At 51.3% G+C, this 208689-nt stretch carries 193 protein-coding genes, 4 tRNA genes and 3 pseudogenes (1 of these 200 cut by a window edge); 60 read left to right on the top strand and 140 right to left on the bottom strand.

The genetic code is table 11. From position 1 onward, the window contains the following. Window positions 1-78 precede the first annotated feature (78 nt). Together PSCS_RS16485 and PSCS_RS14000 are read left to right on the top strand one after the other, a co-directional pair. On the top strand, window positions 79-375 hold the full coding sequence (locus tag PSCS_RS16485; protein WP_082866404.1) for an addiction module protein: 297 nt from the start codon (window positions 79-81) through the stop codon (window positions 373-375). Between the two features lie 2 nt (window positions 376-377). Further along, on the top strand, window positions 378-689 hold the full coding sequence (locus PSCS_RS14000) for a type II toxin-antitoxin system RelE/ParE family toxin (RefSeq protein ID WP_082866640.1): 312 nt from the start codon (window positions 378-380) through the stop codon (window positions 687-689). Between the two features lie 442 nt (window positions 690-1131). Here PSCS_RS14000 and PSCS_RS13995 read toward each other — a convergent pair. Next, window positions 1132-1222, bottom strand: a tRNA-Ser gene (locus PSCS_RS13995). A 193-nt stretch (window positions 1223-1415) separates the two neighbouring features. On the opposite strand from PSCS_RS13995, the gene PSCS_RS13990 reads away from it, so the two are divergent. The 7 genes from PSCS_RS13990 to PSCS_RS13960 all read left to right on the top strand — a co-directional run bounded on the left by PSCS_RS13990 (window position 1416) and on the right by PSCS_RS13960 (window position 6189). After that, complete coding sequence (locus PSCS_RS13990) at window positions 1416-2090, top strand: Bax inhibitor-1/YccA family protein (protein WP_068812721.1); 675 nt, start codon at window positions 1416-1418, stop codon at window positions 2088-2090. 106 nt (window positions 2091-2196) lie between these two features. After that, window positions 2197-2595, top strand: coding sequence for a sulfurtransferase complex subunit TusD (gene tusD, locus PSCS_RS13985; RefSeq protein ID WP_068812719.1), 399 nt, complete (start codon window positions 2197-2199; stop codon window positions 2593-2595). Beyond that, a complete protein-coding gene (gene tusC / locus PSCS_RS13980; RefSeq protein WP_068812717.1) occupies window positions 2592-2951 on the top strand; it encodes a sulfurtransferase complex subunit TusC in 360 nt (119 codons plus the stop codon). The genes tusD and tusC overlap by 4 nt, the downstream gene beginning before the upstream one ends. 24 nt (window positions 2952-2975) lie before the next feature. Next, window positions 2976-3281 (top strand): sulfurtransferase complex subunit TusB, encoded by a 306-nt coding sequence (tusB, locus tag PSCS_RS13975; protein WP_068812715.1) that lies wholly within the window; start codon window positions 2976-2978, stop codon window positions 3279-3281. A 5-nt stretch (window positions 3282-3286) separates the two neighbouring features. Further along, window positions 3287-3625, top strand: a complete 339-nt coding sequence (locus PSCS_RS13970; protein WP_068812713.1) for a TusE/DsrC/DsvC family sulfur relay protein — start codon at window positions 3287-3289, stop codon at window positions 3623-3625. Between the two features lie 103 nt (window positions 3626-3728). Continuing rightward, window positions 3729-4835, top strand: coding sequence for a phosphoribosylaminoimidazolesuccinocarboxamide synthase (locus PSCS_RS13965; protein WP_068812711.1), 1107 nt, complete (start codon window positions 3729-3731; stop codon window positions 4833-4835). A gap of 13 nt (window positions 4836-4848) precedes the next feature. Next, window positions 4849-6189 carry an MATE family efflux transporter gene (locus PSCS_RS13960; RefSeq protein WP_068812709.1) on the top strand — a complete coding sequence of 447 codons (1341 nt, stop codon included), beginning with the start codon at window positions 4849-4851 and terminating at the stop codon, window positions 6187-6189. Here PSCS_RS13960 and cysG read toward each other — a convergent pair. The 6 genes from cysG to PSCS_RS13930 all read right to left on the bottom strand — a co-directional run bounded on the left by cysG (window position 6177) and on the right by PSCS_RS13930 (window position 13724). Beyond that, window positions 6177-7586: a siroheme synthase CysG gene (cysG, locus tag PSCS_RS13955; protein WP_068812707.1), complete on the bottom strand. Its 1410-nt coding sequence runs from the start codon at window positions 7584-7586 to the stop codon at window positions 6177-6179. The genes PSCS_RS13960 and cysG overlap by 13 nt on opposite strands. Window position 7587: 1 nt before the next feature. Further along, window positions 7588-8871, bottom strand: a complete 1284-nt coding sequence (gene serS / locus PSCS_RS13950; protein ID WP_068812705.1) for a serine--tRNA ligase — start codon at window positions 8869-8871, stop codon at window positions 7588-7590. A gap of 57 nt (window positions 8872-8928) precedes the next feature. Beyond that, window positions 8929-9312: a fluoride efflux transporter CrcB gene (gene crcB / locus PSCS_RS13945; protein ID WP_068812703.1), complete on the bottom strand. Its 384-nt coding sequence runs from the start codon at window positions 9310-9312 to the stop codon at window positions 8929-8931. Further along, the gene (locus PSCS_RS13940) at window positions 9309-10664 is read right to left on the bottom strand and encodes a replication-associated recombination protein A (RefSeq protein ID WP_068812807.1); all 1356 of its coding nucleotides are present in this window, start codon (window positions 10662-10664) and stop codon (window positions 9309-9311) included. The genes crcB and PSCS_RS13940 overlap by 4 nt, the downstream gene beginning before the upstream one ends. Before the next feature lie 29 nt (window positions 10665-10693). Continuing rightward, complete coding sequence (lolA, locus tag PSCS_RS13935) at window positions 10694-11389, bottom strand: outer membrane lipoprotein chaperone LolA (protein WP_157885730.1); 696 nt, start codon at window positions 11387-11389, stop codon at window positions 10694-10696. A 64-nt stretch (window positions 11390-11453) separates the two neighbouring features. Beyond that, entirely contained in the window at window positions 11454-13724 is a 2271-nt protein-coding gene (locus tag PSCS_RS13930) for a DNA translocase FtsK (RefSeq protein ID WP_229694576.1), read from the bottom strand. A 279-nt stretch (window positions 13725-14003) separates the two neighbouring features. On the opposite strand from PSCS_RS13930, the gene trxB reads away from it, so the two are divergent. The 3 genes from trxB to infA all read left to right on the top strand — a co-directional run bounded on the left by trxB (window position 14004) and on the right by infA (window position 16034). Further along, complete coding sequence (gene trxB / locus PSCS_RS13925) at window positions 14004-14951, top strand: thioredoxin-disulfide reductase (RefSeq protein ID WP_068812697.1); 948 nt, start codon at window positions 14004-14006, stop codon at window positions 14949-14951. 5 nt (window positions 14952-14956) lie between these two features. Beyond that, window positions 14957-15739 carry a leucyl/phenylalanyl-tRNA--protein transferase gene (gene aat / locus PSCS_RS13920; RefSeq protein ID WP_068812695.1) on the top strand — a complete coding sequence of 261 codons (783 nt, stop codon included), beginning with the start codon at window positions 14957-14959 and terminating at the stop codon, window positions 15737-15739. A gap of 76 nt (window positions 15740-15815) precedes the next feature. Continuing rightward, complete coding sequence (gene infA / locus PSCS_RS13915; RefSeq protein WP_058021674.1) at window positions 15816-16034, top strand: translation initiation factor IF-1; 219 nt, start codon at window positions 15816-15818, stop codon at window positions 16032-16034. 54 nt (window positions 16035-16088) lie between these two features. Here the strand turns inward: infA and clpA are convergent, their stop codons facing one another. Further along, window positions 16089-18377, bottom strand: coding sequence for an ATP-dependent Clp protease ATP-binding subunit ClpA (gene clpA, locus PSCS_RS13910; protein ID WP_068812693.1), 2289 nt, complete (start codon window positions 18375-18377; stop codon window positions 16089-16091). A 12-nt stretch (window positions 18378-18389) separates the two neighbouring features. Then, on the bottom strand, window positions 18390-18752 hold the full coding sequence (clpS, locus tag PSCS_RS13905; RefSeq protein ID WP_068812691.1) for an ATP-dependent Clp protease adapter ClpS: 363 nt from the start codon (window positions 18750-18752) through the stop codon (window positions 18390-18392). Window positions 18753-19064: 312 nt separating this feature from the next. Here clpS and cspD point away from each other — a divergent pair, with 312 nt between their 5' ends. Both cspD and PSCS_RS13895 read left to right on the top strand, forming a co-directional pair. Continuing rightward, window positions 19065-19286, top strand: coding sequence for a cold shock domain-containing protein CspD (gene cspD / locus PSCS_RS13900; protein WP_068812689.1), 222 nt, complete (start codon window positions 19065-19067; stop codon window positions 19284-19286). A 157-nt stretch (window positions 19287-19443) separates the two neighbouring features. Next, on the top strand, window positions 19444-20022 hold the full coding sequence (locus tag PSCS_RS13895) for a pseudouridine synthase (RefSeq protein ID WP_068812687.1): 579 nt from the start codon (window positions 19444-19446) through the stop codon (window positions 20020-20022). On the opposite strand, the gene PSCS_RS16295 is transcribed toward PSCS_RS13895, so the two are convergent. The 9 genes from PSCS_RS16295 to moaC form a co-directional block, all read right to left on the bottom strand. Then, entirely contained in the window at window positions 19973-20224 is a 252-nt protein-coding gene (locus tag PSCS_RS16295; RefSeq protein WP_157885729.1) for an EAL domain-containing protein, read from the bottom strand. The genes PSCS_RS13895 and PSCS_RS16295 overlap by 50 nt on opposite strands. Next, window positions 20199-21479, bottom strand: coding sequence for a bifunctional diguanylate cyclase/phosphodiesterase (locus tag PSCS_RS13890; RefSeq protein WP_269801336.1), 1281 nt, complete (start codon window positions 21477-21479; stop codon window positions 20199-20201). The genes PSCS_RS16295 and PSCS_RS13890 overlap by 26 nt, the downstream gene beginning before the upstream one ends. A gap of 165 nt (window positions 21480-21644) precedes the next feature. Then, window positions 21645-22058, bottom strand: a complete 414-nt coding sequence (locus PSCS_RS13885) for a group I truncated hemoglobin (RefSeq protein ID WP_068812805.1) — start codon at window positions 22056-22058, stop codon at window positions 21645-21647. A gap of 7 nt (window positions 22059-22065) precedes the next feature. Then, window positions 22066-22914: a DUF3034 family protein gene (locus PSCS_RS13880; RefSeq protein ID WP_068812683.1), complete on the bottom strand. Its 849-nt coding sequence runs from the start codon at window positions 22912-22914 to the stop codon at window positions 22066-22068. A gap of 4 nt (window positions 22915-22918) precedes the next feature. Further along, window positions 22919-25240, bottom strand: a complete 2322-nt coding sequence (locus PSCS_RS13875; RefSeq protein WP_068812681.1) for a putative bifunctional diguanylate cyclase/phosphodiesterase — start codon at window positions 25238-25240, stop codon at window positions 22919-22921. A 15-nt stretch (window positions 25241-25255) separates the two neighbouring features. Then, entirely contained in the window at window positions 25256-25945 is a 690-nt protein-coding gene (locus PSCS_RS13870) for a methylamine utilization protein (RefSeq protein WP_157885727.1), read from the bottom strand. 34 nt (window positions 25946-25979) lie between these two features. Continuing rightward, window positions 25980-26447 (bottom strand): molybdenum cofactor biosynthesis protein MoaE, encoded by a 468-nt coding sequence (locus tag PSCS_RS13865; RefSeq protein WP_068812803.1) that lies wholly within the window; start codon window positions 26445-26447, stop codon window positions 25980-25982. A 30-nt stretch (window positions 26448-26477) separates the two neighbouring features. Further along, window positions 26478-26732: a molybdopterin converting factor subunit 1 gene (moaD, locus tag PSCS_RS13860; protein ID WP_068812677.1), complete on the bottom strand. Its 255-nt coding sequence runs from the start codon at window positions 26730-26732 to the stop codon at window positions 26478-26480. Window positions 26733-26735: 3 nt separating this feature from the next. Continuing rightward, window positions 26736-27236 carry a cyclic pyranopterin monophosphate synthase MoaC gene (gene moaC / locus PSCS_RS13855; RefSeq protein ID WP_068812675.1) on the bottom strand — a complete coding sequence of 167 codons (501 nt, stop codon included), beginning with the start codon at window positions 27234-27236 and terminating at the stop codon, window positions 26736-26738. Between the two features lie 167 nt (window positions 27237-27403). Here moaC and PSCS_RS13850 point away from each other — a divergent pair, with 167 nt between their 5' ends. The 7 genes from PSCS_RS13850 (at window position 27404) to pabB (ending at window position 34617) form a co-directional block, all read left to right on the top strand. After that, the gene (locus PSCS_RS13850; protein ID WP_068812673.1) at window positions 27404-27928 is read left to right on the top strand and encodes an NUDIX hydrolase; all 525 of its coding nucleotides are present in this window, start codon (window positions 27404-27406) and stop codon (window positions 27926-27928) included. Further along, window positions 27928-29031 carry a tRNA 2-thiouridine(34) synthase MnmA gene (gene mnmA / locus PSCS_RS13845; protein WP_106387124.1) on the top strand — a complete coding sequence of 368 codons (1104 nt, stop codon included), beginning with the start codon at window positions 27928-27930 and terminating at the stop codon, window positions 29029-29031. Before PSCS_RS13850 ends, mnmA begins: the two co-directional genes overlap by 1 nt. Next, entirely contained in the window at window positions 29012-29680 is a 669-nt protein-coding gene (hflD, locus tag PSCS_RS13840) for a high frequency lysogenization protein HflD (protein WP_157885726.1), read from the top strand. The genes mnmA and hflD overlap by 20 nt, the downstream gene beginning before the upstream one ends. 92 nt (window positions 29681-29772) lie before the next feature. Further along, window positions 29773-31140, top strand: coding sequence for an adenylosuccinate lyase (gene purB, locus PSCS_RS13835; protein WP_068812667.1), 1368 nt, complete (start codon window positions 29773-29775; stop codon window positions 31138-31140). A 47-nt stretch (window positions 31141-31187) separates the two neighbouring features. Further along, window positions 31188-32381, top strand: a complete 1194-nt coding sequence (locus tag PSCS_RS13830; protein ID WP_068812665.1) for a JmjC domain-containing protein — start codon at window positions 31188-31190, stop codon at window positions 32379-32381. After that, the gene (locus PSCS_RS13825; protein ID WP_157885725.1) at window positions 32378-33148 is read left to right on the top strand and encodes a hypothetical protein; all 771 of its coding nucleotides are present in this window, start codon (window positions 32378-32380) and stop codon (window positions 33146-33148) included. The genes PSCS_RS13830 and PSCS_RS13825 overlap by 4 nt, the downstream gene beginning before the upstream one ends. Next, the gene (pabB, locus tag PSCS_RS13820; RefSeq protein ID WP_068812660.1) at window positions 33148-34617 is read left to right on the top strand and encodes an aminodeoxychorismate synthase component I; all 1470 of its coding nucleotides are present in this window, start codon (window positions 33148-33150) and stop codon (window positions 34615-34617) included. Before PSCS_RS13825 ends, pabB begins: the two co-directional genes overlap by 1 nt. Window positions 34618-34649: 32 nt before the next feature. Here pabB and thrH read toward each other — a convergent pair whose 3' ends face one another. Then, window positions 34650-35267, bottom strand: coding sequence for a bifunctional phosphoserine phosphatase/homoserine phosphotransferase ThrH (thrH, locus tag PSCS_RS13815; protein WP_068812801.1), 618 nt, complete (start codon window positions 35265-35267; stop codon window positions 34650-34652). A gap of 159 nt (window positions 35268-35426) precedes the next feature. Between thrH and PSCS_RS13810 the strand changes: the two genes are divergently transcribed. Continuing rightward, entirely contained in the window at window positions 35427-36161 is a 735-nt protein-coding gene (locus PSCS_RS13810; RefSeq protein WP_068812659.1) for a phosphoadenylyl-sulfate reductase, read from the top strand. Between the two features lie 7 nt (window positions 36162-36168). On the opposite strand, the gene cysB is transcribed toward PSCS_RS13810, so the two are convergent. Continuing rightward, window positions 36169-37143 carry an HTH-type transcriptional regulator CysB gene (cysB, locus tag PSCS_RS13805; RefSeq protein ID WP_068812658.1) on the bottom strand — a complete coding sequence of 325 codons (975 nt, stop codon included), beginning with the start codon at window positions 37141-37143 and terminating at the stop codon, window positions 36169-36171. Then, window positions 37140-38075, bottom strand: coding sequence for a 5'-nucleotidase (locus tag PSCS_RS13800; protein ID WP_068812657.1), 936 nt, complete (start codon window positions 38073-38075; stop codon window positions 37140-37142). The genes cysB and PSCS_RS13800 overlap by 4 nt, the downstream gene beginning before the upstream one ends. A 65-nt stretch (window positions 38076-38140) precedes the next feature. Between PSCS_RS13800 and PSCS_RS13795 the strand changes: the two genes are divergently transcribed. Together PSCS_RS13795 and PSCS_RS13790 are read left to right on the top strand one after the other, a co-directional pair. Then, a complete protein-coding gene (locus PSCS_RS13795; RefSeq protein ID WP_068812799.1) occupies window positions 38141-39268 on the top strand; it encodes a patatin-like phospholipase family protein in 1128 nt (375 codons plus the stop codon). 86 nt (window positions 39269-39354) lie between these two features. Beyond that, window positions 39355-40722, top strand: coding sequence for a UDP-glucose dehydrogenase family protein (locus PSCS_RS13790; protein WP_068812656.1), 1368 nt, complete (start codon window positions 39355-39357; stop codon window positions 40720-40722). Here the strand turns inward: PSCS_RS13790 and PSCS_RS13785 are convergent. Further along, entirely contained in the window at window positions 40656-41402 is a 747-nt protein-coding gene (locus PSCS_RS13785) for a tellurite resistance TerB family protein (protein WP_068812655.1), read from the bottom strand. The genes PSCS_RS13790 and PSCS_RS13785 overlap by 67 nt on opposite strands. A 72-nt stretch (window positions 41403-41474) precedes the next feature. Here PSCS_RS13785 and map point away from each other — a divergent pair, with 72 nt between their 5' ends. Genes map through dapE form a run of 5 tightly spaced genes read left to right on the top strand, consistent with a single transcriptional unit; the run spans window position 41475 to window position 47600 of the window. Further along, window positions 41475-42251: a type I methionyl aminopeptidase gene (gene map / locus PSCS_RS13780; protein WP_068812654.1), complete on the top strand. Its 777-nt coding sequence runs from the start codon at window positions 41475-41477 to the stop codon at window positions 42249-42251. Between the two features lie 41 nt (window positions 42252-42292). After that, entirely contained in the window at window positions 42293-45001 is a 2709-nt protein-coding gene (locus tag PSCS_RS13775) for a [protein-PII] uridylyltransferase (protein WP_157885724.1), read from the top strand. After that, window positions 44998-45345: a Spx/MgsR family RNA polymerase-binding regulatory protein gene (locus PSCS_RS13770; protein ID WP_068812653.1), complete on the top strand. Its 348-nt coding sequence runs from the start codon at window positions 44998-45000 to the stop codon at window positions 45343-45345. The genes PSCS_RS13775 and PSCS_RS13770 overlap by 4 nt, the downstream gene beginning before the upstream one ends. A 25-nt stretch (window positions 45346-45370) precedes the next feature. Further along, window positions 45371-46402: a 2,3,4,5-tetrahydropyridine-2,6-dicarboxylate N-succinyltransferase gene (gene dapD, locus PSCS_RS13765; protein ID WP_068812652.1), complete on the top strand. Its 1032-nt coding sequence runs from the start codon at window positions 45371-45373 to the stop codon at window positions 46400-46402. 37 nt (window positions 46403-46439) lie between these two features. Next, a complete protein-coding gene (gene dapE, locus PSCS_RS13760; RefSeq protein ID WP_068812795.1) occupies window positions 46440-47600 on the top strand; it encodes a succinyl-diaminopimelate desuccinylase in 1161 nt (386 codons plus the stop codon). An 8-nt stretch (window positions 47601-47608) separates the two neighbouring features. Here dapE and PSCS_RS13755 read toward each other — a convergent pair whose 3' ends face one another. The 17 genes from PSCS_RS13755 to rpoE form a co-directional block, all read right to left on the bottom strand. Beyond that, the gene (locus PSCS_RS13755; RefSeq protein WP_068812651.1) at window positions 47609-48310 is read right to left on the bottom strand and encodes a class I SAM-dependent methyltransferase; all 702 of its coding nucleotides are present in this window, start codon (window positions 48308-48310) and stop codon (window positions 47609-47611) included. Beyond that, window positions 48291-49043, bottom strand: a complete 753-nt coding sequence (gene tsaB, locus PSCS_RS13750) for a tRNA (adenosine(37)-N6)-threonylcarbamoyltransferase complex dimerization subunit type 1 TsaB (protein WP_068812650.1) — start codon at window positions 49041-49043, stop codon at window positions 48291-48293. The genes PSCS_RS13755 and tsaB overlap by 20 nt, the downstream gene beginning before the upstream one ends. 81 nt (window positions 49044-49124) lie before the next feature. Continuing rightward, window positions 49125-50168: a hypothetical protein gene (locus tag PSCS_RS13745; protein ID WP_157885723.1), complete on the bottom strand. Its 1044-nt coding sequence runs from the start codon at window positions 50166-50168 to the stop codon at window positions 49125-49127. A 145-nt stretch (window positions 50169-50313) separates the two neighbouring features. Beyond that, window positions 50314-50967, bottom strand: a complete 654-nt coding sequence (gene adk, locus PSCS_RS13740) for an adenylate kinase (RefSeq protein ID WP_068812649.1) — start codon at window positions 50965-50967, stop codon at window positions 50314-50316. Between the two features lie 64 nt (window positions 50968-51031). Next, on the bottom strand, window positions 51032-51838 hold the full coding sequence (mazG, locus tag PSCS_RS13735) for a nucleoside triphosphate pyrophosphohydrolase (protein ID WP_082866648.1): 807 nt from the start codon (window positions 51836-51838) through the stop codon (window positions 51032-51034). A 24-nt stretch (window positions 51839-51862) separates the two neighbouring features. Continuing rightward, window positions 51863-53902, bottom strand: coding sequence for a RelA/SpoT family protein (locus tag PSCS_RS13730; RefSeq protein ID WP_068812648.1), 2040 nt, complete (start codon window positions 53900-53902; stop codon window positions 51863-51865). Between the two features lie 3 nt (window positions 53903-53905). Next, on the bottom strand, window positions 53906-55300 hold the full coding sequence (rlmD, locus tag PSCS_RS13725; protein WP_068812647.1) for a 23S rRNA (uracil(1939)-C(5))-methyltransferase RlmD: 1395 nt from the start codon (window positions 55298-55300) through the stop codon (window positions 53906-53908). 73 nt (window positions 55301-55373) lie between these two features. Next, complete coding sequence (cysM, locus tag PSCS_RS13720) at window positions 55374-56261, bottom strand: cysteine synthase CysM (RefSeq protein ID WP_068812646.1); 888 nt, start codon at window positions 56259-56261, stop codon at window positions 55374-55376. Between the two features lie 76 nt (window positions 56262-56337). Then, complete coding sequence (gene recO / locus PSCS_RS13715; protein WP_082866634.1) at window positions 56338-57069, bottom strand: DNA repair protein RecO; 732 nt, start codon at window positions 57067-57069, stop codon at window positions 56338-56340. An 18-nt stretch (window positions 57070-57087) separates the two neighbouring features. Next, window positions 57088-57978 carry a GTPase Era gene (gene era / locus PSCS_RS13710; RefSeq protein ID WP_397387505.1) on the bottom strand — a complete coding sequence of 297 codons (891 nt, stop codon included), beginning with the start codon at window positions 57976-57978 and terminating at the stop codon, window positions 57088-57090. 10 nt (window positions 57979-57988) lie between these two features. Further along, window positions 57989-58681, bottom strand: a complete 693-nt coding sequence (gene rnc, locus PSCS_RS13705) for a ribonuclease III (RefSeq protein ID WP_068812644.1) — start codon at window positions 58679-58681, stop codon at window positions 57989-57991. Next, window positions 58681-59058 carry a DUF4845 domain-containing protein gene (locus tag PSCS_RS13700; protein WP_068812643.1) on the bottom strand — a complete coding sequence of 126 codons (378 nt, stop codon included), beginning with the start codon at window positions 59056-59058 and terminating at the stop codon, window positions 58681-58683. The genes rnc and PSCS_RS13700 overlap by 1 nt, the downstream gene beginning before the upstream one ends. Window positions 59059-59083: 25 nt before the next feature. Beyond that, window positions 59084-59857 (bottom strand): signal peptidase I, encoded by a 774-nt coding sequence (gene lepB, locus PSCS_RS13695; protein ID WP_068812642.1) that lies wholly within the window; start codon window positions 59855-59857, stop codon window positions 59084-59086. Further along, window positions 59857-61656, bottom strand: a complete 1800-nt coding sequence (lepA, locus tag PSCS_RS13690) for a translation elongation factor 4 (protein ID WP_068812641.1) — start codon at window positions 61654-61656, stop codon at window positions 59857-59859. Before lepA ends, lepB begins: the two co-directional genes overlap by 1 nt. 93 nt (window positions 61657-61749) lie before the next feature. Then, window positions 61750-63195: a Do family serine endopeptidase gene (locus PSCS_RS13685; protein ID WP_082866633.1), complete on the bottom strand. Its 1446-nt coding sequence runs from the start codon at window positions 63193-63195 to the stop codon at window positions 61750-61752. A 116-nt stretch (window positions 63196-63311) separates the two neighbouring features. Continuing rightward, window positions 63312-64028, bottom strand: a complete 717-nt coding sequence (locus PSCS_RS13680; protein ID WP_068812639.1) for a sigma-E factor negative regulatory protein — start codon at window positions 64026-64028, stop codon at window positions 63312-63314. 212 nt (window positions 64029-64240) lie between these two features. Then, a complete protein-coding gene (rpoE, locus tag PSCS_RS13675) occupies window positions 64241-64822 on the bottom strand; it encodes an RNA polymerase sigma factor RpoE (RefSeq protein ID WP_068812638.1) in 582 nt (193 codons plus the stop codon). Between the two features lie 136 nt (window positions 64823-64958). On the opposite strand from rpoE, the gene nadB reads away from it, so the two are divergent. Further along, complete coding sequence (gene nadB / locus PSCS_RS13670) at window positions 64959-66602, top strand: L-aspartate oxidase (protein WP_068812637.1); 1644 nt, start codon at window positions 64959-64961, stop codon at window positions 66600-66602. Here nadB and PSCS_RS15925 read toward each other — a convergent pair. Continuing rightward, a complete protein-coding gene (locus tag PSCS_RS15925) occupies window positions 66521-67012 on the bottom strand; it encodes a hypothetical protein (RefSeq protein ID WP_157885722.1) in 492 nt (163 codons plus the stop codon). The genes nadB and PSCS_RS15925 overlap by 82 nt on opposite strands. Further along, entirely contained in the window at window positions 66990-67259 is a 270-nt protein-coding gene (locus PSCS_RS13665) for an FAD assembly factor SdhE (protein WP_068812636.1), read from the bottom strand. The genes PSCS_RS15925 and PSCS_RS13665 overlap by 23 nt, the downstream gene beginning before the upstream one ends. 123 nt (window positions 67260-67382) lie before the next feature. Between PSCS_RS13665 and ygfZ the strand changes: the two genes are divergently transcribed. After that, a complete protein-coding gene (ygfZ, locus tag PSCS_RS13660) occupies window positions 67383-68243 on the top strand; it encodes a CAF17-like 4Fe-4S cluster assembly/insertion protein YgfZ (RefSeq protein WP_158662876.1) in 861 nt (286 codons plus the stop codon). Window positions 68244-68261: 18 nt separating this feature from the next. Here ygfZ and PSCS_RS13655 read toward each other — a convergent pair whose 3' ends face one another. From PSCS_RS13655 to PSCS_RS13625, 7 genes are all read right to left on the bottom strand, one after another. Continuing rightward, on the bottom strand, window positions 68262-71417 hold the full coding sequence (locus tag PSCS_RS13655) for an efflux RND transporter permease subunit (RefSeq protein ID WP_068812634.1): 3156 nt from the start codon (window positions 71415-71417) through the stop codon (window positions 68262-68264). Window positions 71418-71437: 20 nt separating this feature from the next. Further along, window positions 71438-72529 carry an efflux RND transporter periplasmic adaptor subunit gene (locus PSCS_RS13650; RefSeq protein WP_082866631.1) on the bottom strand — a complete coding sequence of 364 codons (1092 nt, stop codon included), beginning with the start codon at window positions 72527-72529 and terminating at the stop codon, window positions 71438-71440. 157 nt (window positions 72530-72686) lie between these two features. Next, the gene (locus PSCS_RS13645; RefSeq protein WP_068812633.1) at window positions 72687-74291 is read right to left on the bottom strand and encodes a protein adenylyltransferase SelO; all 1605 of its coding nucleotides are present in this window, start codon (window positions 74289-74291) and stop codon (window positions 72687-72689) included. Then, complete coding sequence (locus PSCS_RS13640; RefSeq protein WP_068812632.1) at window positions 74288-75499, bottom strand: acetyl-CoA C-acyltransferase; 1212 nt, start codon at window positions 75497-75499, stop codon at window positions 74288-74290. Before PSCS_RS13640 ends, PSCS_RS13645 begins: the two co-directional genes overlap by 4 nt. Window positions 75500-75526: 27 nt before the next feature. After that, window positions 75527-76003 (bottom strand): hypothetical protein, encoded by a 477-nt coding sequence (locus PSCS_RS13635; protein ID WP_068812631.1) that lies wholly within the window; start codon window positions 76001-76003, stop codon window positions 75527-75529. Further along, on the bottom strand, window positions 76003-76506 hold the full coding sequence (locus PSCS_RS13630) for a hypothetical protein (RefSeq protein WP_068812630.1): 504 nt from the start codon (window positions 76504-76506) through the stop codon (window positions 76003-76005). Before PSCS_RS13630 ends, PSCS_RS13635 begins: the two co-directional genes overlap by 1 nt. After that, the gene (locus PSCS_RS13625; RefSeq protein WP_068812629.1) at window positions 76507-77760 is read right to left on the bottom strand and encodes an EAL domain-containing protein; all 1254 of its coding nucleotides are present in this window, start codon (window positions 77758-77760) and stop codon (window positions 76507-76509) included. It lies immediately after the preceding gene. A 268-nt stretch (window positions 77761-78028) separates the two neighbouring features. On the opposite strand from PSCS_RS13625, the gene PSCS_RS13620 reads away from it, so the two are divergent. Then, window positions 78029-78105: transfer RNA gene (locus tag PSCS_RS13620), tRNA-Pro, on the top strand. Window positions 78106-78258: 153 nt separating this feature from the next. Here the strand turns inward: PSCS_RS13620 and PSCS_RS13615 are convergent. The 11 genes from PSCS_RS13615 to uvrB all read right to left on the bottom strand — a co-directional run bounded on the left by PSCS_RS13615 (window position 78259) and on the right by uvrB (window position 91196). Continuing rightward, window positions 78259-81168, bottom strand: a complete 2910-nt coding sequence (locus PSCS_RS13615; RefSeq protein WP_068812628.1) for a TonB-dependent receptor domain-containing protein — start codon at window positions 81166-81168, stop codon at window positions 78259-78261. A 366-nt stretch (window positions 81169-81534) separates the two neighbouring features. Beyond that, window positions 81535-81891 (bottom strand): MerR family transcriptional regulator, encoded by a 357-nt coding sequence (locus PSCS_RS13610; protein WP_068812627.1) that lies wholly within the window; start codon window positions 81889-81891, stop codon window positions 81535-81537. After that, window positions 81875-82180 (bottom strand): integration host factor subunit alpha, encoded by a 306-nt coding sequence (gene ihfA / locus PSCS_RS13605; RefSeq protein WP_068812626.1) that lies wholly within the window; start codon window positions 82178-82180, stop codon window positions 81875-81877. Before ihfA ends, PSCS_RS13610 begins: the two co-directional genes overlap by 17 nt. 2 nt (window positions 82181-82182) lie before the next feature. Then, window positions 82183-84579: a phenylalanine--tRNA ligase subunit beta gene (pheT, locus tag PSCS_RS13600; RefSeq protein ID WP_068812625.1), complete on the bottom strand. Its 2397-nt coding sequence runs from the start codon at window positions 84577-84579 to the stop codon at window positions 82183-82185. Window positions 84580-84618: 39 nt separating this feature from the next. Beyond that, window positions 84619-85635: a phenylalanine--tRNA ligase subunit alpha gene (gene pheS / locus PSCS_RS13595; protein ID WP_068812624.1), complete on the bottom strand. Its 1017-nt coding sequence runs from the start codon at window positions 85633-85635 to the stop codon at window positions 84619-84621. Between the two features lie 82 nt (window positions 85636-85717). Then, complete coding sequence (rplT, locus tag PSCS_RS13590) at window positions 85718-86077, bottom strand: 50S ribosomal protein L20 (RefSeq protein WP_068812623.1); 360 nt, start codon at window positions 86075-86077, stop codon at window positions 85718-85720. A gap of 38 nt (window positions 86078-86115) precedes the next feature. Continuing rightward, entirely contained in the window at window positions 86116-86310 is a 195-nt protein-coding gene (gene rpmI / locus PSCS_RS13585) for a 50S ribosomal protein L35 (protein WP_068812622.1), read from the bottom strand. A gap of 71 nt (window positions 86311-86381) precedes the next feature. After that, a complete protein-coding gene (gene infC / locus PSCS_RS13580) occupies window positions 86382-86912 on the bottom strand; it encodes a translation initiation factor IF-3 (protein WP_068812621.1) in 531 nt (176 codons plus the stop codon). A 35-nt stretch (window positions 86913-86947) separates the two neighbouring features. Beyond that, window positions 86948-88879: a threonine--tRNA ligase gene (gene thrS, locus PSCS_RS13575; protein ID WP_068812620.1), complete on the bottom strand. Its 1932-nt coding sequence runs from the start codon at window positions 88877-88879 to the stop codon at window positions 86948-86950. Between the two features lie 75 nt (window positions 88880-88954). After that, a tRNA-Val gene (locus PSCS_RS13570) sits at window positions 88955-89031 on the bottom strand. 149 nt (window positions 89032-89180) lie between these two features. Beyond that, complete coding sequence (gene uvrB / locus PSCS_RS13565) at window positions 89181-91196, bottom strand: excinuclease ABC subunit UvrB (RefSeq protein WP_397387475.1); 2016 nt, start codon at window positions 91194-91196, stop codon at window positions 89181-89183. 191 nt (window positions 91197-91387) lie between these two features. On the opposite strand from uvrB, the gene PSCS_RS13560 reads away from it, so the two are divergent. Together PSCS_RS13560 and PSCS_RS13555 are read left to right on the top strand one after the other, a co-directional pair. Next, a tRNA-Asn gene (locus PSCS_RS13560) sits at window positions 91388-91462 on the top strand. A 202-nt stretch (window positions 91463-91664) separates the two neighbouring features. Further along, window positions 91665-92240: a peptidylprolyl isomerase gene (locus PSCS_RS13555; protein ID WP_068812618.1), complete on the top strand. Its 576-nt coding sequence runs from the start codon at window positions 91665-91667 to the stop codon at window positions 92238-92240. Here the strand turns inward: PSCS_RS13555 and PSCS_RS13550 are convergent. The 11 genes from PSCS_RS13550 to gyrA all read right to left on the bottom strand — a co-directional run bounded on the left by PSCS_RS13550 (window position 92237) and on the right by gyrA (window position 105214). Further along, entirely contained in the window at window positions 92237-94216 is a 1980-nt protein-coding gene (locus PSCS_RS13550) for a polysaccharide biosynthesis protein (RefSeq protein WP_308426170.1), read from the bottom strand. The two genes, PSCS_RS13555 and PSCS_RS13550, sit on opposite strands and share 4 nt — an antisense overlap. Window positions 94217-94230: 14 nt before the next feature. Continuing rightward, window positions 94231-95259, bottom strand: a complete 1029-nt coding sequence (locus PSCS_RS13545) for an MraY family glycosyltransferase (RefSeq protein WP_158662875.1) — start codon at window positions 95257-95259, stop codon at window positions 94231-94233. 104 nt (window positions 95260-95363) lie between these two features. Next, window positions 95364-95750, bottom strand: coding sequence for a ComEA family DNA-binding protein (locus PSCS_RS13540; protein WP_068812616.1), 387 nt, complete (start codon window positions 95748-95750; stop codon window positions 95364-95366). Between the two features lie 107 nt (window positions 95751-95857). Then, on the bottom strand, window positions 95858-96565 hold the full coding sequence (gene pyrF, locus PSCS_RS13535) for an orotidine-5'-phosphate decarboxylase (RefSeq protein ID WP_106387120.1): 708 nt from the start codon (window positions 96563-96565) through the stop codon (window positions 95858-95860). Beyond that, entirely contained in the window at window positions 96562-96918 is a 357-nt protein-coding gene (locus PSCS_RS13530; RefSeq protein ID WP_157885721.1) for a LapA family protein, read from the bottom strand. The genes pyrF and PSCS_RS13530 overlap by 4 nt, the downstream gene beginning before the upstream one ends. 44 nt (window positions 96919-96962) lie before the next feature. Beyond that, window positions 96963-97253 carry an integration host factor subunit beta gene (gene ihfB, locus PSCS_RS13525; protein ID WP_068812614.1) on the bottom strand — a complete coding sequence of 97 codons (291 nt, stop codon included), beginning with the start codon at window positions 97251-97253 and terminating at the stop codon, window positions 96963-96965. Between the two features lie 60 nt (window positions 97254-97313). Then, window positions 97314-98990 carry a 30S ribosomal protein S1 gene (rpsA, locus tag PSCS_RS13520; protein ID WP_068812613.1) on the bottom strand — a complete coding sequence of 559 codons (1677 nt, stop codon included), beginning with the start codon at window positions 98988-98990 and terminating at the stop codon, window positions 97314-97316. Between the two features lie 229 nt (window positions 98991-99219). Beyond that, complete coding sequence (gene cmk, locus PSCS_RS13515; RefSeq protein ID WP_068812612.1) at window positions 99220-99888, bottom strand: (d)CMP kinase; 669 nt, start codon at window positions 99886-99888, stop codon at window positions 99220-99222. Beyond that, complete coding sequence (locus PSCS_RS13510; RefSeq protein WP_068812611.1) at window positions 99888-101798, bottom strand: prephenate dehydrogenase; 1911 nt, start codon at window positions 101796-101798, stop codon at window positions 99888-99890. The genes cmk and PSCS_RS13510 overlap by 1 nt, the downstream gene beginning before the upstream one ends. Continuing rightward, the gene (pheA, locus tag PSCS_RS13505) at window positions 101785-102636 is read right to left on the bottom strand and encodes a prephenate dehydratase (RefSeq protein ID WP_068812610.1); all 852 of its coding nucleotides are present in this window, start codon (window positions 102634-102636) and stop codon (window positions 101785-101787) included. Before pheA ends, PSCS_RS13510 begins: the two co-directional genes overlap by 14 nt. Beyond that, window positions 102629-105214, bottom strand: coding sequence for a DNA gyrase subunit A (gene gyrA / locus PSCS_RS13500; RefSeq protein ID WP_068812609.1), 2586 nt, complete (start codon window positions 105212-105214; stop codon window positions 102629-102631). The genes pheA and gyrA overlap by 8 nt, the downstream gene beginning before the upstream one ends. Window positions 105215-105426: 212 nt before the next feature. On the opposite strand from gyrA, the gene PSCS_RS13495 reads away from it, so the two are divergent. The 6 genes from PSCS_RS13495 to PSCS_RS13470 all read left to right on the top strand — a co-directional run bounded on the left by PSCS_RS13495 (window position 105427) and on the right by PSCS_RS13470 (window position 110477). After that, a complete protein-coding gene (locus PSCS_RS13495) occupies window positions 105427-106776 on the top strand; it encodes a TRZ/ATZ family hydrolase (RefSeq protein WP_229694568.1) in 1350 nt (449 codons plus the stop codon). Continuing rightward, window positions 106773-107522, top strand: coding sequence for a bifunctional 2-polyprenyl-6-hydroxyphenol methylase/3-demethylubiquinol 3-O-methyltransferase UbiG (ubiG, locus tag PSCS_RS13490; RefSeq protein ID WP_068812608.1), 750 nt, complete (start codon window positions 106773-106775; stop codon window positions 107520-107522). The genes PSCS_RS13495 and ubiG overlap by 4 nt, the downstream gene beginning before the upstream one ends. Further along, window positions 107519-108229, top strand: a complete 711-nt coding sequence (locus PSCS_RS13485) for an HAD family hydrolase (RefSeq protein WP_068812607.1) — start codon at window positions 107519-107521, stop codon at window positions 108227-108229. The genes ubiG and PSCS_RS13485 overlap by 4 nt, the downstream gene beginning before the upstream one ends. Before the next feature lie 5 nt (window positions 108230-108234). Continuing rightward, window positions 108235-109020: a YciK family oxidoreductase gene (locus tag PSCS_RS13480; RefSeq protein ID WP_068812606.1), complete on the top strand. Its 786-nt coding sequence runs from the start codon at window positions 108235-108237 to the stop codon at window positions 109018-109020. Window positions 109021-109173: 153 nt separating this feature from the next. Beyond that, complete coding sequence (locus PSCS_RS13475; RefSeq protein WP_068812605.1) at window positions 109174-110115, top strand: GGDEF domain-containing protein; 942 nt, start codon at window positions 109174-109176, stop codon at window positions 110113-110115. A gap of 2 nt (window positions 110116-110117) precedes the next feature. Next, window positions 110118-110477, top strand: coding sequence for a hypothetical protein (locus tag PSCS_RS13470; RefSeq protein WP_068812604.1), 360 nt, complete (start codon window positions 110118-110120; stop codon window positions 110475-110477). A 79-nt stretch (window positions 110478-110556) separates the two neighbouring features. Here PSCS_RS13470 and rluB read toward each other — a convergent pair. The 5 genes and pseudogenes from rluB to PSCS_RS13445 form a co-directional block, all read right to left on the bottom strand. Next, window positions 110557-111315, bottom strand: a pseudogene (gene rluB / locus PSCS_RS13465) (23S rRNA pseudouridine(2605) synthase RluB); the annotation flags it as partial. Further along, the gene (gene scpB, locus PSCS_RS13460) at window positions 111308-112156 is read right to left on the bottom strand and encodes an SMC-Scp complex subunit ScpB (RefSeq protein WP_188619113.1); all 849 of its coding nucleotides are present in this window, start codon (window positions 112154-112156) and stop codon (window positions 111308-111310) included. The gene scpB and the pseudogene rluB, both read right to left, overlap by 8 nt. 14 nt (window positions 112157-112170) lie before the next feature. Further along, window positions 112171-112995, bottom strand: a complete 825-nt coding sequence (locus PSCS_RS13455; RefSeq protein ID WP_068812602.1) for a segregation and condensation protein A — start codon at window positions 112993-112995, stop codon at window positions 112171-112173. Next, window positions 112995-114209 (bottom strand): tryptophan--tRNA ligase, encoded by a 1215-nt coding sequence (locus PSCS_RS13450; RefSeq protein WP_082866625.1) that lies wholly within the window; start codon window positions 114207-114209, stop codon window positions 112995-112997. Before PSCS_RS13450 ends, PSCS_RS13455 begins: the two co-directional genes overlap by 1 nt. Before the next feature lie 146 nt (window positions 114210-114355). Beyond that, the gene (locus PSCS_RS13445) at window positions 114356-114991 is read right to left on the bottom strand and encodes an L-threonylcarbamoyladenylate synthase (RefSeq protein WP_068812601.1); all 636 of its coding nucleotides are present in this window, start codon (window positions 114989-114991) and stop codon (window positions 114356-114358) included. Between the two features lie 135 nt (window positions 114992-115126). On the opposite strand from PSCS_RS13445, the gene PSCS_RS13440 reads away from it, so the two are divergent. Beyond that, the gene (locus PSCS_RS13440) at window positions 115127-115426 is read left to right on the top strand and encodes a YciI family protein (protein ID WP_068812600.1); all 300 of its coding nucleotides are present in this window, start codon (window positions 115127-115129) and stop codon (window positions 115424-115426) included. A 65-nt stretch (window positions 115427-115491) separates the two neighbouring features. Here PSCS_RS13440 and PSCS_RS13435 read toward each other — a convergent pair whose 3' ends face one another. The 46 genes and pseudogenes from PSCS_RS13435 to PSCS_RS13210 all read right to left on the bottom strand — a co-directional run bounded on the left by PSCS_RS13435 (window position 115492) and on the right by PSCS_RS13210 (window position 160585). Continuing rightward, window positions 115492-116094, bottom strand: coding sequence for a peptidylprolyl isomerase (locus tag PSCS_RS13435; protein ID WP_082866624.1), 603 nt, complete (start codon window positions 116092-116094; stop codon window positions 115492-115494). 84 nt (window positions 116095-116178) lie between these two features. Beyond that, a complete protein-coding gene (locus tag PSCS_RS13430) occupies window positions 116179-116985 on the bottom strand; it encodes an exodeoxyribonuclease III (protein ID WP_068812599.1) in 807 nt (268 codons plus the stop codon). 500 nt (window positions 116986-117485) lie between these two features. Further along, window positions 117486-117980 (bottom strand): molybdenum cofactor biosynthesis protein B, encoded by a 495-nt coding sequence (moaB, locus tag PSCS_RS13425; RefSeq protein ID WP_068812598.1) that lies wholly within the window; start codon window positions 117978-117980, stop codon window positions 117486-117488. Between the two features lie 7 nt (window positions 117981-117987). Beyond that, complete coding sequence (moaA, locus tag PSCS_RS13420) at window positions 117988-119064, bottom strand: GTP 3',8-cyclase MoaA (protein ID WP_068812597.1); 1077 nt, start codon at window positions 119062-119064, stop codon at window positions 117988-117990. A 33-nt stretch (window positions 119065-119097) separates the two neighbouring features. After that, window positions 119098-120351, bottom strand: coding sequence for a c-type cytochrome biogenesis protein CcmI (gene ccmI / locus PSCS_RS13415; RefSeq protein WP_229694573.1), 1254 nt, complete (start codon window positions 120349-120351; stop codon window positions 119098-119100). 26 nt (window positions 120352-120377) lie between these two features. Continuing rightward, on the bottom strand, window positions 120378-120944 hold the full coding sequence (locus PSCS_RS13410; protein ID WP_082866622.1) for a cytochrome c-type biogenesis protein: 567 nt from the start codon (window positions 120942-120944) through the stop codon (window positions 120378-120380). After that, window positions 120941-121513 carry a DsbE family thiol:disulfide interchange protein gene (locus PSCS_RS13405; RefSeq protein ID WP_068812595.1) on the bottom strand — a complete coding sequence of 191 codons (573 nt, stop codon included), beginning with the start codon at window positions 121511-121513 and terminating at the stop codon, window positions 120941-120943. The genes PSCS_RS13410 and PSCS_RS13405 overlap by 4 nt, the downstream gene beginning before the upstream one ends. Before the next feature lie 4 nt (window positions 121514-121517). Beyond that, window positions 121518-123518, bottom strand: a complete 2001-nt coding sequence (locus PSCS_RS13400; protein WP_068812594.1) for a heme lyase CcmF/NrfE family subunit — start codon at window positions 123516-123518, stop codon at window positions 121518-121520. Continuing rightward, complete coding sequence (ccmE, locus tag PSCS_RS13395) at window positions 123518-123976, bottom strand: cytochrome c maturation protein CcmE (protein WP_068812773.1); 459 nt, start codon at window positions 123974-123976, stop codon at window positions 123518-123520. Before ccmE ends, PSCS_RS13400 begins: the two co-directional genes overlap by 1 nt. Before the next feature lie 33 nt (window positions 123977-124009). Continuing rightward, window positions 124010-124240 (bottom strand): heme exporter protein CcmD, encoded by a 231-nt coding sequence (ccmD, locus tag PSCS_RS13390; RefSeq protein WP_068812593.1) that lies wholly within the window; start codon window positions 124238-124240, stop codon window positions 124010-124012. Between the two features lie 24 nt (window positions 124241-124264). Further along, window positions 124265-125005, bottom strand: a complete 741-nt coding sequence (gene ccmC / locus PSCS_RS13385) for a heme ABC transporter permease CcmC (protein ID WP_068812592.1) — start codon at window positions 125003-125005, stop codon at window positions 124265-124267. A 156-nt stretch (window positions 125006-125161) separates the two neighbouring features. Then, window positions 125162-125881: a heme exporter protein CcmB gene (ccmB, locus tag PSCS_RS13380; RefSeq protein ID WP_068812591.1), complete on the bottom strand. Its 720-nt coding sequence runs from the start codon at window positions 125879-125881 to the stop codon at window positions 125162-125164. Then, the gene (gene ccmA / locus PSCS_RS13375) at window positions 125878-126537 is read right to left on the bottom strand and encodes a cytochrome c biogenesis heme-transporting ATPase CcmA (RefSeq protein ID WP_068812590.1); all 660 of its coding nucleotides are present in this window, start codon (window positions 126535-126537) and stop codon (window positions 125878-125880) included. Before ccmA ends, ccmB begins: the two co-directional genes overlap by 4 nt. A gap of 101 nt (window positions 126538-126638) precedes the next feature. Further along, window positions 126639-127031 (bottom strand): DUF2802 domain-containing protein, encoded by a 393-nt coding sequence (locus PSCS_RS13370; RefSeq protein WP_068812589.1) that lies wholly within the window; start codon window positions 127029-127031, stop codon window positions 126639-126641. 11 nt (window positions 127032-127042) lie between these two features. After that, window positions 127043-127516: a chemotaxis protein CheW gene (locus PSCS_RS13365; protein ID WP_068812588.1), complete on the bottom strand. Its 474-nt coding sequence runs from the start codon at window positions 127514-127516 to the stop codon at window positions 127043-127045. Window positions 127517-127642: 126 nt separating this feature from the next. Beyond that, window positions 127643-128557: a chemotaxis protein CheW gene (locus PSCS_RS13360; protein ID WP_068812587.1), complete on the bottom strand. Its 915-nt coding sequence runs from the start codon at window positions 128555-128557 to the stop codon at window positions 127643-127645. Then, window positions 128550-129371: a ParA family protein gene (locus tag PSCS_RS13355; protein ID WP_068812586.1), complete on the bottom strand. Its 822-nt coding sequence runs from the start codon at window positions 129369-129371 to the stop codon at window positions 128550-128552. Before PSCS_RS13355 ends, PSCS_RS13360 begins: the two co-directional genes overlap by 8 nt. Then, entirely contained in the window at window positions 129371-130462 is a 1092-nt protein-coding gene (locus PSCS_RS13350) for a protein-glutamate methylesterase/protein-glutamine glutaminase (protein ID WP_068812585.1), read from the bottom strand. Before PSCS_RS13350 ends, PSCS_RS13355 begins: the two co-directional genes overlap by 1 nt. An 18-nt stretch (window positions 130463-130480) precedes the next feature. Next, window positions 130481-132640, bottom strand: a complete 2160-nt coding sequence (locus PSCS_RS13345) for a chemotaxis protein CheA (RefSeq protein ID WP_068812584.1) — start codon at window positions 132638-132640, stop codon at window positions 130481-130483. Window positions 132641-132660: 20 nt separating this feature from the next. Continuing rightward, the gene (locus PSCS_RS13340) at window positions 132661-133347 is read right to left on the bottom strand and encodes a protein phosphatase CheZ (RefSeq protein WP_157885720.1); all 687 of its coding nucleotides are present in this window, start codon (window positions 133345-133347) and stop codon (window positions 132661-132663) included. A 112-nt stretch (window positions 133348-133459) separates the two neighbouring features. Then, window positions 133460-133837: a chemotaxis response regulator CheY gene (gene cheY / locus PSCS_RS13335; protein WP_317621813.1), complete on the bottom strand. Its 378-nt coding sequence runs from the start codon at window positions 133835-133837 to the stop codon at window positions 133460-133462. Between the two features lie 154 nt (window positions 133838-133991). Continuing rightward, window positions 133992-134729, bottom strand: a complete 738-nt coding sequence (locus tag PSCS_RS13330) for an RNA polymerase sigma factor FliA (RefSeq protein WP_068812582.1) — start codon at window positions 134727-134729, stop codon at window positions 133992-133994. 27 nt (window positions 134730-134756) lie between these two features. Beyond that, on the bottom strand, window positions 134757-135569 hold the full coding sequence (locus PSCS_RS13325) for a MinD/ParA family protein (RefSeq protein WP_068812581.1): 813 nt from the start codon (window positions 135567-135569) through the stop codon (window positions 134757-134759). Between the two features lie 37 nt (window positions 135570-135606). After that, the gene (locus tag PSCS_RS13320; RefSeq protein WP_082866620.1) at window positions 135607-136764 is read right to left on the bottom strand and encodes a flagellar biosynthesis protein FlhF; all 1158 of its coding nucleotides are present in this window, start codon (window positions 136762-136764) and stop codon (window positions 135607-135609) included. Window positions 136765-136805: 41 nt separating this feature from the next. After that, a complete protein-coding gene (gene flhA, locus PSCS_RS13315; protein WP_068812579.1) occupies window positions 136806-138944 on the bottom strand; it encodes a flagellar biosynthesis protein FlhA in 2139 nt (712 codons plus the stop codon). A gap of 227 nt (window positions 138945-139171) precedes the next feature. Beyond that, a complete protein-coding gene (gene flhB, locus PSCS_RS13310; protein WP_068812578.1) occupies window positions 139172-140335 on the bottom strand; it encodes a flagellar biosynthesis protein FlhB in 1164 nt (387 codons plus the stop codon). A gap of 9 nt (window positions 140336-140344) precedes the next feature. Continuing rightward, window positions 140345-141115: a flagellar biosynthetic protein FliR gene (gene fliR, locus PSCS_RS13305; RefSeq protein WP_068812577.1), complete on the bottom strand. Its 771-nt coding sequence runs from the start codon at window positions 141113-141115 to the stop codon at window positions 140345-140347. Between the two features lie 2 nt (window positions 141116-141117). Continuing rightward, the gene (fliQ, locus tag PSCS_RS13300; RefSeq protein ID WP_068812576.1) at window positions 141118-141387 is read right to left on the bottom strand and encodes a flagellar biosynthesis protein FliQ; all 270 of its coding nucleotides are present in this window, start codon (window positions 141385-141387) and stop codon (window positions 141118-141120) included. A gap of 3 nt (window positions 141388-141390) precedes the next feature. Next, a pseudogene (fliP, locus tag PSCS_RS13295) lies at window positions 141391-142062 on the bottom strand (flagellar type III secretion system pore protein FliP); the annotation flags it as partial. A gap of 167 nt (window positions 142063-142229) precedes the next feature. Then, complete coding sequence (fliO, locus tag PSCS_RS13290; protein ID WP_068812575.1) at window positions 142230-142655, bottom strand: flagellar biosynthetic protein FliO; 426 nt, start codon at window positions 142653-142655, stop codon at window positions 142230-142232. Window positions 142656-142664: 9 nt separating this feature from the next. Beyond that, window positions 142665-142922 (bottom strand): annotated as a pseudogene (gene fliN / locus PSCS_RS13285) (flagellar motor switch protein FliN); the annotation flags it as partial. Between the two features lie 183 nt (window positions 142923-143105). Then, on the bottom strand, window positions 143106-144071 hold the full coding sequence (gene fliM, locus PSCS_RS13280; protein WP_068812573.1) for a flagellar motor switch protein FliM: 966 nt from the start codon (window positions 144069-144071) through the stop codon (window positions 143106-143108). 18 nt (window positions 144072-144089) lie between these two features. Then, window positions 144090-144557 (bottom strand): flagellar basal body-associated FliL family protein, encoded by a 468-nt coding sequence (locus PSCS_RS13275; protein ID WP_068812572.1) that lies wholly within the window; start codon window positions 144555-144557, stop codon window positions 144090-144092. 234 nt (window positions 144558-144791) lie between these two features. Beyond that, window positions 144792-146888: a flagellar hook-length control protein FliK gene (locus PSCS_RS13270; protein ID WP_068812571.1), complete on the bottom strand. Its 2097-nt coding sequence runs from the start codon at window positions 146886-146888 to the stop codon at window positions 144792-144794. A gap of 119 nt (window positions 146889-147007) precedes the next feature. Further along, window positions 147008-147448 (bottom strand): flagellar export protein FliJ, encoded by a 441-nt coding sequence (gene fliJ / locus PSCS_RS13265; RefSeq protein ID WP_068812570.1) that lies wholly within the window; start codon window positions 147446-147448, stop codon window positions 147008-147010. Next, a complete protein-coding gene (fliI, locus tag PSCS_RS13260; protein ID WP_082866619.1) occupies window positions 147445-148893 on the bottom strand; it encodes a flagellar protein export ATPase FliI in 1449 nt (482 codons plus the stop codon). The genes fliJ and fliI overlap by 4 nt, the downstream gene beginning before the upstream one ends. Then, window positions 148883-149890: a flagellar assembly protein FliH gene (locus PSCS_RS13255; protein WP_068812569.1), complete on the bottom strand. Its 1008-nt coding sequence runs from the start codon at window positions 149888-149890 to the stop codon at window positions 148883-148885. Before PSCS_RS13255 ends, fliI begins: the two co-directional genes overlap by 11 nt. A gap of 43 nt (window positions 149891-149933) precedes the next feature. After that, the gene (gene fliG, locus PSCS_RS13250; RefSeq protein ID WP_068812767.1) at window positions 149934-150941 is read right to left on the bottom strand and encodes a flagellar motor switch protein FliG; all 1008 of its coding nucleotides are present in this window, start codon (window positions 150939-150941) and stop codon (window positions 149934-149936) included. Window positions 150942-150967: 26 nt separating this feature from the next. Next, the gene (gene fliF / locus PSCS_RS13245) at window positions 150968-152656 is read right to left on the bottom strand and encodes a flagellar basal-body MS-ring/collar protein FliF (RefSeq protein ID WP_068812568.1); all 1689 of its coding nucleotides are present in this window, start codon (window positions 152654-152656) and stop codon (window positions 150968-150970) included. A gap of 84 nt (window positions 152657-152740) precedes the next feature. Further along, window positions 152741-153118, bottom strand: coding sequence for a flagellar hook-basal body complex protein FliE (gene fliE, locus PSCS_RS13240; RefSeq protein WP_188619116.1), 378 nt, complete (start codon window positions 153116-153118; stop codon window positions 152741-152743). A 27-nt stretch (window positions 153119-153145) separates the two neighbouring features. After that, window positions 153146-154528, bottom strand: a complete 1383-nt coding sequence (locus tag PSCS_RS13235) for a sigma-54-dependent transcriptional regulator (protein ID WP_068812566.1) — start codon at window positions 154526-154528, stop codon at window positions 153146-153148. Continuing rightward, window positions 154525-155757: a sensor histidine kinase gene (locus PSCS_RS13230; protein WP_068812565.1), complete on the bottom strand. Its 1233-nt coding sequence runs from the start codon at window positions 155755-155757 to the stop codon at window positions 154525-154527. Before PSCS_RS13230 ends, PSCS_RS13235 begins: the two co-directional genes overlap by 4 nt. 252 nt (window positions 155758-156009) lie before the next feature. Then, window positions 156010-156579 carry a dCTP deaminase gene (dcd, locus tag PSCS_RS13225; protein WP_068812564.1) on the bottom strand — a complete coding sequence of 190 codons (570 nt, stop codon included), beginning with the start codon at window positions 156577-156579 and terminating at the stop codon, window positions 156010-156012. Between the two features lie 109 nt (window positions 156580-156688). After that, the gene (locus tag PSCS_RS13220) at window positions 156689-158221 is read right to left on the bottom strand and encodes a S1C family serine protease (RefSeq protein WP_106387119.1); all 1533 of its coding nucleotides are present in this window, start codon (window positions 158219-158221) and stop codon (window positions 156689-156691) included. Between the two features lie 61 nt (window positions 158222-158282). Further along, window positions 158283-160355, bottom strand: coding sequence for a methionine--tRNA ligase (metG, locus tag PSCS_RS13215; RefSeq protein ID WP_397387457.1), 2073 nt, complete (start codon window positions 160353-160355; stop codon window positions 158283-158285). A gap of 62 nt (window positions 160356-160417) precedes the next feature. Next, window positions 160418-160585: a rubredoxin gene (locus PSCS_RS13210; protein ID WP_068812765.1), complete on the bottom strand. Its 168-nt coding sequence runs from the start codon at window positions 160583-160585 to the stop codon at window positions 160418-160420. 187 nt (window positions 160586-160772) lie between these two features. Here PSCS_RS13210 and rsxB point away from each other — a divergent pair, with 187 nt between their 5' ends. From rsxB to PSCS_RS13195, 3 genes are read left to right on the top strand one after another with little or no spacing between them, the layout of a single operon-like run. Beyond that, window positions 160773-161468: an electron transport complex subunit RsxB gene (gene rsxB / locus PSCS_RS13205; protein WP_068812561.1), complete on the top strand. Its 696-nt coding sequence runs from the start codon at window positions 160773-160775 to the stop codon at window positions 161466-161468. Window positions 161469-161482: 14 nt separating this feature from the next. Continuing rightward, entirely contained in the window at window positions 161483-162118 is a 636-nt protein-coding gene (nth, locus tag PSCS_RS13200) for an endonuclease III (protein ID WP_068812560.1), read from the top strand. Further along, the gene (locus PSCS_RS13195) at window positions 162119-162997 is read left to right on the top strand and encodes a glycosyltransferase family 2 protein (protein ID WP_068812559.1); all 879 of its coding nucleotides are present in this window, start codon (window positions 162119-162121) and stop codon (window positions 162995-162997) included. A gap of 439 nt (window positions 162998-163436) precedes the next feature. Here PSCS_RS13195 and PSCS_RS13185 read toward each other — a convergent pair whose 3' ends face one another. Continuing rightward, a complete protein-coding gene (locus PSCS_RS13185; RefSeq protein WP_068812557.1) occupies window positions 163437-164651 on the bottom strand; it encodes an argininosuccinate synthase in 1215 nt (404 codons plus the stop codon). Window positions 164652-164749: 98 nt separating this feature from the next. Beyond that, a complete protein-coding gene (locus PSCS_RS13180; RefSeq protein WP_082866618.1) occupies window positions 164750-165640 on the bottom strand; it encodes a flagellar protein MotY in 891 nt (296 codons plus the stop codon). A gap of 137 nt (window positions 165641-165777) precedes the next feature. On the opposite strand from PSCS_RS13180, the gene pyrC reads away from it, so the two are divergent. Next, the gene (gene pyrC / locus PSCS_RS13175; protein WP_068812556.1) at window positions 165778-166821 is read left to right on the top strand and encodes a dihydroorotase; all 1044 of its coding nucleotides are present in this window, start codon (window positions 165778-165780) and stop codon (window positions 166819-166821) included. Next, a complete protein-coding gene (gene rnt, locus PSCS_RS13170) occupies window positions 166814-167461 on the top strand; it encodes a ribonuclease T (RefSeq protein ID WP_068812555.1) in 648 nt (215 codons plus the stop codon). The genes pyrC and rnt overlap by 8 nt, the downstream gene beginning before the upstream one ends. Before the next feature lie 26 nt (window positions 167462-167487). On the opposite strand, the gene grxD is transcribed toward rnt, so the two are convergent. Next, window positions 167488-167823, bottom strand: a complete 336-nt coding sequence (gene grxD, locus PSCS_RS13165; RefSeq protein WP_068812554.1) for a Grx4 family monothiol glutaredoxin — start codon at window positions 167821-167823, stop codon at window positions 167488-167490. A 181-nt stretch (window positions 167824-168004) separates the two neighbouring features. Here grxD and argF point away from each other — a divergent pair, with 181 nt between their 5' ends. The 7 genes from argF (at window position 168005) to PSCS_RS13130 (ending at window position 177519) form a co-directional block, all read left to right on the top strand. Then, window positions 168005-168904 carry an ornithine carbamoyltransferase gene (gene argF / locus PSCS_RS13160; RefSeq protein WP_068812553.1) on the top strand — a complete coding sequence of 300 codons (900 nt, stop codon included), beginning with the start codon at window positions 168005-168007 and terminating at the stop codon, window positions 168902-168904. 117 nt (window positions 168905-169021) lie between these two features. Continuing rightward, a complete protein-coding gene (locus PSCS_RS13155; protein WP_068812552.1) occupies window positions 169022-170914 on the top strand; it encodes a putative bifunctional diguanylate cyclase/phosphodiesterase in 1893 nt (630 codons plus the stop codon). 292 nt (window positions 170915-171206) lie between these two features. Then, complete coding sequence (locus tag PSCS_RS13150) at window positions 171207-174062, top strand: ribonucleoside-diphosphate reductase subunit alpha (protein ID WP_068812761.1); 2856 nt, start codon at window positions 171207-171209, stop codon at window positions 174060-174062. A gap of 23 nt (window positions 174063-174085) precedes the next feature. Next, window positions 174086-175516 (top strand): ribonucleotide-diphosphate reductase subunit beta, encoded by a 1431-nt coding sequence (locus tag PSCS_RS13145; protein WP_068812551.1) that lies wholly within the window; start codon window positions 174086-174088, stop codon window positions 175514-175516. 81 nt (window positions 175517-175597) lie between these two features. Next, entirely contained in the window at window positions 175598-176269 is a 672-nt protein-coding gene (locus tag PSCS_RS13140) for a nucleotidyltransferase family protein (protein ID WP_082866617.1), read from the top strand. A gap of 93 nt (window positions 176270-176362) precedes the next feature. After that, on the top strand, window positions 176363-177310 hold the full coding sequence (locus PSCS_RS13135; RefSeq protein WP_068812550.1) for a peptidylprolyl isomerase: 948 nt from the start codon (window positions 176363-176365) through the stop codon (window positions 177308-177310). Then, window positions 177307-177519, top strand: a complete 213-nt coding sequence (locus PSCS_RS13130) for a hypothetical protein (protein WP_068812549.1) — start codon at window positions 177307-177309, stop codon at window positions 177517-177519. Before PSCS_RS13135 ends, PSCS_RS13130 begins: the two co-directional genes overlap by 4 nt. 35 nt (window positions 177520-177554) lie before the next feature. Here PSCS_RS13130 and dinG read toward each other — a convergent pair whose 3' ends face one another. Continuing rightward, a complete protein-coding gene (gene dinG / locus PSCS_RS13125) occupies window positions 177555-179741 on the bottom strand; it encodes an ATP-dependent DNA helicase DinG (RefSeq protein WP_068812548.1) in 2187 nt (728 codons plus the stop codon). 80 nt (window positions 179742-179821) lie between these two features. Here dinG and PSCS_RS13120 point away from each other — a divergent pair, with 80 nt between their 5' ends. After that, on the top strand, window positions 179822-181720 hold the full coding sequence (locus PSCS_RS13120; RefSeq protein WP_068812547.1) for a DUF349 domain-containing protein: 1899 nt from the start codon (window positions 179822-179824) through the stop codon (window positions 181718-181720). Between the two features lie 59 nt (window positions 181721-181779). Here PSCS_RS13120 and PSCS_RS13115 read toward each other — a convergent pair whose 3' ends face one another. Beyond that, complete coding sequence (locus PSCS_RS13115) at window positions 181780-182943, bottom strand: 1-acyl-sn-glycerol-3-phosphate acyltransferase (protein ID WP_068812546.1); 1164 nt, start codon at window positions 182941-182943, stop codon at window positions 181780-181782. Window positions 182944-182994: 51 nt separating this feature from the next. Continuing rightward, window positions 182995-184470 (bottom strand): exodeoxyribonuclease I, encoded by a 1476-nt coding sequence (sbcB, locus tag PSCS_RS13110; protein WP_068812545.1) that lies wholly within the window; start codon window positions 184468-184470, stop codon window positions 182995-182997. A gap of 157 nt (window positions 184471-184627) precedes the next feature. Here sbcB and PSCS_RS13105 point away from each other — a divergent pair, with 157 nt between their 5' ends. Then, window positions 184628-185641: an aspartate carbamoyltransferase gene (locus PSCS_RS13105; RefSeq protein ID WP_068812544.1), complete on the top strand. Its 1014-nt coding sequence runs from the start codon at window positions 184628-184630 to the stop codon at window positions 185639-185641. A gap of 219 nt (window positions 185642-185860) precedes the next feature. Further along, window positions 185861-186484 (top strand): inorganic pyrophosphatase, encoded by a 624-nt coding sequence (locus tag PSCS_RS13100; protein ID WP_068812543.1) that lies wholly within the window; start codon window positions 185861-185863, stop codon window positions 186482-186484. 118 nt (window positions 186485-186602) lie between these two features. Here the strand turns inward: PSCS_RS13100 and PSCS_RS13095 are convergent, their stop codons facing one another. Both PSCS_RS13095 and PSCS_RS13090 read right to left on the bottom strand, forming a co-directional pair. Beyond that, complete coding sequence (locus PSCS_RS13095; protein ID WP_068893792.1) at window positions 186603-187580, bottom strand: XdhC family protein; 978 nt, start codon at window positions 187578-187580, stop codon at window positions 186603-186605. 18 nt (window positions 187581-187598) lie between these two features. Then, window positions 187599-188999: an MATE family efflux transporter gene (locus PSCS_RS13090; RefSeq protein ID WP_068812541.1), complete on the bottom strand. Its 1401-nt coding sequence runs from the start codon at window positions 188997-188999 to the stop codon at window positions 187599-187601. Window positions 189000-189364: 365 nt separating this feature from the next. Between PSCS_RS13090 and PSCS_RS13085 the strand changes: the two genes are divergently transcribed. Further along, window positions 189365-190402, top strand: a complete 1038-nt coding sequence (locus tag PSCS_RS13085; RefSeq protein ID WP_068812540.1) for a response regulator — start codon at window positions 189365-189367, stop codon at window positions 190400-190402. Beyond that, entirely contained in the window at window positions 190399-191370 is a 972-nt protein-coding gene (locus tag PSCS_RS13080) for a sensor domain-containing diguanylate cyclase (protein WP_068812539.1), read from the top strand. Before PSCS_RS13085 ends, PSCS_RS13080 begins: the two co-directional genes overlap by 4 nt. 57 nt (window positions 191371-191427) lie before the next feature. Here the strand turns inward: PSCS_RS13080 and PSCS_RS13075 are convergent, their stop codons facing one another. The 3 genes from PSCS_RS13075 to PSCS_RS13065 are packed head-to-tail and all read right to left on the bottom strand — an operon-like array spanning window position 191428 to window position 196039. Continuing rightward, window positions 191428-191934, bottom strand: coding sequence for a methylated-DNA--[protein]-cysteine S-methyltransferase (locus PSCS_RS13075; RefSeq protein ID WP_068812538.1), 507 nt, complete (start codon window positions 191932-191934; stop codon window positions 191428-191430). 13 nt (window positions 191935-191947) lie between these two features. Further along, window positions 191948-194134, bottom strand: a complete 2187-nt coding sequence (locus PSCS_RS13070) for a PQQ-dependent dehydrogenase, methanol/ethanol family (protein ID WP_229694566.1) — start codon at window positions 194132-194134, stop codon at window positions 191948-191950. A 54-nt stretch (window positions 194135-194188) separates the two neighbouring features. Continuing rightward, on the bottom strand, window positions 194189-196039 hold the full coding sequence (locus PSCS_RS13065) for an outer membrane protein assembly factor BamB family protein (protein WP_157885719.1): 1851 nt from the start codon (window positions 196037-196039) through the stop codon (window positions 194189-194191). Between the two features lie 180 nt (window positions 196040-196219). Here PSCS_RS13065 and corA point away from each other — a divergent pair, with 180 nt between their 5' ends. Continuing rightward, on the top strand, window positions 196220-197170 hold the full coding sequence (corA, locus tag PSCS_RS13060; protein ID WP_068812536.1) for a magnesium/cobalt transporter CorA: 951 nt from the start codon (window positions 196220-196222) through the stop codon (window positions 197168-197170). A gap of 24 nt (window positions 197171-197194) precedes the next feature. After that, entirely contained in the window at window positions 197195-198562 is a 1368-nt protein-coding gene (locus PSCS_RS13055) for an NTP/NDP exchange transporter (RefSeq protein WP_068812535.1), read from the top strand. Between the two features lie 27 nt (window positions 198563-198589). On the opposite strand, the gene PSCS_RS13050 is transcribed toward PSCS_RS13055, so the two are convergent. From PSCS_RS13050 to PSCS_RS13015, 8 genes are all read right to left on the bottom strand, one after another. Beyond that, window positions 198590-199138 (bottom strand): hypothetical protein, encoded by a 549-nt coding sequence (locus tag PSCS_RS13050; protein WP_157885718.1) that lies wholly within the window; start codon window positions 199136-199138, stop codon window positions 198590-198592. A 14-nt stretch (window positions 199139-199152) separates the two neighbouring features. Continuing rightward, window positions 199153-199755 carry a hypothetical protein gene (locus tag PSCS_RS13045; RefSeq protein WP_068812533.1) on the bottom strand — a complete coding sequence of 201 codons (603 nt, stop codon included), beginning with the start codon at window positions 199753-199755 and terminating at the stop codon, window positions 199153-199155. A 40-nt stretch (window positions 199756-199795) separates the two neighbouring features. Beyond that, complete coding sequence (locus PSCS_RS13040; protein WP_068812532.1) at window positions 199796-200935, bottom strand: beta-ketoacyl-ACP synthase III; 1140 nt, start codon at window positions 200933-200935, stop codon at window positions 199796-199798. Window positions 200936-200986: 51 nt separating this feature from the next. Then, a complete protein-coding gene (locus PSCS_RS13035; RefSeq protein WP_157885716.1) occupies window positions 200987-202249 on the bottom strand; it encodes a serine hydrolase domain-containing protein in 1263 nt (420 codons plus the stop codon). Window positions 202250-202485: 236 nt separating this feature from the next. Continuing rightward, entirely contained in the window at window positions 202486-204030 is a 1545-nt protein-coding gene (locus PSCS_RS13030) for a TonB-dependent receptor (protein WP_068812531.1), read from the bottom strand. A gap of 27 nt (window positions 204031-204057) precedes the next feature. Continuing rightward, entirely contained in the window at window positions 204058-205347 is a 1290-nt protein-coding gene (locus PSCS_RS13025) for a TonB-dependent receptor (protein WP_082866613.1), read from the bottom strand. Window positions 205348-205718: 371 nt separating this feature from the next. After that, the gene (locus PSCS_RS13020; RefSeq protein ID WP_068812529.1) at window positions 205719-207515 is read right to left on the bottom strand and encodes an acyl-CoA dehydrogenase; all 1797 of its coding nucleotides are present in this window, start codon (window positions 207513-207515) and stop codon (window positions 205719-205721) included. 33 nt (window positions 207516-207548) lie between these two features. After that, window positions 207549-208689 carry the 3' portion of a long-chain fatty acid--CoA ligase gene (locus tag PSCS_RS13015; RefSeq protein ID WP_068812528.1) on the bottom strand. Its footprint extends 500 nt past the window's final position, so only the last 1141 of its 1641 coding nucleotides appear in the window; its start codon lies beyond the right edge, outside the window; it ends in the stop codon at window positions 207549-207551.

Genomic DNA, 208689 nt, shown 5'->3' with positions numbered 1-208689 from the left:
CTAACGCCGCCAACACGCGCAGCTTTGTAGTGGAGGTGAAGCCGCAGCGAAAAAGCTGTCGCTGTGCTTGGCCTTGTTATGGGATGTATTTTGCTGCATCATTTAACCATTACCGCTTTGTTATTTTTGGTAAATACGATGGATACAGCCCAACTTGAAAGTATTACAAACGCCGCTATGACACTGTCTGAGCGAGAGCGAGCCAAACTTGCGCATGATTTGGTAGCAAGTTTGGATGGCCCTGCCGATATTAGCGTCGCAGAGGCCTGGGATTCTGAAATTTGCCGTAGAATCAATGACATTGAATCTGGCAAAACAGAACTCATGGATGCAGATGAAGCCATTGCACGTGCTAGGGCTCGGATAAGGAGCTGATTTTGAAGGTAAAGGTTAGCACGGAAGCTACCGAAGAGTTGATCGAAGCCGTTGCGTGGTACGAATTGGAAGTCCCCGGCCTTGGAGGCCAACTGATCGATACGTTTGAGCAGGCTACAACCAGGCTCAGTAAACCAAACCCTCCGCTTATACCCATGGTTGGTGAAGCTTCCAAGCTGGGAGCTAAAAGACTTATTCTTCAACGATTTCCTTTCTCCCTTGTGACGATAGTCGATAACCAAACGATCACTGTTGTCGCTTTTGCACATCACTCCAGAAAGCCTGGCTACTGGCACGAGCGAATTGCTCCATAACATTATATTAGTGTGCCAGCGCACATTCCCTACCCCGCTGCACACTATTCCCGCACGTTTATTTTTCAAATACTCTCTGTAAGTTGTTGATATCGCAATAGGCCAGATGTCACAACACCAATCCGATAGATATAGCCGTGCGCACGTTTATCTGAATAGTACGGTGTTCACGTTATTCTGGCAGTTAGCTATTGGTAGTAGTGTTTGAGGTGGGAAGTGAATATTAAGAGACATTTTCGAGGTCGGTGGTTCCTGGCAAGCGGTGGGACAGGGATTGACCGCTTTCGCCTTGGGGCGAAATCGTCCCTTCGGGCTTCGCGCTGGCGCGCTCGTCTTAAATTGCTGGCGCAATTTATCGAACTTCGTTCTCATCCCTGCCGGGTTGAGCTTTGGCAAAATTAATTGGTTTGTCAGTAAGTTAGGCGTTGGAGTGCTTTTGAAATGGCGGAGGGGCAGGGATTCGAACCCTGGGTAGGTTATTAGCCTACGCCGGTTTTCAAGACCGGTGCATTCAACCGCTCTGCCACCCCTCCGCAAAGCGAGAAGCGGCATGTTACTATAATTTTTCTTTCAGTCAACAGGGAATTTGTATTTGCCCTGCTCTCTACCCTCTTCTGCTCGGCTTTTTCGACTGGTTTGCTACCGATTTTCGTTGATTTCGCGGGGCCATTCCGTATGATTAGAGGCTGATATTTCATCGTTAATTCGAATTGGAGGCATCCGTTTATGAACCAGTACCCGTTTGAGACTGCACGTACCCAGACAAAAGAGTCGGCAGTTGTAGTCAACAAGGTACTCCGTAACACCTACATGCTGCTTGCCATGACGCTGGGCTTCAGCGCCCTGACCGCAGGGTTCGCCATGGCCAGCAATGCTGCACCGGTTAATATCTGGATGATGTTGATTGGTTTTTACGGTTTGCTGTTTCTGACCCACAAGCTGGCCAATAGTGCCTGGGGCTTGTTGGCAGTATTCGCTTTGACGGGTTTTATGGGTTACACCCTGGGGCCAATTCTGAACATGTACATGGCTACCAGTAATGGCAGTCAGTTGGTGATGACAGCTCTGGGTGGCACCGCTGCCATTTTTGTCGGTCTGTCAGGCTATGCGCTGGTCAGCCGCAAAGACTTCTCGTTTCTGAGTGGCTTCATGGTTGCTGGCTTTATTGTGCTGCTGGTCGCCATGGTGGTGAACATCTTCGTTCAGATGCCTGCCCTGCAACTGGCGCTGTCAGCTGGCTTTATGCTGTTCTCCAGCGCGGCCATCCTGATGCAGACAGGTGCTATCGTGAACGGTGGCGAGAGAAACTACATTCTGGCGACAGTCACGCTGTATGTTTCGCTGTATAACATCTTCATCAGCCTGCTGAACCTGCTGACTGCATTCAGCGGTGATGAATAAGGTCTGAATCTGAACATTTGCCGGCGCCTGTCATTTAATGGGGCCGGCAAATGTTGATCCTTTCGCACTCCGGGCTTGACTGCCCTGCTTCCAGGTTTTATCTGTCATGAAATTCTCCCTAGTCGTGTTTGCAGCACCGGACGGTGATCCCGCCACATTGACTGCGCTGAAATTTGCCCAGGCAGTATTGGACCAGGGGCATGAGATTTATCGCCTGTTTTTCTATCAGCGCGGTGTTTATCATGGTTCGTCCCTGGCGGTTTACCCGCAGGATGAAACCGATATCAACCAGGCCTGGCAGTCTTTTATCGCAGAGCAGCAACTTGACGCTGTCGTCTGTATCGCCTCAGCGGTGAAACGTGGCATTCTCAATGCCGAAGAAGCGAATCGCTATGAGCGCCCTTCCGCCAATCTGGCTGACAACTTTACGCTTTCCGGGCTGGGACAATGGGTTGATGCCTGTGTTCACTCGGACCGTGTGGTCAGCTTCGGAGAGGCTCAGTGACTAAATCCATCCTGATCATTAACCGGGCCGGGCCTTATGCCGATGGCCGGGCCAAAGCGGCACTGGATATGGCGCTGTCAGCCGCTGTTTTCGAGCAGCAAGTGATGTTGCTCTATACCGGAGACGCAGTCTTTCAACTGGTTCAGAACCAGCAGGCCGACCTGATCCACCGCAAGAGCCCCTCGGCTGCATTGTCGGCACTGCCCCTGTATGGCGTGGAAAAAGTCTATGTTGACCAGGCAGCGCTGATATCGCGGGGGCTGGAAGAGCAGGCACTGGCGGTTGAGGCCGAGATTCTGAACAGCAATGAAATGAGCAATTTGTTAGAATCAGCCGATGTTGCTTTTGCTCTCTGACAGCCTGAACGGATAGCGCCTTTAATGACCACCTTACACATGATCGCCAGCTCTGCTCACAGTCGCGACGGTATGGCTGATTGCCTTGCCCTACTATCGCCCGGTGATGGCGTGGTATTGATGGAAGAAGGTGTGCTGGCACTGTCGCGGCCTGGCCTGGAGATCTTGCAGTTGCTGGCTGAAAAGCTCGGCACCTCTGATGCGCTTTATTACATGCAGGATGATTTGCTCGCCCGCGGATTGTCAGCGCCTCCGGACTGGCAAGGCATTGATATGAACCGCCTGGTCGAACTGCATTGCCAGCATGACAAAAGCCTGACCTGGTATTGACGGCCATGCCTGAGCTGACTCTGGATAACGGTGAGTCCATCGCTGTCGACAAGGACGGTTACTTGCGTGAGCTGTCTGACTGGCGCCCGGAGGTGGCTGAGCAGCTGGCCCGAAAACAGTCTGTGGAATTGGATACGGCGCATTGGGAAATTATTGATATCGTGCAATCATTTTACAGGCAAAGCGGCCTGTCGCCTGCGAATCGGGCACTGGTGAAACTGGTGGCACGTGAAGCAGGCGCCGAAAAGGGCCGCAGCGTTTACCTGATGAAGCTCTTTGGTGGTAAACCGGCGCTTACGGTGAGTCTGATAGCAGGCCTGCCGCGTCCGCCAAACTGTTTTTAGCACCCTTAGCGATGAATAGTATTAGCCTGGCTACCTGAACGGGTAGCAACGGAAATGATTTAGATTTAGCCCCTGGCCCCTGGATTTGATGGAATCTCAATTAATGAGCACAGCAGATAGCGTACTTGCGATTAACGATGACCTCCCCATTAAGACTGGCCTTCCCGTTCACAGTGGCAAGGTGCGGTCGGTTTACTGGTTAACGGACCGCGATTCGCGTCGTCTTATCAAAGAAAAGCAGTACCCTGTTGCGGAAGATACGCCACTGGCTATCATGATTATCAGTGATCGCCTGTCAGCCTTTGACTGTATCTGGCATGCAGAAGGTGGCCTGAACGGGGTGCCGGGCAAAGGTGCGGCGCTGAATGCCATTGCCGCGCACTGGTTCGAGCGCTTTCGCGAGTCCGGCCTGGCGCGTAGCCATATTCTTGATATCCCCCACCCTTTTGTCTGGATTGTGCAAAAAGCACGGCCCGTTAAAGTCGAGGCAATAGCCAGGCAGTATATTACCGGCTCCATGTGGCGTGCTTATGCCAAAGGGGAACGGGAATTTTGTGGCATTCGTTTGCCTGATGGCCTGGAACGTGACCAAAAACTCGACGATCTGCTGATCACGCCATCTACCAAGGGTATTCTGACAGGCCTCAAAGGCGTGCCAGAAGCCGATGATGTTAATATCAGCCGGCAGAACATAGAAGATAACCTGGCTGGCTTTGGTTTTAACAGCCCGGCAGATATCGACCACTATGAACGTCTGCTTAAAGAAGGCTTTCAGGTGATCAGTGATGATCTGGCAAAGCAGGATCAGGTGTTTGTCGATACCAAATTTGAGTTTGGCTACGTCACCAATGACAAGGGCCAGCAAGAGCTGATTTACATGGATGAAGTGGGCACCCCTGATTCATCCCGTATCTGGGATGGTCCGGCCTATCGCGATGGCAAGATTGTTGAGCAATCCAAGGAAGCCTTCCGGCAGTTTTTGCTGGGGCATTTTGCGGACCCGGAGGTACTGCTGGATAAAAACCGCATGCCAGAGCGTTCGGCATTGGCACGGGATACGGCATTGCCCGCTTCAGCAATGCTGGATGTCTCAAAAACCTACCTTAATATCGCCGAAAAAATCACCGGCCATCCTATTAGCGTGCCCGATAATCCGCGCGAAGAAATTATTCAGGTGCTGGCAGATAACTACCAGTTAATACGAACCTGATTGGCGGTCTATTTTGTCGGAAACGGTATCAGGACATGAGTTAACCCGGGCAACGATTCTCAACCGCGCCTGGCCGGTGATGCTTGCCAATGCGGCAGTCCCTCTGCTTGGCCTCAGTGATACGGCTGTGATTGGTAATGTGGGCACACCATCGGATTTGGGCGCAATTGCCTTTGGTGCCATCATTTTCAGTTTTGTGTACTGGAGCTTTGGCTTCCTGCGCATGGGCACCACTGGTTTTGTCGCGCAAGCCAAAGGGGCGAAGGATGAGCTTGAAATCAGAAGTGCCGTCTGGCGGGCTGTGTTTACCGGCCTGGCCATTGGCTGCTGCCTGATGTTGCTGAAAGTCCCCATTGCTGATTTCTCGCTTAGCCTGCTAAATGGAAGTGACAGCGTTGAATCAGTGACACGTAGCTATATTGACTGGCGATTGCTAGGTGCTCCAGCGGCTTTGGCTTTATTTGCCTTGATGGGCACCATGATTGGTATGGGCCATACAAAAGCCCTTCTCATCGTGCAAATCTTCATGAATGGCAGCAACATTCTGCTGGATATCTACTTTGCCGGTGTGTTGGAAATGGGAGCTTCGGGTATTGCCCTGGGTACCGCAATTGCTGAGTGGACATCTTTGCTGCTGGCTTTGTTTCTGGTCGTTCGTATTCTCAAACAACGTACGCAGGCTGAGCTGATTCCCTGGCAGCGACTCAAAGATATGGCCTCGCTGCGCAAGACCTTTTCCGTCAACCGGGACATCATGATCCGCACATTTTTACTGGTCAGCAGCTTCGCCTGGTTTGTCCGTGAAAGTGCACAGTTCGGTGATAACCAGCTTGCGGCCAATCACATCCTGCTGCAGTTTATTTCCTTTTCCGCCTTTATCCTGGATGCCTTTGCCTACATAGCTGAAGCGCTGGTCGGAGAAGCCTTGGGCAGCCAGGACATGACAGGGTTTGATCGAGCTGTACGTTTGAGTAGCGAGCTGGCAATTGGCTTTTCACTGGCGCTGGCAGTGGGGTTTTCACTGTTTGGTGAAATGCTGGCAGGATTACTGACTCAGCATGACAGTATCACACTGGTGGTGGGCGATAACCTGACCTGGGCATCGGTGTATATTTTCCTGTCCTTTGCCGCGTTTCAGTTCGATGGCATATTTATTGGCACCACAGAAACCGCCGCGATGGCCAAAGCGGCGGTGATTTCCAGTGGCGGGTATCTACTGTTGAGTGTGGTGTTAACGCGATATTGGGGCAGTGATGGCTTATGGTTGTCTTTCGTTGCTCTGGTGGTGCTCAGAGCGCTGGCGCTGGCCTGGTATTATCCAGCGCTGCGACGCCGAATCGATCAGGCTTCCTGATCACCAAACCAGGCCAGTGTCTTTCTGAGTTTGACCACAGCACCGACAATAATCAGTGCCGGCGCCTTCAATGCTGCCGCACTGACTGCCTTGTCGATATCCTGCAATGTTGCCGTGACCACGCGTTGATTCGCGCGAGTGCCCTGCTCTACCACAGCGACAGGCATATCGGCTCGCATGCCGTGATCAATGAGCTTGCTGCTAATCACTGGCAGCGCCATTAACCCCATGTAAATCACCAGGGTTTGCTGTTCTTTGGCAAGCATGTTCCAGTCCAGATCAGGACGGTCGTCTTTTAAATGACCGGTGACAAAGCGAACGGACTGGGAATAGTCACGGTGTGTCAGCGGGATACCGGCATAGGCAGAACAGCCGGAAGCTGATGTGATACCCGGCACAACCTGAAACGGTATTCCCGCTTCAGCCAGTTCTTCTATTTCCTCGCCACCGCGACCAAAGATGAAGGGATCACCGCCTTTAAGGCGTAATACCTTTAACCCCTGGCGTGCGTAATGCACCAGCTTCTGGTTAATCTGCTCCTGCGGTACGGGATGATGCTTTGCCTCTTTGCCGACAAACACTTTCTCCGCATCAGGACGCACCATTGTCATGATCTCATCGGAAACCAGCCGGTCATACAGCACAATATCCGCCGCATACATCAGCCGCAGGGCTTTCAGCGTTAATAACTCCGGGTCGCCGGGGCCAGCCCCGACCAGCCAGACTTCACCGGTCTTGTCCTGTCTGTGCTTATCAGCCTCATGGCTGACAGCCTGGAGTTGCTCACGAAAGGTTGTCTGTGCCTGTTCGGTTTTACCCTGAAATACCAGGGAAGCAACCTCGCCTTTTATCAGCGATTCCCAGAAGCGGGTTCTTTGCTGATCATCGGCAATGGCTGACTTCACCTCATCACGCCAGCTACCCAGCAAACGGGCAAAATCGCCGTAGCCTCTGGGCACAGCCATCTCGATACGCTCTTTGAGCTCCCGGGTCAAAACGGGTGAGTTGCCGCCGGTCGAAATAGCGATGGTAATTGGCGCACGCTCGACAATCGCCGGCACAATGAACTGGCAAAGAGATGGTTGATCCACCACATTCACAGGCAGTTTACGCGCATCGGCCAACTCAGAAATCCGGGCATTGACGGCACTGTCACTGGTGGCAGCGATAACCAGATACACGTTATCCAGATCGGAGGGCTGAAATTCACGCTGATGGTATTCACCTTCAGTACTGACTGTCAGCGCAATCACATCTTCGCGCGCCTCTGGTGCCACCACCGTGATTCTGGCACCGGCACGATTCAATAACGCCGCTTTACGGGCAGCGACTTCTCCGCCGCCAACCAGCAGGCAGGGTTTGCCCCTGACATCGAAAAATATCGGCAGAAAGTCCATATCAGAGCTCGATCTGCCCGCCCAGATAGGGTCGTAATACCTCAGGCAATACGACTCGACCGTCAGCCTGTTGGCCGTTTTCCAGCAGTGCCACCAGGGTACGACCGATGGCCAGGCCGGAACCGTTCAGGGTATGCAGCAATTCTGGTTTACCGGTTTCCGGGTTGCGCCATCGCGCTTGCATGCGACGTGCCTGGTAGTCTTCAAAATTACTGCAGGAAGAGATTTCCCGGTAGCATTCCTGAGACGGCAGCCAGACCTCAAGGTCAATGGTGCGTGCCGCACTGGCACCCATATCGCCGCCACAAAGCTGCATGACACGGTACGGCAGTTCAAGTTTCTGCAGGATATTCTCAGCATGCTGTGTCAGTGAAACCAGCGCTTCATCGGATTTTTTCGGATGTACAAATTGCACCAGTTCGACTTTTTCAAACTGATGCTGGCGAATCATGCCGCGGGTATCACGGCCATGGCTGCCTGCCTCACTGCGGAAACAGGGCGTATGGCAGGCATACTGAATCGGCAGTTGCTCGGCAGCAACAATCTCGCCGCGCAGCAGATTGGTAACCGGCACCTCTGCCGTGGGGATCAGGTAGTAAGGCTTCTCGCCTTCCAGTTTGAACAGATCCTCAGAAAATTTGGGTAACTGTCCAGTCCCCATCAACGAATCGTCGTTGACCATGTAGGGCACATAAACTTCTTCATAGCCGTGCTGCAGGGTATGTTCGTCCAGCATGAACTGGATCAGGGCACGGTGCAGCCGGGCCATCTGACCACGCATTACCACGAAACGAGACCCGGTCAGCTTGGTGGCCGCTGCAAAATCCATGGCCATACCGTGGCGTGCATCACGTTCACCGAGGGTGACATGGTCTTCCACATCAAAGTCGAATGTCTTTGGTGTGCCCCAGCGACGGATTTCAACATTCTCGGATTCATTCTCGCCTGCAGGCACATCACTTTGGGGAATGTTTGGCAGCCCCAGCCAGGTATCCTGGAAAGCATCCTGGGCTTCAGCAGCAGATGCTTTGGCGGCATCGAGCCGGTCACCCAGATCGGAAACAGCAGCCAGCAACGGTGCTACATCTTCACCAGCGGCTTTCGCCTTGCCGATTTTCTTGGCCTGGGCATTACGCTCGCTCTGGAGACGCTCCATTTCCTGCTGCCAGTGACGACGCTTCTCGTCCAGGGACTGCAGCGATGCCAGATCCAGCGAGATGCCTCGTTTGGCCAGGCCCTGTTGCAGTTGGTCGGGATCAGAACGCAGAAGTCTGGGATCAAGCATCGGTATGTTTTCCTTAAAATTGGCAATTAACTGGCATGGTTCGGTTGCAGGCGGATTTTACGTCACTGCTCGCGTAAGTGCCATGCCCAACCAGGTACCCAGCAGACAGACCAGCACACTGGCCAGCAGATAACTGCCCGCCTGCCACAGCGCATTCTGCTGAATCAGGCTGATCGCATCCATGGAAAATGTCGAGAAGGTGGTGAATGCACCGAGCATACCTATCATGACAAAGGCGCGTTGTGTCTCGGACAATGCGCCGCGCTCAACGGCAAGAACAAACACCACACCCATCAGGCTGGAACCAAGCACGTTCACCACAAAGGTTCCCCAGGGAAATATCAACGACTGGGCAGGCAGAAAACGTGTCACGCCATTAATCATCAGCGCCCGGAGAACGGCACCCATGGCCCCTCCCAAAGCAATGGCCAGATACGTCATGACTGCCCTCCCCGGTAGCGTTGCTGCTGGCTTTTGCTGTCGAGCATTTTCAGGTGTTCCAGTTTGCTCTTAATTTTACTTTCCAGGCCACTATCAACCGGGAAATAGTATTGGCGCTCGGCTAACTCCACAGGAAAGTAGTTTTCGCCAGCAGCATAACGCTCTGGCTCATCATGCGCATAACGATAGCCTGTGCCATGATCCAGTGACTTGGCCAGCTTGGTGGGTGCATTGCGTAAATGCAGCGGCACTTCATGGCTGGGGCTGCTGGACACTTCCTGCATGGCTTGATTATATGCCATGTAGACCGCATTGCTTTTGGGCGCAGCTGCCAGATATATCACCGCCTGGGCCAGGGCCAGTTCACCCTCCGGACTGCCCAGTCTGGTCTGTACATCCCAGGCTGACATGGTCAGTGACAACGCTCGCGGGTCTGCATTGCCGATATCTTCACTGGCCATGCGCACCAGGCGTCTGGCGATATAGATGGGGTCGCATCCCCCATCCAGCATACGTGTCATCCAGTACAACGCTGCATCCGGTGAAGACCCCCGGACCGCTTTATGCATCGCCGAGATCTGGTCGTAAAAATAATCACCACCCGCGTCGAAGCGACGCACGGAATCCTGCATGGCAAATTCAATGGAGGACTCATCAATGCAGCTTTCATCCGGGACCAGGTCAGCCGCAATCTCCAGTACATTCAGCGCCCGACGGGCATCGCCGTCGGCCATGGCTGCCAGCATGTTGAGGCTGTCCTCTGACAATGTCAGTTGTCGCTTCCCCAACCCGCGTTCTTTATCAGACACGGCATCAGTTAACAGCTTACAGATATCGTCTTTTTCGAGAGATTTGAGCACATAGGTACGTGCCCGGGACAGCAATGCGTTATTCAGTGCAAACGAGGGGTTCTCTGTCGTAGCACCAACGAAAACAATGGTGCCGTCCTCGATGTGCGGCAAGAAAGCGTCCTGTTGCGCCTTGTTGAAACGGTGCACTTCGTCAACAAACAGCAACGTGCCAAGCCCGTTGAACTCTTTACGACGTTGCCTGGCACGTTCGACTGCCTGGCGAATATCCTTAACCCCGGCCAGAACCGCTGAGATGGATTCAAATTCACAGCGCGAATGCCTGGCTATGATGCGGGCCAGAGTGGTTTTTCCGGTGCCGGGTGGCCCCCAGAGAATCATGGAATGGGCATTACCGCGTTGCAGTGATTCGAAAAGCGGACGCCCTGGGCTCAATAAATGAGGCTGTCCAGCATACTCATCCAGATCACGGGGCCGCATTCGTGCGGCCAGGGGCTGATTGCTGTTAGCAGAAGAGTCGTCATTATCACTCAATAAAGACATGCTACCCATACCGTTTTCTGCCACTGCTCTTAATTGGCCTGTGTTGCAGATCGTCTGTCCAGTACGTCCAGCATTTCATCATCGGGGACAGAAAACTGAAACTGTGAATCCGCGATGGTCGTATTGAATTCACGATTGCTGAACTCCCAGAAAGTGCGCTGACCATTGGTACTGACCAGGAGCAAGGAAGCCAGGCCCTGCTGATCAAAAAACAGTGTCACTTCCTCGTACAGGCTAGCGGGATCCAGGGGGTCAAGATAATACTCAGTACCGCCTGACTGTATTGCCTGATGAGTGACTTCGTATTCTGCTAATGCCTGCGCACCCTGCCCGCTTAACAATTGCGCGGCCAACTCGGATTGTGAAGCATCCCAGTCATCAATAGTGACCTGAAAAAGGTCCGGCTGAAAGTTCCATAACGTGGTGCCGTCAGTGACGATCAGCTCCGGATACGGAGACAGTGTTTCCCAGTAAAAACCATCGGGACGTTTGAGATAAAAGCGAATCTGGCTTTCCTCAAGCACACTGCCGCTCGAAGCCATGACCAATTGTCTGACATCGGTCGACAGGCTTCCCAATGCCGTCAGTTCTTCCACCAGCAAAGCCCGGCTATCATCACTGTCCGCCAGTGAAGCACAAGGCACAAACAGGGTGCTAAGCACTGCCAGGGCAAAAGCCCGACACAGTGAAACACGTTGAAATAATATCGACCCTATTGAGAACAAAGTGTATCTCCCGTTTTCAGGATTGTTCATCACCACAACAGCCACAACCAATCAGCAGCTGTGGTTACCTCGGTGGCGGCGGTGCCAGCACTTCCCGGCTGCCGTTAGCACCCATCTCAGAAACAACGCCAGCTGTTTCCATGGCTTCGATCATGCGGGCGGCACGGTTATAACCGATTCGCAATTTACGCTGTACTGCGGAAATGGATGCCTTGCGTGATTCCGTCACAAAGGCAACGGCTTCATCATAAAGCGCATCATCTTCCTCACCGCCGCCATCGCTGCCACCACCAGTACTGCCCATATTCAGGTCACGGTCATCGGCACCCTGGGTAATCTCTTCGATGTACTCCGGTTCTCCGCGCTCCTTCCAATCCGCAACAACCCGGTGCACTTCTTCATCGCTGACAAAAGCACCGTGTACACGGCGGGCCAGACCACCACCCGGGGGCAGGAACAACATGTCGCCGTTACCCAGCAACTGCTCAGCACCACCTTCACCAAGAATGGTGCGGGAGTCCACTTTCGACTGCACCATAAAGGAAAGCCGGGTCGGGATATTCGCTTTAATCAAACCGGTCAAGACATCGACCGATGGACGTTGTGTCGCCAGGATCAAGTGGATACCGGCAGCTCGCGCTTTCTGGGCGATACGGGCAATCAGTTCTTCCACTTTTTTGCCGACCACCATCATCATGTCAGCCAATTCGTCGACAATCACGACGATATTGGGCAACGGTTCCAGCGCCGGAGCTTCCTGGTCATCCTGAAGCTGCATCGGGTCGGGTTTCCAGATCGGATCAATAATCGGCTCACCCTGCTTGATCGCATCCTGTACTTTCTTGTTATAGCCTGCCAGGTTTCTGACACCCAGTGCTGACATCAACTTGTAGCGTCTCTCCATCTCGGCGACCGACCAGCGCAGGGCATTTGCCGCGTCTTTCATGTCGGTCACTACCGGTGTCAGCAGGTGCGGAATGCCGTCGTAAACGGATAACTCCAGCATCTTCGGGTCTATCATGATCACTCTGACATGCTCGGGAGAGGACTTGTAAAGCAGGCTGAGAATCATGGCATTGATACCTACCGATTTACCTGAACCGGTGGTGCCGGCAACCAGCAAATGCGGCATTTTCCCCAGATCCACAATCACAGGTTTCCCCACGATATCGTGCCCCAGCGCCATGCTGAGCGCAGATGCGGCCTTATCAAACTCAGGCGAAGCCAGCACCTGACTCAGCAAGATCATTTCACGCTGTTCATTCGGTATTTCAATACCAATAACCGTTTTGCCGGGAATCACCTCGACAACCCGGACACTGACCACCGCCAGCGAGCGAGCCAGATCGCGACCCAGGCTGGTGATGCGGCTGGCTTTGACGCCAGGGGCGGGTTGTACCTCAAAGCGGGTAATGACCGGACCGGGATGGACGGCAGTCACTTCCACCTCGATACCAAAGTCCTGCAGTTTGATTTCCAGCAGCTTCGACATCGCTTCGAGCGATTCCTGGGAATAGCCTTTTTTGCCCAGTTGCTTGTTCTCATCCAGCAAGCCAATGGCAGGTAATTCGCCAGGCTCAGGCTGCTTGAACAATTTCCCCTGACGCTCCTTTTCCACCCGCTGACTGCGGGCCGGCGGTGCGGAGATAACCGGTTCAATTTTAGGCGGTTTGCGGGTTTTTTCCTTTTCTATACGGACATCCAGTGCTTTTTTGCGGCGTTCAACTGCCTGCTTGACCTTGTCCGTTTCCTGCTTCTTTTCCCGCCATTGTGCCCAGCGCGATGAGATTTCACTACCCAGCCAAAGCGTGGCATAACCAATTCGATCAACTACATGCAACCAGGAAATTTCAAAACTGATCGTCAGACCAAACAGGAACACAGCCAGGAAAACCAGTGTGCTGCCCAGCAACGCCAGGACCGGTACGGTGGCATCAGCTATGGCATTACCCAGGTAACCACCGGCTGGCCAGGGGTCCCCGTCAGGAATAGAAAAATGCAACGTCGCCAGGGTACAGGCACCGACTGCCAGCAGCAAAATGCCTATGACCTTGATGGTAGTGAGTGTCCAGGAAATGGGACGATCCGGGTCCTTGCGGCGAAACAGGCGGAACACCTTCAGCCCCAGTGCAAAGGGAAACATGTAGGCAAAATAGCCGAACAGGTGCAGCAATACGTCAGCCAGCCAGGCCCCCATATTGCCGACCGCATTCTCTACCGGTAACCCGGAACCTGTGGTAGTAAAACCGGGGTCCTGGGGAGAATACGTCAGTAGGGCTAGAAACAGGACGATTCCGAGCAGTACTGCTGCAATCAGGCCACCTTCCCTTGCCATGCGCTGGCCAATTCTGGCCAAACGTTCCTCGTTATTTTCCGTACCTGCTTTCGACTTAGCCATATTTTATAAAACTATCAACATGTTGCGAATATTACTTAATCAAATATCAAGATGTATTTGTGCCATCATAAGCTTTTTACATCGCTTGTAAAGCGCAATTGGAGCACATCCCTGACAGCATAGCATAAAGCCTTCCCTTGATATTCTCGCTGACAGCCTCCATTGACGTATAATGCAGCCAATTTATTCACCCCCAAGTTTCAGGGAAGCATTGTTATGAGCGAAGTTAAACATCACCGTCTGATCATCCTGGGCTCAGGCCCTGCTGGCTATACGGCAGCCGTTTATGCCGCACGAGCCAATCTGAACCCCGTCGTTCTGACCGGGATCGTTCAGGGTGGCCAGTTAACCACGACAACTGATGTCGACAACTGGCCTGGTGATGTCGAAGGTCTGCAGGGCCCCGCTTTGATGGAACGTATGCAAAAGCATGCGGAACGTTTTAATACCGAGATTATCTTCGATCACATTAACAAGACGGATCTTTCGCAGCGCCCTTTCCGGCTCGAAGGCGACAGCGCCACCTACACCTGTGATGCCTTGATCATCGCTACCGGCGCATCCGCTCAGTATCTGGGCCTTGAGTCTGAAACTGCCTTTATGGGCAAAGGCGTTTCAGCCTGTGCCACCTGTGATGGTTTTTTCTACCGCAACAAACCGGTCGCAGTGATTGGCGGTGGCAATACGGCGGTTGAAGAGGCGCTGTACCTGTCCAATATCGCCTCTCATGTCACACTGGTTCATCGCCGTGATTCATTGCGTGCGGAGAAAATTCTGCAGGACAAGCTGTTTGAGCGGGAAGCGTCTGGCAAAATCACCATTCTCTGGGACCACACCCTGGAAGAAGTGCTGGGTGACGAAATGGGTGTCACCGGTATGCGCATCGCCAGCACCAAAGATGACAGCAAACAGGAAATCACCGTGGACGGTGTCTTCATCGCCATTGGCCACAAACCGAACTCAGATATCTTTGAGGGGCAGCTGGAAATGCAGGATGGCTATGTAAAAATCCACAGTGGTATCAATGGTAATGCAACCCAGACCAGTGTTGCTGGCGTATTTGCCGCTGGCGATATTGCAGATCACGTGTATCGCCAGGCCGTAACATCGGCCGGTTTTGGCTGCATGGCTGCGCTTGATGCCGAGCGATTTCTGGATCAGTGACCGGTATGGAACTGGTGCAACTGCACCCTGACCATCTTGATTTCCCGCCTGCCGAGCAAGCCCTGGATGACCCGCCAGGGCTTCTCGCGATAGGTGGAGATCTTTCCCCGGCCCGGTTGTTAAAAGCCTATTCACTGGGGATATTTCCCTGGTTTAATGACGACAGCCCTATCCTGTGGTGGTCGCCTGACCCGCGCATGACGCTTACCCCCTGTGACGTTCACGTGTCCAAAAGCATGCGCAAGTTGTTGCGCCAGGGCCACTTTCAAATCAGACTGGATGAACAGTTCGAACAAGTCATTGAGCATTGCGCCATTCGCCCGGTCAAACGCCCTGCTTTCTCCACACCACTTAGCCTGGACGCCAACCCAGTCATCGGCCAGGACGACGAAGCGTTTGAAGGCACCTGGATCACTGAAGAGATGCAGCAGGCCTATACGGAGCTACACCGCCACGGCTATGCCCACAGCGTAGAAGTTTATGACGATGACAATAATCTGGTCGGCGGCCTGTATGGGATAAGCCTGGGACGCATGTTTTTCGGAGAATCCATGTTCAGCCTCGTGCCCAATGCTTCAAAAGTCGCCTTTATCAGTCTGGCGACGCTGCTGGAAAACTGGAGATTTACCTGTATTGACTGCCAGATGCCAACTGATCACCTTGCCAGCCTTGGTGCCAGACCACAGTCGCGCCACCATTTTCTCAAGGCATTAGCGAAAAATGATCAATCCCAAACCATCAAAGGGTCATGGGCAGGGTATCGCGCCCAGTGTGAACGTCAGCGCTAAACAGATTTTTTTGCCATTTGCGCATAAATCAGGCACAATGCGCGCTTATTTTTTACTGAGTGAGACTTTCGATTCAATGGCGAAAGAAGACCAAATTGAGATGGAAGGTGAAGTCGTAGATACTTTGCCAAACACTATGTTCCGCGTAAAACTTGAGAATGGCCACATTGTGACGGCTCACATCTCAGGCAAAATGCGCAAGAACTACATCCGCATCCTGACAGGCGATATGGTTAAAGTCGAACTGACTCCCTACGACCTTACCAAAGGCCGCATTACCTATCGCGCACGTTAATTCAGCGCTGCCCGCCTTATAGCTCTGGCTAGCAGCGCTGTTTCACGCTCGGGCTCAGGTGGTTGACGCAGAAGGTTGTGACTTCTTACCTGATTTCCCTGCCCGGTCCTTAATAGTCAGCTTCACTTCATTATCCTCGATTGAGACACTGACCTGACCACCGTCTTTGAGATTGCCAAACAGGATTTCTTCTGCCAGGGCTTTCTTGAGCTTGTCCTGAATCAAACGTCCCATCGGCCTGGCGCCCATGACCGGATCATAACCATGTTTGGCGAACCAGTCCCTGGCTGAATCATCAACCATGAGGGTTACCTTCTTGTCATCCAGTTGAACCTGCAGCTCCACCAGGAACTTATCAACCACCGTGCGAATGGTTTCTTCATCGAGTGGACCGAACTGCACAATGGCATCCAGGCGGTTGCGGAACTCCGGTGTGAAGTTACGCTTGATCACCTCAAGACCATCAGCACTGTGATCCTGGGTAGTGAAGCCAATGGAACGTCGGGACATTTCCTGTGCACCGGCATTACTGGTCATGATCAGAATCACATTGCGGAAGTCGGCTTTGCGACCGTTGTTATCGGTCAGCGTACCGTGGTCCATTACCTGCAGCAGCAGGTTGAATACATCCGGATGCGCCTTTTCGATTTCATCGAGCAGTAACACACAGTGTGGATGCTTGGTGACCGCTTCGGTCATCAAACCGCCCTGGTCAAAACCGACATAGCCAGGCGGCGCACCGATCAGACGTGAAACCGTATGGCGTTCCATGTACTCAGACATATCAAAACGCAGCAACTCAATACCCAGAATTCTGGCCAGTTGCCGGCTTACCTCTGTTTTACCTACACCGGTGGGACCGGTAAACAGATAGGAACCAATTGGCTTGTCAGGAACACCCAGGCCGGCTCGGGAAAGCTTGATAGCCGTGGACACAGAAGAAATTGCTTCATCCTGGCCAAAAACAACCATCTTCAGGTTGGCATCCAGGTTTCTCAGGGCTTCAACATCTGAGCTGCTGACCTGTTTTGGTGGAATGCGGGCAATGGATGCGACAACTTTCTCCATGTCAGGTGCCTGGATCAGTTTCTTGCGCCGGCTGTCCGGCTGCAGGCGTTGCCAGGCGCCGGCCTCGTCCATGACATCAATTGCCTTGTCAGGCATAAACCGGTCATTGATATACTTGCCAGCCAGCTCAGAGGCCACTTTCAACGCGTTATCGCTGTACCTGAGCTCATGGTGTTCTTCAAAACGGGACTTCAACCCTTTCAGAATACGGTACGTCGTCTCAACATCTGGTTCTTCAACATCAATTTTCTGGAAGCGCCGAGACAATGCGCGATCCTTGTCGAAAATCCCCCGGTATTCCTGATAAGTGGTAGAACCCACACAACGCAGTTCACCAGAAGCCAGTGCCGGTTTCAGCAGGTTGGAAGCATCCATAACGCCACCTGAGGCCGCCCCGGCTCCAATGATGGTATGGATTTCATCGATAAACAGAATGGAATCCGGGTTACTGGACAGCTCTGAGAGCAGTTTTTTCAGACGCTTCTCAAAATCACCACGGTACTTGGTGCCCGCCAGCAATGCCCCCATATCCAGTGAATATATCACCTGGTCTTTAAGGACATCGGGTACTTTATCTTCTACGATCTGCCTGGCCAGCCCTTCCACGACAGCTGTTTTACCGACACCTGATTCGCCAACCAGCAGCGGGTTATTTTTCCGTCGTCGACAAAGGATCTGGATCAGACGCATCACTTCAGTATCACGACCAATCAAAGGGTCTATTCGACCAGCCCGGGCTTTCTCATTCAGATTGCTCGCATAGGCAGACAATGCACTTTGTGGCTCATTGCCTTCCTCATCTTCCATGGAGCCGGTTGGGTCTTCACCCCCCTCCTCGTCATGCGGGCTGATGCCATGGCTGATGAAGTTAACCACATCCAGCCTTTCTATATCCTGGCGAGCCAACAGATAGACAGCCTGGCTTTCCTGTTCACTGAAAATGGCGACAAGCACATTGGCACCACTGACTTCCTGGCGACCGGAAGACTGCACATGGAAAACGGCTCGCTGCAAGACCCGTTGAAAGCCCAGCGTGGGCTGGGTATCACGCGACTCATCCTGCTCGGCCAGTACTGGCGTAGTGGCGTCTATGTACTCCTCAAGCCCACTGCGCAGCGTATCAAGCTCTGCACCACACTGAATGAGCACACTGGCGGCCATCTCGTTATCAAGCAAGGCCAGCAATAAATGCTCGACAGTCATGTATTCATGACGCTTGCTGCGTGCACTGGCAAAAGCATCGTTCAGAGTGACTTCGAGATCACGGCTTAACATTAATACTGCTCCTTACTGATCTACTTCAATGTGGCAAAGCAAAGGTTGCTGATTCTCTCGCGAATAGCTGTTGACCTGATCGGCCTTTGTCTCTGCAATGTCCCGACTATAAACCCCACAAACAGCTTTTCCTTCAGTATGTACCTTCAACATAATCTGGGTGGCTTTTTCGACTGGCATATAGAAGAACTTTACCAGTACATCCACAACAAATTCCATGGGGGTGTAGTCATCATTATTCAATAGCACTTTGTATTTGGGTGGCCTGGCCAGCTTGGGTGGAGCCGTTGCCGTTGCTACACCACGGTCTGAGTCCTGAGAGCCGGAATTTCCGCCTTTATCCTGGCAATAACTATCTGAAAAACTGCCTTGCATAATAAACTGCTTGCCTCTGCTCGCATCATGGGATTTACTAGTCTCGGTAATACGTCGTATGTTATCACTGTATTGCCTCTTGGGTGTGTATCACACCCATTTACCGACACTCGAGAGGCTTTTTCGCCTTATTTCGCCCTAAACCACCTGATTTTGTCACCCTTTCATTGCATCCTGTTGCATTTAGAAAAAAATGATGAATAATAGTCTTTAACACGGATGTGTTGTTTTTGTTATGGACTAACACTCAGGTTTGCTATGCCTGGCGTGTAACACAATTAAAATTAAAATATACGTTAATGGAGTTTTATAATGGCAACGGGGCAAGTCAAATGGTTCAACAATGCAAAAGGGTTTGGATTCATTCTGCCGGATGACGGGGGTGGAGACCTCTTCGCGCACTACTCGGCAATTGGAATGGACGGCTATAAAACCCTGAAAGCCGGCCAGCATGTGACATTCGAAACCCTGGAGGGCCCAAAAGGCCTTCATGCAACCAATATCAAACCGGTTTCAGTGCAATCCCAAGCCTGATACAGGTTACTGCATGACCCAAGGCCGGGCAGTAATCTGACAGCGTCAGTGTTGCTACCCGGCCCTACCCTTCTTTGACCGGCACTATTGTGAACTTTGTCGGCATAAGCCCCCATATGGTTCAAGAAAACTGCCCCGGCACAGGGTATAATAAGCCATGGCTGATATCATTTTGTTCAACAAACCCTTCAATGTGCTTTCGCAATTCACCCACGACGTACCTGAACAAGCATTAGGACACTACATTCGCTTGCCTGGTTACTATGCCGCGGGACGTCTGGATAAAGACTCAGAAGGCCTCTTGCTGCTGACTTCATCAGGTAAATTTCAGCACCAGGTCTCACATCCCAAATTCAAACTGCCAAAAACGTACTGGGCCCAGGTTGAAGGGGATATTTCTGACCAGGCTATTTCGCAGCTCAAAAGTGGTGTGCTGCTGAAAGATGGTAAAACACGACCCGCCTCAGCCAGACGGATTTCTGAACCTGAAATCTGGGAGCGATATCCGCCTATCCGAGAACGCAAGTACATTCCCACGACATGGATTGAACTCACGATCAGTGAAGGCAAAAACAGGCAGGTTCGTCGGATGACTGCAGCTGTCGGGTTCCCGACATTACGTTTGATACGAGCCAGCATTGGTCCCTGGGATCTTGGCGGGTTACAACCAGGTGAATACCGACAGCTTACTGTTCCAGACGATATGGCTGCTGCCATGTCCGGGATTCGTCGCTAACAAACCATTCGATAAAACGCTCTTGTGGTAAAGGCCGGCTTACCAGGTAGCCTTGCGCCCAATGGCACCCCCATTGATGCAACAAAGACAAGGACGCTGGCACCTCCACCCCCTCTGCTACTACGGCCAGCTGAAAGCGTTGTGCCAACGTCAGAATGGCCTGCACAATACTTTGATCATCCGGTTGTGTATCCAGTTGCATTACAAATGCTTTTATCAATTTTAAGCTCATCGACAGGCAAGCGTTTCAGGTATGCCAGTGAGGAATATCCTGTCCCGAAATCATCTATCGCAAGGCGAAAGCCATGTTTTCTAAATTCAGTCAGGTGAATGATGGCCTGATCCGGATTCTCCAGCAACTGACTTTCTGTCAGTTCAAAACTTAGTTGTGAAGCAGGCAAACCATTTACCTGCAGCAAATGCACAGCGTGTTCCAACAAACGGGGATCAGTAATGTCGTCGGCAGATACATTAATTGAAACTGAAATCGGTACATCTCTCTCACGAAAAACAAGCAAATCACGCACCGCCTGACTGACAACCCAGTAGCTGATTTTAGACAGCAAACCTGTCTGTTCAGCAAGTGGAATAAACTCATCGGGAAACACATTACCCAGCACCGGATTATGCCAACGAATGAGTGCTTCTGCGGCCTCAACCTGTCCCGTTGCGAGGTTCATTTTAGGCTGGTAGAACAAGCTGAACTCAGAGTCCCTGCCATTAAACACGGACTCCAACTCGGCAATGATCAATAATCTTCGCAAGTACGTTTTGTCCAGGCTGGCGCAATAGTGATTAAACCGACACCTGGATTGACAGGCTTGCTCGAGAGTTAGCCAGGCCCGCCGAAATAGTGCCTCACAGCCGTCAGCCTGTGCCGGACAATTGACGATACCCAGGACTAAATCTATTGCGATAGTGCTTCCCGCTGACATCACAGGCAAGGATAAGCTGTCGACCAGAGCCTCTGACTCTGAGGCGTTTATCGTAGTCTCTGATAACCATAATAAATCACCGCTATCCATTCTTATGCCACTGCCCGGAATAGCGGCCAGTCTGTTTGCTACTTCCTTAATGCAGTTGTCGCCGTGGTGAAAGCCATAGATATCGTTGATGATGCGCAGGTTATTAATCCTCACAGACACGGCATCAAATGGAGAATGGCGCATGGCCAATTTCTGAGTCACAAAAGACTGCGAACCATTTTGCGTTTTGAATGTGGTGAGAAAGTCCTGTTTTGTCAGTTCCTGTAAGCGCGCCTCGCGGCGCAGCATATTATCCAGAAAACGTAACAGCGGTTTTGACAAGGCGTGGTTCTGCACATTGGCATCAAGCAGCAACGCACGATTGAGGATTTCACCTGAGGCCAGTTGCTCAAGCAATTGGTGTAAACGCGATTCACGTCTCTTGCTGACTGACAGATAGAAAAAAACGAGAAGAGTCAGCCCCATGAGCACTGTCAGCAAGAAAAGCAACAATATCAAGCCCTCGGTTATCGCGATTTTTCATACGTTATAATGGTTCTTTTCGTATCAGGGAATCAGCGTAAACCGAGAAGCTGTCATAGTAATCTTACAGTGTGCGATCGTCAGGAGCGGCATGACGAAGTGCCTGCAACAACATCAGATATAAATAATTGAACCACGCAGTGGCGCCATGGTGGCCAATACGCGATTTTGCAGACGGTGTGGTATGTTGGCCTTGTTCATGGCCGATATCAGCAAGTCGACTGCATGATTAAAGTTCGCTTCTGAAATTTCCATGCCGGTATGGACCTGCTCCATCGTATCCCCTGTGTACTCACAAGGGCCGCCAGTCAACATACAAAAGTGTTCTGTGAACTTTTCCCGAAACCGACCGATATCAGAGTCTTTAAAATAATCATACATCATCGGATCAAATTCAATCTCTGTAATAAAATTCTCGACCACTTCATCGACTTTATCCTCGCCGCCAAGCTCAGCATAAAGGCTTTGTGAGGAAGTGACACAGGCGGTTGTAAGGCCGAAGAGCAGAATAACAATCAGTAATCTCATAAATAGCTCACCACAGTTGTGCATTCAATGACAGATAAAATCCGCTTTGCCCGGGCGCACCGGCAATGGCTCCCAGATTAGCTGTCGCGGCAGTGATACTAACCGACTTACTGGGAATATAGCTGACAAATGCATCCACCCAGTCATCTTCCCCCAAACCCAGATTATCGGGCTTTTGCCGGTATTCAACACCGACTGCCAGGTTACGTGAAAACAGAATGCCTGCTGATGCCTCCAGTTGCAGCTCATAATCGGAGTTCTGAGTACCACCGAAACCTAACAGCCCCATTTCGTTGGCTTTGGTCGCTCTGGCTGTTAAATTCCAGACAGCGTTATAGCCGCCAATGGCTCCCAGGTGAACTTTCGTTGCTGCCAGGTAAATATCTGTGCCCTGATCATCATCGGCACCCAGTGCTTCAGCGACAGCCGTGTCGGACAATTGTTTATGCTGCAAACCAATACTGATTTGCGGCAGCTCTGAGTAAACCACATCTCCGTACAGACGATACTTCATGCCAACAATGTTCTGGCGTATCGTGCCGCCAAGGGATTTAAGATCAAAGCGCTGATGTGACAGGCTGATTTCAGCACGATCATAAAAAGAGGCACTCATACCAAATGCATTCAAACGGTAGTCATCGACATCAACGACCGTCACGGCAGAGCTGGCTGAAATCTGATCCTCAGAATCATATCCTGATAACGTCGCCCAGGGCACCAGACCACCACCGCCAGCGCCCTCTATTTGCGTCAGCCCTGCAGTGCCAATTAATTTGCCATCTGCTGAAAAAACAGGCGCCGATACAAGCACCATTGGCAATAGGCAATAGATTGGCAGACGTTTATATCTTTGCATACTTTCACTCCACCCAATTTGTGTCTTTATGAACTTCATACCACTCTAGCAGAGCAGTGAATGACAAAGGTTTACTGATAAAATACCCCTGCCCCCACTCGCATCCCCAATTATGCAGAAGTGCTAATGATTCAGCGCTCTCTATACCTTCCGCGACAACGTGCAAATCAAAACTTTTTGCCAACTCAAGAATACTGCTGACAATTTGTTGATCTTCCTGTTGTTGATCAAGATTGAGAACAAAACTTTTATCGATTTTCAAAACATTTACTGGCAGGCTTTTTAAATAGGCCAGAGATGAGTAACCTGTACCAAAGTCATCAATGGCAATTTCGAACCCATGTTGCCGGTATTCCATTAAGCACCTGATGGCCTTTTCCGGTTCTTTAAGCAGGTCACTCTCGGTTATTTCTATAGCAAAACTGTGTTCAGCGACCTGCTGCTGATTCAGTTGTTGCTGAATATTCGCCAGCAAATCAGCATTGGTGACGTCCTGCGCTGACAAATTAACGGAAACAGACAGCGGTATGTCTTTGCTTTGCAGCAGCGCCAGGTCACTAATTGCCTGTGTTACTACCCAGTCAGTTATCTGATTAATGAATCCGGCATGTTCGGCGAGAACAATAAATTCATCAGGAGGTATAAATCCTAACTCAGAACTGTGCCAGCGCAACAAGGCTTCCAGCGACTGCACTTTCCCGGTTTGCAAGTTGACTTTGGGTTGATAGTGCAAAGAAAACTCGTACCTTTCCTCCAGCAGCATTCTTTCCAGCTCAGTCACCACCGACAAACGACGCTGATACTTTCTATCCAGTTCTTCATCGTAAGCTAATATTTGTTGCTGTAACTTGGCGGTATCCATCAGAATATTCATTCGACGGAACAGATCCTCTGCCGTATCTGCATGCTGTGGGCATAGCATCACACCAAGAGAAACCTGAATATTAACGACCAGCTCACCAGTGTTAACAGGCTGTTCCAAAGAGTGACGCAGCGCTTCAAGCTCATCGTTACCAAACTCTCTGTCTGGAACCCATAACAACTCCCCGCCTGTTAATCTTGCGCCAAATCCACCCAGATCGGATAAGCGTCTTGAAATTTGATGTAAGCAGACATCACCATTCTGATAGCCAAACACATCATTAATGTTACGAAAACCGAGAATACTCACCCCAATCGCCTGAAAAGAAGCACCGTCTTCCAGTCTCTTCTGCAGTATCCGGTCAGCGCTGTGTCGGTTATATAATTGAGTTACCGCATCGTGGTTTGCCTGGTAAGTTATTCTCTCTTCACGTGCCTTGATGCTTTCCTGCATCTGACGAAAGGCCGTGGCAAGATTGGTAAACTCTCTGGAGTCTGACTCATGCTCAATTTTGTAATCGTAATTACCACTACTGATTCGACCGGCAATAGCGGAAAGACGGGACAGCGGGCGGGTCAGTCGACGGGACAGTAGTGCTGCAAAGATCAATGCAAAAATCACAGACAGGAACGCAATAATCGCTATGTTTGCCTGTAATGTTGAAAATTCATTGAAGAGTCTGTTTATATCTTCTGTCAACAGGATGGAAATCGACAGATCGTGTTCACTGGCAAGTTCCATTTTCCGGCTGACAATCGCATCACTGAAACCAAATGCCACTTCGCGCCAGTTCAGTTGCCTGCTGATAGAGGCTGTGATGTTATCCTGCTCGCTCACTGGTAATGTGCTTAAAAATAAAGGCCTGCTATTGCTGCCACTTGCCTGCAGACTGGTATCCAGCTGTGTCACGTTCTTTAACTGAGACAGCAACTCACCATCCAGGCGAAAGCCGAGCAAAGTAATAGCAATCGGCGACGGGGCATCCACCGTTAGCAGTATGACCTGGTAAAGCTCATTGCCAACCTGCATGTAGGATGAGACTCCGCCGTCGCGTAGTACATTCGTAATCAGAGTTTGGTGAGGGAATGGTTGCCCGACAGGCAGGACTGAGGGGGTACTGGTAATGTTGATACCGTCCAAAGAGGTCAGTGCCATCAAGTCAGCATCAATACGCTCGCCATGATTCTGTAAAACGCTATCGATGGTCGCGCGATCCTCTGTTGCAACCGCTTGCTTGAAACCAAAGTCAGCCGTTAAAACCAGTGAAGAGTTAATCAGTTGCTCTTCACGATTAGCCAGAATTTCTTCCAGCACACTTTCGGCCACATCCAGATCACGATTAAGTTGCTGTTGTGCGTGATTGTTGGTGGATGTCCAGACATTAACAAGGATGACGACTGTCGTAATCAGGACAATCCCAACAACTAACCGGAAAATGTTCTGATTCAGGGATTGCTGTGCCACTGCCGAACCGCCTAGTTAGTCGTTACCGAATTTACGTGACCGGAATGTGCGCTCATCCTCTTCCGCTTGAGCATCAATCACCAGGGTAATACGAACTTGCCTGGGTGATCCGTCAATCAGAGAATCAATGCTCATGGTTCGCTTTTCCGTTTGACTGGCTGAAAGGCGTTCGTGCCAGACATCGAAGTCACTGCCATTTACCTGTACTTCCGCATAACCCCCAGCATCAGTAACACCCGTATTCTCCTGATCAGCCACGTAGATAAAACCACGCATCTCATCATGGATATTACAGCCCAGTACGACGATCCCCTGCTGGTCAAAGAGTTGCGGTTCAGAGTCTGTACCATTAAAAAGACGCATCTCAAATGTTTTGGGATCAGAGAAACTATAGACATGATGGCGAATGTCATCACTGTTGGGGAAGTTCACCCACTGCCCTTTTTGGACCACTAGAACATGGGGGGCAAACTGTTTATCAATCTGATCGATAACAGCATTCAACTCAGGTACCGGGATCGGTCCCTGCGATGGAAAACTGACGACGGCATTGGCAACCGGATTACCATCCTGGTCAATGACCTGTAGTCGTTCACCGTAAGCTGTTGAGATGCCAAAGGCTGAGACAAACGTCGCGATAGTGAGCAGGTAGTGAAAAAGAAAACGAAATGGCATTTGCTCAAGCTCTATGTAGGGGGCACTCACATTATGAATAGTTCTCTCATCATACCCAAATGTACTAGTGTTTGCTATTTTTCCACCGCGACGCTCTCTGGTAGTCACTCGCACGACTAACAACCCATTCTGCCTGATCTCCGGCCTGTTGCTTTTTCCAGAAGGGTGCCTCTGTTTTGAGGTAATCCATAATAAATTCCGCACCGGAAAAAGCCGCATCTCGATGGCTGCTGGCCACAAGAACGGCAACAATTTGCTCACTGGGAACCAGTTTGCCAACGCGATGAATAATCGTACACCCGCTAAGCGGCCAACGGCTGCAGGCTCGATCTGCGATGTCCTGCAGCGCTTTCTCAGTCATACCCGGATAATGCTCCAGCGTCAGGCTCTGCTCCCCTTCGGTTCCTTCCCCGATAAAATCCCGGACCAGGCCAATGAAGCTGACAATAGCTCCCGGGTTATCCGCCTGATGTCGCAACCGGCTATACTCGCTCCCCAGGTCAAAATCATCGGACTGGACCTGTATGTTGATACGACATGTTTTGTCATCGACTGCCACGCTTCAGCCTCCTGTCATCGGCGGAAAGAAAGCAACCTCTTCATCACCATGCAAAGGTTGTGTTCGCTGGCAGATCGACTGATTCACTGCGACCAGAACCTGGCCCGTATCCTGTAATACATCCCAGGGCTCCCCCCGGGCACTTAACAGTCCAACCAGGTCAGAAACGGTCACATTGTCTTTCTGCTCCAGCGTGATGTTCTCTTCCTCACAGCCCAGAGCCTCTCGCAAACTGGCAAAATAGCGAACCGTCAGCATCTGTTACTCCTTATCCCAGTGGAAATCACCAGATTTGCCACCTTCTTTATAGCTAAGGTGAATTTCACCGATAACCATATGTTTATCAACAGCTTTACACATATCATAAATGGTCAGCCCGGCGACAGATACTGCTGTCAGCGCCTCCATTTCAACGCCCGTACGCGCCTCAAGACCACAACTGGCCTCAATCAGAACACGGCTTCTGTCCCAATCCATCACAAAGTTTACTTCCACATGATTGAGCAATAACGGGTGGCACATGGGAATCAGCTCCGGGCATTTCTTGGCAGCCATGATACCAGCCACCCTGGCAACAGCCAGCACATCACCTTTGGCATGATCCCCATCGGCGATCTTCTGCAGTGTCTCAGGCGTCATCAACACCTGGCCTTTTGCTATCGCAATGCGGTTACTGACAGCTTTTTTGCTGACATCCACCATTCTCGCCCGCCCCTGTTCATCCAGGTGAGTCAGGGTATTCTGTGACGTTGTGTCCGTCATGGATAATCCTTGCGTCAAATAAAAACCATTATCGCCTTTTTAGCGGTCTAATTGAACGCCACAACAGGGACAGACAAGCAAATTTTGCCGAATTCAGGTAAACTTTACCTATTAAACTCGCATCATTAGCCGCGAATAGACATCGACAATAGACATAGACGTTATACATGGCCTCCAACCGAACCTGGTTTCCACACAGCACCGTCGCTGTAATCGTGGAACACCCTGAAGATAGTACCCTTCCCGCTGATGACCGCCGCTTTCTCATGGTTGAGGAAATGGAAGGTGATGTCCGTGTTCTGAATCAGCCCGCAGGCCATATGGAAGATGAAGAAACCATTCTTCAGGCAGCGGTTCGGGAAGCTCTGGAAGAAACAGGCTGGGAAGTGGCACCGACCGGGCTTATCGGAATCTATCAACTGGAAATCAGCAAGCAGGCTGATCCTGCCCTGCCAACCGTGGAGCGCAAAACCTATATCCGCTTTGCTTTCGTGGCAAAAGCCGTTGCACATCACCCCGATATGGCGCTGGATGAAGATATTCTGCGGGCCGACTGGTTCACGCTCAAGGAAATCAACTCCGCGCCACACCTTCGCAGTCCAATTGTGAAACAGGCCATACTCGATTACCTTGATGGTGCAGCATACCCTCTTTCACTTCTCCGCACCTGTAAATGGAGTCAGCATTTTTAATGGAAACGCGTCCACAAGACACCAAGGTCATTGTCGGCATGTCCGGCGGCGTCGATTCTTCGGTAGCAGCATTGTTGTTACAGCAACAGGGCTACCAGGTGGAAGGCCTGTTCATGAAAAACTGGGAAGAAGACGATGGCACCGAATACTGCACAGCCAAAGTTGACCTGGCTGATGCTGAAGCGGTCTGTGAACGTCTGGGCATCCATTTACATACCGCAAATTTTGCTGCCGAGTACTGGGACGGCGTATTTGAGCACTTTCTCCATGAGTACCAGGCGGGGCGAACGCCAAACCCGGACATTCTATGTAACCGGGAAATCAAGTTTAAGGCCTTTCTGGAATATGCACTTGAACTGGGTGCTGACTTTATTGCCACCGGGCATTACGCCCGCCGCGGAGAGCGCAACGGTCAGAGCTGTCTGTTAAAAGGATTGGACAATAATAAAGACCAGTCCTATTTCCTGTCAGCCGTGAACCATGAAAGCCTCTCGCGCAGTCTCTTTCCGGTTGGTGAGCTGGATAAAACCGAGGTAAGGCAGATCGCCACAGAAAATAATTTTGTCACCAGTGATAAAAAAGACAGCACCGGCATCTGTTTCATTGGCGAACGAAAGTTTAAAGATTTTTTGCAACAGTACCTGCCGGCTCAACCCGGTGATATTGAAACCACAGACGGTGAGCGAATTGGCCATCATCAAGGTCTGATGTATCACACTTATGGTCAGCGTCAGGGCCTGGGTATCGGCGGCCATCACGCCTACCCTGAAGCACCCTGGTATGTTGTCGGCAAGGACCTCGAGCGGAATGTTCTGCTGGTTGCACAGGGAAATGACCATCCGGCTCTTTTTTCAAGCCAACTGAAGGCCACCCAGGTGCACTGGATTAATGAGGCCGGTATTGAGCTGCCGTTGCGTTGTCATGCCAAGATTCGCTACAGACAGCCTGATCAGGCCTGTCTCGTTGAAGACCTTGACGGCAACGGGACGTTGACTGTGAGCTTTGACTCACCCCAGCGCGCAGTCACACCGGGCCAGACAATCGTTTTTTATGACCAGGATATATGCCTGGGAGGAGCGGTCATTGAGTCATACCAACGCTAGATTCTCCGAATGGGAATACAGAAACATAGCCCTCAGCGTGGTCACTCAATGTGCCATGCTGGTTCGTGACCTTGCAGTTGAGGGCAAAGCTGACCGTCAATTGATGCAACAATGTTTACGTCCTGTTTATCTGTTAGATGCAGACTCTGTCTCCTCTCTCTATCCCGAACCGGGTAACTTTGACGCGGGCATGAAAACATTGCAGGAAAGTTTTGACAGCAGCGGGCTTAAACAACATGCCGATGTTGTCCGCTATCTGCTTGGCATGCTAGTGCTGCAGCAACAGTTGAGAAAAAATAAAGACATGATGAACACAGTGGCCGAGCGAATCAATCACCTTGCTGCCACCGAAAACCAGGATGAAAATCCGGAAGACCTTCCGGAACAAGCCTGGCATGCGGACTGTGCAGCACTGGCCCGACTTTACCAGGACACGATCAGCCGTCTGAACTTCCGTATTCATGTGGCGGGTAACCCGGAACATTTACGCGAGCAACAGGTAGCGGATCAAATACGGGCCTTGCTGTTTGCCGGCATCCGTTCCGCTGTTCTGTGGCATCAACTGGGCGGCAGGCGTTGGCACCTGTTTTTCTATAAGAAGCGAATCCGGCAATGCCTCACCGGAGTACGCCGAAAAATGCTGCACTAATTCAGTACTAACGCAGTACTAACACAGCACTAATGCAGCGCTGATTTTAATGTTTACCTCTTTAATATTGTTAACGCAAGGACAACCAAGGCATGAACCTAAGCACATTAACGGCAATTTCACCCACTGACGGCCGCTATCGAAACAAGACGGAAAGTCTGAGTGAATATTTCAGTGAATATGCACTGATCAAATACCGTGTTCAGGTAGAAATACGCTGGCTGCAGCGACTGGCTGAGCATGAGGACATTATTGAAGCCCCGGCATTGTCGACTGAAGCGAATGCGTTTTTAAATGCCATCGTTGATAATTTCTCGCTGGAAGATGCTGAGCGGGTTAAAAAAATTGAAAGCACTACCAACCACGACGTTAAAGCGGTCGAGTATTTCATTAAAGAAAAATTTGCCGATCAGACCGAACTCAAGCCACATCTGGAGTTCGTTCACTTTGCCTGTACGTCGGAAGACATCAATAATCTGTCGTATGCGCTGATGCTCAAAGAGGGTCGTGACAAGGTCATGGTGCCAGCCATGCAACAACTGGTTGACACATTGCGGCAACTGGCTAAAGACACTGCCACCCAGCCCATGCTGTCCAGAACACACGGACAAACGGCATCCCCCACCACCGTGGGCAAAGAAATCGCCAATGTGGTTTACCGTCTTGAACGACAGCTTAAACAGTTCAGCAACAGCCCTGTGCTGGGAAAAATTAATGGCGCCGTGGGCAACTACAATGCTCACCTTTCGGCATACCCGGAGACAGACTGGCAAGCCAATGCCCAGACGTTCGTTGAGTCGCTGGGGCTGGACTGGAACCCCTATACCACACAAATTGAACCACATGACTACATTGCTGAAGTCTTCGCCGCTTCCTGCCGTTTCAATACCATTCTGATCGATCTGGACAGAGATATCTGGGGTTACATTTCTCTGGGGTACTTTAAGCAAAAGGCGATTGCAGGCGAAATCGGCTCTTCCACCATGCCGCACAAGGTCAACCCCATCGACTTTGAAAACTCGGAAGGCAACCTTGGTATCGCCAACGCCATCATGCAGCATTTAGCCGAGAAGCTGCCCATTTCGCGGTGGCAGCGTGACCTGACCGATTCGACTGTTTTACGCAGTATCGGCACCGGCTTCGCGCATGGTCTCATCGCCTACCAGGCGACATTAAAAGGCTTGAGCAAACTCAGCATGAATCCGTCGGCCCTTGATCAGGACCTGGATCAGAGCTGGGAAGTACTGGCCGAGCCGATTCAGACGGTAATGCGACGCTACGGTGTTGAACAGGCTTATGAAAAACTGAAAGACTTGACTCGCGGACAACAAATTGACGCGCCAAGCATCAGTCAGTTTATCGATACCCTGGACATTCCGGAGTCCGCCAAAACAACATTGAAAGAATTGACGCCAGGCAGTTATACCGGGAACGCAGTTTCCCAAGCCAGCAATATCTAACGGCCGGGTAATAGCGCGCAACATCACAGACAGAGACAGCTAAACAAATGTCACTACTACCTGCCAATTTTGACAGACAGGGGTTTCTCGAGCATTACTGGCAACAGAGACCCTGCCTGATCAGCAACGCAAATACGCACCTCGCTGATTGGCTGAGTGCTGATGAGTTGGCAGGTTTGGCTTGTGAACCTGATATGGAGTCTCGTCTCATTTTGACAGAGACAAACACACAGCCATGGCAGGTGAAGAATGGCCCCTTCTCTGAAACAGACTTTCTGAGCCTGGGGGAGCAACCCTTCAATTTACTGGTCCAGGCAGTTGATCACTGTATACCTACATTGAGGAAAATCTGGGCCGAATTTGATTTTCTACCACACTGGCGTATTGATGATGTCATGGTGAATGCTTCCTCAGATGGAGCCAGTGTTGGAGCCCATTTTGACTATTATGATGTATTTCTCATTCAGGGTAGCGGCCAGAAGCGATGGTTTACCGCTGGACACTGTGACAGCCAGACGGCACTGGACACAGCAAGTGGTTTGAAATTACTGAAGCAGTTTGAAGCCAGGCACGAATGGTTATTGAACCCCGGCGACATACTCTATGTCCCTGCGGGTATTGCTCATCATGGAGTCGCCATTGGCGATAGCATCACTTACTCACTGGGTTTCAGGGCACCCTCCCATGCTGATATGATCATGGGGGCCGCAGAACAGATTGCCGAGCAGTTAAGCGATGAAAAACGTTACCGTGATTTCGCCCCGGCATTACCTGTCCACCCGGCTGAAATTCCCGAGAACGCCATTGCATCACTTCAGACTGTCCTGTCAGCGTTGGCGAATAACCCCCAAGCCATTCGGCAATGGTTTGGTCAGAACATGACAACACCTCGGGACGAAATCCTCGACGAAACAGATGATGACGAGTTAAACCGTATTGAAGCAGAACTTTATGGCACTTCACCTGACGCTCAGTTACTAAAGCTATGGCGCAGACCCGGTGCCAGATTTGCTTATGCCATCGAGGGTGATAGTTTGTTTTTGTTTGCGGATGGAAATACCCTGCAACTGAACAGCGTACACTTGTCCCTGGTACAGTCTTTATGTGACTCTGACTGGACTGAGCCGGTAGCAGATGACTGGATCGAGGCATCCCGTCATGATCTGAAAATTAAGCAAATAACCCGGTCTCTTTGCCAGACCGGAACACTTTATCTGGATGAACCCGAATGCAACCAATGACTGCAAAGCATCTGTTCCCACTGGCTCTGATATTTTCTCTGACCCTTATCGGTAGCAACGTGCAGGGTCAGCAGAATCAATCTGCATCTGATGACAATAACAGTGCTGCAACCAACAGAGCGGCTAACCTCATTGTAACGCTTGAGCATCGCTCACCTGTGACAGCATTGGAGCGACTGAGACCATTGCTGGATCCGCGCGGAGATATCGGCAGGATCGCTGACAAGCTGGTAATCAATACCACGGCTGGCAATTTAGTTGAGCTGGAAAGAGCGCTTGATGCATTCGACGTACCAGCCCGGCGACTTGTACTCAGTATTGACCCCTCTTTTTCCTCCAGTGAGAACATAGATGACCGTCAAAGTATGCAGGCACTGGAATTTGAAATGAATACGTTTGTCCTAGCATTGGCTGGCAACGCTGCACTTCCTGAGGGTACCACTACAGACAATGCCCAAGTCAGCGCCACAACCAATGAGGGAGACCTGGAAACAACAGCACAACCCGCTGCATCGTTGCGTATTGAAGCTGAAATTACCGGCTCAACTGTACATGCTGATATACAGACTTTTGGCATTGAGGCGCTGTTGCCAACATACCGCGTTTCCATGCCCCTGGGGCAGTGGGTGACACTGGACCCAATCAATACCGGCGCAGAAACTACAACTGCCCTGGACAACCAAACGGATCAGGATAATGCGCAGGTACCGACTCAAAGTCTCCAGCAAACAGCTGATTTTGCCGTCAGGGTTGACGTACTTCCTTAATGCACAAGATAACATCCTACAGCCTGCTCTATCACCGGGATAGCGCCTCGTTGATTGCAACGATTGGGCAGCTTTGCGGTGCCACTTGTCTGGACAGCGGGCTGGGCCAACACCCCAATGGCCGATATGACATTCTAAGTGCAATGCCTGAGTGCGAATTACGCGCTATCCGTGACAATAATCAGACCGTTTTTCAGTTTAAATCTTCTGCCAGCCAACCCTGGACAATCGCCACAGAGCAGTCTTTCCCGCTGCTCTGCCAGCAAATACTCAATCGCTACCGTCTCGACACGGATAACCTGGACCCTCACTGCCGCGCAGAACTGCTGGCATTACCCTTCGCTGGCGGCTTTATGGGTGTTATGGGATACCATTTTTTGCAGCATGAAGTATCTGGCTACAAACGAGTATCGCAGCTAACGCCAGCCTTAACGCACCTGCAGGAAGTCCCTGATGCATGGATGGGCTGGTACGCCTGGTTTGTCATTGTTGATCACCAAACAAAGCGTAGCCGTCTGATTGTTCGCCCAGAGTGCAGTACCGCAACCGTTGAAAAATTATTGACGACCCTAGGTCCCTGGTTAGAGAAGTCATCACAATCACGACCACCAGCGACAGCCTCTATTTCAGAGTTTAAGCTCAAAGCTCATTTCAGACCGCTTGTTTCCAAACGCCAGTACGTCATGGCTTTTGACCAATTACAGCACTGGATTCATGCGGGCGACTGCTATCAAACCAACCTCGCCCTGTCTTTTACAGCACCTTATAAAGGTGATCCGTTAGCAGCTTACCTGGCATTGCGTAAATTGAGTCACAGTCCTTTCTCGGCCTATGTCAGCAATTTAGGCGGCGGTGTTTTAAGCCTCTCACCAGAACGGTTTATTCAGGTGAATCAAAACGATGTACTCACTCAGCCTATTAAGGGCACGAGGCCTCGCCACACTGATCCTGAGATTGACAGTGCCGCTGCTCAATCCCTGACACAAAGCGAAAAAGACCGTGCAGAAAACCTGATGATAGTCGATCTGCTCAGAAATGACCTGGGCAGGATCTGTGCAACGGGATCTGTCAAAGTCGATGCTTTGTTCGAGCTACAGAGCTTCAGTCAGGTACACCATCTGGTCAGCACAATACGCGGCAGACTGCCAAAAGGTGTCAGTGCTCTGCAATTGCTGATCAGCGCATTTCCCGGTGGCTCGATAACCGGAGCTCCGAAAATTCGTGCCATGCAAATCATCTCTGAATTGGAAACCGTGCCACGTAGTGCCTATTGCGGCTCAGTATTCTATCTGGACGAATTCAACAGACTGGATAGCAACATCGCAATCAGAACGATGCAGTGCACTGAACAGGATATTTTTTGCTGGGGAGGCAGCGGAGTTGTGGCAGACTCCGATGGAGAGGAAGAGTATCAGGAGTGTCATGACAAGGTCAGCGCCTTACTGAGCGGACTGACCTTGGCTAACTGACCTTGCAATACCAACCTGTACACTAATCTGTATTACAGCGATAGCGCTCGCTGGCTGGCTTTCAGGAATTCTTCTTTCAGCTCAGCATATTCATGGACTGCTGGAAACTGAGGGAATTCAGCGATGACATTATCCGGGGCTTTAAACAAAATACCGGCATCGGCTTCTGACAGCATCGTCGTATCGTTATACGAGTCACCAGCCGCAATCACACGATAATTCAAGCTGTGAAACGCTTTTACTGACTGTCGTTTGGGGTCTTTCTGGCGCAGATGATAATCCGTAATCATGCCATCATCGCCGACTTCCAGTTTGTGACAAAACAGGGTTGGAAAACCCAGTTGCCGCATCAAGGGCTGAGCGAACTCGTAGTACGTGTCGGAGAGAATGATGACCTGGAAGCGCTCACGTAACCAGTCGATAAATTCTCTGGCACCCGGAATCGGTGCCATCTGATCGATAACCGCCTGGATATCCGGCAGACCCAGATTGTTTTCCCGCAAAATACGCAGACGTTGCTGCATCAATTCATCATAATCCGGGATATCACGCGTCGTGGCACGAAGCTCGTCGATTCCCGTTCTTTCAGCAAAGTCGATCCATATCTCTGGTATTAGAACGCCTTCAAGGTCCAGACAAGCTAACTCCACAACCCACCTCTCGTCAGATGCAAAAACGCGCATTTTAGTATGCCCGACATGGAAGTACCAGCCCCGGCGTTGTATGATACGCACCTTTGCTGTGGCGCAGCACAATTGCCAGCGCCCCGCAAGCAGATCAAATAGCGAACAGTACTCTGGATAGCCAATATGACCATCAGCACAGCCAACATCGACGAACTGAATACAACTTTTCAGGATTATGAGCCCAGAGATATTCTGAAGACGGTTCTGACTGATATCGATAATGTCTGTGTTTCGTTCAGTGGAGCGGAAGATGTGGCTTTAGTCATCATGGCCTGGAAGTTGCGCAAGGATATCCCCGTATTCACTCTGGATACCGGTCGCCTGCACCCGGAAACTTATGCGTTTATTGAAAAAGTGCGCAAGGAATACAATCTTAATTTAACCATCCTGTCACCGAACACGGAGTCCATCCAGAAACTGACTCGTGAAAAGGGGTTGTTCAGTTTTTATGAAGATGGCCATGAAGAGTGCTGCGGAATTCGTAAAACCGAGCCGTTACGACGTCAGCTTGGAAGTTACGATGCCTGGATTACCGGTCAGCGTAAAGATCAAAGCCCGACTCGTGCTGATGTCCCGGTGGCACAGCAGGACACAACCTTTGCAGGTCCAGGCAAAACATTATTGAAATTTAATCCGTTTGCTAACTGGAGCTCGGCTGAGGTGTGGAACTACATTCGGATGTTTGAGTTGCCTTACAATCCGCTGCATGATCGTGGTTTTGTCAGCATCGGTTGTGAGCCTTGCACCAAACCCATTGGCCCTAATCAGCACGAACGTGAAGGCCGCTGGTGGTGGGAGGAAGCCACGGCAAAAGAATGCGGCCTGCACAAGGTCAACCTGGTTGGCTTTGACAAATAAAGTCGGGTCAGAGCGTAGGTACCTCGCTGTCCGAGAACAGCGCATCAACCTCTGACTGAGATGAACACTTCAATGCGGCGTGGACTTTAGCCCTGCTCAAATGCGGGGCAAACATCTCAACAAAATCAAACATATAAGCACGAAACATCATCCCCCGCCTGAATCCAATTTTAGTCAGACTGAACTCAAAGAGATGACTGGCATCCAGTGCCACCAGGTCACTGTCTTTGTCAGCATCATAAGCCATGCTGGCCACAATACCGATCCCCATCCCCAGCCGCACATAAGTCTTGATCACATCCGCATCCGCGGCGGTAAAAACAACTTTGGGCTGTAACCCTTTACTCGCAAAAGCATCATCCAGCCGGGAACGACCCGTGAAACCCAACACGTAAGTTACCAATGGAAATTCTGCCAGATCGGCCAATTGCAGTTTCCCCCGCCCGACCAGCGGGTGGCCAGCAGGAACAAGCACCACACGGTTCCATTGATAGCATGGCATCATCATCAGGTCATTGAACTGTTCCATGGCTTCGGTGGCAATGGCAAAATCCGCCACACCTTTAGCGGCCAGTTCGGCTATCTGTAACGGTGTCCCCTGATGCAGCTGCAACGACACATCTGGAAACTTGCGAATAAACGTTGACAACACCGGTGGCAGGACATAACGGCTCTGTGTATGGGTGGTCGCCAGCGACAGGCTGCCAACCAGTTCATTCTTGTACTCCGCCGCCGTCCGCTTGATATTCTCGGCTCGCAGCAACAGCTCCCCCGCCTGCTCTACTATCTCCGTACCACCGGCTGTCATGCCTGCGATATGTTTGCCGTTGCGGATAAATATCTCGACACCCAACTCATCTTCCAGCGCCAGTATCTGTTTGCTGACACCGGACTGCGACGTATGCAAGGCTTCTGCAGCCGCTGAAACATTCATGCCATGGGCTGCGACTTCCCAGATATAGCGAAGCTGCTGAAGTTTCATGATGATGAATCCTTTTTATTATTTTTTGCTGATTTATTCTGTGCTTTCAGCTCATTTGCCACCCCGTGAGGCACATGACCTGTCGCAACATGCTCTCGCGCTGATTCACAATGTCCTTGCTGATCATCAAAGAAGACATCCGCATCAAACGCTTTCAGGAAACTGCCCTTCTCCATGCCACCCAGAAACAGGCTTTCATCAATACGAATATTCCAGGCTCGCAACGTCTTTACGACACGCTCGTGGGCTGGCGCTGAGCGCGCAGTAACCAGACAGGTACGTATGGGAGATTCACCAGCCGGAAATGCCGTTTGCAGTTGCTGGAGCGCTGACAGGAAAGGCTTGAAGGGTCCGCCTGACAGCGGCTGGTCAGCCGAATTCTTCTCGCTGCGGGTAAACGCTTCCAGCCCTTGCGTTTTATAGATACGCTCAGCTTCATCTGAAAAAAGTACCGCATCCCCGTCAAAGGCAAACTTTAAACGACCGGAAGAATTGGTTTGGGGGTTGGACGGTAAAATAGTTGCAGCTGCTACACCTGACTCCAGGGCATGTCTGACATCAGCCCCATCCATGGATAAAAACAGGTGACAATTGAAGGCAGCGATATAGCGATAGGGGCTGTCACCGCCGGAAAAGGCAGCACGTGAAATAGCCAGATCGTAATGTTCAATTGAATTAAAGATTCGCAGGCCGGTATCCGCACTGTTCCTGGAAAGTAAAATCACTTCAACCGCCTGGCGGTCAAGATTTTCATTCAACCGCAACAGTTTTCGAACCAGGCTGAAAGCACCGCCTGGCTGCAAGGGCTCATTTTCATGAGCAATCTGATATTGTTGGTAAGCATCCAGGCCCTGTTCTTCAAATATAGAGTGACTTTCGTTCAGGTCGAACAAGGCACGTGAAGAAATGGCAATAACCAGTCTGTCTGACATTCTCAATCCGTGTTAGCGTTAAGCGCAACATGCATGCGCAATATGATCAGGAATCCAGTGATAATATGCTAAGCCGACAAGACAATAAACCTGTTCCTCAAACTGCATTGGTATTATCGGGTGGCGGAGCAAGAGCTGCTTACCAGGTCGGGGTCATGAGAGGCATTGCCCGCATACTTAATGATGACCGCCCCAACCCTTTCCGTATTATCTCTGGCACCTCGGCCGGAGCGTTAAACGCCACCGGACTGGCGACCCATGCACATAAATTGAAAACTTCCGTGCGAATGCTTGAATATGTCTGGGAAAACATCACCATTGATCGTGTTTATCGCCTTGATTCCTCGGGTTTGCTCAGTAGCGCCTCAAACTGGGTTTTCTCATTTCTAGCCAATCGCGGTCGCAAGATGGCGCCATCTCTACTCGATAACAGGCCTCTGCAGGAGCTGCTATCCAGCGTTCTGAAGCTTGAGCGGGTTGGTGAAAACATGTCCCTGGGGTACCTGGATAGCCTTGTAGTGAATGCTTCCGGGTATAGCAGTGGTGAGTCTGTCTCTTTTTTTCAGTCAACCAAAGAGGTAGACAACTGGAGCCGCCCACACAGAATTGGCATTCGTACAGAGCTTCGCCACCAGCACCTGATGGCCTCAACAGCTATCCCATCGTTATTTCCTGCCATCAAAATCAACCGGGAATACTTTGGTGATGGCGCCATTCGTCAATTGGCACCACTGAGTCCCGCGATTCATTTGGGGGCTGAAAAAATACTGGCGATTGGCGTTAGCGGCAGCCGGCGCAAACACCCCGCGAAAGATGAGGATGTCGCCCAGCCGTCCCTGTCACAAATCCTTGGGCATATCCTCAATAGTGCGTTTGTTGACTCACTGGAGCATGACATTGCGACACTGCAGCGTCATAACGCCCTGTTGGCTCAATGCCGGGGTAAGCCGGCCCACGACATTCGACCTATTGACCTGCTCAGTATTACTCCGTCAGAAGATCCTAACCATATCGCCGATGCGCATTACCATCGCCTGCCGAAGTCGATACGCCTGTTTTTACGCGATACCAACTCAAACTCTCTGGCCAGCCTGCTGATGTTTGATCATCATTATTGCAGTGACCTGATGAAACTGGGTATTGCTGACGCCCAGGCCAAGCGGGAACAGGTATTAAAATTTTTTAACGAATAGCGGCGGGTTATTACCCATATGTGTCATGACAGTGACAAGCAGCTGTACTAAACTTGGTCTTTTACATTTGTCAGGGAAGTTCTTACATGAAGGTAACGATATTTGGAACTGGCTACGTAGGCCTTGTAACGGGTAGCTGCCTGGCCGACTCAGGCCACCAGGTAATGTGCATGGATGTGGATAGTCAGAAGGTCGAAAAATTGCGCAATGGCATTATTCCGATCTATGAACCCGGGTTGGAGAATATCGTCGCTGAAAACAGCAAACTGGACAATTTACACTTCACCGATGATGCCGATGAGGCTGTCGCCTTTGCTGACATTATCTTTATCGCTGTCGGCACACCGCCCGATGAAGACGGCTCAGCAGACCTGAAATATGTACTTGCAGTTGCCAGGGATGTGGGACGACGCATGGAAGTGCGTAAAACAGTCATCACCAAGTCTACCGTTCCTGTTGGCACGTCAGACAAGGTTAAAGCGGCCATTGTCGAAGAACTGACCACCAGAAACAAAGATCTGATTATTGATGTTGCGTCGAACCCCGAATTCCTCAAAGAAGGCGCCGCGGTCAATGACTTCATGAAACCAGACCGGATCGTCGTCGGCACTGATTCGGACCATGTGCGCAAACAAATGACCGAGCTATATGCGCCATTCAACCGCAATTCTGATCGCATGATCTTCATGGATATCAGAGCAGCCGAACTGACTAAATATGCCGCTAACGCCATGTTAGCGACAAAAATCAGTTTCATGAATGAAATCGCCATTCTGGCTGAGGAACTGGGTGCCGACGTGGAACAGGTTCGACACGGTATTGGCTCCGACCCCCGTATCGGTTACCAGTTCATTTACCCGGGCATTGGCTATGGTGGCTCCTGTTTTCCGAAAGATGTCCAGGCCTTACAACGCACCGGCGGCGAACACGGCCTGCCAATGCGCATCCTGGATGCAGTTGAGCAGGTTAATGCCAAGCAAAAGCTGCACCTTGTCAACCGGGTGAACCAGCATTACCAAGGTGACATCAAAGGCAAAACATTTGCCCTCTGGGGACTGTCTTTCAAGCCTAAAACGGATGATATGCGCGAAGCACCCAGCCGCCAGATCATGGAAGCGCTATGGGAGGCCGGTGCCAAAGTTCAGGCTTATGACCCCGAAGCCATGGAAGAAGTGGAAAGAATATACGGACAGCACCCTGGCCTGCTGCTGACAGGGACAAGGGATGCGGCGTTGACGGGTGCTGATGCGCTGATTATTTGCACCGAATGGCAACATTTCCGGGCCGCCAATTTTGACGCGCTGGCCGAAACGCTCAGCGACAAAGTCATTTTTGATGGCAGAAACATGTATGAGCCCAGCAGAGTCGAAGCGGCCGGACTCACCTACTATGCCATCGGCCGTGGCGAGTCGCTCAGGCGATCATTGCTCGATTCCACTTCGACAAAAGGCTGATCCAGGTTTTGGCGCAGGTCTGCAGGAATCTGCAGACGCTGCGCCAAAGCGTCCAGCCAGGCTTTTTCTGCCGGATGATCCAGGTCTATTGCCAGACGTGATACAACATAGATCTGAGACGCCTCTTCCATCGTGCCCACCCCTTCACTTAGCTCAGCCAGAGAGACAGGCTTTGACAAGCAGTCGAAAATACACGCCTTGGCCTCAGCATCCAGCGACATGGATTCAACCTGCTGAAAAATAGCAGTCTGTTCGCTGGCATCAATATGACCATCCGCTTTAGCGGCACCAATCATGGCCTTGATCAGCCGCAAGGACTGGTTTGTGTCTGGCGGAATCTCCTGTGCCGTGGACGTTGCCGGTGATGGCGCCGTTGCAGAATAATTGGCAGATGGTTGTGCGACACCTTGTCGGCCTTGCCAGGCTTTGTAGGCAACCAGTCCTGCTGCAGCTGCACCGCCATAAAGCAGGGCCTTGCCACCCATCTTGCGCATCTTCTTGTTACCCAGCAACAAGCCTAACACGCCTCCTGCCGCTGCCCCTTTACCAAAACTGCCACCCAGCATGTCGGTTAGACCGTTACCGCCTGAACCTTGCTGTGTCGGCTGATTTGTCGGGTGCGAGTTACCAACATTATTTTTACCCAAAAACTGAGAAAGCAACTGATTCGGATCTATCATCTTATCGGGTTCCACTAAATGCTGTAAAAACATACAATAGCAATATTCATTCTAACCGGGAAATATACAGGCATGCCTGTCATTATCAAGACTCAGGACGAAATTGAAAAAATGCGCATTGCTGGCCAGTTGGCCGCAACTGTACTGGAAATGATTGGTGAATACGTCAAACCAGGCGTCAGTACAGGTGAGCTTGACAGAATCTGCCACGATTACATTGTCAATGTTCAGGGTGCTATCCCTGCCCCATTGAATTATAACGGTTTTCCCAAGTCGGTCTGCACTTCAGTCAACCATGTTGTCTGCCATGGCATTCCCAGTGAATCGAAAATCCTGAAGAATGGCGATATTATCAATATCGATGTGACGGTCATTAAAGACGGTTATCATGGTGATACCAGCAAAATGTTCTTCGTGGGTGATGTTGCGCCACATGCGAAACGTCTGTGCCGTATTACCCAGGAGTGCATGTATCGTGGTATTGAAATCGTTAAACCTGGCGTCACGCTGGGGGATATCGGACACGTTATACAGGAGCATGCTGAGCGCAACAACTATTCAGTGGTGCGCGAATATTGTGGTCACGGTATTGGCAAAATTTTTCATGAAGAACCACAAATCCTGCATTACGGCAAACCTGGCCAGGGTCTGGTGATTGAAGAAGGCATGACCTTTACAATTGAACCCATGATTAATCTGGGAACACGTCACACCAAGCTTTCCAAAACTGATGGTTGGACGGTCACGACCAAGGACCGACGGCTTTCCGCACAATGGGAGCACACACTGGCCGTGACAGCGGATGGTTTTGAGATCATGACAATACGATCAGAAGAGTCATTCGGTTAAATTACGACACCCTCCGCCACTGACAAATGAGACTACCTGACATGAGTACTGCTGAAACGGCAACGAGTCGCCCGCCAGTGGCATTAACACGCCTGCTGGAAAAACTGGACCTCTCTCCACTGGATAACCAGGCGCACGCTGACAAGGCCACAGCGGCTTTTCGTGAGCTGCTCAATAATGCGAGAGAGATCTTTGATGACGCATATCGCAATGGCTGGGAGATTCGTGAACTGGTACAGGGTCGTGCCTACGTGATTGATCACATCATACAGGCAGCCTGGGGTGTATTTGACTGGCACGCCAGTGATGAAATCAGCTTGCTGGCTGTCGGTGGATATGGCCGTGGCGAGTTGCACCCCCATTCTGACATCGACTTGCTACTGCTGATGCGCAAAGATGTCACCAAGGAAAACCGGGAAAGTATTGGCCAGTTCTTCACCATGCTCTGGGACATTAACCTTGAGATTGGCCAGAGCGTAAGGACAATCAAGCAATGCAGAAGTGAAGCGCTGAAAGACATTACCGTCGCCACCAGCCTGATGGAGTCCCGGACGTTGGTCGGGCCCGGTTCACTGCGCGACGAAATGATTGCAACAACTCAGGACAACAAGGTATGGCCGGACCCGGAGTTTTTTACCGCAAAACGCGATGAACAGATTGCCCGGCATGATAAGTACTACGATATTGATTATGCCCTGGAGCCTAACGTTAAAACGTCCCCTGGCGGCCTGAGGGACATCCAGACTGTTGCCTGGATAGCCAAACGGCATTTTAATGCTGACAGCCTGGACGAACTGGTTGCGCCCGGGTTTCTCACTGAAAATGAATTCAGTCAGTTACGCGAAGGTGAAAACCTGTTGTGGCGATTACGCTATGGCCTGCATTTGCTGTCAAAGCGAAAAGAAGACCGCCTGCTGTTTGACAAGCAGCGCGACCTGGCTGCCATTTTCGGCCTGGAAGATGACGACAAAAGCCTGGCCATTGAGAAACTCATGCAGCAGTACTATCGCGCTGTGGCGACGCTCCGGGAGCTGAATGATTTGCTGTTGCAGCATTTTGAAGAGGCGATTTTACGAGCAGGTGAAAAAACCGAAATCAGCAAAATCAATAATCGCTTTCAGATTCGCAATAGCTATATCGAGGCGTGTAACGATCAGATTTTTAACCGCTTCCCCTTTGCACTGATCGAAGTCTTTGTACTCATGGCGCAAAACCCTGATATTCAGGGCGTGCGTGCCTCCACTATCCGGCTGATCCGCGAACATCGCGAGCTGATTGATGACGACTTCCGTCACGATATCCGCAACACCACACTGTTTATGGAGCTTTTACGCTCTCCCCATAACCTCACTGCCCAGCTTCGCAGAATGGCACGATATGGGATACTTGGACGCTACCTGCCAGAATTCGGCGCAATCACCGGTAAAATGCAACATGACCTTTTCCACATTTACACAGTGGATGCGCATACCTTGCAGGTGGTTGAAAACATGCGCCGCTTCCGACTGCCAGAGGCTGAAGAAAATTTTCCTATTGCAGCCCATATTGCCAATAAACTGCCAAAAATTGAGCTGTTGTATATTGCCGGCCTTTATCACGATATCGCCAAAGGCCGTGGCGGCGACCACTCGCAACTGGGTATGGATGATGCGGTGAACTTCTGTGAACGTCACCACCTCAGTAGCTGGGACGCCAAACTGGTTTCATGGCTGGTCGGCAAACACCTGTTAATGTCCATGACTGCCCAGCGCAGAGACATCTCAGACCCGGAAGTGATTCACGACTTTGCCCTGCAGGTCGGTGACAAACTACACCTGGATTATCTCTATGCACTGACCGTTGCCGACATTAATGCGACCAACCCTACGCTTTGGAATGCCTGGCGCGCATCCCTCCTGCGCCAACTCTACCTGAGCACCAAGAAAGAATTACGACGCGGTCTGGAAAACCCGATAGACCGTGCCGATCGTATCAAGGACAAACAGGAAAGCGCACTGACCAAACTCAGCGACAAAGGCGTTGACCGTGATGCTGTACTGGCAATCTGGCAAAACACTGACGACGAATATTTTGTCCGCGAATCGGTGGCCAATATTGTCTGGCATACAGAGTCAATTGACGAACACAACCGCAACAACCCTGACCAGGAAACGCTGGTGCTGGTGCAGGACACGACTGACTCGCTTGCTGAAGGGGCGACTCACATCTTCATCTACACCATTAACCGTAGTCATTTGTTTGCCAGCAGTGCCGCTGCAATGGAGCAACTGGGACTGAACATCCATGATGCCCGTATTTTTACTTCCGCCAAGAACTACTGCATGAACACATACTCTGTTCTCAACAGTGATGGTGAAGCATTGGGCGACAATCCCGACCGCATTGCCGAGATAAAATCACTGCTTTGCGAATACCTGGCTGAACCTTCCGCACATTTGCGTGTGCCCCGCAAACGCCAGCCCAGAAAGCTGAAACATTTTGGCCAGCAAATCGAGATTGACCTGATCAACAAAGACGAACAGGATTTTTCTATTCTGGAAGTCAATGGTATCGATCAGCCTGGGTTACTTGCAGCCATTGGTAAAGTATTTGCGGAACAGGATATCCAACTGCTCAATGCTCGAATTGCCACACTGGGAGAACGGGTGGAAGATTTGTTTTACGTGACCGATGAGAATGATCAGGCTATCACTGAACCTGATAAAATAGAGGTCCTGAAAAAAACGTTAATGGAAGAGCTGACTACATGATGACTGTCTACGGCATAAAAAACTGTGACACGATTAAAAAATCATTACGCTGGCTGGATGAGCAGCAGCTGCCAGCGCGGCTACATGACTACCGCAAAGACGGCATTCCGCCATCTCTGATAGATGACATGCTGGCGCACTTTTCGCCGGAGCAACTGGTGAACCGCCGGGGTACAACCTGGCGGCAGCTTGCCGAACAGGAAAAAGAGACAGCATTGACCGTCAGCGGTTTCAAAAAGATTGCAGCGCAACACCCTGCCCTGATCAAACGTCCTCTGGTCCGCGTCAGCGATGATCAGTGGGTGCTGGGTTACGCTGATCTCAGCAATCTTCAATCAATTTAATTATTAGAAACAGGATGTACGAATTATGAGCTCGAATAAACTTCACAGCTTCGCAATTGGTCTGGCAACACTGGATGAAAATGGGGAGATTATCGAAGTTTTCTACCCACAGCCTATGTTATCGCTTGAGAAGGATACGATTTCCAATATCATCAAGGCTTGCGGGTACCAAAGCGGTAATACGTGCATACAACTGAGCCGCGAGGCCATGCAGGATCTGTCTAACGATCCGACCTTCCCGCTTCCCGGTGAGTTACAGGAGTCGGCTCGGGTTAACCGGCAAAGTGTGATAGCGACTTTCATCGAGGAAGATGTTGCCCCGACAACTGTCGCTGAAGTGTATTTGAAACTGCATTTACTGTCTCACCGACTGTGTAAACCACACTCAGTCAACTTGCAGGGCGCGTTCGGAGTGCTGCGTAACATTGCCTGGACCAGCCAGGGCGCCATTGCCATTGAAGAGCTGGGCGCACGGCAACTGCAGGCCCGGGCACGTGGCGAGTTGCTTGATGTCATGTCCGTCGACAAGTTTCCGAAAATGGCCAATTATGTGGTACCAGCAGGTGTCAGGATCGCTGACACTGCCCGGGTCCGTCTTGGCGCTTATGTCGGCGAAGGCACAACGGTCATGCATGAAGGTTTCATTAACTTTAATGCGGGCACAGAGTCTGCAGCCATGATCGAAGGTCGCATCTCGGCTGGCGTGACAATTGGTGCTGGCAGTGATCTCGGGGGTGGCTGCTCAACCATGGGCACCCTGTCAGGTGGTGGCACCACCATCATTTCTGTTGGCAAAGACTGCCTGATTGGCGCCAATGCCGGTATCGGTATCGCGCTGGGCGATCGTTGCGTGGTGGAAGCAGGCCTTTACGTCACCGCAGGCACCAAAGTGGGCGTACTTGATAATGAGGGGCAGTTGGTTGAGTGGGTAAAAGCGCGAGAGCTGTCTGGTAAAAATGATTTACTGTTCAGACGCAATTCTTGCTCTGGCGCTGTCGAGTGCCAGACTAATAAAACCAGTATTGCCTTGAACGATGAACTGCACACGAACAACTGAGACCTGATATATGCCCAGTGACAACCACAGTAATGATATGAATTCGCCAGCTGATGCCCAAGCTGTTTGCTCAGACACGCTTGAGTTAGCAAAAGCACTGGTCAGAATTCCATCAGTAACACCCGATGACAAAGGGTGTAATGCCCTGATTGCAGATCGCCTGAAAGCACTGGGGTTTACGATCGAATCCATGCCATTTGGTGAGGTTAATAATCTGTGGGCTCGCCTGGGCAACAAAGGCCCTTTGTTCTGTTTTGCCGGTCATACCGATGTGGTACCCACCGGGCCGGAGTCTGACTGGCAATTCCCACCGTTTGAGCCGACTATCCACAATGGCATGTTGTATGGACGTGGCACGGCTGATATGAAAGGCAGTATTGCTGCCATGGTGACTGCCTGCGAACGATTATTGTCTGAACCCGTTGAACTCAATGGCTCTATCGCCTTTCTCATCACTTCCGATGAGGAAGGCCCTGCGATCAATGGAACCAGAAAGGTTGTTGAAACATTGTCTGCACGAGATGAGTTCATTGACTGGTGTCTGGTTGGTGAGCCCTCCAGTACATCCCGCCTGGGTGATATCGTCAAGATTGGCAGACGAGGCTCGTTGCACGGCCGCCTGACCGTTCAGGGCACCCAGGGTCATGTTGCCTACCCTCACCTTGCTGACAACCCCGTACATCGCGCACTGGCCCCTCTGGATGCCCTGTGTCGCGAAACCTGGGATGAAGGCAATGACGCTTTTCCACCAACCAGCTTCCAGATACCTAACATCAATGGCGGAACCGGTGCTGACAATGTTATTCCTGGTGAGCTCAAGGTGTCTTTTAATTTCCGGTACTCAACGGAACTGACCCAGCAAGTCATCCAGGATCGCACCAAAGCCATACTTGACGGCTTTGATCTGAACTACATCCTTGACTGGGAACTTTCGGGCGAACCGTTTCTGACTCAGAAAGGCCCGCTCGTTGATGCGGTTCAGCAGAGCATTGCGCAAGTCACGGGTGACAATACACAAACCTCAACCAGTGGCGGCACATCTGATGGTCGTTTTATAGCGCCCACCGGCGCTCAGGTAGTGGAGCTGGGTCCTTGCAATGCCACTATCCACAAAGTGGATGAGCACGTTAGTGTCAAAGACCTGGAAACGCTCTCGTCTGTTTATGAAGATATATTGCGTCGCCTGCTAATCGACTGACTTATGCACTAGATCGCAGTCAGATTGCCAACATAGATATCAAAACGACTTGTTTTACCCCTCAGCATTGAACTGGGCTGAACGCTATCAAGAGGCTCGGCTGACACGGGCCTTTTGACAACGACCTTTTTGGCGCGCTGTTTTGCCACCGCCAGCAACCCCACTCCTTCTGCATCTTCATCATGCAACTGCTGTAGTAACCAGCGCTCTTTCTTAACCTGAGCTGTTTTCTTGCGGGCCGGAAACATGGGATCCAGGTAAATCACGCTGACCGGGTCAACGCTGGCCAGGGCTGCACGGCTATCGCCGCAAGGGCTGAGTGACAAGCGCGAAATGGTTGCAGTAAATAATGCATCGCCTGACGTCTGACTTTCCTGCTGAGCACGCTTAAGCCCGTCCGCAAGCAAGGCATGCATGACGGGTGACTGCTCAATCATTAACACGTGCCATCCAGCACTCGCTAGCAAAAAAGCATCAACGCCCAGCCCTGCTGTGCCATCAATCAGACGGGGAGGTTCATTATCAAGAAGAAACAATTTCCCGGCTGCTTTCACAACCGCCTGCTGCCGCACGGCTTGCTGGCGACGATATTGCATGGCAGGTGAAGAGAAATTGACATTGATGAAAGCCTGCGGACGATCCACATGATAGAGCGATAAACATCCATCTATCTTCTCTAACCGTAATGTGTCAGGCAGGCTGATTGTCATTACTCACCGTGCGGTAATGCATCTCGTCTTTCAGGTAGCTGGGCACCAGGTCCGTCGGATCAAGCGTGATGTTGTGATCAAATTTATAGCGAGCAACCTGGGCAACAGTCTTTGCGTTAACACTGGCCGGAACAGCAGTAATCCCTGGCATCTCTATCCTGTCCCAGGCTTCACCGACAAAAACCGTGTGGTGACCTTTGTCTTTGCTGAGCGCTAACCAGGCAGCAATGTCTGTTCCGTTAATCACCGATTCTTTACCGACCAGCACAGGATAACCACGGCTGTCCAGGCTATACTCGGCAAAATAAAATTCATCTTCCCGTGCATGCAGCAATACTGCCCAAACGGTTTCATCACGTCCATCCTGATTGACAGCAGATTTAACTACCTGCTCAATATCTACCGTCTTTTCTTTCTGACTAGCATCCAGCACCATGGCCTGAAGGGCAGAAACAGCACAGGTTTTGAGATCAGCACCAAAAGCCAATCCTTGTGCGACAGCTATGCCAATTCTGATACCTGTAAATGAACCTGGACCAAGATTTACCGCAATAGCAGCACAGTCAGCCAGGGAAACAGATGCCTGATTGAGCAAGTGATCGATTGTCGAAAGCAACTCATCAGCATGACTTCGTTTACGGTCTGACTGACTGAAGAAACATTGCCCTGCGTCAACTAACGCTACCGAGCAATAAGTGCCGGTGGTCTCAATGGCCAATATGGGTTGCTGCATGATCAGAATAGTCGCTGAGAATTAGAAAACCAGCCTGCACAAAGATATGCAGGCTGGATAATCAAGGTAGGTAAAGCGCGCTTAGGAAGCGGCTTTCTTGGTTTTACGTGTGCGAGTAGGCGTGGTCTTCTTCGCAGCAGGTTTCTTTGCCGCTGTCTTTCGTGTAGCTGTCTTTTTGGCTGCTGGCTTAGTAGCAGTTGTCGACTTGGCAGTAGTCTTGCGAGCGGTAGTGGCTTTCTTGGCTGCAGGAGATTTGCGGGTCGCTGCTTTCTTCGCTGCCGGCTTTTTCGCTGCTGTTTTAGTAGCAGTGGTAGCACGCTTTTTAGCTGGTGCTTTTTTGCTCGCTGCTTTCGCTTTGGTCGCAGCTTTTTTAGCGGCTGCCTTTTCGCGAGCCAGCTTGGCACGTTCTGCCGCTTTGGCTTTGGCTGCAGCACGTTTGGCCGCAGCGCGCTCACGTGCAGCTTTAGCTTTTGCAGCAGCACGCGCTTTATCGGCAGCTTTTTTAGCAGCGACTTTGGCACGCTCTGCAGCGCGTTTGGCAGCAGCTCTTTCTTTCATGCGCTCTTTCTTCAAGCGGGCAGCTTCTTTCGCTGCATCCTCTTTACGACGCTTGCGCATCCACTGGGCGCTGAACTTTTCTACAGCTTTTTCGAGGTCTGCCTGGGCTTTGTCTTCAATACGCTTCTTGCGGGCCTCTTCTGCTCGCAATTTAGCTTCAGCTTTCGCCTTGGCTTTGGCAGCATCCGCTAATGCTTTGACCTGCGCTTTAGCTTCAGTCAGTTTAGTATTAATTTTTGAGAGATTAGCTGAGGCTTGTTTTGCAGCCTTACGAGCATTAGCCAGTGCTTTCTTGCTGGCTGCCGTGGAAGTTTTTGACGCTTTCGCTGCAGCTGTTTGAACTTTCTTTTCTGCAGCTAATGACTTTTTCTTGCCTGCTGCCAGTTCCTTTTCTACTTTAGTTTGTGCAGCTTCCGCTTTTGCCAGTGCAGCATCCTTTACATTCTTTGTGTTCTTTTTCTTGACTGCTGGCTTGGCTGTCGTTTTTTTCTTTGATTTTACGTTGGCCATATTTTTTATCTCTCCGAAAACTTTGGAAGAAAACACCCAATCGATTACGTAATACACGCACGTCTATGCGGCACAATAACATAAAATATAGTGACTTACAGCATCATAATACGGGTTTGAAAAATATCAGCAAGCATTTGCTGAAAGAAAGGGGCATCGAATGCCGTTTTTATAACATTCGATGCCATTGTGCGGGTTATAACTATCCGTTCTTTAACGACTCAGCCAGCTTGTTGCGAATGTTCTGAACGTCATCCTGTCCATCCAGGCTGACAAAGCGAACAGTTGTCCCTTCTTCTTCAAGTTGCTTGTAGAAGTTTACCAGCGGGCTGGTTTGTTCATGGTATACAGCCAAGCGTTTACGCACTGTCGCTTCCTTATCGTCTTCGCGCTGAACCAGTGCTTCACCCGTTACATCATCAACACCTTCTTTGGCTGGCGGGTTATGCTGAATGTGATAAACACGCCCCGAACCCGGGTGCACACGGCGTCCGCTTAATCGCGAAACAATCTCTTCATCATCAACACGAATTTCGATGACTCGATCAATATCAATGCCCGCATCAACCATGGCCTGGGCCTGAGGGATAGTCCGGGGGAAACCGTCAAAAAGAAAACCATTCGCGCAATCTGGCTGAGCTATTCGTTCTTTTACTAATGCGATAATGATCTCATCGGTAACCAGGCCGCCACTGTTCATGACACTTTCGACCTGCTTACCCAGCTCGGTACCAGCTTTGACTGCCGCACGCAGCATGTCACCAGTCGAGATCTGCGGGATGCCAAGCGCCTCAGTAATAAACTGAGCCTGCGTTCCCTTGCCTGCGCCAGGGGCTCCCAGCAAAATAATTCTCATAGTTTTCTCCTGTCTGATCTAGCTTATGTTCAATTGAATTCGGTACTGCAGCCGCTGGCGTTGATTAATTTTGTAACTTAGCGCGTTGCCACATGGCATCCAGCTGCGATTCATCTAATTCGTCCAATGCCTGGTCAGTTGCTTTTGCCTGCTCTTCGACCAGTCTAAAACGGCTTTCGAAACGGTTATTGGCTTGCCTTAATGCACTTTCCGGATCAATACGTAAGTGCCTGGCAAGGTTGACGCAGGTAAAAAGCATGTCGCCTAACTCATGTGTAACTGCATCCTGATCAGCAGAAGCTAACGCTTCCTCCAGTTCTTGCCATTCTTCTTCAACTTTTTTTAACACCCCTTTCTCATCAGCCCAGTCAAAACCGATGGAAGCCGCTCTTTTTTGCAGTTTCCCGGCACGATCCAGTGCTGGCATCGCACGAGGTATATCGTCAAGCACGGAAACATTGCCAGCATTTTGGCTTTGGCGCTCGGCATTTTTGATTTCTTCCCAGCGCAGCTCAACCTGCTCGGCACTTAACCCACTGGGCGAGCCAAAGCTGGCCAACGTTCCATCCGGGAAAAGGTGAGGATGACGGGTCAGTAGTTTTTGCGTCACTTTATCAGCGATATCACCCAGGTCGAACGTTCCCTCTTCTTCAGCGATACGGGCATAAAAAACAATCTGAAAAAGCAGGTCGCCCAGTTCATCGCAAACTTTTTCCGGGCCTTCTTCTTCGATGGCATCAACAACCTCATACACTTCTTCAAGCGTATGCCGGCAAAGCGATTGCCAGGTCTGCTTTCGGTCCCAGGCACAACCATTTTCGGGATCACGCAGACATCGCATCAATTCCAGCAATTGTCCAAGTTGTTCCAGTTGCGCCGACTTAGCTGACGTCACTTACACTCCCCCTTCAGTTCGGCGTGCTTCAATGATACTTTCCATATCATTCAGTTTCCCAAGCGCACTCAACAGGTGTGTCCAACTGGTCAGTTCAATCTGCATTTTTAACTCTGCTGTCCCGTTGACGCGATCACTGTGGGTTGCAATTGATAACACATAAATCGACTCGTTCGCGAGTATTGTCGTAATATCACGCAGCAATCCAGCGCGATCCTGCGATTTAATCAGTATTTCAACCGTTCGCGCTACCGGTTCATCATTGGGCAGTACGCTGCCATCCGTTTTAACAGCACTGTCATCGACCTGCTGGCTTAATAGCTGACTGGCGACTTCAACAACTTCAGGAACCGTAATAGTGCCGGTCCCCACGGAAACAAACAGTCCCTCACCATTGCGACAACCCAGCTTGCGAGCAACTTCTTCAAAGGGAATATTGACCAGGCCGGCACGGTGAAATTCGGTCTCCAGCCACATCTGTCCAAATTCATGATTCTGTTCACGGTCTTGTGATTTAAACCACTGCTGAATCTTCGCCTGCGCCCTGGGTGTTTGCGCAAAACCCAAGTGCGGCTTAAGCCAGTCGCGGCTTGGTACATTCAATTCACTGGAGATAACCTCAACTCTGTCTCCTGTTTTTAACTGGTAGTTTAGCGGCACCAATTTGTCATTAACACGGGCGCCAGAGCAGTGATTTCCAACTTCTGTATGAACGTAATATGCAAAATCCAGCGGTGTCGCTCCGGCCATCATATCCACGACATGACCTTCTGGTGTGAAAACATAAACGCGCTGATCAGATTCCGCATCATTGCGTAACTGTTCTGCCAGGCCGCCGACCATGCCCATTTCATCGTGCCAGGCCAGCACCTGGCGCAGCCATTCAATCTTGCCGGCAAACCCATCCTGATAGCCGGGATCATCGATGCCTTCCTTGTAGCGCCAATGTGCACATACGCCTAGTTCCGCATCATCATCCATGCTGAATGTGCGAATCTGGACTTCCAGTATCTTCTGCTCAGGACCAATGACTGCAGTGTGCAGGGATTGGTAACCATTGGCTTTGGGGTTGGCAATATAGTCATCAAACTCATTGGGAATGACACGCCACAGGTTATGAACAATACCCAGAACGGTATAGCAATCCCGTGTTTCCGGCACTAATACCCGAACAGCCCTGATATCATATATCTGATCAAAATCCAGTTGTTTGCGCTGCATCTTGCGCCAGATACTGTAAATACTCTTGGGGCGCCCACTGACTTCCGCATCAATACCAGCGCGGTTGAACTGTCGCCTGAGTTCTTCTGTTACCTCGGCAATAAACCGTTCCCGGTCAACGCGACGTTCATCAATCAGTTTGGCAATGGATTTATAATTTTCCGGTTCCAGATAACGGAAGGACAGGTCTTCCAACTCCCACTTGAGCTGACCAATACCCAGACGATGAGCCAGAGGTGCGTAAATATCGAAAATCTCACGCGCAACTCTTTTCCGCTTTTCGTCCCCGGCCTGTTTCAAAGCACGTATGGCACAAGTTCGTTCAGCCAGTTTAATCAGCGCAACACGAACATCATCAACCAGGGCCAGCAACATCTTGCGCACATTTTCGACTTGTACATCATTCTGACCCAATACACGTCGCTTGCTGGTATCCGTGTCATTTATCGCTGCCATGCGTAACACCCCTTCCAGCAAATTGGCAACAGCGTCACCAAATTGCTCGCGAATGGTTTGCAACGACAAACGAGTTTCACGGACAGGACGATAGAGAAGCGCAACAACGATCGCTTCATCATTGAGGTGCAGCTGCGCCAGTATCTCTGACATCTCCAGTCCGGTATGGTAACTGCTGACGCCAGGTGTCCAGTCATTCTGGCTTGCCCGTACCGAGAGTTCGATTTGCCAGCTTAAATCACAAGCCCGGCGCAATTGATCATGGTTATCCAGGGCCACATAGCTTTCCAACCGTGATAGCCATTGCTCAAAATTAACACTGCCATCCGGGTTGAATGAGTAGCCGCCGCGAACCTGTACCATGAATTATGCCCCACTACCCTTTCTAACAAACCGCGCCATCGACTCTACATGCCCGGTGTGCGGGAACATGTCCATTACCCCGGCATGAGTCATCTGGTATCCCTGCTGCAACAGTTCACCAGCATCCCTGGCCAATGTGGCCGGATTACAGGAAACATAGACAATCACATCGGGAGCCAGTTCATTAATGCGCTGGACGATTTCAATGGCGCCAGATCTGGGCGGGTCCAGTAATATTTTACTGTAGTGCTGGTCTGACCAGGGTTGACCATCAAACTCAGTGAACAGGTCTGCACTGAAAAAGCGCGCATTATCAATATTGTTCAGGCGCGCGTTCTCAGTAGCCCGCTCACTCATCTCCTGACTGCCCTCAACACCTGTCACCTGAGCACAGTGTTGCGCCATAGGCAGGCTGAAATTGCCCAAACCACAGAACAGGTCCAAAACGACATCATCAGGTTTTAAATCGAGTAATGACATTGCCTGCCTGATCATTTTGCGATTGATCACGGCATTCACTTGCGTGAAATCAGATGGCGAAAACTGCATCCGAATCGATTTATCGTCAGCAACCGGCAGGAAGTAACTCAGCATGTCGGAGCCGGATTCAGGCCAGAAACGTTTGACTGTAGCGGGCCCGCCGGATTGTAAAAACCACTGGATGTCATACTTGTCAGCAAACGCTTTCAACCGCGCCAGATCCTCGTCAGCCAGAGGCTGCAAGTGACGCAATATCAGGCTGACCACCAGATCCTGGTCAATATTTTCATCACTTTGTGCTGAAGACTCACCGACTGCCACTTCTATCTGTGGTATTTCACGGCAGGTATCCATGCTGTGGATTAAATCACGGAGTGGCCGGATCAACTGTCCGACCTGGGAGACCAGGACCGGGCAATGCTCCATATTGGTAATAAAGCTGTTTCCCTGCTCACGAAACCCCACCAGGACATCGCCTTTGCGGTGCACGTAGCGAACCCCAAGACGCGCTTTGCGGCGATACGATAGCGTAGGACCAGCCATTGCAGGCAGAACTTCATAATCTGTCTGGTTGGCACTGTGCTGCAAGTGATTCAGCAGCACACCTTCTTTGAATTGAAGTTGTGCGGCACTATCCATATGCTGAAGAGTACAGCCACCACAAATGGATGCCACCGGACAGGGCGGTGTAACCCGGTCACTTGACTGGCTCAGCACTTCAGTGGTTTTCAACTCATCATATTGAGACCGCCGACCGGTATAGGTTGCTGTGACTTCTTCCCCTGGAAGTGCGCCATCGACGAATGTAATTTTGCCGCTGAGAGTGCCGATACCACGCCCCTCATTGCTCATTCGCTCAATAGCGATATTAACAGGTTCAGCAGGCAGCTTTTGACGCCTGCGTCGCTTGTTTCCCATGTATTTCTCACTTTCGGATTTTAGATTGATACAGTGTCAATATGATTGACTGTTAATATTAGTCAGAGATGAATCAAGAGAAGACACCCGTGGAAAGATAGCGATCGCCGCGGTCACAAATGATACAGACAATTGTTGCATTCTCTACCTGACTGGCAAGCTGCAAGGCTCCAAACACAGCACCACCCGAGGACACACCACAAAAAATACCTTCTTCACGAGCCAGTGCGCGCATGGTTTCTTCCGCATCCTTCTGGGAAATATCAACGACCCTGTCAACGCGTGACGCATCGTAAATCTCAGGCAAATACGCCAGTGGCCAGCGGCGAATACCAGGAATTTTGGACTCATCCTCTGGTTGCAGGCCAATAATTTCGATAGCGGGATTTTGTTCTTTCAAATACCGGGATACTCCCATAATCGTCCCTGTTGTCCCCATGGAAGACACAAAGTGAGTGATGGTCCCGTTGGTGGCCTGCCAGATCTCCGGGCCAGTCGTCAGATAATGAGCTTCCGGGTTATCAGTGTTGGCAAACTGATTAAGTACATAGCCTTTACCCTCGGCGCCCATTTTATCTGCCAGGTCGCGAGCACCTTCCATGCCCTCGGTTTCGCTGACCAGAATAAGTTCTGCGCCATAGGCGCTCATTGCTGATTTGCGCTCTTCAGACATGTTGTCAGGCATGATCAGAACCATACGATAACCGTGAATAGCAGCCACCATCGCCAGGGCGATACCGGTGTTGCCGCTGGTCGCTTCAATCAGGGTATCACCCGGCTTGATGTCACCACGCTGCTGGGCCTGCATAATCATGTTTCTGGCAGGTCTGTCTTTAACCGAACCGGCCGGGTTATTACCTTCCAGTTTCAGCAGTATCGTATTGCTCGTTTCACCGGCAAGGCGCTGCAAACGCACTAACGGCGTCTGGCCAATTTGCGAATCTATCGTCGGGTAATCCATAACCTGATCTAACAACCTCAACTCAAGGTAAACTCGAAAGCAGTAATTTTACCTTTATTTGGACTGCTGTGATAGGTCAACCCTGGTAGCTGGCACCAGGAGCAGGCGGTTTTTTTGCCAAAAAAAGCTTTCGGCTCAGCAAGGGTTTGTCTCCAAGCAGCGGAGCAAGTCGCCGTCTCATTAATACTTTGGCAAAGCTGGCTAACTCATCTTCCAGTGGTCTGTCACCCTCTTCTTCAACCCAGCATGCAAAACGCTGCAATAAGTGCCCTGGGAATGACAGGCCGGGAACTGTTTCGTGGTCCACAATAACCAGGCCAGCTGCATCCTCAAAATCATAGCTGAGCGCAGGATCCAGATCATCAGTATCAATGCCATAACCCAATTCTTCGAGCAAACGCCATTCAAAACGGCGTAATACTGATTCAATGGCATGTCCTGACTGAAGCCCGGACAAGGCCTGCCCGTAGCGGATAAAAACATGCGCATGCCCCTCATTCACCTGCAATGTGCGCACCAGTAACTCGTTAAGATACATGGCACTAAACAAGGGATCACTTTTCAGTGTAATGGCATTACCTGCGTATTCGCTCTGATACAGTGAAAGCAGCTCTGTTTTTCCTGACAATGTCACGAGGTAGGGCTGGAACGACATCATCCGGGTTTTGCTTCGCTTGCTACTACCCGCAACGCCACGGGCCACAGCCCGCAGCAAACCATGATCCCGGGTCAGAAAATCAACCAGGAGACTGGTATCACGATAAGGGCGGGTATGAAGCACAAATGCTGGCTGCATGTCGATACGCATGGCCAACGCTACCTCAGGTTAATTAAGACTTTGCAGGGCGCGTTCGTCATCGGCCCAACCGGACTTGACCTTCACCCACAAGTGCAGCATGACTTTACGGTCAAAAGCCGTCTCCATATCCAGGCGAGCAGCCTTGCCAATGGATTTAAGACGTTCTCCATCTTTACCAATAATGATCTGTTTCTGGCCCGCTTTCTCTACCAGAATCAGACCATGAATATGAACGCTGTTTTTATTTATCTCGAATCGTTCAATTTCAACCATGGCTTCATACGGCAGCTCATCCCCGAGCTGTCGGGTAATTTTTTCACGAATCAGTTCTGCTGCCAGAAAACGTGATGAACGGTCTGTCACCTGGTCTTCCGGAAATAAAAACGGCGACGCCGGCAAATGCGGTCTGACAGTTGCCAGTACCGTATCGAGGTTATGACCACCGAGAACCGTCAATGGGATAATTTCAGCAAAATCCCGCTTTTTTGATAAGCGATCCATATGGGGCAACAAACGTTCCCGTTGCTCGAGCAAATCAATTTTATTAATCAGCAACAACACCGGCTTTTTGATCGATGCCAGGGCATCCAGTACCATCTGGTCCTCTTCATTGAATGTCAGCCGGTCAACCATGAACAACACAACATCAACATCTTTCAGTACTTCCAGCACGGTAGCATTCATCGCGCGGTTCAGTGCCTTGTGATCTGCTTTATGAAGACCCGGGGTATCAACAAAAATAAATTGTGTATCACCTTCAGAACGAATGCCGGTAACACGGTGCCGGGTGGTCTGCGGTTTTCTGGATGTAATACTGATTTTCTGTTCAAGCAGGTAGTTAAGAAGCGTCGACTTGCCCACATTCGGCCGCCCCACTATGGCAATAAAACCACATCGCTTTTCCTGCTCAGTCGACACATCTGACATTTTAAAATTCTCCTGAGGGTGACTCACTGATCAACGTTAACATAGCTACAGCAGCATCCTGCTCAGCCTTACGCCGACTACTTCCCGTCCCTTTTGCTGTATGCGCTGACAAGGCTGTCCGGCACACAACATGAAATTTTTGTTCATGCTCTTCACCGGCAATTGTTGCAACTTCATAGCCTGGCAAAGGCAAGCCCTGTTGCTGCATCATTTCCTGCAAGCGTGTCTTGGCATCCTTAATCTCATCCAGCGACTCTGTCGGCAGATCATCGCGCATTAGCTTGTCAACGCACTCGTAGCAAGCATCATAGCCGCCATCTTTATAAACCGCTCCCAGAATCGCCTCCACCGCGTCGCAGAGGTTGGAGTCCCGGTCTGCACCACCGCTTTTACGCTCTCCCAGACCCAGCACCAGAAGTTCATTGATACCCAGCTTTCTGCCCAGTGTTGACAGGGCCTGACGATTTACCAGACTGGCCCTGGCCTTGCTCATATCCCCTTCGCTTGCCGAGGGGTGATGCATGAATAGTATATCGGCCATGATCAGCCCCAAGGCGGCATCACCTAAAAACTCAAGGCGTTGATTGTTCTGGGCGCCGACGCTGCGGTGCGTTAATGCCTGTTTAAGAAGACTGCTATCGTTAAAACGATAACCTAACTTTGATTGCAGTGTTGATAATTGCGAAGCAAGCATCAGGGAACCGTCTCCTGAAAATCTATTGTCAGATGCCATCCCATTAATATGTCAACATCAATGCTATAGTCAAAAATCAGCATCGTTCTCCCTGAGTCACGCTCAATGCGAAGATAACCTGCCTGGAAAGTGTCGATATGATTCAATCGCATGTTGGCACTAAAGTCATTGAGTATCTGACTGCCCGACATTCTTTCAGCCTCACCAGCATGCACCATTTGCCTGGCCGTGGTCACCATATAATGATAATCCAGGTATGCTGGCGTTATGCGATAGACGATATAAATTGCAGGAACAACAAGAATCAGCAGCAGAACTGGCAGGGCTCTGCTTATCAATGATGGGTCAGTATCTACTCCAGGTTTCCGAACACTCATGCAAGTCCTGGGCTGAGTTCAACCTTTATTGAATAAACTGATTTCTACTGAAGCTGGGCAGGTTCAAGCCGGGTTCTTTATGCATCCAGACAGCAAAGGCCTTACCCACAATATTGGACTCAGGAACCGGCCCCCAAACGCGGCTATCAGCGCTATTATCACGGTTATCCCCCATCATGAAGTAGTGTCCAGCAGGAACGACCCAACTGGTCCGTCCTGCCCGACTGCCCCGGTTAATAATTTGTGAGCGATGTGTCACATCGCCAATCGTTTCATTAAACAGGATGCCTTCACGCATGCCAGATGATGTTTCCACTGCCACATCTCCCACTACATCGATTGCAACAGGATCGCCGTTAATTCTTAGTACCTTGTCAACATATTCAATCGTATCGCCGGGCAAGCCAATAACACGTTTGATAAAATACTGGTTCTCATGCGGAGGGATAAAAACCATCACTTCACCACGTTCAGGCTCATTATTTTCCATGATTTTGGTACCGATAACCGGCAGTCTCAGTCCATAATGGTATTTGTTTACCAGTATGAAATCACCGACTTCAAGTGTCGGTATCATGGAGCCGGACGGAATCTGGAAAGGCTCCACCAGAAATGATCGTAGCAACAGGACAATAGTCAGAACCGGCAGGAAAGACTTCGCGTACTCAACTACAACAGGCTCCTGCCCACCATTTTCTGCAGCCTTTCTCCCTGGTGCCAGCAGAAAACGATCCAACAACCAGATAAATGCACAAATTGCGACCAGAACTACCAGCACCAGGGAAAAATCGATGTCCATTAACTGTCTACCTTGAGAACGGCGAGGAAGGCTTCCTGGGGCACTTCCACATTGCCCACCTGCTTCATGCGTTTTTTACCGGCTTTTTGTTTTTCCAGCAATTTCTTCTTACGGGTTACGTCACCACCATAACATTTGGCTGTGACATTTTTTCGCAAGGCTTTAACGGTTGAGCGCGCAACAATCTGACCGCCAATCGCCGCCTGAATCGCCACATCAAACATCTGTCTAGGTATTAATTCTTTCATTTTTTCCACTAACACACGCCCCTTGCCATGCGCCTGGTCGCGATGAACAATCATCGCTAACGCATCAACCCTGTCGCCATTGATCATGACATCAAGACGAACCAGGCTGGCAGTCTGGAAACGGATAAAGTGGTAATCCAGTGAGGCGTATCCGCGGCTGGCAGATTTCAGTTTATCAAAAAAGTCCATGACCACTTCCGCCATCGGCAATTCATAACTGAGAGATACCTGGCTGCCGATAAACTGCATATCACGCTGCACACCACGTCGGGCAACACACAAAGAGATAATATTGCCCAGGTGTTCCTGAGGTACAAGTATGCTGGCCAGCACTATCGGTTCACGAGTTTCAATGATCGAGGCTGTCGGCGGCAAAGCGGACGGGCTTTCTACCTTAACGACTTCATTGTTTCGCGTCACTACCTCATACACAACGGTCGGAGCTGTGGTAATGAGGTTAATATCATATTCGCGCTCAAGCCGCTCCTGCACAATTTCCATGTGCAGCATGCCCAGGAAACCACAACGGAACCCAAACCCGAGGGCATCCGAACTTTCGGGCTCATAAAACAAGGACGCATCATTAAGGGTCAGTTTTTCCAGCGCATCCCGGAAATCTTCAAAGTCATCCGCAGAAACCGGATACAGTCCGGCAAACACCTGCGGCTGCACTTTCATGAAACCTTCCAGTGCCGGTGTATCAGGAGTCGACGCCAGAGTCAGTGTGTCACCAACGGGGGCGCCCTGAATGTCCTTGATCCCGGCAATGATATAGCCCACTTCACCAGCCTGTAATACATCCAGATTGTGGCGTTTGGGATCGAAGTAACCAACATGATCGACAACATGGCCTTTGCCAATGCTTTTGGCGATGATCTTGTCGCCTTTTTTAAGCGAGCCATGCATAACGCGAACAAGAGAAACAACCCCGAGGTAGTTATCAAACCAGGAGTCAATGATCAGGGCTTGTAGTGCACCTTCTCTGTTACCCTGGGGTGGCGGCACCAGGCGCACCAGTTCCTCAAGAATGTCCTCAATGCCCATGCCTGATTTGGCACTGGCAGGAACCGCTTGGGAAGCATCGATGCCGATAATTTCTTCAATTTCCTGACGAACTTTATCAGGATCTGCTTGTGGCAGGTCCATCTTGTTCAAGACAGGAATCACTTCCAGCCCCTGTTCAATGGCGGTATAACAGGTTGCAACAGACTGGGCTTCCACACCCTGCCCGGCATCAACGACCAGCAACGCCCCTTCGCAGGCCGCCAGGGAGCGGGACACTTCGTAGGAAAAGTCGACGTGTCCGGGTGTGTCAATGAAGTTTAGCTGATATTGCTCACCATCACGTGCTTTGTAAAACAGGGTGACGCTTTGCGCCTTGATGGTGATGCCCCGCTCTTTTTCAATTTCAAGCGAATCAAGCACTTGCTCGGCCATTTCCCGGTCAGTCAGACCACCACAATATTGAATAAAGCGGTCTGCCAGGGTGGATTTGCCGTGGTCGATGTGAGCAATAATGGAGAAATTTCGTATACGGCTGAGATCGGTCACTTAGGAGAATCACTCGTTACTCTGGAGGGCGCCAAGTCTACAGGAACAAAGCGCCACTGTCAGTTGCTTTCCGTGCATCAAGTGCACGATTGGCTACTGCAATTCAATAGCCAGTGTGCTGCCCCGGCCATTGCGAATGACACGCACGGGCACATAGCCGGTTTCCGGCAATTCAGCCACAACCGCCTCAAAATCAGCCAGAGATGTCACTGAGCGGTGGTTAAGCATGACAATGATATCGCCTGAAGAGAGGCCTGCCTGGCGGGCAGGCCCCTGGCGCAGCTCGTCGATCACGACACCGCCTTCGGACAATTCAGCGACACCTTCAGCCTGCTCTGGCATGACAGGCGCTACCGTCAGTGCCAAGGTATTACCCCGAGGCTGGCTGGGCGGGCTCGCGCCTTGCGCCAGTTCGCTACCGGGCAGTGCACCAACCACGACGGGCAAATCCAGTTGCTGGCCTTCCCTTAACAACGTAATTGTTGCCTCAGTACCCGGCCTCACCTGACCAACATAATAGGGAAGCTGCGAGGACTCATTAATCGGAATGTCATTAAAGGCAATCACGATGTCGTTATTTTCAATCCCTGCGCGCTGTGCCGGGCTGTCAGGCTGCACCTCATCCACAAAGGCACCAAGCGGTGCATCCAGGCCATACGCCTGAGCCAGACCGTAATTGACATCTTTAATCAGAACCCCCAGCAACCCCCTGCTGACACTTCCCGATTCTTTGAGCTGCTCGATAACGTTGAGTGCCATATTGCTGGGTATGGCAAATGAAATGCCGTTTGAGCCACCGGTACTGCTGAGAATTTGCGAATTAATGCCGACGACCTGCCCTTCCAGGTTAAACAACGGACCGCCTGAGTTGCCCTGGTTAATCGCCACATCCGTCTGAATAAAAGACACATAGTTAGTGGAGCCACGAGATGGCACACTGCGTGACTTGGCGCTGACAATACCTGCTGCTGCGGAAAACTCCAGACCAAAAGGTGAACCAATCGCTAACACCCATTCACCAACACGCAATGCATCAGAATTGCCAAACTGGACGGCATGCAGGTTGTCGGCATCTATCTTGAGCAGAGCCACATCCGATAATTCATCGCTGCCAATCACTTCAGCAAAAAATTCACGCCTGTCATTCAGTGTGACGGTAATTCGGTCAGCATTAGCGACGACATGATGGTTAGTGATGATGAAACCATCCTCACTCATGATAAAGCCAGATCCCACACCGCCGCGAGGGCGTGTCGGCAAATCAGGTAAATCCAGCTCTTCTTCCGGCTGGAGCTGGCGAAGCAATTCTTCCAAATCATCCCTGTCTGCGCCTGAACGCGCGGGGACCTGTTGACGAGTAGTGATATTGACAATGGTGGGAGAGTTCGCGGCAACCAACTCGGCGAAATCGGGCAGCATGGCCTGAGCGGATACTTTTCCGGCAGTCAAGGCCATAACCAGGCACAACCAGAGCCCCAAAGGAGAAAGCGTGGACACCAGTTGCCGGAATGAGAGCCGTTGGTCTTGAGAGAAATGCATGAACGCTCCGCAGTTGTCAGTCGTCAAAGAACTTTAACATACCGCGATGCGTCCGGGGGTTCAATGCTGAGATATAACTTTCATGCTGCCATGCTGTGTTGCAGAAGCCTGGGTTTCTATTGCTGACCGACTGCTTCAGTGGACTGTGGCACAGGCAACAGTTCTCGGTCTGAGACCGGTCTGAGCAGGGGCGACTCACGCAGTATATTGAACGGCGTCGACTCTTCAGCCGTGCGCGACGGTATGGATACACTACGGATATAGTCGTTCAGGCGACGTTGTGCATCCTGGTCCACCACAGAGGCAGTGTTAGCTATATTCTGGTTCAATTGCGCTGAGGACTGTGTCTCTGCCGTCATCGGCACTGATGATTCAGACTGATTTTGCCAGGCCATAGCAGGTGATGCACTGCCAGAGCCTTCCGTGGAAAGCATATTTTGCATGCCGGCGAACACAGCCAGTGCGACAGTTGCAGCGACAGCCACTCTGCCGCCGACTTGCCACCAGCGACCTGCATTAGCTTTGTTCACAAGGGGGCCGGTTTGCTGGACTGGTGTTTCATTAGCAACGTCAGCGGCAATGCGCTCACTCAAAGACAAGCCATCCCGAGACTGTGATGACGGTAACGGTTCAGCCCAGGGTTCTGCTCGCAAGCCATCCCGTATCAGGTGAAAACGCTCCCAATGATCAAGCCACTCAGGATGAGACTCTAATTCGTTATTCAGGCGACGGTATTCAAAGGCTGACAACTCTCCATCCATCAAGGCAGAGAGTGCCTCTGGCCCGGATACGGCGGTTGAAGATTTTGAATCGTTGCTATGATCCTGACTCATTAAAAGCCCTCTTGTCTCATTAACTGGTCTGTCTCTGACGCCGATAAGTTCCTGGTCAGCCCATTTCCAGACCATCTAAATTTTAAAGACTATCTCGTTCGTTCTATGCCAGTTTGACAGACACCATGGCAGAGAGTTCCCTGGTTAAGGTCAATTTGTCATAAAATTCAGGCAAGAACGCAAGTCACCGCCAGCAAACTCCCTTTTGATCATCAGTTAGCCGACCTAAACTCTTGAATTCGTTTATCTATTGCCTCCCTGGCACGAAATATACGCGATCTTACCGTACCCACCGGACAATCCATCACCTGGGTAATATCCTCGTAGCTTAACCCGGAAAACTCCCGCAGGCTAAAGGCGGTTCGCAGTTCTTCAGGCAGCTCTTCAATAGCAAGCTGTATGACTTTTCGCAAATCTTCCTTTTCCATTGCTGCATCGGGGCTTTCCAGCTCTCGCAGCAAACTGCTGTCATCAACCAGTTGAGCATCATTTACATCCACATCCGTACTCGGTGGACGCCGGCCTTTGGAAACCAGGTAATTCTTGGCCGTATTTACGGCAATCCGATACAGCCAGGTATAGAAGGCACTATCACCACGAAATGACGATAACGCTCGATACGCCTTCAAAAAAGATTCTTGGGCAACATCTTCCGCTTCGTAAGGGTCTTTGACAAAACGACCAATCAGACCGAGCACTTTATGCTGGTACCTTAGCACTAACAGGGTAAAAGCCTGGGTATCGTTTTTCAGTACACGTTCTACGAGCTGATTGTCGGTTTCTTGATTATCCATAGGTTCGACTGCAGTACCCTGACCCCATTAGTAAGTATTTATCCAGAACGCACCAAAAGACTGACTATCTTTGCAAAAGTTCCCAGAGTCTATAGAATTCTGAATCCCCGCACCACCATCTTCAGGAGCATTTAGCGTGCACGATTTTGATATTTTAATCATTGGCAGTGGTGCTGCAGGTTTAAGTCTTGCGCTTAAAACGGCAGATAAAGCACGCGTTGCAGTACTGAGCAAGGGACAATTGAACCAGGGTGCTACTTTCTGGGCGCAAGGTGGGATTGCCGCCGTACTGGATGAAAATGACAGCATTGATGCCCATATCGAAGACACATTGAACTCCGGCGCCGGATTATGCAACTACAATATGGTTAAACATATCGTAGAACATAGCCAGGAAGCGATTGCCTGGTTGGTAGAACAAGGGGTCCCTTTTACAGTTATTCCACCTGACGATGCTCACCCGGGCACTGACCAGCAACCATTGAACAGCCATAACCTGAAGCCGCTGCACCTGACCCGGGAAGGTGGCCACAGTCATCGCCGGATTATTCATGCAACCGATGCGACAGGAAGAGCTGTTTTTGAAACGTTGCGTGACAAGGCATTGAACACTGCTGGCATTACCCTCTTTGAAAGACACCTGGCTGTTGATTTGATAACCGAGGAAAAACTGGGGCTGGATGGAAAAGCGTGTATCGGCGCTTATGTCTATAACAACGATACTGAAGAAGTTGAAACGTTTAAAGCACGCTGTGTTGTCCTTGCCAGTGGCGGTGCAAGCAAAGCCTACCTTTACACCACCAACCCGGACAGTGCGACCGGCGATGGTATTGCAATGGCCTGGCGCGCTGGCTGCCGTGTCAGCAACATGGAATTTAATCAGTTCCACCCAACCTGTTTGTTTCACCCACACGCAAAATCGTTTTTGATCAGTGAGGCACTTCGCGGCGAAGGCGCCACGCTTGAATTACCTGACGGCACCCGATTTATGCCGCAATTTGACGATCGTGCAGAACTCGCACCTCGCGATATTGTTGCCAGGGCAATCGATCATGAGATGAAGCGCCTGGGTTGCGACTGCGTTTATCTGAACATCAGCCACAAACCCACCGAGTTTATTAAAAGTCATTTCCCAACCATTCACGCACGCTGTCTTGAGTATGGCATTGATATCACCAAAGAGCGTATACCGGTAGTCCCTGCCGCTCACTATACTTGTGGCGGTGTTGCAGTTGACAAGTTTGGTCGCAGTGATATCCCCGGGCTATATGCAATTGGCGAGACCAGTTGTACTGGATTACATGGCGCCAACAGGATGGCCAGCAACTCGTTGCTGGAATGCTTTGTACTGGCGTTTGGTGCAGCAGACGACATTCTGGCAAAGTTGCAAAGCGACCAGGGTGGCAAACCTGAAATTCCAGAATGGGACCACAGTCGAGTTACCCAGTCTCATGAGGAAGTGGTAGTCGCGCATAACTGGGATGAGTTACGCCGGATGATGTGGGATTACGTAGGAATCGTGCGCAGTAACCGGCGTCTTGACCGGGCCCACAATCGCTTGCTGCTGCTGGAACAGGAAGTGCGGGACTACTATGCCAGCCATCGTGTTTCCAGAGACCTGCTGGAATTGAGGAACCTGATTTTGGTTGCGCGCTTGATTGTCGACTCAGCCAGGCTGCGTCACGAAAGCCGGGGCCTTCATTTCAATATTGATGTACCGGATCGTCTGCCGGAAGCGCATGACACCGTGTTATCGCCGCTTACCGGATCAGCCAGTTGAGTCTGTAACTGACAACGTTCTTTGCGAAGGTTGTCAACGGCTGTCAACGTAGCTGGCAAGATACTCACGACTGTCCACAGCCGCCTGACAAACCCGGCACGCCTGGAGCTGGCAAACTCCTGGCAATAGACCACCTGCCCCAGACCCGAGTAATACAGACAAGTGACTTTGACGGGTATCCATCGCCCTTGCGCTGATTCCAGCAATATCTGTGTGTCATTCAAGACCGAGATTTTTGTGACACTATCCGAGATGAAAAACCAGTGATACCAGGAAATGAATAATGACATCATTGCCAGCAATACAATCACAGCCGGCGGTTCTGCTACGATGACAGCCATTGCCGCCAGGCAATACATGAAAGTCACCATCCGGTTCTGTTTGCGATCAGTGGGGCATGGTTTTTTCACGGGCCGCGAATGCTCTGATTTGGCCTACCATCTCTCTTAATTCGGGATCAGGGTGTTCAACCCTGTCTACCAGACAGGCAAAAAGGTCCTGATCCTCTTCCGCAAGCAGACGAGCATAAATCTGTAGGGATTTCTGTGGCAATGTTGGCAGGCATGTTTCAGCGAAGGGCAGCAGTAAAATATCCAGCTCCCACATCCCGCGACGGCTGTGCCACAACAACTTCTTATAAGCAATTTCTGATACCATAACTTCTCTCTGACAGGCTGACAGCAGATGCTGTAGTAATATAGCTATTCTAACGCAATCTGCGCAGGCTTGCTGGATCTGCACCCGAAATCGAACAACCAACGAAAAGGCATGATGGCCAATATGATGTTAAACAACGAAGACACCACTACCAACTTCTCATTACTTGCTCTTAGCGGGAAAGATGGCAGGCGTTTTCTGCAGGGGCAGTTGAGCTGTGATATGGATCAGTTGCAGGACGGACAAATATTGCCTGGTGCCCTTTGCAACCTGAAAGGACGCGTGGTAGCCAGTATGCGGGTATGGCAATGTAATGATGTGATTTATCTGTGTGCTGGTCAGGGGATGGCAGACATTATTGCTAATACGTTGAACAAATACATGGTGTTCTTTGATTGCCAGCTAAGCATCGTCACAGAGCAGTATCAGCTTTGGCGAATGGCGGACGCAGCCTCCTCTGATGCCGCCAAGGCGCTGGCAACAAACACGATCCTGAATGATGACAGCAACTTCGCAGTTTGCCTGGATAAAACCGACCGGCTTGGCACCCGCTACGAACTCTTTGTCGCTGGTGAGTCCAATGCCTCAGCATTAATGGCTCAATTACCCGATACCCTGGAACCGGCCAGCCCAGAGCACTGGGCAGTGGCCAGCACAGAATCCGCCTGGGTCATGATTCGCCCGGAAATCAGCGAAAAATATACGCCGCAGTTACTGAATTATGATCTCAACGGAACCGTTAATTTCAAGAAAGGCTGTTATACCGGCCAGGAAGTCATTGCCAGAATGTATTATCGGGCAGAAGCCAAACAACGCCTGTATCGGCTGCAGCGTCCGTCAAATTCTGAGGTATCAGACTTCGGGATTAACAAAGCAGACAATATTGTTTTCACGGCTGAAGATGGTGAACGTGTTGTCCAGCTTGTGATTGCCTCTACTGATGACACTCGTCGTCATCCTGATATCGAGACAATCACAAACTAACATCAGAAAACAGCCTCGTCAGGCGCCGCTTTCTGGCCCTGCCACCGTAGCTGAATTATCGCTGCTGTTATCCCTTGTGCGCTGGCTTTGCATGTCATCCAGCTTACGGGAGACGGCCTCAGGCGAGCCCGTGTGTCGTGCCATCAGATCATACACAACTGGTACCACAAACAAAGTCATGATGGTGGTCATCAAAACACCTGAGAAAATAACCGTACCCAGCAGAATCCGGCTCTCTGAACCTGCTCCGGCAGCCAGAATCAACGGCAGCGCGCCAACAAGGGTAGACAGTGCTGTCATGATGACGGGTCGCAAACGCATATCACAGGCTTGAATTAAAGCGTCGCGAAACGATAGGCCCTCATCCCGCTGCTGGTTGGCAAACTCGACAATGAGAATACCGTTTTTACTGGCAATACCCACCAGAACGATCAAGCCAATATTGGTGTAAATATTCAGCGTTCCATCGGTTAACAACAGGCCGATCAAGGCACCGAAAATTGCCAAAGGTACAGTTGTCATAATGATCATCGGATGGATAAAACTTTCAAACTGGGCAGCAAGCACCAGGAAAACCACCAGCAGCGCCATAGAGAAAATAAACAGCAAGCCGCCGCTGGCTTCTTTCAGTTCCAGCGACTCCCCTTTGTAATCAATCTGGGCGTGCTCTGGAAGTTCCTCCAACACCACATTTTCCAGAAAAGCCAATCCCTCATCCAATGTGACTCCGGGCTGCAAATCGGCGCTGACTGTAATAGCCCGGGTTCGGTTATAACGGTTCAACGTATTAGGTGACGAACTGTTTTCTACCGTGATCAGGTTTGACATGGGTATCAACTGACCCGTATTTTCGGAACGAACATATATGTTGGTCAGGTCATCAGGAGATGCCCGTTGCGCATCTTCAGCCTGCAAAATCACATCATATTCTTCACCACCATCAACATAGGTGGTAACCCGGCTTTCACTCATCATGGCCTGTAACGTGCGACCAATACTTTGGATGGAAACACCCAGGTCGGCTGCGCGGGTTTTATTGACAGTAATTGTCAGACTGGGCCTTGTTTCCAGAAAGTCCGAACGCATCGGCGAAAACAGACCACTGGCATCAGCACGGCTTATTACGATATCCCGCCACTGGGCCAGCTCCTGGTAGCTGCGGCCGCCCAGAACAAATTGCACGGGCTGACCACCACCTCCGCGCACCAGACCCGAGCGCATGAAGGCATTGATTCTGACGCCGGGAATTTCTTGCCAGGTATCCATCAACTCACTCATCACCTGCCCTGTAGCTTTGGGCCGGTTTTGCCAATCAGGCAATGCGATGATACTCATGCCGCTGTTAACGCCGCTGCCTCCGCCAAATCCAGGCATCATGGTGACAAAACTTTCGATTTCACCCCGTTCGAGATAGGCAGTCAATGTCTCCTGCATAAGTTCAGACTGTTCTCTCATGTATTCCATACTGGCACCTTCAGGGCCTTGCATCATCGCCATCAATACGCCTTGATCCTCCTGCGGAGAGAACTCAGAAGGGACACTTTGCCAAAGCAAAACAACCAGCCCGGCAATCACACAAAGCCCAAGGACGACTGCGGCACGGAAGCGTAAACAATACTCGAGCGACTGGTGATAGCCACGTTGCAACCAGCTGAAAAACCGGTCAACAGCCCGGGTCAGAAAACTCTCACTGGCATGCTGTTTTAACAATTTGGAAGCCATCATGGGTGTCAGTGACAGAGCCAGCACAGTGGAAAAAACAACAGCACCACCAATAGTCACCGCTAGCTCGAAGAACAGAATCCCCATGTTGCCTTCCATAAAGATAACAGGCACAAACACAGCCAGCAGTACCAGCGTAGTGGCAATAACAGCAAACCCCACCTGTCTGGCACCATTATATGCAGCCAGCAAAGGCGGTTCTCCTGACTCCACGCGACGCTGAATATTCTCCAACACAACAATGGAATCATCTACGATCAAACCCACACTGAGTACCATCGCCAGCAACGTAATCAGATTGATCGTCAAACCAAAAGCAAGAAGCACAATGAACGCTGAAAGCAGGCATACCGGAATCGTGACCGCTGGGATCAGCATGCTACGGAACGACCCCAGGAACATGTATATAACAAGACTGACCAGGACCACCGTCATAAATATGGTCGAATACACGGAGTCGATGGCTTCTTCAATAAACTGAGCGTCACTATTCGATAGTGTCAACTGCATATGGGAAGGCAGGGTCGTATTGATACGGTCAATAACCGCCATCGTATCCTGAACAACACTCAGGCTATTGGCAGTAGATTGTTTTACGATACCCAGGCCAACAGCTTGTTCGCCGTTACCCTGAAAGTCAGAGCGGGTATTGGCTGCACCTAATTCCACACGTGCCACTTCACCCAGGGTTATCTGGTGACCATCCGCCCCTCTGGCGATGACCAGGGCAGAGAAGTCTTCAGGGGTTTGATAAACCCGCTCAACGCGAACGGTAAATTCACGTTCCTGAGAATCAATGCGCCCTGCCGGTAATTCCAGGTTTTGGCGCCGCAAAGCAGCCTCGACATCGGTTACCGTCAAACCTCTAGCGGTCAACGCCACCCGATCCAGCCAGACACGCATGGCATAACCACCACCACCCATCACACTGACACTGGCCACACCATCAATGACAGAAAACTGATCTACCAAATAACGTTCAGCGTAATCGTTGAGTTCCAAATAACTCATTTGTGTACTGGTAAGGTTGAAAAACGCAATCGGACGGGAATCAGCATCAGCTTTGGCAATAATCGGAGGATCAACGTCTTCCGGCAGACGCCGGGTAACACGCGATATCTTGTCACGGATATCATTAGCAGCCTGGTCTATGTCACGGCCAACATCAAACTCGACCGATACACGCGAACTACCATCACTGCTTGAGGAAGAAATGATATTGACGCCCTCAATACCATTAATCTGTTCTTCAATCAGCTGCGTGATCTGTTGCTCAATAATTTCTGCTGAGGCACCCGGATAGCTTGTGCTTACAGAAACAATCGGCGGGCTCGTGTCGGGGTATTCCCGTACTGTCAGTTGCGAAAAAGACATCAAACCAAAAGCCACCAGCAGCAAACTTATAACAGTTGCAAACACAGGCCGTTTTACAGAAACATCAGACAATAACATGATGACTTTCCCCTTAGCCCTTAACCTGCGTTATTAACAATACGGACAGGGGTGTCAGGTCTAACCTGCCCTACTCCTTCGGTTATCACCTGCTGACCAGGCACTAACCCTTCAAGAATCTCAACGCGCCCAGGCTGCCTGGCACCGACTTTTATGACTGTTTGCCGCGCGATATTTTCATCATCAACCAAATAAACATATTGTCTGCCCTGCATCGGCACTACCGCTTCTTCAGGAACAACAATCGTCTCCCGTTGATCCAGTAACATATCCACTGTCATCAACATCCCCGGACGCAACTGACCGTCAGGGTTAGGTATTTCTGCACGCACCTGGACAGAGCGTGTCGCAGGATCGATTCGAGAACCTACAACGGTAACCACACCAGAGAATGTGCGGTCCTGGTAAACAATACTTTTGGCTTCAATACTGGCCCCGACGTTGATATCAGCCAGGAAAACTTCCGCTACGGTGAAGTCTAGTTTTATCGTCGAAATATCATCAAGTGTCGTGATGACAGTATTGGGGGAAACGAGAGATCCTTCACTGACCTGCCTGAAGCCCAGTACACCGTCAAAAGGTGCCATAATCAGGCGATCACTCATATCGGCAACGACACCTTGCAATCTCGCTTCTGCGGTATTAACACGGTTACCTGCGGTATCAAGATCGGACTGGGAAACCAGGTTCAGGTCAGCCAGAGGCTGAAAGCGATCAAACTGCAAACGCGCATCATCCACTGCCAATTGCGCCTCTTCAAGTCGTGCCATTTCAGCAGAGTTTGTCAGTTCCACCAGAACATCGCCTCGCTGCACCTGATCACCGTCGCTGAAACGAACCCGGCTAACGGTATCAGAAACTTTTGCTGTCACATTGACCGATTCATTGGCCATGGCCGTGCCGACTGACTGAACCCGATTGATCATTTCTTCATAACCTACCGTCGCCACTGTCACAGGTGTCGCTGCCATACCACCGGGTCTGCCGGGGCCCCCAGCAAAACCACCAGCACCTGAACTCTGCTCATTCAGTTTATAGAAAACTGAAACAGTCAGAACCACAACAGCAATAAGAAAAAGTATTAGTAGAGGGTGACGTAAAATAGCTCGCAAAACTCTGGCTCCGTTCGAATACAGTCAGGGTCAGAAAAACCGACTCGGCATGATGGATCATCGCACTTTATACAAGCGCCAGTAGTAACAAAGTGTTACCCAAAAAAGGACTTAATATGGATAATGTCACTGTCAGCATGGACCAGTAACATACAACTCAGGAACTACACGATAACGCCGTACAACCCGGGTGATTTCTGGCCCATTCGGGTCGTTTGGCTGATAATGTCCCCTGGTCGCGATAAGGAGACCGCAGAGCCTGGAACAGTTCATCAAAGGGCTGCTGGTCGCCTCCATCCAATGACTCTATCGCCTGCTGAACCAGATAGTTACGTAAAATAAATGCCGGATTGCTTGAAGACATCAATTGGTGACGACGCTCCTGGCTGGTTCCTTTGAGCACTGACCGATATTCTAGTGCAAACTGTCGGTATAAGGGCAGGTTGTCATCCAGCACTTTACCATCATAGAGTGCATCATTAACGCAGTGCTGCAGCTCTGTAACAGCCTGACTCCCAGAGTCGGCGGTTCCTTCGTTCTCCTGCGGCCCATTAACTGAAAACTGTTTTAACCGATCAAAGAAAATTGTCATATCGGTTTCCTGAGACTGCAGCAAATTTTCGAGCATTTTAATGATGCCCTGATGACGAGGTTCGAATTCCTCCAAACCCAGCTTGTGACACATCATCTGCTGATACAGGCTTTCATAACGCGATGACAGTGACTCAACAATTGACTGTAATGCCTCATGATCAGGAATGACCACAGCCAGCGCATTTGCTAACTGGTACAGGTTCCACTGCACAATACGTCCCTGGTTCTCAAACCGGTAACGGCGCTGACCGGCATCGGTGGTATTCGGAGTCCAGCTGGGGTCGTAGGCATCTAACCATCCATAGGGGCCATAGTCGATCGTTAACCCCATGGCTGACATATTATCCGTATTCAATACACCGTGAACAAAACCGACCCGGGCCCAATCAACAGCAAGTTTAAGTGTTTGCTCACACAGCGTTTCAAACCATGCCAGGACGGCACTAACATCCAGATCTGAGTCAGGAGTAAACGGCACATGCCCGGTTGAAGTGTTCGAGAGCGCATAATGAATCAGCTGTTTAAGCATCGCTGAATCTCCCAACGATGCAGCTAATTCGAAATGACCGAAACGCAAAAAAGACGGTGCTGCCCGGCAAACAATAGCCCCCTGTTCAGGAGCCGGATTACCGTCATAAAAAACATCCCTGACGACAGAGTCTCCGGTCAAAACAAGGCTCAGTGCGCGGGTAGTGGGAATCCCCAGACAGGCCATCGCTTCACTGCAAAGATATTCCCTGACGGAAGAACGCAGCACAGCCCTGCCATCAGCGAACCGCGAATAGGCAGTCGGTCCGGCTCCCTTGAGTTGCAAGGTCCAGTTCTGACCGTCTCGCGCTGATACGTCACCCAGGTTGATGACCCGGCCATCACCCAGTTGGCCAGCCCATTGGCCAAACTGGTGACCGCCATAGCACATCGCATAAGGCTGACTGCCAGGCGGTAAAGCATTGCCACTCAGCCATTGCAGGCGATTTTCCGGATCTTGCCAGGCTGTCGGCAAACCTATTTCGTCAGCCAGTTCCGTATTCCAATGAATCAAGGTGGGTTGGCTCACAACGGTTGGCTGGGTAGCCGACCAGCAAACGCCAGGTGTTTGCCTCGCTGAATGGTCAATTGTCTGTTGGCCCGGTAAAAAGGCGGTATATTTCGAAGGTGTTAAACTCATAAATCCAGTGGTAGTTCCAAACGTTCTATTAAACAGGCATTGGCTGTGCCTCCGCCCTCACAAATTACCAGTAGTCCCAGGCGCAATTCCCGCCTCTCGAGTGTTGACAGTAAAGTTGTCATTAACTTTGCGCCAGTCGCCCCCAGCGGATGCCCCAGTGCGATGGCACCACCATTGACATTCAGTCGCCTGATATCGGCATCCATGGCTTTAACCCAGGCTAATGGGACGGAAGCGAAGGCTTCATTGACTTCGTAGAGATCAATATCATCCAGTGTGATGCCTGCTCTGTCCAGCAGGCGCTCAGTTGCCGGGATAGGTCCCTCCAGCATCAGTTCAGGGTCGGAGCCCGTCACTGTCATGGTATGAATTCGCGCCCTGACGGGCAAATCATAGCGGGCAACGGCACGCTGATTGGCGATGAGAACGGCAGCTGCTCCATCACTTATCTGGCTGGCCGTTGCTGCAGTAATCAAGCCCCCTTCCTGTAGCGGAGAGAGACTTTGCATGGCACTGAGGCTGGCATCAAAGCGAACCCCTTCATCAACGTTAAAAACCCGGCTGCCTTCATCGCCAACTGCACCAGAGAGAACCTCAACAGGAACGATTTCCTGATCGAAAAACCCGTTTTGTATGGCTTTTGCTGCCCGCTGATGACTCAGTACCGCAAACTTTTCCATTTCCAGACGACTTAAATGGTATTTTTTAGCCAGCAATTCAGCGCCAATAAACTGACTGAACTCGACACCCGGGTAACGCTCGTCTATGCGTTCTCCTCTGGGCGCCCCTCTCCCCAGGGATTGCACGTCACTCACTGTACTGCCCAACGGCAGAAGACTCATCACTTCAACGCCACCGCAAATGATTAAATCCTGCGTGCCTGACATGACAGCCTGGGCACCAAACTGGATTGCCTGCAAGGATGAGCCGCACTGGCGATCTACCGTGACGCCGGGAACCTCCAGAGGCAACCGGGAAGCCAGCACCACATTGCGGGCAATATTGTTGGCTTGCGCTCCCATTTGACTGACACAGCCAAAAATGACGTCATCAATGACATCGCCGGGAATCCGAATACGGTCCAGCAATTCATCAACAACGGCTGCTCCCAGATCGACAGGATGTACCTGGCTTAGAGAACCGTTACGGCGTCCGGATGCGGTCCGGACACCATCTACAATGTAGGCTTGAGAATAGCTTTCACTCATGCTGATCACCTATCACCGCGCAATATATTAAACAATATGCCCTATCCAGCGCCCCGACAGTACAACACCTGACCACAGCAACAGTGACAGGCCAGCCTGCCAGGCTGCTAACGTTCCGGGGGCGTCTGTACTCGCCAGTTTGCGCAGACTAAGATGCAGAAGCAACATATTTAAACCCGCAGCCAGCATGAGCAGCATTTTCCACTGAAATGCCGGGTTCAGCACATGTGCGCTGGCACGGGTAATAAACAACGCGCCTCCCGTTACGACCGACGCACTAAAGCTGACCCAGATCCAGGGCAACCAGCTGCGCATCGTCTCTTTTACCGGAACCTGCTGCCAGCGGCCCATCATCAACCCCAGATCCAGCCAGAACAAGGCTGCCAGCATGAAGGCAAAGGCAAGTACATGAAGTGAATTAAAAAGCGGAAACAGCCAGGTCGCACCAATCGCACCAGCGAGCGAGGTATACTCCAGTTGTAACCAGAACTCACTGTCCAGCATTAGAAGTCCCCTGGCCAGAACAGGTACTCAGAATAGGCAATCCAGCGCCCTGCCAGTATCAGTGCTACCCATACCATAATCGTTATGACTGCCAGCAATTTCAGATACCAACGCGATTCCAGTTGTCGACGATAAATAAGCAACACCGCAATCGCCAAAGGCAAACCCACCAGCAATAATCCAGCTTTGATACTGAACACCGGGTTGGACGCGTAGCGATAAGGTCTGGCCAGGAAAAAAGGCAGCCCTGAGCTTAACATCATTCCGATAGCCACCCAGAAACACCGAAATCCATAGGCCCGAAACTGGTGATATTTAAATAACACCGGAGAAGCGGTGAATATGCCTATGGAAGGAAAAATGACGCAGGCAGTCAACAGAACCACACCACTTAAATGAATGGTTTGAACCAGCGGCGGTACAACACTGGCACTACCCAGAAAAGCTCTACTGGCCTCGGTCAGGCTGGTTGAAGAAACCCAGTCTGCAAGCCATGAAAACACTCAGTGCTGTTCCATTATGGTAGTGAGTAACTGATTCTCAGGCATGGGGCGCGCGAAATAAAACCCTTGCGCAATTTTACAGTCCAGCGACTGCAAGGTCTTGGCTTGCTCCTCTGTTTCAACACCTTCTGCAAAGACGTTCAGTGACATATTGTCTCCCAGGGACAATATGGAACGAACCAGTCCTAATGCCTGTTTGTCATCCAGCATCTGACCAACAAAACTCTTATCAATTTTCAATGTCGAAACAGGATAAGTATGCAGGTAGCTCAGGGCAGAATAACCCGTACCAAAATCATCAATGGCAATAGACATGCCACTTTGCCGACATCGGTTAAGGAGCCCCCTCACCTGATCAGATTGTCGCAGTAACAAACGCTCCGTTATTTCCAGATGCAGGTGTCGTGCTTCCAGCTCATGCTTCTCAAGAATCAGCAACAAACGATCCAGCATGGCCGGATCATTGAAATCTTGGGCAGACACATTAACGCTGACAAAAATCTCTCTGTTACCCGTCTGGTCCTGGATACGTCGCAGTGCAGCCAAGGCATGCTCAAACACCCACCAGGTAGCATCTACAATTAGCCCGGTATCTTCGGCCATGGGTATGAAACTATCCGGCGCCATTCGGCCATGAACCGGATGCTGCCAACGCATTAAGGCCTCTATTCCCAAAATCTTCCTGTTATCCAGAGAAACCAGGGGTTGGTATTCCAGCAGTAACTGATCATTGGCGATGGCTAACCTGAATTCTTTTGCCACTTTCACAGAAGCCAGGACCTGGCTAAGCTCCGTACTGCTCTTTTCCGTCTGTTCCAGCATATCGCTATGGTTGGCAAGACCTTTGAGGTCTTCGGTGCGAAGCAACACATCGCGATAGCGCAACAGAATCAGCCGCGTCACTAACGCGACCAAAGGACTGGCATTGGCTAATGCTTTGGAGAAATCGCTCTTGGAAATTTCCAGTAACCGACAATCATCCATAGCGATAACCGTTGCACTTCGAGTACCGTCATCAACAATGGCCATTTCCCCTATCAGGTTACCTGCACTTCGGGTACCAACTTCTACAACGGTATTGTCTGAGCGTCGCACACTGATTGATACACGACCGCTTAAAATAAAATAAGCACAATTGCCAGACTCTCCTTGCGAAAGGATGGTGCTGCCAGCACGAAAGAACTTCTCTATCTGTGAATCATCCAGGCTTTCCAGCTCGGACGATACAGTGTAATCAGAGAATGGCGGGATCATAATTAAAGGAACCTTTCGCGGTCCGGTTAAGGAATCAAGGAAGTAAGATGAGAGTGTACGACGAGCCAGTGTTCGATCCAAGCAGAGATGCATGGAATTGTGATCTGAACGGCGACTTTATTGCAATTCCAGGAGGAATTCCTGTGCCAGAGGCCAATGAGATACAAACTGGCTAAAGATGAAGCTTATTCTGCACAGTGACTGAGTGAATTCAATCGCATTACTCTTGCAAGATATGGCCAGCGCAGTATAATGCCCGATCTCAATTCGGGGCGTAGCGCAGTCTGGTAGCGCACCACACTGGGGGTGTGGTGGTCGTAGGTTCAAATCCTGCCGTCCCGACCAAATTGTAGTGAAACAGCGGCTAATGCCGCTGTTTTGCATTCTGGAGACGCAGTTTTTACACACTGCTACTCATGAATATAGATTCTGTTGCTTACATAAAAAAAGGCCGCTCACGCAAGTGAACGGCCTTTTCTATAACTGCTAGCTAAGTACTTACAGGTCGAATGTTACACGACCGTAGACCATGCGGCCTGTTGGATCGTACAACACGGACTCCATGCCGCCCAGCATAGGGACTTTCTGCGGCAGACGGTCAAACAGGTTGCGGGCACCCACGGTGAATGCAAACTCGCCACCCAGACCTTCCAGACCAGAATACGTGTAGCTGGCGTCTGTGATGGTAGAAGCACGCAGTACGCTTACGTCACGATAGTTGCTGAATGGCAGCAAACGCTGGAACGAGAACTTGTCTGCGTCAAACGTGATCTCATCGATATAGCGAACGATGATGTTGGCAGAATGGTTATCCATAGACCAACCCAGGCTCGCGTTAGCCTTGAATTCCGGCATCGGCGGTACGGCACCTGTGAGTGCGTTCTGATTGCCAACAGCTTCGACTTCAGGACGGTCCTCTGACAATTGATAGGAGTAGCTATCAACATAAGTACCATCCAGGCCCAGGTTGAAGGTACCAAAATCACGTGTTCCAAACATGTAGGCCACTTTCAGATCGAATGCTTTAACAGACATTTTGGAAGCATTGGTGTCACTGGTGATAATACGATCAATCTGTGCCAGATTGTTCGGATCACGCTGGATACGATCATCAGACAAGGGGTTCGCTACCCAGGCAGCAACCAGGTCCATTGGTGGTTTATCAGCACCGTTATAGCCAGTCGCCTGCTGGAAGTTGAAGTAATCTCGAGCCAGGATATCAGCCGTTGTTGAGCTGATAATACGGTCTTCAAAATCTGTCTCGCTGTAATCCAGGGCCACAGTCAGACCATCCATTGGCTCAATAGTGACACCCAGGCTCATTGTTTCGGCAGACTCAGGGACCAGGTCCGGGTTACCACGAGAACAGTTCGCAGTGAACGCAGCAAAGCTAGTCAGTGGATCGGAAACGTTAGTCAGACCACAAGACTCAGGCGCATTCAACTGATCCAGTGAAGGTGCAATGAAGGAAGTACCCTGAGTGGCACGCAGTGTCAGCCAGTTAGTCGGGATATAGACCAGGCCGTATTTCGGATCAGTGGATGACTGCCCTGTGCTGTATTTCTCATTACGGACGGCAACCTGTGCTTCCAGGGTGTCGTGCAGCGGTAATGCAAACTCAGCAAAGTAGGCATCGACAGTTCGACCATCACTGTTTGGGAACAGTTGCGTACCAATGAATACATCACCAGTCAGACTGTGCAGGCTTGGCATGTTGTCAAAGCGATCTTCGCGACGCTGGTAGCCAATTGCTGCACCGATATCACCGCCAGGCAGAGAGAAACCACCGGGAGCAATAACACCGTTTAGTACCAGATCAAAGGTTTGCAGTGATTCCACATCGTTTACACGATTTTGTACATAGGTGGAGTCCGCAACAGCCTGTGAATTCAGGTTACTACCGTCAGGCGACACAAAAGGATTAAAGCAGGCATCACGATCATTCGCGACATCACAGTTCAGTCCTTGAGTCAGTGCGCTCAGACTGAAGTTATTAGCACGACTGTTATCTGTCTGCTCACTGTAGAGATACGTTGCCGAACCTTCCCAACCCTCAATGAAAGGTACAGTAAAGTCAGCACGCAGGGCTGAACGCCAGCCAGATATCAAACCACTACCAACGGTTGCACCATCTGCGCCCAGTTGTGAAGGAAGCGTGCCATGTTTACCCCATGGACGCCATGCTGCAAATCTCACGTCTTCGTTAAATGCAATGCCTGTTGCTGCACCTGAAGCAGGAACAACCTGTCCACTGCTGTCACGATCCGGCACACCGTCGCCATTGCTATCCATGGCGTACAACTGGTTACCGTTGGCATCCACGGCAGGGAACGGGTTGCCGGGCAATTCACCGCGAATGGTTGGTAACTCACCAACCCGGCCACCTGGGTTTGAAGGTGAACCACGGTTAAATGAACGGCGCTTGAAATAGCTCCACTGTCCGGAAATGGTCAGATCTGAACTGAAGTCATACGTCAGGTGAGCAAATGCCTGGCCGGCGTCCTGTGCCGCACGGTAGTCCCAGAACTCACCAAAGTCATACCAGCACTGACCACCGAAGGTAAAGCCATTCGGGTTATTACCCACTTGGCTTGGATCTTCTCGCACTCCGCCACAGTTTGGATCTGAAATTGTGCGGTTTTGGCCTGTCAGGTTACCGTTCTCATCACGAACAGGTACCAGGTAGCGACCCGGGTTTGGTGTGCTTGACGAGGTCAAACCCGCATTCATCTGATCAGGGCGATCGATCATTTTCAGCGTGCCATTTGTCCTGTATTCACCGGCAATAACAATATCCAGGCCATTCCATTCAGTACCAGCCAGCATGCTGACCTGGTCATCTGTGTAATCACCACGATCATCACCCTGACGGTAAACCTCAACCTTCACACCGTCATAAGACTTGCGAGGCACAAAGTTAACTACACCCGCTACCGCCTGCGAACCGTACAGCGCCGCTGCACCATCAGTAACGATGTCCATACGGCCGATAGCGATTTGTGGCAGGAAGGTGTTGACGTTAGTACCGATAACTCGCATGCCATCAACCAGGTTCAGTGTGGCACCGGCCCCAAGGCCGCGCAGGTTAATCGATGTTGCCGTGCTGGACGCACCGGTTAAAGAGTTTTGCGTGATTGATGAGCCCTGGTTAAAACTCAGGTTACTGATCACATCACCCATATTTGGCGTGCCTTGACTGGCGATATCTTCAGCATCAACCTGAAGGATTGGAGAAGCTGCCTGGAACCCCTCAGTACGGCGAATGAAAGAACCGGTAACAACCACTTCTTCGACTTCAGGTGTACTTTCCTGCGCATTTAGTTGCGCAGCGGGCAGCATCATGGATGCTGAAATTGCAGCATATAACAGATTTAATCGCGTATTTTCGAATTGGAACTTCGACTTCATTTTCTGACCCCTTGATAATTCTTTTGATTTTTCCAGGTCGTCGGAGTCGAGGGGGTATAAATGGTAAACAGAGGCGAGCACATCACGTCTATAGTGATGAAATAGCAAACCATTGGCACACGTGCCAGTATCCAGATACCGTAGAACTACCTACCTCGAGCAGTGACTATACTTCTTATTTTTAGCTAACTGCTAAGCAGCTACCAGTATCGGATGACACGCATCCAGACTGATGGCGCAGGAAGGAATATATCATCAGGACAAATTCTGTAAAGGGAAAATTCACAATCTGTGACGGTTTTGTTGCTCAGAACCATCTTTTAAACGCAAATCGTTACGAACCTTTAGCAATCGCAGGTTGCGCAATTAAAGCAGGGCAATTGCGCTTTCCAACTCGCGAATCATCTGTTTCAGCTCAGTTTTTTCAACCGCCGAGCACACCTTCTCCTCAACAGTCTGGCCATTCAGGCGCTGACGCGCTCCACCGATCGTAAAGCCCTGATTATAGAGAAGTGACTTGATTTGACGGATAAGCAGCACATCATCGCGCTGGTAGTAACGGCGGTTACCACGGCGTTTGACTGGTTTGAGCTGAGGGAATTCCTGTTCCCAATACCGGAGTACGTGCGGTTTTACCGCACATAACTCCCCCACTTCACCAATGGTAAAGTAGCGTTTAGAGGGGATTGGCGGAAGCTCTTGGGCTTCACTCGCTTCCTGCATATTTCTCGACCCTTGCCTTTAGCTTCTGGCCAGGACGGAATGTCACGACACGACGCGCTTTAATGGGAATCTCTTCACCAGTTTTGGGGTTCCGGCCGGGGCGTTGTTTCTTGTCACGCAAGTCGAAATTACCAAAACCTGAGAGTTTCACCTGCTCATTACTTTCCAGAGCAATGCGGATCTCTTCGAAAAACTGTTCAACCAGCTCCTTGGCTTCCCGTTTGTTAACACCAAGTTCATCAAACAGGCGTTCTGCCATTTCCGCTTTAGTCAATGCGCCTCTTGCCATGTTCAGTTCCTTAATTCTGCATTAAAAGACTCTTCCAGGCCTTTGACACAGCGATCAATTATCGCATTTATCTCATCGTCACCTAGAGTGCGCGAAGGATGCTGCCAGGTCAAGCCCAGTGCTACACTTTTTTTGCCTTGCCCTAATTTATCACTCTCAAATACATCCAGAACCCGAATATCTGTGACATCTTCTCCAGCAAGTTCCGCCAGGGTTTTCACCATATCCCCCACCTGAACTTTACTATCTACTACACAGGCCAAGTCCCGACTGCTTTCAGGAAAACGGGAGATCGGTTTAAACGAAGGTATGTGTGTGTTCAGCAATGGGCTGAGTGTCAACTCAAATACATACACCGCTCCAGAAATATCAAGCTCACGTTGCAGACGTGGATTTAACTTGCCAAGTTGACCTATACACTGACCATTTATTAGCACGTCAGCACACTGACCGGCATGCAGAGCGGGATGTTCACCAGCCACAAACGTCACTTCATCCTTGACTGAGACAAAATCGAGCAAACTTTCCACATCACCTTTGAGGTCATAAAAATCGGATTTATCTATTGTTCCCGACCAGTGTTTTTCTGTGCGTGGACCATACAGCAGACCGGCCAGGCGATCCGGTTGCTTGATCTCATCGCTGCTCTCATCTTCTTTCAGGAACACCTGACCATTCTCAAAGATACGCACCCGTGTTTGTTGGCGATTGACATTATATTGCAAGGTTGACAACAACCCGGGGAGTAATGATGTACGCATCACTGACATATCTGAGGAAATCGGATTCTGCAATGCTACGGGTGTCGGTTGCGGCTGAATACTCTTTTGCAGCTCGGGCGAAACAAAGCTGTAGGTAATCACTTGCTGATAACCAAGATCCACCAAACGAGAGCGCAAACGCTGTAGCGGCAAAAGCGCTTCAGGTTGAGGCTGCAGCCGCATCGGCGCTGAAGGGCGACGAACCGGCATATTTTCATACCCATAGATTCGGGCCAGTTCCTCAATCAGGTCAGCCTCAATCGCCAGATCGTAGCGATAGCTGGGTATTGTGAACACCAGATCATCCCCAGAGCGGTCCAGCAGCGCCACACCCAGACCTGCCAATACCTGAATAATCTCATCTTCCGAGAATGCTTTACCCAGTAAACGCTCAACATTGTCAGCCCGCAGAGTCACGGTCTTCTCAGGCACTTCGTCACCGGTAACTTCGATGACAGGGCCTGGCTCACCACCTACAATATCCAGCAACAATGCAGTAGCACGCTCTATTGCCAGCGTCTGCAACGCCGGATCAACACCGCGCTCATATCGATGCGAAGAATCCGTGTGCAGACCGTATTTGCGCGCTTTACCGGCAATCGACAAGGGATTGAAGCAGGCGCATTCCAGGAAAACATCCTGTGTTCCCTGGCTGACGGCACTGGACTCCCCGCCCATCACGCCAGCCAGAGCCAGAGGCCCTTCTGCATCAGCAATCAATAAGGTGTCAGACTCCGGTGTTACTACTTTGCCATCCAGCAGAGTTAGTGATTCGTCACCCGTGGCATAGCGAACATAGATGCCTGTCTGCAGTTCAGCCAGGTCAAACGCATGCATCGGCTGCCCCAGTTCCAGTAATACATAATTGGTGACATCAACCACCGGATCGATGCTGCGCAAACCACAACGACGCAACTTTTCCTGCATCCACAGTGATGACTCTGCTTTTATGTTAATACCTTTAATAATGCGTCCCAGGTAACGGTGACAGGCATCAGCAGCATCAATCTGAACCGGAAAAGTATCTGCTACCGAGTGAATCACGGGTGCCTGCTCAAAATCGCTATAGGGCAATTGATTCAACACTGCCACTTCTCGTGCCAGGCCACGAATACTGAGACAGTCGCCACGGTTCGGTGTCAGGTCAAGCTCCAGATACTGATCATCAAGATTTAAGTACTGGCGAAAATCTTCACCAACCGGCGCATCACTGGCAAGCTCCATCAAGCCATCAGCGCTTTCTGCCAGCCCTAACTCTTCTGCTGAACACAGCATGCCGAAGGACTCAACGCCCCGCAGTTTCGCCTTTTTAATACGGAAAGGTTTTTCATCTTTATCATTGCCCAACTCAGCATTAATTCGGGCAAAGGGAACTTTCAGCCCTGACCTGACATTGGGCGCACCGCAAACCACCTGGTAAACACTCTCACCATCATTCACCTGGCAGACGCGCAATTTATCCGCATCCGGGTGCTGTACCACCTCAGTCACTTCCGCGACGACAACGCCGCTGAAATCAAAGGCGACACCACCAACCTCATCGACCTCCAGGCCGGCCATGGTGAGTTGGCGGATCAGTGTTTCAGTTTCGAACGGCTGTCCCAGCCACTCTGTCATCCATTGCTTGGTAAATCTCATGATGTCTTGCTCTGCCAGCTTGTCCGGATTAAATTCTAATCAGTTGAATTGCTTGAGAAACCTCAAGTCGTTCTCAAAGAAAAGACGTAAATCATTTACGCCATAACGTAACATCGCCATACGCTCAATACCCAAACCAAAGGCAAAGCCACGGTACTTGTCACTATCGACACCGGCAGATTTCAGTACATTGGGGTGCACCATGCCGCAGCCCAGAATCTCAATCCAGCCTGTTTTCTTGCACACTCGACAACCCTTGCCTTCACACATCACACAGCTCATATCCACTTCTGCCGATGGTTCAGTGAACGGGAAATAAGATGGCCGGAAACGGACGGCAAGATCGGCTTCGAAGAATGCTCTCAGAAAGTCTTCCAGCGTGCCTTTGAGATCGGCAAAGCTGACGTTCTCATCGATGAGCAGGCCTTCAATCTGGTGAAACATCGGCGTGTGGGTCAAATCAGAATCACAGCGATAAACCCGACCAGGGCAAATCATCCGAAAAGGCGGCTTGCTGTTTTCCATGACCCGTATCTGCACAGGTGAAGTATGAGTTCGCAAGACAGTTCCAGGTTGCACATAGAATGTGTCATGCATGGCTCTTGCCGGGTGGTGACCCGGAATATTCAGGGCTTCAAAGTTGTGGTAGTCATCCTCAATCTCGGGCCCTTCTGCAACTTCATAACCAGCAGATTCAAACAGACGTTGAATACGGTCAATCGTCCGGGTTACCGGGTGTAACCCCGCAGTAGACTGGCGGCGACCTGGCAGACTGATATCAAGTGTTTCAGCGGCAAGCTGGTCAGCAAATGCCTTCTCAATCAGCTGCTCACGCTGCTGATCAATAGCCTGCTGTACTTCTTTTTTAGCCTGGTTAATTTTCTCACCGGCTGCAGGTCGCTCTTCCGGTGGTAATTTGCCAAGACTTTTCAATAATCCAGTCAACTGACCCTTCTTGCCGAGATAGTCGACACGCAACTGATCCAGCGCGCGCTCATCCTTCGCTTCAGCAATATCCTTCAGGGCTGTTTCCGTTAAACTCTGTACTTCCGACATGGGTCAATTCCGCCTCACCATGAATGCACAAAGCCGGCACGGGCACTAGGTCCCGAACCGGCTCTGTCGAATCAGCTCCAGCTTACTGTGCCAGGCTGGCTTTAGCCTTTTCTACCAGGGCAGCAAATGCTGCCTTGTCATGCACAGCCAGATCAGCCATAACACGACGATCCAGTGCAATATTGGCTTTCTTCAGGCCGGCGATCAGCTGGCTGTAAGTCATGCCGTTAGCACGTGACTGGGCGTTAATACGAGTGATCCACAAAGAGCGGAACATACGCTTTTTCGTGCGACGGTCACGGTAAGCATACTGTCCTGCTTTAATGACCGCCTGGAAGGCTACGCGATATACGCGACTACGGGCACCGTAATACCCTTTAGCCTGCTTTAAAATTTTCTTGTGGCGACGACGTGCAACAACGCCTCTTTTAACTCGAGCCATATCTTTCTCCTAAAATACTTTAACTATGACGCACTCAATCAGACTTTACGCAACATGCGATCGATCAACGGTTTATCGCTGGCAGCTACCAGTGATGTGCCACGCAGATGACGCTTACGCTTGGTGGTCATTTTGGTCAGGATATGGCTTTTGTTAGCGCTTTTTCGCTTCCAGCCAGTGGCTGTTTTTTTGAAGCGCTTGGCAGCGCCGCTATGGGTTTTCATCTTGCTCATTTGACTGCAACTCCGCATTTTCCGCCATCACTGGCGCTTTGAGTAATGTTAAATGAAGCCTGAAACGAGTCTCAGGTCTTCTTCTTTTTCGTCGGTGCCAAGACCATTATGATCTGGCGACCTTCCATCTTGGGCATTTGCTCTACTGTGCCGTATTCTTCCAGATCGGTGCGAATACGATTCATGAGCTCAAGTCCAAGATGCTGATGGGCCATTTCCCGGCCACGGAATCGCAGTGATACCTTGGCTTTGTCCCCATCAGTCAGGAAACGTGTCAGGTTGCGTAGTTTTACCTGATAATCTCCCTCTTCCGTCCCTGGCCGAAACTTTATTTCTTTCAGCTGTGTCTTACGCTGCTTTTTCTTGTTAGCAGCTTTCTGCTTCTTCAGGTCGAAGATATGCTTGCCGTAGTCCATAATCTTGCAGACTGGGGGCTGAGCATCTGGCGCTATCAATACGAGGTCCAACTTGGCTTCAGCCGCAGCTTCACGCGCTTCATCGATCGTCACGATTCCTTTTTGCTCACCATCAGCCAGCACTAGCCGAACTTCAGTTGCGTCAATGTTCTCGTTGATGATCGGTTTTTTGGAACTGCTCTTCATATTAGACAGCGTCTTCTCTCCTGTTTAAAAATAGTTTAGTGATCCTGGGATTCCTTTGTTCGACCAAGTTGCGCAACATCCGTTGAAATATGTGCAACAAAGTCTTCAATACTCATGACACCCAAGTCACGTCCATCTTGCGTTCGGACCGAAATCTGGCCATTTTCCATCTCGCGGTCTCCTGCCACCAGCAAATAAGGTACCTTCTGCATAGTGTGCTCGCGGATTTTAAAGCCGATCTTCTCATTTCTCAAGTCCGCACTGGCACGAAAACCCTTTTCTGCCAGTATTTTACGTACTTTTTCGCAATATTCACCCTGTTTATCGGTAATATTGAGGATCACAGCCTGTTCCGGAGCCAGCCAGGTTGGCAGCGCACCGGCATAATGCTCGATCAAAACACCGATAAATCGTTCAAACGAACCCAGGATCGCGCGATGCAACATAACCGGCACCTGACGACTGCCGTCTTCTGCCACATACTGGGCGCCAAGACGGTCAGGCATGGAGAAATCGACCTGAATCGTGCCGCATTGCTGTATACGGCCCATGCAGTCTTTCAATGAAAATTCGATTTTCGGCCCGTAGAAAGCACCTTCGCCGGGCAACAATTCCCATGGCAGGCCACTGTTGTCCAGCGCCTGTCGCAATGCTTCTTCTGAGCGATCCCAGATCTCATCACTACCCACGCGCTTCTCTGGGCGCGTGGAAAGTCGCAAAATAATCTCATCAAAACCAAAGTCGCGGTACACACCGAACAGCAGCTCCATAAAATCAGCCACTTCGTTCTGAATTGCGTCCTCTGCACAGAAAATATGTGCATCGTCCTGGGTAAAGCTTCTGACTCGCATCAGGCCATGCATGGACCCGGACGGCTCAAAACGGTGGCAGGAACCAAACTCAGCCAGACGCAACGGCAAATCACGGTAGCTCTTCAAACCCTGATTAAACACCTGTACGTGACAGGGGCAGTTCATCGGTTTGATGGCATACATGCGGCTCTCAGACTCTACACTGAACATCTCGTCAGAGAACTTGTCAGCGTGGCCTGAACGCTCCCACAATGAGTAGTCGACCAGCTGCGGTGTACGGATTTCCTGGTAACCGGCATCGTTTTGCACTTTCTGCATGTAATGCTGGATAGTCTGATAAATGGACCAGCCTTTCGGGTGCCAGAACACCATGCCCGGCGCTTCTTCCTGAAAGTGGAAGAGACCAAGCTTTTTACCAATTTTACGGTGATCACGTTTCTGCTGCTCTTCCAGACGGAACAGATAATCAGCCAGCGACTTTTTATCAGGCCATGCTGTGCCGTAAATACGCTGCAACATGGCGTTATTGGAGTCACCACGCCAATAGGCACCTGCAACCGAAGTCAGCTTGAATGCCTTGAACTTGCCAGTGCTTGGCACATGCGGTCCGCGACACAGGTCAATAAACTCGCCCTGCTTGTAGAAGGACAGCGCCTCGTCACCGGGAATACTCTGAATAATATCGACCTTGTACGCTTCGCCCATGTCTTTGAACATGGCGACTGCCTCATCGCGCGTCATCACGCTACGGCTGACAGGAAGGTCTTCTTTCACTATCTTTTTCATTTCCGCTTCGATCTTGCTCAGATCATCAGGCGTAAATGCGCGCTCATAGGCAAAATCGTAATAAAAGCCATCTTCAATCACCGGGCCGATCGTAACCTGGGCTTCCGGGAACAGACGCTGAACTGCCTGCGCCATCAAATGGGCACAAGAGTGACGAATCACTTCCAGACCGTCATCATCACGATCGGTGATGATTGCCAGTTCAGAATCGTCTGTGATCAGGTGCGAGGTATCGACCAGGGTGCCATTAACACGGCCGGCAAGAGACGCTCGGGCGAGCCCGCTGCCGATGGATTCTGCAACTTGCAATACAGTGACAGCTTCGTCAAAACTACGCTGACTGCCGTCCGGAAGAGTGATTACTGGCATAGGATTAGGGTCTGAGTCCGGGTTTACGATATTGCACCGCGCTGTCCCTTCGACAGCTGCCCCGGCAGGAAGAAGTGGTAGGCACGACCAGATTCGAACTGGTGACCTCTACCATGTCAAGGTAGCGCTCTAACCAACTGAGCTACGCGCCTGCAAACAACGGCACAAACATCCCTCTAGACCTGTTTGTCGCCTCTCTGAGCATGAATGTCAAATACCATTCAAACCCGCCGCGGGGTGCCGCTTTCAAAGGAGTGCGATTATAGGGGGTGTTTGACAAAACTACAACAGGAAAGCCGCGCTAAACACCAATTAACGCCTTCTTCAGCTCGGCAACCTGATCCCTCAATGCCGCAGCCTGCTCAAACTCCAGGTTTTTGGCATGCTCAAGCATTTTTACCTCTATTCTGTCGATCTCATGAGCAATTTTTTTCGGGTCATCTGTCGAAATGGCCGCCGTATTGGCAGACTGATAGCCAGCCGCATCTTCGGCAACTCTCTTCTGCTTTTCACCACGACGTTTGCCAACCGCAGCATGCGCTCCCTCCATCACATCAACCACAGATTTGCTAACACCAATAGGAATGACATTATTCGCCTCATTGAATGCCAGTTGGGTCTGGCGACGCCGCTCTGACTCATCCATGGCACGCTGCATCGAGCCAGTGATGCGATCCGCATACAGAATTGCCCGACCGTTCAGATTACGGGCGGCACGGCCAATGGTCTGAATCAACGAGCGATCTGATCGGAGAAAGCCTTCCTTATCCGCATCAAGAATGGCAACCAGAGATACCTCCGGTATATCCAACCCTTCCCTCAACAGGTTGATGCCCACCAGCACGTCAAATTTCCCCAGGCGCAGATCCCGGATAATCTCTGATCGTTCCACGGTATCAATGTCAGAATGCAGGTAGCGCACCCGAACATCATGATCCATCAGGTAATCTGTCAGGTCCTCAGCCATTCGCTTGGTCAGCACAGTCACCAGCACCCTCTCCTGCCGGACCACAATCTGACGAATTTCCGATAACAGATCATCGACCTGAGCTCCTGCAGGACGCACTTCCAGCTGCGGATCAATCAGCCCGGTCGGCCGCACCACCTGTTCAACAACCTGGGCTGAGCGCTCATTCTCGTACTTGCCAGGTGTTGCAGAGACAAAAATCAGCTGCCGGGTATGAGCCTCCCACTCTTCAAAGCGCAGCGGCCTGTTATCCATTGCCGAAGGTAACCTGAAACCATACTGCACCAGTGTTTCTTTCCGGGATCGATCACCCTTGTACATTGCACCTATCTGGGGAATGGTGACATGCGACTCATCAACGATCACCAGCGCATCAGGCGGCAGGTAATCAAATAAAGTCGGAGGTGGCTCGCCGGGATTTCTGCCGGAGAGGTAACGAGAATAGTTTTCGATGCCTGTGCAATAACCAAGCTCACTCATCATTTCCAGGTCGAATTTTGTTCGCTGCGCCAAACGCTGCGCCTCAACCAGTTGATGGTTCTTTTCCAGGTTGTTGACACGCTCATTCAGCTCCACTTTGATGGACTCAAGTGCATCCATCACCTTCTCTCTCGGCGTCACATAATGTGATTTGGGGAATACAGTGAGTCTCGGCACTCTCCGCAGTACTTCACCCGTCAGCGGATCAAAGTAGCTGAGCTCTTCTATCTCATCATCAAACAGTTCGATACGAATCGCATGCTGATCCGAATCAGCCGGATAAATATCGATAACGTCACCGCGGACACGATATGTCGCCCGCTGTAAATCCATATCATTACGAGTGTACTGCATGTCAGCCAGGCGACGCAGTATGTAGCGCTGATCGACGCGATCACCACGATCCAGATGAAGCACCATCTGCAGGTATGACCCTGGGTCACCCAAACCATAGATCGCAGAAACCGTTGCTACCACGATAACATCACGGCGCTCCAGTAACGCCTTGGTAGCAGACAGGCGCATCTGCTCAATATGCTCATTAATCGACGAGTCTTTTTCAATATAAAGATCTGACGACGGCACATAGGCCTCTGGCTGATAGTAGTCGTAGTAAGAAACAAAGTACTCAACTGCATTTTCGGGGAAAAACTCCAGGAACTCACCATAGAGTTGCGCTGCCAGTGTCTTGTTGTGTGCCATGACCAGAGCAGGACGCTGAGTCCGGGCAATGACATTGGCCATGGTGAAGGTCTTACCGGAACCGGTTACGCCCAGCAGGGTTTGCGCATGAAGGCCATCATTCAACCCTTCTACCAGGGTCTCAATGGCTGCGGGCTGGTCACCCGCCGGCTGGAATTTGGAATGCATGTCGAATGGTATACTCATCCCTGTAAGTATACACAGTCATTAACAGAATTCGCATCCCCTGACCCAGGGTCCGTGGAAAACAGATTGAGAGCAACTAAGCTGTAAAAAAATTGTAATTGGCGGTTGACCGTCTGAAAAAATGCCATTAGTATACGCGTCCTGTTGAGGCCACACAGGCCGAACAGCATAGCTGCCCAATAGCTCAATGGTAGAGTAGGTGACTGTTAATCACTTGGTTCCTGGTTCGAGTCCAGGTTGGGCAGCCAACTTCTTAGTTCTCTCCCTATTTTCTCAGCACCCTGATTCCCAAGGCATCCCCCGGACTTTATCTGACCCGTGTTTTATGCCAGCCCCGCCCTTTGAAGTATTCCGCCAGGAACGCTGTTAAGGATAGGTTAAACTGTCGCCTTTCATTATACTTGATACATTAAATGTATTAGCCTCAGTTGATAATCAGGAGTCATCACCATGTTGCGAGCATTCGTAATAGCCACATTTGTCTTGGCCGCGCACTTTGCCAGTGCTGCCGAAAACCCCGTAGTGGAAATGCAGACCAGCAAAGGCAGAGTCGTTATAGAGTTATGGGCAGAGCAAGCCCCTGTCACAGTGGAAAACTTTCTCCGCTATGTTGACGGAGAACTTTATGATGGCTTGATTTTTCACCGTGTCATTCCAGGGTTTATGGTCCAGGGCGGCGGATTTGACCAGGACATGGTAGAAATCTCTACCTTTGATGCCATCAAGAATGAAGCCAAACCGACCCTCAAGAATGACCGTGGCACACTGGCCATGGCACGAACGGGTGTTGTCGACAGCGCAACCAGTCAGTTCTTTATTAACTTGGTTAACAACGACTACCTGAATCAGCGAGGTACATCGCCACGCGATTTCGGATACGCTGTGTTTGCAGAAGTCATTGAAGGAATGGAGGTGATTGACGAGATCGCTACGGTACCTACCGTAACGCGTCGCGGACACCAGGACGTTCCGATGGAACCTGTGGTCATTGAATCAATTCGTCGAATAGAAAGTCAGGCTGATTAGCGTTTTCTAAGCGGCGTCACTTTTGCAGGTGCTGGCTTTGCTGCACCTGCACCTTCAACCGTGACCTTTGCCTCTTCCGGCTTTACATCCCGTTCTCTGTCCATCCATAACGGATCATCAAGCAGACCCTCAGGCTCAAAACCTACCACCGCCACCATTAACAGTTGCCTGATATCTTCGAGACGTAATTCCGCGCAGGCGGTACGTAATGAACTCAGCATGTTTTCCAGCTGCTTCCATGGCAGAAAATCTTCTTCTGCCCGCATGATTTTCGGATGCTCAGTTCCGGTCACCGACTCGCCGATCAGCAATTCTTCAAACAGCTTTTCACCAGGCCGCAAACCAGTGTACTCAATGGCGATATCACCCCGGTAAGCATTCTCGTCTTTTACATCATAGCCCATCAAATGAATCATTTTACGGGCCAGGTCAACAATACGAATAGGTTCGCTCATATCCAGCACAAACACATCCCCGCCACTCGCCATGGATCCGGCCTGGATCACCAGTTGCGCTGCCTCTTCCACGGTCATGAAATAGCGCGTCACCTCAGGGTGAGTAACGGTAACAGGCCCTCCCTGGCTGATCTGACGTCGAAACAAAGGTACAACCGAACCAGACGAGCCCAGCACATTCCCGAACCGAACCATGCTGAAGCAGGTTTTCGGTTTCCCGGCTGCCAGGGCCTGCAATACCTGTTCAGCAAAGCGTTTGGTCGCCCCCATCACATTGGTCGGACGCACCGCTTTATCGGTTGAGATCAGAACAAAATCACGGACATCACAAGCCACCGCAGCCAGGGCCGCCTCTGTCGTGCCAAAGATATTATTGTAGACGCCTTCCACCACATTCTTTTCAACCATCGGCACCTGCTTGTAAGCAGCAACATGGTAGACCGTCTCAATTCCGAATCGCTGCATCACCGCCCGCATCAAGGCCTGGTTACAGACATTACCCAGCACGGCTACCAGTTCTGTCTCATCGGCCTTGTCACGCTGCAGTTCATGCTCCAGCTCATATAAACCGAACTCAAAACTGTCGAGCAGAATCAGCTTGGCTGGTTTAAAGGAAATGATCTGGCGACAAAGCTCTGAGCCAATCGAGCCGGCTGCGCCAGTGACCAGCACTGCCTTGTTTTCGATGCAGGCGCCCATCAACGCCCTATCCGGTGGCACAATATCACGCCCCAGCAGATCTTCAATATCCACATCCCGCACTTCATCAACATGTAACTTTCCTGAACGCATATCGAAAAGTTCAGGAACAGTTTTAACATGCACCGGCAGATGCTCAAGACGATTCAGAATACCCTTGCGCTCTGCATGGGTTGCAGAAGGAATTGCCAACAGAATCTGACGTACAGAATAGTTGCTGATTAACTCACTCAGTGCCCCAGGGCTGTATACGCGTACGCCATTGACAATACTTCCCAGCACTTCCCGGCTGTCATCCACGAAGGCCACCGGCAAATACTGGTTACCACTTTGCAGTGCCGCCAGCAGTTGCATGCCCGAACTACCGGCACCGTAAATAATCACAGGCTCTTTAGGACGGAAATTCTGAATCAGGCTCTGCAACGCCAGCCTGGCAACAAAGCGGCTACCGCCAATAAAAACCAGTGACACCATCCAGAAAACGGGTACCAGCGCATTATTGGGTGTCTCAGGAGCCAGTACGAAGTAATACACTGCACCAAACAATCCGGCCGCAACGGTGACCCCCTGAATAACAATGAAGCCTGACTGGGCTCCCATATAAAGCAAAAGAGCTCGATACAGGCCGATACGGAAAAAACCGGCAACGCTTAAGACAATAACGCCAACACTGTACAACAGGACTGCATCAGACTGCGGCGCGGGGGTGATACCAAGAATATTAAAGCTGAGCCAGGCAGCCAGCGCCAACATAATACTGTCCGCCAGCATCAGCAGAACTTGTTTGGTTGTTCGCGAAAGCGGTACGGTATATAGATTCACTAGCAGTTCCGTTGTCAGTTATTAGTTCGTCCGGCACCCAGCCAGGCTGCCAATATCATTAACGGTACTATACCAGAGAATGCCAGGAACACCCCATTTTCGGGTTGTATCACAGCCAGCCATGCAATGGGAAACAGCCATATGATGTTGACAGCCATAACCAGCAAAGCCACTTTTATGTGGCTGTCAGACTTTCGGCTTAGCTGCTGATAAGCATGGGTTGCATGCCCTTCAGTAATACTGTGCCCTGCCAATAAACGACGAACCAGCGTAAAAGTCGTATCCGCTATAAAACTTCCCATTAGCAGTACCCAGACCCACACCGACAAGCCCATTGCGTAATGGCTGAGCAGGCCTATCACACCCAGGAAATAACCACAGAAGGTACTCCCTGCATCTCCCATGAACAACCGTGCAGGTGTCCAGTTCCAGTACAAAAAACACAGCTGGCAGGCAGCAAGCCCAAGGCAGATCGACATCAGACCGGGCATGGTATCTTTAAGAAAAAATGCACCGGAAAGACTGACAAACAGGCATTGCATTGCAGCCAGCCCATCAATGCCATCCATAAAATTATAGAGATTCAGCAACCAGACCAGGGCAACCACCAGAATGGCGCCCTGAATGATGGCAGGCAGCATTAACCAGCCACTGAAAAAAGCTTCGGGAACTGGCCCCAGCACCCAGAGCGACAGGCTGGCGATCAGAATATGAACGGGTAGCCGGTAGCGAACCGGCAATGAACTGATGTCATCAAGAAAACCAACCACCGCCACCGGCAAAGCCGAGAGCAGGACGACAGTCTGAGCCAGGGTCAGAGCCCCTGTCCAATAAAGTGTGCAGGTATAAAATGCCATTGCCAGCGCAATAGCCATCCCACCTCCCCTTGGTGTAGCCAGGGAATGTGCACTTCTTGCATTCGGCAAGTCAATAACGCGTTGCCGCCAGCGAGTGACCAGCAATACACAGCCAACCCAGGTAATAACCATCGCTGCAATCATCCAGATTATTACCATCGGCGTCAGCTGATCACTTACTATCACATGCTTTTCCATAAGGGCCTCTTACCCGGCCCTGACCTAACAGGGGGCTCCAAAGCCCCCTATTATATCTTTTTGATACCAGCCTTTCGATGCCACGGGTAAAACTAGTCAGCGTCAGACACTCGCATACGTGTTCGGTTACGGGCAAATGTCGCAATACCAATCCCCCTTACCTGCTGAATCTGTTCGACGTCCTTAAAAGCGCCATACTCTTCGCGGTAGGCAATGATGTCCAGTGCCCGGGTCAGGCCAACGCCATCGAGTGCCAGGGCCAGAGTCTCGGCATCAGCGGTATTGATATTAACGGTATCCATGTTAACGGCGGCGGACTGATTCACGGTCTCTTGCGAATCTGGCATCGTGCTGACAGACTCCTGCACTGCATTGACAGGCTGCAGGAAAGATATGGCCATTACCAGTCCGATCATCGCCGATAAATAACCAGGCAGTTGTGATTTCGCGGACCGTGACTGTGATTTTGAAAAACGCATGAGAAACTCCTTTTCTCGATTTAACCAATGAAAGTAGAACACGGGGAGGTAGTGTTGAACACAACTATGCTTCCCCTTTCGTATGTGTTCTAGCACAACATTTGGGGTCAGGCCGCGTTTATTTCGTCAAAAATGGCATTTAACGCCGCCTCTGGGTTTCTGGCCTGAGTAATTGGGCGACCTACGACCAGGTAATTACTGCCTGACTGTATCGCTTCGCGCGGCGTCATGACTCGCTTCTGGTCGCCAGAAGCTGAACCGGAAGGACGAATACCAGGCGTCACCAGGGCAAAGTTCTCACTCAACAGCTTTCTCAACTCAACAACTTCCTTTGCCGAGCAAACCACACCGTCCATCTTTGATTGTTGTGACAGCGATGCCAGTCGCATCACCTGCTCTTCAAGTGAGCGCGAGATGCCCAGTTGTGATAAATCACTTTCCTGCATGCTCGTCAGCACAGTCACTGCTACTAATTTAGGTGCATGTTCAGCACCCGCGACTCCTTCACGCGCTGCCAACATCATTTCCTCACCGCCACTGGCATGCACCGTTAACATCCAGACACCAAGATCTGCTGCTGCGGCACAAGCTTTTCGAACAGTGTTCGGAATATCATGAAACTTCAGGTCCAGGAACACTTCAAAACCTTTATCCTGCACCTGACGAACCAGGTCAGGGCCGGCGTAGGTGAACAGCTCTTTGCCTATTTTTACCCGGCAACGGGCAGGATCGAGCTGGTGGACCATGGCAATGGCTTTATCTGCATTGTCGTAATCCAATGCAACAATAATACGCTTGTTATGCTCCAACCTTATGACTCCTTTGCTGACTCTTTGTCATCTGCTCTGCTGACTTTCCCCAGGCGAATATTTGCCAATTCCTTTTCCAGTTTCCGGATACGCTTTTTCAGTTTGTAATCTCTTATAAAACCAGCACCCAGCAACAAACCACAAACGCCACCGGTGGCGAAAGAAGCAACCACCCAAAAAGAAACCGGCTTAGGGTCAAGTGAAACAATACCAAAAGAAAGCGGTACAGCCTGCGTATTCCATAAACTGAATCCTGCACTGATCAAAATAATCAATAGCAGCAATACGATAAACAACCAGTACTTAAAACGCTCCATGCTCCCCCCTGTATCATCTGAAACAAAAACGGCGAATTGCAATGCATTCGCCGTTTTGTGTGAGACATGCTACGTTTTTGCACCATTTACTGGAACATGGAATCATTCACCCTGTCCCGTAACTCCTTTCCAGGCTTGAAGTGTGGTACATATTTGCCTGCCAGACTGACCGGCGTACCTGTCTTAGGATTTCGACCGACTCGAGGTACGCGATAGTGCAGTGAAAAACTGCCAAAACCACGTATCTCGATGCGACCTCCGTCTGACAACGCCTCGGACATATACTCGAGTACGGCCTTGACTGCAAATTCGCAGTCTTTAGCCCCCAGCTGCGTCTGTTTCGCTGCTATGCGCTCGATCAGTTCCGATTTTGTCATGACGTTATGCTCCTTAAGTACTGACCTCTATTCACCTGAAAAGAGGATGCGACTAATGTCTTACTTCTTTTCCATTTCCGCTTTAATCAGATCACCGATTGTGGTCGGGCCAGAAGCCGGTGCGTCCTGATTTTTGTGTTCCTGGATCGCTGCTTTCTCGTCATCAATTTCGATAGCTTTGATAGACAGACCCAATACACGGTTCTTGCGGTCAATGCTGACGACTTTAACAGTCACTTCGTCACCAGAGTTAAGCACGTTACGAGCATCTTCCACTTTATCACGACTGATTTCAGATGCACGCAGTACACCTTCAATGTTATTGCCCAGATCTATTGTGGCAGACTTGGCTTCAACCTCACCCACAGTACCTTTGACTACACTGCCCTTCTCGAACTCACCAACATAGTTGGCGAAAGGATCATCAGACAGTTGCTTGATACCCAGGGAGATGCGCTCACGCTCAGGATCGATTGACAGAATAACTGTTTCGATCTCGTCACCCTTCTTGTACTCACGGACAGCTTCTTCACCGCTTTCATCCCATGAGATGTCAGACAGGTGAACCAGGCCGTCAATGTTGCCTTCCAGGCCGATAAAGATACCGAAGTCAGTGATTGACTTGATGCTACCGGAAATCTTGTCGCCTTTCTTGTAAGTTTCAGCAAAACGATCCCAAGGATTTTGGAAGCATTGCTTGATACCCAGAGAAATACGACGACGCTCTTCGTCGATATCCAGAATCATCACATCAATCTCATCGCCCAGTTGCACGATTTTAGAAGGATGTACGTTCTTGTTAGTCCAGTCCATTTCAGACACGTGAACCAGACCTTCAACACCTTCTTCCAGCTCAGCGAAACAACCGTAATCCGTCAGGTTGGTAACGCGCGCCTTAACTTTGGTGTTTTCTGGGTAACGTGACTTGATTTCGACCCATGGATCTTCACCCAGTTGCTTCAGACCCAGCGATACGCGGTTACGCTCACGGTCGTACTTCAGTACTTTAACCTTGATTTCGTCGCCAACGTTAACGATTTCACTTGGGTGCTTGATACGCTTCCAGGACATGTCAGTGATGTGCAACAGACCATCTACACCGCCCAGATCAACGAATGCACCGTAGTCAGTCAGGTTCTTGACTACGCCTTTAATGACCAGACCTTCCTGCAGGCTGGCCAGCAGTTCATCACGCTCTTCCGAGCTGACCGCTTCCAGTACGGCACGACGAGAAACAACAACGTTGTTGCGTTTCTGGTCCAGTTTGATCAGTTTGAACTCCAGCAACTGGCCTTCCAGGTGCGTGGTGTCACGAATAGGACGAACATCTACCAGAGAGCCTGGCAGGAAGGCACGAATGTTGTTCAGATCAACTGTAAAGCCGCCTTTGACCTTACCATTGATAACACCCTTGACCACTTCGTTCTTTTCGAAAGCCGCTTCCAGTTCCATCCAGGACTCTGCACGCTTGGCTTTTTCCCGTGACAGACGGGTTTCACCGAAACCGTCTTCTACTGTTTCCAGAGCGACCTTAACTTCATCACCAACATTCAGTGAGAAAGCACCGTCTTCGTCCAGAAACTGATTCTTGGGAATAATGCCTTCTGACTTCAGTCCGGCATAAACTGTAACCCAGTCTGAATCGATGTCGATTACCGTGCCAATAACAATGGCACCAGGCGTCATATCGACGTCTTGCAGACTCTGCTCAAATAAATCAGCGAAACTTTCACTCATGTTTAACCCTGTAATAAATAAACTCGCTGTTCCCGATCATCTGGTCGTCCTGCTTGCTGGCAGGATGCGCTTCCTAAACAATCAGTAAACAGTTTTTTTCAACCGCATACCAGCATATACGGGCCAATGACAAAAAGCCTGAAAGCGAACATTGCTGGCTTCGCGATCAGACGACTTTAAAACTTGTTTTACCTTAATACCTGCCAGGCAAACCGTCCTGCCCAGGCACTCAGACTTTGCAAATATCCATAACCTTTTCAATTACTTGCTCGATGGACAAGGCAGTTGTATCAATCACCACCGCATCATCAGCAGGCCTTAATGGCGCCACAGCTCGTTGGCTGTCGCGCTCATCTCTGGCTTGTATATCTGCCAAAAGGTCGCCGATTTTAGCATCAATACCCTTTGCAATCAACTGCTTATACCGGCGCTCAGCCCGCTCTTCAGCACTGGCTGTCAGAAAAATTTTGTGGGCAGCATCATTAAAAACCACGGTTCCCATGTCGCGACCATCCGCTACCAGACCCGGCTCTTGACGAAAGCGCCGCTGCCGATCCAGCAATGCAGCTCTGACACCAGGTAGGGCAGCAACTTTTGATGCCATCGTGCCAGCCTGCTCACTACGAATCAAACGACTGACTTCCCGTTCTTCCAGATAGACGCTTTCATCATGCCCGGCTCCAAAGCGAATCTGTAGCGCAAGAGCCAGATCGCAAAGAGCAGCTTCATCATCAACCGGAATGTTCTGCTCGACGGCACTCAACCCCAGCAGACGGTACAAAGCACCACTATCCAGGTAATGCCACCCCAGCCTTTCGGCGGCCAGACGACTGATTGTTCCTTTCCCTGCCCCACCCGGGCCATCAATTGTCAGTACGGGAGGTCTGTTATCCGACACTATTCACTCCTGGGATGTTGTTGCTGATCACTGACAACCATACCCAGGTCGTTCAGTAATGCGATCAGGCCTGGATAAAACTGTCTGATGTTGCCGGCCTGACTGATGTTGCCGGATGTCACTGACGAGGCTGTCAGGGCCATGACACATAAGGCAAGCCATTCATCATGATGTGCATCAAATAACAAGTTCGATGGCAGGTCACTTTCCCGGCGAAGCGTGAATTGCACAATGTCTTCGTCCCCACCTGCTGGCGACAGCTCAGATAGCTCGATACCAACAGCCTGCAAAGGTTTGAGGCGATACCGCAGCTCCTGACCACGGGCTTGCGTCAACACTATCTGCAATGGCTCATTGACTCTGTTAAAAAACACAACAGCAAGCACTGCCAGCAGCAGTTCCTCATCATCAAGACTCTCTGTAATGGCTAGTGGTAAATCGTGAACCTCTGCTTTATCCAGCGCCGATGTCAGGAGCAGGTCGCCGTCTTGCTGCTGTTGCAAGGCTATCAGGCCATGGCTCTGCAAGAGTCTCAGAGGCTGGCTCATTGCCAGATCATCGCGCCACCCGGATCTTACACAGACCTGGTTACAGCCCTTTGAAATAGCCAGACCACTACCCACCAGTACCGCGAGTAATGCAATCATGAGACCATCTGCAGACAGGTACTTGTCAATCACCGGAGCGTTATCACCCGCATAACTGCCGCCTGAATAAACGGTAATGCAGCCATTATCCGGACCTGCTATCAAAGCGCCGTTTTCAATCTGACATCGAATAAAATCGCGAATTTCCCGGTTATCCGGGCAGCCATGCAGGGCTGTCACCTGGTTTTGCCTGGCGGCATCACTGATAGCTTCAAAAACGACCCGATTACTGGCCGAGAGCTGGCATTCGCCTTTTATCTGCTCGCTTTTTTGAAAACAAAGTACGCTGGCAGCAGGCGGCTTCTGTGAATCGACGTCTTTTTGCTGATTTTCATTCTCGCCCGCATGAAAACCCTGCTTCGCTTTCTGGCGCCGGGCATTAAATGAAGCCATAAAGTCGTCGCGCGCTGTCTTCGCCCTGGTAAACGCACCATGCAAAGTTTCACCATCCTGGGCAAGCATGCTGTCACGTGTGCTTTGCAGCCGCTCAATATAACGATCCAGTAATTCGGCTGTCGCCTTGCTGTTACTGAGGAATATGTCCCGCCACATGGTGGCATCGCTTGAAGCAATACGACTAAAATCGGCAAAACCGCCCGCCGCAAAATCAAAAACCTGCCAGGGCCGGTCCGGTTCACTAACCGACTCAATCAAGGTATTGACCAGATCAAAGGCCAGCAGATGAGGCAAATGACTGGTACCGGCCAGTATTTCATCATGCCGTTGCGCGCTCATTAAATGGACTTCAGCGCCTTGATGCTGCCACAGCATGACAACACGCCTGAGAGCCGATACGTTTGTGTTTCTGTCAGGCGTAATAATAACATTACGCCCAGTATAAAGATCACCTCTGGACGCAGCATAACCGGTTTGTTCTGAACCAGCTATCGGATGAGCGGGCACGACCCGATCCATTGAAGCGGCAAAGTAACACTGAGCATCAGCAACTACACTGCCTTTTACACTGGCCGCATCAGTGATAATGGTATTTCGGCTGACACAACCTGCCAGGATACTGAATATCCTTGCCACAGATCGGGTCGGCGTAGCCACCACCACGATATCAGCTTGAGGGGCCAGCTCAGTCATCTCATGTGACCACTGATCAATCACGCCATCGGCCTGAGCCTGACGTAGCGGCCTGTCATCCCTGCCGCAAGCCAGCACACGGTATGACGACTTATCAGCCAGGGCGCGGGCAATAGAGCCGCCTATTAACCCCAGGCCAACAATTAATACCGTTTGATGATCAACCGATGGCACGCGGATAAGACCCCAGATTCTTGATTTTTACCGTACACTGCGTCAGCTCAGAAAATACCTGGCGCACTGCCGGATCATCCATATGGCCTTCGAAATCGATGAAAAAAACGTATGACCAGACGCCATCTCTTGCTGGCCGTGTCTCGATTCGGGTCAGGCTGACCTGATATTTGTCAAAAGGAGCCAGTATTCTGAACAAGGCACCGGGCTTATTCTCGGCATAGACCAGAATGGATGTCTTGTCGCAACCCGTGCTCGATGTCTTGCCGTCACGAGACAGCACCAGAAAACGTGTGGTGTTGTTCTTTCTATCCTGAATGCCCGCATGCAGAATTTTCAACTGATAGGTACTTGCCGCCAACTCGCCGGCTATCGCTGCGGTGTCAGGGTCTGAGGCGGCCATTCTGGCAGCTTCCGCATTACTGGCCACATCCTGGCATTCAATGGCAGGAAAATGCTCGCGCAACCACAACCGGCACTGCCCCAGGGATTGCTTGTGTGACACGATCCGGCGAATCTGGCCCGGCTCTGCAACCGGGTTAACCAGAAAATTATGCTGAATAGGCAGGTATAGCTCAGCTATCGTGCGCAACGAAGTTTCTACCAGACAGTCCTGTGTTGTATTGACCGCACCTTCAGTCGAGTTCTCTACAGGAACGACACCCAGCTCAGCATTACCGGCCTCAACCGCCAGAAACACATCATCAATACTGGCTACGGGCTGCAGAGACATTGTCTCGCCTGCACAGCGGCTGGCTGCTTCGTGCGAGAAGGTCCCGGTCGGTCCCAGAAAGGCAACAGCGAGGTTCGCCGCTGCCTCTGAAACAGAATCACTCATCGCTGTCGCCAGATTCCGGTTCGTCAGCGCCATCGATCAGCTCAGCAGTTTCAGCATCGGCCACCTGCTCAATACCAACCAGGGTTTCGTCTTTTTTGAGCTTGATCAGTCTGACACCCTGGGTGTTTCGGCTGAGGACTGAAACTTCATCCACACGAGTGCGCACCAGCGTCCCTTTATTGGAGATCAGCATAATCTGATCACCCTCTTCGACCTGAACAGCACCAACCAAAGAACCATTTCGTTCACTGGTTTGCATGGCTATGACACCCTGGCCGCCACGACCGTAGACTGGAAATTCTTCGGTAGAAGTCCGTTTGCCGTAGCCATACTCACTCACGGTGAGCACCTGCTTTTCATCATCGGCAATGATCAGAGAGATCATTTCATGACCTTCAGCCATTTTGATACCGCGCACACCGCGAGCTGTCCGGCCCATGGCACGGACATCACTTTCTTTAAAGCGTATCGCCTTGCCGCTGCTGCTCAGCAGCATGATTTCCCGCTCCCCGTTAGTCAATGCGGTGCCAATCAGGCGATCGCCCTCATCAAGCTCGATCGCACGCAGCCCCACACTGCGAGGACGTGAGAAGTTTTCCAGCGGCGTCTTCTTGATGGTGCCGCGAAGTGTCGCCATCACGATAAAGTGACCCGCTTCATAATCATTTACCGGCAACATGCTGGTAATCTGCTCACCTTCTTCCAGCGGCAGAATATTAACCAAAGGCCGACCGCGGGATGTGCGGCTGGCTATTGGAATATTAAACACACGGATCCAGTAAACTTTACCAAAGCTGGAGAAACACAATAACGTATCGTGGCTGTTGGCAATCAGCAGGTGCTCGACCACGTCTTCATCTTTTACTGAGGCTGCCGCCTTGCCCATGCCACCCCGACGCTGAGCCTGATAGTCTGTCAGCGGTTGCGACTTGGCATACCCGCTTCGGGAGATGGTAACAACGCGGTCTTCCTGGGTAATCAGGTCTTCCATGGTCAGGTCCAGCTGCGAACCAACGATCTCAGTACGTCGTTCGTCAGCATAACTGTCCCTAACATGGTTCATCTCTTCACGCAGCACTTCAAACAGGCGTGACTCGCTGCCCAGGATCTCAAGAAAGTCTGCAATTTGTTTTAATAACTCTTTGTAATCATTGATAAGCTTTTCATGTTCAAGACCTGTCAGACGGTGCAATCTCAAGTCGAGGATTGCCTGTGCCTGAGCGGGTGAAAGGTAATATTCCTCCCCTTTCAAGCCAAACTCTTCCGGCAGTTCTTCCGGGCGGCAGGTATCGGCACCGCTGGCTTCCAGCATGGCCAGCACACTGGAAGACTGCCAGGAACGAGACAGCAACTTTTCTTTCGCCTCAGCCGAGCTAGGGGACTCCTTGATCAGCTGAATCACATCATCGATATTTGCCAGCGCCACTGCCAAACCTTCCAGGATATGGCCTTTTTCACGCGCTTTGCGCAACAGGTAAATCGTGCGCCTGGTGACGACTTCACGGCGATGACGCAGGAAGGCCTGCAGGATTTCTTTCAGGTTCAGCAGACGGGGCTCGCCATCGACCAGCGCAACCATGTTAATACCAAACACGGCCTGCATCTGAGTCTGGGCATACAGGTTATTCAGGACAACCTCACCCACCTCACCACGGCGAAGCTCGATGACAATCCGCAAACCATCTTTGTCGGACTCATCACGCAGCTCACTGATGCCTTCTATTTTTTTGTCTTTAACCAGCTCGGCGATCTTTTCAATCAGACGGGCCTTATTGAGCTGATAAGGAATCTCGGTAACGATAATGGTTTGACGACCATTCTTGGGGTCTTCAACAATCTCGGCACGAGCGCGCATATAAATGCGGCCGCGACCGGTTTTGTAAGCTTCGATAATGCCGGCTTTACCATTGATGATCGCGGCCGTTGGGAAATCAGGCCCAGTGACAAACTCCATCAACTCATCAATGCTGATGTCTTCATTGTCCAGCAAAGCCAGACTGGCATCGATCACTTCACCCAGATTATGGGGAGGAATATTGGTTGCCATACCAACGGCGATACCAGAAGAACCGTTAACCAGCAGGTTCGGAATCTGGGTCGGAAAAACATCCGGGATAATATCTGTGCCGTCATAGTTATCGGAAAAGTTGACGGTTTCCTTGTCAAGATCAGCCATCAAATCATGGGCGATACGCATCATGCGAATCTCGGTATAACGCATGGCGGCAGCCGCATCACCGTCGATAGAGCCAAAGTTACCCTGACCATCTACCAGGGGATATCGCAATGAGAAATCCTGGGCCATTCGCACGATAGTATCGTACACAGCAGAATCACCATGCGGATGGTATTTACCGATCACATCACCGACGACACGGGCAGATTTTTTGTAGGGTTTGTTCCAGTCATTATTGAGCACGTTCATCGCATAGAGAACACGACGGTGTACGGGCTTCAATCCATCTCTGACATCGGGCAGTGCTCGCCCGACAATGACACTCATTGCGTAAGCTAGGTAAGATTCCCGCATTTCGCTTTCTAGCGAAACGGGTAAAACCTGGTTGGTAGATTCCGTCATACGTTTTCCATTTTTTGGCCAGAATCAGCCTGACCATCCGCACCGGCTGGTGAAAAATCCGAATTGTTCGGCAATATGGCAAGGCATTAATTAACCGCCTAATTCTATCATAAAGGCCGCTATTCGCACATAACTATGGAATTAGAGGCGCAACAGCGATCCATCTGCCAGATTCAGGTATAATTCACGCCAAATTTATCCGGGAACACCTTATGACAGAGACAGAATCGAGGTCAGAGCCAGTGAAGTCCGTTGAGCTGATGATTCATGCCCGCTGGATCATTCCCGTGGATGCGGATAACCGCTTACTGGAACACCACACGGCCGTGGTTGATGGCGGACGCATCCTGGACTGCCTGCCACAAGACCAGGCACTTAGTCGCTACAAAGCCAGCCAACAGATCCGCCTAAACGATCATGTACTTATTCCCGGCCTGGTTAATGCGCATGGACATGCCGCGATGTCCTTGTTCCGCGGCATTGCTGACGATCTACCGTTACAAACCTGGCTGGAGTCGCATATCTGGCCACTCGAAGGCCAGTGGATCAGTGAAGATTTTGTTTATCAGGGAACTCAGTTGGCCATCGCCGAAATGCTCAGGGGCGGCACAACCTGTTTTGCCGACATGTATTTCTTTCCGGAAAGCTCTGCGCAGGCCGCTTCAGATGCAGGCATACGAGTACAGCTGGCAACGCCAATCATTGACTTTCCCACACCCTGGGCCAACACCACTGATGAGGCCATACACAAGACAACAACACTGCACGACAACTGGCGCAACAGCACCCTGGTCAGCGTCGCTTTTGGTCCACATGCGCCGTATACCGTTTCCGATGAGCCGATAAAACGTATCATCACCCTGGCTGAGGAACTGGATGTACCTATTCACATGCATATCCATGAAACACAGCAGGAGGTCGATGACGCTATTGCTGCAACCGGGATGCGACCTATTGAGCGTCTAGACAAGCTGGGTTTATTAAGCCCTCGCCTGCTCTGTGTGCACGGCACAGCATTAAATGACGACGATATCGAACGACTTCAGCAGTCAGGCAGTTCAGTCGTGCACTGCCCGGAATCCAACCTGAAGCTGGCCAGTGGCTTTTGCCCGGTACACACATTGCAGCAACAGGGTATCAATGTTGCACTCGGTACTGATGGGGCGGCCAGCAATAACGATCTTGATATGTTTGGCGAGCTTTCCACCGCCGCCATGCTGGCTAAAGCCGTAGCTAAAGATGCCGCCGCCCTGCCCGCCACGGAGGCGTTGCGCATGGCCACCATCAATGGTGCACGCGCGATGGGAATGGATCAGGAAATCGGCTCACTGGAAGCAGGCAAGCTGGCTGATATCGTAGCCGTGCGCATGGATGAACTGAACAGCCTGCCACTGTACAATCCCGTCTCGCAACTGGTGTACAGTACGCGCAGCGACCAGGTATCGCATGTCTGGGTTGGAGGCCGTCAGCTTATTAACGATGGCAAATTCACTTCGCTGAATATCAGTAAAATCACCGATCAAACCAAGAACTGGCAATCTCGCCTGGGTAACACGCCATGACAACAGCACAGCAAAAAGAGCAAACAGCCTCTAACCAGAATCGTGATGATGCTGAAATCCGTAAATTTGAGGCGCTGGCGTCTCGTTGGTGGGATCCGAACAGCGAATTCAAACCCCTGCACGAGATTAACCCTTTGCGCATGGGCTTTATCAATCGCAAGGTCAATCCTGCTGGCCAGCGCTGTATCGATATTGGCTGCGGTGGCGGCATCCTTAGTGAAGCGCTGGCACATCAGGGTGCTGATGTAACGGCAATCGACCTGGCTGAAGCCTCACTGGCGGTTGCCCGCCTTCATCAACTGGAGAGCGGGCTCGATATTCGCTATGAAAATATTGCTGCCGAGGCCATGGCTGACCGTGAGGCAGGACAGTATGACATTGTCACCTGCCTGGAAATGCTCGAACACGTACCCGATCCGGCTGCGATAGTGTCAGCCTGCGCCAAGCTGGTCAGGCCTGGCGGTCATATTTTCCTGTCCACGATTAATCGCAATCCGAAAGCCTGGCTGTTTGCCATTGTGGGCGCCGAATATGTACTAAATCTGCTGCCCCGGGGCACACATGATTACGCGCACTTTATCAAACCATCCGAGCTTGCATTCTGGTGCCGCCAGGCCGGCTTGCAGCAAGGTGAGCTGACAGGCATGACTTACAATCCGCTGACCAAAAAATATCGCCTGGAAAATGACGTCTCTGTTAATTACCTCGTCCATTATACTAAGCCCGACGAGGAAAAAGCGGTATGACGCAGACTGTTTCCAGCCAAGGAACAGCAGATGCGGTGTTGTTTGATCTCGATGGCACACTGTTAGACAGTGCCGCCGATTTTGCAGCCGTCATTGCTGACTTTTGCCAGGAATATGGTTGGCAGGAACCATCGCAGCAGGCATTACACCAAAAAGTGTCAGCCGGCGCCCGAGCCATGCTGACACTGGCATCCGGAATCCCGGATTCGGCACCTGAATTTGGCAAACTGCTGGAAGAATTTCTTGACCGTTACGAGCAACAAATTCGCGAGCCAGTCGCAGACCTTTACCCCGGCATTCCGGCTTTGCTTGAGTCACTTGAAAATCACCGGATTCCCTGGGGCATTGTCACCAACAAACCGGTTCGGTTCAGCAAACCCATTCTGCAATCACTCGGCATCCACCGCACATGCGCGACGCTGATATGCCCTGACCATGTTAAGACACGCAAGCCATCGCCAGAACCTTTATTGCTTGCTGCCCGGCAGCTTGGCCTGCAGCCGCAGCAATGTATTTATGTAGGTGACCACCAGCGCGATATACAGGCAGGTCATGCCGCTGACATGAAAACAGTCGCCGCGGGATATGGTTACTTGCCCTTGCCCAATAACGATGACGAACTCGGGATCCAGGACTGGAATGCTGACTATATCGTGGACAATGTTGCTGAACTTCACTCCCTTTTACTACGTTTACTTGCAAGGTAACTCGCATGACTAGCACTTATACAATGACGTCACCTGACTTAACGAATAAAACCATCCTGGTAACAGGCGCTGGTGACGGTATTGGCAAAGCCGCTGCTATGGCCTATGCCCGCCAGCAGGCACAAGTCATATTACTGGGTCGCACTCAGGAAAAGCTGGAAGCAGTCTACGACGCAATAATGGCGGAAGGGCTCCCGGAACCCATTATCCACCCGCTGGATCTGGCTACCGCCATCCAGGATGACTACAACGCCCTGGGTGAAGCGATCACATCACAATTCGGCAAGCTTGACGGGTTACTGCACAACGCCTCTATTCTGGGAGGAACCAGCCCGATTCAATATTACCCGGCGGAAAACTGGGACAAGGTTATTCAGGTCAATGTTAACGCAGTATTCAAGCTCACCAGAGCCACCCTCGCCGCATTACAGGCCGCAGAAGATGCCCGCATATTGCTGACCTCCTCCAGTGTCGGTCGACAAGGTCGAGCTTATTGGGGAGCCTATGCCGTCTCAAAATTTGCCACCGAAGGATTCATGCAGGTACTGGCCGATGAACTGGGCAACACGTCTAACGTGAGGGTGAACACCATAAACCCCGGTGCCACCAGAACATCCATGCGACGCGCCGCCTATCCTGCCGAGGATCCGGCCACACTGCCTACGCCGGAATCCCTGATGCCTGCCTACCTCTACCTGATGGCGCCGCAAAGTCAGCACCTGCACGGCGAAGCGATCGAAATCAGAGAGTTACTGGCAAGAATCAATAATGATGTTGCCTCCGCCAATTAATTGAACGTCACTTTGCCGGGAGCGGCAATTTATTGCCACTCCCACGCCTTAACAGAACATACAGCAAACCTATCCATCTGATATTATTAGCTATTCTCTTGTTGGCACGTTTCTCGCTTAGCTTTTGCCAGAACATATTCCAGGGAGAAAGCTATGGAATTGGCAAAAGCAACACTAGACAGCCAGGACCAACAACGCAGTCATTCAGCTTCTGCTGACAAAAAAGCAGGCGATAAAAACCTGTCCGCCCTGTATTGGCGACTTCTTAGCCAGCTTCAGGCCTCCCTGCATAATCAGCAGATTCTGGCGACTTTCCACGAACGTGTTGCTGAACATTTTGCCATTGACGGTATCAGCTATGCAGCCTACCCGCAGGCAGATCTTTTATTGATCGGTGAACAACAGCCTCACCAGGCTGCCTACCGGCTGCGCGCCCGTGATGACGACTTTGGAGAACTCACCCTCTTCCGTCACAAGCGCCTCCTGCCTGAGGAGCTTGCCGACCTGGAACTACTGCTCGGCACATTAATATCCCCCTTACGAAACGCCCGCCAATACCAGAATGCCATTAAAGCATCACGCAAGGACCCTTTGACGGGGCTGGGCAACCGCATGGCAATGACTGAGCAGCTCGAACAGGAAATCGCCATTGCCAATCGTCACCAAAGACCTCTGTCTTTGATGTTGCTTGATATTGATAAATTCAAATCCGTTAATGATACACACGGACATCAGGTTGGAGACCAGGTACTGAGACAATTCAGTGACTTGCTGGGCAGGCTGAACCGACAATCGGATCAGAGTTACCGCTTTGGTGGCGAAGAGTTTGTCATCATTCTTCGCGACACCGAAGCAAAAGGCGCCATGGTTGCAGCAGAAAGAATCCGCAATGCAATAGCCAGTCAGACCATCACTGCCAATCAGGCAGACTTTCAGATTACTGCCAGTATCGGCCTGGCAGCATACCAGTCGGGCGACAGCACGGATTCTATGATCAGGCGTGCCGACATGGCCATGTACAAGATTAAAAATCGCGGTGGAAATGATTTCTGCTGTGCAGAAAATACCCATCTAATCCACTCAACGGGAGAGTGATCATGCAAGCAGGAACGAGCGCATCACCGCTGAGCACTGATTCACAAACGCTTACAGACGGGAACCTTCTTGACAAAAGCCACGCCCTTGCGGCGCTGCAACGTCGATTGCTCAACCGCCTGACCAAAGGCATTGGCATGGACGGGCTGCATTATCATAATGCCGACCTTGACGTTGATATTCGCCTGGGCAAGTCAGCCCGACACACTTGCGAATACCGGCTGCTGATGACGGATACTTACCTGGGAGAGATCAGTTTTACCCGTGACCAGCGCTTCACTGAACAGGAGCTCCAGTTAATCGAGGCATTAATACCTAAATTAGTTGAGCAGCTAAAAAGCAGCCTGGAGCCCGGTAACTGATACTGTCTTGTATGATGTATTGACCCGACTAGCGCCTGTGTTTGCGTTGTCGGGCAGGCCGGCGCGTCGTTCCTGATGGCGGTGCTAACTCAACAGTCTCATACAAGCCGATCACCTCAGGCACTTTCATTTCATAGAACTGTCCCTGTTTCACCCGGCTCGGGATAAACACCGGTCCATATCGTACCCGTTTCAGTCTGCTCACCCTGACGCCCTGAGATTCCCATAAGCGTCGGACTTCACGGTTCCGCCCTTCCATAATCACAACGTGATACCAGCGATTGCGCCCCTCTCCGGCGTAATACTGCACATCAGTAAAGCGACACAGATGTCCGTCACCATCAAGATCAACACCACGTTTGACAGTTTCAATCATTTCATCACTGACTTCGCCATTGATCCGTACCGCATACTCCCGGTCGATACCTGAAGACGGGTGCATCAAACGATTAGCCAATTCCCCGTCAGTGGTAAAAAGCAAAAGCCCACTGGTATTGAAATCAAGCCGCCCTACCGCGACCCAGCGACCATGCTTAATAGGAGGCAAATGATCGAAAACCGAGATACGACCTTCAGGGTCATTGCGCGAACAAATTTCCTGCTCGGGTTTGTTATAAAGTAAAACCCGGGTCATCTCCTGATTCGCGGCTGTATTGGCAACTTTCTTGCCGTCAACCGTAATGGCATCATCAGCACTGACACGATCGCCCAGTGTCGCTGTTTTACCATTGACAATGACACGCCCTTCGCCGATCCAGCCTTCCATTTCACGACGGGATCCGAACCCGGCACGGGCAAGGACTTTCTGTAATTTCTCGTCATTAACGACGTCACTCATTCTCTTCTTCCTGCTTGCGGCCGTAACCTAGTATGTCATCCAGTGGTCGCTTGGCCAGCGCCATTGCTTCATCTTCATCCAGCAATGACTGCTCATCAACCGGTTCTGTTTCTTCTGCACCTTCGGGTGCTGTTTCCTCGGGCAAGTCCAGCACCCTGCCACCTGTGTCTTCACCCAGATCCAGCTCCGGATTGAGTTGATCCAGGTCTCTTATTTCAGATAAGGGCGGCAATTCTTGCAGGCTTTTCAAATTAAAGTAATCAAGAAATTGTCTGGTCGTTGCAAACATGGCAGGACGTCCCGGGACATCCCGATGCCCAACCACGCGAATCCACTCCCGGTCCAGCAACGTCCGGATAATAGTTGAGCTAACGGCCACCCCCCTGATCTCTTCAATGTCACCACGGGTAATAGGCTGACGATAGGCGATCAAGCCCAGTGTCTCCAATAAGGCACGGGTATAACGTTGTGGTCGCTCTTCAGACAGTCGGGCCACCCATGGGCTAAGTGTCTGCCTGACCTGATAACGGAACCCTGATGCCACTTCCTTTAGCTCAAACCCCCTGTTTTCACAGCGCTCAGCAATGGTTACCAGCGCTTCGCGAATCTGTTCATTCTCCGGGCGTTCTTCTTCCAGAAAGATCGCCGCCAGTGAATTCACGGACATTGGCCGGCCCGATGAAATCAAGACCGCCTCCAGTATTTGCACCAATGTTTCAGGGTCAATCTCCTGAGGGGGCTGATCAATTGTTTCCAGCGCTTCCTCAACCTCTGGCGTTGCAACCTCACTCTCCACGTCACTGTCTTGGATTTCGTCAAGTTGATCTTCAGTTTCGTTCATTATGTTTCCTGACTCTAACTCTTGGCTTTGATGTGGATAGGGGCAAATGGCTCATGTTGGACAATCTCAACCAATGAGTCCTTGATCAACTCCATCACGGCCAGGAAGGTCACAACCACGCCGAGTCGCCCCTCCTCTTTCATCAATAGTGAAACCAGTGGCACAAAGCGCTCACTCGATAAGCGCACCAGTATTTCACCCATCTTTTCTCGCGTTGACAATGTTTCTCTTTGCACCTGATGGCTTTCAAACATGTCTGCCCGACGCAATGCTCCAGCCAGGGCCGCCAGTATTTCCTGTAATTCCACAACCGGATCTGGTGTCTGACGATCAAATTGTGGTTGCTGGATACCTGCTATATGAATGTCGCGCTCAACACGAGGCAGCTCATCAAGATCTTCTGCTGCTTTCTTGTAACGCTCGTATTCCTGCAAACGACGAATCAGCTTGGCTCGCGGATCCTCTTCGTCTTCTTCTTCGTCTTTGGTGCGCGGCAGCAACATTCTTGACTTGATCTCTGCCAGCATGGCTGCCATTACCAGATACTCCGCCGCCAGTTCAAACTGATGTGCTTCCATCAACTCAACGTATGCCATGTACTGCTCAGTAATCATGGAGACATCAATATCCAGAATATCTATATTCTGACGCTTGATCAGATATAACAGCAGATCCAGCGGTCCTTCAAATGCCTCCAGAAACACTTCCAGCGCATCCGGTGGTATATAAAGGTCATTGGGAAGTTGAGTGACAGCCTGACCCGCAACATAAGCAAACGGCATTTCATGCTGAGAATGCTCTTCGCTCTGTTCTGTACCCTGCGGATCTTGCACCTGCATTATCGATATCCCAAACCCATGGCTTCCCTGACATCACGCAAGGTATCACGTGCTGTCTCCCGCGCCTGTTCAGCACCTTCGGCCAGAATAGCACGAACCACATCAGGCTCCTTCTCATACTGGGCCGCTCTCTCCTGAATAGGCTCGAGTTCAGCAATGACAGCATCAATAACCGGCTTTTTACAGGCCAGACAGCCAATACTGGCATTGCGACAACCTTGTTGCACCCAGCTTCTGGTATCTTCATCCGAATACACTTCATGAAGCTGCCAGACGGGACATTTGTCCGGATCACCCGGGTCACTTAACCTGACTCGAGCCGGATCAGTGGGCATGGTATTGATCTTTTTGGCAACCTGATCCAGGTCTTCGCGCAACGGGATGGTATTACCGTAAGACTTGGACATTTTCTGGCCGTCCAGCCCGGGCATACGTGAAGCTGGCGTTAACAGCGCCTGTGGTTCTGACAGGATCATTTTACCGCCGCCTTCCAGGTAACCTAACAGCCTTTCCCGGTCACCCAGGGAGATATTCTGCTGCTCCATGATCAACGCCTGTGCACGCTCCAGCGCATCTGCATCACCCTTTTCCTGATAGGCATTGCGAAGGTTGTTGTACAGTCGCGCCGCCTTCTTGCCCATTTTCTTGGCAGCCGCTTCTGCATTTTCTTCAAAACCAGGCTCTTTACCGTAAAGGTGATTAAAACGACGGGCCACTTCCCGGGTCAGCTCAACGTGGGCAACCTGATCCGCGCCAACAGGGACATGACCGGCCCGATAAATCAGAATATCGGCACTTTGCAGCAACGGATAGCCCAGAAAACCATAAGTCTCAAGGTCTCTGTCTTTGAGTTTTTCCTGCTGATCTTTATACGTAGGTACGCGCTCCAACCAGCCCAGCGGTGTCATCATTGAGAGCAACAAATGCAGCTCAGCATGTTCAGGTACCCGCGACTGCACAAACATGGCAGCAGAACCGGGGTTAACACCGGCAGCCAGCCAATCAATCACCATATTGATGACATTGTCTTCCAGTTGGCCTGGAGACGCATAATCTGTGGTCAGGGCATGCCAGTCAGCAACAAAGAAAAAGCATTCGTATTCATGTTGCAGTTTTACCCAGTTCTTCAATACGCCATGGTAATGGCCTAAATGCAAACGTCCTGTTGGCCTCATGCCTGACAGTACACGTTTCTGTGACTCCGAGGTTGACAAAGTGAACTCCTGTCCTGTGAAACGATAACGCTATAGCGCAAACCAGCGATTGCGCGTTAACTGTTATTTAAAAAACCATTATCGCACGATTTTTGCGACTACCGCACCGCTCAATTCACGCTCATTCGCGCCGGGCTTTACGACGCTCAGGCCTCAAAGGGACTCGGGTCACCTAAACCGACCCTGACGATATCTGGTACGCCATCCACCAGGTCAACAACCGTGGTCGGCTCTACACCGCAGGCACCACTTTCGATGATGAGATCAACCTGATTACCAAGTTGCTCTTCAATTTCAAAAACCTCTGATAATGGCAAATCATCCCCGGGAAGTATCAAACTGGTACTCATAAAAGGTTCGCCAACAGCTTCCAGTAAAGCCTGTGTGACTGGATGATCCGGTACACGCAGACCAATGGTCTTTCGCTTGGGGTGCATTAACCGGCGCGGCACCTCAGCAGTTGCTGACAGTAAAAAGGTATAGGGTCCCGGCGTAAAAGCTTTCAGCAATCGGTACGCTGTATTACTCACCCGGGCATAGGTCGCCAATTCCGACAAATCACGGCACATCAGGGTAAAATTATGCTTGTCAGCCAGTTGGCGAATCCGGCGGATTTTCTCCAGAGCAGCCTTGTCACCAATATGACAGGCCAATGCATACGTTGAATCAGTCGGATAAACAATGACATCACCAGCCATTAGTTGCTGAGCGGCCTGGCGAATCAATCGCGGCTCCGGGTCTACCGGATGTATCTTTAATATTTGGGCGGAGCGTTTTGCCATATACCAAAATCCTGTTATGCGTGAAACTGCCAGGCCTGTTCGTGCCTGATTAAAACTGCCAATATATATGCTTGCCTGCACTCAAGCGGCTTTCAAAAACATTAAACTAAAACACAATCAAAAACGGAAAACACTATGCTTTACGCCATTATTAGCGAAGATGTTCCAAACAGCCTGCCTTTACGACTACCGGTGCGACCCGATCACTTGAAGCGTGTACAGGCACTGGCTGATGCAGGCCGCCTGGTCATTGCCGGCCCCCACCCTGCACAGGACAGTGAAGACCCGGGTGATGCGGGATTCACAGGCAGTTTGATCATCGCTGAATTTGATTCATTGAGCGAAGCAGAAGCCTGGGCAGCCGGAGATCCTTACCAGAGCGCTGGCGTCTATGCTTCAGTCACCGTTAAGCCTTTTAAAAAAGTGTTACCGTAACAGACCAGAGTCGGCAACCGGGTTCAATCATTGCGAGCGAACCCGGTACTGCGCAGGAGCTGATCTTAATCCCAGGTCGGTGCTGGTTTCAATGCAGGAAACTGTTCATCCAGAATACCATTCCATTCCGCCAGAATATCTGCTTTTTGTTGCAAGACGCCCGAGTAATCTCCTCGAATCTCAATCGATTCAATCTGGTCACCTCTGCGTATTGCATTGACAACATCCATACCACGGGTTACTACACCAAAAACGGAATGCAAACCATCCAGGTGAGGTGTAGGCACGTGTGTAATGAAAAACTGACTGCCTTCTGTTCCCGGTCCGGCATTTGCCATTGATAAAATCCCCGGCCGGTTATGACGCAGGTTGTTTTCACCGGCGAACCGATAACCCGGACCACCCCGGCCTGTTCCCTCCGGGTCCCCCCCCTGAATCATAAAACGCGGCTCGACTCGATGAAACAACAAACCATCATAAAACCCCCGCTCAGCCAGGTTCACAAAATTCGCCACCGAGGTGGGTGCTGCATCAGGCCGAAGCCGAAGTTCTATATCACCCTTATTGGTTGCAATAACAGCCGAAAGCTGTGCCTGGGCCACACTCGAAAAACCAAACAACAATGCTGCCAGTAACCCCGTACACCAGCACAACAAACGTTTACTCATCAATTATTACTCCCGACTATCTGAACCTTGTTAACACACTGCGTTAGTAAGGACACTGTGTTATTCACGTAAACATCACCCAGACTACCATCCCGACTGATGGCTGAGTTCATCCAAATCCCCATCCAGCTCAAGCAGAACCGGCACATGGTCAGAAAAATTCAACTCACGGTAAATGGTAACGCGTTTGATGCGATGGCGTAATCCCGGATTGATCATGTGGTAATCAAGCCGCCATCCGGCATTTGTCTCTTTTGCCCGGCTGCGCTGTGACCACCAGGTATAATGCCCCGCCCCCTGAGTCAGGTCCCTGAAGGCATCCACCATCCCCAACTCAGCAGTCAAACGGTCCAGCCAGGCCCGCTCCTCCTCAAGAAATCCAGGTTTACGTTGGTTGGCCTGCCAGTTTTTCAGGTCATCCCGTCGGTGACACATATTCCAGTCACCACAAACAACCAGTTGGCGCCCTGTTTGCTTCAGCGCCTGCAATTCACCGTACAGGCTCTGCAAACTGGACATCTTGATCGCTTGTCTGTCCTCGCTGCTACGACCTGAGGGCAGATACAAACAAATGATGGTCAAGTTAGCAATATCCAGCCGCAAATAGCGTCCCTCTGAATATGACACCTCCTCGTCGTAACCTTTTTGGCAGTTATCCGCCGTTACCCGGCTGTAAATGGCGGTACCAGAGTAACCTTTTCGCTCTCCAGCATGCAGGTAACACTCAAAACCGTCTGGATGGTACACCGAGTCCAGTAATTGCTCGGGTTGTGCTTTTATCTCCTGAAGGCAAACAAAGTCTGCATTTTGCTGACTTATCCAATCATAAAGGCCTTTTTTCGCCGAAGATCTCACTCCATTACAGTTAAATGTAATTATCCTTACCGACAATGTGTTACCTCAACTCAACGCTATTTTGTTACCGATCATCGTTATTTACACTTTTTTTACCAAAAGGTGTTACTTTATTTCGCAGTTGTGTTACTATACTCACCGTTGCTTAGGCGCACAACGCTAAATGCAACGACGGATCGTAACACCAACATCGATTTTTGCCCTTTAAGGAGAGTTTTTCATGAGCGAACTGATTATCAGCGCACGAGCCGCACTTGTAACCGCAGCCATCGTTACTGCGTCTATCGCAGTGCCTGTGCTGACAGTACTGGCAACTAATTAATCCGGCCCAGCCGGGTTATTGCCAGCACTGGCGGTTACTCTCGGAAACGTGCAGAAATTGGCGTAACTAATTCCCGCACGAATTAACAGATATACGCTTAATTCGTGCAGCTTTAAGTTTTACACCCGCTGGATGGTACTTATAACCGGTCGATGGCGACTCACCTGCCACGACCGGTTTCTTTTTGTCCTGCAAAAAGTGAAGAGAGCACTGGCTAGCTAACCAGCTTTTCCACAAAATTACATGGCTTATGAGCCGCATTCAGCTGCTCAGCAATCAATCCTTCCCACGCTGTACGACAAGCGCCAGTAGAACCTGGCATGCAGAAAATAATGGTATTGTTACTTAGGCCGGCAATCGCTCTGGACTGCATGGAAGAGCTGCCTATTTCCGCATGGGAAAGCATGCGAAACAGCTCGCCAAACCCTTCGATTGGTGTATCAAACAAGGGCTGAATCGCTTTTACTGTATTATCGCGCTTGGTAAACCCTGTACCACCAGTCAGCAACACGGCATTGACCGACTCATCAGCAACCAGTGTGGCAACTATCGCTCGCAACAAGTAGGTATCGTCTTTAACAATTTGCCTGGAAACGAGTTTGTGTCCGGCAAGCGTTACCTGCTCCTGCAAATATTTTCCTGAGGTATCAGTTTCTTCAGTTCGGGTATCAGAAACGGTTATTACGGCAATACTCAGAGACGACTGCATGTCTCGTCTAACCCCCTGTCATGTTCATCAAGCGAACGGGTTGTTCATAATCCTGTTCATAAAAGTGATGGCGCTCTGGTTTCAGGTCCATTGCCGAAATAATGTGCTCTCGCAAGCGTTCGTCCACTTCGGTTTCCGGAATATCACCCCAATTCTCAAGCCCTTCGAAATCACGACTTGGCTCGGCGTTTCCATCACGTATCACTTCCCGTAAGTCCATCGAGTGCTCATTACCCAGACAGAGCAACAAACGGCCTTCCACTGTGACCCTGACACGGTTACAGTCAGCACAGAAGTTATGGGACATAGGTGAAATAAAACCGAGCCGCCCTTGGCTGCCTGCAACTGAATAATACTTTGAAGGCCCTGCGGTACGTGAAACTGATGGCGTTAGTGTATACTCCGCCTCCAGTTTCTCCCTGACCCAGTCATTACTGCATACGGTTTCGTTCCGGTCATGATCCGAGGCCTGCCCCAGTGGCATTTCCTCAATAAAGGCAATATCGATACCCCGGCTAAGCGCATAATCAGCCAGCGGTAATACTTCATCATCGTTATACCCTTTCATAATAACGGTATTCAGACGAATACGATCAAAATCGTAGCGACGTGCCTCATCGATGCCAGCCAACACTTTATGCAGGTTGCCGACACGGGTAATACGTTTAAACCGGTCTTCCTGAAGACTATCGATGGAGATATTCATCCGGTTAACCCCTGCATCGCGCAACGGGCCGGCGAGTTTATCCAGACGCGCACCGTTGGTAGTCAGCAACAGCTCTTCCAGGCCAGGCAGCTTCCCTAACGCTGTAATGAGCGACATAACATTGCTTCGCACCATGGGTTCGCCACCGGTTAGTCGCAATTTCTTCACTCCCAACCGGGTAAAGGCACGGGCTACACGATAGATCTCCTCCAGGGTTAATACCTGGCGACGCGGCAAAAACTCCATATCTTCCGTCATGCAATACACACAGCGAAAATCGCATCTGTCAGTCACCGAGAGACGGACATAGTCAACCGTACGACCAAAACGGTCGATCAGTTTATTTTTGACTTTGTCTGATACTGCTGTCTCTACCATGCTGTTACAACCTGATATTTCCTGCAAAATGGGTTATTCGCGAACGACATCTGATATCTGCAACGATACGCTAACAGGCTCTTCACTGTCATCTGGCAAACGAATAATGCCGCTCCGTCCCTGATAATCACCACGTGCCACGTCGGCTGATCCACTCAGGGATATAGTAGCCACTATAGACACTGACTCTGCTGAGGACAAGGCGAAGGGTCCAACCGCATCAGCATCACTTAAGGTGACAACTGTTGGTAAGTCTGAGAACTGCAACACTTTCACAGCCAGTGGTGGTCCGGCAGTGCCATCAGCTTGCTGTGCGGAAACAAAAACCCGGGTTCTGGCAGAAACGGTAATATCCTGTGAAACAGAAAGGTTGACCGCAACTTGCGGAGCAACTGCATCGCTACCGGCACCACCTTGCGACTCCAGCCTGGATTCAGCGTCAGCCATCATTTGTTGAATGAATTGCGAATCAGGCCCAGTAGGCATCATGGTCAACACTTGCTGCCAATAGGTCAGCGCTGACTGATAGTCCTGGTTCACATAGGCATCAGCACCAAGTAGTTGCAGCACTGTCATTTCACGCGGATTCAGTCGCTGCGCCTGGGTAATGATGCCCATCACTTCCTCGGTCAGTTCCTGGCCAGATGCAACATACTGAGCCTGGGCGTACTGCCCCAGGACAGCAGCCTTATCTTGTGGGTTCTCCATTAACTGCGCGGCACGATCAAATGCACTGGCGGCTTCCGGCATCTGCCCGAGCATCACCAGATTTCTCGCCATCAAATACCAGGCCCAGGCATTTTCTCTATCGTCTTCAACCACATCACCAATTTCATAAATCAAATCGGCAATGGCTTGTGGGTTATCCCTGGCTTCAGCCGTTCTTTCGACGATTCCGGCCAGCTTGAGATCATTCTGTGCCCCCCATAGATCGTAGAGCACGAAGCTGGCAGCCAGTAAAAACACACTGGCTAGTAAAGGCATCAGCCTTGCCGCTGAAAAGAGAGCTTTCTTGTCTGGCTCAGCAACAGCCGGATCAACACGCAGATCCTGATCTTCCACGTCTGTCAGCAAAGAGCGTGACAGCTCAGCTTTTAATGCTGTGAACTGTGCCTGGTCAATCAGGTTCTCACGCAAATCAGTGTGCAACTCTTCCAGCCGTTCCTGATAAATAGCAAGGTTGGCTGCCGCCCGCTGCTGTCTGTCATTCAGCGAAATAACGCGTTGGCGCAGCACAGGTACAGCGATGAAGGCAAATGCCAGAACGAGCAATAATATGCAGATCACCCAAAACAAAAGGCCACCTCTCTCAATTAACGTCGGGAATCATCAGACGAATCATCGTCTGTCGAAGGGTTATTAGCCAGCTTGTCAGCAAGCAATCTGTCCAGTCTGGCCTGCTCATCTGCAGTCAGGTCTTCCGACCCTGCTGCCGCGGTTTCTGCACCTTGATCTTCTTCATTACCCCGGCTATTGGCCGCACTGCGTTTGATAATGCCAAAGACAACCCAGATACCGATGATGAAGAATAATGCCGGGCCGAACCAGAGCAAAATGGTTTGAACCGTTAGCCGGGGCCGATACAGAATGAAATCACCGTAGCGATCCAGCATGAACTGTTCTATTTCTTCGTCAGTGCGACCGTCAATAATCTGATTATAGATTTCCCGGCGAAGATCAGCAGCGACCCCACCCGTAGAATGCGTCAGATTGGCGTTCTGACACATGGGACAACGAAACTCATTGGCCAACTGGCGGAAACGCTCTTCCTGCTCTGCCGTTTCAAAATCGAAGACGTCTACCTGTGCGACAGCCATCATGGCAAATGCCATCGTGCACACGAGTAACAGGCTTTTCATCAGTACCGGAAACAGTCTCATGAAGACTGTCCGCTCGAGGCACTAGCGCTTGCGGCGTGGGCTGATTGTAATTCTCTAACCACAGGCATGATTTCATCTTCCCAAGCCTGATAATTAATCGTACCGATATGCTTATACCGGATCACGCCATCGGCATCGACAATAAAAGTTTCAGGTGCACCATAAACACCAAGGTCAATACCATACCTGCCGCTATCATCGACAATATTCATCGTAAACGGGTTACCATTAATATCCAGCCAGTCTCTGGCAAGGTTATCACGATCTTTATAGTTGACCCCGACTATCGGCACCAGTCCCTGCTCACGAGCCGACATGAAAATCGGATTCTCCTGCAGGCATGGCAAACAGTAGCTCCCCCAGATATTCAATATGAATGGCTCATCAGGCAGATCAGTATTACTGACCAGTTGATCACCTTCGCCCAGAGTGCGCAGTTCAAACTCAGGCAATTCACGATCAATCAACGTTGAAGGCAAGGTCCGCGAATCCATATACAAGCCGCGCCACATAAATACAGCCAGAAGCAAAAATGCAAAGACAGGGATATACAGTTTCAGGTTCTTCATTTGATCACCCCTCCACTACCGGTTGCGAATCTTTATTCGTGACAGGTGCTGCCCTTTGCACCTGACGAACTTTAAAGCGGCGATAGCGTTTATCTGTTACAGCCAGAATACCACCGGCAGCAATAAAAATTGTGCCTATCCAGACCCAGCGTACAAAAGGTTTGATGTACAGTGTCATCGACCAGGCACCCTGATTGCGGGCATCGCCCAGCGTAACAAACAAATCCCGGAAAAAGCGTCCATCAATCCCCATGTGTGTAGCAGGCGTATTGCTCGCTGTATAAAGCTGCTTTTGCGGGTAAAGGTGCCGAAAATAAACACCATCGCGCAGCACTTCGATACTGGCTTCGTCAGCTATGAAGTTGGGGCCTTGAACCGGTTCTATCCCTTCAAAGACAAATGTGTAGCGCCCCAGTTCGGCTGACTCACCAGGATCCAGCAAAACACTTTTTTCGACACTGTAAATACTGGTCAGGCAACCACCCGCCATTGTCATGACAAAACCAAAGTGAGCCAGTTGCATGCCCCAGTAACTGACTGGCAACGATTTTAATCCAGACCAGACATCCGGTTTGTTGGCGATCTTGCTTTGCAGATCACGAAGCAACGAGAAGATCACCCAGCAAGCCAGTACAGTGACGATAATGGTGGTCAGCGGCACCCCCAAAGTCAGCAATACCGGCAATGCAACACCAATAACCAGTGCCGCGATAGCAACTTTACTCAGCTGCTTTATCAGGTATGCACGTGACGTTTTTTTCCAGCGGGCAACCGGGCCGACACCTAACAACAACACCAGGATACCAACCAGCGGTAAAAAGATGGTATTAAAATACGGAGGCCCAACTGAAATCAGGTCACCCCCCGTCACCGCCTGATAGACCATGGGGTATAAAGTGCCCAGCAAAATGGCAGCACTGGCAACCACCAGTATCAGGTTATTGGCCAACAGAAAGACTTCACGCGACCAGCCACCGAAACCAAACTCGCTTTTCAGGATGGGAGCACGAATAGCATACAGCAGTAATGAGCCACCAATGATCAAGCCCAGGAATCCCAGAATGTAGACACCACGGGTCGGGTCAGAGGCAAAGGCGTGAACCGAGGTCAACAGGCCTGAGCGGGTGATAAAGGTACCCAGCAAACTGGAGGCGAAAGCCATGATCGCCAGCAGCACCGTCCAGCTTTTGAATACGCCACGTTTTTCTGTCGCCGCCAATGAGTGAATCATCGCAGCACCAAGTAGCCAGGTAATCAATGGCGGATTTTCAACCGGATCCCAGGCCCACCAGCCGCCCCAGCCCAGTTCGTAATAAGCCCACCAGGACCCCAGTGACAGCCCCAGTGTCAGAATTGCCCAGGCCGCATTTGCCCAGGGGCGACACCACCTGGCCCAGGCTGAGTCGAGTCGGCCGCTGATCAGCGCCGCAATCGCAAAGGCAAACACCACCGAAAAGCCGACATACCCCATGTACAAGGAAGGCGGATGAATGATGAAGGCGAAATCCTGCAAGGCAGCATTGAGGTCTGCGCCATCAGCAGGAGAAAGAGGCAGCGCTCGATCAAAAGGGTTGGATGTAGCCAGCATAAACAGCGTGTAACCAACACTGATTAAACCCATAATGGAAAGTACGCGAGCGACGAACTCGGTTGGCATGGATTTACTGAATATCGCGACAGCCAGCATCCAGCCACCCAGCATCCAGGTCCAGAACAGGAACGACCCTTCGTGACCTCCCCAAACGGCAGTTAACTTGTAGCGCAACGGCAACATGGAATTGGAGTGGTTTGCCACGAACTGCACTGAAAAGTCATCGGTAACAAAACTGTATGCCAGTATCGCCAGGCTGATCGACAGGAAGACAAATACGCCTGCGGTCAGTGGACGAGCCAGCCCCATCCATAGCTGGTTTTGACGTGCTGCACCAACCATCGGGAATATACCCAGTAATATACTCAGTGCAAACGCCAGAATCAGTGAGAAGTTGCCAAGTTCAGGGATCATTAATAGGCTCCCGATGACATGCCGTCACTGTCTACACCAGCAGATTCCAGAGCGGAACGGACTTCCGCCGACATGTAATTCTCATCATGCTTGGCCAAAACACGGGAAGCCTGGAAAACACCAGCCGACGTTAACATGCCTTCGGCCACAATGCCCTGCCCCTCACGGAACAGATCTGGCAAAATCCCGGTGTATAACACCTGCACATCGTGGCTATAGTCGGTGGTAATAAAGCTCACTTCCAGCTCATCCTGATTATGCTCAACCGTACCTTCCTTGACCATGCCTCCTACCCGGATACGTTGTCCTGGAGTCACTTCTCCGGCAGCTACCTGGGTTGGTGTATAGAACAGGTCAATGTTATTGCTTAGCGCAAACAGGGAAAGTCCAATAGCGATACTCAAACCCACGGCGATAAAAAGAATAATACTTAATTTCTTTTTGCGATGTGCTTTCATGGCAACCTCATAATAAGAAACCGATATCGGCAATCATTGCCTGTCATCTGTCGTGTCTGCTGATTTTTCCATTCGCTGACGCTCTTCAGCATCCCTGACTGCACGGCGTTTTTGTGTGCGAATGAACTGTTGTCTGGAGAACCTTGGCGATAGCAGGTTGTAGCCAATAAAAACTGCGAATGACAGATAAACGAGCCAGACATGAACGGCATAACCGCCCATTTGCAGAAACTCGGCAAGACTGTTGAACTGTATCTCAGACATAGCTAGATCCTATTATTACCCTTTTTACCCTTTACGAACCAGATCCTGCACCCATTTTGACCGCCGTTCACGGACAAGGATTTCATTTCGGGTTCGCAACAGCAGTGTAATGATAAAAAACAGATAAACGCCGGCAATCATAATCAGTAATGGCACCCATATTTCTGGCGGGTTTGGCGCCATCGGATCCATGGAAATGCGGCTGGCTGGCTGGTGGAGTGTATTCCACCACTCAACCGAGTATTTGATGATCGGGACATTGATAGCGCCAACGATCGCAAGAATGGCGCAGGCTTTGGCAGCAGCATCCTGGCTTTCAATAGCGGAACGCAACGCGATCACTCCGATAAACAGGAAAAACTGAATAAGCATGGAGGTTAAACGAGCATCCCAGGTCCACCAGACGCCCCAGATCGGCTCCCCCCAAATCGCCCCTGACAACAATGCCAGACCACTGAACCATGCACCAATCGGTGCCACGCACTTGGCAACCATATCAGCCAGTTTCATGCGCCATACCAGGGTAATTGTCCCAGCAACGGCCATTAACGGGAAGCAAGCCAGTGAAATGCTGGCAACGGGGACATGAACATACATGATGCGGATCGTTTCGCCCTGCTGGTAATCAGCTGGAACAAATAACAGCGCCCAGGTTAAACCGACAGCCATAAATACGACCATGGCGGCATAGAGCCAAGGCAACCACTTGCCTGACAGTTCATAGAACCACCGCGGCGAACCCAGTTTAGAGAACCACAACCACATGTATTGTTTACCTTTTCAACCTCGGCATAATCCTGCCGACTCCCGACTCTTAACCTGAGAACTATACCACGACAGGCATATACGAGGACAGTTCGGCTGTTACGCTTTGTAACCCTGGCTTTTTGGACTCGCGGACCAAACTGCACGGCAAATCATTTAGTTGACACTGATTTTCAAGGCGGCCGCTGAAGCAAGCGGCGCAATTGTTAACGCCAGTGCCAGCATGGCCCCCAGGATGGCAAAGTGAGTACCAACCGGTAGACCGAAAGAGACATCTGCTACAGCTTTGGCACCAACAATCAGCACCGGGGTCGTCAATGGCAGTACGATAACGGCCAATATCAACCCGCGACTGCCCAACCCTACGGTCAAGGCAACGCCTATCGAACCAAACAGGCTCAGCACCGGGGTGCCGATCAGCAATGAAATAAACAACGTGCCGTAGGCTTCGGACGGAAGGTAAAGCATGTATGCCAGTACAGGCGAGAGCAAAACAACCGGCAAACCGCTTACCAGCCAGTGGCTGATGTTTTTCGCCAGAACCATAAAATAAAGCGGTTGAGGTGATAGCAGTAACTGTTCAAGCGAACCGTCTTCATAATCAGCCCGGAACAGATTATCCAGTGACAACATTGACGCCAGCAACGCGGAAACCCAGATCACTCCAGCGGCAATAACACTCAACTGTTGTGGATCAGGACTGACCCCCAACGGAAAGAGGCTGACGACAATCAGGAAGAACATCACAGGGTTTAAAATATCATTGCGACGCTTGAAGGCAATCAACAAATCACGCGACAGTGTTGAACGAAAAGCCTTACCGAGTGAAGTTAACGTTTGTGTGTCTGCCACAGAGACTGGTGATTTATCAGTCATACAGAACTCCTGACTCGACTGGCATCCAGGTCAAGGACATCATGACGGCAATCTACTTTCAGATCATGGTGGGTGGTGACCAGCACGGCGCCACCGTTTTTCACATGATGAGCCAGCCGGACTTCGAGCTGTGCTACTGCGTGCACATCCAGCGTGGTAAAAGGCTCATCCAGAATCCACAGGACAGCTCTGCCAATCAGCAGACGCGCCAGTGAAACCCGCTGCTGCTGACCTGCTGAAAGGTTGTGACAGGGAACATCTTCGTAACCTCGAAGACCGACTTCAGCAAGGGCATCGTCAATGTCGGCATCTGCAATCGGGTAATGCAACGCCCCGCTCCAACGTAAATTTTCCCTGGGTGAAAGGATCCGGCTGACACCAGAACGGTGGCCGATATAAAGCAAGGAGGCCAGGTATTGATCGCGCTGCTCTTCAATCAATTGCCCCTGGAAATACAGCTCACCCTCAAAACTGTCATTCAGGCCACAAAGAATGCGCAGCAAAGTCGTCTTGCCACTACCATTACTCCCTTTTACCTGCAGTAGTTGACCACCCTGAACCGAAAAACTGAGTTGCTCGAACAACACTCGCTCATCTCGTTCACAGTAAAGATTACGTCCCTCCAACAGGGCTTCAGGGTTACTGCCAATAGTCATGGTAATTTTCTGGCTTACTCTGCGTTTTGAAAGGTCGCGAGTATACCCTGAATTGGCAGGAATTGCTTGTCGCTACAGGAGGGGGTGGTGCTGTACCGGATTCAGGAGGCAGGACCGGTTTGACGCGTGGCCATCAAGGTCAACAGCCGGGCTTCAGCCTCTGACATACCGCAACTTTTAACAAGTTCGGCCGGGTCGGCGCCCATGCGTAACAATTGCGAGGCCTGGGCATAAGTCATGGTACCCGCTTCACGCGATTCACCCACTGTCTCACGCTTAAGGGCCTGATTGACTTGTCGACGCATATCAAACTGGTCCTGCTGCATCTGACTCAGCACTTTTATCAGTTGTTGCTGCCAATGCCTCTCCTGCTCTTTGTTTTGCTCAAGCATCTGGCGAGTTTGCCTGAATTGCTTGAGCAATACGGCAGTGGTAACGCCCATTGCCAACAATAATACGGTGACAGGGATTAGCATCAGCAACCAACTGTTCATGCCTTATTTCCTCAGTTATCCAGCTCCCGAAGCTCTTCCTCGGATAGCAACTTGTCCAGTTCAACCAGAATAATCAGCTTGTCATCACGATGGCATACACCCTGAATGAACCGCGCGCTGTCATCTTTGTTCACCTGCGGCGCTGATTCGATCTCTGAGCGCTTCATGTAAACAACTTCCGCAACACTATCAACGACAATACCAACGATATGCTGTCCGATTTCCAGGATCACAATTCGTGTATTTTCTTCTGGCTCTTTCTCTGGCAACCCAAAACGCAGACGGGTATTTATGACTGAAATCACCGTACCGCGAATATTTATGATTCCCATGACATAATCGGGTGCCCCCGGCACAGGCGCAATATCCTGATACTTCAGTACTTCACGTACCACCATGACATCGACGCCATAGGTCTCATCTTCCAGTTGAAAGGTGACCCACTGCAGCACCGGATCGTCCTGCTTCAGTTCCACTTCTGCCATTGTTACCTCACCTGCGCTTTAAATCTGACACTGCGTCAAAATTCCAGCACTTCTATTACCTTGAATCCGCTACTTTTCGGCAATACACCGGGTTTTACGGAATTTCTTCAACCGCAAACAACAGAACTACCTGTCACTTGCAGGATCTATACCAGCCTCTTCAGCCAATACGTTTTTCAGCGACTCATCCATCCCGTCCAGTTGCTCACGCAGTGCAGAGACATCAATCAAGCTGCTTAACTGAACTTGCAGGGTCCCGGCCAGCCAGCGCCGATTACCCCGGTGCGTGCGCCATTTAACGTCCTGAGGATCCAGCCGGACAGACTGGTCTGCCCGGTTGACTGCCAATGCCCAGTTGCTGTTACCCAGAATGATCACGGACTGATAGTCTTCTTCCAGGCTATTCTCAAGGTGCGTCTCAGACATCAGTAATTTAGCGGTATCGACAACTCGCAGTTGCCGGCCATTCCAGTTGAGAAGCCCCAGAAACCAGTCTGCCTGGCCAGCGAGGAATTTGAGATTGTCAGTCAATGGACAAATACCGCCGAGTTCATGTAATGGTGCCGCAAGGTCATTACCTGCGACCTCAAACAGCAAGCTGGCAAATGTTTCTTCTGCCCAGCCCGGCCGACTTTCCAACGCAACTTCAGACTCACTCGCCAGCCGGTCCTGCGTGGGAACAGCCAAAGCCGCTTGCGCAATGGCGGTATCAGCGTTGTCTTGCAGCTCTCTGGATAACACCTGGTCCGGCCCGGCATTTTGAAGAGCAGGCATGTCAACCGTAGTTGCCATGCCAGTCTGCTGATTCTGAGCACCATCCACATTACCGCTGGCCTCTACGGCCTTCGTCGATGATGGGTTGATTTCCTGAGGCGGCGTTTCAATGGATTGACGTTGGGACCGTTCCTGTTCGGTACTGGTAACACTTTCTTCGGCCACAACCTCAGTAATGTCACTCAACAGGCTGTCCAGGTAACTTTGCACAAGCTGATTTTGATGCTTGACTGTCACATCATGGCCAAGGTTTGCAGAATCAGGCATTAACGGCATCCCCTTCTGTCAGATGAACAGACTGCTCTTGCTCTTTTTCACGTTTCAACAAGGTTTTCAGCAAAAAGTGATAGGACTGCATGCCGCGGCTGTCTTTACCCAGTGATGTCGGGGTGACACCCTGTGCGCTGGCATCACGCAACCGGGTATCTACCGGAATGGCTGAAGGCCAGACCTGATCTCCCCAAGTTTTTCGCATATGCCGGAAACTGCTGACACTGGCATGGGTACGGCGATCAAACAAGGTTGGTACCATCAAAAACGACAGTGGCTGACGTCGGGAACGATTGATCATATTCAGGGTATTTAACATTCTTTCCACCCCTTTGATCGCCAGGAATTCTGTCTGTACCGGCACGATAAGCTGTGAGCATGCAGCTAATGCATTTACCAGCAATACCCCCAGAGTCGGAGGGCTGTCGATCAACACATAATCAAACTTGTCCCAGAGCCTGGACAACGCCCGGGAAATCGCCAACCCCATCCCCTCCTGTGAAACGGCACTGCGCTCCAACGTTGCCAGTGCAGTGCTGCCTGGCACCAGAGAAAGATTTTTATCCTGGGTTGCCACAATCGTCTGCATCAAACGCTCGTCAGACAGCTGATCTGCAGGCAGGAACCAGTCATAACTACTTTGCCCGGTATCCTCAGGGCGATGAGAGAAGTAACTGCCCAGAGACCCCTGCGGATCCAGGTCCAGCATCAGGACACGTTTCCCCTGGGAAGCCAGTAAACTTCCCAGTGCTACCGTGGTAGTTGTCTTGCCAACGCCACCTTTCTGGTTTGCAATTGTCCAGACACGCATTACTGCAGCTCCTCTCGTAGCTTCACAGGCACATCTCGCAACGCCAGAATCCGGTCAGTCAGCCCTGCTCTGGCCACCGCCATGGGCATGCCATAAATAACAGACGTTGCTTCATCCTGAGCCCAGATTCTGCTGCCTTTGCTTTTCAGCATTCGTGCACCTTCGCGCCCATCTGCCCCCATGCCTGTCAATACAACACCCAGAACGGCACTACCCAACTCTCGCGCCGCAGAGCCGAATGTAACATCCAGCGAAGGTTTATAATTCAGTCGCTCATCACCGGCAACGACTTTTAAAATCAGAGACTGACGGGTTTCAACCAGCATCTGTTTACCACCCGGTGCCAGATAAGCACATCCCGGGCGCAACACATCACCGTCGCTGGCTTCTTTAATCTCCAGCGCACAAATCCTGTTCAAACGTTCAGCAAAGGCCTTGGTAAATGCTTCAGGCATATGTTGCACCAATAAAACAGGAACCGGGAAAGTCGCAGGCAATTGCGTCAGCACTTCCTGCAAGGCCATTGGGCCACCGGTCGAGGCACCAATGACCAGCAGCTTGCAACCACTTTTCGTTCTGGCGCCACGAGCCGGCGATATGTCTGCCGGTTTGTCCTCAGCGGCTTTTCCCGTGGCTGTTTTTACAGCCGTCTCTGACCGGCCAGGCACCAAGCGCTGCAGCCGTTCATCAACCTTGGCCCGGGCAATGGTTTGCAGCCGGTCACAAAGAATTCGCTGCAACTCATCAGCATGGCGGGAAATATCTTCGAAATTCTTGGGCAGATAATCAACCGCCCCAGCCTCCAGGGCATCAAGTGTCACCCGGGCCCCTTCGTAGGTCAAAGAGGAAAACATCAGCACGGGAGTTCCGAATTTCTTGCTGATCTCGCGGACTGCTGTTATGCCATCCATAACCGGCATTTCATAGTCCATGGTAACCACATCCGGCTTCAGGCGCTCCACTGCAGCCAGCGCTTCCTGCCCGTTTTCTGCAGTACCAACTACCGCCATGCGGTGATCTTTATTGATCAGGTCTGTCAGTCGGCGCCGAAAAAAACCAGAATCATCTACCACTAGCACTTTTGTGGTCATTGCAGTTTCCTTATCTACCTATGCGGCATACCGCTTCAGTAATCCAGGTACATCCAGGATGACCGCAATGCGGCCATCCCCGGTAATTGTTGCGCCTGCCATACCTGCGGTTCCATGCAGTATTCGTCCCAGGGGCTTGATGACAACTTCTTCCTGCCCGATGAGTGTATCAACGACAAAGCCAACCCGTTGAGCCCCCACATTGACGATAACCACATTGGCATCATCCGACACTTTGCCATTGTCACCCGAATCATTGGCAACACCGTGGCCCAGCCACTGCCCCAAATGAAACAGTGGCAACGATTTGTCTCTGACTGTCACTACCTGCTGACCATCAACCGTATGTGTTCTTCTGAGGTCCAGGTTAAATATTTCATGCACATTGGCCAGCGGTAACGCAAATGTCTGATCTCGCACCATGATCATCAGTGTTGGCATAATTGCCAGGGTCAGTGGAACTTTGATCTCGATTCTCGACCCCTTGCCTGGCCGGGACTCAATAGCGATGGTGCCATTGAGCTGTGAGATTTTCGTTTTCACAACATCCATACCCACACCACGACCGGATACATCGGAAATCTGGCTCTTGGTTGAGAAACCCGGGGCAAAGATGAGATCAAAGCATTCAGCATCACTTAAGCGATCAGCGGCGTCTTTATCCAGTAATCCTTTTTCGACTGCTTTACGGCGCAATACATCCGGATCCATACCATGGCCATCATCACTGATGGTCAACAGGATATGGTCACCTTCCTGCTCGGCAGCCAGCAGGATCGTTCCCTGCCGGGCTTTGCCTTGCGCTTCACGCTCTTCCGGCTGTTCGATACCGTGATCAACCGCATTGCGTACCAGGTGCACCAGTGGGTCAGCCAATGCTTCCACCAGGTTTTTATCGAGGTCAGTCTCTTCACCCAGTAATTCCAGGTTAACTTCTTTCTTGAGGTTGCGTGCCAGATCTCGCACAACCCTGGGAAAACGACCAAACACCTTCTTGATAGGCTGCATCCGGGTTTTCATAACCGAGGACTGAAGATCGGCTGTTACCAGGTCAAGATTACCGACGGCTTTGGAAAGCACTTCATTGCCTGCGGTCGAACCTAACCGGACCAGACGGTTACGGACCAGTACCAGTTCGCCAACCATATTCATGATTTCGTCCAGTCGACGAGTATCAACCCGGACAGTCGTATCAGCAGAGCTGCTCTCTTTTTTACCAGGTGCAGCTGCCACTTTATCTTCAGGGCGGGGCGTTGCAGACGCTGCCCCGCCAGCTTGCTGCCTGGCCTCAGTTTTTGCCGGTTCCGCCGGCGAAGAAGCAGGCGGTGCATCGGTTGATGTCGGGAAAGGGGTCACGTTACCAGCAGGCTTGGGCTGGGAATCTGAAGAGGATTCACTCGCCTCTGTCGATGGCAGTCCGGCGTGCCGACCTTCGCCGTGCAGAGCATCCAGCAGAGCCTCGAACTCATCATCACTGATTTCATCAGACGCTGCACTGCCCAGACTGGCAGCCGCCCCTTCTCCAGCATCATTCGACTGTCTTTCCTCGTGCTCGCTGGCATTTTCTGACGGCGAAGCAGACTGTTCAGAACCAGCGGTTTTGCCCTGAAGCTGATCGAGTAGCGCTTCAAATTCTTCGTCTGTCATTTCATCAGTCGCATCACCTTCAACTTCAGCAGCGCCTTCGACAGCGCCTGTTGAGGCTTCGATCTGCTGCATCAGGTCCTCGTCCTGCCGGGCCTGGGTGACATCCTGACTAATACCCGAAGCAGACTGCTCAGGTGGCACTTCACCATTGGCCAGTGCTGCCAGTGAAGCAAGCAGCTCCGGATCTGCGGCATCGGGGTTTTGCCTTTCTTTAACCTGATCAAACATGGCATTAATGGCATCCAGTGCTTTCAGCACCACATCCATTAACTCAGAAGATACCTGGCAATGACCATTTCTCAGTTGATCAAAGAGGTTTTCGGTTTCATGGCAACAATCCACCAGGTTATTGAGTTGCAAAAACCCGGCGCCACCTTTGACAGTATGAAACCCACGAAAAATAGCATTCAGCAGATTCTTATCGTCTGGCTGTTGCTCCAGTTGCACCAGTTGCTCTGATAACTGTTCTAGTATTTCACCAGCTTCCAGAAGGAAATCTTCCAGAATTTCTTCGTCATCTATAAAACTCATTTACCATTCCCCCGACTGGTTTAAAATCCCAGGCTGGACAGCAATTCGTCAACTTCGTCCTGATCGTTCACTACGTCACCACGGCTCACACCTTTGACGTAAGGCCCCTCTTCGCTGACATTGGTTTCTTTCTGGTTTACTTCGGTTAAAGCATCAGACTGGATGCCAGCAACCTGCTCCACCTCACTGGCCAGTTTAACCAGTCGAACCAGGCTTTCTTCGACATCCCGGACCAGGTTAATGACCCGCCTGATTACCTGACCACTGAGGTCCTGAAAGCCCTGAGCCAGTAATATGTTTTGCAGGTGCTGTTGAACCTGCTGGCTCTCTGAAGAAATCATGCTCAATAGTCGACTGACCGCGCTGTATTCTTCATCACCATGATCAGCCCGCTCTTTGGCCCAGATATCCTGTACCTGATTACATCGCTCAATGAGTCGCTGAACGCGCGGGCTGGCAGCATCAACATTATCCATTGTTGTGTTGGCTGCTTCTTCTGTCATTTCAATCACATAGTTAAGCCGACTTCGTGCGTCGACCATTTCTGACAACTCACTACTGACATCCAGCCGGCCGTCCAGGCCGATTTCCAGATGAAAATCCTTGAGCGCATTATGCAAAGCACGGGTCAAGCGCCCGACTTCCTGATACAGCGTCTGCTCGCGAACCAGGTTTACGTGTTGCAGAATGGCTATTGCACCATCCATATCATTTGCCTGAAGGCATTGAATTAATTCCGGCGACGATGCCCGCAGTGACTCCGCATACCGAGAATGATCATTATTTTTCTGAATCTCGCCCATCTACGTTTCCCGGCAGTTACTGCGCGTCTATACGCTCAAAAATCTTTTCAATCTTTTCCTGCAATGCAGCCGCTGTGAAAGGCTTAACCACATAGCCATTTACGCCAGCCTGTGCTGCTGCAATGATTTGATCGCGTTTGGCTTCTGCCGTTACCATCAGAATCGGCAACGATTTCAGCCGGTCATTGGCACGTATCGCTTTCAGTAGCTCAATGCCTGTCATTCCCGGCATATTCCAGTCGGTAATAACGAAATCGAATTGCCCGTTTTCCAGCATGGGCATCGCCGATGTGCCATCGTCTGCTTCCGCGGTATTGGTAAAGCCCAAATCACGTAACAGGTTTTTGATAATTCGCCGCATTGTTGAGAAATCATCAACAATGAGAATTTTCATGTTTTTGTCCAAAACCGCCTCCAGCTTGCAAGTACTGTCATGGGAAGCGCAGGCCAATACGCTATCTCCCAAGCAGGTTATCGCTTGAAATCTCAAAATGTTTAGCTGTATTTGAAAAAGAATTGCGATGAGGGCCATCGCAATGAGGATGGTACTAACTCCAGTCTTTCAACCGGGAACGCAGGCGAGCAGCCGCCTGACTATGAATCTGGCTGACACGTGACTCACTAACACCTAATACCTTACCAATCTCTTTCAGGTTTAGCTCATCGTCATAATACAAGGAAAGCACCAGTTTTTCCCGTTCTGGTAACAATTCAATGGCGCCTGCCAGGTGATCGCGAAAAGCATCCGCCTGCAAGGCCTCTGAGGGGCCGGATACCTCGCCATTCAGGGCGTCTGGTATTGATTCTTCGGCGCCGGTATCGGTCAGGTCATCAAAACTGAACAAACGACTGCCCGAAGCATCCTGTAAAATAGCGTAATAGCTTTCCAGGTCAATGCCCATTTCGTCAGCGACTTCTTGATCACGGGCGTCAGTACCGGTACGTGCTTCTACTGTTTTTACCGCATCAGCTACCTGCCGGAACTTTCGGTGTACTGAGCGTGGCGCCCAGTCACCACGGCGAATTTCATCCAGCATTGCACCGCGTATACGAATACCGGCATATGTCTCAAAGCTGGCGCCTTTGGAGACATCATACTTTCTCGCCGCTTCTATCAGCCCGATCATACCCGACTGGATCAGGTCATCCAGTTGCACGCTGGATGGCATTCGCATCAGCAAATGATGGGCAATTCGTTTTACCAGAGGCGCATGCAGAGTGACCAGTTCATCGGCATTAGCCGATTGAACATTCTGGTAGAGTGTAGCTCCACTTGTCATAGTCATCTCATACTCCTCCCCGCTCCAGCGTGCTCAGGCGACACCATGGACCAACCGCTCAACGAAGAACTCCAACTGCCCGTTCGCCACGGTGCGAACCGGCCATTGATTTACCTGCTTCGCCAGCTCCCGGTAGGCCTGGGATGCACGACTGCCGGGATACGCTTCGATGACAGGGCGCTGACGCTGAACAGCCTTTCGAACCACCTCATCAAAGGGAATATCACCAATATACCGCAAATTAACGTCCAGGAAACGGCTGGCCACGGTTGAGAAACGCCGGTAGAGTTTGTGACCTTCGTCAGCTGACCGGGTCATATTCGCCAACACCCGGAAATCATTGATCTGGTTATCACGGTGAAGCAGCTTAATCAGTGCATAGGCGTCAGTCATCGAAGAAGGCTCGTCACAAAGCACGACCAGTACTTCCTGCACAGCCCGCACAAAACTGACCACAGCATCAGAAATGCCTGCGGCCGTATCGACCACCAGCACATCCATTTCATCAGCCAGGTCACTAAAAGCATGAATAATACCCGCGTGTTCGGCTGGCCCCATAGCAACCAGCGACTGTACGCCAGAAGAGGCCGGGATCAGATGAATACCATGAGTTTCAATGAGAATATCACGCAACGAGCACTTGCCAGTGATCACATCGGCAATGGTGCGATCTGCCTTCACATCCAGCAGAATGTCGACATTCGCAAGTCCCAGGTCGGCATCCATCAAAACAACACGTTTCCCTGTCTGGGCCAAAGCCAGGGCCAGGTTAACGGAAATGCTGGTTTTACCGACGCCACCTTTGCCGCCAGTCACCGCCAGTACCTGTATCGAATGATTGTTCATCTATGCTCCAGGCATAAGCCTTTAAAATCAGGCCAGTTTAAATAGCAGATGTGCCTGCTCTGAATACCGCATTGCTCTCAGTGGCAAACCCTTGCATCAACCGGTCTTTATCCACGGGCTCAGATGCTAACACACGGCCAAGGTCAATTGCCTTTTTTACCAGTGCCGGTGCTTTGGCAACGGCAATATCATCCGGAATTGACTGGCCAAAGGTCTCATAGACCACTGGCAATCCTTTCATGATACTCAAAGCCAGCGCATCTCCCAACAGGCAGGCCTCATCAACATGCGAAAGTACACAGGCAACCACATCTGCCCTGCCATAATTACGCCAGGCGGCTTCCAGCACCGGGCCTTGCGCTGTTGCGGGCAATACCAGCCACTTGCGAACACCGGGCTGGGACCTAAGGCTTTCAATCTGCCGGGCCTGCTCAGCATGCGCCGCGGGCAGGCCTGCTGTATCAATCAACACCAACGATTTGTGTTCCAGTGAAGCCAGGGTTTCAGACAACGAATGGTGATTATCAACAATCCGGACGGTGACGCCAAGAATCCGGGCCAGTGCACGTAATTGCTCATGGGATGCCAGACGGAAGCTGTCTGTGGTGACCAGTGCCACTTCATCAGGCCCATGAGCCAGCACATACTGAGTTGCAAGCTTGGCAATAGTGGTTGTTTTACCCGCGCCAGTCGGGCCCAGGAAGGCGTATACACCACCATTAACAATGGGATCAAAACCCAGAGCCGGTAAACTTTTAACCATAGCGGTCAGTGCCTTGCGCCATAAATCCGACACTTTTTCAGCACTGCCACTGCCCTTGATCTGTGACATCAACTGGCGAATAACAGGAGCTGGCAGCCCCATGGTGGAAAAGCGCTCCCAGACCGTAGCCTGAGCCGGTGTCTGACGCTCAAACTGCTCCCAGGCCATACCATTTAAACGTTGCTGTAACAGGCTGCGAATACTGTTCAACTCGGAACGCATGGCGCCAAATTCAGCCTGACTGACATTGGATGGATTGCTGCTTCCCTGGCCTGACGGCGGCGTTGGTTTTTCAGCGCGTGTTGCAACCACCTCGACGCCTCCCTCTGCCAGACTTCGGCTGGAAAGGATGGCAGCATCTTCACCCAGGCTTTCACGGACAAGCTTTAACACCTGCCTCATGTCGCGTGCTGTAAATTTCCTAACCTGCATAGTCACCTCATTCGCCTCATTATCTTTCAGTCAGCCACTATTCACTGGCCAATAGTCGCCACGATCGTAATCTGTTTGTTGTCCGGGATTTCCTGGAATGACAAAACCTTGACGCCCGAAACGGTATATCTCACAAAACGGCTCAGCAGCGGCCGTAATGCGGCACTAACCAGCAACACTGCCGGATTTCCGGCAAGTTCCTGCCGCTGTGCTGCCTGAACAAGAGATTGCTGTAACTTTTCAGCAATGCCTGGCTCAATAACCACGCTGTCATCGATCATGCCGTCGTTTTGCTGAGCAGACTGCTGCACTGCTTTAAGCAATATTTGTTCCAGGGATGATTCCAGTGTCATCACCGGCATTTGCGTGTTATCACCAAATATTCCCTGAACAATCACACGCGACAAGGCAACCCGGACCGCCGAGGTCAATGCCACAGGGTCAGAGGTGCGTCCGGCAGCCACTGCCAGCGACTCACCGATAGTGCGCATATCTTTGACGGGAATGCCTTCCTGAAGCAGGTTCTGCAACACGCGCCGCAGTTGATTGAGATTAATCAGGGAAGGTAACTCTTCGGCCAGTTTTTCTGAGGATTTGCTCAACATGTTCAGCAGTTCGTGAACCTCATCATGGCCCAGCAATTCATGAGCATGCTGCTGTAACACCGAGTTCATATGTGTTGCTACCACTGTGCTGGCATCAACCACCGTATAACCCAGGGTCTGTACCTGTTCCCGCTGTTCTGGCTCTATCCACACTGCATCCAGGCCGAAGGCCGGGTCTTTTGCTTCAATACCCTGGGCTTTGCCATATACCTGACCTGGATTAATGGCCATTTCACGTTCAGGGTATATCTCAGCACCACCGATGTTGACACCCATCAAATTGATTCGATAGGCGTTGGGCTGAAGGTCCAGGTTGTCTCTGATATGAACCGAGGGAACAAGAAATCCCAACTCCTGCGATAACTTCTTCCTGACCCCTTTGATTCTGGCAAGCAGCGGGCCGCCCTGTGATTTATCCACCAGTGGTATCAATCGATAGCCGACTTCCAGCCCAACAATATCGACCGGGCTGACATCATTCCAACCCAGTTCTGCAGCTTCCTGACCTTCTGCATCGGCAGGCGCTTTATTGTCATTTTCGGCAGCCTCTTCAGCTGGGGCTTCCAGCTTCTTTCGTTGCTGCCAGTAAATTGCCCCGGCACCACTGGCTGCAGCAAAGGCAAGCGCCAGAAATGCAAAATGCGGCATCCCGGGCACGATACCCATAACAAACAATATGCCCGCTGCCACACCCAGTGAGCGCGGCGTGGCAAACATCTGTCCCAGCACCTGGGTGCCCATCATTTCTGAACTGTTGTTGCGAGTGACCATGATGGCGGCAGAGGTAGACAGCACAAGTGCCGGAATCTGGGCGACCAGGCCATCACCAATGGTCAGCAAAGCATAGCGCTCAGCAGCCGTCGAAAAATCCAGCCCATGCTGCAGCATGCCAATTGCCAAGCCACCGGCAATGTTAATGACCAGAATAAGAATGCCGGCAATGGCATCACCTTTGACAAATTTACTGGCACCGTCCATCGCCCCGTAAAAATCAGCTTCCTGGGTGATATCCAGTCGTCGCGTGCGCGCCTGTTCCTGGTCTATCAAACCAGCATTCAGATCGGCATCCACTGCCATCTGTTTACCTGGCATCGCATCCAGGGTGAATCGTGCGCTCACCTCGGCAATACGTCCGGCACCTTTGGTGACCACCACAAAGTTGATGATGATAAGAATCAGAAAGACAATCAGGCCCACGGCATAGTTACCGCCAATCACAACCTCACCAAAAGACTCGATCACCCGGCCAGCTGCCGCCCCGCCTTCATGGCCACTCAACAGTACCACCCGAGTAGAAGCCACATTCAGGGCCAGCCGGAGCAAGGTTGAAACCAGCAAAATCGTTGGGAACACTGCAAAGTCGAGGGGTCGCATGGCATAGACAGCCACACACAACACCACCAGTGCGATAGTGATGTTAAAAGTAAACAGTACATCCAGCAGGAACGGCGGTAGTGGCAGCGTCATCATTGCCAGGATTACCAGCAATAATACCGGGATACCGAGATTGCCCTGAGCGAGGTTACGAGCCCCTGCCAGTACTTCCTGACGATTTAATGAGTTACCTGCACTCACGCCCGGGTTCCTGTATTTATTGTGCTGCTCACTGTCATTGTTCAGTCGCTACTTGCAAATACTTTCAAATAATTGACACTTACTGCGTCTGGCCGGTTGGTAAAATTGACACTCAAAAACAAATATTCTTTTAATTCAGCTAGATAGAATAATCACATCGATGCGTGCCAATAACCTCAACCAAGTACTTGCAAAAGTCGTGCACAAAAAGGGTTTCGACGGCAATTTTATTCAGTCGTTTCCTGGTAGCGTCCCTGATGTTGCAATTCTTCAGGAATCGGCAATTGCTTCGGCAGATATGGACGTCGCGCATTACCGCGACGGAAAGCCTTGAGCTGGAAGACATAAGCAAGCACCTGGGCAACAGCCTTGAAAAGGCCTTCGGGAATTTCCTGCTTAAGTTGGGTATGGTAATAAATAGCACGAGCCAGCATGGGAGACTCGACTACCGGTATTTCATGCTTGTTAGCAACTTCACGAATTTTCATTGCCATCATATCGACACCCTTGGCAATCAATACCGGCGCCCCACCCTGGCCTTCACGGTCATACCGCAATGCCACTGCATAGTGTTGCGGGTTTGTCACAACCACATCAGCCTGGGGTAACTCGGACATCATCCGGTTCTGTGTCATCTGATACTGGAGTTGACGAACGCGCTGCTTAACTTCAGGACGCCCTTCCGTGTCTTTCATTTCGTCTTTGACCTGCTGATGGGTCATCTTGAGTTTTTCACGGTAACTGTGAATCTGAAAAGGAATATCGACCACTGCGATGATCACAGTCGCTGCTGACATGACCAGAATAGCCATCATGAGAATCTGAACTGACTGAGACATCGCAGCCGTCACATCAAGCCCGGCGATAGCCATCAACCTGTCCATGGTTAAATAAAAGATCAGCAACGCCATCGAGGCGACAACCAGCACTTTTGCGATCGCCTTAAAGAGTTCCATTAATGACTTGGCACCAAACATACGCTTCAGACCTGACAACGGGCTAAGCCGACTGGCTTTAGGTGCCAGTGCTTTGGTACTGAAATTCCAGCCACCCAGACCAATAGGAGCTACCAAGGCGGCTACCAATAGGACAGCAAACACGGGTAGCAGTAATTTCATCCCGCCCATGACAGAAGTCTGCAACATCTGAAAAAGATACGCTGTGTCAAAAACCTGGTGTCGGTCCAGATCAAAGGTCTGTCTTGCTATTCCCGACATGGCGCCAACCATGTAATTGCCGAACATCCAGATCGCGGCACTACCGGCAATCAGGATAGCCATCGTATTCAGCTCACGGGAACGGACGATATCCCCCTCTTCCCGCGCCTTTTCTATGCGCCGGGGGGTGGGTTCCTGTGACTTGTCAGCGGACGAATCCTGATCTTCTGCCATGCTATTGCCTTAATTGAATACAGATCTCATACGCATGAATGCTTCCAGAAACAGCCCTTCTGCAAACTCAGCGGTCAGCGTAAACATCAACCAGATTAAAAATAAGCCAAACATCAGCGCCACCGGGAACCCCAGCGCGAAGACATTCATTTGCGGGGCAGCACGCGTCATAATGCCAAATGCCAGGTTACTCATCAGCAGTGCTGTCACGGCGGGCAACGCCATACCCATGGCACTCGCGAATAACCAGGACATGGTACTGATCACTTCCAGGATCAGACTTCCGTCAAACCAGGGATCACTGACCGGGTAGCGGGTAAAACTCTGAACCAGGACATCAATCATTATCAGGTGCCCATCAAGGGTGAGAAACAGCAACGTAACAAACATAAGATAGAACGTACTGAGAATGGGGACATTGACGCCGTTGGCCGGATCCATCATTGAGGCAAAACCCAACCCCATTTGCATGGCAATCATCTGACCCAGCAACACGAAAACCTGAAATACCATCTGCAGGAAAAAGCCCATCAAAATGCCAATCAGAACCTGTTGCAGCACAATAACAATCATGCTGGCAGAGAGTGCATCCATCGGTGGAGCGGGTGGTAATAGCGGAGCTACGAATAAACTGATAGCCAGTGCCAATATTAACCTGACCCGAATCGGTACGAAATCAGAACCGAATACCGGTGCCATCATCATAAAGCTGCCTACCCTGATAAAGGGTAGCATCCACTGGCTGACCCAGATAAATATCTCATCCGCTAACAGGTTCATTGCTAACCCAACAACACGGGGATACTTGTCACCAACTGCTCGAAATGTTCAAGGATACGCCGCAATAACCAGGGGCCGGTAATAATGATCATGATCAACGTCGTCAGCAAACGAGGCAGAAAGCTCAATGTCTGCTCATTAATCTGGGTTGCTGCCTGAAAGGTGCTGATAATCAGACCGACAACCAGGCTGGGAGTCACAATCACGGTAACCAGCAACACAATCAGCCACATGGCATCACGCCAGACTTGTACTGCCATATCAGGTGTCATTGTCTACCCTCCGAAACTCGCCGCCAGCGTACCGATCACCATGGCCCAGCCATCAACCAGTACAAACAGCATAATTTTAAATGGCAGAGAGATAATAATCGGCGACAGCATCATCATACCCATTGCCATCAGAACACTGGCGACCACCAGATCGATAACCAGAAACGGGATAAATAGCAGAAAACCAATCTGAAATGCCGTTTTCAGCTCACTCGTGACAAAAGCCGGAATCAGCACCGTCATCGGCACTTCATCAACACTGTTGAGGTTCTCAATTTGCGCCAGGTCAAGAAATAGTGCCAGGTCAGATTCCCGGGTCTGGGCTGTCATGAACTCGCGAAAAGGAGTTTCGGCAGCGGCCAGCGCCTGATCCGCAGATATCGACTCTGCCAGGTAGGGTTGCAATGCCTCTTCATTCACACGCTGAAAAACAGGCGACATGATAAACACTGATAAAAACAATGCCAGACCCAGCAGAATCTGATTCGATGGCGTTTGTTGCAACCCCAGTGCCTGCCGGAGAATAGCGAACACGACAATGATACGCGTGAAGGAAGTCATCATCATGGCCAGCGCTGGCAGCAGTGTGAGCGCGGTCATGATAAACAGAATCTGCAATGTCACCGAGTACTGCTGTCCGCCATCTTCTGTGGCAGAGACTGTCAAGGCCGGTACACCCTGTAGCTGGGACAATGTACCTGCCAGTAAAGACTCGTTTTCTTCGCTGGCAGCCGCTTGCTGGGCGGCCGCATCCTGTTGCTGTGCTACCGACACCGATGCCAGCAGCGTCATGACAACTGCCAAAACCAACGAAGCAACCCATTTCATATCACACTTCGCCATCATGACTGCCGACCAGTAAACTGTCTGAGAACCTCTGCAAAACGTCCGTTACCGGCATCAGTTGATATGACAGCCTCAACATCCTCCAGAGACATTTCATGCAACTTGTTGATCTGTTGTGGTGTCACACCAAGAATCAGTACACGGTCAATGACTTTAACCATAACCAGTCTCTCACGATGGCCTAGCGGTATGGCCGCCAGTACGTTCATGGCATTCACCTGACCTGCCGCGCCAGGTTGAACACGACGGTATACCCAGGCCAGAAACAGTATCAGGCCAACAATAACAAACAGCCCCATTCCCATCTGGAGAAACGAACTGACACCCGGCGACTGTGACGAAGCAGCACTGCCAGAGATTTCCTGCGCGGATGCCTGACCAATTAATAACATGGCGCTGATGTATAAGGGGACATTTGACATTAACAGTACTTATCTCAGTTTTTTAATACGCTCGGAAGGACTGATGACGTCGGTCATGCGAATACCAAATTTATCGTTCACGACAACCACCTCACCATGAGCGATCAGGGTGCCATTTACCAGTACATCCAGTGGCTCACCAGCAAGGCGATCCAGTTCAATCACGGAGCCCTGGTTGAGTTGTAACAGGTTACGGATAGTGATCGCGGTACTGCCAACTTCCATGGAAATTCGCACCGGGATATCCAGAATGACATCCAGATCAGGAGAGCCATCGGCCTGTGTTCTTTCCTGGCTGACTTCTTGTCCACTGTCATCCTGGTTTTGCTGATTTTCTTCTTCCATGGCTTCCGCCCACTGATCTGAAATATCCTGCTCTTCGCTCATGATAAACTCCCGCCTGTTGTCATAGATATCGCGTATATATAGCCGTATCTGTCAATAAATGACTCATTCAAATTCACGATGGATGCCATCGACACGTAGCGCCAGATTGCCATTGGACATACCCACTTTGGTATCAAACAAAGGCACACCATTAGCCTTCAGGACAACCTTCTCCGGCATTTCCACCGGAATGACATCGCCTGGTTCCAGGTCAACGACATCACGCAAAGAAATTTCCCGCTCAAACAAATCGCAACTGAAATCAACGGTGGCAAACTTGATCTGGTTCTGCAACGCATTCCCCCAGCGTTCATCATGCTCATCAACATCACTTTGCATACCTGCATCAAGCAACTCCCTGATGGGTTCGATCATGGCATACGGCTGAGTAATGTGAATATCCCCACCACCACCATCAAGTTCGACATGGAAACTGCTGACAACCACCACTTCGCTCGGGCTGACAATGTTGGCCATGGAAGGATTGACTTCTGAGCGAAGGTGATCAAACTCCAGTTTGTAAACATTTCGCCAGGCTTCTCCCAGGTCAAGAAAGATCTGGTTCAGTACCATTTGCACCACGCGAAGTTCTGTGGGCGTAAACTCTCGGCCTTCGATCTTGGCATGTCGCCCATCGCCACCGAAGTAGTTGTCAACCAGTTTAAAAACCAGCTTGGCATCCAGCACAATCAGAGCTGTGCCACGCAACGGTCTGAACTTCACCAGATTGAGACTGGTAGGTACGTAAAGTGTATGAAGGTACTCACCAAATTTAGTGATCTGCACACCACCCAGCGAGACATCGGCGGTTCTTCTTAACAAGTTGAACATACTGATTCGTGTATAACGGGCAAACCGTTCATTGATCATTTCCAATGTCGGCATGCGGCCCCGAACAATCCTGTCCTGGCTGGTCAGGTCATAGGGGCGAACCGAACCGGGGTCACCGTCAAACTCATTTTCAAGTTCACTTTCATCGACACCATGTAAAAGCGCATCGATTTCATCCTGGGATAACAGATCCTGCATGACAGTATTCTCTCGCTATTACTGCATCACGAAGTCTGTAAACAGCACTTCTTCGATGCCTTCACGGCCGATTTCATTTATCAGCACCTGTTGTACTTCTGCCGTTGCCAGTTGGCGCAAGCGCTCAATGCCACTGGGGTCTTCAAAGACCAGCAATAGCTGCGCACTGAAAAGGTTAATCAGGTTATGACGTATTAAGGGCATGTGGCGACTGACAGCGGCAATAGCCTCACTGTCGCGTGACATGACGGACAATGAGGCTTGCATATAGCGCTGACGGCCCTGATGAGGGAAGTTCACGACGAAAGATGGGGCCAGCTCCAGATATTGAACTGGGCCACTATGCACGCCGGCCTCTTCGGCCACCGCTTCTTCAGTCTCTGCTGCTGCGTCCTCTGGTGCTGGTCGCAAAAAAAGCAGCCAGGCAGCCAGTCCTGCTGCCACCAGTACAACGATAACCGCCACAATTAGAATGATTTTCTTCAAACCTGTTTTCCTCTAGCTCAATTCAACTACGCATGCATGTTGATAAAAACACGCATGGTAACTGTTATAACTAGGGAAGCAAGGCTTATGCCAAAATAGGATACTGTATTTTATCTTTACTTTTCAGCACCCTGTATGTTGAAACTGATCTCCGCGAGCAACATCGCCAAAAATGTGACGCCCGCCTGACACCAGCTACCAGCTCAGGTAGCCATGGAATTGACACTTAGCACTTCACACATATTGATCGACTAATGACAGCACACCTGCTGTCGCGCTCGTTTCTTCTGCTTTATCGCTCAGGTGATCATCCGAATCCTGGATATCACCACCCTGTCTCGCAGCTCCGGACTCATCATGCTGTTCAGTTTCTTCGCGGCCACCTGCTTGAGAATCAACAGAGGCATCGCTTAATTCAAGCCCCATATCATCCATCATCTCCTGTAACCTGGGGAGCTGCTGCTCAAGACTGTCTCTGACCATCTGGTGTTGCGCAGAAAAATGTACAACTGCTGACCGATCCTGGACCTCGAGCTTGATAATCAATGAACCTAACTCGGGTGGATCCAGCCGTATCCTGGCCGAACTGATACCACGCTCGTGCATCAACATGATTTGTTGACCAACCTGCGCCTGCATCATAGATTGCTCCAAAGTCCCCCCGCCTTGAGTAGCAGCCATGGCAGCTGGCGAGCTCGTCAACTGACTGGCTGGCGTGCCGGGCGCTGGAACGCCTGTCCCCGGCTGCCCCTGTCCGCTTTGCGCCCCCCTGCTTCCTGCCGAATTGGCCAGTACGGAGCGCTCAGCACGAGACTCTCCTGCATTAGCATCAGCATCAGCATCAGCATTGAGCAAGCCATCAACCAGTTCCTGAACCGACACACCGCCGCCCGTATCTGTGGGGGGAACGGCTGGTGATACCGCGGTTGTCTGCAACGCCAAATGCTCACGCAACACTGCAGTGTTCATATCAGCAGGATTGCCAGGTTGCCGAATTTGTGCGACGCCCTCCTGCACACCAAGGCCATGAGATGCAAGCGAACCCGATCCCAGCGCCGCTATAGTTTGAGGTGTCTCGACGCGGTTAATGCCAGTCGCTGAGTTTGTTGCCATCGGCCCGGGCTGGGTATTACTTTCTGCAGAAATGGTTCCACCGGCTGATTTAGCCGTTGTATTCAGCGCCCCCTTCAATGCAACTGCGCCAACAGAACTCGGGTTGGAGAGCGGCAATTTCTCGTCACTTGGCGGCAATGTCTGCGGCAATGAGCTGCCACCCTGCTTTACCAGATCCAGCACTGCCGCTCTGACCTGCATACGCAAATCAAGAGCTGAATGGGAGGTGGGTGCAGTTGATGGGCGTTGCATGGATAGCGTCTGGCTTGATAACTGACTGGATGTAGACGAGAGCTCGATACGAGAATTCAAACCACCTTCTTGACCGAGCGCTGAAGCTTTCAGTACCGATGCTCCCGTAAGTGCTGAGGTCGATGGCAACGTGGCTGGCTCTCCATCGGCTAACTGCCAGATTTGACTATTGTCGCCAGCATTTTGCTTTGCTAATAGCAGGTCCTTCAGCGTTGCACCATTGGCAAGGAGCAAATCGAGACTTTGTGATTGCCCCTGAGGCAATTCAGTCGTCGCATCCAGTAATGCCTGGCTATTACCCGCTCCTGTGTCTTCAGGTGAATTCACATTGGGATTGGGATCAGCAGTGCGTTCTTTTTTCATCAAAGTCACATCAGGCGGGTTTGTTTTACCGACAGCAAGCCCAGTCTGAACCGGTTGTCTTGCAGCATTGTTTGCATTTTCAAGAACGTCTCTGCCTGTCGCTGATGCCGCAGGTTTATCAGTGGCTTCACCGTTTTCAGCCATAGACGTCTTGCTTGCTGATGATGGCTCTGCTGCGGTTGTAGGTGCTTTGTGACTCAGGGGCTCATCACCGGCTGAGGGCTGTTTATCAGCTGAGGGTTCTTTTCTCGCGGAAGGCTCTTGTCTAGCTGAGGGCTCTTGTCTAGCTGAGGGCTCTTGTCTAGCTGAAGGCTCTTGGTTCGCTGAAGGCTCTTTACCTGCTGAGGCTTGTTCCTGTGCAGTTAGTTTATGAGGGCTTGCAGACTTTTCAGGGGGTGCGTCTGAAGTCTTCTCGGAGCTGGCTTTTTCTTTGGCCACTTCGTTCATGTGGTCGCGGAATGACTGTCTTGTCTCCGAACGGTACTCTGAATGAGGCATGGCCGAATCGTTCAGCGAACGACTGGATTGGCTAATGCCTGAAACATCGCGCATGGTTTGACTGGACGCAAGTACAAGCGATAAAGAAGAAGATTCAGCCGACATAAAGGACTTCCTGCAACAATCGATTATTTTCCCGGGCGGTCATTTCAACAAGCTGAAATGCTCACCGCAGATGAACAATGCAATTTCTTTGCCAGACTGAAATTTTTATCAAGAACAATTCACCAATGGCGTTTCGCTGAGCGGCGAGCAAACTCATCGTGGTTTTTTTGCTCACTTTTCTGCAGTGCCACATCAGCTTCACGTTCCAGCTTAACCAGAAGCTTCTCCAGGCTTTTAAAACGTATATCCTTCGCCTGCCATTGTGTTTTGCAATTTGCCAATACCGTCTCACATTGCGTAATCCGGCTTTGCTGATGGGTTAACGCATTCTCCAGCTGTTCGCGGAAACGATCATACATTCGTAGCTGGTCAGCGGTGATCCCTGCCTGTCCTGCCGTGATCATCCGTTGTCCATATTCTTGCTGGTAGGATGTCAGTTGCTGCAATTTCTGTTGCTCAGTCTTGAGTTGCTGAGAAGCACTGGCGACCATTTGCCCGGCTTTATCAACCTCGAGCTCCGCGATTCTCAGCACTGGCTTCAGGCGCGCTACACGGTTCATACCGTAGCCGTGGTATTAGCACCCCGGTCTCTGCCACCTAATGTTTGTGCAGGACCGGCAGGGCGCCCGGAGCTGGTGTTTGTGCCTGCCGGCGGATTATCGCTGGCGGGGTTGATCGCACGCTGTAAGCGAAGCGTCGCATCAGGCAGCACGACTTTCTCAGTTAACCCTTGTTTCAGGAACTGCAGCAAGTGCGGCATACGCTCTATGGCAAAATCAGTATCCGGGTCAGAACCCATGCTATAGGCACCCACGCTAATCAGGTCGCGATTCTGCTGGTACCGGGAGTAAATCCGTTTGAAGAACTGGGCGGTTGCCAGGTGCTCCGGCGTCACAATGGCAGGCATGACCCGGCTGATAGAGGCTTCTACATCAATCGCAGGATAATGCCCCTGTTCAGCCAGTGTGCGTGAGAGAACAACATGGCCATCAAGAATGGCACGCGAAGCATCCGCTATCGGGTCCTGTTGATCATCGCCCTCCGTTAACACGGTATAAAAAGCAGTAATACTGCCTTGTCCCTGGTCAGCGTTGCCCGCTCGCTCAACCAGTTTCGGGATTTTGGCAAACACCGATGGCGGGTAGCCTTTGGTTGCTGGTGGCTCACCGATAGCCAGTGCTATTTCACGCTGCGCCATGGCATAGCGGGTCAGTGAATCCATCAGCAAAAGTACATCTTTGCCTTCATCACGAAAAGACTCGGCGATCTGACTGGTTACTGTTGCTGCTCTGAGTCTCATCAAGGGAGAGTCATCGGCTGGCGAGGCAACCACCACCGAGCGCTTCAGGCCTTCCTCGCCCAGAATCTCATCAATAAACTCTTTAACCTCACGGCCCCTTTCACCAATCAGCCCGACAACAATGACATCGGCTTCAGTAAACCTTGTCATCATTCCCAGAAGCACACTTTTGCCCACACCACTACCGGCAAACAGTCCGATACGCTGACCTCTGCCCACGGTCAGCAATCCATTGATTGCCGTAATCCCTACATCGAGGGTTTCTTTCACGGGTTTGCGTTTGAGGGGATTGATAACGCGATCGGCACCTGCCTGATGACAGGCATCCGTATCAATCGGGCCTTTACCGTCGATGGGCTCACCAAAACCGTTCAGGACACGGCCCAATAAACCACTTCCGACCCACAGCCCCTTATCGTGATTGGCGGGAACCACGGTAGCACCAGGCTTAAGGCCATCCACAGATTGCAGTGGCATCAGAAAAACTTTAGCACCATCAAAGCCAACCACCTCAGCTTCAACGTGTCCTCCCTGGCTGTGACTGACCAGGCACCGACTACCCATTGTCACATCACAACCGACAGCCTCCAGAGTCAACCCGACGACACGCGTCAGGCGGCCCACTAACGAAGGTGTCACCTGAATTTCATGAGGAGGGATATAACTACGCAGGCGTTGGGACAGGGATTGACGGTTAATCATCATCGGAACCGGCCCAGTCATCAGAAAGGCGAGCCGCTTGCTCAGACATTTTCTCGGGTTTGTCTGCCTCTGAATCCCGGCTCACCGATAAAATGGGCTTCACCACAGGTTCAGGTGCTGCTTCCCAGCTTTCTCCGTCAGGGATTGAAATGGAAGACTGTTTGCCCGCAACAGCAGTACGGCCGTCAATAACATGGCTGATCGCCTGCTGGAAGCGCTCGGCGACAGTGAAGTCAACCAGACTGTGATCCGTTTCAACACGACAACCGCCCGGTTCAATGGCATTACTGGCAATAACACGCCAGTTCTCACCACCTTGCTCGGCAGCTTTCATGACCAGTTCCACATCCTGCTGACTGACATAAATCCGGACATGCTCGCGGGTTGCCGGAAGGGCTCCCAACGCCTGCTTGATCAGTTGCATGATATGGCTGCTATCCAGGCTTAAATCTCTTCCCACAACCTCTTTGGAAACCGTTTTTACCAGTTGCAGCAACGCCTGCTCTAACTGGTAATCCTGTTCATTAAGGGCATGAGTGAGATGAGTCATCAATGCATTTAAAGTCTGTAACTGTTCCTGTAAAGCCTGGTCAATACGTGCCTGGCTTTGCTGTTCGCCCTGCGCCAGGCCCTCAGCCTGACCCGCTTGCAGCCCCTGTTGATAGCCTTCCTCGTAGCCAGCTTTCTGGCCCTCTTCCATGCCCTTGCTCAGGCCTTCTTTACGGCCCAGCAACAGACCTTGCTCATAACCCGCATCATAGCGCTCGGGTGACACATTACCCTGGGATTGCTTGTCAGCACTGGCCGTTGCATCCGGCGCAGCGTCTCCCGATGACTGAGTGACAAATTGTTCGAACTGGGACGTTTCACGGGGGACGGCCTGGACCAGTTTGCCACCTTTCTCAATAGTCGGTGGCACCCAGGCCAGAACGGGCTGGGATTCCAGATTTTTCTGGCTGACACGATTTACGCCATCAAATATGTGTCGTTGCATAGACATCGGTTCACTCCGTCAGCACACGTACCAGGACCTGTGAGCAGCCCTAGATCATGGCCTCGCTGCCACCACCAAGCTGAATCTCGCCAGCGTCGGCCATACGTCGCGCCACCACCAGAATTTCTTTCTGCGCTGCTTCCACCTCTACGATTCGCACCGGACCTTTCGCTTCCAGATCGTCTCGGAGCAGCTCAGCAGCACGCTTGGACATGTTATTGAAGATTTTCTCTTTCAGGAAGTCATCGGCCCCTTTCAATGCCAGAATCAGTACTTCCGAAGACACTTCCCGCAATAGTGACTGAATACCACGATCATCGACATCCCTGAGATTGTCAAAGACAAACATCAGATCCTGAATCTGGGTACCCAGGTCTTCATCAACATCTTTAATGGCCCCCATCAGTTCCTGTTCCTGGGCGCCGTCAAGGTGATTCATGATCTCAGCCGCTGTTTTGGTGCCACCAATCGTTGTTGACGGATTGGAGCCCTTGCCTGAGAACTGTTTCTCAAGCACCATGTTCAATTCTTTCAATGCTTCCGGTTGCACACTCTCCAGTGTTGCAATTCGCATCATGATTTCAAGTCGGACTTTTTCCGGAAAATTCGCCAGAATACTGGCCGACTGATCAGGCTCAAGGTAGCTCAGCACAACAGCTTGTATCTGTGGATGCTCAAGACGGATAACATCCGCTACAGAGCGTGGATCCATCCATTTCAGACTGTTAATACCACCCGTACCCGCACCCATCAGGATACGGTCGAGGAAACCTCTGGCTCGCTCTTCGCCCAGGGCTTCATTCAGCATATTCCGAATATAACCCTCAGCGCCGATACCAAGTCCGCTCTGTGCACCGCACTCATTCATGAACTGCGTCAACACACCAGAAACGGTATCCTGTGTCACCGAACTCAACTGAGACATGGCCGCCCCTACCCGCTGGACTTCCTTCGGCCCCATTTGCTTGAGTACTTCAGCTGCGTCTTTTTCGCCCATACTCATCAGCAAAATGGCTGCTTTGTCGAGATTGTTCATGGTGCGCTCTGCTTTATCCATCTCGCTGCCCCCGACAGACAAACACGTTAGTTATCATTATTAATCCAGTTTTTTACCACTTGTGCGACCCTGGCCGGATCCTGCGCAACCAGGCCTTTGATGGCGCCAAGTTGATGTTCATAGTTGTCACCCGGTGCAGTCAATAACAAGTCGTCACCACCACTCAATGTGACTTTGGCATCTTCGCCAGATTGCGCCGCAGACACATTGGCGGACTGACTGTGTCCAGCTTCCTGCCCGGAGGAAGACTGTCCAGTCGCGGCCAGTGATTTACTGCTGGAGCTGCTGGCACTAAGACGCCGCATAGCTGGCATCAATACGCCAAACACCAGTAACAACACCAGGCCGGCTGCTCCCAATTGTTTTAGCGCCGGAACAAACCAGGGAGCCTGCCAGAAAGACACTGCATCAGCTTCAGGCACCTGTATTTGTGCAAACTGTTTATTAATGACAGTAACACTGTCCCCCCGGCTGGCATCAAAACCAACGGCATCCCTGACCAGCGCTGTAATGCGATCAATATCTTCCGTTGTCCAGGGCTGAACACCTTCGCCCGTCGGTTCATCAATAACGACTGCAACCGACAACCGGCGAACATTGACCGGGTCATAGTTGGTATAACTGATGGTGCGATCGACTTCAAAGTTTCGTGTCGACTGGTTGCGGGTGTTCGCTGTAGGCGCTGCATTATTAGCTTCGCCGGCAACGGCCTGCTCCGGAGCCACCCCGGCAGGCGGTGGCTGATTGCTCAATGCCCCGGGAATGCCTGCTACCACTTCAGCGCTGTTGCGACTTTCGCGCAGGGATTGTTCACTACGCAGTACCGTGTTCTCCGGATCATACCGCTCCTCAGCCTGTTCGGTGCGGGTAAAATCAATATCGGCAGCCACTTCAGCCGTGAAACGACCCGCTCCCAGTAAAGGATGCAGGATACGGTTGATTCTTGAGGTCAGTGTTTCTTCAAACTCACGGACATAGGCAAATTGTTCACTGGCCAGACCCAGCTCATTATTCTGGCTGCGATTACTTAACAGGTTACCATTCTGGTCCACTACCGTCACACCTTCCGGTGTCATGTCGGGAACACTGGAAGCCACCAGATTCGCAATCGCCTGTATTTGAACATCAGTCAGGCGACGTCCGGTTGAAAGTGTCAAAAAAACTGAAGCTGTGGCCTGACGGTTATCACGGAGAAATACGCTGCGCTCAGGAGTCGCCAGGTGCACTCGAGCTGTCTGCACGTATCTGAGACTGGAAATCGTGCGCTGCAACTCCCCTTCCAGGCTACGACGGTAACGTGTCGTTTCCAGGAACTGACTGGTGCCCAGGCTCGGCTCTTCGCTAAGGTACTCAAACCCATAACCTTCATCTCGTGTGATACCAGCAGAAGCTACTTGCAAACGGAGGTTATGAACATTATCAGCAGGAACCAATACGACCCCACTCGCCGGATCCAGTTCATAACTCTGCTGATTACTATCCAGCACTTCAATCAATTCGTTAACGTTATAACCCTGCATACTCGGGTACAACGGTTGCATCGGTTCTTTCTGCGACCAAAGCACCACAGCAAAACCCAGCGCTATACTGGCTGACAATCCCAGCAACAAGCCAGCTTGCCGTAGCAGGTTCAAACGATTGAAACCTGCCAACAGGGGAGTCTGCGGCTTTGCCGAGGGTAGAGATGAATCTGCGGTGGCAGTATCAGTAGCCATATGCCTGTCCTGTCAAAATCATGACGTTAGTTGAAACGGTATTGCAATCCTGATGCCAACTTCATCAGCAGCTGTTAACAAGTGCTAGATTGGCATATTCATAATGTCCTGATAGGCACTGACCAGGCGGTTTCGAACCTGAGTCATTGCCTCAAAGGAAACACTGGCTTTCTGCATTTGTATCATGACCTGGGTGATATCCACTTCCGGGTCGCCCATCTGAAACGCTTCCTGCAATTCGGCCGATTTCTGTTGTGCATCATTTACGGAATTGACGGCTTCCTTGAGCATATCGGCAAAACCACCTTCCTGGGCTCCTTCAGCCTGGCCAGTATTTTTAACCTGGTCAGCAATGTTGCCAACGCCCTGCACATTAGTGTTGTTCTCAGTGCCAGGTTTCACCTGATCACGAATTTCACGCATTTGCATCAACACCTGATTGATATCAACGCGATCTGTTATACCGTTAACACTCATTTACATCTCCCCTTATGCACTGGCCAGACTGTCAATGTTGATGCCCATATCCCGCATCCTTGCCAGTTTATAGCGCAACGTGCGCGCACTGACCCCTAATGCTTCCGCAGTCTCTTTTCGCTTACCACCCTGTTTACGCAGGGTCGAGAGAATGATTTCGTACTCTCGTTTCTTAAGGTCGTTGCCCAGGTCAGCATCTGAGATGACAGAAGAACTGGGCTCTGAATCCTGTTCATATTCCGGCAGGCTTGCAGTCGCGCCAATGGAGTTTTCAAACGTAGTTAACGACAATGCTGACGCATTAATCACGCCACCCTCCTGGATAATCAAGGCGCGTTGCAGCACATTTTCCAGCTCACGAACATTGCCCGGCCACGGGTACTGTCGCAGAGCATTCCTGGCTGAATCATCCAGGTTCGCAGTCTCCTCCATACGTTCGCAATGGCGTGACAATAAACGTTCGGCCAACGGCACAATGTCAGCCGGGCGCTCCCGCAATGATTTCCAGGCCAGGGGAAAGACGCTTAAACGGTAATACAAATCTTCCCTGAATTGCCCCTGGCGAACAGCTTCTTTCAGGTCACGGTTAGTGGTGGCAATGACACGGACATCCAGCGACATCGTTTTTCTACCACCGAGGCGTTCCACTTCCCGCTCTTGCAGCACTCGCAAAATTTTAGCCTGCAAACCAATATCCATCTCAGAGACTTCATCGAGTAACAGAGTGCCCCCATTGGCCTGCTCGAATTTCCCCGGACTGCTGTTGTAGGCACCGGTAAATGCACCTTTCTCGTGTCCGAACAAAGTAGCTTCCAGCATGTTTTCCGGAATTGCTGCACAGTTAATGGCAACAAAAGGCTTGCCTTGCCGGTTGGAATGGCGGTGAATGTATTGCGCCAGCACTTCTTTGCCCGTGCCGGACTCTCCGGAAATCAATACGGTGGCATCGGACATCGCCACCTTACGCGCCAGCATAAGCAGTTGCTGACTTTCTCTTTCGACAGCAACAGGCTCAGAGCTGTCACTGGCCCGGCAACGGGCATAACGACTAACAGAAGCCAGCAGATCCTCAGGCTTAAACGGCTTCAGTAAATAATCTGCCGCACCATCACGCATGGCTCGCACAGAGCTGCCGACATTGCCGAAGGCAGTAATGAGGATCACGGGAAGCCAGGGGTGAAGTGAACGCACCTGTCCAAGCAGTTCATGGCCATCCATCTTGCCCATGTTAATATCGCTGAGCAGCAGATCTACCTGTGCACTCTGAAGTTTATCAAGAGCCGCTTCTGCACTCTCGGTTGCGATGACCTGATACCCACCAAGCTCCAGTGTATCGACCAGTGCCTCTCTGAGTTCAGGATTATCCTCCGCTACCAATACGGTCGTTTCGCTCATTGCGACTCTCCTCTTGCCATAATGCTTTCCAGAGGCAGGATAAAACCGGCTCGCAACCCGGTTTTCTGCGCGTTTTGATCACAATTTTCAATAAAGAATCGGCCATGATGTGCTTTAGCGACAACCTGAGCGACAGACAAGCCGAGCCCTGTACCCTGACTGCGGGTTGTGTAAAAAGCTTCAGTGACCTGGGCAATAACGGCCGGATCAATACCCGGACCATTGTCTTCAACAAACAGTCTCACATGACCCGTTTCGCAACTATCATCACAGCAAAGTGTTAATTTCAGGTTCTCATCACCATGCTGTAATGCATTTTCGATCAGGTTGAGTGCGGCACCCAACAGGGCCTCTTTGTTGCAGCGCAATGTGCCTTCCGCTACTGTAATCTGGCATGCCAGGCTGATACCGGCACGCTCCAGCATGACATCTGCTGATTCCACAATCTGTCGTAATAAAGCCTCAAGAGAGACCTGGTCATCAAGCGATGTCTCCCCTCTGGCAAATACCAGCATGTCTTTCACCTGCCGCTCCATGTTCTGCAGCCGGGACATTAATTTTTCACTGGTCAGAGCCAGCCGGCCTTGCTGACAGGCTTCACTTTGGCTGAGGTGACCGGCATATAGCATGGCGGCGGTTAATGGCGTGCGAATCTGGTGGGCAAGAGAAGACATCATCCGCCCCATTTCAGTCAATCGCTGATGTCGACTGAGGCGTTGTTGCAACTCACGCGTTTCCGTCTGGTCCGTGATCAGGATAATCTGTCCGGGCTCTCCCTCCAGCGAGCGGCTGATAAGGCTCACCCGTTTGCCATTACGCAGGGACACTTCGTGACCGTCATCCTGGCGCGGCGCAAAACGCTGCTGCACAATATCAAACCAGCGCTCCCCTTCCAGGGGCTCTTCCAACAACGCAGTCGCGGCTGGATTACAGACAGCAACACGTCCCTGCCCATTCAGCACCACGACCCCACCCGGCAGCAGAAGTAATAATTTATGCAGCCGACTTGCCAGTCGCTCTTTATCTTCAAGTTCACGCAAACGTTGGGCATTGACTCGCTCGAGCTCAGCATTCAGATAACGAACCCGGTCCTCTAGTGCCTGATAACTTTCCATCAGTTCACCGGAAACCTGATTAAACAATTCAAAGGCGGAGGCCAGGCTTTCCTGGCTCAGTTTGGAAGTGTGGCTCACCTGCCTGGTTTGTCGCGCTTCCGGCAATTGCATCATTGTTACCTGTTCCCCGAGGTTTAACGTTATTTAAACTTACGGAGAATAGGCAAAATTTATGCCACAAGAATCAACTCAATAAAAACAGACAGTTATGTATTACAGGAGGGAGCGTTTCGGACAATGGGTCAATTAATTGACCGCATCTGGAGGTTTCTGGACGATTCATTGACACTCTTAATTGACACTCTGTCAGTACCGAGGCGGAGTTGACGAACAGAGTGTCAAAAACAAGAGCATTAGCATACAGGGTCAGGCTCTGGGTGGCGTTACCCCGGTCTGGCCCATATACTTTCCGCCGCGCTGTTTGTAGGTGACAGCACATTGCTCATCAGACTGGTAGAACAACATTTGTGCAACGCCTTCGTGCGCATAGATCTTGGCAGGCAACGGAGTGGTATTGGAAAATTCCAGTGTCACGTGACCTTCCCATTCCGGCTCCAGCGGTGTGACATTAACGATGATACCGCAGCGCGCGTACGTAGACTTACCCAGGCAGACTGTCAGTACATCTTTAGGGATACGAAAGTATTCGATAGTCCGGGCCAATGCGAACGAATTGGGCGGGATAATACAATAAGGTTCATCGATTGAAACAAAACTGGTTTCATCAAAATTTTTGGGATCAACCACACTGGTGGTGTGAACATTGGTAAAGATTTTGAACTCCGAAGCACAGCGGACATCGTAGCCATAGCTGGAAGTACCGTAAGAGATCACCTTACGGTCATCGTGATAGCGAACTTGACCAGGCTCAAATGGCTCAATCATGCCTTGTTCTTCCGCCATTCTGCGAATCCAGATATCTGACTTGATACTCATTGACTATCCTCTATCGTTATACGGGCCAGTTTTGGCAACTGCAAAACAGCAACCGGCAGATCATACGCTGACTGCGGTGCCGTTGACCAGTCTTGCACAAAACCGGACATTAAAATGACTCGTCAGCCGGAAACAAGTCTTCAGAAAATGGCGCGGGTATGCGGTATTGCTGGAGAATTGCCTGCTCACTTTCCTGCGCCTGCTGGTGATCGATGACGATCTGATATCCCCTTTCGCTACGGAATACACTGTAGTTGTCATTCTGATAGCGCAGCAGACCGGTGAAATGGGAAAAATCACGAACTGCCGTGCCATTAACACTTTCGACAATCCAGTTTCTCACGTCGTGATACCCCAGGTTTACATCCGCAGGCAGAACCTGCAGCGCAACGACAGCTTCGCGCCTCTCTGGCGAGCTCCACTGGCTGCGGGCCTGGAGAAGGTTGACCGGTGCGGTCCGGCTCCAGTCCGGCCCCCAGCGTTTAATCAGGTTCATATTCAGGGGAACAAATAGAATCCCACCGTAAATGTAATATTCAGGTAAGGCATCAAACGCCTCTGGACGAACCAGAGTATCATTGGCCTGTTGACCCTGAGCTGCCAGCTCAACAGTTTCAACCCTGCCCATGCGTGAGTATGTTATCTCAACCTGTTCACCAATCTGCTTCATGTCGATAGCATGCTTGTAATCTGTCTGCAGATCCTGATCAACCCGAATCGAACTATCCCCGGCAATGTCATAACCATCTATGGACAGAATGACATCATTTTCCTGTAGCACGCCATCTGCTGCCGAGCCGTCAAACACCTTGATGATCAATACACCACTTTGCTCTTCGGAAAGGCCGTAAGCAGTTTTCGCACTGGGGCTTTCCAGGTCCTGGGTACGGAACCCCAGATCAGGGAACCCGTCATAAATACCGTTTTGCGCATCAGTTAATACATGCTCGATAATATCCGGTGGCACAAAATAACCCAGTGATTCAGTCCGCCCACTGGCGACTGACTGCATGACAACACCGGCAATCTGCCCATCCACAATGACCGGGCCACCGCTATTACCCGGGTTGATGGCAGCATCAATCTGACCTGCTAACAAATAATTGCCGGCATGCGCATAAACCTGGTGTTCCACCCGGGACAGAATTCCTTTTGTAATGCTAAGTGTCCTGCCCCCTACCGGGAACCCGAAAACGAAAACCTCTGTGTTGGCCTGGGGAAGTTCGCCTATCTTTAATGCCGGGGTGTCATCAAAGAAACTGCCATCATCGACTCGTAGCAGCGCCAGGTCGGAGGCATGCGAGACAAACTCAACCTCGGCCAGAAATCGGCGCGGGTCATTATGTTTCTGGACCTGAATATAGCTGGCATTTGCAACCACATGGGCATTGGTGAGTATGCGCTGATCAGAAATGACTGCACCAGAGCCACTGCTTTGTCCCGGCGACATCAATCGCCAGGGAGTGAAATAGTCCGGGTCCGCCGTGGTGGTGTAAATTTTGACAATGGAGCGTTCCACATCGCGCAGTTCATCAGTTAATTGCGCCACGGCCGTCTGACTGATAAGTGAAACCGTGCAAAAAAACATCAAAAGCACAGCCAGGTGCCCGTGCCTCCTGCTACTTCCTGGCTGTGCTGTCATGCTGTCTCCTCGAATATTATTTGTCTTCTGTCGGTGCGCCAGCTATCAGTCAAAGTTTGCGTTACAGTATCCGCATGCCCGGTTTTGCTCCCGAATCAGGGGTCAGCAGGTAAATATCATTGCCACCCGGTCCTGCCGCCAGCACCATGCCTTCTGACACACCGAATTTCATTTTGCGCGCCTTCAGGTTGGCAGCAAGCACCGTCAACCGTCCCTCAAGTGCTTCTGGCTGGTAAGCTGAACGAATACCCGAGAACACCTGACGGCGTACCGGCTCGCCTTCTCCGTCCTCGCCCAGGTACAACTTCAGGCACAGTAATTTGTCAGCACCTTCTACGTAACTGGCGCTCTCGATCAATGCCACACGCAGATCCACTTTTACAAAGTCAGCGAACTCTATTTCGTCAGCAATCGGCTCTTCTGTCAGCGGCGTCTTCATGGCCGGCTCCTTGTTTACGGTTTTCGCATTTTCGCTGCTAACAGCATTAGCTGCTTCAGCTTGCGACTGTTCCAGTAATGCATCGATCTGCTTCTGCTCTACTCGTTTCATTAACGGCGTGAACGTATTGAGCTGGTGGCTGTTAAGCAACTGTGCAGAATCCTGCCAGGTCAGCTCACCGGCGTTGAGGAAAGCCTCTGCTTTCACCGCCATGTCAGGTAAAACCGGCTTCAGGTATATCATCAATAAACGAAACACATTGATGCCCGTCGAGCACACCGCCTGAACGGCCGGATCCTGTGGATCCTGTTTGGCCATCACCCAGGGCTGACGATCAGCGATATACTGGTTAGCCTTGTCAGCCAGCCCCATCACTAAACGGCATACCCGATGGTACTCACGCGTTTCATAACACTGCGCGATCTCATCTGCGGCACCCTGGCATTCAGCCAGCAGGGCCGGGTTCGAAACCTCAGCAGCCAGTTGACCATCAAAGCCTTTATGGATAAATCCGGCACAGCGGCTGGCAATATTAACCAGCTTGCCGACCAGGTCTGAATTCACCTTGCTGATAAACTCACTGAAACTCAGATCCAGGTCATCTACCCCGCCACCCAGGCGAGAGGCCAGGTAATAACGCAGATATTCCGGTTCCAGATGATCCAGGTAGGTATCCGCATTAATAAAGGTGCCACGAGACTTGGACATCTTTTTGCCGTTCACCGTCATAAAACCATGAGCGAACACAGCCGTCGGCGTCCGGTAACCTGCCTCTTTCAGCATCGCTGGCCAGAACAGCGCGTGGAAATTGATAATATCCTTGCCAATGAAGTGATACAGCTCCGTACCCTGGTCTTTTTCCCAGAACTCATCAAAAGCCACGGCATTGTTGTCACAAAAATTCCGGAAACTGGCCATGTACCCGATCGGGGCATCCAGCCAGACGTAGAAGTACTTGCCTGGCGCATCCGGTATCTCGAAACCGAAATACGGTGCATCACGGCTGATGTCCCATTCCTGCAACCCGGCATCCAGCCATTCCGCCAATTTGTTGGCCACCTGGTCCTGCAATGTGCCGCTGCGGGTCCACTCTTTAAGAAACTCCGTAAAATCCGGCAGCTTGAAGAAATAGTGCTCGGACTCTTTTACAACAGGAGTTGCACCTGACAACGTCGAATACGGTTTTTTCAGATCGGCTGGTGTATAGGTCGCACCGCAGGCTTCACAATTGTCTCCGTACTGATCATCTGCGTGACATTTAGGGCAAGTCCCCTTAACAAACCGGTCTGCCAGGAACAGCCCTTTCTCCGGGTCAAACAACTGAGCAATGCTGCGGGTGGCAATCCGCCCGTTGTCTCGCAGACGGCGATAAATCAGTGACGAGTACTCCCGGTTCTCCGGGGAGTGCGTGGAGTGGTAGTTATCAAAACCAATGCCAAATTTGTCATACGATGCCATATGCTCGGCACGAACCCGGTCAACCAGCGCTTCAGAGGTAATCCCCTCACTCTCGGCACGCAGCATAATCGCAGTACCGTGCGCGTCATCGGCGCAGACGTAATAGCATTCATGGCCGCGCAGCTTCTGAAATCTTACCCAGATATCGGTTTGCACGGCTTCCAGCATATGCCCCATATGGATCGGGCCATTGGCATAAGGGAGGGCACTGGTTACCAGTATTCTGCGTTTTTCCACAACGGGTTCCTTTCTCATTAACTTTACTAAGCAAACGTACACCAGCAGGGTGTTAGCGGTGTTTAATCGATTTCGACCATTTCAAAGTCTTCTTTGCCGACGCCACATTCCGGGCACATCCAGTCTTCAGGGACATCTTCCCAGACTGTACCGGGCTCAATTCCATCATCCGGCCAGCCTTCCGCTTCATCATATATCAGGCCACAGACAATGCACTGCCACTTTTTCACGCTAATACTCCAGAGATCCACCAGACAAGGGCGCAAATGATACTTGATCACTCCGTCGGCAGCAAAGTTAGCGCCCTGCAAAGAATAAGTCAGCTGCAAAGATAAGTAAGAAAGATGGCCTTATGCTAAAATTCCGCCTCTGTAGCGACTTGCTGGCCACTCATCCAACGCGTGCACCTTTGTAACTATGTTAGAGAATTCTCAGGACAACAACACAGCAAAAGACAGCCTGACTGAGCACATCAACGGCATATTGCCACAAACGCAATGCACCAAATGCGGCTATGATGGATGTTTGCCCTATGCACAGGCCATTACTGAAGGTGAAGCAATCAATCGCTGTCCACCAGGCGGACCTGAAGTTATTCAGGCACTGGCGCAGCTGACCGGCCAGCGTCCTGCAACATTGAACCCTGAAGTGGGCGAGCATTTGCCACAAACCGTTGCCTACATCCGTGAAGACGAATGTATTGGCTGCACCAAGTGCATTCAGGCCTGTCCGGTTGATGCCATCGTCGGCGCGGCCAAGTTAATGCATACCGTCATCGCCAGCGACTGTACTGGCTGTGACCTCTGTGTCGAGCCCTGCCCGGTTGACTGTATTGACATGCTCCCCGTTCAGCAGACATTTTCCCGTCCCAGCCAGTCACAGTCAGACTACTGGCGCTCTCTCTACGATGCCAGAACTCGACGCCAGCTCCGTCATGCCGATGAAATTGAGCAACGACGCCTGATGAAACTGCAGGATAAAATCGCTGCCATGGATGCAGGTGAAACCATTACCCGAACACCAGCGCGTAAAACACCTGCAGAACTGCGTGCGGAAATACAGGCTGCTGTTGCCCGCAAACGTGCCGGGCAGTCATCATCTTCTGATAAATAGCGAGATCGTCGACAGTGAATGCAGAAAAACGCCAGCAGATCTTTGAACGTTTACAAGCGGCCAACCCTAGTCCCACAACGGAACTGGAATATAGTTCAACTTTTGAACTATTGATTGCTGTCATTCTTTCCGCACAGGCAACCGATGTTGGTGTTAACAAAGCAACGCGCCCTCTGTTTAAAGTTGCCAATACGCCTGCTGCCATTCTGGCCCTGGGTGTGGATGGTCTGAAGGCATACATAAAAACGATAGGCCTGTTTAACACCAAAGCGGAAAATGTCATCAAAACCTGCAGAGCCCTGGTCGAAGAACACAACTCCGTGGTACCGGATAATCGCAAAGCGCTGGAAGCCCTCCCCGGGGTTGGTCGCAAAACCGCAAACGTGGTACTCAACACAGCATTTCGGCAACCCGCCATGGCAGTGGATACGCATATTTTCCGTGTCTCCAACCGCACAGGAATCGCCCCGGGCAAAACGGTGCTGGAGGTGGAAAAGAAATTACTGCGCCATGTCCCCAAACCATTTCTTCTTGATGCGCATCACTGGCTGATTCTGCACGGCCGTTATGTCTGTGTGGCGAGAAAACCTCGTTGTGGCGCCTGCACTATCAGCGACCTGTGCGATTATAAAGAAAAAACGGAGTATTAAATGCCCATCGCCGCCAGCGTCATCATCACGACTTACAACTCACCTGACTGGCTGAAAAAAGTACTCTGGGGTTATTTCCAGCAGACACGCCAGGACTTTGAAATCATTATAGCCGATGACGGCTCAGGCGACCCGACAGCACAGCTAATCTCCGGGTTGGCGACACTTAGCCCGGTTCCGATACAGCATGTATGGCAACCCGATGACGGTTTCCAGAAATGTCGCATCCTCAACAAGGCCATTGTTGAGAGCCAAAGTGAGTACCTGGTTTTCAGTGATGGCGACTGTATACCCCGCAATGATTTCATAGCCACTCATTTACGTCGGGCTGAGCCCGGTTACTATCTCTCCGGTGGTACATTAAACCTGCCAATGGATATCAGCCAGACAATCACGCGACAGCACATTGAACAGGGACTTTGTTTCGACAAACACTGGCTATACCAGCAAGGCCTGAAAAAAAACCGGAAAATATCCCGCATTTCGCTGGGCCCCAAACAGGCCGCCTTGATGAATCGTCTGACACCGGTGAGGTGTAATTTCAAAGGTTCCAACGCATCCTGCTGGAAAACGGATGCTATCGCAGTGAATGGCTTCAATGAAAACATGCCTTACGGTGGACTGGACCGGGAGTTTGGCGTGCGTTTACAGAACCACGGCATCACGCCTCGCCATGTCCGCTTTGATGCGGCCATGGTGCACCTCGATCATGCCAAGTCCTATCGCGATCCGGCTAAGATGGCGGCTAACAAGGCATTACGCAAGCAGATGGAAAAGGATGGAACGGTGAAAAGTCCGCTAGGTATCTCTGAATTACTGGCTTCTGGTTACTCGGCGGGCAGATCATCACTTCACATACCTCAGCCGACCACTGCCTAACGCCCTTCACCCGGCAGCCGAAAACTCGGTGATGAGCAGCGGTCAGGACATCATAGAACCGGTGGCAGACGACCACAGCACATCGGCCGACGCTCGGCGGGCGGAAACTCAGCCTTACGGCTTCAGACAGTCCGCTCGCTCATTCGGGCTGCGGGCAGACCATCCCTCCACATACCTCAGCCGACCACTGCCTAACGCCCTTCACCCGGCAGCCGAAAACTCGCCTGACGGCTCAAACAGTTCGACTGCGTTTTCGGGTGAAGGGCGTTAGGCATAGCGTGGTCTGACTGGCTGAGGTATGTGGAGGGATGATCTGCCCTTGTGCCGTGTTTTGGGGCTATTTGGTGCAAGATGCAAAAAGGCCAGCAGTTTTTCATTGCCGGCCTTTTTAGGGGTTATGTTGTAGAAGCCTGGTGAGCCAGGTTTGGTCGTTGGTTGATTACACCTTTCGGCCTTTGTTGGCGGCGATTCTCAGGCGCAGGGCATTCAGTTTGATGAAGCCGGCTGCGTCGGCCTGGTCGTAGGCACCGGCATCGTCTTCGAAGGTCGCGATGTTGGCATCGAACAGGGAGTCGTCTGATTCACGGCCGACAACGATGACGTTACCTTTGTACAGCTTCACACGTACCTTGCCGTTAACATACTGCTGAGAGTAATCGATCAGAGCCTGCATGGCCTGACGTTCCGGGGCAAACCAGTAACCGTTATAGACCAGCTCTGCATAACGGGGCATCAGCTCATCTTTCAGGTGTGCCATCTCACGATCCAGTGTGATGGACTCGATGGCACGGTGTGCTTTCAGCATGATGGTGCCACCGGGTGTTTCATAACAACCGCGCGACTTCATGCCGACATAACGATTTTCCACGATATCCGTACGACCAATACCGTTGGCACCGCCCACCTTGTTCAGGTAAGCCAGCACGGTGGCGGGCGTCATGTCTTCACCATCAATGGCAACGATATCACCGTTTTTGTAGGTCAGCTCCAGGTAAGTTGCCTCATCAGGTGCGTTTTCCGGAGACACTGACCATAACCACATATCTTCTTCCGGCTCAGCACCGGGATCTTCCAGGATGTCACCTTCATAAGAAATATGCAGCAGGTTGGCATCCATGGAATACGGTGATTTCTGACCGCGTTTTTTCTCAACCGGAATCTGGTGTTGTTCACAATAGGCCAGCAGCTTGTCGCGGGAATTGAGGTCCCACTCACGCCAGGGGGCAATCACCTGAATACCTGGTTTCAGTGCATAAGCACCCAGTTCAAAACGTACCTGGTCATTACCTTTACCGGTGGCGCCGTGTGCAATGGCATCGGCGCCGGTTTCGTTGGCAATTTCCACCAGGCGCTTGGCAATCAGCGGGCGTGCAATGGAAGTGCCCAGCAGATACTCGCCTTCGTACAGAGCGTTGGCGCGGAACATCGGATTAACAAAATCGCGGACAAACTCTTCGCGCAGATCATCAATGTAAATTTCCTTGATACCCATCGCCTGAGCTTTGGCGCGTGCCGGCTCGAGCTCTTCACCCTGGCCCAGGTCAGCCGTAAAGGTGACCACTTCACATTGATAGGTTTCCATCAGCCATTTGGCAATCACGGACGTATCCAGACCACCAGAATAGGCCAACACGACTTTGTTGATCGCAGACATGCACAGCACTCCTTCGAAGGATGACGATTCGGTCGTCACAGCAAAAGGGGCTTATTATACTGGGTATTGCGGGGGATTTCGACTATCAGCCAACGCCATCAATCATCGTCGCGATGCAATCGCAGTGTGACTCGCCGGTTTCTGTCCCGATCATCAGCACTTCGTTCATTACGTACAATGCGAAACTCGGGTGTGGCGCCAAAGTACCGGGTGTTCAGCATATCTTCCGGGACGCCATGGGAAACCAGGTAATTATGCACCTGGAAAGCTCGGATACGGGAAAGCTCCAGGTTCTCCCGGGCACGCCCGGCACTGTCAGTAAAACCGTTAATATCAATGGTATGGACTGAGGTATCCGCTTCCAGATAGGTCACGATATCATCCAGTTGCTGCCTTTGCCCGGCACTGAGTTCGCGTTGATTGCTCTCCCAGAAAACCGTAGAACGCTCAATTTGCGAAAAATTAACTGGCAACAGACCTGACAGGCAGCTTTTATACTGTTCATAAGCGGCACTGAATTTAACGGGGGACAATCCGACGTGGATGGATTCTTCCGGGCTATACCAGGCTTGCCGCATTAATGTTGGCACCATGCCACGCCCCAGTTCGGCTATGATTCGCTGACTGGTGCCACTATCCAGGGTGACCGGCCTGACATCCGCCACCACATCGACATAAGCAATATCACGAACACCCAGTTCTGTGCGCCATTGTGGCGGCTGCGAACTCAACAAGGCGCGCCCTGCTGCCAATGGGCTGTCCACGACATCAAGATAAAATGTCAGTGCAGCGCCTGCCTCCCGGGAGAACACAGCCTGGCCCAGACCGGGAATACTCTGCTCCAGTCGGCACTCAAAGACTGAGTCATTCAGTGTCCAGGCTGCAGCTTCCAGGTCAGGGTAGTATGAGGTCACGTTACCCGCTACTGCTAAGCCGGGCGTCAGCAAGCAGAGCATACTGTGCCAATATAGGGTAAACTTCTGCCTCATTGATATCGCCTGTCCGTTGCGCTCTGACAATCTTGACTGTCAACTGCTATATCACGGTAAGCCTTTGAACTTGCCGCACCTGTTATTTGCATCGGCAGCGCGCTCACAAACTTTATGCCAGGAACCGAAGTCTTTCTATGCTCCAGGAAATCACCATCACCCGCCCCGACGATTGGCACTTGCATGTCCGGGACGGCGAAGCGCTAAACACGACAGTCCCTCATACAGCCGCCACTTTTGGTCGTGCCATCATTATGCCGAACCTGAAGCCACCGGTAACAACCGCCTCAGAGGCAGCAGCCTATCGACAGCGCATTATTGATGCCCGCCCGACGGGTAGCAATTTTGATCCGCTGATGACGTTGTATCTGACAGACCGTTTATCTTCCGAGGAAATACAAAAAGCCGCCGCTCACCCAGACATTTATGCGGTGAAGTATTATCCGGCAGGAGCGACTACCAATTCTGACAGCGGCGTGACCGCTATCGAAAATGTATACCCCGCCCTGGAAGCCATGAGTGATGCTGGCTTACCGCTACTTCTGCACGGTGAAGTAACCGATAATCATGTCGATATTTTTGATCGGGAAAAGCGCTTTATCGATACCATTCTGAGCCCGTTACTGGAACGTTTCCCTGATTTGCGAGTGGTACTTGAGCACATTACTACGGCAGATGCCGCGCAGTTTGTCGCTCAGGCCAGTAGCAACATCGCTGCTACCCTTACCCCGCAACACCTGATGTATAACCGTAACGACATGCTGGTTGGTGGTGTCAGACCTCACCTGTACTGTCTGCCCATTCTGAAACGGAATATCCATCAAACAGCCCTGCTGGAAGCGGCAACCAGTGGAAATCCCAAGTTTTTCCTGGGTACGGACTCTGCTCCGCATGCTCAGCATACTAAAGAAACATCCTGCGGCTGTGCCGGCTGTTACAGTGCCTTTGCTGCCATGTCCCTGTATGCGGAAATTTTTGAGCAGGCAGACGCTCTGGACAAACTCGAAGCTTTCTCTGCCTTTTACGGTGCTGATTTCTACGGTCTGCCACGAAACCGCGATAAGATTGTGTTAAGAAAAGAAGCTTGGCAGGTGCCTGACGCCTATTCTTACCTCGACACTGACCTGGTGCCATTGTGCGCGGGCCAAACACTGAACTGGAAAGTTGTTGATTATGTCTGAACAAGCCGTACCTGATCCAACCGAAAGTTTGCTGGCAACACGGTTTCGCGGCTACCTGCCAGTCGTTGTCGACATCGAGTGCGGGGGGTTTAATGCCGCTACCGACGCCATACTGGAAATTGCTGCCGTCATCCTGGGTATGGATGATAATGGACAGCTGAATCCGGAGCAGACCCATTTCCACCGTGTCGTGCCATTTGAGGGTTCAAATATTGAAGACGCGGCGTTGAAATTTACCGGCATAGATCCCTGGCACCCTTTGCGGATAGCACGCCAGGAGAAAGATGTTTTTCAGGACCTGTTTAAAGTCATTCGTCAGGCCATGAAGCAAAACGGCTGCAAACGGGCAGTGATTGTGGCGCATAATGCCCATTTCGATCACGGTTTCATCAATGCAGCAACACGACGCCATGACCTGAAACGCAACCCGTTCCACCCTTTTTCCAGTTTCGATACCGCCACCTTAAGCGGACTTGCCTATGGCCAGACGGTACTGGCACGAGCCTGTGACGCGGCCGGCATCAGTTTTGATGGCAACGAAGCTCACTCAGCGAAATATGATGCGGAAAAAACGGCGGAATTGTTTTGCGGGATCGTCAACCGCTGGCAGCAGCTGGGAGGATGGCCACCGGCAACCTGACTGGTTGCCGGTAAACCAGATCTGTTTTAGCTATCTTGCTCGGTAGCACCCTGGTCAGCTTCATCGACCAGGTTCTGCAACTCACCTTTCTGATATAAATCCGTAATGATGTCACAACCACCTACCAGCTCACCTTTAATCCACAGCTGCGGAAAAGTCGGCCAATTCGCAATTCCCGGCAGGGTTGAACGGATTTCCGGATTCGCCAGTACATCCACATAAGCAAAACGCTTACCGCAAGACATCAGGCACTGTACTGTCTGTGCTGAAAAACCGCATTGTGGCTGATCGGGCGACCCTTTCATGTACAACAGAATGTTGTTGGATTCAATCTGATCGCGAATAGTTTGCTCTACACTCATATAAACCTTTCACCTTGACGTGAATATTAAACAATGGACGCATTCTACATGATTTCCATAGACAACCACAGTGTATGTGTCGGCAGATCACATTGCTCTGTGTGTAAAAAGTGGTAAGATACGTGGCTTGTTTTTAGGGGTAGCGTTGCTGCCCCTTTTTAATTAAGCCATTGGTATTGCTATGACAACGCGACACTTTTTGACACTGCTGGATCTGGAACCCACTGAATTACACCAGATAATTCATCGTGCGATTGCGCTAAAGAAGAGCCCAAACCTAAGAGGCGAATCTTTAAAAAACAAAACATTAGCGATGTTTTTTGAGAAATCTTCTACCCGCACCAGAGTGTCTTTTGAAGTTGCCATGAACCAACTGGGTGGCTCCGCGCTATTCCTCTCACCGTCTGACACCCAACTGGGGCGCGGTGAAAGTATCGAGGACAGCGCTAAAGTCATTTCCCGCATGGTCGATGTGATCACTATCAGAACGTTTGAGCACGAGAAACTGCAACGCTTTGCCGAGCACTCCAGAGTGCCTGTCATCAATGCACTGACTGACGGGTACCATCCTTGTCAGTTGCTGGCAGACATGCAGACTTTCTTTGAACACCGGGGTGACATTGCCGGCAAAACTGTGGCCTGGATTGGTGATGGCTATAACATGTGTCAGTCCTACATCAATGCCGCCAAACAATTTGATTTCACACTGAATATTGCTTGCCCGGAGGGATTCGATCCCGACGCACAGCTGCTGGCTGAAAACGCTGACCGTGTTCATATTGTTCGCGACCCGGTTGCTGCGGTAAAAGATGCCAGCCTGGTCACGACTGACGTATGGGCCTCCATGGGGCAGGAAGAAGAACAGCGTATACGGCGCGAGAAATTCCAGCCGTACCAGGTTACCAGGCAGCTCATGGCTGAGGCCGCACCAGATGCACTATTCATGCACTGCCTGCCGGCCCACCGCGGAGAAGAAGTCAGCGCAGAGGTGCTCGATGCGCCTGACAGTGTTGTATGGGATGAAGCGGAAAACAGATTACATGCACAAATGGCACTGCTCGAATTCCTTTGCGCAGACTAAACACGCCCGGCGTGTAACCCTGCCCGGTTTCTCAACCACCTTATTGCCACAAGGTGGTTGGCTGCGCCGTGTTCCACCGGACAGCTTTTCTGCTTCCGGCATCAAGGGCTCCCTGTCATGAGTGAACTGGGTAGTGTCCTGGTCATTGCGTTCGTCGCTGCGCTGTTGGTGCTACCACCTGCTGCATACTGGCGTCGGCGCAACCATTCACTGCCCCGCCCTGCATCAGCCGAACAAGTCAAACCTTCCCGACAGGCGCAGGCATCAGGTTCTGCTTCAGCGCTCACCGCCCAGTCGCTGCAAATACTTTCCCGGGCCATTGAGCAGAGCCAAAGCGGCATCGTCATCGCCGACTGCCATGGTGTAATCGAATACGTCAACCCGCGCTATTCCCGCATTACCGGCTACGGCCTGCAGGAAGCCATCGGGCAGATTGCCGATTTAATCAATAACCAGGAACTCACTGACGGCAGCCAGCTCACATTACAGGAAGCCATGCAACTGGGCAGCAGCTGGGAAACCTTCATGAGCAGTCACCGCAAGAACGGTGAATCTTTCTGGCAACAGGTGACAGCCTCCCCCATTCTCGATGATGACGGCACCCTGACGCATATCGTGCTTAACATCGACGATATCAGTGAGCGCATAGAGACCCAGGAGCAAATGGAAAAACTGGCGTTCTATGACCCATTAACCGGCCTGGAAAACCGCCGCCTGTTCAAAGATCGCCTGGAGCAAAGCCTCAAACATATCCGGCGCACCCGAAAAATGCTGGGGCTGCTGTTTCTGGACCTGGATCAGTTCAAGCGCATCAACGATACGCTGGGCCACGATGTCGGCGACGAGTTACTGTGCACAGTCGCCTCCCGCCTGAAACAGTGTGTTCGCGAAGAAGATATTGTCGCCCGCCTCGGTGGTGACGAGTTCACACTCCTGCTTTCCGATATTAACCAGGCAGAAGATGCGGCTTTGGTTGCCCGGAAAATCCTTGCCGTCCTGACCGAGCCGATCCAGCTAAGCAGCCAGAAAGTTACGGTTTCCGCCAGCATCGGCATCACGATTGCGCCGGAAGACAGCATGAATGCCAGCGTACTGATGCGTAATGCCGACCTTGCTATGTACCAGGCAAAAGAACAGGGACGTGACAATTTCCAGTACTTTACCGACGACATGAATATTGAGTCGCTGGCCCGCATGGCTTTGGAGAATGACCTGCGCAGTGCCATCAATAACAACGAACTGGTCGTCTTCTTCCAGCCCCAGGTCAACATGCTGACCCAGGAAGTTTGCGGCTACGAAGCCCTGGTACGCTGGCAGCATGAGCAGGCGGAAATGATTTCGCCGGAACGCTTCATTCCCGTCGCCGAAGAGACGGGGCTGATCATGCCGTTAGGAGAGCAGGTATTACGGCAGGCTTGCCAGCACATGAAAGCAATCATGGACAGTCATTCACAGCACGGGCAGACGGTTGCTGTTAATCTGTCTGCCCGGCAGTTCAGAGACATGAACCTGGTCAACCTGGTACGCGATACCCTGCAGGAAACCGGATTACCACCCAAACACCTGGAGTTGGAAATCACGGAAAGCATGCTCATGGGCAATATGGAGCAGGCTATTGTCACACTACAGGCACTGAAACGCCTGGGAGTGACAGTGACGATTGATGACTTCGGCACTGGCTACTCATCGCTTAACTACCTCACCCGACTGCCCGTCGACAAGCTCAAGGTTGACCGCTCCTTTATCGCCAACCTTCCTGACAACCCGGAACATATCGCCATCGCAACAGCCATTATCGCAATGGCGCAACGATTGGGCCTGCAGGTGGTAGCAGAAGGCGTGGAAACGGAGCAGCAAGCCCGGTTCCTGCGCAAGCACCAATGTTACCTGGTACAAGGTTACCTGTTCGCCGAACCCGTTCCTGCCGAATCCATCCAACAGGAAGCACCCAACGTTCAAAACCGCATCAACCTGGCAGTTGGCCACGAGTTCGATACAGTTCCTTCCTGATCGGCGCAAAATCACCACTCCTCGCACTAGATGTTGTGTTACCAACCAAAACAAACCACAACTTATCCACAGACTTTCCACACAAAAAGCTCTTGCATTCCGTCGTTTTGCGCACTATCTTGTGTCCTGAAGCACGCAAACACCTATATCTAGTATTTCCGCATTTTCTTAGACCAGGTTAGCTGTAAGCAAGCAATTAAGCAGTCAAGCTCAACCTGGGCAGACTAATACCAAACAAACTAGACCAAACCGAATTAGACAGGCAGATCAGAATAACATCATGGAGAACCCAATGCAGACGAATACTCCGAGTTATGGCAGCTCCACGGTTAATCCGCGTACCGAGTTAAGTGCCAAAGAGGACCTGCCGGCAACTGCCCCAGGCCAGCTCCGCGTTATTAAACGCAATGGTGCCGTCGTCAATTATGATGAATCAAAAATTGTCGTCGCCATCACCAAGGCATACCTGGCTGAAGAAGGCGGCACCGCTGCCGCATCAGCCCGGGTCCGGGAAACCGTTGCCAAACAGGCCGCGCAAATATCAACCATTTTCAAGCGCCGCATGCCCTCCGGCGGCTCTATTCATATTGAAGAGATCCAGGACCAGGTCGAACTGGCACTGATGCGTACCGGCGAACACAAAGTAGCCAGAGCCTATGTACTGTACCGTGCCGAGCACACTCGACTGCGTGAACAACAGCGCAGCCAGGAGCAACCTTCGGAATCCACGATTCAGGTCACCTACCCTGATGGCACCCAGGCTCCCCTGGATACACAGCGGCTGCAAACCGTTATTGATGAAGCCTGTGCTGGCCTCGAAGGCGTCTCTGCAGGTGCCATTTACCAGGAAACACTGAAAAACCTCTACCCGGGCGTCAAGCTGGAAGATGTTCGCACCTCTGCTGTGATGACGGCGCGAACCATGGTTGAGCAGGATCCCAACTACACCTATGTAACAGCACGCCTGTTGCTTGACACACTGCGCAGTGAAGCTTTGACGTTCCTTGGTGTCACCGACAGCGCCACCCAGAGCGAAATGAACTATCGCTACCCCAGCGTTCTGAAGCCCTATATTGAAAAAGGCGTAGAGCTGGGCCTGCTGTCCCCTCACCTGCTTGAATATGACCTGGAAGTGCTGGGTGAAGCCCTAAAAGCTGAACGCGATACTCAGTTCACCTATCTCGGTCTGCAAACGCTGTACGACCGCTACTTCATTCACAGCAATGGTGTGCGTTTCGAGCTGCCGCAAATATTCTACATGCGTGTTGCCATGGGACTGGCCAGCAACGAGGAAGACCGTGAAGCACGGGCAATCGAGTTCTACAACCTGATTTCCAGCTTTGACTATATGGTCTCCACACCTCAGTTGTTCAACTCCGGCACATTACGACCTCAGCTGTCGTCCTGTTTCCTGACCACCGTGCCAGATGATCTGCACGGCATTTACAGCGCCATCAAGGACAACGCCATGCTGTCCAAGTGGGCTGGTGGCCTGGGTAATGACTGGACGCCGGTGCGGGCACTTGGTGCGCACATTCAGGGTACCAACGGCCAGTCACAGGGTATTGTGCCTTTCCTGAAAGTGGTCAACGACACGGCTGTCGCGGTTAACCAGGGCGGCAAGCGCAAAGGCGCTGTCTGCGCCTACCTCGAAACCTGGCACCTGGATATTGAAGAATTCCTGGAGTTGCGCAAGAACACCGGTGACGACCGTCGCCGTACGCACGACATGAACACCGCCAACTGGATTCCGGATCTGTTCATGAAACGCGTCTTTGAAGACGGTGAATGGACGCTGTTCTCGCCCAACAATGTACCTGACCTGCATGATTTGCATGGCCTGGCATTTGAGCGAGCCTATGAAGAATACGAGCGCCGTGCCGCTGCCGGTGAGATCGAGGTCTACAAAACGGTCCGCGCCAAAGACCTGTGGCGAAAAATGCTCTCCATGCTGTTCGAGACAGGCCATCCCTGGGTCACCTTCAAGGACTCATGTAACGTGCGCTCACCACAACAGCACGTTGGCACGATCCACTCTTCCAACCTGTGTACAGAAATCACTCTGAACACCAACGCGGAAGAAATTGCCGTCTGTAACCTGGGCTCTGTGAACCTGGTCAATCACGTCACGGATACCGGACTGGATCAGGTCAAACTGGAGAAAACCATCAAGACGGCTGTGCGTATGCTGGATAACGTGATTGATATCAATTACTACTCCGTACCGCAGGCCAAGAACTCAAACCTCAAGCACCGCCCGGTCGGTATGGGTGTGATGGGCTTCCAGGATGCACTGTACATTCAGCGTATCCCCTACGGTTCTGATCACGCTGTGAAGTTTGCTGATGAATCCATGGAGGTCATCAGCTATCACGCGATTCAGGCTTCAACTGACCTGGCCGAAGAACGTGGTACTTACGAAAGCTATAAAGGTTCACTCTGGGATCAGGGTATTCTGCCAATCGACTCACTGAAAATGTTGCAGGAGACACGTGGCGAGAAATACCTGGAAGCGGATTTCACCACCACCCAGGACTGGGATGCACTGCGTCAACGCATTGCCAGCACCGGCATGAGAAACTCCAACGTGCTGGCGATTGCGCCAACAGCAACTATTGCTAATATTACAGGCGTTTCCCAGTCGATTGAGCCGACATACCAGAACCTGTATGTGAAATCGAACCTGTCAGGCGAGTTTACTGTTGTAAACCCGTACCTGATTCGTGATCTCAAGGCGATGAACCTTTGGGACCCGGTCATGGTAAATGATCTTAAATACTACGACGGCAGCGTGCAGCAGATTGACCGTATTCCTCAGGAATTGAAAGATCTGTATGCAACAGCATTCGAAGTTGAGCCACGCTGGCTGGTTGATGCCGCTGCACGGCGCCAGAAATGGATTGACCAGGCACAGTCCTTGAACCTGTATATCGCAGGTGCCAATGGCAAGAAACTGGATATCACCTATCGCATGGCCTGGTTGCGTGGTCTGAAAACCACCTACTACCTGCGCTCACTGGCGGCGACCAGCACGGAGAAATCCACTGTCTCTGGCAGCAAGTTGAATGCGGTATCCAGCACACCGGAACCAGCAGCCGTACCACAGGCGTGCTCAATTGATGATCCAGACTGCGAAGCCTGTCAATAAATATTAAATATCAGGGGGTTAAAATGCTTTCTTGGGACGACTTCTACGAAGAATCCGGCGAAGAAGCAGGCAAAAAAGCACCTGCCAGTACCAGCACTAATGCAGGCTCTGGCAATACCGGCAGCAGCGCGGCACAAGCCGCGCCTGCCTCAGCCAACACTAATGGCAACGGTGCAGCAGCAACGACTGGCATGAGCCAGGCGCAACCGACCACGGCCCCGGATGCGATCCGGGAACAGGCAGCAGCAAGCTATGACGCAGCGCTGCAGGCGGCCACGCCGGGGGTCGATTCAACGCTGCCCGATGCGGCGACACCGGCCACACAAACTGGCGATGCCGCAGCTGATGCGGTGAACCAGCGGGTGATGGCTCAGGCACACGCCGAACTCGAAGACCTGGACATAACAGTCGGGCAGGAAGAAGTTGGCGAGTGGACAGAACGGGTGACTGTTGACGACAAGCGCATGATCAACTGTCGCGCTGACCTGAACCAGTTGGTGCCGTTCAAGTATGACTGGGCCTGGCAAAAGTACCTGGATGGCTGTGCCAACCACTGGATGCCCCAGGAAATCAACATGACGGCAGACATTGCCTTGTGGAAAAGCAAGAATGGCCTGACGCCTGATGAACGCCTGATTGTTAAGCGCAATCTGGGCTTCTTTTCCACGGCAGACTCGCTGGTTGCCAACAACCTGGTACTGGCGCTGTACCGCCTGATTACTAATCCGGAGTGCCGTCAGTACATTCTGCGCCAGGCCTTTGAAGAAGCCATTCATACGCATGCTTACCAGTACTGTATTGAATCACTGGCCATGGATGAAGGTGAAATCTTCAACATGTACCACGAGATCCCTTCGGTGGCGAAAAAAGCTTCCTGGGGACTGAAGTACACCAAAGAACTCAGCGATCCTAACTTCACAACCGGCACTCCGGAAACGGACAAAGCGTTGCTAAAGAACCTGATCGCGTTCTACTGCTGCCTGGAAGGTATCTTCTTCTACTGTGGCTTCACCCAGATTCTGTCCATGGGTCGCCGCAACAAGATGACCGGCACATCAGAGCAGTTCCAGTACATCCTGCGTGATGAGTCCATGCACCTGAATTTCGGCATCGACATGATCAACCAGATCAAGATCGAGAACCCGGAGCTGTGGGACGACGCCATGAAGCGTGATGCCACGCGCATGATTTTGCAGGCCACACAGCTGGAAATTGAATATGCACGCGACACCATGCCACGTGGTGTACTGGGCATGAATGCGGTGATGATGGAGGAGTACCTTCAGTTCATCGCCAATCGTCGACTTGTACAGATCGGCTTGCCAGAACAGTTCAAGGGCGTGAAGAACCCCTTCCCCTGGATGAGCGAAATTATGGATCTGCGCAAGGAAAAGAACTTCTTTGAGACTCGAGTTATCGAATACCAGACCGGGGGAGCCCTAACCTGGGACTGATCCTCAAGGGAGCTCACAGCGGGTCCGGTGCTGAAGGTCTATTCGCCATACCTTCAGCACCGGGCTCCGGTGTGATTCATTATGCCTGAAGCCCCTCACCCTTCATCAGCCACGAATGCGTCCGGGAACAACCCACCGACGGTTGCTCTGACCCAATCCCCTAAAACAGGTGCCTTGTTGCTGGCTGCCGGATTCAGTCGTCGTTTTAATGGTTGCAAACTGGCAGCAAGACTGAACGATGGCGAAAACCTGTTTACCCACAGTCTTAAGTCTGTTCGCAGCGTATTTGCTGATATCCTGATCATCGGTCGCGAGGCTTTGCTGGAACAAGGCGTTTACGATTCAGCCAATGGGCTGGATATTGTCCTGAATCCTGATGCAGCGCAAGGCATGGGCAGCAGCCTGGCTTGCGGTGCTCGCATGATCCCTGGTGACTGGCAGTGTGCAGCCATATGCCTGGCTGACATGCCGCAGCTTTCGCCAGCCACACTGCAGCAGCTGATTGAGCAGGCCAGAGAAGACCGGATTATTCTGCCTGTGCATAACAGCAAACCCGGACACCCAGTGATATTTGGTGCACAGTTTTTTGCCGCCCTGCAGCAATGCCGGGGAGACAGCGGAGCACGCCAGGTGATTAAAACTCATCAGGATGCTGTTATTCGCATCCCCGTCGATGATGCCGGGATACTGCAGGATATCGATGACCGCGACTCCCTCCAGCGTTTGCTTGATGCCAGCGAGCAGCTCTCATAAAATCAGCGCAAGACACCGCTGCTACAGTCAAGCGAGTGACTTTAGACTGGCGGTCACGCCAGGGATAATTCTTCAGCACGAGGATACGGAACAATGATGACAATCAATAGCTGGCACAAGCATGCCCGGTCCATCAAACGAACTGTATTATTGCTGATGTTATTCATCTTGCCACTGGCACTGCCTGTAAACGCACAACAGCCGCCGGCTCCAAGTGCTGATCAAAACGCCGCTCCTGATACAGCCGTGCTGGCAAACATGAACAACCGCCGGAACCCCTTGATTCAGATCACCACCAATGTCGGTGACATCTGGATCGAGCTTTTCCCACAAGCAGCTCCCGCCAATGTTGAGCATTTATTAACATTGATAGGTAATGAAGAGTGGCGGCAGCGTCTGTATGAGAACAACACTTTCCATCGTATCGAACGCAACCTGTTTATCCAGACCGGCGCGCAGCATGAGCAGCCAACCACACAGAGACAACAGCCACCAGCGGTGCCTTATGTGAGTGACGAAATCAACGCGCTGGGATTGGGTCTGGAACAATTACCCGCATTACAAGCAGATGGCCAGCCTCACCCCTGGTTAAATATCAGTGACGCCGATGATTTTCGTACACGATTGTTACGTCCGCTTTATGATCAACTGGGCATCAACACTGTCGAAGAGCTGGCTGACAGGCAGAATGAAGTGTTGTCCACCCTGGCCGGCATGAACCTGTTGCAGGTACACGAGATGCTGGGTTACGAATACAATTCACGTCTGCCTTCCCGACGCCCACTGTCTGGCAGTGTTGTCATGGTCAACCGTGGCCCAGGCAGCAATCAAAGTGAATTTGCCATACTGCTGGCTGATATGCCCTGGCTCACGGGCACCCATACAGTGATTGGTCAGATGGTAGGGGGGGAAACACCTGCTACCCTGATAAGCCAGCGGCGGCCGGGTAATATTTTCATCTCATCCATAGGTCTGGCAACACCCGGGCAACCCGTGGGCGTTGGCAGCGAAATCAGCCAAGCAGCAAGGGGGTTGCAATGACACAGCGTCGCAAACGCCGACATGCCAACAAAACGCCTGCGAAGAAGAATCGCCAACAAAAAAGCAGCCTGACCCCTCTGTTTGTCAGTGCGGGAGTTTTTCTGGGACTGGCGCTGGGCCTGCTGAGTGGACAATGGTTACTGATGATCGCGCTGGGTACCGGCCTGGGGTGGTTCATCGGTCGCCAAATGGACAAACCAGCGAAATAAACTTTATTACTGGTATTGACTGGCTATAGCCGCCATCAGAGATCGACCATCAATTCACGTCGGTACGGTGGCAACGAATCCAGAATATCCTTGCCATAGCGTCGGGTCACCAGGCGTTCATCCAGTATCGTAATGGTGCCCGTATCCGCTTCGTTACGAAGCAGTCGCCCTGCCGCCTGTACCAGACGAAAAGCAGCTTCTGGCACGGAGATTACCTGGAATGGATTTTTCCCCTGGTCACTCAACCACTGCGACAGCGTCGCTTCAATCGGATCATTGGGCACGGCAAAGGGAATCTTGGCAATAATGACATGCTCACAGTACTTACCAGGCAAGTCGACACCTTCAGCAAAACTGGCCAGACCGAAAATCACACTACCCTGCCCCTCATCAATCCTTTTGCGGTGCAGATTAATTAGCTGCTGTTTCTGGTAATCATCCTGGCAGAGAATTCTGTCCTGCCATTCGGCAGACATAAGGGCAAGCACATCCTGCATTTGCCGACGGGAGCTGAACAACATCAGAGAAGCTTGATTGTCATTCAGAATACGGGGCAGCAACTCAGCAATCGCCGTCGTGTGTGCCTGGCTGTCAGACGGATCACACTGCATTTTCGGTACCCGCAGTACTGCTGCCTGTTGATAGTCAAATGGGCTGGCGATGCGATGATATTCGGTGGTTGCAGGCAATCCGGCACGCATGGTCAGCATATCAAAACGCCCCAGGGCGGAAAGTGTCGCCGACGTCATGATGGCCGCCGCGCAGCGATCCCACAAATGCTCAGTCAAGGTCCCAGAAGCGAGTACCGGGCTGCTGCAAATCAGATAATCATGATCATCATTGAATTCCAGTTCGCGTAACCAGCGGGCCGTTGGTGCCTGTCCAGCCGGGTCTTCGCGAGCCAGGCTGTGCCATAGACGGCAAATCGACTCAGCACGGGTGTTCATACCGCCGACCGCAGGAAAACACATCTCAGCCTGCTGACGGTGCTCCAGCGACTCCCCCTCCTCCATCTGTCGACGCAGCGCTGTTACACAGTCTCTGAGACAGCGGCTGACTGCCACACTTTGACGCTGCAACTGATCCGACAAGGCCTTTAACTCTGCCGGCAGGACACCTGCCGGAAAATGCCAGGCTTCCTGCCCCGTCACACCTGTAGCAGCACCGGCGCTCTGGCCAGCACTTTGTCTTTCTTCAATAATCGACTGAATCAATAACAGCGCCTCCGACAAGCCGCTCTGTAATGCCGGTTGTTCTGACTGTAACTCAGCCACGGCACGAGCAAATGCATTGTTGGTGGCAAGCAAAGGGTCTGCAGACATTTTCACCAGCGAACGGGTCATCTGCTCCAGCCACTGGAGCGTGCCGCGCAGGCGAATCTGTTCCGCAAAGTGATTGTTTGCCTTGAAAGGCAGATGGTGAGCTTCGTCAAAAATGTAAATAGTATCTGCCGGATCAGGCAGAATGGCACCACCGCCAAGTGCCAGGTCAACTAACACCAGATCATGATTGGCGACAATGCAATCTGCCGTCTCCATGGTTTCCCTGGCTTTGTAAAAACAGCATCGCGAATAGTAGCTGCAACGTGGTCCGGCACATTGCCCAGCTTCCACGGTAACTGGCTGCCATTCCTCATCACGAATCTGTGTCGGCCAATCTTCCCGGTCGCCTTCCCATTCGCCACTGCCAATCCGTTCCAGCATCTGCTCATATAATGCCGTATTGTCACCAAGCCCGGCAGGTGTCTCCAGCAAATCCCCGAACAGTTCCCGCATGGCCTGCTCACTTTCATTGCCCTGCAATTGCTGATCAAGCCTGGCCAGGCAGACATATCTGCCCCGCCCCTTGGCCAGCGCCATACTGAAGTCCATACCACTGTGCGCCAGAATATCGGGCAGGTCACGCTGGATCACCTGTTCCTGCAAGGCAATAGTTGCCGTTGCCAGCACCACTTTTTTGTTGAAGTGCCGGGCAATGGGTAACGTTGCCAGCAGATAAGCCAGGGTCTTACCAGTGCCAGTACCCGCCTCCACTACACAGACCGGTGCCGGCGCAACCTCATCACTGTCCTCGTCGCTGCTTGCATCTTTATCCAGCCCGGCCAGAGCATTAGCGATGGCAGCGACCATCAGCCGCTGGCCATAGCGCGGGCGCAGATTACGCTCAGCGAGTATTTGTCGGTAGGCGCGTTGTATTTCGTCTTTTAGGGTTTTATCTAACATCCGGTGGGTTCTTTAACAGCTGTACTGTGATTATAGCACCTGTCTGGTATGATACGGGGCGATTACGGAGTTCTGCAGTTATGACAACAACTTTCGATACAAACAATAACACTGAATCAACTCAAACAAACGAGTTGGATACAAAAACAACAGGCGAGACTGAGGCTGAGAACCGACCCAAGCGCAGTGAACGGGACAAATTGCTGCATGCCGGCAATGTCACTTCGCACAAGGACCTGCCAACACTGGAGGCCTTGAGGGAGCGTTTGCAACGTCTCACTGAAAGCCAGACGTCACCGGATGATGAGCTGAAAGCACTGGATGAATTGCTGCAAACTCGAATCGCCGAACATCATGACTGGCAAAAAACGCTGGTCGCTGACTTCCAGCAAACACAAAAATCCATCGCCTCGCTTATTGAAGATGGCAACATTGGTGCCGCTCAAAGTCAATGGAAACACATGCAGGCGGTGCTTCGCCGAATCAACCAGCCCCAGCAGGCAGCACTGGAAGCAGAACTACCACCATTGGCTGCCGCTTTTGACAAGTTGGTCGAAGAACAGCGCAGCCATGCAACGGATGCCCGCAAAGCGTTGATTGAGCAAATGACCGAACTCAAGGATGCAGACCTCCCCCTGGCACAAAAAGCCAGCCGCATCCGCAATGTTCAGGAAGCCTGGAAAGCACTGGGTCAGATCGATGAAGATGATCCACAGCTACAACAGTTCCGTGATATATCCCAGCAGGCATTCGAGCCATGCAAAGCGTTCTTTAAAGAACGCAAAGAAAAGCAGGCCAGTAACCTGATAGCACGCAACCAGTTATGTGAACAGCTGGAGGCTTACGTTGAAAGTCGCCGGGACCAGGAAGCCGACCTGACCGAGGTTAATAAACTGGAGCGCCAGGCCAGAGAAGACTGGAAGAAATACGCACCCGTTGCACAGAAGAAGATCAAACCCCTGCAGCAGCGTTTCAATGAGGCATTAAGTGCGTTGCGTGAACATCGCAAAAGTGCACTCAACAAGCATAACGCGGCTAAACGCGAGCTGATTGAAAAGGCACAGGAACTGGTCAAACAGGATGACCTTCCAGGTGCGATTCGCGAAGCCAAACAGCTTCAGCAACAGTGGAAAGACCTGGGGCCAGGCTCCTTTAAAGACGATAAAACACTGTGGGCTGAATTCCGTGCAGCCTGTGATGCACTGTTCGCACGCCGGGATTCTTCCGACGCCGCGAAAACCGGCAAGAAAGACGGTAAGGCACCTGGCAAGAAGAACCCGGAAATCTCCCGTCAGCTCTCCCAGCTGGAAGCATTACTGTCACTGGACGATGCGGCTTTCGTGGATAGTCACGATGAATTCCAGCAACTGAATAAATCACTGAAGGCATTGCTGCAGGCGGAATTTGGCAGCGCCCGTAACCCTGTCAAAGACAAGTTCCGCAAGCTCGAGCAACGCTATCGTGCCCGGCAAAAAACCAGCCCTGACAAGAAGACCTTGCAGTTGCAGGAATTTGCCAGCGAACAGTCAGCCTGGTTAGCTGAGCTGGAACAGGCCTTGATAAATCAGAAAGGTCTGAAACTGGACGCCGATGAAGTCGAAGCCAGAAAAGAGCAGTATCAGAACATCTCTGATAACCACGTTACTCAGCTTCTTCAGGATCGGTTAGCACAACTGCAGGCGAATGAAAATTCACCAGAGAAACTGCGAGGGATGCAGGACGATAATGCAATGGCTGCCCGGGAAATCTGTGTCGATGCAGAAATTATGCTGGGTACTGAAACACCTGCGAGTGACAAATCAATCCGGATGCAACAGCAACTGAAACAGCTGCAAAAAGGGCTGGGTCAGGTATTGGCAACTCGCGCTGAGCGCCAGGCCCACCTGCAAAAAGCCATGCTAACCCTGGAATGCATGGGCCCCCTGGATCCGGCACAACGTACCACGCTGCGAAACCGCTTACAGGCTTTGAAGAGTTAACACTGGAACTGATGATGGGTGTCTGAACGTCAAGTAAAGACACCCATCATTAATCAGAATCAGGCTGGATAACGACCAATCACCGGATTGGCGTACATATGCAACGCATAGGGCTGCGCCTTGGCCGGCATGGCACTGATACGCGCCTTGAATGCAGCAGCTAATCCTGCATCCACTGAATACTCTTGAATAAACTGCTGCCCTTCTGCAGATAGTTTACCCATCATCTCAGGCGAGTCCTCTGCCAGCATCCGGATGGCCAGCACATTGGATGACTGGATCCGGTAATGCGTGAGCACCTGCTGATCGATTAACGCGGCAATGTCATCATCTTCCGCTTCCGGGGCAAATTTCAGCAGCTCACCAAACGCTACATGCACTCTGCCTTTATTGCCCACCATACCGGTGACAATACTGTGAATATCACTCTTTTCATCTTTTTCAAAAAAACCATGCTCGTCTTTTTGTTGCAACTCAACCGCCTTCAGCTCATCACAGGGGTCAAGTTCATAAGAGATCGACACCGGCACAATATTCAGCGCATTCAGTGCTGCTGCCAGCCCCTCTTTTTTGCGGGCCATGCCCAGCATTTTCAGTAAAGCGGTATCCGTGCGATCTATGCCATCTTTGGCCCGACCTTCGCGCTGAGCGATCCAGACATTATGCTGATTGCCCACCAGGTGATCGATGTACTGTGATAACAGCTTTGACGACTTGAGCAACTCACGCCCCTTTAACGACCGGCGAACAATGAAGCTCTTGTTCAATCGCATCAGATCGGTCACAAACGGCCGTTTCAGCAAGTTATCGCCAATTGCGATATACAAGGTGTCGTGACCGCTGTGATAAAGCATGTAGTTGACAAATGCCGGGTCCATGGCGATATCACGATGATTGCTGATGAACAGAAAAGACTGTCCCTTAGGCAATAAATCCAGGCCACTATGCGTCAATCCGGTAGTGGTCCGCTCAATCATTTTATCCATGTAACCGGCAATCACATCTTGCATACCGGAAACATCATTGACTGACTGCAATTGTGATTTTAATCGTCGACGCGTTAGGGCATTGAGAATACCTGGAACAAAGCGACTGACGGTAGGATAGGCAAAACTGGCAATACTGCTGATGAACTCGGGTGTATCCAGCAAGCGATCCAGCACAGGGCGGATTTCACTGTCGTGATAGGGGCGGATATCCTGATAAGGATCGCTGTCTGTCATGAGAAGGCCTGCTCTGTTTACGCGTGAAATCGCGCGCGATTCTACCTATTTTCAGGATGACAGGCAACGCAGCAAGTCGGATTTCCAATCCTGTAATGCGCTCGCTACCTGCTCTGCCCGCTCACCTGGCATGTCCCGGGTCAACTGGACAATCGCTTGTTCATAAGCAGTCAGTGACAGACAGTTTTCATCGCCCGGCACACCATTTTGCAGTCGCTCCTGACAATGCTGTCGCCACCTATCGGCTTCCTGCTCATTCAACGTCGCCGGGAAATTTCTGGCCCGATAGCGAAACAACATCTCAGGAAGCCTTGGGTCATCATAGATCGCATCGTCCAGCCATCCTGGCTGGCCCAGCAACGCAGCGTCAGTGTCCCGAACCTGCTGCATGAAATCTTTGTCTTTGCGCGAAAAAAAACCACCCTGATACAGCAAGTAATCCGGATCATTAATAAGCTGACTTGCTCGGTCTGCATCTTGTTTCTGCTGGCGCAAACGAAACGCGTCACAGATACGCTGTAAAAAGCCGGGATGACCCAATATGGATTGCCGGTACTGTTCAACCTGCTCCAGATCCAAAGCAAACGTCTCTGCTCTCTGCGCTGACAGCGTTGCCAATGGAGCAATCATCGGGCAGCGATTACTCTGAATCACACTCACCGGCAGTCTTTCACCTTCCTCATGACGGGAACGGAACAGGGCATCTGCCAGGTTTTCAGCTGACTCCTCCAGCCAGGGTGAAGGGTCAAAGCGCAAATCAAAAACAATGGTGCCATTATTCTCCAGCGGGTGCTCAACCAGCGGCAACACCACGGTCAGACAGCCCTGTTGCGCCGCATAAACAGAGGCGACATGCACAACTGCCTCGCCAGAACCGAGCTGCAACCGCTTCTTTACCTCAGCTTTACGCCGCAAGGCATAGGTATATTCATAAAGTCTGGGATTTTGGGTTCGAATCAATTTGGCCATGGCAATCGTTGCCCTGACATCCGACAGCGCATCATGAGCATCCAGGTGGTCCAACCCGTTTGCAGCCGTTAAGTCTTCCAGGCGGAAAGATGGTGCCCCATCCGCACGTGTTGGCCAGTTAATACCTTCCGGGCGCAGGGCGTGGCACATACGCACCACATCAATCAGGTCCCAGCGCGAATTGCCGTTACGCCACTCTCTTTCATAGGGGTCGTACAAATTCCGGTATAGCAGTTGACGGGTCAGCTCATCATCAAAGCGAATGCTGTTATAGCCTGCTGTGCAGGTACCTGAACGGGACAGCTGGTTTTCAATCTGGCGGGTAAATTCGGCCTCACAAACACCTTTCTGCCGAGTTTCCTGGGGTGTGATACCTGTTACGTAACATGCCATGGGGTGAGGCCAACGGTCCTGGGGCGGCTGGCAATAGACCATCACCGGTGCTTCGATCTCATTGAGTTCCAGGTCGGTTCGTATCGCAGCAAATTGGCTGGCACGATCATGTCGCGGGTCAGCACCAAAGCTTTCGTAATCATGCCAGAGAATGGTATCAGTCATGCGGCGACTATAGCATAGCCAGCCTTTTGCACAACGAATGAGCGATATGTAGTATGATTTGCAGCTGTTAAATTGGCTGCCGCCTCCCGTTATTTATCACGTTAGCCGCTAGCACAGCCACCTATCACAGCCACTTACACGTTAAGGATGATTCATCATGCAATTCCCCGGAGCGCATATTCTCAGTGTCAAACAGTTCGAACGCAGCGATGTCGAGCGAATTTTTGCAGTGGCAGACACGATGCGGCCTTATGCTCACCGGGAAAGGGTTACCAAAGTGCTGGACGGTGCCATTCTGGGCAATATGTTTTTTGAGGCCTCAACGCGAACCCGGGTCAGTTTCGGCTGCGCTTTTAACCTGCTCGGGGGTGAAGTCAGGGAAACAACCGATATCAAGGCCAGCTCTCTAACCAAAGGCGAATCGCTTTATGATACCGGGCGGGTCATGAGTGGTTACAGCGATGTGATAGTCATGCGTCATCCGCAGCCGGGCTCGGTTAATGAATTCGCCAAAGCCAGCCGGGTGCCCGTGCTCAATGCCGGAGACGGCCCAAATGAACACCCCAGCCAGGCCTTGCTGGATCTGTATACCATCAAACGGGAACTGTTGACTCGCCAGCAGCAGGTAGACGGCATGCATATCGCCATGATTGGTGACTTGAAACATGGCCGAACGGTTCACTCGCTTTCACAGTTAATCAGTCTTTATAAAAAAGTAAAGTTCACCCTGATCTCCCCGACAGAGCTGCGCATGCCAGAAAGCATTGTCGAGAAACTGCGACAGAGCGGACATGAAGTACTGGAAACAGACAACATGGAACAAGGGCTGGTTGATAACGACATTGTCTACCTGACCCGCATCCAGGAAGAGCGGTTTGACAGTAAAAACGAGGCTGATATCTATCGCGGTCGTTTCCGTTTAAACCAGAACATCTACACACGATACTGCCAACCCAACACCGTGATCATGCACCCCCTGCCCCGTGACTCGCGTGACGATGCCAACGAACTGGATAATGACCTGAATCAGAACCCCAGTCTCGCCATCTTCAGACAGACTGACAATGGTGTTCTGGTACGCATGGCCTTATTTGCCATGACACTGGATGTCAGCGATCAGATCGATAAATACTCACGTGAGGTGAACTGGTATACCGAGCGCCGGTTCTGATCACGACCTGGCGTCACGCCGGATCCGGTCGCAATGGATTCCTGTCTGTGCAGTACTCTTCTTGATTGCTATAATGCCCGCCTTTCTTACGTCGCCTGGCTGCCAGTCGCCCTTGAAGCAGGTTAACCATAACCTTAACTTGCAGGGCTAATATATTGATAATAAAGAGACTGTTATGCTGGCATTAATACTTTACACTGGACAGGAATCTGATCTCAAATGAGCAAGACAAGCTTCTCTCGCTATCGCCCACACCCCTGGCATGGTCTGGCAGCCGGCCCCGATCTGCCTCGCATTGCCACTGCTTACATCGAAATCAGCCCTTTCGATCAGATGAAGTACGAAATCGACAAAGACACCGGTTACCTCTGCGTCGACCGCCCTCAACCGACATCGGCACAGCAGCCTACGTTGTATGGCTTCATTCCACGTACATACTGTGGCAAGCGAGTTCGTGCATTAATGCCGGAAGCCGAGTGTGGCGATGGTGATCCACTTGATATCTGTGTTATCAGTGAACGTCCTATTGACCGCACCGAGATTCTGGTCAATGCCAAAATTGTTGGCGGCCTGCCCATGAACGATGGCGGCGAAGCTGATGACAAAATCATCGCCGTAATCAAAGACGACCCCGCTTATGGTCACATTGACGAAATCAGCGATCTACCGCCCATTCTGGTGCACCGGATCGCTCATTACTTCAAGACCTACAAAATTGTGCCCGGGAAAGAGAACAAGGTGACAATTGGTGAAGCTTATGGATACGCCCATGCCTGCAAGGTACTGGAAGCGTCCATGGCCGATTATGAAGAAGACTTTGGCGACCTGCTGAACGACGACTGATTCTGGTTTAATCTCCCTGACTGGGTCACCACTCAGCCAGGGAGAACCTGTTTTTATCCCTCATCCCTTCACAATACCCTGCCAGGACCCCTGACAGGTATCCGGACAGTAACAAAGCTTATTTTGCAGGCTGAATGGCATGCCTGACTGACGTCACCTCGGCCATGATGGAAATCGCAATTTCTGCCGGTGTTTTACTGCCGATTTTGATGCCTATCGGGGCATACAAACGATTGATTTCCGATTCACTCAAGCCAAGTTCCGGCAAACGGTCACGACGATTGGCTGACGTTCGGTCTGAGCCCATGGCACCAATGTAAAAGGCCGGGGTTTTCAGCGCTTCCATTAATGCCATGTCGTCGACCCTGGGGTCGTGAGCCAGGGCAATGATGCCACTGTAAGGGTCACTGAACTGATCCCTGACCACATCATCGGGCAAGTCAGCCGTTAGCTGTACACCACTGACCGGCCAGTTATCCAGGTAACCGGGACGCGGGTCGCAAAGTGTCACTTCATAATCGAGCGTCAGCGCCAGCTCAGCGACTACACGAGCCACATCTCCTGCCCCCAGCAGCAACAGTTTATACCGCGGACTCAAGCTGTGTTTCATGACCTGATCATCAATCAGCACAGCATCATCCGAGGCCTGATCCAGTAACGAGATTTCCCCGTTCGACAGCATGACCTGACGGCTGACTTTCTGGTGCGCATCCAGTGCAGCCAGCAGTTGCCCGAACATCGCCTGATTCTTATCCGGGGTCAGATACTCCAGCAGAACGTGTAACTGACCACCGCAAGGCAATTTCAACCGAGCCTGCTCCTCTGCAGAGACACCGTAATGCACAACAAAGGGATGACCATTTTCATCATACCGGGCTTTCAGGCTGCCATCGCGTAACTGCTCAAGGAAATCTTCCTCAATGCAGCCGCCAGAAATGGAGCCGGCCATTTCACCGTCCAGCGTACAGGCCATCATGGCACCTATCGGACGCGGGGAAGACCCCCAGGTCTTGAGAATGGTGCATAACCAGACGCTATCGCCTCTGGCAAGCCAGTGACTGACACTTTGAATAATATGATGCTGACTACTTTGCATATCGATCTCTAACCCAACTTAAACATATCGCGACTTCCAGCTACCGCGGCGAAACATCCAGAAAGCCACCAGGCTCATGACAGTATCGGCCACGAAGACAGACCAGTATACACCCTCAGGCCCCAATCCGATGCCAGCCGAAAGCATCCAGGCAAGCGGGATCTGAACGACCCAGAAGGCAAAACCATTGATCCAGGTAGGTGTCATGGTATCCCCGGCACCGTTGAATGCCTGCGTCATCACAGAGCCTAGTGCCAGAAAGACAAACCCGTAACTGAGAATACGTAAACTTTGCGTACCATTCAGGACGACATCCGGTGAATCGGTAAAGAAACTCATCACCCAGGCTGGCAACAAAATGAGCACCAGTCCAACCGCCCCCATATAAGCCATATTATATTTGGCAACTTGCAGAACAGTACGTTCAGCCCGCTCGGGCTTGCCTGCCCCCAGGTTCTGACCAACCAGGGTTGTCACGGCATTGCTTAACCCCCAGGAAGGCAATATCACAAACAGGATGACACGAATGGCAATGGTATAACCTGCCACAGCTTCTGCGCTGTAGGTTGATACCAGGCGCATTAAAAATACCCAACTGGCAGTAGCAATCAAAAACTGTGCAATCCCACCTATCGACACACGACAGATCTGCCCTATCACACTCAGTTTAATAACCAGGTGCCGCAAGTGAACATGGATACGCCGATCGTTTCGGCAAAGATAATACAACTGGTATAGCACACCCAGGCCCCTGCCAATGTTGGTCGCGACGGCGGCCCCCGTCAGCCCAAGCTCTGGAAAAGGACCAATGCCATAGATCAACAACGGGTCCAGGACAATGTTTGTTCCGTTAGCCAGCACCAGCGCCCGCATGGCAATACTGGCATCGCCAGCACCACGAAAAATCGCATTATTCAGGAACAGGAAAACGATAGTGAAGGAACCTGTAAACATAATGCTGGTATAGGTACTGCCGGTTTCCAGTACACCCGCCTCAGCTCCCATCAGGGAGAGAATCGTTTCAGCCTGGGTCAACCCGACATACCCGACCAGCAGGCTGACTATGACACCGAGCCATAACGCCTGGCCAGCCACTACACCAGCAGCCTCCGGATCTTTCTGGCCGATTCGTCGCGCCACAAGCGCTGTTACCGCCATCGAAATACCAATAGCAACAGCATATAGCAAAGAAATAACGGCTTCCGTCAGCCCCACCGTGGCAACGGCTTCTGCGCCAAGGCCGGAGACAAAGAAAATATCGACAATGGCGAACACTGACTCCATTGCCATCTCAAGGATCATGGGAATAGCCAGCAGAACGGTCGCTTTGGCGATGGATCCTTCCGTGTAATTAATATTGGCATTACCCTGCAGCGCCTCTTTCAGCAGCGCCAGCGCATTTCTGATTTTATTGAACATAAGGTGATTACCTGAACCTGTCGGACTCATTATGGCCGGCTTAAACCGGATAAAAGAGGGGACGGTGAATCCAGATATCAGGGAACATGAAGTACACAACTATTCGGGGCGGGGACGCACCGTGGTACGGTCAGTAACTGACAGCTGAAATCTCTCGTCAGATGCCTGTAAGGCGAATGCGATCGTACTTCATGGGTACACACTCCTGTGTGATAAATGCCGATAGTGATAGTTCGGCAGCAGATAAAAACGAGCAGAGTATACTGCGTTCCAGGTGAAAAATCCCATACCACTAATGTCACAATATGTTACGATAGGCGATTATTTTATTTGCGCAACTACAATAACAAGGAGGCGTTGCCTCAGTGTCATTATCTGTCCTTATCTGCGATGACTCAGCCATGGCCCGGCGCCTGCTGGCGCGGTCTTTACCGGAAATGCCATCCTGGACGATCAACTATGCTGAAAATGGTGAAGCCGCACTGGATTTCCTATCAGAGCATAGCGTGGACTTGTTGTTTCTCGACCTGAATATGCCGGGCTTAACCGGCTTTGATGTACTGGCAGAAATTCGCAAGCAGGATTACGGTTGCATGACGATTGTTGTTTCCGGTGACGTTCAGGAAACAGCCCGTGAACGCGTTATTGGTCTGGGGGCCATGGACTTTGTCCGCAAACCCGCCAATCGCGACATCATAAGCAAAGTCCTGACAACCTACGGCATCCTGCCCGGCGACTACCAACCCGCTTCAGCAGATTCACCATCTGTCTCTGCAGGTAATGAGCGCTTACCGGTGTTTGACTTTTCTGATGCCATACGCGAAGTCGTCAATGTGGCCATGGGGGAAGCTGGCAGCTACCTCAGTGACATGCTCGGCACTTTCGTTGGCTTGCCCGTACCCAAGGTTGTGAACGCCCCTTTCTACAGCCTTCCCGACAGCCTGCCCTGGGATGACGATATTGAACTAAGTGCCACCTCACATGGTTTCAAGGGTCGAGGTGTGGCTGGTGAAGGGGTGCTGCTAATGCCTACCAAAGAACTGGAAGCATTAAGGGACTGGCTGGGTGTCGACCAGGTACCCAGCCGTGATCCGTTAACCGGAACACTGGATGATGTATCAGAACTGTTACTGGGTGCCTGCCTGTCCGGAATCAGCCAGCAACTGGACCTACCATTTAACCACAGTTTTCCCGTGTTATTAGGGCATCGCCGTAAAGCGGTGGATCTGCTGAATTGTCAAAATAAAGCAGAGACTGTTCTGGGTATCGGCATCAATTACCGCCTGCAGGAACCACCGATCAGTTGTTATTTACAATTGCTGGTGACAGAGGAATCGATAGGTACTCTCGTATCCCGCGTTGCTATCATCTCAGAGGAACTTAAGGTAGAGGTGTCCCAATGACGGCGGATGTGAGCTCAGAGTTTCATGACCTGCACCTGACTATGCAGTTGTTACAGACACTGGATAATGGCCTTGTGCTGCTGGACAAAAATTACCAGATCCATATGTGGAACAGCTTTATGGAGCATCATAGCGGTATCAGCAGCAGTGATGCCCGTGGCAAAATATTGTTTGACCTGTTCCCATATCTTCCAGCCGTGTGGTTGAAGCGTAAAATCCAATCCGTATTTCAATTAGGCTCACGCTCGTTTTGCACCTGGGAAGAACATGCCCATCTGTTCAATTTCAGTAGCACGCGCCCGCTTACCGGCAACTCGGCACGCATGTACCAGAATATTTGCCTGACACCGCTATACGATACAACCAACCAGGTCAGCGGCGTATGTTTGTCCGTCTACGATGTGACAGAAGTGGCTACGCGGAAAATTGACCTGGAGAAGGCGAATGAACGACTCGAGCGCCTGAGCAGAACAGATCCGCTGACCGGGCTGTCCAATCGTGGTCACTGGGAAGACAGTCTCAAACTGGAATTCGAACGATGTCGGCGAGCCAGCAGAGCTTCTACCCTGCTTCTGCTCGATATCGACAAATTCAAATCGTTCAACGACGAGTATGGTCATCAGGCTGGCGACGAAGTCATGCGCGCCATTGGCGACCTGGTTCATCGTTTCCGCCGTTCTACTGATGTCGTCGGTCGGTACGGTGGTGAAGAGTTTGGCGTCATTCTGCCAGAGACTACCGCTGAGAATGCCATGATCTTTGCTGAACGTTTACGCAAGCGAATTTCCGGCACTCACATTGTGTGGCAATCAACACCGCTGCATGTCACTGTCAGCATTGGTATGAGTGAAATCAGGCCGGACATGAATGATTACCACGCCTGGTTGTCTGCAACTGATCAGGCTCTTTATCAGGCCAAAGCCCGGGGAAGAAACCAGGTAGTCAATGCCAGCTCACTAAAACCCTGACTCTCTTGATCTTGTTACGGTAACAATGGCGTTGCCAATCAAAACCCAAGTCAGACCTTAAAATCCGGTTAATTCAAACGGGATATTTTTCTGCTCCAGTGCCAATAGAAAGCGCTTTCGCTCAAGTCCACCACCAAACCCGGTTAACGATCCGTCCCGCCCGATCACGCGATGGCAGGGAATAATAATGGGAATCGGATTTTTACCGTTAGCGGCACCGACTGCACGGGTCGCGTTGGGGTCTGAAAGCGTGTTGGCAATATCGAGATAGCTACAGGTGGCCCCATAAGGAATATCCTGTAACGCCTGCCAGACTCGACACTGAAAATCAGTGCCTTGTGGAGACAGGGAAAGCGAAAACCGGGTTAGTTCGCCAGCAAAATAAGCATCAAGCTGCTGTTTGACAGAGGAAAAGGCGGCATTACGCCGTAGCCAGTCAGGCTGGGGACGGATGGAGTCACCGACTTTATCAAACCGCAGCGCCTGCAGACTCGCACCGTCACCGACCAGCATAAGTTGGCCAACCGGTGACGTGTAGTGCGAGTAATAGACTTCCTGCGGCATCACTGAATAAGCGCTATTGCGCTCTCAGCTCATCAGCAAGCGCAATGGCACGCGAGATGACATACTGACGCACCGCAGCCGCATCAGAAGGCTCCATCTGCTCGGCAAAGGAGACCATACCGCCATCAGACAGTTCGCCCTCCAGCACAACGCTATTCCAGGCGTCCAGATCCTGCAGACGTTCCGAGTAACGCAAATCAGGGAACACACCGGCACCATCGCTTTCTGCGCTATCACCATGACAAACACTGCAATATCGGCCATAGGTCTGCTCACCCGCGGCCAACATTTCATTGTTGGCTGTCAATGCTGGTGGGTTCAGTTCCTGATCTTCTGCAACAATTTCTTCGGCAGGCAGCTCATGTTCACCATACAGCGAATAAACCAGCACACGGGAGTTATTGCTTGAAGCCAGTGTCGTTGCCCCCAGGGCGCCAGGGCCAGTTTGTGGCAGCGCCCGGGAGCCGGTTACCACGGCAACATACTGCACGCCATCCACTTCATAGGTAGCAGGTGCAGCAACAGTATGGGACTGTGTGATAGCTGACCACAGGCGCTCGCCATCAGTATCGCGGTAGGCGACAAACTCACCAGCGGCATTACCCTGGAATACCAGACCACCCGCAGTGGACAGGACACCGGCTGAAGCTGTTGGTACCAGTTGCGGCTGACGCCAGACTTCTTCCTGGGCAACCGGATCCCATGCCAGCAAATAGGCCTTGTTTTCCGGGGCCGCATCGCCAGCTGCCATGGACAAACGTGCACCCTGAGCCATATCCGTACCGGTATTCCAGCCGCGGTCTGATCGCTCAAACGCTTCCTGTCCCACATAGGTCATGAAGTTTTCGGTTGAAGGAATATAGACCAGTCCGGTATTACGACTGTAGGACATGGGGTACCAGTTATGACCACCCAGTGGACCAGGTTGAACGATGAAGGGTTCGCCTGTCTCATTATAACGGGCCTGTGGGTTTTCAACCGGACGACCGGTTTCCAGGTCCACATGTGAAGCCCAGTTTATAGGCACATAATTTTCAGCTGACAGCAGACGTCCTGTCAGGGCATCGAGAACGTAGAAGAAACCGTTTTTCGGCGCCTGCATGACGACGCGCCGCGTTTCACCCCCGATCTCGAGATCAGCCAGCATGAGCGGTTGAGTCGCTGTATAGTCCCAGGTCTCACCAGGCGTTGTCTGGTAATGCCAAACATAGGATCCATCGTCAGGGTTGAGCGCAACGATGGAGGACAGGAACAGATTATCACCGCCGCCAGGGCTGCGCAGTGACTGGTTCCAGGGTGAACCATTACCTACCCCGATATACAGCAGATGGCTTTGCGGATCATACGCCATTGCATCCCAGACGGTACCACCGCCTCCCATGGACCACCATTCGCCATTCCAGGTTTCTGCCGCCATTTCCAGCTCGGGCTGTTCAAACCCGTCTTCCGGGTTGCCAGGCACCGTATAAAAGCGCCACTGCTCTTCACCGCTATCGGCATCGTAGGCCGTGACATAACCTCTGACACCATATTCACCGCCACTGTTACCGATCAGCACCTTGCCATCAACAACACGAGGCGCACCAGTGATGGTATAAGGCTGGCTTTGATCAACAGTCACTACACTCCATTCAACCTCACCGGTCTTGGAATCCAGTGCGATCAGGCGGCCATCCAGGGCACCGAAGAAAATTTTCCCATCCCAGGCTGCCACTCCCCGGTTAACCACGTCACAACAGGCATCAACACCTCGCGCACGATCAACTTCGGGATCAAACTCCCACAGCAATTCACCACTTGTGGCATCGTAAGCTTTAACCATGCTCCAGGCGGTCGTGACATAAAGTGCACCATCGACCACGACAGGGGTTGCTTCCTGGCCGCGACTGGTGTCCAGGTCAGCTGACCAGACCAGGCCAAGGTCTGAAACCGTATCAGTATTGACCTGGGAAAGCGGACTGAAACGTTGCTCCCAATAGTCACGACCATTTGACATCCACTGCCCAGGCTCATCATCGGCGTTGATCAAACGATCACTGTCTACCGATGCTTCATAATCCGGATAGCTCACTGCAGCGGTTTCCACCACAGCCGTTTCTTCAACGCCTGTCATCGCGCTTTGCTCTTCGGGCTGGCTGCAGGCAGCCAATAACACGGCTGAGGCTGCTAACAATCCCCACGAATACGTTCTTTTCATCATCTTCCCCTGAACTACTTGTATTTTTCTCACGTAATTTTTATTCCGACCCAGCCATTACTGTGGTAAACGGAATACAAGAACAACGTTCCCCGGCATCTGGCTAAAAGTGGCATAGCCGCTGTTTACAATCAAGTAATCTCCACTGATTACCGGACCGCTTGAGTCAATGGCACCGCCTTGCGCTTCGACACCATTAATCGTCTCATAAGACCTGACCGTATCGTACTCCCAAACAACTTCACCTGTCTGCGCATCATGTGCAAAAAGGTGACCATTTAATGAAGTGGCAATAACCATATCATCCAGTGCACTGGCAGGCCCTGAGTATACATCCATGCACGCACCCCCGCTCTCACTGCAGCGTTCAGGAGCGGCTTCATACCAAATCGTGTCACCGGTCTTCATATCGATGGCATGCAGACCTGGCATGCGATTACTGGCATCACTGCTCATGCCACTGCGGTCAGAAACCGGGACATAAAGGGTATCACCCGCAAACGTCATTCCCCAGTGAATGCCACCCAGTGCACCTCCTCGGCCAACCCGTATTGACCACAGCACTTCACCCTCGGCGTCAGGGTCCAGAGCAACCACCCTGGCCCCTTTTGTACCAGCAATCACAACACTTTGCCCGTTGGATAATGTTGTGGCAACAATCGGGGCACCGATATCAACATCAGGGCCGGCGTCAGGACAATTCGGGTGACTGGCTCCGAGTGCACACGCCATGGTGAAGGCATCATCAGGTGTGGTCTGGTGAATCCAGCGGATATCGCCAGACACCATATCAAACGCTACCACTGAGTCACTGCTGTTGGATGCTGGGCGGGTGTAGTTCTGACCGGTGCCTGCATACACGACGCCGCGTTCAGGATCCAGACTGGGTGCCTGCCAGATTGGTGCGCCCGATGGTGCCAGAAATGGATTACCCAGCGAATTTTCACCAACCACAGTGGCTTCTTCCATCACATATGTGTGCCAGACACGTTCCCCACTACCCAAATCAAATGCCGCAACATTGCCCCTGAATGTACAGCAGTGATAGTCCGGGCGACCCGCAGCACTCACCTCGCCGGACGAGACAGGGACATAAATGCGGTTATCGTGGACAACAGGTGAACCCGTGCTGGTGGCCAAAGGATGGGAGTCAACATCGGCCTGCCAACGTTCTTCCCCAGTTGTCGCATCGACCACAAACAGCGTATTGGCTGTATCTGCGAAAACGGCCAGCGGGCCGTCTTGCCCATCTGCATGGGCCACGGTAATTGCCGTTCTCACTTCACGCGGCGCAGTGTAGGTCCAGTAGTTACAGCCCGTTGCCAGATCCATGGCTCGAACCTCACCGGAAGGGCTACCCATAAACATGACTTCACCGATCACCGTCTGCTGGGCACGGGCAGCTGAGGCGTTGTCATGTCCGTAAGCCCAAAGCAGTTCAAGTTCACCTATGTTACCGGCATTAATACGTGTACCGGCAGACTCCTGGTGACGGGGGTTGCTAAGGCCATTCCCCCAGCCATTCCAGTTACTCGGTTGCGCAAGGTCCAGCGCAGGCATGGTTTGTTCACATTGCTGTACCTGGCGTGCAGTTTCCTGGCGCATCGCCTCCCCTGCCAGGTGCTCTGCCAGAGCTGTTCGCTGGGCTGAGGTCAAGGCTTCGCCCTGGGAGCGCATGATGCCTTCACTTAACGCCTGAAAAATACTGTTTGCGGTGTAACTTCTCAACGCATCCCTGGGCGGGGTACGCTCATCCTGTGGGGCGGTATGACACATCGCACAATGCTCTGTGTACAGGCTTTCTCCATCCAGGTTTTCGGCGGCATCGGTTATCTGAAAACCCAGTAGCACACTTGCCATCATCATCCTGCCAGCAACTTTTCGCAGGGTTAGTTTCGCCACTTCCATATCCATTCCCCAAAAGACTTGTTATGTTTTTTAGGATCTTAACCCAATCGAACAGTCATTCGTATCCTAGTTCGGCTGAATACACAAAAGTGCAGGTTAAGCCGCGTTTCGCTGGTGGGAGAGTCCCCCTTTAGTGTATAGTTCGCGCTATAGAAGTACGACAAGTACGAGATATTTTGCATGCTGTTTCGCTATCAACTTGATGACCAGAAGTACCTGATTCCCACCCAGGGAGATATCACCCGCAACTCTTTGCAGTCAGCGCTATGGCTGGATCTGGTCAATCCGGATGACGACGAACGCAACCTGATTGAGAGCATGCACAGCCAGCCGCTTCCTGACACAGAAGATGTTGAAGAGATTGAGGCCAGTGCCCGATCCTATCAGGATGAACATGGTCTGCACGTCCATTCCCTTTTCCTGCATAAAGCGGAAGACCGACACCGCAATACCAGTGTCGCCTTCACGATCAGCGATGCACAGCTGATCACGCTGAGAGAGCGTGAAATACCAGCTTTTCGCCTGATGCGCATGCGGGCCCGTCGGTTGCATGGCCTGGTAGAAGACCCGGTCTCCATTCTGCTGGCTCTGTTTGAAATCAAGATTGACGATCTGGCCGACACACTGGAAGAGGTTTACACGCAACTGGAGGCAACCAGCAACCTGGTACTCGAAGACAACGACACGGCCATCGAAGATGCCCTGGACGAACTGGCCCGGCAGGAAGATACTAATGGTAAGGTGCGCTTGTGCCTGATGGATACACAACGTGCCATCAGCTTTCTGCTGCGTCGTGGCAAGCTCTCTGCCGCCCACGCCGAAACGGCCAGGGAGCTGCTGCGGGATATTGATTCCCTGCTCCCGCATAACAGCTTTGTGTTCGACAAAATCAACTTCCTCATGGATGCAGCTCAAGGCTTTATCGCCATTGAGCAGAACCAGATTATCAAGATATTCTCCATCGCAGCGGTGGTTTTCCTGCCACCCACAGTAATAGCCAGCATCTACGGCATGAACTTTGATTTCATACCGGAGCTGGCCTGGGAACTGGGCTACCCCTGGGCGCTTGGCCTGATGGTGCTGTCCGGTGTTGCCCCTTATGTTTTCTTCAAGATAAAAGGCTGGCTCTGATAACAAAATAAAAAAGAGGTCATCATGCTGGAACTCTGGAAACGAACCATCAGACGTGCAATTGATATTCGACAGGGTGAAGGCAGATCGCTTTTCTTCTCGGCTGCTTATTACTACCTTCTGCTGTGTGCCTATTACATCATCCGACCGATTCGGGATGACATGGGAGCTGCAGGCGGCGTTGACAACCTGGCCTGGCTATTTACCGGCACGCTGGTCGGCATGCTGCTTATGCATCCGATATACACCGCGCTTGTCTCCCGCATGCCGAGACGGCAGTTCATCTCCTGGGTTTATCGTTTCTTCATGCTGCAGTTACTGCTGTTCTATGCCATCTTCCAGCTAGTGGATGGGAACAGCGAGGTCTGGGCCGGGCGGATTTTCTTTATCTGGACCAGCGTCTTTAACCTCTTCATTGTTTCTGTTTTCTGGTCACTGATTAACGATATTTTCCGCCCCAACCAGAGTAAGCGCCTGTTTGGCGTGATTGCTGTCGGAGGCACAGCAGGTGCCCTCACCGGCTCCACTATTACTACTGCCCTGACCACCCTCTTCATGCCTGTCACCCTGCTGTTGCTCTCAGCCCTGTTAATGGAAGTCGCTGTCCGGATCTCCCGCTACCTTGGTGACCAGGAAAGCACAATGGCACTGGCAGCTGCGGGCGATTCAGACGAAGACAGTAGTGAAAGGGGTGAAAGCAGTCCAGAGGCACAGCAGGCTGTCATCACTCAGGTTGAACAGAAACAGCAAAGTGTAATTGGTGGCGACGTTCTGGAAGGCGCACGACATGTTATACGCTCCCCTTACCTGCTGGGTATTGCATTACTGATGCTGCTGTTTACGATCGTGTCGACCTACCTCTATTTCCAGCAGATTGCTATCGTTAACGAAGTGTACGGCGACGACAGTCAGGGGCGAACACAACTGTTTGCCATGCGGGACCTGGCGGTCAATGCACTGACGCTGATTATCCAACTGTTCTTTACCGGTCGTATTCTCAAGTGGCTTGGAACGGGGCTGGGCCTGGCTCTGCTGCCTGTTATCAGCTTCATTGGATTCGCACTGCTGGCAATATCACCGATACTGGCTGTCGTCATTATTTTTGACACCTTACGCCGGGCAGGCAATTTTGCCTTGCAGCGCCCGGCCAGAGAGTCACTCTATACTGTCGTTTCACGTACCGACAAGTACAAGGCAAAAAACTTCAATGACACCTTTGTCTATCGGGTTGGCGATCAGTTAGGTGCCTGGTCCTACACCGCCATGGCCTGGATGGGACTGGGCTTGTCCGGACTGGCCATTACCATGTTGCCGATCTCAGCTGTCTGGTTTTTCCTGGCATTATGGCTGGGTAAGCAGCGCCAAAAACAACTGACAGAGACGACTGCCTGAGAATTCTCAAACGATGTGACGGCCGCCTCAAAAGTCGATCACAGAAATCAGTGAAAAATTATTGCGGGTGCGATTGCCGCGCGTGTGCTGATAACGGTCGTATACCAGTTGCACGCGCTTCGTCCTGGCAATCTGATAGACAATACCTGTACTTGCCGTTAGCGATGCTCTGTCGTCAATCGGATAATCAAAATCCGAGATAAACTCATAGTCCAGTGTCAGGTTCGCGAAGGCACTCCAATTTCCGCTATCCCCCACAGGCATGCTGGCATTCAAGCCGGTACGAAACAAACCGAGCTCCTCATTGCGACCAAACGGCTCAACCACCGGTCGGCCCAGGCTATCAGTTTCTGCTTCATAAGCATTTCTCATCCACTGAAAGGAATGCCGCCAGCTAAGGGAAACACTGTCAGACAGCAAAGCCCAGTCAGACGAATCAATACGGGCCAGTGCATCAAACTGAAGATACTGTCTGTCATAATGGCTATCTCGGGCTATGTGAATGACCTGTCCCTGTGCAGGCACGGAAACACGGGAGTCACCACTATACATCAGGTAGTCATAGCGAAGCCCCAACGACCATGTGTCGCCTAAAATCCACCCGGCGTCAAACCTCGGCCCCAGCTCTGTCCTCGGGAGCGGCCTTCAACATAATAAATATCAGCTTGTATCTCCTCTGCCGCCACACCGAAACTGACAAAAGCGTCCGACGCATAGGCATACATAACACCAAGATCAATCCGGTCTGCACGACTTCGCACTAACCCGGGCTCATCACGCCCCGCTGCCCGGTATAGTGCCCTCAGAAACACGGGACGCTCACTGTTACTGGCAACAGGGATAAGCGAATCGTTTTGTATCACCCAGGTATCAGAATGCGATTCCCGATCTGACGGGGACAGATTTGGGTCGCGTTGACTGGCACCATCAAAAACACGCTTGGCAGTCTGGTAACTGACCGCACGATTAACCAGTTCACCGAAATCACTACCGGAAGCATAGAAACGCCGCAAACCTGAGCCACCCAGTGCTCCCATCCATTGTCCGCGCACTTGTGGTGTGGCAGCAGTGACTGATGCTGAAAATGCTGTACTCAACAACGATACTGTCATTGTTGCAAGTATTGCTTTCCCGCAGGCATGGCGGCGGAGCTTCGGCTGGTCTGCACCAGCAGTATCAGATGTCATAATCATGGTTTTATTCCGGCAGGTAAAATTCTTATTGAGCAGCAGGTTATGTTTTCCTGAGTAACAGACTACCAATTGAATAGCCGGCTCCAAATGAGCAAAGCATGCCAATATCGCCTGCTTTCATATCCCGGTGATAGCGGTTAAAAGCAATGATCGAGCCGGCTGAAGCCGTATTGGCATACTGATCAAGCACCGTAGGTGCCACGTCATTGTCAGGCAGGCTGCCAAGCAGGCGCTTGGCAATCAGTTGGTTCATATTGATATTGGCCTGGTGAAGCCACCAGCGCCGCACCTGGCCCGGCGTGAAGCCATGCAAAGCCAGGTGATCGGTTAAATGCTGGGCAGCCATAGGGCAGACTTCCTTGAAAACAGAGCGGCCTTCCTGGTGGAAAAGTTTATCCACGGCAAAGGGATCAGCATCATAGCCACGCGACAGATAACCAAAGTTCGAACGGATATTATTGGAGTACAAGGTATGTGCCTGTGCCCCGAGTATTTCAAACTGGTCTTCGCCCCGGGCATCATCAGCGCGCTCAACCACCATGGCTGTTGCCACATCACCAAAAATGAAATGGCTGTCGCGATCGCAGAAATTGATTTGCGGCGTGACTAATTCGGGGTTGATTACCAGAACAGATCGCGCAGAACCTGTTCGAACCATTTCCCAGGCACGATGCAAGGCAAAAGTGGCAGCCGAACAGGCCACCAGCATATCGAATGCATAGCCTTCAATGCCTAGCGCATGCTGAACTTCTATTGCAATCGCTGGATAGTACCTTTCGGTGTAGGCACAGCTGACAATAACGGCATCGATATCGTCTGGTGACTTTCTGGCCGCTTCAAGTGCGCGGCGCGCGGCATGTAATGCAACTTCAGCCTGATGGCTGAGTTCATCGTCTTTACGTTCCGGTATCCGTGGTTTCATGCGATCAATATCCAGGATGCCATCCTTGATATACACATGCCGTTGCTTAATGCCACTGGCCTTCACAATGAAGTCGACATCAGATTTACGAACGGCTTCTTTTTCACCACTGGCTATTTGATCGGCATAACGGTCATTGAACTGATCAGCATAGGCATTCAATGAAGTCACCAGTTCTTCATTTGTCACCACATGTTCTGGCGTCCAGAGTCCGGCGCCACCTATTACGACCTTGTCACAAGGTTGATGCAATTGCATATTGTTTCCTGTTACCTTTTCAATCAGGGTGGCACCGGTGTTAAAAACGAATCAATCAATTATTGCACCATAAGTCAGTGCCTTGAATGTCGCTCGCAAGGGAATCTGCACATTCATGTGCTGAATCATGACGATGCCAATCAACTCTTCTTCTGGATCAATCCAGAAAATGGTGCCTGCGGCACCTCCCCAGTAATACTCACCATCTGAACCGATGCCACCAACGGCTGTCTGATCTTCTGCCACGGCAAATCCAAGGCCAAACCCCGTACCATTAGCAAACCCTGGTAACTGGTCCCCAGGATGCTGCCCATGATCCCCAAAAATGCCTGGCAAATGATTCTGCGTCATGTATTCCAGCGTTTTGCTGCCGATTATTCGAGCCCCATCCAGTTCACCGCCATTAAGCACCATCTGGGAAAAACGCATGTAATCCTCAGCCGTTGAAATCAGGCCACCACCACCGGACTCGAAAGTTCGTCGGTTCACAAAATTACTGTTTTCCGGCCGGTCACTCACCTCCAGCTCTCCGGTGGCCGGATTAAATGTGTGGTTAGTACCAAAACGGTCGACCTTATCAGAAGGTACCTGGAAAAAAGTGTTTTCCATCTGCAACGGGTTAAAGACGCGTTCCTGCAGGAAACTGCCAAAAGATTGTCCTGAGACACGTTCCACGATGGCACCCAGAACATCAATGGCGATGCTGTAATGGAACCGTGTGCCAGGTTGATATTGCAGCGGCATGTTGCCAACACGGTCAACAAACGTTTCAAGATCCGGGCTGACCATAACACCAGCTTCCCGGTACTGACGATCTACCAGCGTGTCGCCAAACACACCATAAGTCAGGCCTGCCGAATGGGTTAGCAGCATTTGTATGGTCATTTCACGATCTACGTCCTGCAATGCACCACCGTTACTGGCAACCTTAAGATCGGAGAATTCGGGAAGGTAATTGCTGACAGGGTCATTCAGCTGCAATCTCCCTTCTTCATACAGCATCATAATGGCAAGGCTGGTAATGGGCTTTGTCATGGAATAGATACGGAAGAGACTGTCCTGCTCTACTTCCTGGCCGGTCTCTTTGTTCAAGGTTCCGTAGTGATCCAGATGTACCACCTCGCCACGACGGGCAATCATGCTCACCACACCGGCAAGCTCGCCTTCATCAACATAGGATTGCAATACAGGCATGATACGTTCAATTCGAGCTGAGGACATGCCAACGTCTTCCGGATCAGCATATGACAGATTATCTGCAGATGCCGTCGTTGCGGCCAGTTGCAACGATGCTGCCAGCAGCGATATTGTCATTGACCCAAGCCATTGTCGCCCTGATAGAATCCGGTTCTTACGCATACCCCTTCCCCATATGTATTATTATTCTGCTATAAATCAGAGTTTTCTGATCTTATTGTTGCAGCATTCTGTCTGAAACTGAACACATTCTGTTTTTTTACCTCTTGGCATGATACCCCAGTCTTTGCCCATAAAAAAAGCCCGCTCTAAAGCGGGCTTTCTTGATCTCTAATAAACCAGAGAGTCTGAGTTTAGAAACCAGGCATCCAGTCTACAGATAACCAGAACTGACGACCCCATGGTGAGTGCAGACGGCTTTCGAAGCCACCCAGCACTGGCAAACGCTGAGGTACGTTATCGAACAGGTTGCTGACACCGACACTAATGCCGATCTCACTGTCGAAGTAGTCAGTGGTGTTGTACGTGTACTGCGCATTGGCTGATTTCCACGCACGGATCATACCGTCTGAAGGTGGTTGAACACCTGTCAGCGTGTTACGTACGCCATCATCAAAGACCACTTCATCCTGCCAGTTATACGTGAATGACGCACTGTGGCTATCACGGATCCAGGCCAGTTTAACTTGTGACTTCAGCTCAGGTACAGGTGCAACAATACCGGTACGGGCATTCTGATTACCCAATGCATCAATGACATCACCACTGGCGTCAGCATACTCGTACTTGGTGTTGTATGTTGCGCTCAGTGTCGTCGTGAATGAGCCCAAGTTGTTGGTATCGTAAGTCCAGCGCGCATTGGCGTCGAACAGGTCAACCCATACAGTCGCCACGTTCTGTGACTGACGCACCACTCGAACGACACGCTGTGTGGATGGATCACGCGTAACACGCTCATCACCCTGTGCCGCAATCCAGGCATTTGCCGCTTCGCGCGTAGCTGAACCAGGCGTCGGATCGTAGGATGCGCGATTCGAACCAATGGCAGCCAACAATGCATCGAATTCTTCACCGACTACGTCTTCTGTACCCAGGGTACGAATTCGGTCTGTGTATTCGATAGACTGGTAATCCAGACTGATGCTCAGGTCATTGATAGGCTCCCAGGTAAAGCCAACGTTCCAGATATCGGACGTCTCAGGCTTCAGTCGTGGGTTACCCGAAGAACAGCTGGCACCACCGTTCAGTACCCCACCGGTAACCGGGTCTGCACCGAAGAAAATCTCACCACAGTTCTCGTTTGGATCAAACGGACGGGCGTCAGCTGCTGTCGGAGCCAGGAAGCTCTCACCAACAGATGCACGGAATGCCAGGCTTGGCAGCGCTTCCCAGCGCAGTGCCACCTTAGGTGTTGTCGTTTGCAGATCGAACGTTGTGAAATTTTCATGACGAACTGCAATCTGTGCATCCAAGGTATCCAGCAGCGGAACTTCAAACTCTACGTAAGCGGCCTGAACTCGGCTGCCGTAGTTTTGATCAATGGGTGGGGAATCAATAACTGATGTATTGTAGTCCTCACCTGACTTGGATAGTGGATTGGCATAATTCCACTCTTCAACATCACGCATCTGGTAACCTACCGCCATACGCGCCATGCCTGCAGGCATCTGGAACACATCACCGGTAGCGTTCATCTCGAACACAGTCAGTTCAGTTTGAGAATCCCTCCAGTCGATAGAAGGTGCCAGCCAATCTACCAGTTCCTGACTGTTATCAGTCACGCCAGCTACGTAGTTTGGTGAACGAGCATCAGCAGAACCGAAGGGGTTCAGGTACTCATTGCCGTTCGGACCGCCCTGACCGATCAACGCCTGCTGCAAGCGTGGCAGATTGATCATGTCAGAGTTCTGATCCTGGTGAACACGCTACCAGGAGTAATTCGTGTTGGCAGTCCATGTATCAGTCAGATCAAATGCAGCACCGACTTTGTAGCGCTGAATCGTATCTTCGTATTCCTGCTTACGAGCACCGGTAGTTTCATCACGGTACGAAGGCATGGTGCCCCAATCCGCAAATGGACGCCACAGGTTCGGTCCCACATCTACACCGAAAGGATTGGCTGGATGGCTTTCTGGAACAACCAGCGCGCCACGGTTGTTGGCATTCAACTGATAGCTCAATGTGTTGTGGTTTTCACTTTTACGACCAGCCAGAGACATTTGCGCATTCAGTTGCACACCACTGCTCAGGTCATAAGTCAGGTGTTGGAAGATGTTGTACTCTTCCTTGCCTTCGGCCAATGGCCACTGCTGTGAATACGGGAAGAAGCAGTTGCCGCCGGGCTGTGGAATACCGGACTGGTTGTTATGCGCCAGACCAAGATCCAGGCGTTCGTCATACACACCACAATCCGGATCGGGCAGGTTGTCACCTACCAAAGAGCCACCATGCGTACCGCCGATATTCGGCGTAGCACCGTCCAATTCCTTCCATACACCTGGGTTACCCGAGGTTGCCCAACCGTAGTCAGCACGTAGCAGACGAGGACGCTCATAGGTCATTAAAGGCGTAGTCCGGGCGTAATCTGCAGCGACTACCCAGTTGACACCATTGTTGAAGTTTCGGCCGAACAGTACGCCCAGCTTGTTATCTTCAAAAGAACCCGGATCATCCTGCTGGTGGTAAGCGCGCACACGAATGCCATCAAAATCTTTCACAGGGATCAGGTTGACAACACCAGCTACCGCGTCAGAACCGTACAGTGCTGAACCACCGTCCAGTACAACTTCCAAACGGTCGATTGCGATTTCTGGCAACAAGGTATTAATACCGGCATCAACGGAACGCATACCGTCCATCAATGTCAGTGTTGAGTTTTCACCCAGACCACGCAGGTTGAACGTTGTGCCAACACTGGACTGTGAACCACTGCCGCCAGCATTTACGTTTGCAACTGTATTGGTGTTCTGTGTGTAGGTAAGGTCTCGAATATAGTTACCCATGCTTGGGGCACCTGATTCGAGAATGTCGGATTGTGTTACTGTGTCGACTGGGTTGTTTTGAGCGAAAGCACTGTTACGGATAAAGGAACCGGTAACAACCACTTCTTCCACTTCTGGGGTATCCTGCGCTGAGGCGATCACTGGCACGGCCATCGCACCTGCCAGGCAGGCACTGATCATACGGCGAAGGTATTGCTTCTTATTTGTTTGCATTACTCCCTCTCTCTAACTTTTCATTGTTTTTTAATCGGGACGAATCCGGGCATCTGACATCGTTTTTCGAATTTTGCAGAAACCGATCCGGTCGGAATCACCGAATTACTCCAGTTATTCCAGATTGCCACTATTACTGAAGGAACGCTAAAGTCCAATAGCCACAACGAAAAATCACAATTTGCGTAACATCTTTGTCACAACTTAAGGAGCAATAAAGTAGGTTTTGGGAAGGTAAATTTATGGAAAACACTAGAATAACCGAGGTTTTTCGTCGCGAAAAACATTCACTTCGTCGACATAAAGGCGAAATCATGGCGGAGTTGTTACACCCCGTCACAATTCTCAGCAAGACTTTGACACAAATCGCATCAAAACCAGCCTTCTGACATATCAAGACACGTTCTATCCCCATCACCAAGCAAATCCAGCCAGGCGTCAACCTGGCTTAACTCACGACGAAAGAAATACTGACAGGCCTGACGTTTGCCAAGATAGAAGGCATCATCGCTGTTTTCGGGACATGCCAGGTATTGATCCAGCCAGATCCAGGCAACCACAACATGCCCAAACGCTTCCAGATACAATGTCGCATCTGACAGGGATTCCTCTGCATTCGGGTTGCGGAGCAACAGCTGTGTCACATCTTGCAGCCGAAACCAGATAGCATCCAGGCTGGCGGCAAACTCAGCGGTATCTGAGCGTTGCGCCGCTTTTGCGGTTGTCATCTGCAAACGACGCTGCAATGCCTGCATACCTGCACCACCGTGCTGCCGGACGCGCCGCCCAAGTAAATCCAGCCCCTGAATGCCGTGCGTGCCTTCATGAATCGGATTCAACCGATTATCCCGATAAAATTGCTCGACCTGATAATCGCGCGTATACCCGTAACCGCCATGAACCTGTATGGCCAGATCGTTGGCGGCAAGACACCACTGTGAAGGCCAGCTTTTAACGATTGGGGTCAGCAGATCCATTAATACATCTGCATCATCTTCATCGCATACGCCGGCACCCCGTTTCTCATCCAGTAACCGGGCACAATACAGCACCAGTGCGAGTCCGCCTTCGACATAACTTTTTTGCGCCAGCAACATGCGCTTGACATCGGTATGATCAATCAGGCGAACTGGCGGGCTTTGCGGATCCTTGTCGGTCAAGCGGCGCCCTTGAAACCGCTCTTTTGCATATTCCACCGCATGCAGATAGCCCGTGTAACCGAGCACCACAGCGCCCATGCCAACACCTACCCGCGCCTCATTCATCATGTGGAACATGCAGGCCAGCCCTTTATTGACCTCACCGACACAATACCCGACAGCACCTCCCTGCCCGCCTGGCTGAAACTTTCCTTCACCAAAGTTGAGCAAGGTGTTAGTGGTGCCCCGATAGCCCATCTTATGATTCAGACCGGCCAGGGCGACATCGTTGCGTTCTCCTCGAGTGCCGTCCTCATTAACAAGCCAGCGCGGCACGATAAAGAGTGAGATACCTTTAACCCCTGGCGGACTGCCTGGGACTTTGGCGAGAACCAGATGAACGATGTTCTCGGATAGTTCATGATCGCCAGCCGAAATCCACATTTTGTTGCCGTGCAAACGGTAAGTGCCATCACCCTGAGGTTCGGCACGGGTCCTGATATCGGCCAGCGATGACCCCGCCTGTGGCTCAGAGAGGCACATGGTACCGAAGAAGCGCCCCTCAAACATGGGTTTAACCCAGGTCTCAATCTGCGCCTTGCTGCCGTGAGCCAGCAACAGATTGGCATTGGCCATGGTTAAAAATGGATAAGCCGATGACCCGACATTCGCCGCTTTGAACCAGGCCATACAAGCCTTTTCCACCAGAGCAGGCAACTGCATGCCACCGTATTCATAATCTTGCGCGGCAGCAACGAGACCAGCCTCATTAAAAGCATCAATCGCCGTTTTGACCTCAGGAATCACCTGTACTTTCTCGCCATCGAATGTGGGCTCATTCAGGTCATTTTTGCGATTATGGTTGGCAAACAGATCATTCGCTATCTGAGCAGACAGATCCATTACCGCGTCAAAGGTTTCGCGGCTATGATCTGAAAAACGCGGATGGCTGGTTAACGCTTCGGCATCCAGCCATTCATACATCATGAAATCGAGATCACGACGATTGAGTATCAGCTCCTGACTCATTTATGGTATCCCTTCCTTATCCGTCCGGTTATTTTACGCCAGATCTGGTAACTGATATCCATCGCTATCCAGTTGCGCCCTGACGACCTTCTTATCCATCTTGCCAGTCGCCGTCAGCGGGATGCTTTCTACGAACAATACATCATCAGGTAATTGCCACTTGGCAAAACGGCTTTCGCAATGCGCTATCACAGATTCACGACTCAGGCTGGCACCCGGTTTAGTAATCACCAGTGCGACTGGCCGCTCATCCCATTTGGGGTGAGGCTGGGCAACCACACAAGCCTGTGCAACGCCATCCATACCCGCAATGTGGTTTTCCAGGTCGACCGAAGAAATCCACTCACCACCAGATTTAATCAGGTCTTTTGAGCGATCCGTAATAATGATGTAACCCTCAGGGTCAATTTTGGCAACATCACCGGTGATCAACCAACCATCATGAAATTTATCCGGTTGCGGGTTATTAAAATATTCAGAGCAAATCCATGGCCCCTTGATGAGCAACTCACCAAAGACTTTGCCATCATGCGGCAATGGCTGCCAGGAATCATCAAAGATTTCTATCTCCAGCCCAGGAATGGGTAACCCAGCCTTGGCCTGATTGACCGCCCGCTCCGCATCTGACATTTCCAGATGCTTACGCTTGCCGGTGCGGCGACTGATGGTCGCCAGCGGACTGGTCTCTGTCATCCCCCAGCCCTGAACCATCTCTATGCCCAGTTCATCCCAGTACCACTCAATCAATGACGGCGGTGGTGCTGAACCACCACAGGTCAGCCGGGACAGGCTCTTGAACTGATACTTGCCTGGTTCCGCCTCCATGATCCCTTTGATGCCCTGCCAGATCGTGGGTACCCCGGCGGAAATGGTGACATCACAATCCTGAATCAACCGAGCAAGATGCTCAGGCACCATGAAACGATGCGGATAGACTTGGCGCATCCCTAACGTGGTCGCAATCCAGGGTAATCCCCAGGCATTGGCATGGAAAAGCGGTACGATACCTAACAGTGTATCGGTCGCACTCAACCCCATGACGTCAGTCAAACCGATCGAAAGTGTATGCAGATAATTCGCCCGGTGTGTGTACATGACACCTTTGGGTCGACCGGTTGTCCCACTGGTATAACACAGCCCCATCGGTGAATTCTCATCAATCTCTGGCCAGGTG

This window comes from Pseudohongiella nitratireducens, from assembly GCF_001642735.1.
Classification (GTDB): domain Bacteria; phylum Pseudomonadota; class Gammaproteobacteria; order Pseudomonadales; family Pseudohongiellaceae; genus Pseudohongiella; species Pseudohongiella nitratireducens.
Note: the sequence above shows the minus strand (reverse complement) of the source record. Positions and strands in the feature narration are given on the sequence as shown.

Excerpts from the sequence above, each read along its gene's own strand:
- grxD (WP_068812554.1), bottom strand. The coding sequence starts at position 167,823 with ATGAGTGTAGAGCAAACTATTCGCGATCAGATTGAATCCAACAACATT.
- PSCS_RS13090 (WP_068812541.1), bottom strand. The coding sequence starts at position 188,999 with ATGTTCAATAAAATCAGAAATGCGCTGGCGCTGCTGAAAGAGGCGCTG.
- PSCS_RS13965 (WP_068812711.1), top strand. The coding sequence starts at position 3,729 with ATGAGCACAGCAGATAGCGTACTTGCGATTAACGATGACCTCCCCATT.
- PSCS_RS13785 (WP_068812655.1), bottom strand. The coding sequence starts at position 41,402 with ATGATAGATCCGAATCAGTTGCTTTCTCAGTTTTTGGGTAAAAATAAT.
- ihfB (WP_068812614.1), bottom strand. The coding sequence starts at position 97,253 with ATGACAAAATCGGAACTGATCGAGCGCATAGCAGCGAAACAGACGCAG.
- PSCS_RS13410 (WP_082866622.1), bottom strand. The coding sequence starts at position 120,944 with ATGAGACTGTTTCCGGTACTGATGAAAAGCCTGTTACTCGTGTGCACG.
- fliR (WP_068812577.1), bottom strand. The coding sequence starts at position 141,115 with ATGAACCTGTTAGCGGATGAGATATTTATCTGGGTCAGCCAGTGGATG.
- PSCS_RS13800 (WP_068812657.1), bottom strand. The coding sequence starts at position 38,075 with ATGTCAGACAGACTGGTTATTGCCATTTCTTCACGTGCCTTGTTCGAC.
- PSCS_RS16485 (WP_082866404.1), top strand. The coding sequence starts at position 79 with ATGGGATGTATTTTGCTGCATCATTTAACCATTACCGCTTTGTTATTT.
- pabB (WP_068812660.1), top strand. The coding sequence starts at position 33,148 with ATGCACAAGATAACATCCTACAGCCTGCTCTATCACCGGGATAGCGCC.
- PSCS_RS13645 (WP_068812633.1), bottom strand. The coding sequence starts at position 74,291 with ATGAGTTTAACACCTTCGAAATATACCGCCTTTTTACCGGGCCAACAG.
- PSCS_RS13075 (WP_068812538.1), bottom strand. The coding sequence starts at position 191,934 with ATGCCGCAGGAAGTCTATTACTCGCACTACACGTCACCGGTTGGCCAA.
- PSCS_RS13775 (WP_157885724.1), top strand. The coding sequence starts at position 42,293 with ATGAGTACTGCTGAAACGGCAACGAGTCGCCCGCCAGTGGCATTAACA.
- adk (WP_068812649.1), bottom strand. The coding sequence starts at position 50,967 with ATGAGAATTATTTTGCTGGGAGCCCCTGGCGCAGGCAAGGGAACGCAG.
- pheT (WP_068812625.1), bottom strand. The coding sequence starts at position 84,579 with ATGAGATTTACCAAGCAATGGATGACAGAGTGGCTGGGACAGCCGTTC.
- fliI (WP_082866619.1), bottom strand. The coding sequence starts at position 148,893 with ATGATGATTAACCGTCAATCCCTGTCCCAACGCCTGCGTAGTTATATC.
- PSCS_RS13440 (WP_068812600.1), top strand. The coding sequence starts at position 115,127 with ATGCTTTACGCCATTATTAGCGAAGATGTTCCAAACAGCCTGCCTTTA.
- PSCS_RS13145 (WP_068812551.1), top strand. The coding sequence starts at position 174,086 with ATGCTTTCTTGGGACGACTTCTACGAAGAATCCGGCGAAGAAGCAGGC.
- moaD (WP_068812677.1), bottom strand. The coding sequence starts at position 26,732 with ATGCTGACGGTTCGCTATTTTGCCAGTTTGCGAGAGGCTCTGGGCTGT.
- map (WP_068812654.1), top strand. The coding sequence starts at position 41,475 with ATGCCTGTCATTATCAAGACTCAGGACGAAATTGAAAAAATGCGCATT.
- moaC (WP_068812675.1), bottom strand. The coding sequence starts at position 27,236 with ATGACGGACACAACGTCACAGAATACCCTGACTCACCTGGATGAACAG.
- PSCS_RS13405 (WP_068812595.1), bottom strand. The coding sequence starts at position 121,513 with ATGAAGAACCTGAAACTGTATATCCCTGTCTTTGCATTTTTGCTTCTG.
- PSCS_RS13150 (WP_068812761.1), top strand. The coding sequence starts at position 171,207 with ATGCAGACGAATACTCCGAGTTATGGCAGCTCCACGGTTAATCCGCGT.
- dinG (WP_068812548.1), bottom strand. The coding sequence starts at position 179,741 with ATGTTAGATAAAACCCTAAAAGACGAAATACAACGCGCCTACCGACAA.
- clpS (WP_068812691.1), bottom strand. The coding sequence starts at position 18,752 with ATGCAAGGCAGTTTTTCAGATAGTTATTGCCAGGATAAAGGCGGAAAT.
- gyrA (WP_068812609.1), bottom strand. The coding sequence starts at position 105,214 with ATGACGGAATCTACCAACCAGGTTTTACCCGTTTCGCTAGAAAGCGAA.
- uvrB (WP_397387475.1), bottom strand. The coding sequence starts at position 91,196 with ATGCATTCCAAATTCCAGCCGGCGGGTGACCAGCCCGCAGCCATTGAG.
- PSCS_RS13320 (WP_082866620.1), bottom strand. The coding sequence starts at position 136,764 with ATGCAGGTTAGGAAATTTACAGCACGCGACATGAGGCAGGTGTTAAAG.
- PSCS_RS13485 (WP_068812607.1), top strand. The coding sequence starts at position 107,519 with ATGACGCAGACTGTTTCCAGCCAAGGAACAGCAGATGCGGTGTTGTTT.
- PSCS_RS13635 (WP_068812631.1), bottom strand. The coding sequence starts at position 76,003 with ATGCTGGACAGTGAGTTCTGGTTACAACTGGAGTATACCTCGCTCGCT.
- PSCS_RS13345 (WP_068812584.1), bottom strand. The coding sequence starts at position 132,640 with ATGAGTTTTATAGATGACGAAGAAATTCTGGAAGATTTCCTTCTGGAA.
- PSCS_RS13195 (WP_068812559.1), top strand. The coding sequence starts at position 162,119 with ATGCCCATCGCCGCCAGCGTCATCATCACGACTTACAACTCACCTGAC.
- PSCS_RS13350 (WP_068812585.1), bottom strand. The coding sequence starts at position 130,462 with ATGACCACAAAAGTGCTAGTGGTAGATGATTCTGGTTTTTTTCGGCGC.
- PSCS_RS13790 (WP_068812656.1), top strand. The coding sequence starts at position 39,355 with ATGAAGGTAACGATATTTGGAACTGGCTACGTAGGCCTTGTAACGGGT.
- PSCS_RS13880 (WP_068812683.1), bottom strand. The coding sequence starts at position 22,914 with ATGCAAAGATATAAACGTCTGCCAATCTATTGCCTATTGCCAATGGTG.
- PSCS_RS13895 (WP_068812687.1), top strand. The coding sequence starts at position 19,444 with ATGGCTGATATCATTTTGTTCAACAAACCCTTCAATGTGCTTTCGCAA.
- recO (WP_082866634.1), bottom strand. The coding sequence starts at position 57,069 with ATGCGTATCGACATGCAGCCAGCATTTGTGCTTCATACCCGCCCTTAT.
- PSCS_RS13615 (WP_068812628.1), bottom strand. The coding sequence starts at position 81,168 with ATGAAGTCGAAGTTCCAATTCGAAAATACGCGATTAAATCTGTTATAT.
- PSCS_RS13730 (WP_068812648.1), bottom strand. The coding sequence starts at position 53,902 with ATGGTACAGGTTCGCGGCGGCTACTCATTCAACCCGGATGGCAGTGTT.
- PSCS_RS13045 (WP_068812533.1), bottom strand. The coding sequence starts at position 199,755 with ATGATTATGACATCTGATACTGCTGGTGCAGACCAGCCGAAGCTCCGC.
- PSCS_RS13230 (WP_068812565.1), bottom strand. The coding sequence starts at position 155,757 with ATGATGCAATTGCCGGAAGCGCGACAAACCAGGCAGGTGAGCCACACT.
- PSCS_RS13470 (WP_068812604.1), top strand. The coding sequence starts at position 110,118 with ATGCAAGCAGGAACGAGCGCATCACCGCTGAGCACTGATTCACAAACG.
- moaB (WP_068812598.1), bottom strand. The coding sequence starts at position 117,980 with ATGCAGTCGTCTCTGAGTATTGCCGTAATAACCGTTTCTGATACCCGA.
- PSCS_RS13330 (WP_068812582.1), bottom strand. The coding sequence starts at position 134,729 with ATGACTATGACAAGTGGAGCTACACTCTACCAGAATGTTCAATCGGCT.
- PSCS_RS13100 (WP_068812543.1), top strand. The coding sequence starts at position 185,861 with ATGAGCAAGACAAGCTTCTCTCGCTATCGCCCACACCCCTGGCATGGT.
- scpB (WP_188619113.1), bottom strand. The coding sequence starts at position 112,156 with ATGAACGAAACTGAAGATCAACTTGACGAAATCCAAGACAGTGACGTG.
- rpoE (WP_068812638.1), bottom strand. The coding sequence starts at position 64,822 with ATGGATAATCAAGAAACCGACAATCAGCTCGTAGAACGTGTACTGAAA.
- rpsA (WP_068812613.1), bottom strand. The coding sequence starts at position 98,990 with ATGAGTGAAAGTTTCGCTGATTTATTTGAGCAGAGTCTGCAAGACGTC.
- PSCS_RS13055 (WP_068812535.1), top strand. The coding sequence starts at position 197,195 with ATGCTGGAACTCTGGAAACGAACCATCAGACGTGCAATTGATATTCGA.
- PSCS_RS13400 (WP_068812594.1), bottom strand. The coding sequence starts at position 123,518 with ATGATCCCTGAACTTGGCAACTTCTCACTGATTCTGGCGTTTGCACTG.
- PSCS_RS13180 (WP_082866618.1), bottom strand. The coding sequence starts at position 165,640 with ATGAGGCAGAAGTTTACCCTATATTGGCACAGTATGCTCTGCTTGCTG.
- lepB (WP_068812642.1), bottom strand. The coding sequence starts at position 59,857 with ATGGACATCGATTTTTCCCTGGTGCTGGTAGTTCTGGTCGCAATTTGT.
- PSCS_RS13185 (WP_068812557.1), bottom strand. The coding sequence starts at position 164,651 with ATGTCTGCGATCAACAAAGTCGTGTTGGCCTATTCTGGTGGTCTGGAT.
- PSCS_RS13455 (WP_068812602.1), bottom strand. The coding sequence starts at position 112,995 with ATGCAGGTGCAAGATCCGCAGGGTACAGAACAGAGCGAAGAGCATTCT.
- infA (WP_058021674.1), top strand. The coding sequence starts at position 15,816 with ATGGCGAAAGAAGACCAAATTGAGATGGAAGGTGAAGTCGTAGATACT.
- rnt (WP_068812555.1), top strand. The coding sequence starts at position 166,814 with ATGTCTGAACAAGCCGTACCTGATCCAACCGAAAGTTTGCTGGCAACA.
- rplT (WP_068812623.1), bottom strand. The coding sequence starts at position 86,077 with ATGGCTCGAGTTAAAAGAGGCGTTGTTGCACGTCGTCGCCACAAGAAA.
- corA (WP_068812536.1), top strand. The coding sequence starts at position 196,220 with ATGCTGTTTCGCTATCAACTTGATGACCAGAAGTACCTGATTCCCACC.
- ccmA (WP_068812590.1), bottom strand. The coding sequence starts at position 126,537 with ATGACTATTGGCAGTAACCCTGAAGCCCTGTTGGAGGGACGTAATCTT.
- fliM (WP_068812573.1), bottom strand. The coding sequence starts at position 144,071 with ATGCAGGATCTGTTATCCCAGGATGAAATCGATGCGCTTTTACATGGT.
- PSCS_RS13340 (WP_157885720.1), bottom strand. The coding sequence starts at position 133,347 with ATGGATGGTGCAATAGCCATTCTGCAACACGTAAACCTGGTTCGCGAG.
- PSCS_RS13475 (WP_068812605.1), top strand. The coding sequence starts at position 109,174 with ATGGAATTGGCAAAAGCAACACTAGACAGCCAGGACCAACAACGCAGT.
- dapE (WP_068812795.1), top strand. The coding sequence starts at position 46,440 with ATGAATTCGCCAGCTGATGCCCAAGCTGTTTGCTCAGACACGCTTGAG.
- PSCS_RS13555 (WP_068812618.1), top strand. The coding sequence starts at position 91,665 with ATGTTGCGAGCATTCGTAATAGCCACATTTGTCTTGGCCGCGCACTTT.
- pheA (WP_068812610.1), bottom strand. The coding sequence starts at position 102,636 with ATGAGTGATTCTGTTTCAGAGGCAGCGGCGAACCTCGCTGTTGCCTTT.
- PSCS_RS13025 (WP_082866613.1), bottom strand. The coding sequence starts at position 205,347 with ATGCAAACAAATAAGAAGCAATACCTTCGCCGTATGATCAGTGCCTGC.
- PSCS_RS13625 (WP_068812629.1), bottom strand. The coding sequence starts at position 77,760 with ATGATCCCGCCATTCTCTGATTACACTGTATCGTCCGAGCTGGAAAGC.
- PSCS_RS13035 (WP_157885716.1), bottom strand. The coding sequence starts at position 202,249 with ATGACAATATCGCTGCTGGCAGCATCGTTGCAACTGGCCGCAACGACG.
- PSCS_RS13990 (WP_068812721.1), top strand. The coding sequence starts at position 1,416 with ATGAACCAGTACCCGTTTGAGACTGCACGTACCCAGACAAAAGAGTCG.
- pyrC (WP_068812556.1), top strand. The coding sequence starts at position 165,778 with ATGCTCCAGGAAATCACCATCACCCGCCCCGACGATTGGCACTTGCAT.
- PSCS_RS13540 (WP_068812616.1), bottom strand. The coding sequence starts at position 95,750 with ATGCGTTTTTCAAAATCACAGTCACGGTCCGCGAAATCACAACTGCCT.
- PSCS_RS13700 (WP_068812643.1), bottom strand. The coding sequence starts at position 59,058 with ATGAGTGTTCGGAAACCTGGAGTAGATACTGACCCATCATTGATAAGC.
- PSCS_RS13040 (WP_068812532.1), bottom strand. The coding sequence starts at position 200,935 with ATGCAATTGCATCAACCTTGTGACAAGGTCGTAATAGGTGGCGCCGGA.
- cysG (WP_068812707.1), bottom strand. The coding sequence starts at position 7,586 with ATGGACTTTCTGCCGATATTTTTCGATGTCAGGGGCAAACCCTGCCTG.
- PSCS_RS13795 (WP_068812799.1), top strand. The coding sequence starts at position 38,141 with ATGCTAAGCCGACAAGACAATAAACCTGTTCCTCAAACTGCATTGGTA.
- rlmD (WP_068812647.1), bottom strand. The coding sequence starts at position 55,300 with ATGGGAAACAAGCGACGCAGGCGTCAAAAGCTGCCTGCTGAACCTGTT.
- fliJ (WP_068812570.1), bottom strand. The coding sequence starts at position 147,448 with ATGAACCGTGTAGCGCGCCTGAAGCCAGTGCTGAGAATCGCGGAGCTC.
- PSCS_RS13155 (WP_068812552.1), top strand. The coding sequence starts at position 169,022 with ATGAGTGAACTGGGTAGTGTCCTGGTCATTGCGTTCGTCGCTGCGCTG.
- tusD (WP_068812719.1), top strand. The coding sequence starts at position 2,197 with ATGAAATTCTCCCTAGTCGTGTTTGCAGCACCGGACGGTGATCCCGCC.
- PSCS_RS13365 (WP_068812588.1), bottom strand. The coding sequence starts at position 127,516 with ATGGCAGAAGTGGAACTGAAGCAGGACGATCCGGTGCTGCAGTGGGTC.
- crcB (WP_068812703.1), bottom strand. The coding sequence starts at position 9,312 with ATGACGTATCTGGCCATTGCTTTGGGAGGGGCCATGGGTGCCGTTCTC.
- PSCS_RS13140 (WP_082866617.1), top strand. The coding sequence starts at position 175,598 with ATGCCTGAAGCCCCTCACCCTTCATCAGCCACGAATGCGTCCGGGAAC.
- PSCS_RS13105 (WP_068812544.1), top strand. The coding sequence starts at position 184,628 with ATGCAATTCCCCGGAGCGCATATTCTCAGTGTCAAACAGTTCGAACGC.
- cysM (WP_068812646.1), bottom strand. The coding sequence starts at position 56,261 with ATGGATTACCCGACGATAGATTCGCAAATTGGCCAGACGCCGTTAGTG.
- PSCS_RS13435 (WP_082866624.1), bottom strand. The coding sequence starts at position 116,094 with ATGAGTAAACGTTTGTTGTGCTGGTGTACGGGGTTACTGGCAGCATTG.
- PSCS_RS13120 (WP_068812547.1), top strand. The coding sequence starts at position 179,822 with ATGACAACAACTTTCGATACAAACAATAACACTGAATCAACTCAAACA.
- dapD (WP_068812652.1), top strand. The coding sequence starts at position 45,371 with ATGAGCTCGAATAAACTTCACAGCTTCGCAATTGGTCTGGCAACACTG.
- PSCS_RS13825 (WP_157885725.1), top strand. The coding sequence starts at position 32,378 with ATGACTGCAAAGCATCTGTTCCCACTGGCTCTGATATTTTCTCTGACC.
- PSCS_RS13610 (WP_068812627.1), bottom strand. The coding sequence starts at position 81,891 with ATGCAGGAAGCGAGTGAAGCCCAAGAGCTTCCGCCAATCCCCTCTAAA.
- PSCS_RS13095 (WP_068893792.1), bottom strand. The coding sequence starts at position 187,580 with ATGCAAAGTAGTCAGCATCATATTATTCAAAGTGTCAGTCACTGGCTT.
- ccmC (WP_068812592.1), bottom strand. The coding sequence starts at position 125,005 with ATGTGGTTGTGGTTCTCTAAACTGGGTTCGCCGCGGTGGTTCTATGAA.
- rnc (WP_068812644.1), bottom strand. The coding sequence starts at position 58,681 with ATGCTTGCTTCGCAATTATCAACACTGCAATCAAAGTTAGGTTATCGT.
- PSCS_RS13355 (WP_068812586.1), bottom strand. The coding sequence starts at position 129,371 with ATGCGTGTCTGGACAATTGCAAACCAGAAAGGTGGCGTTGGCAAGACA.
- PSCS_RS13495 (WP_229694568.1), top strand. The coding sequence starts at position 105,427 with ATGACAGAGACAGAATCGAGGTCAGAGCCAGTGAAGTCCGTTGAGCTG.
- PSCS_RS13755 (WP_068812651.1), bottom strand. The coding sequence starts at position 48,310 with ATGACAATCAGCCTGCCTGACACATTACGGTTAGAGAAGATAGATGGA.
- clpA (WP_068812693.1), bottom strand. The coding sequence starts at position 18,377 with ATGTTAAGCCGTGATCTCGAAGTCACTCTGAACGATGCTTTTGCCAGT.
- fliQ (WP_068812576.1), bottom strand. The coding sequence starts at position 141,387 with ATGACACCTGATATGGCAGTACAAGTCTGGCGTGATGCCATGTGGCTG.
- PSCS_RS13130 (WP_068812549.1), top strand. The coding sequence starts at position 177,307 with ATGACACAGCGTCGCAAACGCCGACATGCCAACAAAACGCCTGCGAAG.
- pheS (WP_068812624.1), bottom strand. The coding sequence starts at position 85,635 with ATGTCGGAAGTACAGAGTTTAACGGAAACAGCCCTGAAGGATATTGCT.
- trxB (WP_068812697.1), top strand. The coding sequence starts at position 14,004 with ATGAGCGAAGTTAAACATCACCGTCTGATCATCCTGGGCTCAGGCCCT.
- cspD (WP_068812689.1), top strand. The coding sequence starts at position 19,065 with ATGGCAACGGGGCAAGTCAAATGGTTCAACAATGCAAAAGGGTTTGGA.
- ihfA (WP_068812626.1), bottom strand. The coding sequence starts at position 82,180 with ATGGCAAGAGGCGCATTGACTAAAGCGGAAATGGCAGAACGCCTGTTT.
- tusB (WP_068812715.1), top strand. The coding sequence starts at position 2,976 with ATGACCACCTTACACATGATCGCCAGCTCTGCTCACAGTCGCGACGGT.
- argF (WP_068812553.1), top strand. The coding sequence starts at position 168,005 with ATGACAACGCGACACTTTTTGACACTGCTGGATCTGGAACCCACTGAA.
- cysB (WP_068812658.1), bottom strand. The coding sequence starts at position 37,143 with ATGAAACTTCAGCAGCTTCGCTATATCTGGGAAGTCGCAGCCCATGGC.
- PSCS_RS13480 (WP_068812606.1), top strand. The coding sequence starts at position 108,235 with ATGACTAGCACTTATACAATGACGTCACCTGACTTAACGAATAAAACC.
- PSCS_RS13655 (WP_068812634.1), bottom strand. The coding sequence starts at position 71,417 with ATGTTATTGTCTGATGTTTCTGTAAAACGGCCTGTGTTTGCAACTGTT.
- PSCS_RS13680 (WP_068812639.1), bottom strand. The coding sequence starts at position 64,028 with ATGAGTCAGGATCATAGCAACGATTCAAAATCTTCAACCGCCGTATCC.
- fliO (WP_068812575.1), bottom strand. The coding sequence starts at position 142,655 with ATGTCAAATGTCCCCTTATACATCAGCGCCATGTTATTAATTGGTCAG.
- PSCS_RS13810 (WP_068812659.1), top strand. The coding sequence starts at position 35,427 with ATGACCATCAGCACAGCCAACATCGACGAACTGAATACAACTTTTCAG.
- ccmD (WP_068812593.1), bottom strand. The coding sequence starts at position 124,240 with ATGTCTGAGATACAGTTCAACAGTCTTGCCGAGTTTCTGCAAATGGGC.
- PSCS_RS13930 (WP_229694576.1), bottom strand. The coding sequence starts at position 13,724 with ATGGCAAGGGAAGGTGGCCTGATTGCAGCAGTACTGCTCGGAATCGTC.
- PSCS_RS13070 (WP_229694566.1), bottom strand. The coding sequence starts at position 194,134 with ATGATGAAAAGAACGTATTCGTGGGGATTGTTAGCAGCCTCAGCCGTG.
- sbcB (WP_068812545.1), bottom strand. The coding sequence starts at position 184,470 with ATGACTGATACCATTCTCTGGCATGATTACGAAAGCTTTGGTGCTGAC.
- PSCS_RS13020 (WP_068812529.1), bottom strand. The coding sequence starts at position 207,515 with ATGAGTCAGGAGCTGATACTCAATCGTCGTGATCTCGATTTCATGATG.
- PSCS_RS13685 (WP_082866633.1), bottom strand. The coding sequence starts at position 63,195 with ATGCATTTCTCTCAAGACCAACGGCTCTCATTCCGGCAACTGGTGTCC.
- PSCS_RS13030 (WP_068812531.1), bottom strand. The coding sequence starts at position 204,030 with ATGATCAATCTGCCACGCTTGCAGCAGGCGTTGATCGGTCAGGGCGGT.
- PSCS_RS13885 (WP_068812805.1), bottom strand. The coding sequence starts at position 22,058 with ATGAGATTACTGATTGTTATTCTGCTCTTCGGCCTTACAACCGCCTGT.
- infC (WP_068812621.1), bottom strand. The coding sequence starts at position 86,912 with ATGAAGAGCAGTTCCAAAAAACCGATCATCAACGAGAACATTGACGCA.
- ubiG (WP_068812608.1), top strand. The coding sequence starts at position 106,773 with ATGACAACAGCACAGCAAAAAGAGCAAACAGCCTCTAACCAGAATCGT.
- tsaB (WP_068812650.1), bottom strand. The coding sequence starts at position 49,043 with ATGCAGCAACCCATATTGGCCATTGAGACCACCGGCACTTATTGCTCG.
- PSCS_RS13080 (WP_068812539.1), top strand. The coding sequence starts at position 190,399 with ATGACGGCGGATGTGAGCTCAGAGTTTCATGACCTGCACCTGACTATG.
- ccmE (WP_068812773.1), bottom strand. The coding sequence starts at position 123,976 with ATGAAAGCACATCGCAAAAAGAAATTAAGTATTATTCTTTTTATCGCC.
- PSCS_RS13235 (WP_068812566.1), bottom strand. The coding sequence starts at position 154,528 with ATGAGCGAAACGACCGTATTGGTAGCGGAGGATAATCCTGAACTCAGA.
- PSCS_RS13220 (WP_106387119.1), bottom strand. The coding sequence starts at position 158,221 with ATGACAGCACAGCCAGGAAGTAGCAGGAGGCACGGGCACCTGGCTGTG.
- PSCS_RS13970 (WP_068812713.1), top strand. The coding sequence starts at position 3,287 with ATGCCTGAGCTGACTCTGGATAACGGTGAGTCCATCGCTGTCGACAAG.
- ygfZ (WP_158662876.1), top strand. The coding sequence starts at position 67,383 with ATGATGTTAAACAACGAAGACACCACTACCAACTTCTCATTACTTGCT.
- fliG (WP_068812767.1), bottom strand. The coding sequence starts at position 150,941 with ATGGATAAAGCAGAGCGCACCATGAACAATCTCGACAAAGCAGCCATT.
- fliF (WP_068812568.1), bottom strand. The coding sequence starts at position 152,656 with ATGGCTACTGATACTGCCACCGCAGATTCATCTCTACCCTCGGCAAAG.
- rpmI (WP_068812622.1), bottom strand. The coding sequence starts at position 86,310 with ATGAGCAAGATGAAAACCCATAGCGGCGCTGCCAAGCGCTTCAAAAAA.
- PSCS_RS13270 (WP_068812571.1), bottom strand. The coding sequence starts at position 146,888 with ATGTCGGCTGAATCTTCTTCTTTATCGCTTGTACTTGCGTCCAGTCAA.
- PSCS_RS13640 (WP_068812632.1), bottom strand. The coding sequence starts at position 75,499 with ATGAGTGAAAGCTATTCTCAAGCCTACATTGTAGATGGTGTCCGGACC.
- PSCS_RS13370 (WP_068812589.1), bottom strand. The coding sequence starts at position 127,031 with ATGAACAGTTGGTTGCTGATGCTAATCCCTGTCACCGTATTATTGTTG.
- dcd (WP_068812564.1), bottom strand. The coding sequence starts at position 156,579 with ATGAGTATCAAGTCAGATATCTGGATTCGCAGAATGGCGGAAGAACAA.
- aat (WP_068812695.1), top strand. The coding sequence starts at position 14,957 with ATGGAACTGGTGCAACTGCACCCTGACCATCTTGATTTCCCGCCTGCC.
- PSCS_RS13135 (WP_068812550.1), top strand. The coding sequence starts at position 176,363 with ATGATGACAATCAATAGCTGGCACAAGCATGCCCGGTCCATCAAACGA.
- mnmA (WP_106387124.1), top strand. The coding sequence starts at position 27,928 with ATGGAAACGCGTCCACAAGACACCAAGGTCATTGTCGGCATGTCCGGC.
- PSCS_RS13325 (WP_068812581.1), bottom strand. The coding sequence starts at position 135,569 with ATGAACAATCATTCGATACAGGTACTGGCGGTGACTGGCGGCAAAGGT.
- PSCS_RS13830 (WP_068812665.1), top strand. The coding sequence starts at position 31,188 with ATGTCACTACTACCTGCCAATTTTGACAGACAGGGGTTTCTCGAGCAT.
- PSCS_RS13255 (WP_068812569.1), bottom strand. The coding sequence starts at position 149,890 with ATGTCTATGCAACGACACATATTTGATGGCGTAAATCGTGTCAGCCAG.
- moaA (WP_068812597.1), bottom strand. The coding sequence starts at position 119,064 with ATGGTAGAGACAGCAGTATCAGACAAAGTCAAAAATAAACTGATCGAC.
- serS (WP_068812705.1), bottom strand. The coding sequence starts at position 8,871 with ATGCTTGATCCCAGACTTCTGCGTTCTGATCCCGACCAACTGCAACAG.
- PSCS_RS13115 (WP_068812546.1), bottom strand. The coding sequence starts at position 182,943 with ATGACAGACAGCGATCCTTATCAGGATATCCGCCCCTATCACGACAGT.
- ccmB (WP_068812591.1), bottom strand. The coding sequence starts at position 125,881 with ATGACTGATAAATCACCAGTCTCTGTGGCAGACACACAAACGTTAACT.
- purB (WP_068812667.1), top strand. The coding sequence starts at position 29,773 with ATGAACCTAAGCACATTAACGGCAATTTCACCCACTGACGGCCGCTAT.
- rsxB (WP_068812561.1), top strand. The coding sequence starts at position 160,773 with ATGTTAGAGAATTCTCAGGACAACAACACAGCAAAAGACAGCCTGACT.
- PSCS_RS13360 (WP_068812587.1), bottom strand. The coding sequence starts at position 128,557 with ATGCCTGATTCTGCAAACCTTGGCCATGATGTGACAGTCAAGCATCAA.
- flhB (WP_068812578.1), bottom strand. The coding sequence starts at position 140,335 with ATGGCAGAAGATCAGGATTCGTCCGCTGACAAGTCACAGGAACCCACC.
- thrS (WP_068812620.1), bottom strand. The coding sequence starts at position 88,879 with ATGCCAGTAATCACTCTTCCGGACGGCAGTCAGCGTAGTTTTGACGAA.
- PSCS_RS13665 (WP_068812636.1), bottom strand. The coding sequence starts at position 67,259 with ATGGTATCAGAAATTGCTTATAAGAAGTTGTTGTGGCACAGCCGTCGC.
- PSCS_RS13065 (WP_157885719.1), bottom strand. The coding sequence starts at position 196,039 with ATGGAAGTGGCGAAACTAACCCTGCGAAAAGTTGCTGGCAGGATGATG.
- PSCS_RS13850 (WP_068812673.1), top strand. The coding sequence starts at position 27,404 with ATGGCCTCCAACCGAACCTGGTTTCCACACAGCACCGTCGCTGTAATC.
- PSCS_RS13770 (WP_068812653.1), top strand. The coding sequence starts at position 44,998 with ATGATGACTGTCTACGGCATAAAAAACTGTGACACGATTAAAAAATCA.
- cheY (WP_317621813.1), bottom strand. The coding sequence starts at position 133,837 with ATGAAAATTCTCATTGTTGATGATTTCTCAACAATGCGGCGAATTATC.
- PSCS_RS13445 (WP_068812601.1), bottom strand. The coding sequence starts at position 114,991 with ATGGCAAAACGCTCCGCCCAAATATTAAAGATACATCCGGTAGACCCG.
- PSCS_RS13940 (WP_068812807.1), bottom strand. The coding sequence starts at position 10,664 with ATGTCTTTATTGAGTGATAATGACGACTCTTCTGCTAACAGCAATCAG.
- PSCS_RS16295 (WP_157885729.1), bottom strand. The coding sequence starts at position 20,224 with ATGCAACTGGATACACAACCGGATGATCAAAGTATTGTGCAGGCCATT.